General features: G+C 69.2%; 211 protein-coding genes, 2 tRNA genes and 1 riboswitch (2 of these 214 only partly in view). Of the genes, 110 read left to right on the top strand and 103 right to left on the bottom strand.

Annotated features, from left to right (window positions below; all coding sequences use genetic code 11):
• Together ACFQY2_RS09195 and ACFQY2_RS09200 are read right to left on the bottom strand one after the other, a co-directional pair.
• Window positions 1-537: the start of an acyl-CoA dehydrogenase family protein gene (locus ACFQY2_RS09195; protein ID WP_378745464.1), read on the bottom strand. It extends 633 nt beyond the left edge of the window; only the first 537 of its 1,170 coding nucleotides appear in the window; it begins with the start codon at window positions 535-537; its stop codon lies beyond the left edge, outside the window.
• A gap of 27 nt (window positions 538-564) precedes the next feature.
• Entirely contained in the window at window positions 565-1,776 is a 1,212-nt protein-coding gene (locus ACFQY2_RS09200) for an MFS transporter (RefSeq protein WP_378745465.1), read from the bottom strand.
• Window positions 1,777-2,154: 378 nt separating this feature from the next.
• On the opposite strand from ACFQY2_RS09200, the gene nrdH reads away from it, so the two are divergent.
• From nrdH to nrdF, 4 genes are read left to right on the top strand one after another with little or no spacing between them, the layout of a single operon-like run.
• Window positions 2,155-2,388, top strand: coding sequence for a glutaredoxin-like protein NrdH (gene nrdH / locus ACFQY2_RS09205; RefSeq protein WP_378745466.1), 234 nt, complete (start codon window positions 2,155-2,157; stop codon window positions 2,386-2,388).
• 24 nt (window positions 2,389-2,412) lie between these two features.
• On the top strand, window positions 2,413-2,862 hold the full coding sequence (nrdI, locus tag ACFQY2_RS09210; protein ID WP_378745467.1) for a class Ib ribonucleoside-diphosphate reductase assembly flavoprotein NrdI: 450 nt from the start codon (window positions 2,413-2,415) through the stop codon (window positions 2,860-2,862).
• The gene (nrdE, locus tag ACFQY2_RS09215) at window positions 2,829-5,003 is read left to right on the top strand and encodes a class 1b ribonucleoside-diphosphate reductase subunit alpha (protein WP_378745468.1); all 2,175 of its coding nucleotides are present in this window, start codon (window positions 2,829-2,831) and stop codon (window positions 5,001-5,003) included. The genes nrdI and nrdE overlap by 34 nt, the downstream gene beginning before the upstream one ends.
• Window positions 5,004-5,046: 43 nt before the next feature.
• The gene (nrdF, locus tag ACFQY2_RS09220; RefSeq protein ID WP_378745469.1) at window positions 5,047-6,027 is read left to right on the top strand and encodes a class 1b ribonucleoside-diphosphate reductase subunit beta; all 981 of its coding nucleotides are present in this window, start codon (window positions 5,047-5,049) and stop codon (window positions 6,025-6,027) included.
• A 10-nt stretch (window positions 6,028-6,037) separates the two neighbouring features.
• Here the strand turns inward: nrdF and ACFQY2_RS09225 are convergent, their stop codons facing one another.
• Both ACFQY2_RS09225 and ACFQY2_RS09230 read right to left on the bottom strand, forming a co-directional pair.
• Window positions 6,038-6,358 (bottom strand): tyrosine-type recombinase/integrase, encoded by a 321-nt coding sequence (locus ACFQY2_RS09225; protein ID WP_378745471.1) that lies wholly within the window; start codon window positions 6,356-6,358, stop codon window positions 6,038-6,040.
• Between the two features lie 193 nt (window positions 6,359-6,551).
• A complete protein-coding gene (locus ACFQY2_RS09230) occupies window positions 6,552-7,028 on the bottom strand; it encodes a YbaK/EbsC family protein (RefSeq protein WP_378745472.1) in 477 nt (158 codons plus the stop codon).
• A gap of 391 nt (window positions 7,029-7,419) precedes the next feature.
• On the opposite strand from ACFQY2_RS09230, the gene ACFQY2_RS09235 reads away from it, so the two are divergent.
• Complete coding sequence (locus ACFQY2_RS09235; protein WP_378745473.1) at window positions 7,420-7,947, top strand: GNAT family N-acetyltransferase; 528 nt, start codon at window positions 7,420-7,422, stop codon at window positions 7,945-7,947.
• Window positions 7,948-7,955: 8 nt separating this feature from the next.
• Here ACFQY2_RS09235 and ACFQY2_RS09240 read toward each other — a convergent pair whose 3' ends face one another.
• The 4 genes from ACFQY2_RS09240 to ACFQY2_RS09255 form a co-directional block, all read right to left on the bottom strand.
• The gene (locus tag ACFQY2_RS09240; protein WP_378745474.1) at window positions 7,956-9,059 is read right to left on the bottom strand and encodes an FAD-dependent oxidoreductase; all 1,104 of its coding nucleotides are present in this window, start codon (window positions 9,057-9,059) and stop codon (window positions 7,956-7,958) included.
• Window positions 9,060-9,506: 447 nt separating this feature from the next.
• Complete coding sequence (locus ACFQY2_RS09245) at window positions 9,507-11,819, bottom strand: heavy metal translocating P-type ATPase (protein WP_378745475.1); 2,313 nt, start codon at window positions 11,817-11,819, stop codon at window positions 9,507-9,509.
• A 52-nt stretch (window positions 11,820-11,871) separates the two neighbouring features.
• The gene (locus ACFQY2_RS09250; protein WP_378745476.1) at window positions 11,872-12,606 is read right to left on the bottom strand and encodes a hypothetical protein; all 735 of its coding nucleotides are present in this window, start codon (window positions 12,604-12,606) and stop codon (window positions 11,872-11,874) included.
• A 173-nt stretch (window positions 12,607-12,779) separates the two neighbouring features.
• Complete coding sequence (locus tag ACFQY2_RS09255) at window positions 12,780-12,998, bottom strand: heavy-metal-associated domain-containing protein (protein WP_378745477.1); 219 nt, start codon at window positions 12,996-12,998, stop codon at window positions 12,780-12,782.
• Between the two features lie 150 nt (window positions 12,999-13,148).
• Here ACFQY2_RS09255 and ACFQY2_RS09260 point away from each other — a divergent pair, with 150 nt between their 5' ends.
• Window positions 13,149-14,360: an FAD-dependent oxidoreductase gene (locus ACFQY2_RS09260; protein WP_378745478.1), complete on the top strand. Its 1,212-nt coding sequence runs from the start codon at window positions 13,149-13,151 to the stop codon at window positions 14,358-14,360.
• Here the strand turns inward: ACFQY2_RS09260 and ACFQY2_RS09265 are convergent.
• Together ACFQY2_RS09265 and ACFQY2_RS09270 are read right to left on the bottom strand one after the other, a co-directional pair.
• Entirely contained in the window at window positions 14,278-15,528 is a 1,251-nt protein-coding gene (locus ACFQY2_RS09265) for an MFS transporter (protein ID WP_378745479.1), read from the bottom strand. The two genes, ACFQY2_RS09260 and ACFQY2_RS09265, sit on opposite strands and share 83 nt — an antisense overlap.
• Window positions 15,521-15,907, bottom strand: coding sequence for an ArsR/SmtB family transcription factor (locus tag ACFQY2_RS09270; protein WP_378745481.1), 387 nt, complete (start codon window positions 15,905-15,907; stop codon window positions 15,521-15,523). The genes ACFQY2_RS09265 and ACFQY2_RS09270 overlap by 8 nt, the downstream gene beginning before the upstream one ends.
• A 339-nt stretch (window positions 15,908-16,246) precedes the next feature.
• Between ACFQY2_RS09270 and ACFQY2_RS09275 the strand changes: the two genes are divergently transcribed.
• Genes ACFQY2_RS09275 through ACFQY2_RS09290 form a run of 4 tightly spaced genes read left to right on the top strand, consistent with a single transcriptional unit; the run spans window position 16,247 to window position 21,012 of the window.
• Window positions 16,247-17,695 (top strand): ABC transporter substrate-binding protein, encoded by a 1,449-nt coding sequence (locus ACFQY2_RS09275; RefSeq protein WP_378745482.1) that lies wholly within the window; start codon window positions 16,247-16,249, stop codon window positions 17,693-17,695.
• 1 nt (window position 17,696) lies between these two features.
• Window positions 17,697-18,671 (top strand): ABC transporter permease, encoded by a 975-nt coding sequence (locus tag ACFQY2_RS09280; RefSeq protein WP_378745483.1) that lies wholly within the window; start codon window positions 17,697-17,699, stop codon window positions 18,669-18,671.
• A complete protein-coding gene (locus ACFQY2_RS09285; protein ID WP_378745484.1) occupies window positions 18,668-19,549 on the top strand; it encodes an ABC transporter permease in 882 nt (293 codons plus the stop codon). Before ACFQY2_RS09280 ends, ACFQY2_RS09285 begins: the two co-directional genes overlap by 4 nt.
• On the top strand, window positions 19,546-21,012 hold the full coding sequence (locus ACFQY2_RS09290; protein ID WP_378745486.1) for an ABC transporter ATP-binding protein: 1,467 nt from the start codon (window positions 19,546-19,548) through the stop codon (window positions 21,010-21,012). The genes ACFQY2_RS09285 and ACFQY2_RS09290 overlap by 4 nt, the downstream gene beginning before the upstream one ends.
• A gap of 21 nt (window positions 21,013-21,033) precedes the next feature.
• Here the strand turns inward: ACFQY2_RS09290 and ACFQY2_RS09295 are convergent, their stop codons facing one another.
• Complete coding sequence (locus ACFQY2_RS09295) at window positions 21,034-22,419, bottom strand: M20/M25/M40 family metallo-hydrolase (RefSeq protein WP_378745487.1); 1,386 nt, start codon at window positions 22,417-22,419, stop codon at window positions 21,034-21,036.
• A 144-nt stretch (window positions 22,420-22,563) separates the two neighbouring features.
• On the opposite strand from ACFQY2_RS09295, the gene ACFQY2_RS09300 reads away from it, so the two are divergent.
• Together ACFQY2_RS09300 and ACFQY2_RS09305 are read left to right on the top strand one after the other, a co-directional pair.
• A complete protein-coding gene (locus tag ACFQY2_RS09300; protein ID WP_378746146.1) occupies window positions 22,564-23,685 on the top strand; it encodes an aminotransferase class V-fold PLP-dependent enzyme in 1,122 nt (373 codons plus the stop codon).
• Window positions 23,682-25,172, top strand: coding sequence for a carboxylesterase/lipase family protein (locus ACFQY2_RS09305; RefSeq protein ID WP_378745488.1), 1,491 nt, complete (start codon window positions 23,682-23,684; stop codon window positions 25,170-25,172). Before ACFQY2_RS09300 ends, ACFQY2_RS09305 begins: the two co-directional genes overlap by 4 nt.
• Before the next feature lie 20 nt (window positions 25,173-25,192).
• Here the strand turns inward: ACFQY2_RS09305 and ACFQY2_RS09310 are convergent, their stop codons facing one another.
• Window positions 25,193-26,188: an ArsR/SmtB family transcription factor gene (locus ACFQY2_RS09310; protein ID WP_378745489.1), complete on the bottom strand. Its 996-nt coding sequence runs from the start codon at window positions 26,186-26,188 to the stop codon at window positions 25,193-25,195.
• Window positions 26,189-26,425: 237 nt separating this feature from the next.
• The gene (locus tag ACFQY2_RS09315; RefSeq protein ID WP_378745491.1) at window positions 26,426-26,635 is read right to left on the bottom strand and encodes a PLDc N-terminal domain-containing protein; all 210 of its coding nucleotides are present in this window, start codon (window positions 26,633-26,635) and stop codon (window positions 26,426-26,428) included.
• 146 nt (window positions 26,636-26,781) lie between these two features.
• On the opposite strand from ACFQY2_RS09315, the gene ACFQY2_RS09320 reads away from it, so the two are divergent.
• Window positions 26,782-27,903, top strand: a complete 1,122-nt coding sequence (locus ACFQY2_RS09320; protein ID WP_378746147.1) for a fatty acid desaturase family protein — start codon at window positions 26,782-26,784, stop codon at window positions 27,901-27,903.
• A gap of 105 nt (window positions 27,904-28,008) precedes the next feature.
• The gene (locus ACFQY2_RS09325) at window positions 28,009-29,373 is read left to right on the top strand and encodes a serine/threonine-protein kinase (protein WP_378745492.1); all 1,365 of its coding nucleotides are present in this window, start codon (window positions 28,009-28,011) and stop codon (window positions 29,371-29,373) included.
• Window positions 29,374-29,410: 37 nt separating this feature from the next.
• Here the strand turns inward: ACFQY2_RS09325 and ACFQY2_RS09330 are convergent, their stop codons facing one another.
• Together ACFQY2_RS09330 and pgi are read right to left on the bottom strand one after the other, a co-directional pair.
• Window positions 29,411-30,019 carry a flavodoxin family protein gene (locus ACFQY2_RS09330; protein WP_378745493.1) on the bottom strand — a complete coding sequence of 203 codons (609 nt, stop codon included), beginning with the start codon at window positions 30,017-30,019 and terminating at the stop codon, window positions 29,411-29,413.
• Between the two features lie 75 nt (window positions 30,020-30,094).
• On the bottom strand, window positions 30,095-31,777 hold the full coding sequence (gene pgi / locus ACFQY2_RS09335; protein WP_378745494.1) for a glucose-6-phosphate isomerase: 1,683 nt from the start codon (window positions 31,775-31,777) through the stop codon (window positions 30,095-30,097).
• 108 nt (window positions 31,778-31,885) lie between these two features.
• On the opposite strand from pgi, the gene ACFQY2_RS09340 reads away from it, so the two are divergent.
• The 3 genes from ACFQY2_RS09340 to ACFQY2_RS09350 all read left to right on the top strand — a co-directional run bounded on the left by ACFQY2_RS09340 (window position 31,886) and on the right by ACFQY2_RS09350 (window position 34,196).
• Complete coding sequence (locus tag ACFQY2_RS09340; RefSeq protein WP_378745496.1) at window positions 31,886-32,815, top strand: aldo/keto reductase family oxidoreductase; 930 nt, start codon at window positions 31,886-31,888, stop codon at window positions 32,813-32,815.
• Window positions 32,812-33,669, top strand: coding sequence for a sulfurtransferase (locus ACFQY2_RS09345; RefSeq protein WP_378745497.1), 858 nt, complete (start codon window positions 32,812-32,814; stop codon window positions 33,667-33,669). Before ACFQY2_RS09340 ends, ACFQY2_RS09345 begins: the two co-directional genes overlap by 4 nt.
• Window positions 33,670-33,791: 122 nt before the next feature.
• Window positions 33,792-34,196, top strand: coding sequence for a PLD nuclease N-terminal domain-containing protein (locus ACFQY2_RS09350; protein ID WP_378745498.1), 405 nt, complete (start codon window positions 33,792-33,794; stop codon window positions 34,194-34,196).
• A gap of 1 nt (window position 34,197) precedes the next feature.
• Here the strand turns inward: ACFQY2_RS09350 and ACFQY2_RS09355 are convergent, their stop codons facing one another.
• Genes ACFQY2_RS09355 through ACFQY2_RS09385 form a run of 7 tightly spaced genes read right to left on the bottom strand, consistent with a single transcriptional unit; the run spans window position 34,198 to window position 40,858 of the window.
• Entirely contained in the window at window positions 34,198-35,148 is a 951-nt protein-coding gene (locus tag ACFQY2_RS09355) for an epimerase (RefSeq protein ID WP_378745499.1), read from the bottom strand.
• Complete coding sequence (locus ACFQY2_RS09360; protein WP_378745500.1) at window positions 35,145-35,765, bottom strand: DUF4166 domain-containing protein; 621 nt, start codon at window positions 35,763-35,765, stop codon at window positions 35,145-35,147. Before ACFQY2_RS09360 ends, ACFQY2_RS09355 begins: the two co-directional genes overlap by 4 nt.
• A gap of 9 nt (window positions 35,766-35,774) precedes the next feature.
• Window positions 35,775-36,698 carry an NYN domain-containing protein gene (locus ACFQY2_RS09365; protein WP_378745501.1) on the bottom strand — a complete coding sequence of 308 codons (924 nt, stop codon included), beginning with the start codon at window positions 36,696-36,698 and terminating at the stop codon, window positions 35,775-35,777.
• A complete protein-coding gene (locus tag ACFQY2_RS09370; RefSeq protein WP_378745502.1) occupies window positions 36,698-37,687 on the bottom strand; it encodes a Gfo/Idh/MocA family protein in 990 nt (329 codons plus the stop codon). Before ACFQY2_RS09370 ends, ACFQY2_RS09365 begins: the two co-directional genes overlap by 1 nt.
• A 31-nt stretch (window positions 37,688-37,718) precedes the next feature.
• On the bottom strand, window positions 37,719-38,774 hold the full coding sequence (locus tag ACFQY2_RS09375; RefSeq protein WP_378745503.1) for an LLM class flavin-dependent oxidoreductase: 1,056 nt from the start codon (window positions 38,772-38,774) through the stop codon (window positions 37,719-37,721).
• 30 nt (window positions 38,775-38,804) lie between these two features.
• The gene (locus ACFQY2_RS09380) at window positions 38,805-40,148 is read right to left on the bottom strand and encodes an O-acetylhomoserine aminocarboxypropyltransferase/cysteine synthase family protein (protein WP_378745505.1); all 1,344 of its coding nucleotides are present in this window, start codon (window positions 40,146-40,148) and stop codon (window positions 38,805-38,807) included.
• A complete protein-coding gene (locus ACFQY2_RS09385; protein ID WP_378745506.1) occupies window positions 40,145-40,858 on the bottom strand; it encodes an alpha/beta hydrolase in 714 nt (237 codons plus the stop codon). The genes ACFQY2_RS09380 and ACFQY2_RS09385 overlap by 4 nt, the downstream gene beginning before the upstream one ends.
• 120 nt (window positions 40,859-40,978) lie before the next feature.
• On the opposite strand from ACFQY2_RS09385, the gene ACFQY2_RS09390 reads away from it, so the two are divergent.
• From ACFQY2_RS09390 to ACFQY2_RS09415, 6 genes are read left to right on the top strand one after another with little or no spacing between them, the layout of a single operon-like run.
• A complete protein-coding gene (locus tag ACFQY2_RS09390; RefSeq protein WP_378745507.1) occupies window positions 40,979-42,493 on the top strand; it encodes an ABC transporter substrate-binding protein in 1,515 nt (504 codons plus the stop codon).
• A 2-nt stretch (window positions 42,494-42,495) separates the two neighbouring features.
• Window positions 42,496-43,545, top strand: coding sequence for an ABC transporter permease (locus tag ACFQY2_RS09395; protein WP_378745508.1), 1,050 nt, complete (start codon window positions 42,496-42,498; stop codon window positions 43,543-43,545).
• On the top strand, window positions 43,542-44,435 hold the full coding sequence (locus tag ACFQY2_RS09400) for an ABC transporter permease (protein ID WP_378745509.1): 894 nt from the start codon (window positions 43,542-43,544) through the stop codon (window positions 44,433-44,435). The genes ACFQY2_RS09395 and ACFQY2_RS09400 overlap by 4 nt, the downstream gene beginning before the upstream one ends.
• Complete coding sequence (locus tag ACFQY2_RS09405) at window positions 44,428-45,327, top strand: ABC transporter ATP-binding protein (protein ID WP_378745510.1); 900 nt, start codon at window positions 44,428-44,430, stop codon at window positions 45,325-45,327. The genes ACFQY2_RS09400 and ACFQY2_RS09405 overlap by 8 nt, the downstream gene beginning before the upstream one ends.
• On the top strand, window positions 45,324-46,124 hold the full coding sequence (locus ACFQY2_RS09410; RefSeq protein ID WP_378745511.1) for an ABC transporter ATP-binding protein: 801 nt from the start codon (window positions 45,324-45,326) through the stop codon (window positions 46,122-46,124). The genes ACFQY2_RS09405 and ACFQY2_RS09410 overlap by 4 nt, the downstream gene beginning before the upstream one ends.
• Window position 46,125: 1 nt before the next feature.
• A complete protein-coding gene (locus tag ACFQY2_RS09415; RefSeq protein WP_378745513.1) occupies window positions 46,126-47,244 on the top strand; it encodes an LLM class flavin-dependent oxidoreductase in 1,119 nt (372 codons plus the stop codon).
• A 24-nt stretch (window positions 47,245-47,268) separates the two neighbouring features.
• On the opposite strand, the gene ACFQY2_RS09420 is transcribed toward ACFQY2_RS09415, so the two are convergent.
• Both ACFQY2_RS09420 and ACFQY2_RS09425 read right to left on the bottom strand, forming a co-directional pair.
• On the bottom strand, window positions 47,269-48,303 hold the full coding sequence (locus ACFQY2_RS09420) for an LLM class flavin-dependent oxidoreductase (protein WP_378745514.1): 1,035 nt from the start codon (window positions 48,301-48,303) through the stop codon (window positions 47,269-47,271).
• 29 nt (window positions 48,304-48,332) lie between these two features.
• Window positions 48,333-48,974 (bottom strand): NADPH-dependent F420 reductase, encoded by a 642-nt coding sequence (locus ACFQY2_RS09425; protein WP_378745515.1) that lies wholly within the window; start codon window positions 48,972-48,974, stop codon window positions 48,333-48,335.
• A gap of 134 nt (window positions 48,975-49,108) precedes the next feature.
• Here ACFQY2_RS09425 and ACFQY2_RS09430 point away from each other — a divergent pair, with 134 nt between their 5' ends.
• A complete protein-coding gene (locus ACFQY2_RS09430) occupies window positions 49,109-49,465 on the top strand; it encodes a winged helix-turn-helix transcriptional regulator (RefSeq protein WP_378745516.1) in 357 nt (118 codons plus the stop codon).
• On the opposite strand, the gene ACFQY2_RS09435 is transcribed toward ACFQY2_RS09430, so the two are convergent.
• On the bottom strand, window positions 49,449-50,393 hold the full coding sequence (locus tag ACFQY2_RS09435) for a zinc-binding alcohol dehydrogenase family protein (RefSeq protein ID WP_378745517.1): 945 nt from the start codon (window positions 50,391-50,393) through the stop codon (window positions 49,449-49,451). The genes ACFQY2_RS09430 and ACFQY2_RS09435 overlap by 17 nt on opposite strands.
• A gap of 18 nt (window positions 50,394-50,411) precedes the next feature.
• Entirely contained in the window at window positions 50,412-54,548 is a 4,137-nt protein-coding gene (hrpA, locus tag ACFQY2_RS09440; protein ID WP_378746148.1) for an ATP-dependent RNA helicase HrpA, read from the bottom strand.
• Between the two features lie 46 nt (window positions 54,549-54,594).
• Here hrpA and ACFQY2_RS09445 point away from each other — a divergent pair, with 46 nt between their 5' ends.
• The 4 genes from ACFQY2_RS09445 (at window position 54,595) to ACFQY2_RS09460 (ending at window position 59,010) form a co-directional block, all read left to right on the top strand.
• Window positions 54,595-55,431 carry an aldo/keto reductase gene (locus tag ACFQY2_RS09445; protein ID WP_378745518.1) on the top strand — a complete coding sequence of 279 codons (837 nt, stop codon included), beginning with the start codon at window positions 54,595-54,597 and terminating at the stop codon, window positions 55,429-55,431.
• A 99-nt stretch (window positions 55,432-55,530) separates the two neighbouring features.
• Window positions 55,531-56,103 (top strand): FMN reductase, encoded by a 573-nt coding sequence (gene msuE, locus ACFQY2_RS09450; protein ID WP_378745519.1) that lies wholly within the window; start codon window positions 55,531-55,533, stop codon window positions 56,101-56,103.
• 51 nt (window positions 56,104-56,154) lie between these two features.
• On the top strand, window positions 56,155-57,933 hold the full coding sequence (locus ACFQY2_RS09455) for a thioredoxin domain-containing protein (protein WP_378745520.1): 1,779 nt from the start codon (window positions 56,155-56,157) through the stop codon (window positions 57,931-57,933).
• A gap of 159 nt (window positions 57,934-58,092) precedes the next feature.
• Window positions 58,093-59,010 (top strand): DUF808 domain-containing protein, encoded by a 918-nt coding sequence (locus tag ACFQY2_RS09460; protein ID WP_378745521.1) that lies wholly within the window; start codon window positions 58,093-58,095, stop codon window positions 59,008-59,010.
• 18 nt (window positions 59,011-59,028) lie between these two features.
• Here the strand turns inward: ACFQY2_RS09460 and ACFQY2_RS09465 are convergent, their stop codons facing one another.
• A complete protein-coding gene (locus ACFQY2_RS09465) occupies window positions 59,029-60,591 on the bottom strand; it encodes a dolichyl-phosphate-mannose--protein mannosyltransferase (protein WP_378745522.1) in 1,563 nt (520 codons plus the stop codon).
• 50 nt (window positions 60,592-60,641) lie between these two features.
• Here ACFQY2_RS09465 and rsmI point away from each other — a divergent pair, with 50 nt between their 5' ends.
• The 4 genes from rsmI (at window position 60,642) to ACFQY2_RS09485 (ending at window position 64,369) form a co-directional block, all read left to right on the top strand.
• Window positions 60,642-61,457, top strand: a complete 816-nt coding sequence (rsmI, locus tag ACFQY2_RS09470; protein ID WP_378745524.1) for a 16S rRNA (cytidine(1402)-2'-O)-methyltransferase — start codon at window positions 60,642-60,644, stop codon at window positions 61,455-61,457.
• A gap of 112 nt (window positions 61,458-61,569) precedes the next feature.
• Window positions 61,570-61,830: a hypothetical protein gene (locus ACFQY2_RS09475; RefSeq protein ID WP_378745525.1), complete on the top strand. Its 261-nt coding sequence runs from the start codon at window positions 61,570-61,572 to the stop codon at window positions 61,828-61,830.
• 59 nt (window positions 61,831-61,889) lie between these two features.
• Entirely contained in the window at window positions 61,890-63,482 is a 1,593-nt protein-coding gene (gene metG, locus ACFQY2_RS09480) for a methionine--tRNA ligase (protein WP_378745526.1), read from the top strand.
• Window positions 63,483-63,493: 11 nt separating this feature from the next.
• Window positions 63,494-64,369 (top strand): TatD family hydrolase, encoded by an 876-nt coding sequence (locus tag ACFQY2_RS09485; protein ID WP_378745527.1) that lies wholly within the window; start codon window positions 63,494-63,496, stop codon window positions 64,367-64,369.
• Between the two features lie 15 nt (window positions 64,370-64,384).
• Here ACFQY2_RS09485 and ACFQY2_RS09490 read toward each other — a convergent pair whose 3' ends face one another.
• Together ACFQY2_RS09490 and ACFQY2_RS09495 are read right to left on the bottom strand one after the other, a co-directional pair.
• Entirely contained in the window at window positions 64,385-65,554 is a 1,170-nt protein-coding gene (locus tag ACFQY2_RS09490) for a MarP family serine protease (RefSeq protein WP_378745529.1), read from the bottom strand.
• A 78-nt stretch (window positions 65,555-65,632) separates the two neighbouring features.
• On the bottom strand, window positions 65,633-66,910 hold the full coding sequence (locus ACFQY2_RS09495) for an MFS transporter (RefSeq protein ID WP_378745530.1): 1,278 nt from the start codon (window positions 66,908-66,910) through the stop codon (window positions 65,633-65,635).
• A gap of 61 nt (window positions 66,911-66,971) precedes the next feature.
• Between ACFQY2_RS09495 and rsmA the strand changes: the two genes are divergently transcribed.
• Genes rsmA through ACFQY2_RS09510 form a run of 3 tightly spaced genes read left to right on the top strand, consistent with a single transcriptional unit; the run spans window position 66,972 to window position 69,895 of the window.
• Window positions 66,972-67,823 carry a 16S rRNA (adenine(1518)-N(6)/adenine(1519)-N(6))-dimethyltransferase RsmA gene (rsmA, locus tag ACFQY2_RS09500; protein WP_378745532.1) on the top strand — a complete coding sequence of 284 codons (852 nt, stop codon included), beginning with the start codon at window positions 66,972-66,974 and terminating at the stop codon, window positions 67,821-67,823.
• A 19-nt stretch (window positions 67,824-67,842) separates the two neighbouring features.
• Window positions 67,843-68,910: an L-glyceraldehyde 3-phosphate reductase gene (mgrA, locus tag ACFQY2_RS09505; protein WP_378746149.1), complete on the top strand. Its 1,068-nt coding sequence runs from the start codon at window positions 67,843-67,845 to the stop codon at window positions 68,908-68,910.
• Between the two features lie 55 nt (window positions 68,911-68,965).
• The gene (locus ACFQY2_RS09510) at window positions 68,966-69,895 is read left to right on the top strand and encodes a 4-(cytidine 5'-diphospho)-2-C-methyl-D-erythritol kinase (protein WP_378746150.1); all 930 of its coding nucleotides are present in this window, start codon (window positions 68,966-68,968) and stop codon (window positions 69,893-69,895) included.
• A 43-nt stretch (window positions 69,896-69,938) separates the two neighbouring features.
• On the opposite strand, the gene ACFQY2_RS09515 is transcribed toward ACFQY2_RS09510, so the two are convergent.
• From ACFQY2_RS09515 to ACFQY2_RS09595, 17 genes are all read right to left on the bottom strand, one after another.
• Entirely contained in the window at window positions 69,939-71,426 is a 1,488-nt protein-coding gene (locus tag ACFQY2_RS09515) for an amidohydrolase family protein (protein ID WP_378745533.1), read from the bottom strand.
• Window positions 71,427-71,585: 159 nt separating this feature from the next.
• Window positions 71,586-72,800, bottom strand: coding sequence for a multiple monosaccharide ABC transporter permease (gene mmsB, locus ACFQY2_RS09520; RefSeq protein ID WP_378745534.1), 1,215 nt, complete (start codon window positions 72,798-72,800; stop codon window positions 71,586-71,588).
• Window positions 72,787-74,331: a multiple monosaccharide ABC transporter ATP-binding protein gene (gene mmsA, locus ACFQY2_RS09525; protein ID WP_378745535.1), complete on the bottom strand. Its 1,545-nt coding sequence runs from the start codon at window positions 74,329-74,331 to the stop codon at window positions 72,787-72,789. Before mmsA ends, mmsB begins: the two co-directional genes overlap by 14 nt.
• A 125-nt stretch (window positions 74,332-74,456) precedes the next feature.
• Window positions 74,457-75,572 (bottom strand): multiple monosaccharide ABC transporter substrate-binding protein, encoded by a 1,116-nt coding sequence (gene chvE, locus ACFQY2_RS09530; RefSeq protein ID WP_378746151.1) that lies wholly within the window; start codon window positions 75,570-75,572, stop codon window positions 74,457-74,459.
• A 2-nt stretch (window positions 75,573-75,574) separates the two neighbouring features.
• A complete protein-coding gene (locus ACFQY2_RS09535; RefSeq protein WP_378745537.1) occupies window positions 75,575-76,102 on the bottom strand; it encodes a class II aldolase/adducin family protein in 528 nt (175 codons plus the stop codon).
• A gap of 136 nt (window positions 76,103-76,238) precedes the next feature.
• Complete coding sequence (locus ACFQY2_RS09540; RefSeq protein WP_378745538.1) at window positions 76,239-77,243, bottom strand: LacI family DNA-binding transcriptional regulator; 1,005 nt, start codon at window positions 77,241-77,243, stop codon at window positions 76,239-76,241.
• A gap of 110 nt (window positions 77,244-77,353) precedes the next feature.
• Window positions 77,354-78,976, bottom strand: a complete 1,623-nt coding sequence (locus ACFQY2_RS09545; RefSeq protein WP_378745539.1) for a PucR family transcriptional regulator — start codon at window positions 78,974-78,976, stop codon at window positions 77,354-77,356.
• Between the two features lie 16 nt (window positions 78,977-78,992).
• Window positions 78,993-80,099 carry an o-succinylbenzoate synthase gene (gene menC / locus ACFQY2_RS09550; RefSeq protein WP_378745540.1) on the bottom strand — a complete coding sequence of 369 codons (1,107 nt, stop codon included), beginning with the start codon at window positions 80,097-80,099 and terminating at the stop codon, window positions 78,993-78,995.
• On the bottom strand, window positions 80,096-80,917 hold the full coding sequence (locus tag ACFQY2_RS09555) for a GNAT family N-acetyltransferase (RefSeq protein WP_378745541.1): 822 nt from the start codon (window positions 80,915-80,917) through the stop codon (window positions 80,096-80,098). The genes menC and ACFQY2_RS09555 overlap by 4 nt, the downstream gene beginning before the upstream one ends.
• On the bottom strand, window positions 80,905-82,005 hold the full coding sequence (locus ACFQY2_RS09560; RefSeq protein ID WP_378745543.1) for a M20 family metallopeptidase: 1,101 nt from the start codon (window positions 82,003-82,005) through the stop codon (window positions 80,905-80,907). The genes ACFQY2_RS09555 and ACFQY2_RS09560 overlap by 13 nt, the downstream gene beginning before the upstream one ends.
• A complete protein-coding gene (locus ACFQY2_RS09565) occupies window positions 82,002-85,361 on the bottom strand; it encodes a serine hydrolase (protein WP_378745544.1) in 3,360 nt (1,119 codons plus the stop codon). Before ACFQY2_RS09565 ends, ACFQY2_RS09560 begins: the two co-directional genes overlap by 4 nt.
• Window positions 85,339-86,124, bottom strand: a complete 786-nt coding sequence (locus ACFQY2_RS09570) for an ABC transporter ATP-binding protein (protein ID WP_378745545.1) — start codon at window positions 86,122-86,124, stop codon at window positions 85,339-85,341. The genes ACFQY2_RS09565 and ACFQY2_RS09570 overlap by 23 nt, the downstream gene beginning before the upstream one ends.
• Window positions 86,121-87,863 (bottom strand): dipeptide/oligopeptide/nickel ABC transporter permease/ATP-binding protein, encoded by a 1,743-nt coding sequence (locus ACFQY2_RS09575; protein ID WP_378745546.1) that lies wholly within the window; start codon window positions 87,861-87,863, stop codon window positions 86,121-86,123. Before ACFQY2_RS09575 ends, ACFQY2_RS09570 begins: the two co-directional genes overlap by 4 nt.
• Window positions 87,860-88,855 (bottom strand): ABC transporter permease, encoded by a 996-nt coding sequence (locus ACFQY2_RS09580; RefSeq protein ID WP_378745547.1) that lies wholly within the window; start codon window positions 88,853-88,855, stop codon window positions 87,860-87,862. The genes ACFQY2_RS09575 and ACFQY2_RS09580 overlap by 4 nt, the downstream gene beginning before the upstream one ends.
• 1 nt (window position 88,856) lies before the next feature.
• Window positions 88,857-90,446 carry an ABC transporter substrate-binding protein gene (locus ACFQY2_RS09585; RefSeq protein ID WP_378745549.1) on the bottom strand — a complete coding sequence of 530 codons (1,590 nt, stop codon included), beginning with the start codon at window positions 90,444-90,446 and terminating at the stop codon, window positions 88,857-88,859.
• On the bottom strand, window positions 90,443-91,837 hold the full coding sequence (locus ACFQY2_RS09590; protein WP_378745550.1) for a serine hydrolase domain-containing protein: 1,395 nt from the start codon (window positions 91,835-91,837) through the stop codon (window positions 90,443-90,445). Before ACFQY2_RS09590 ends, ACFQY2_RS09585 begins: the two co-directional genes overlap by 4 nt.
• A gap of 88 nt (window positions 91,838-91,925) precedes the next feature.
• A complete protein-coding gene (locus ACFQY2_RS09595) occupies window positions 91,926-92,621 on the bottom strand; it encodes a FadR/GntR family transcriptional regulator (RefSeq protein ID WP_378745551.1) in 696 nt (231 codons plus the stop codon).
• A gap of 154 nt (window positions 92,622-92,775) precedes the next feature.
• On the opposite strand from ACFQY2_RS09595, the gene ACFQY2_RS09600 reads away from it, so the two are divergent.
• The 4 genes from ACFQY2_RS09600 to ACFQY2_RS09615 all read left to right on the top strand — a co-directional run bounded on the left by ACFQY2_RS09600 (window position 92,776) and on the right by ACFQY2_RS09615 (window position 97,907).
• Window positions 92,776-94,167 carry a GntP family permease gene (locus tag ACFQY2_RS09600; protein WP_378745552.1) on the top strand — a complete coding sequence of 464 codons (1,392 nt, stop codon included), beginning with the start codon at window positions 92,776-92,778 and terminating at the stop codon, window positions 94,165-94,167.
• A gap of 47 nt (window positions 94,168-94,214) precedes the next feature.
• Window positions 94,215-94,982, top strand: a complete 768-nt coding sequence (locus ACFQY2_RS09605; protein WP_378745553.1) for an SDR family oxidoreductase — start codon at window positions 94,215-94,217, stop codon at window positions 94,980-94,982.
• Between the two features lie 40 nt (window positions 94,983-95,022).
• Window positions 95,023-96,039, top strand: a complete 1,017-nt coding sequence (locus ACFQY2_RS09610) for a zinc-binding dehydrogenase (RefSeq protein WP_378745554.1) — start codon at window positions 95,023-95,025, stop codon at window positions 96,037-96,039.
• An 80-nt stretch (window positions 96,040-96,119) separates the two neighbouring features.
• Window positions 96,120-97,907, top strand: a complete 1,788-nt coding sequence (locus tag ACFQY2_RS09615; RefSeq protein ID WP_378745555.1) for an ABC-F family ATP-binding cassette domain-containing protein — start codon at window positions 96,120-96,122, stop codon at window positions 97,905-97,907.
• Here the strand turns inward: ACFQY2_RS09615 and ACFQY2_RS09620 are convergent.
• From ACFQY2_RS09620 to idi, 8 genes are read right to left on the bottom strand one after another with little or no spacing between them, the layout of a single operon-like run.
• Window positions 97,888-99,456: an SDR family oxidoreductase gene (locus ACFQY2_RS09620; RefSeq protein ID WP_378745556.1), complete on the bottom strand. Its 1,569-nt coding sequence runs from the start codon at window positions 99,454-99,456 to the stop codon at window positions 97,888-97,890. The genes ACFQY2_RS09615 and ACFQY2_RS09620 overlap by 20 nt on opposite strands.
• Window positions 99,453-100,313, bottom strand: coding sequence for a prenyltransferase (locus tag ACFQY2_RS09625; protein WP_378745557.1), 861 nt, complete (start codon window positions 100,311-100,313; stop codon window positions 99,453-99,455). Before ACFQY2_RS09625 ends, ACFQY2_RS09620 begins: the two co-directional genes overlap by 4 nt.
• Window positions 100,303-100,605: a lycopene cyclase domain-containing protein gene (locus tag ACFQY2_RS09630; RefSeq protein ID WP_378745558.1), complete on the bottom strand. Its 303-nt coding sequence runs from the start codon at window positions 100,603-100,605 to the stop codon at window positions 100,303-100,305. The genes ACFQY2_RS09625 and ACFQY2_RS09630 overlap by 11 nt, the downstream gene beginning before the upstream one ends.
• Complete coding sequence (locus ACFQY2_RS09635; RefSeq protein WP_378745559.1) at window positions 100,602-100,928, bottom strand: lycopene cyclase domain-containing protein; 327 nt, start codon at window positions 100,926-100,928, stop codon at window positions 100,602-100,604. Before ACFQY2_RS09635 ends, ACFQY2_RS09630 begins: the two co-directional genes overlap by 4 nt.
• The gene (crtI, locus tag ACFQY2_RS09640) at window positions 100,925-102,466 is read right to left on the bottom strand and encodes a phytoene desaturase family protein (RefSeq protein ID WP_378745560.1); all 1,542 of its coding nucleotides are present in this window, start codon (window positions 102,464-102,466) and stop codon (window positions 100,925-100,927) included. Before crtI ends, ACFQY2_RS09635 begins: the two co-directional genes overlap by 4 nt.
• Window positions 102,463-103,335 carry a squalene/phytoene synthase family protein gene (locus tag ACFQY2_RS09645; protein WP_378745561.1) on the bottom strand — a complete coding sequence of 291 codons (873 nt, stop codon included), beginning with the start codon at window positions 103,333-103,335 and terminating at the stop codon, window positions 102,463-102,465. The genes crtI and ACFQY2_RS09645 overlap by 4 nt, the downstream gene beginning before the upstream one ends.
• Complete coding sequence (locus ACFQY2_RS09650) at window positions 103,332-104,381, bottom strand: polyprenyl synthetase family protein (RefSeq protein ID WP_378745562.1); 1,050 nt, start codon at window positions 104,379-104,381, stop codon at window positions 103,332-103,334. The genes ACFQY2_RS09645 and ACFQY2_RS09650 overlap by 4 nt, the downstream gene beginning before the upstream one ends.
• Window positions 104,378-104,941, bottom strand: a complete 564-nt coding sequence (gene idi / locus ACFQY2_RS09655; protein WP_378745563.1) for an isopentenyl-diphosphate Delta-isomerase — start codon at window positions 104,939-104,941, stop codon at window positions 104,378-104,380. The genes ACFQY2_RS09650 and idi overlap by 4 nt, the downstream gene beginning before the upstream one ends.
• A gap of 77 nt (window positions 104,942-105,018) precedes the next feature.
• Here idi and ACFQY2_RS09660 point away from each other — a divergent pair, with 77 nt between their 5' ends.
• The 4 genes from ACFQY2_RS09660 (at window position 105,019) to ACFQY2_RS09675 (ending at window position 108,422) form a co-directional block, all read left to right on the top strand.
• Window positions 105,019-105,636 (top strand): MarR family winged helix-turn-helix transcriptional regulator, encoded by a 618-nt coding sequence (locus tag ACFQY2_RS09660; RefSeq protein WP_378745564.1) that lies wholly within the window; start codon window positions 105,019-105,021, stop codon window positions 105,634-105,636.
• An 83-nt stretch (window positions 105,637-105,719) separates the two neighbouring features.
• Window positions 105,720-106,622, top strand: a complete 903-nt coding sequence (locus tag ACFQY2_RS09665; protein WP_378745565.1) for a MetQ/NlpA family ABC transporter substrate-binding protein — start codon at window positions 105,720-105,722, stop codon at window positions 106,620-106,622.
• A gap of 100 nt (window positions 106,623-106,722) precedes the next feature.
• Window positions 106,723-107,763, top strand: a complete 1,041-nt coding sequence (locus ACFQY2_RS09670; protein WP_378745566.1) for a methionine ABC transporter ATP-binding protein — start codon at window positions 106,723-106,725, stop codon at window positions 107,761-107,763.
• Window positions 107,763-108,422 (top strand): methionine ABC transporter permease, encoded by a 660-nt coding sequence (locus tag ACFQY2_RS09675; RefSeq protein WP_378745567.1) that lies wholly within the window; start codon window positions 107,763-107,765, stop codon window positions 108,420-108,422. Before ACFQY2_RS09670 ends, ACFQY2_RS09675 begins: the two co-directional genes overlap by 1 nt.
• 9 nt (window positions 108,423-108,431) lie before the next feature.
• On the opposite strand, the gene ACFQY2_RS09680 is transcribed toward ACFQY2_RS09675, so the two are convergent.
• Together ACFQY2_RS09680 and ACFQY2_RS09685 are read right to left on the bottom strand one after the other, a co-directional pair.
• Window positions 108,432-109,373, bottom strand: a complete 942-nt coding sequence (locus tag ACFQY2_RS09680) for a pseudouridine synthase (RefSeq protein WP_378746152.1) — start codon at window positions 109,371-109,373, stop codon at window positions 108,432-108,434.
• Between the two features lie 40 nt (window positions 109,374-109,413).
• Complete coding sequence (locus ACFQY2_RS09685) at window positions 109,414-109,908, bottom strand: MarR family winged helix-turn-helix transcriptional regulator (RefSeq protein WP_378745568.1); 495 nt, start codon at window positions 109,906-109,908, stop codon at window positions 109,414-109,416.
• 122 nt (window positions 109,909-110,030) lie between these two features.
• Between ACFQY2_RS09685 and ACFQY2_RS09690 the strand changes: the two genes are divergently transcribed.
• The 6 genes from ACFQY2_RS09690 to ACFQY2_RS09715 all read left to right on the top strand — a co-directional run bounded on the left by ACFQY2_RS09690 (window position 110,031) and on the right by ACFQY2_RS09715 (window position 115,523).
• Window positions 110,031-110,102: transfer RNA gene (locus ACFQY2_RS09690), tRNA-Gln, on the top strand.
• A 1-nt stretch (window position 110,103) separates the two neighbouring features.
• The gene (glmU, locus tag ACFQY2_RS09695; protein ID WP_378745569.1) at window positions 110,104-111,534 is read left to right on the top strand and encodes a bifunctional UDP-N-acetylglucosamine diphosphorylase/glucosamine-1-phosphate N-acetyltransferase GlmU; all 1,431 of its coding nucleotides are present in this window, start codon (window positions 110,104-110,106) and stop codon (window positions 111,532-111,534) included.
• A gap of 9 nt (window positions 111,535-111,543) precedes the next feature.
• A complete protein-coding gene (locus tag ACFQY2_RS09700; RefSeq protein ID WP_378745570.1) occupies window positions 111,544-112,578 on the top strand; it encodes a ribose-phosphate diphosphokinase in 1,035 nt (344 codons plus the stop codon).
• Window positions 112,579-112,618: 40 nt separating this feature from the next.
• The gene (locus tag ACFQY2_RS09705) at window positions 112,619-113,071 is read left to right on the top strand and encodes a hypothetical protein (protein ID WP_378745571.1); all 453 of its coding nucleotides are present in this window, start codon (window positions 112,619-112,621) and stop codon (window positions 113,069-113,071) included.
• 13 nt (window positions 113,072-113,084) lie between these two features.
• Entirely contained in the window at window positions 113,085-113,951 is an 867-nt protein-coding gene (locus tag ACFQY2_RS09710; protein WP_378745572.1) for an FAD:protein FMN transferase, read from the top strand.
• 21 nt (window positions 113,952-113,972) lie between these two features.
• Window positions 113,973-115,523, top strand: a complete 1,551-nt coding sequence (locus ACFQY2_RS09715; RefSeq protein ID WP_378745573.1) for an FAD-dependent oxidoreductase — start codon at window positions 113,973-113,975, stop codon at window positions 115,521-115,523.
• On the opposite strand, the gene ACFQY2_RS09720 is transcribed toward ACFQY2_RS09715, so the two are convergent.
• The 3 genes from ACFQY2_RS09720 to ACFQY2_RS09730 all read right to left on the bottom strand — a co-directional run bounded on the left by ACFQY2_RS09720 (window position 115,517) and on the right by ACFQY2_RS09730 (window position 118,707).
• Window positions 115,517-117,118, bottom strand: coding sequence for a sensor histidine kinase (locus tag ACFQY2_RS09720; RefSeq protein WP_378745574.1), 1,602 nt, complete (start codon window positions 117,116-117,118; stop codon window positions 115,517-115,519). The genes ACFQY2_RS09715 and ACFQY2_RS09720 overlap by 7 nt on opposite strands.
• Before the next feature lie 6 nt (window positions 117,119-117,124).
• Window positions 117,125-117,853: a response regulator transcription factor gene (locus ACFQY2_RS09725; RefSeq protein WP_378745575.1), complete on the bottom strand. Its 729-nt coding sequence runs from the start codon at window positions 117,851-117,853 to the stop codon at window positions 117,125-117,127.
• Between the two features lie 80 nt (window positions 117,854-117,933).
• Window positions 117,934-118,707 (bottom strand): FadR/GntR family transcriptional regulator, encoded by a 774-nt coding sequence (locus tag ACFQY2_RS09730; RefSeq protein WP_378745576.1) that lies wholly within the window; start codon window positions 118,705-118,707, stop codon window positions 117,934-117,936.
• A 110-nt stretch (window positions 118,708-118,817) separates the two neighbouring features.
• Between ACFQY2_RS09730 and dgoD the strand changes: the two genes are divergently transcribed.
• Window positions 118,818-119,969 (top strand): galactonate dehydratase, encoded by a 1,152-nt coding sequence (dgoD, locus tag ACFQY2_RS09735; RefSeq protein ID WP_378745577.1) that lies wholly within the window; start codon window positions 118,818-118,820, stop codon window positions 119,967-119,969.
• Between the two features lie 85 nt (window positions 119,970-120,054).
• Here the strand turns inward: dgoD and gndA are convergent, their stop codons facing one another.
• Complete coding sequence (gndA, locus tag ACFQY2_RS09740; RefSeq protein WP_378745578.1) at window positions 120,055-121,503, bottom strand: NADP-dependent phosphogluconate dehydrogenase; 1,449 nt, start codon at window positions 121,501-121,503, stop codon at window positions 120,055-120,057.
• A 112-nt stretch (window positions 121,504-121,615) separates the two neighbouring features.
• Window positions 121,616-121,741, bottom strand: coding sequence for a hypothetical protein (locus ACFQY2_RS09745; protein ID WP_378745579.1), 126 nt, complete (start codon window positions 121,739-121,741; stop codon window positions 121,616-121,618).
• Between the two features lie 209 nt (window positions 121,742-121,950).
• Between ACFQY2_RS09745 and ACFQY2_RS09750 the strand changes: the two genes are divergently transcribed.
• Both ACFQY2_RS09750 and pth read left to right on the top strand, forming a co-directional pair.
• On the top strand, window positions 121,951-122,556 hold the full coding sequence (locus ACFQY2_RS09750; protein WP_378745580.1) for a 50S ribosomal protein L25/general stress protein Ctc: 606 nt from the start codon (window positions 121,951-121,953) through the stop codon (window positions 122,554-122,556).
• 71 nt (window positions 122,557-122,627) lie between these two features.
• On the top strand, window positions 122,628-123,209 hold the full coding sequence (gene pth, locus ACFQY2_RS09755) for an aminoacyl-tRNA hydrolase (RefSeq protein ID WP_378745581.1): 582 nt from the start codon (window positions 122,628-122,630) through the stop codon (window positions 123,207-123,209).
• A gap of 24 nt (window positions 123,210-123,233) precedes the next feature.
• On the opposite strand, the gene ACFQY2_RS09760 is transcribed toward pth, so the two are convergent.
• The 8 genes from ACFQY2_RS09760 to sdhC are packed head-to-tail and all read right to left on the bottom strand — an operon-like array spanning window position 123,234 to window position 130,207.
• Entirely contained in the window at window positions 123,234-123,836 is a 603-nt protein-coding gene (locus tag ACFQY2_RS09760; RefSeq protein ID WP_378745582.1) for a hypothetical protein, read from the bottom strand.
• A gap of 32 nt (window positions 123,837-123,868) precedes the next feature.
• Window positions 123,869-124,873, bottom strand: a complete 1,005-nt coding sequence (trpS, locus tag ACFQY2_RS09765; RefSeq protein ID WP_378745583.1) for a tryptophan--tRNA ligase — start codon at window positions 124,871-124,873, stop codon at window positions 123,869-123,871.
• Window positions 124,870-125,781 (bottom strand): exodeoxyribonuclease III, encoded by a 912-nt coding sequence (locus tag ACFQY2_RS09770; RefSeq protein ID WP_378745584.1) that lies wholly within the window; start codon window positions 125,779-125,781, stop codon window positions 124,870-124,872. Before ACFQY2_RS09770 ends, trpS begins: the two co-directional genes overlap by 4 nt.
• A 9-nt stretch (window positions 125,782-125,790) precedes the next feature.
• A complete protein-coding gene (locus tag ACFQY2_RS09775) occupies window positions 125,791-126,729 on the bottom strand; it encodes a YihY/virulence factor BrkB family protein (RefSeq protein WP_378745585.1) in 939 nt (312 codons plus the stop codon).
• Window positions 126,730-126,743: 14 nt separating this feature from the next.
• Window positions 126,744-127,502 (bottom strand): succinate dehydrogenase iron-sulfur subunit, encoded by a 759-nt coding sequence (locus ACFQY2_RS09780; RefSeq protein WP_378745586.1) that lies wholly within the window; start codon window positions 127,500-127,502, stop codon window positions 126,744-126,746.
• A 2-nt stretch (window positions 127,503-127,504) separates the two neighbouring features.
• Window positions 127,505-129,334, bottom strand: a complete 1,830-nt coding sequence (gene sdhA / locus ACFQY2_RS09785) for a succinate dehydrogenase flavoprotein subunit (RefSeq protein ID WP_378745587.1) — start codon at window positions 129,332-129,334, stop codon at window positions 127,505-127,507.
• Window positions 129,335-129,356: 22 nt separating this feature from the next.
• Window positions 129,357-129,800, bottom strand: a complete 444-nt coding sequence (locus tag ACFQY2_RS09790; protein ID WP_378745588.1) for a succinate dehydrogenase hydrophobic membrane anchor subunit — start codon at window positions 129,798-129,800, stop codon at window positions 129,357-129,359.
• The gene (gene sdhC / locus ACFQY2_RS09795; protein ID WP_378746153.1) at window positions 129,800-130,207 is read right to left on the bottom strand and encodes a succinate dehydrogenase, cytochrome b556 subunit; all 408 of its coding nucleotides are present in this window, start codon (window positions 130,205-130,207) and stop codon (window positions 129,800-129,802) included. Before sdhC ends, ACFQY2_RS09790 begins: the two co-directional genes overlap by 1 nt.
• A gap of 165 nt (window positions 130,208-130,372) precedes the next feature.
• Between sdhC and ACFQY2_RS09800 the strand changes: the two genes are divergently transcribed.
• The 8 genes from ACFQY2_RS09800 (at window position 130,373) to ACFQY2_RS09835 (ending at window position 139,777) form a co-directional block, all read left to right on the top strand.
• Window positions 130,373-131,485: a mannose-1-phosphate guanylyltransferase gene (locus ACFQY2_RS09800; RefSeq protein ID WP_378745589.1), complete on the top strand. Its 1,113-nt coding sequence runs from the start codon at window positions 130,373-130,375 to the stop codon at window positions 131,483-131,485.
• 160 nt (window positions 131,486-131,645) lie between these two features.
• A complete protein-coding gene (locus tag ACFQY2_RS09805; protein WP_378745590.1) occupies window positions 131,646-132,731 on the top strand; it encodes a BMP family protein in 1,086 nt (361 codons plus the stop codon).
• Between the two features lie 98 nt (window positions 132,732-132,829).
• Window positions 132,830-134,362, top strand: a complete 1,533-nt coding sequence (locus tag ACFQY2_RS09810; RefSeq protein ID WP_378745591.1) for an ABC transporter ATP-binding protein — start codon at window positions 132,830-132,832, stop codon at window positions 134,360-134,362.
• Window positions 134,359-135,618 (top strand): ABC transporter permease, encoded by a 1,260-nt coding sequence (locus tag ACFQY2_RS09815; protein ID WP_378745592.1) that lies wholly within the window; start codon window positions 134,359-134,361, stop codon window positions 135,616-135,618. The genes ACFQY2_RS09810 and ACFQY2_RS09815 overlap by 4 nt, the downstream gene beginning before the upstream one ends.
• Window positions 135,615-136,889, top strand: a complete 1,275-nt coding sequence (locus tag ACFQY2_RS09820; RefSeq protein ID WP_378745593.1) for an ABC transporter permease — start codon at window positions 135,615-135,617, stop codon at window positions 136,887-136,889. Before ACFQY2_RS09815 ends, ACFQY2_RS09820 begins: the two co-directional genes overlap by 4 nt.
• A 29-nt stretch (window positions 136,890-136,918) precedes the next feature.
• Window positions 136,919-137,317 (top strand): cytidine deaminase, encoded by a 399-nt coding sequence (locus ACFQY2_RS09825; RefSeq protein WP_378745594.1) that lies wholly within the window; start codon window positions 136,919-136,921, stop codon window positions 137,315-137,317.
• Entirely contained in the window at window positions 137,314-138,612 is a 1,299-nt protein-coding gene (locus tag ACFQY2_RS09830) for a thymidine phosphorylase (protein ID WP_378745595.1), read from the top strand. The genes ACFQY2_RS09825 and ACFQY2_RS09830 overlap by 4 nt, the downstream gene beginning before the upstream one ends.
• 49 nt (window positions 138,613-138,661) lie before the next feature.
• The gene (locus tag ACFQY2_RS09835) at window positions 138,662-139,777 is read left to right on the top strand and encodes an adenosine deaminase (protein WP_378745596.1); all 1,116 of its coding nucleotides are present in this window, start codon (window positions 138,662-138,664) and stop codon (window positions 139,775-139,777) included.
• Between the two features lie 10 nt (window positions 139,778-139,787).
• On the opposite strand, the gene ACFQY2_RS09840 is transcribed toward ACFQY2_RS09835, so the two are convergent.
• Window positions 139,788-140,669 (bottom strand): alpha/beta fold hydrolase, encoded by an 882-nt coding sequence (locus tag ACFQY2_RS09840; RefSeq protein WP_378745597.1) that lies wholly within the window; start codon window positions 140,667-140,669, stop codon window positions 139,788-139,790.
• Window positions 140,670-140,758: 89 nt separating this feature from the next.
• Between ACFQY2_RS09840 and ACFQY2_RS09845 the strand changes: the two genes are divergently transcribed.
• Window positions 140,759-141,202, top strand: coding sequence for a MarR family winged helix-turn-helix transcriptional regulator (locus ACFQY2_RS09845; RefSeq protein WP_378745598.1), 444 nt, complete (start codon window positions 140,759-140,761; stop codon window positions 141,200-141,202).
• A gap of 25 nt (window positions 141,203-141,227) precedes the next feature.
• Here ACFQY2_RS09845 and ACFQY2_RS09850 read toward each other — a convergent pair whose 3' ends face one another.
• From ACFQY2_RS09850 to ACFQY2_RS09890, 9 genes are all read right to left on the bottom strand, one after another.
• Entirely contained in the window at window positions 141,228-142,175 is a 948-nt protein-coding gene (locus ACFQY2_RS09850) for an SDR family oxidoreductase (RefSeq protein ID WP_378745599.1), read from the bottom strand.
• Window positions 142,172-143,152, bottom strand: a complete 981-nt coding sequence (locus tag ACFQY2_RS09855) for a bile acid:sodium symporter family protein (RefSeq protein WP_378745600.1) — start codon at window positions 143,150-143,152, stop codon at window positions 142,172-142,174. Before ACFQY2_RS09855 ends, ACFQY2_RS09850 begins: the two co-directional genes overlap by 4 nt.
• The gene (locus tag ACFQY2_RS09860) at window positions 143,149-144,420 is read right to left on the bottom strand and encodes a flavin-containing monooxygenase (RefSeq protein WP_378745601.1); all 1,272 of its coding nucleotides are present in this window, start codon (window positions 144,418-144,420) and stop codon (window positions 143,149-143,151) included. Before ACFQY2_RS09860 ends, ACFQY2_RS09855 begins: the two co-directional genes overlap by 4 nt.
• Before the next feature lie 154 nt (window positions 144,421-144,574).
• Window positions 144,575-145,735, bottom strand: coding sequence for a mannitol-1-phosphate 5-dehydrogenase (locus ACFQY2_RS09865; protein ID WP_378745602.1), 1,161 nt, complete (start codon window positions 145,733-145,735; stop codon window positions 144,575-144,577).
• Window positions 145,735-146,178: a PTS sugar transporter subunit IIA gene (locus ACFQY2_RS09870; RefSeq protein WP_378745603.1), complete on the bottom strand. Its 444-nt coding sequence runs from the start codon at window positions 146,176-146,178 to the stop codon at window positions 145,735-145,737. Before ACFQY2_RS09870 ends, ACFQY2_RS09865 begins: the two co-directional genes overlap by 1 nt.
• On the bottom strand, window positions 146,175-147,719 hold the full coding sequence (locus tag ACFQY2_RS09875; RefSeq protein WP_378745604.1) for a PTS mannitol transporter subunit IICB: 1,545 nt from the start codon (window positions 147,717-147,719) through the stop codon (window positions 146,175-146,177). Before ACFQY2_RS09875 ends, ACFQY2_RS09870 begins: the two co-directional genes overlap by 4 nt.
• A gap of 47 nt (window positions 147,720-147,766) precedes the next feature.
• Window positions 147,767-149,422: a phosphoenolpyruvate--protein phosphotransferase gene (ptsP, locus tag ACFQY2_RS09880; protein ID WP_378745605.1), complete on the bottom strand. Its 1,656-nt coding sequence runs from the start codon at window positions 149,420-149,422 to the stop codon at window positions 147,767-147,769.
• A complete protein-coding gene (locus ACFQY2_RS09885; RefSeq protein WP_378745606.1) occupies window positions 149,419-149,697 on the bottom strand; it encodes an HPr family phosphocarrier protein in 279 nt (92 codons plus the stop codon). The genes ptsP and ACFQY2_RS09885 overlap by 4 nt, the downstream gene beginning before the upstream one ends.
• Window positions 149,694-150,017, bottom strand: a complete 324-nt coding sequence (locus ACFQY2_RS09890) for a PTS sugar transporter subunit IIB (RefSeq protein WP_378745607.1) — start codon at window positions 150,015-150,017, stop codon at window positions 149,694-149,696. Before ACFQY2_RS09890 ends, ACFQY2_RS09885 begins: the two co-directional genes overlap by 4 nt.
• A 149-nt stretch (window positions 150,018-150,166) precedes the next feature.
• Here ACFQY2_RS09890 and ACFQY2_RS09895 point away from each other — a divergent pair, with 149 nt between their 5' ends.
• Complete coding sequence (locus ACFQY2_RS09895; RefSeq protein ID WP_378746154.1) at window positions 150,167-152,083, top strand: BglG family transcription antiterminator; 1,917 nt, start codon at window positions 150,167-150,169, stop codon at window positions 152,081-152,083.
• 20 nt (window positions 152,084-152,103) lie between these two features.
• Here ACFQY2_RS09895 and ACFQY2_RS09900 read toward each other — a convergent pair whose 3' ends face one another.
• Genes ACFQY2_RS09900 through ACFQY2_RS09910 form a run of 3 tightly spaced genes read right to left on the bottom strand, consistent with a single transcriptional unit; the run spans window position 152,104 to window position 154,879 of the window.
• Window positions 152,104-152,370, bottom strand: a complete 267-nt coding sequence (locus tag ACFQY2_RS09900) for an HPr family phosphocarrier protein (protein WP_378745608.1) — start codon at window positions 152,368-152,370, stop codon at window positions 152,104-152,106.
• Complete coding sequence (locus ACFQY2_RS09905; RefSeq protein ID WP_378745609.1) at window positions 152,367-154,046, bottom strand: phospho-sugar mutase; 1,680 nt, start codon at window positions 154,044-154,046, stop codon at window positions 152,367-152,369. Before ACFQY2_RS09905 ends, ACFQY2_RS09900 begins: the two co-directional genes overlap by 4 nt.
• Complete coding sequence (locus tag ACFQY2_RS09910) at window positions 154,046-154,879, bottom strand: purine-nucleoside phosphorylase (RefSeq protein ID WP_378745610.1); 834 nt, start codon at window positions 154,877-154,879, stop codon at window positions 154,046-154,048. Before ACFQY2_RS09910 ends, ACFQY2_RS09905 begins: the two co-directional genes overlap by 1 nt.
• 45 nt (window positions 154,880-154,924) lie before the next feature.
• Here ACFQY2_RS09910 and ACFQY2_RS09915 point away from each other — a divergent pair, with 45 nt between their 5' ends.
• Window positions 154,925-156,373 carry an NAD(P)H-quinone dehydrogenase gene (locus ACFQY2_RS09915; protein WP_378745611.1) on the top strand — a complete coding sequence of 483 codons (1,449 nt, stop codon included), beginning with the start codon at window positions 154,925-154,927 and terminating at the stop codon, window positions 156,371-156,373.
• A gap of 117 nt (window positions 156,374-156,490) precedes the next feature.
• Here the strand turns inward: ACFQY2_RS09915 and ACFQY2_RS09920 are convergent, their stop codons facing one another.
• A complete protein-coding gene (locus ACFQY2_RS09920) occupies window positions 156,491-158,260 on the bottom strand; it encodes an acetyl/propionyl/methylcrotonyl-CoA carboxylase subunit alpha (RefSeq protein WP_378745612.1) in 1,770 nt (589 codons plus the stop codon).
• A 91-nt stretch (window positions 158,261-158,351) separates the two neighbouring features.
• Complete coding sequence (locus tag ACFQY2_RS09925; RefSeq protein ID WP_378745613.1) at window positions 158,352-158,999, bottom strand: Maf family protein; 648 nt, start codon at window positions 158,997-158,999, stop codon at window positions 158,352-158,354.
• A 34-nt stretch (window positions 159,000-159,033) separates the two neighbouring features.
• Here ACFQY2_RS09925 and ACFQY2_RS09930 point away from each other — a divergent pair, with 34 nt between their 5' ends.
• The 4 genes from ACFQY2_RS09930 to ACFQY2_RS09945 are packed head-to-tail and all read left to right on the top strand — an operon-like array spanning window position 159,034 to window position 163,179.
• Window positions 159,034-160,266 (top strand): class I SAM-dependent RNA methyltransferase, encoded by a 1,233-nt coding sequence (locus ACFQY2_RS09930; RefSeq protein ID WP_378745614.1) that lies wholly within the window; start codon window positions 159,034-159,036, stop codon window positions 160,264-160,266.
• A 30-nt stretch (window positions 160,267-160,296) separates the two neighbouring features.
• Window positions 160,297-160,956, top strand: a complete 660-nt coding sequence (locus ACFQY2_RS09935) for a response regulator (protein WP_378745615.1) — start codon at window positions 160,297-160,299, stop codon at window positions 160,954-160,956.
• Window positions 160,949-162,181 carry a sensor histidine kinase gene (locus ACFQY2_RS09940; protein ID WP_378745616.1) on the top strand — a complete coding sequence of 411 codons (1,233 nt, stop codon included), beginning with the start codon at window positions 160,949-160,951 and terminating at the stop codon, window positions 162,179-162,181. The genes ACFQY2_RS09935 and ACFQY2_RS09940 overlap by 8 nt, the downstream gene beginning before the upstream one ends.
• On the top strand, window positions 162,178-163,179 hold the full coding sequence (locus ACFQY2_RS09945; protein ID WP_378745617.1) for a hypothetical protein: 1,002 nt from the start codon (window positions 162,178-162,180) through the stop codon (window positions 163,177-163,179). Before ACFQY2_RS09940 ends, ACFQY2_RS09945 begins: the two co-directional genes overlap by 4 nt.
• Window positions 163,180-163,460: 281 nt before the next feature.
• Here ACFQY2_RS09945 and ACFQY2_RS09950 read toward each other — a convergent pair whose 3' ends face one another.
• The 9 genes from ACFQY2_RS09950 to ACFQY2_RS09990 form a co-directional block, all read right to left on the bottom strand.
• Entirely contained in the window at window positions 163,461-163,679 is a 219-nt protein-coding gene (locus ACFQY2_RS09950; protein ID WP_378745618.1) for an acyl-CoA carboxylase subunit epsilon, read from the bottom strand.
• Window positions 163,680-163,692: 13 nt separating this feature from the next.
• Window positions 163,693-165,291, bottom strand: coding sequence for an acyl-CoA carboxylase subunit beta (locus ACFQY2_RS09955; RefSeq protein WP_378745619.1), 1,599 nt, complete (start codon window positions 165,289-165,291; stop codon window positions 163,693-163,695).
• Window positions 165,292-165,392: 101 nt separating this feature from the next.
• Entirely contained in the window at window positions 165,393-165,959 is a 567-nt protein-coding gene (locus tag ACFQY2_RS09960) for a hypothetical protein (protein ID WP_378745620.1), read from the bottom strand.
• A 239-nt stretch (window positions 165,960-166,198) separates the two neighbouring features.
• Window positions 166,199-166,756 (bottom strand): hypothetical protein, encoded by a 558-nt coding sequence (locus ACFQY2_RS09965; RefSeq protein ID WP_378745621.1) that lies wholly within the window; start codon window positions 166,754-166,756, stop codon window positions 166,199-166,201.
• A 94-nt stretch (window positions 166,757-166,850) separates the two neighbouring features.
• Window positions 166,851-168,437 carry a DUF222 domain-containing protein gene (locus ACFQY2_RS09970; RefSeq protein WP_378745622.1) on the bottom strand — a complete coding sequence of 529 codons (1,587 nt, stop codon included), beginning with the start codon at window positions 168,435-168,437 and terminating at the stop codon, window positions 166,851-166,853.
• Window positions 168,438-168,553: 116 nt separating this feature from the next.
• Complete coding sequence (locus ACFQY2_RS09975; protein WP_378745623.1) at window positions 168,554-168,859, bottom strand: hypothetical protein; 306 nt, start codon at window positions 168,857-168,859, stop codon at window positions 168,554-168,556.
• A gap of 77 nt (window positions 168,860-168,936) precedes the next feature.
• On the bottom strand, window positions 168,937-169,830 hold the full coding sequence (locus ACFQY2_RS09980) for a hypothetical protein (protein WP_378745624.1): 894 nt from the start codon (window positions 169,828-169,830) through the stop codon (window positions 168,937-168,939).
• 98 nt (window positions 169,831-169,928) lie between these two features.
• On the bottom strand, window positions 169,929-170,621 hold the full coding sequence (locus ACFQY2_RS09985) for an NTP transferase domain-containing protein (RefSeq protein ID WP_378745625.1): 693 nt from the start codon (window positions 170,619-170,621) through the stop codon (window positions 169,929-169,931).
• 278 nt (window positions 170,622-170,899) lie between these two features.
• Window positions 170,900-171,919 carry a hypothetical protein gene (locus ACFQY2_RS09990; RefSeq protein WP_378745626.1) on the bottom strand — a complete coding sequence of 340 codons (1,020 nt, stop codon included), beginning with the start codon at window positions 171,917-171,919 and terminating at the stop codon, window positions 170,900-170,902.
• Here ACFQY2_RS09990 and ACFQY2_RS09995 point away from each other — a divergent pair.
• Genes ACFQY2_RS09995 through ACFQY2_RS10005 form a run of 3 tightly spaced genes read left to right on the top strand, consistent with a single transcriptional unit; the run spans window position 171,906 to window position 175,027 of the window.
• Complete coding sequence (locus ACFQY2_RS09995) at window positions 171,906-173,183, top strand: ATP-binding cassette domain-containing protein (protein WP_378745627.1); 1,278 nt, start codon at window positions 171,906-171,908, stop codon at window positions 173,181-173,183. The two genes, ACFQY2_RS09990 and ACFQY2_RS09995, sit on opposite strands and share 14 nt — an antisense overlap.
• The gene (locus ACFQY2_RS10000; protein ID WP_378745628.1) at window positions 173,159-174,727 is read left to right on the top strand and encodes a hypothetical protein; all 1,569 of its coding nucleotides are present in this window, start codon (window positions 173,159-173,161) and stop codon (window positions 174,725-174,727) included. The genes ACFQY2_RS09995 and ACFQY2_RS10000 overlap by 25 nt, the downstream gene beginning before the upstream one ends.
• 33 nt (window positions 174,728-174,760) lie before the next feature.
• Window positions 174,761-175,027: a DUF3039 domain-containing protein gene (locus ACFQY2_RS10005; protein ID WP_307372439.1), complete on the top strand. Its 267-nt coding sequence runs from the start codon at window positions 174,761-174,763 to the stop codon at window positions 175,025-175,027.
• Window positions 175,028-175,030: 3 nt separating this feature from the next.
• Here ACFQY2_RS10005 and ACFQY2_RS10010 read toward each other — a convergent pair whose 3' ends face one another.
• Window positions 175,031-176,350 (bottom strand): nicotinate phosphoribosyltransferase, encoded by a 1,320-nt coding sequence (locus ACFQY2_RS10010; protein WP_378745629.1) that lies wholly within the window; start codon window positions 176,348-176,350, stop codon window positions 175,031-175,033.
• Window positions 176,351-176,443: 93 nt separating this feature from the next.
• On the opposite strand from ACFQY2_RS10010, the gene ACFQY2_RS10015 reads away from it, so the two are divergent.
• From ACFQY2_RS10015 to ACFQY2_RS10040, 6 genes are all read left to right on the top strand, one after another.
• Entirely contained in the window at window positions 176,444-177,943 is a 1,500-nt protein-coding gene (locus ACFQY2_RS10015) for a glycoside hydrolase family 3 protein (RefSeq protein WP_378745630.1), read from the top strand.
• On the top strand, window positions 177,940-178,878 hold the full coding sequence (gene murQ, locus ACFQY2_RS10020; protein WP_378745631.1) for an N-acetylmuramic acid 6-phosphate etherase: 939 nt from the start codon (window positions 177,940-177,942) through the stop codon (window positions 178,876-178,878). The genes ACFQY2_RS10015 and murQ overlap by 4 nt, the downstream gene beginning before the upstream one ends.
• Before the next feature lie 22 nt (window positions 178,879-178,900).
• On the top strand, window positions 178,901-179,764 hold the full coding sequence (gene murI / locus ACFQY2_RS10025) for a glutamate racemase (RefSeq protein WP_378745632.1): 864 nt from the start codon (window positions 178,901-178,903) through the stop codon (window positions 179,762-179,764).
• Window positions 179,765-179,801: 37 nt separating this feature from the next.
• Complete coding sequence (gene rph / locus ACFQY2_RS10030; protein WP_378745634.1) at window positions 179,802-180,560, top strand: ribonuclease PH; 759 nt, start codon at window positions 179,802-179,804, stop codon at window positions 180,558-180,560.
• Window positions 180,560-181,153 carry an RdgB/HAM1 family non-canonical purine NTP pyrophosphatase gene (gene rdgB, locus ACFQY2_RS10035; RefSeq protein WP_378745635.1) on the top strand — a complete coding sequence of 198 codons (594 nt, stop codon included), beginning with the start codon at window positions 180,560-180,562 and terminating at the stop codon, window positions 181,151-181,153. The genes rph and rdgB overlap by 1 nt, the downstream gene beginning before the upstream one ends.
• An 80-nt stretch (window positions 181,154-181,233) precedes the next feature.
• Window positions 181,234-182,154, top strand: a complete 921-nt coding sequence (locus ACFQY2_RS10040) for a cation diffusion facilitator family transporter (protein WP_378745636.1) — start codon at window positions 181,234-181,236, stop codon at window positions 182,152-182,154.
• 159 nt (window positions 182,155-182,313) lie between these two features.
• Here the strand turns inward: ACFQY2_RS10040 and ACFQY2_RS10045 are convergent, their stop codons facing one another.
• On the bottom strand, window positions 182,314-184,809 hold the full coding sequence (locus tag ACFQY2_RS10045; protein ID WP_378745637.1) for an ATP-dependent DNA ligase: 2,496 nt from the start codon (window positions 184,807-184,809) through the stop codon (window positions 182,314-182,316).
• A 66-nt stretch (window positions 184,810-184,875) separates the two neighbouring features.
• On the opposite strand from ACFQY2_RS10045, the gene ACFQY2_RS10050 reads away from it, so the two are divergent.
• The gene (locus tag ACFQY2_RS10050) at window positions 184,876-185,730 is read left to right on the top strand and encodes a Ku protein (RefSeq protein ID WP_378745638.1); all 855 of its coding nucleotides are present in this window, start codon (window positions 184,876-184,878) and stop codon (window positions 185,728-185,730) included.
• Window positions 185,731-185,748: 18 nt separating this feature from the next.
• Here ACFQY2_RS10050 and ACFQY2_RS10055 read toward each other — a convergent pair whose 3' ends face one another.
• Complete coding sequence (locus ACFQY2_RS10055; protein WP_378746155.1) at window positions 185,749-186,483, bottom strand: DedA family protein; 735 nt, start codon at window positions 186,481-186,483, stop codon at window positions 185,749-185,751.
• A 104-nt stretch (window positions 186,484-186,587) separates the two neighbouring features.
• Window positions 186,588-186,669, bottom strand: a tRNA-Leu gene (locus ACFQY2_RS10060).
• Between the two features lie 108 nt (window positions 186,670-186,777).
• Between ACFQY2_RS10060 and ACFQY2_RS10065 the strand changes: the two genes are divergently transcribed.
• Genes ACFQY2_RS10065 through ACFQY2_RS10095 form a run of 7 tightly spaced genes read left to right on the top strand, consistent with a single transcriptional unit; the run spans window position 186,778 to window position 191,210 of the window.
• Window positions 186,778-187,920 (top strand): CpaF family protein, encoded by a 1,143-nt coding sequence (locus ACFQY2_RS10065; protein WP_378745640.1) that lies wholly within the window; start codon window positions 186,778-186,780, stop codon window positions 187,918-187,920.
• Window positions 187,917-188,774, top strand: a complete 858-nt coding sequence (locus ACFQY2_RS10070) for a type II secretion system F family protein (protein WP_378745641.1) — start codon at window positions 187,917-187,919, stop codon at window positions 188,772-188,774. Before ACFQY2_RS10065 ends, ACFQY2_RS10070 begins: the two co-directional genes overlap by 4 nt.
• Window positions 188,771-189,709 (top strand): type II secretion system F family protein, encoded by a 939-nt coding sequence (locus tag ACFQY2_RS10075; protein WP_378745642.1) that lies wholly within the window; start codon window positions 188,771-188,773, stop codon window positions 189,707-189,709. Before ACFQY2_RS10070 ends, ACFQY2_RS10075 begins: the two co-directional genes overlap by 4 nt.
• 21 nt (window positions 189,710-189,730) lie before the next feature.
• Window positions 189,731-189,916: a hypothetical protein gene (locus tag ACFQY2_RS10080; protein ID WP_378745643.1), complete on the top strand. Its 186-nt coding sequence runs from the start codon at window positions 189,731-189,733 to the stop codon at window positions 189,914-189,916.
• Window positions 189,917-189,932: 16 nt separating this feature from the next.
• Complete coding sequence (locus tag ACFQY2_RS10085) at window positions 189,933-190,331, top strand: TadE/TadG family type IV pilus assembly protein (protein WP_378745645.1); 399 nt, start codon at window positions 189,933-189,935, stop codon at window positions 190,329-190,331.
• Window positions 190,300-190,779 carry a TadE family protein gene (locus ACFQY2_RS10090; protein WP_378745646.1) on the top strand — a complete coding sequence of 160 codons (480 nt, stop codon included), beginning with the start codon at window positions 190,300-190,302 and terminating at the stop codon, window positions 190,777-190,779. Before ACFQY2_RS10085 ends, ACFQY2_RS10090 begins: the two co-directional genes overlap by 32 nt.
• Window positions 190,776-191,210, top strand: a complete 435-nt coding sequence (locus ACFQY2_RS10095) for a pilus assembly protein TadG-related protein (protein ID WP_378745647.1) — start codon at window positions 190,776-190,778, stop codon at window positions 191,208-191,210. Before ACFQY2_RS10090 ends, ACFQY2_RS10095 begins: the two co-directional genes overlap by 4 nt.
• A 7-nt stretch (window positions 191,211-191,217) precedes the next feature.
• Here ACFQY2_RS10095 and ACFQY2_RS10100 read toward each other — a convergent pair whose 3' ends face one another.
• Window positions 191,218-192,441, bottom strand: a complete 1,224-nt coding sequence (locus ACFQY2_RS10100) for an MFS transporter (RefSeq protein WP_378746156.1) — start codon at window positions 192,439-192,441, stop codon at window positions 191,218-191,220.
• 104 nt (window positions 192,442-192,545) lie between these two features.
• On the opposite strand from ACFQY2_RS10100, the gene prfB reads away from it, so the two are divergent.
• Complete coding sequence (prfB, locus tag ACFQY2_RS10105) at window positions 192,546-193,655, top strand: peptide chain release factor 2 (RefSeq protein ID WP_378745648.1); 1,110 nt, start codon at window positions 192,546-192,548, stop codon at window positions 193,653-193,655.
• Between the two features lie 65 nt (window positions 193,656-193,720).
• Here prfB and ACFQY2_RS10110 read toward each other — a convergent pair whose 3' ends face one another.
• Window positions 193,721-194,710, bottom strand: coding sequence for a DUF2510 domain-containing protein (locus ACFQY2_RS10110; protein WP_378745649.1), 990 nt, complete (start codon window positions 194,708-194,710; stop codon window positions 193,721-193,723).
• Between the two features lie 181 nt (window positions 194,711-194,891).
• Here ACFQY2_RS10110 and ftsE point away from each other — a divergent pair, with 181 nt between their 5' ends.
• The 3 genes from ftsE (at window position 194,892) to smpB (ending at window position 197,416) form a co-directional block, all read left to right on the top strand.
• Window positions 194,892-195,950: a cell division ATP-binding protein FtsE gene (gene ftsE, locus ACFQY2_RS10115; RefSeq protein WP_378745650.1), complete on the top strand. Its 1,059-nt coding sequence runs from the start codon at window positions 194,892-194,894 to the stop codon at window positions 195,948-195,950.
• Window positions 195,947-196,861, top strand: a complete 915-nt coding sequence (gene ftsX / locus ACFQY2_RS10120; RefSeq protein ID WP_378745651.1) for a permease-like cell division protein FtsX — start codon at window positions 195,947-195,949, stop codon at window positions 196,859-196,861. Before ftsE ends, ftsX begins: the two co-directional genes overlap by 4 nt.
• A 78-nt stretch (window positions 196,862-196,939) precedes the next feature.
• Complete coding sequence (smpB, locus tag ACFQY2_RS10125; RefSeq protein ID WP_378745652.1) at window positions 196,940-197,416, top strand: SsrA-binding protein SmpB; 477 nt, start codon at window positions 196,940-196,942, stop codon at window positions 197,414-197,416.
• A 28-nt stretch (window positions 197,417-197,444) separates the two neighbouring features.
• On the opposite strand, the gene ACFQY2_RS10130 is transcribed toward smpB, so the two are convergent.
• Complete coding sequence (locus ACFQY2_RS10130) at window positions 197,445-199,310, bottom strand: prolyl oligopeptidase family serine peptidase (RefSeq protein ID WP_378745653.1); 1,866 nt, start codon at window positions 199,308-199,310, stop codon at window positions 197,445-197,447.
• 158 nt (window positions 199,311-199,468) lie between these two features.
• Here ACFQY2_RS10130 and ACFQY2_RS10135 point away from each other — a divergent pair, with 158 nt between their 5' ends.
• Together ACFQY2_RS10135 and metE are read left to right on the top strand one after the other, a co-directional pair.
• Window positions 199,469-200,419 carry a methylenetetrahydrofolate reductase gene (locus ACFQY2_RS10135; RefSeq protein WP_378745655.1) on the top strand — a complete coding sequence of 317 codons (951 nt, stop codon included), beginning with the start codon at window positions 199,469-199,471 and terminating at the stop codon, window positions 200,417-200,419.
• The gene (gene metE / locus ACFQY2_RS10140; protein ID WP_378745656.1) at window positions 200,416-202,728 is read left to right on the top strand and encodes a 5-methyltetrahydropteroyltriglutamate--homocysteine S-methyltransferase; all 2,313 of its coding nucleotides are present in this window, start codon (window positions 200,416-200,418) and stop codon (window positions 202,726-202,728) included. The genes ACFQY2_RS10135 and metE overlap by 4 nt, the downstream gene beginning before the upstream one ends.
• A gap of 68 nt (window positions 202,729-202,796) precedes the next feature.
• Here metE and lexA read toward each other — a convergent pair whose 3' ends face one another.
• Window positions 202,797-203,483: a transcriptional repressor LexA gene (gene lexA, locus ACFQY2_RS10145; RefSeq protein ID WP_378745657.1), complete on the bottom strand. Its 687-nt coding sequence runs from the start codon at window positions 203,481-203,483 to the stop codon at window positions 202,797-202,799.
• A 308-nt stretch (window positions 203,484-203,791) separates the two neighbouring features.
• Here lexA and ACFQY2_RS10150 point away from each other — a divergent pair, with 308 nt between their 5' ends.
• The 6 genes from ACFQY2_RS10150 to ACFQY2_RS10175 all read left to right on the top strand — a co-directional run bounded on the left by ACFQY2_RS10150 (window position 203,792) and on the right by ACFQY2_RS10175 (window position 208,239).
• Entirely contained in the window at window positions 203,792-204,178 is a 387-nt protein-coding gene (locus tag ACFQY2_RS10150) for a LysM peptidoglycan-binding domain-containing protein (protein WP_378745658.1), read from the top strand.
• 49 nt (window positions 204,179-204,227) lie between these two features.
• Window positions 204,228-205,310, top strand: a complete 1,083-nt coding sequence (locus tag ACFQY2_RS10155; RefSeq protein WP_378745659.1) for a histidinol-phosphate transaminase — start codon at window positions 204,228-204,230, stop codon at window positions 205,308-205,310.
• Window positions 205,307-205,924 carry an imidazoleglycerol-phosphate dehydratase HisB gene (hisB, locus tag ACFQY2_RS10160; RefSeq protein WP_378745660.1) on the top strand — a complete coding sequence of 206 codons (618 nt, stop codon included), beginning with the start codon at window positions 205,307-205,309 and terminating at the stop codon, window positions 205,922-205,924. Before ACFQY2_RS10155 ends, hisB begins: the two co-directional genes overlap by 4 nt.
• Window positions 205,921-206,559, top strand: a complete 639-nt coding sequence (hisH, locus tag ACFQY2_RS10165) for an imidazole glycerol phosphate synthase subunit HisH (protein WP_378745661.1) — start codon at window positions 205,921-205,923, stop codon at window positions 206,557-206,559. Before hisB ends, hisH begins: the two co-directional genes overlap by 4 nt.
• Window positions 206,560-206,690: 131 nt before the next feature.
• Window positions 206,691-207,437 carry a bifunctional 1-(5-phosphoribosyl)-5-((5-phosphoribosylamino)methylideneamino)imidazole-4-carboxamide isomerase/phosphoribosylanthranilate isomerase PriA gene (gene priA / locus ACFQY2_RS10170; RefSeq protein WP_378745662.1) on the top strand — a complete coding sequence of 249 codons (747 nt, stop codon included), beginning with the start codon at window positions 206,691-206,693 and terminating at the stop codon, window positions 207,435-207,437.
• Complete coding sequence (locus ACFQY2_RS10175; protein ID WP_378745663.1) at window positions 207,421-208,239, top strand: SseB family protein; 819 nt, start codon at window positions 207,421-207,423, stop codon at window positions 208,237-208,239. The genes priA and ACFQY2_RS10175 overlap by 17 nt, the downstream gene beginning before the upstream one ends.
• Window positions 208,240-208,361: 122 nt before the next feature.
• Here ACFQY2_RS10175 and ACFQY2_RS10180 read toward each other — a convergent pair whose 3' ends face one another.
• Window positions 208,362-208,748, bottom strand: a complete 387-nt coding sequence (locus ACFQY2_RS10180; protein ID WP_378745664.1) for a DUF1844 domain-containing protein — start codon at window positions 208,746-208,748, stop codon at window positions 208,362-208,364.
• A gap of 239 nt (window positions 208,749-208,987) precedes the next feature.
• On the opposite strand from ACFQY2_RS10180, the gene infC reads away from it, so the two are divergent.
• The 8 genes from infC (at window position 208,988) to ACFQY2_RS10220 (ending at window position 214,610) form a co-directional block, all read left to right on the top strand.
• Complete coding sequence (gene infC / locus ACFQY2_RS10185) at window positions 208,988-209,611, top strand: translation initiation factor IF-3 (protein ID WP_378746157.1); 624 nt, start codon at window positions 208,988-208,990, stop codon at window positions 209,609-209,611.
• Window positions 209,612-209,684: 73 nt separating this feature from the next.
• Window positions 209,685-209,879: a 50S ribosomal protein L35 gene (rpmI, locus tag ACFQY2_RS10190; RefSeq protein WP_017828564.1), complete on the top strand. Its 195-nt coding sequence runs from the start codon at window positions 209,685-209,687 to the stop codon at window positions 209,877-209,879.
• Between the two features lie 32 nt (window positions 209,880-209,911).
• Window positions 209,912-210,298, top strand: a complete 387-nt coding sequence (gene rplT / locus ACFQY2_RS10195) for a 50S ribosomal protein L20 (RefSeq protein ID WP_378745665.1) — start codon at window positions 209,912-209,914, stop codon at window positions 210,296-210,298.
• A gap of 82 nt (window positions 210,299-210,380) precedes the next feature.
• Entirely contained in the window at window positions 210,381-211,217 is an 837-nt protein-coding gene (locus ACFQY2_RS10200; RefSeq protein WP_378745666.1) for a TrmH family RNA methyltransferase, read from the top strand.
• Window positions 211,218-211,267: 50 nt separating this feature from the next.
• Window positions 211,268-212,017 (top strand): amino acid ABC transporter ATP-binding protein, encoded by a 750-nt coding sequence (locus tag ACFQY2_RS10205; RefSeq protein ID WP_378745667.1) that lies wholly within the window; start codon window positions 211,268-211,270, stop codon window positions 212,015-212,017.
• Between the two features lie 32 nt (window positions 212,018-212,049).
• Window positions 212,050-212,967 (top strand): glutamate ABC transporter substrate-binding protein, encoded by a 918-nt coding sequence (locus ACFQY2_RS10210; RefSeq protein ID WP_378745668.1) that lies wholly within the window; start codon window positions 212,050-212,052, stop codon window positions 212,965-212,967.
• Window positions 212,968-213,027: 60 nt separating this feature from the next.
• Window positions 213,028-213,684 (top strand): amino acid ABC transporter permease, encoded by a 657-nt coding sequence (locus ACFQY2_RS10215; RefSeq protein ID WP_378745670.1) that lies wholly within the window; start codon window positions 213,028-213,030, stop codon window positions 213,682-213,684.
• The gene (locus ACFQY2_RS10220; RefSeq protein ID WP_378745671.1) at window positions 213,681-214,610 is read left to right on the top strand and encodes an amino acid ABC transporter permease; all 930 of its coding nucleotides are present in this window, start codon (window positions 213,681-213,683) and stop codon (window positions 214,608-214,610) included. Before ACFQY2_RS10215 ends, ACFQY2_RS10220 begins: the two co-directional genes overlap by 4 nt.
• 78 nt (window positions 214,611-214,688) lie before the next feature.
• Here the strand turns inward: ACFQY2_RS10220 and ACFQY2_RS10225 are convergent, their stop codons facing one another.
• Window positions 214,689-216,194 (bottom strand): gluconokinase, encoded by a 1,506-nt coding sequence (locus ACFQY2_RS10225; RefSeq protein ID WP_378745672.1) that lies wholly within the window; start codon window positions 216,192-216,194, stop codon window positions 214,689-214,691.
• 212 nt (window positions 216,195-216,406) lie between these two features.
• Between ACFQY2_RS10225 and pheS the strand changes: the two genes are divergently transcribed.
• The 6 genes from pheS to ACFQY2_RS10255 all read left to right on the top strand — a co-directional run.
• Window positions 216,407-217,456, top strand: a complete 1,050-nt coding sequence (gene pheS / locus ACFQY2_RS10230; protein ID WP_378745673.1) for a phenylalanine--tRNA ligase subunit alpha — start codon at window positions 216,407-216,409, stop codon at window positions 217,454-217,456.
• Window positions 217,456-219,978, top strand: coding sequence for a phenylalanine--tRNA ligase subunit beta (pheT, locus tag ACFQY2_RS10235; RefSeq protein ID WP_378745674.1), 2,523 nt, complete (start codon window positions 217,456-217,458; stop codon window positions 219,976-219,978). Before pheS ends, pheT begins: the two co-directional genes overlap by 1 nt.
• A gap of 65 nt (window positions 219,979-220,043) precedes the next feature.
• Window positions 220,044-220,472 (top strand): cupin domain-containing protein, encoded by a 429-nt coding sequence (locus ACFQY2_RS10240; RefSeq protein WP_378745675.1) that lies wholly within the window; start codon window positions 220,044-220,046, stop codon window positions 220,470-220,472.
• A 54-nt stretch (window positions 220,473-220,526) separates the two neighbouring features.
• Window positions 220,527-221,519 (top strand): NAD-dependent epimerase/dehydratase family protein, encoded by a 993-nt coding sequence (locus ACFQY2_RS10245; RefSeq protein ID WP_378745676.1) that lies wholly within the window; start codon window positions 220,527-220,529, stop codon window positions 221,517-221,519.
• Window positions 221,520-221,526: 7 nt separating this feature from the next.
• Window positions 221,527-221,620: riboswitch (TPP riboswitch) on the top strand.
• Window positions 221,611-222,471, top strand: a complete 861-nt coding sequence (thiM, locus tag ACFQY2_RS10250; RefSeq protein ID WP_378745677.1) for a hydroxyethylthiazole kinase — start codon at window positions 221,611-221,613, stop codon at window positions 222,469-222,471. (Overlaps the previous riboswitch by 10 nt.)
• Window positions 222,468-224,140, top strand: the 5' portion of a protein-coding gene (locus ACFQY2_RS10255) for a bifunctional hydroxymethylpyrimidine kinase/phosphomethylpyrimidine kinase (protein WP_378745678.1). 451 nt of this gene lie beyond the right edge of the window; only the first 1,673 of its 2,124 coding nucleotides appear in the window; the start codon lies at window positions 222,468-222,470; its stop codon lies off the right edge, out of view. Before thiM ends, ACFQY2_RS10255 begins: the two co-directional genes overlap by 4 nt.

Genomic DNA, 224,140 nt, shown 5'->3' on the forward strand with positions numbered 1-224,140 from the left:
CGCGAACACCAGCTTCGGAGCATCGGCACTCGTCGTGTCCAGGCCGTGGAGTCCGAGCTTCGTCCACACCGGCGCGAGCGAGGTGAAGATCTTCGTCCCGGTGAAGGCGTAGCCGCCGTCCGCCTGCGGGACGGCATCCGTATCGCTGCCGAACAGCACCAGGTCGTTGCCGCCCTCGCTGATGCCGAACGCGAAGACCTCGCCCGACGCGGCGCCGCGCTGCACGAACTCCATGCCGGCGACGCCGCGGTCGCCGAACACCTTCGCGACCCCGGTCCACACCAGGTGCATGTTGATCGCGAGCGCCGTGGCGGGCGATGCCGTGGCCAGGCGCTGCTGCAGCAGCGCCGTCTGCTCCAGTCCGAGACCCGCTCCGCCGAACTCGGTCGGCACGAGAACCGACAGGTATCCGGCCTCGCGGAGTTCGGCGAGGTCCTGCTGGGGGAACGTGTTCTCCCGGTCGTGCACGACCGCGCGCTCGCGGATGCGCTCCAGCAGGTCGTCGGGAAGATGTGCCGCGGGATCGAAGGTGCTCACGGGCCCAGCCTATGCCGGGTACGGCGCTCAGAGGCGGGCGGTCTGGATCGGCTCGGTGTCGGGATACGGGCTCGGGTCGCGGTGACGCAGATCGGGGAATCCGCGCACGAACACGACCGCGACGACCAGGCCTGCCAGCGCGAAGAGCACCGCGGCCAGGTAGGCACCCGTCGGGCCTCCGCCGCTGTCGATGAGGATCCCGGCGACGGCCGATCCCGCTGCGGCTCCGATGAGCTGTCCGGTGCCCGCCCAGCCGAACGCCTCGGCGGTCTCGCTGAACTTCACGCTCGCCGTGGTGATCGCGAACAGCACCGTGAGGGCCGGGGCGATGCCGATGCCCGCCAGCAGCAGAGTGCCGCCGATCCAGAGCACGTTCAGCGACAGCATCGTGAGAGCCAGGCCGATCGTGACGATGAGCAGACGGCGCGCCATCGCCCACGGCCCGATCGGGATGTGCCCGAACGCGAGGCCGCCGGCAAGACTCCCGACCGAGAAGACGGCCAGCACGAGCCCGGCCTCCAGCCCGCCGTGACCGAAGGTGGCGACGACGCCGACCTCGACCGCCGAACAGGCGCCGATCAGCAGGAAGCCGATGACGGTCGCGAGCATGACGGGCGGCTTGAGCACGACCCGTCCGAGCGCACGTCGGCTGCGCGGTATGCGCACGCGCCCGACCTCGGGCGACAGGATGAACCACGCGCCGCCCACGATCAGGATGAGGGCGACCATGAGCAGGCCCTGCACCGTTCCGACCTGGGTGGAGACCAGGGTGATCGCCACCGGGGCGACGATCCAGATGATCTCCTGCAGAGAGGCGTCGAGCGAGAACAGCGGCGTGAGCTGACCCGCGTTGACGAGCTTGGGGTAGATGGTGCGCACCGCCGACTGCACCGGCGGCGTGGAGAGTCCCGCGAGCAGGGCCAGCGCCATGTAGCCGGGCAGGTTCAGCGTCAGCAGGGCGAGCCCGAGCACGGCGGTCACGCACACCACGAGGGTGAGGGTGAGCACTCGGCGCATGCCCCAGGCACCCATCCAGCGGCTGGTGACGGGGCCGGCGACGGCCTGGCCGACGGATGCCGCCGCCAGGACGATGCCCGCGGCACCGTAGGAACCGGTCCGCTGCTCGACGTGCATGAGGATGGCGAGGCTGATCATGCCGTTGGGCAGTCGCGCCACGAGCTGCGCGGCGATCATGCGCCCGACACCCGGCGTGCGTAGAAGGTCCCGATATCCGGCCACCACAGAACACTATCCGTGGCGCGCGACGGCGCGCGCGGGAACCGCCGCCGCGACACGCCGCGACACGCCGAAGGGCGTTGTCCACAGGAAATCGGATGTCGGCGACCCCTCGTATCGTGCCGCCTGTGGATGAATCCGCTCCGCGGTCGTGGAAGCCGCGAGAACATGCGGTTTCCGAGGGCTCGTCCCGTTCGCCCGGCTGTGGAAGGAACCGTGGACAAGCTGTGTTGTATCTAGGGAGAGCGGTGGAAAACTACACGGATGTAACTACTATCCCTAGTGGTCGGTCGCAATGTCCGTCCCCATATGTAGTATTGAAGTCCCGGCGGGGGTCTGCCGGAGAAGCAGTTCGGATCTGAGGGGAAGAAGCCAGAAATCATGTCGATCACGGTCTACACCAAGCCTTCGTGCGTGCAGTGCAACGCCACCTATCGTGCCCTCGATGCGAAGGGCATCGAGTATGAGATCCACGACCTCTCGGAGGACGCCACGGCGCTCGAGCAGGTCAAAGCACTCGGTTACATGCAGGCGCCGGTCGTCGTCACCGACGAGGGTCACTGGTCGGGCTTCCGTCCCGACAAGATCGACGAGCTCGCAGCCCGTCTGGCATAATCCGACAGTCTCAGGAGGTGGAGGATGAGCGCGATCGCGACCTCCGCACCGCTCCTGGTCTACTTCTCGAGCGTGTCGGGCAACACCGCCCGATTCATCGAGAAACTCGGGCTCCCTGCCCGGCGCATCCCTCTGCGCCGGGATGAGGAGCCGCTCGTCATCGACGAGCCCTATGTGCTCGTCACCCCCACGTACGGGGGCGGGCAGGGGCGCGGCGAGGAGAAGGGCGCCGTTCCCAAGCAGGTGATCCGGTTCCTCAACGACGAGCACAACCGCAGCCTCATCCGCGGAGTCATCTCTGCGGGGAACACCAATTTCGGCGATTCGTTCTGTCTCGCCGGAGAGATCATCAGCCGCAAGTGTCATGTGCCGCACTTGTACCGGCTAGAAGTATTCGGCACGTCGGATGATGTCGATCGCGTGAGCGACGGATTGGAACGATGGTGGACACCGCAGTTGAAGAGCAGGCAGTGACCGAGCAGGTGGAGTTCAAGGTCAACCCCGCGTACGAGGGGCTCGACTATCACGCGCTGAACGCGATGCTGAATCTGTACGACGCGAACGGCAAGATCCAGTTCGACGCCGACAAGCGCGCCGCGCGGGAGTTCTTCCTGCAGCACGTGAACCAGAACACGGTGTTCTTCCACTCCCTCAAGGAGCGTCTGGACTACCTGGTCGAGAAGGAGTACTACGAGGGCGAGCTCCTCGCGAAGTACTCGTTCGAGTTCATCCAGAAGCTCACCGACCTGGCCTACTCGAAGAAGTTCCGCTTCGAGACCTTCCTCGGCGCGTTCAAGTACTACACCAGCTACACGCTGAAGACGTTCGACGGCAAGCGGTACCTGGAGCGCTTCGAGGAGCGCGTGGTGATGACGGCGCTGGGCCTCGCCGACGGCGATGAGCAGGTCGCGATCGACCTGGTCGAGGAGATCATCTCCGGCCGCTTCCAGCCGGCCACACCGACCTTCCTCAACTCGGGCAAGGCGCAGCGCGGCGAGCTCGTCAGCTGCTTCCTGCTGCGCATCGAGGACAACATGGAGTCCATCTCGCGCGGCATCAACTCGTCGCTGCAGCTCTCCAAGCGCGGCGGCGGCGTGGCGCTGCTGCTCAGCAACATCCGCGAATCCGGTGCACCGATCAAGCAGATCGAGAACCAGTCCTCGGGCATCATCCCCGTCATGAAGCTGCTCGAGGACAGCTTCAGCTACGCCAACCAGCTCGGGGCCCGTCAGGGCGCCGGCGCGGTGTACCTGAACGCGCACCACCCGGACATCATGCGGTTCCTCGACACCAAGCGGGAGAACGCCGACGAGAAGATCCGCATCAAGACGCTCTCGCTGGGCGTCGTCGTGCCCGACATCACCTTCGAGCTGGCGAAGAACGGGGAGGACATGTACCTCTTCTCGCCGTACGATGTCGAGAGGGTCTACGGTGTGCCGTTCGGCGACATCTCGGTCACCGAGAAGTACCGCGAGATGGTGGACGACGCGCGCATCAAGAAGACGAAGATCAACGCGCGGGAGTTCTTCCAGACGATCGCCGAGATCCAGTTCGAATCCGGTTACCCGTACATCATGTTCGAGGACACCGTGAACAAGGCGAACCCCATCAAGGGCCGCATCAACATGTCCAACCTCTGCAGCGAGATCCTGCAGGTGAACACGCCGACCACCTACAACGAGGACCTGTCGTACGACCAGATCGGCAAGGACATCTCCTGCAACCTGGGTTCGATGAACATCGCCCTGGCGATGGATGCCGGTGACCTGGGTAAGACCGTCGAGACGGCCATCAGAGGCCTGACCGCGGTCAGCAACCAGAGTCACATCTCGTCGGTGCGCTCGATCGAGCAGGGCAACGATCGCTCGCACGCGATCGGGCTCGGCCAGATGAACCTGCACGGCTACCTGGCCCGTGAGCACGTCCACTACGGCTCTGAAGAGGGACTCGACTTCACGAACATCTACTTCTACACGGTGCTGTACCACGCGCTGCGCGCCTCCAACAAGCTCGCCATCGAGCGCGGCCAGGCCTTCGACGGGTTCGAGGACTCGACGTACGCCTCGGGGGAGTTCTTCGACAAGTACATCGATCGCGTGTGGGCGCCCGAGACCGAGAAGGTCAAGGAGCTCTTCGCCGGCCACCGCATCCCCACGCAGGCGGACTGGGTGGAACTGAAGGACAGCGTCCAGAAGCACGGTATCTACAACCAGAACCTGCAGGCTGTGCCGCCGACCGGCTCCATCTCCTACATCAACAACTCCACCTCGTCGATCCACCCGATCGCGTCGAAGGTCGAGATCCGCAAGGAGGGCAAGCTCGGACGCGTGTACTACCCGGCACCGTTCATGACGAACGACAACCTGGAGTACTACCAGGACGCGTACGAGATCGGCTACGAGAAGGTCATCGACACGTACGCCGTCGCGACCCAGCACGTGGACCAGGGCCTGTCGCTGACGCTGTTCTTCAAGGACACCGCCACCACGCGCGACATCAACAAGGCCCAGATCTACGCCTGGCGCAAGGGCATCAAGACGATCTACTACATCCGTCTGCGTCAGCTGGCACTCGAGGGCACCGACATGTCCGAGTGCGTCAGCTGCATGCTGTGACCTTTCGACAGGCTCAGGGACCCAGAAAAGGAATGAACAAGAGATGACTCCCTCACCGAAGCTGCAGCTGGTCAGTCATGTCGATGCGATCAACTGGAACCGCATCGAGGACGACAAGGACCTCGAGGTATGGAACCGCCTCACCGGCAACTTCTGGCTGCCCGAGAAGGTGCCGCTGTCGAACGACGTGCAGTCGTGGAACACGCTCACCGCCGACGAGCAGCTGCTCACGATGCGCGTGTTCACCGGACTGACGCTGCTCGACACCATCCAGGGCACCGTCGGCGCGGTGTCGCTGATCCCGGACGCGCTCACCCCGCACGAGGAAGCGGTGTACACCAACATCGCCTTCATGGAGTCGGTGCACGCGAAGAGCTACTCCTCGATCTTCTCGACGCTCGCGTCGACGAAGGAGATCGATGAGGCGTTCCGCTGGTCGACCGAGAACCAGAATCTGCAGAAGAAGGCGCAGATCATTCTCGATTACTACCGCGGAGACGACCCGCTCAAGCGCAAGGTGGCCTCCACGCTGCTGGAGTCGTTCCTGTTCTACTCCGGCTTCTACCTGCCGATCTATTGGTCGTCCAAGGCGAAGCTGACGAACACCGCCGACCTGATCCGGCTCATCATCCGTGATGAGGCCGTGCACGGCTACTACATCGGATACAAGTACCAGCGCGGGCTCGAGACGGAGACCCCGGAGCGCCGTGAGGAGCTCAAGGAGTACACCTTCAACCTGATGTACGAGCTCTACGAGAACGAGGTGCAGTACACGCAGGACCTCTACGACGGCGTCGGCCTGACCGAGGATGTCAAGAAGTTCCTGCACTACAACGCCAACAAGGCTCTGATGAACCTCGGCTACGAGGCGATGTTCCCGTCGACGGTCACCAACGTGAACCCGGCGATTCTGTCGGCCCTGTCGCCGAACTCCGACGAGAACCACGACTTCTTCTCGGGGTCGGGCTCGTCGTACGTGATCGGCAAGGCCGAGGCCACCGAGGACGACGACTGGGACTTCTGACGGTCCTTGGTCAGACCGTGGTTATCTGACAAGAGGAACGCCCCCGGCGGCTGCTCGCGATGAGCCGTTCGCCGGGGGCGTTTCGTGTATCTGCCCGCACTTTGCCCACACGCTCTACGGAGGCGGCCGCCTTGCGGGCAGCACTCATGTCCGCGGCCACGGCGTCGAAATCACGGTCGAACAGGTCGGCGTAGACGTCGGGGGTCATCGGGGCTGAGGCGTGACCGAGCATGCGCTGCACGACCTCGACGTTCGCTCCCGATGAGACGGCGAGGGATGCCGCGGCGTGGCGGAGGTCGTGCGGGGTGATCTTCGGGATGGTCTTGTCCATGCGCTGCGCCGCCTTCACGGCGTGTGTGAACCACCCGCTTGTTGCGGGGGAGCGGGTCGGGGCCGTCGCTGAAGAACTCAAGGTCATACGTCCCGACAGCGTATGTCGGCTCGGGTGAGAAGCGGTACTTCCGGACTCCGGAAGAGTTACCACACTCGCATCCCTCGCCCGGAGGCACCGCAACCAGCGTAGATCAGACCACCGCGATGACCTGTCCTGCGGTGAGTTTCTGGAGGGAGTCCAGGGTCAGGGGCATAACGGTGTGAGGGTGGCCGGCCGCCACCCAGATCTCGTCGAACGCGCAGAGCCCTTCATCGATGTAGGTAGGCAACGGCGCGGGGTGCCCGGTCGGTGCGACTCCGCCGATCGCCTGCCCCGTCGCGTCCCGGACCACTGAAGCCGGTGCCATCTCGACGTGTCCCGCGCCGATCCCGGCGGCGATGACGTCGACGTCGGCTCGGTGACCGCCGCTCGTCATCACGAGCACCGGCTGGCCGTCCGCCAGGAACACGAGGCTGTTCGCGATCGCAGCCACCTCGCATCCGATCGCCGCAGCGGCCTCCGCCGCGGTCCGGGCGGAATCGGACAGCACGCGGATGTCGGGGTCGAAGCCGGCCGCTTCCATCCGCTGCTGGACGATGCGACTGCGTGCGGGAAGGATCTCGGTCATGCCCTCACGGTATCGAATCACACCCCGCAGCGACGCCTGTGCGCACTGCAGTCAGGCGGCGCTTTATAGAAGTCCATCCGGGCAGGGTAAGTCGCTTCATGGCGAGATCATAGGGACATGAATGGACCGATGAAGACGAAAGCGCAGGCTCTGCGCGACCTCGGGCGGGTGGTTGCGGAGGTCTGGGAGATCGTCTCGAAGCTCACCGTGCGCGAAGGTGCGGAACGCGCCTGGTAACCGGGGGAGGGCACGGCCCCAATCAGGATCCGTCTCTTTCACGTTGCGATCAAACGTCCAGTGGTACAGGCGGAGCGAGCCCGGCTCCTGCCCGGGTTCCGCCAGGACGTCCCGGAAGCAACAGCAGACAGCTGCGCCGATCTAGAGTTGACTCGTGCCCACCCACGGAACAGTGCAAACCCGGCGCTTGCTGCTTCGGCCTGTCACCCCCGATGACGCAGGGGCGATCTGGCGCATTCACTCTGACCCCCGCACCAATGCCTACAATCCGGCTGGTCCGATGGTCGAGCGCGCCCTCGCCGAGAAACAGGCGCGGGAGTGGGCGACGAGTTGGGCGACGGACGGCAACGGTTACTGGGCGATCGAAGAGGCGCATGCACCCGGTGCAGTGATCGGCTTCGGCGGGATTCTGGCGTTGACGTGGCGGGGGATGCGGGTCTACAACCTCTACTACCGCTTGGCTCCGGATGCCTGGGGCAGGGGCTTGGCCAGTGAGTTGGTGGAGGCCGCCATCGGCCGATGGCGTGAGCTGGGCGAGGACCTGCCGCTCGTCGCGTACACCACCGCTGAGAATGTCCCGTCGCAGAAGACAGCACTCAAAGGTGGCCTGACGAGGAGGCCAGACCTAGATGTGGTGACGCGCACGCACACAGACGTCGTGTTCGCCCTGGGCCTGGATTGACGGGCGCTTCAGTCTGTCAGCAGCCGTAATTCGTGGTCGCGGCCCTCGCCCGTGATGAGCTTGGCGAGTTCCTCTCCGATTGCCGGTGCGAACTTGAAGCCATGCCCGGAGAATCCCGCCCCGACGCAGATCGGCCCCATCCGATCAACGACGAACCTCTCGTCTGAGGTCGTCGTGTACGTGCAACTGATCGCGTCGAAGCGGTCGGGGTCGGCACCGGGGATCCATTCCCTGACGTAGCGGCGGAGCGCATCCATCTGCGGGGGGTCGAACGTGAAAGTACGGCGGTCGGGATCTGTCTCGGGTCCCGTACCGTGCCATCCCACCTTGATGCCCTCGTCGGGGGTCAGCATTCCGTAGGTGGTGCTGTACCAGTAGCTGTCGCGATCAGAGTCGGGGAGGGGCCGTTGCATGAAGCCAGGCCAGTGCGCGTCGGGCTTCTGCAGCGCGAAATGCGCAGGCTGCTCCTGAGTCACGCGGAGTCGCGGGTGCTGAACGCGCCCAGCGAGCAGTTTCTCCGTCCAGGCGCCGGCGGTGAGAACGACGGAGTCGCTGCGGTACTCGGCGCCGTCGCAGTAGACAGTGGCCCGGGAATCATTCCACTCCAGCCGCGTGACCGGTGTCTGAAACAGAAACTGAGCGCCAGCCGCTTCAGCGAGACCCCTCATCGCCTGAATCGCGTCGCCAGCCCTGATGCGACCGGCATCCTCTGAATAGAGCACAGGCCCATCGAATCGGAGGCCCGTCCACCGCTCCTGCGCCTCTTCGCCGTCCAGGAGCTGGCTGCGGATGCCATGGCGAGCGTGAGCGAGCGCCATCGTCTCAAGGGGCCGCTGCCAGCCATGCTGCACCAAGCCGACCCAATCGATGACCTGCTGACCCGACTCTGCTTCCAGTTCACGCCAGTACTCGCGGGCACGGGCCAGGAGTCCGAGGTACATATCGTCGTCGTAGGCGGTGCTGAAGTTTCTGGTCGTTCCGTGCGATGCACCGACATCGTGGCCCTCGTCGAAGCGCTCCAGCACCAGGACTGAGCGACCGCGGCGCGCGAGGCGCCATGCTGCAGCGGTGCCCATCGCACCGGCACCGATGACAATGACGTCGACATCCATACTGATTCCCTCCACTTGCAAAGCCATAGGTCTGGGCGCCGTCGCGGCAGCCAGACGGGCAGCGTCGGCGGGCTTGAGACCCGCCGACGCCACGCTTCAGTGTGCTAGCGCGTACTTCTCAGGATCTGCATCGAAGAGCGGTCCGCACGCTGCACAGCACAGGTAGTAGCGGTTGCCGTTGTGGTCGCGCACCAGTCCCTGTTGCTCTGCCTCAGACTTGTCTACGAAACTTCCAGCCATCACAGGACACTCTGCCGAGGTTTCCGGGTCAGAGGACGCACTTCCGTGGGAGTGACCGTGGTCATGGGAGTGACTGTGGTCATGGGAGTGACCGTGCGCGTGACCGTGATCGTGGGAGTGACCGTGGTCGTGCGAGTGATCGGGCGCCTCGGCGGCGTGGTCGTGCTTTTCACACATGGTGTTGCCTTTCTATCATTCAGTGAAGGGTCAGAAGACCGTCTGCGCTGCCGGCGCAGAAGTGTTCGCGGGTTTCGGCGAGTCCACCGCCTTGCTCGCAAAGGAGCGTAGACGGAGGCTGTTTCCGACCACGAAGACGCTGGAGAACGCCATCGCGGCACCAGCGAGCATGGGGTTGAGCAGCCCGAGCGCGGCCAGAGGAATCGCGGAGACGTTGTAGGCGAACGCCCAGAACAGGTTCCCCTTGATGGTTCCCAGGGTGCGGCGTGACAGCCGGATGGCATCCGCGGCGCTTCGAAGGTCGCCGCGCACCAATGTGATATCGGATGCCTCGATCGCCGCGTCTGCGCCGGTGCCCATGGCAAGGCCGAGGTCGGCCTGTGCAAGCGCTGCCGCGTCGTTCACGCCGTCTCCCACCATGGCAACCATCCTGTTCTCCGCCTGCAGCGCCTTGATCACGTCAGCCTTCTCTTCCGGGAGCACCTCGGCGATGACACGTTCGATCCCGACCTCGGCGGCGATCTGGTGCGCCACAGCCTCGTTGTCGCCGGTGAGGAGGATGGGCGTGAGGCCCAGGTCGCGAAGCTGACGGATGGCCTCGACGCTGGTGGGCTTCACCTGGTCCGACACGATGAGCACACCGCGGAGCTCACCATCCCAGGCCACCAGCACTGCCGTCTTGCCCGCGTTCTCGGCTCGTTCCTTTGCTCTCTGCAGTTCAGCGTTCCCGGGCACGGACCACTCGTGCAGGAGCGACTGCCTGCCGACGACCAGCGCGTGGCCTTCCACGATCCCCGTAACACCCTTTCCAGCAATGTTGCGGAACTCCTCGACCTCGGGCAGGGAGATGTTGAGTTCTGCGGTGGCGCCCTTGGCGATCGCCTGCGCGATCGGGTGCTCCGACGCGTCCTCGATGGCCCCGGCGAGCCGCAGCAGTTCTTCACGCTCGGTACCGGCCGCCGTCGCCACGTCGACCAGCGTCATCCGGCCAGTGGTCACGGTGCCTGTCTTGTCGAGCACCACCGTGTCCACCCGCCTCGTCGATTCGAGCACCTCGGGTCCCTTGATCAGGATCCCCATCTGAGCACCGCGGCCGGTTCCGACCAGCAAGGCGGTCGGGGTTGCAAGACCGAGTGCACAAGGGCAGGCGATGATGAGTACGGCAACGGCCGCGGTGAACGCTGCGGCGGGCGGGAACCCGGCACCCAGCCACGCGCCGAGCGCAAGCACGGCGATGGCAATGGCGATGGGAACGAAGATTCCGGATACACGATCGGCCAGGCGCTGAACGTCGGCCTTGCCCGACTGGGCATCCTCGACCAGCTTCGCCATCTTCGCCAACTGCGTGTCCGAGCCCACTCGCGTGACGCGCACCTGCAGCCGACCACTGGTGTTCATCGTGGCGCCGGTGACAGCATCCCCAGGGCTCGCTTCGACCGGCACGGACTCTCCCGTCAACATCGACACATCGATGGCCGACATCCCGGAGACGATCACACCGTCGGTGGCGATCTTCTCTCCCGGACGCACGACGAACTCGTCGCCGACCGCGAGGTCTTCGATGGAGATCCGCGTTTCGACTCCGTCGCGGATCACCGCAACGTCTTTCGCGCCAAGCTCAAGCAGAGCCCGGAGTGCCGCGCCCGCCTGCCGCTTCGATCGCTTCTCGAAGTACCTGCCCGCGAGAATGAACATCGTCACGCCTGCAGCGACTTCCAGATAGATATTCGCCGCTCCATCGGTCGGGGCGATCGACAGTTCGAAGGGGTGCGTCATTCCCGGCTCTCCTGCGGTGCCCAGGAACAGTGCGTAGAGCGACCAGAGGAATGCCGCCCCTGTGCCCATGGATACGAGTGTGTCCATGGTGGCGGCCCCGTGTCGGAAGTTCATCCAGGCAGCCCGGTGAAAAGGCCACGCGGCCCAGACGATGACCGGCGCCGTCAACGCGAGCGACGCCCACTGCCAGTAGACGAACTGCAGGGCAGGAATCATCGACATCAGGATGACCGGCACCGAGAGAATCACCGAGCCGATCAGGCGATGACGAAGCGCAGTGAGCTCTGGGTCCTCAACGTCGACCTCGCTCGCCTTCGCATCCTCCGTACTCGGCGGAAGTCGGGCCGAGTATCCGGTCTGTTCGACCTCGGCGATGAGCAGCTGCGCGTCGTAGCCGGCAGGCACATGGACCCGGGCCTTCTCAGTGGCGTAGTTGACGCTGGCCTCGACGCCCTCGAGTCGATTCAGCTTCTTCTCGATCCGCATGGCGCAGGATGCGCAGGTCATCCCCCCAATCATGAGTTCGATGCTGCTTTCCGCCGTTTCCTCAACAGTCGACATGATCATTCGTCCTCGTATAAGTCGTGTGCTGCGCGTTCACCGACGAGCGACACGCTGGTCAATGGGAATCACCCGCGGTAGAGGGTTCGCCTGCGGTGGCCTGGATGATGAACGGCGCCGAGTGAACGACCCCGTCGATCTGGAAGTCGAAGTAGAGCAGATACAGGCCGGCGGTCGGTGCGGCGGTTGCGAACTCGACCTTCGGACCCGATACGGCTCCGGGAGCGGGCTCTGTGCCCTCCGGGTGAACGTGCAGGTAGGCCAGGTCACCGTCGCGAAGCGCGACCAGGTGACCGAATGCGCCGAGGTACGGCTCGATCCTCGTCACCGGGGCGCCGTTCTGCGTGACACTCAGAGTGAGCACCGAGGTCGCGCCGACGTGGAGCTCGCCCTCGAGTTGCACGTCGTAACCGTCGACACGGGCTCTGAGAGACTCTCGCTGCGGTGGAGTTGGCGAGAGTTCGCCCGCGACCTCGACAGTGCGCGTCAGCGTGATGGCTTCCTCTTCACCGGCGGGAATGAGGTCGGCGAAGACGCGGTAGCTTCCTGCTCGTTCCCATGTCCAAGGAATAGTCCAGGACCCGTCCGGACCCAGCTCTGGGTGGACGTGCGCGAACTCAGCGCCGTCTGTACGCACAACGATGAGGTGCAGGTCTTTCTCATGGGACTCGGTGTACTCGGTCACCACCTCGCCGTGGCTGTCGAGGATCTCGAAGCTCAGCTGTCCGGCGACCCCGAGAGCGTCAGGAGCACGCACCGTGCTGAGCCGGAACCCGTGTGTCTCGAGTGACACCCCGCGGGTGGGTGAACCTTCGGCGCCAGAGCCCATCCCCGCGTGCGCGCCGCCCGCAGCCTCGATTCGCGCGGCTACCAGCGAGTCGGGTACGACTGCTCCCGCAACGAGCGCGGCAGTCACGAACACCCCGATGAGGCCGAGGCCGTACAGTCCCAGACGTACCGGCGCCTTCATCGGCTGCGTGCGGCGGAGTAACCGGCTTCCTCAACCGCATGGAGAACCGCGGCATCGTCCGCGGGGGAATCGCTTCCCGTGACCACCACCAGCCGACCGGTCGACGCGCTCACATCGACGCTCGTGACGCCGTCGATTGCGGTGACCTCAGTGCGCACCGAACGTTCGCAATGTCCGCAGGTCATCCCCGTCACTTGAAACTCCGTCGTTGCCATGATGTTCCTCACTTGTCGTCGGGGCTCGACGCCTCCGTCGAGCTCGCGCGCATATCTTTCCGCTTGATACCCCAGGGGGGTATTCGTTACGGTGCCAACCATACCCCTGGGGGGTATTCAATGCAAGAGCGGAATCGAGCGGAGCAGCAGATGTCGGCACCACAGCCCAGCATTCTCATCATCGGCGGCGGCGCGGCGGGTCACGCCTGCGCACGCACCCTGCGAGCAGAGGGGCATTCGGGCACGATCACGATCATCGACGGCGAGAAGGGCCCCGCGATCAACCGCACCCTCGTCGACACTGCTGTGTTGTCGGGCCTTCTCACATCGGAGCAGATCGCTCTGCCGGGCCTGGACAACGTGGAGGTGCTGAAGGGCCGGGCCATCCTCCTGGATGGGCGTGGCCGAGCGGTGACCCTTGAGGACGGCAGCGAACGACGCGCCGACGCCATAGTGCTTGCGTGCGGGAGCCTTCCCTTCCTACCTGATGCGTTGATTCCCGCGAGTGAGGGAGTTGCGATTCATCACCTGCACACTGCCTCCGACGCGAGGCGACTCAGAGAGGCGTTCCCCGAGCCGGCGGGTGCGCGGGTAGCGATACTCGGAGCGGGATTCATCGGCTCGGAGGTCGCCAGCCATTACGCAGGCGCCGGAGCGGAAGTCACGCTTCTGGGCCGCTCTGCCGTGCCACTGCGAGCTGCCGTGGGAGCGCACATCGCTCGAGAGCTCGCCGCCGTGCACCATGAGCGCGTGACCGCCGTGTTCGGTGTACCCGTGATGCGGGTGGCACCCGGAGCATCTGGAGAGCCCATGATCGTCACGATGACGGATGGCCTCACGATCGAGGCTGACGTCGTGGTGGCTGCTCTGGGCACGCGGCCGGCGACGTCCTGGCTGGGGGACAGCGACGGGATATCAGTCGACGACCACCTGCGGGCACTCGCGTTCCCGAGCGGAATCTACGCCGCGGGCAGTGCCGCGCTGATAAGCCTGGGCAGCGGCAGGCAGCTGCGTGTAGACCACTGGGATTCCGCTGTCGAGCAAGGCGCCCACGTCGCCCGCGTGCTCCTGCACGACCTCTTCGGAGCGGCTGACCCGGGTGCCTACGTGCCCCGGAGTGGCTTCATCCTCAGGGTCCACGGCGAGGTGATCGCCGCTCGCGGCGTGCTAGAACCTGGCGGAGAAGAGCATGCCAGGCTTCCTCAGGCCGGTGGTGCAGGCAATGGCGTCTTGACGGAGTTCCGTGACGTCCGCGGGGTCATCACCGGGGTGGCCGGCTTCAATGCCGGTGCCGCACTCCTGGACGCGGCTGCCGAGATAGGGACACGCCTGCCGACGGGGTCCATGCGGAACGGGCGATAACCGCCGCCACTGCGCCGATGCCTGCAAGCAGGAGTGTTGTCGTCGGCAACCCGAGGAAGGTGCCCGCCACCCCCGCGACGGGATACGTGATGAGGTAGCAGGCGTGCGAGATCGAGAACTGAGCCGCAAAGATCGCCGGCCTCTCACTCTCGTCCCCGGCCCGCCGCAGCAACCGTCCGGACGGCGTCAGGATCAGCGATGTCGCAGCTCCGAGCACCAGCCAGAGAACCATCAGCGCCACCCACGTGAGGGCGCTTCCGGGCATGCCGATCACCCACGCGACCCCTGCGAGGGCGACAGGCAGGATCATGCCTCCCCCTAGCATCACCTTCCGGTCTGATGCCTTCTCGAGCAGCGCAGGGATGGTCAATGCCACGGCCATGGAGCCTGCCCCGTATGCGGCGAACAGCAGCGCGACGTCCGTCTGCGAGCGGTCGAGCTCGCCCTGCACCAGAACGACCGTATTCACGATGACCGTCGCCGTCGCCGTCGCGACCACGAGGTTCAGGAGGATCAGACTCCGCAGCTCGGCGGTCTGCCAGAAGATCCGGGAACCTCGGGTCAGGCGCTGGACGAACCGCGCGGGTGGCGCCGGTGCGATGCGCGGAAACGTGGTCACGAACACGAGAATGGCTGATCCGACGAACCCGAGGAAAGTGCCGACGAACAGGTTGTCATAGCTCAGCACGGTGAGCAGCGCCACGGCCAGCAGAGGGCTGACGATCGCCTCAAGGTCGTACGCCATGCGAGACAGCGACAGTGCGTGGGTGTACTGGGTCTCGTCGGGGAGCACCTCGGGGATGACGGCTTGGAACGCGGGCGTGAATGTCGCTGAGGCGGCCTGCAGGGTGAAGACGAGAACGTAGATCTGCCAGACGTCCGTGACGAAAGGCAGGCTGATCGCGATCACCGCGCGCACGATGTCAGCGGATATCAGCACAGGCTTTCTCGGCAGATGCCCGACAAGTGCGGAGACGAGAGGTGCAACCCCCACGTAAGCGAGCATCTTGAGGGTCAGGGCCACCCCGAGCACGATTCCGGCGTCGCCTCCAGCGACGTCGAAGGCAAGAAGGCCCAGTGCAATAGTGAGGATTCCGGTGCCGAGAAGCGCGACCACCTGCGCGCTGAACAGCTTGGCATAGGACGGGTTTCGCAGCGCCTCACGCATCGCCCGGCGCTCGCTCGCGTGGTGCGGGAATGGCCGTATCGCGGTGGTGTGGCGGCACATCCTCGAGGGCGTGCTCTGCCTGGAAGATGGATTCCGCCACGAGCGTGCGAGCGTGCTTGTTCGCGAGCCGATAGAACACGCGGGTGCCGTCTTTGCGGGTCGAGACCATCCGCGCGAGACGGAGCTTCGCCAGATGCTGCGAAACCGTAGCCGGTTGCTTCCTGAGGAGTCCAGCCAGCTGGCTCACCGACAGTTCCTCGTCACCCAGCGCCAGCACGATCCGTATACGCGTCGCATCCGCAAGCATGGAGAACACCTCGGCTGCGGCATCGACATACTCGCCGTCGAGTTCGAGCGCTTCTTCATCATCTGCATACATGCGCAGATAGTTGCATATGCGGCGATCATGATGCAACAGCGGACTTGCATTTACGATTCGAATACTGTCGAATTGTTACCAAACGGTGACATCTCGAACATGATTTGAGAATAGTCTAATCCTGCGATGAGTTGTGCTGGCCAGTCAAAGCCGACTGGAAAGCCGGTCGTCGGACTTCCTAGTAGCTGAGAATCCGCGATGCGCGGATCTACGAGAGCAGGAGTTGCTGTGAAACTTCATCACCGAGCATGGGCAGCGATGGCGCTGGCCGCGGCAGTGGCACTCGCTGTGCCGGCGTGTGCCACTACACCATCCGAAGCGGGTACCGACGTCACGTCGATGACTATCGCGACCAGTTGGCCGATCGACGACGTGGACCCGCTGAGCAGCGGATTCTGGGGGCCCGAGTTCGGCTACATCGAACTCCTCATGCGACCGGAGTCCGACGGCAACCCCACGCCCTGGGTGCTCTCAGACCTTGAGATGATCGATGAAACCACCTGGGCACTGACGTTGAACGAGGGCGTCAAGTTCGTCAACGGCAAGAGCTTCGACGGCGAGGCGCTGGCCGATCTTCTGAACTGGACCGCAGAGAACAACGCGAACTTCGCGTCCACCGCGAACTTCGCATCAGCCGAAGCGACGGGCCCGCTCGACGTTGAGCTGAAGACGACAGCCCCGACGCCGACGATGGCCAACATTCTTGCCGAAGAGAGCAATGTGCTGGTGTTCGACCTTGAGGGCTACGAAGAGCACCAGGCATCCGGAGCCGATCCGGCAGCTCTGCTCGAGGCAGGCATCTACTCAGGGCCGTACCAGATCACCTCGCTCAACCCCCAAAGGGCAGAGCTGGAGCCGGTCGATGCGTACTGGGCTGGAACCCCGGCCCTGAGCAGCGTGACCATCAAGTTCGTGCCTGAGGCGTCTGCGCGGGTGCAGGGAGTGCAGGCCGGGGAGGTGGACATCGCACTCTACATCCCCGCAGAAGTCGCGCAGACTCTCGAAGGACGTACGGATGCGTACTTCCTCTCGGGAACTCCGACAGGCCTCGTCCACGGACTCATGTCCCGTGTGGTATCGCCGAACTTCGAGGACGAGCGGGTTCGCCGCGCGTTCTACTTGACGGTGGACTACCGCTCCATCGCGGAAGACGTTCTGAAGGGTCACGCCGGGTTGGCCACAAGTGTCTTCCCGTCTGGCTTCCCGTACGCGGTGGACACCCAGAAGACGGACGTCGCCGCTGCGGGAGCTGAACTGGAGGCAGCCGGATGGACGCTGGGCGGGGATGGTATCCGTGAGAAGAACGGCGAGCGTTTGACCATTCGTCTGCTCGCCACCCCCACGATGCCTGACACGCTCGTCATCAGTCAGGCGATCCAGGCGCAGGCCAAGGAGGCAGGCATCGATGTGCAGATCGTGCAGGTCGATGACATCTACTCGGCACGCGACGAGCCGAATTGGGAGGTGAGTTTCGCCTCGTCGCTGCTCACCTTCAGCGGCGCGCCTGACCAGGGAATCACCGAGCTTCTCACCACCGGGGGTCCGGTGAACTACGCCAAGATCTCGGACCCGGAGCTCGATGCTCTCGCCGGGGAACTGCGCCAGACGTTCGACACGGAGAAGAGGCACACGATCCTCGGGGACATTCAGAGGCTCGTGTCCGAGCGGGGCTACTTCGCAGTCGCTGCCCAGCGCATCCTGACAGTGGTCGCGGGGCCGGACTGGCAGGGATACAAGGTTCCCGTTGCCAACCTCTGGGTGGACGCCAAGACGAGGCCGTCCGCTTAATATGTTCCTCGTTGCAGCTGCCCGGCGGATCGGCCAGGCCGTCATCAGTGCCGTGGGTGGCGCGGTCATCGTCTTCGCCCTGCTGATAGCCACCCCAGGCGACCCCGCGCGCAGAGTCCTCACTGCGCGCGGGGTCGAGGACCCCACCCTCGCACAGGTCGCAGCCATGCGAAGCGAACTCGACCTTGACGCCGCTCTCCCGATCCGCTTCGGGTCGTGGCTGAGCGGGATGCTGCGGGGAGACTTCGGCATCTCGTGGCGTACAGGCCAGCCGGTAGCCTCGGAGTTCGGCGAGCGCCTTGCCGCCACCGCCATCCTTGCTTCCAGCGCCCTCGTCATCGCCATTGTGATGTCGCTGGCTCTCGGTCTGCTCGCCTCCGCGCGTGCCGGCGGATGGCCCGACCATGCTGCGCGCGGCGTCAGCGTCGGCCTCCTCGCCGTGCCCGGCTTCCTCATAGGAGTTCTGCTCCTCGACCTGGTGGCTGTGCAACTGCGCATGGGCCGAGTGATCGCCGATGGCACCTGGGATACCGTCGCCCTGCCGGCCTTCGTGCTGGCACTCTCCACGGCAGCCATCTGGTCTAGGGTTCTGCGTTCCTCCCTTCTGGAGGCCAAGAGCGCCAGCTATCTCCTCGTGGCCAGAGCGCGAGGGGCCAGCCCAGCTCGTCGGATGTTCCTCCACCAGCTGCCGAACGCGCTTCCTCCCTACCTGACCGTGGTGGGACTGGGCACGGCTGGGCTGCTCGGCGGTGCACCCATCATCGAAACCATCTTCTCCTGGCCCGGAATCGGGCGTTACACGATCGAAGCGATCACGGCCCGCGATATGCCGGTCGTAACCGCGTTCACAATGATCGCGGTCCTTACCTATGTTCTTGCCAGCTTGGCCGTCGACCTGGTCACCACGGCCATCGATCCCCGCCTGGCGACTCCGAAGGTTCGTTCACCGCGACGGGCAAAGGTGGCAGTGCGTTGACTACTACATCGTCAGTATTCCTCCCGGCGCGCAAGCCCAAGCCGGTCGTCACCAAGGGCGTCCTTCATAAGCTCATGGCCCGGCGGGATGCTCGGCTCGCCGCCGGTGTCTCGGTCGCCATCGTGCTGGTCGCTGCCGTCGGACCGCTGTTCACGCAAGACCCCGATCTGGTCGACTACACGAATCAGTTGGCTGCACCGAGCCTGAATCACCTGCTCGGTACCGACGGCGCCGGCCGGGATCTGCTGGCTCGGAGCGTACACGGCGCACGCACATCGCTGGGTGCCGCGGCACTGGTGACCCTGATCATCTCGGTGGTCGGGCTGCTCGTCGGGGTCATCGCGGGATGCGTGGGCGGGATCTTCGACACGATCGCTTCGCGCATCATCGACATTCTGCTCGGGCTTCCGGGCCTGATCGTCACGCTCGCCATCGTCGGAATGCTCGGTCCGGGATTCATGAACCTCATTCTGGCGATGTCTGCCACCGCTTGGGCCGTGTTGGCGCGGCTGGCCAGAGCGGTCGCACTCTCAGCGATGCACCATCCAGACATCCTGGCGGCGCGCATGGCTGGCGCATCGCGCGTGCGAGTCGCGATCGAACACATCCTGCCCTCTGCCGCTGCACAGGTCGCGGTGGTCGCGATGCTCGGAATCAGTGAGGTCGTTCTCTCGCTGGCAGCTCTCTCTTTTCTCGGTCTGGGCGCTCAACCTCCGACTGCCGAGTGGGGAACGATGCTCTCCTCTGCGCGTCAAACTCTCGCCTTCGCCCCGTGGCAACTCATCGGTCCCGCTCTGGGCATCGTGGCCACCGTTCTCTGCGCGACGCTCCTCAGCGAGGCGCTTCGTGACGTCACCGACCCAGGAGGAGCACCGTGACCGTAGCTGCACTTGAGGTAGATCACCTCCGCGTGGTCTACCCGAACGGGAATGTCGCGCTGGACGACGTCTCGTTCTCGATTCCCGAGGGTGGTCGACTCGGCCTTGTCGGGCGCTCGGGCAGCGGGAAGAGCACACTCATCCGCGCGATCCTGGGATTGTTGCCGATGGACAGTTGCGTGGAGGGCTCGATCGTCGTGGGTGGGGAGAGCATCCTCGGGCTCGATCGCGAGACCGCGCGGTCTCAGCGGGGAAAGCTGATCGGGTACGTCGGCCAGGATCCCTTCGCGGCGTGTGATCCGCTGCGCACCGTGCGGCACCACGTTGAAGAAGCGTGGTTTGCGCACCGCCAGAAGCCGCCGGTCGGTGCCGTAGTCGACGGTCTCCTCGAGTTCGGTATCGCTGAGGCGGAGAGACGAATCAGCCAACGGCCGCACCAGTGGTCAGGCGGAATGCTCCAACGAGCGACAACCCTGGCCGCGACCGTGCATCATCCTGCGTTGACGCTCGCAGACGAGCCGACCAGCGCACTCGACACTCAGCTGGCCGATAACGCGCTCGAGTTGCTTCGCAGGACGTGCAGCTCGCTGCTCCTGGTCAGCCATGACCTCGCACTCGTGGCCCGGCACGCGCTCGAGATCGTCGTGCTCAGCGGGGGCCGGGTCGTCGAGCGCGGAGACGCCCAGGGTCTCTTCGCATCTCCCGAGCACGAGATGACCCGCGAGCTCATCGAGGCTTCCGCGCCGCTGCCCCTGGAGCGCAGCGGTGCGGAGTACGGCGACGTTGCCGTTGAGATCAAGGGGGTCGTCAAGGGCTACACCGTCGCGGGTGTCGACACGGTGGCGATGGACGGCGTGGATCTGACCATCCGCAGGGGCGAGCTTGTCGGCATTGTCGGCCAGTCCGGGTCCGGCAAGTCGACCCTTCTCAAAGTCGCCTCGGGGCAGGAGCGGCCTGACCACGGCGAGGTTCTCTGGGACGGCGCGCCCGTCTGGGTGGGACGCGGCAGACATCCCCGCCGACCTCGCAATGGCTGGGTCATGCCTGTGTTCCAGGACCCAGTGGCCAGTCTCGATCGGCGTTGGCCACTGTGGCGAACCATTACCGAACCGCTGGTCCTGCAGGGCACTCGCATGTCCAAGAACGAGCTTCGAGAACTCGCATCCGAGAAGCTCGAGGCTGTCGGTCTGGGCGAGATCGATGTGAACCGCCAGCCCGGCTCGCTCTCGGGAGGGCAGTGTCAGCGCGTCGCCGTCGTCCGCGCGTTGATCGCGAACCCGGCGTTCATCGTGGCTGACGAGCCCACGGCCAGTCTTGATGTCAACGCCGCAGCGGCAGTGGGAGACCTGCTTCGAACTGCAGCCGACCAGGGAGCCGCGGTGCTGGTCGTCAGCCACGACGAGGCTCGATTGCGCTCCTACGCGGATCGGGTTGTTCGCATGGCTTCGGGAAACCTGGAATAGTCCCGTGACCATGTCATGCGCTCATCTGCTGCGCTCCAGTCGCACGAGAAAGAGCGCATGGGCTGCCATGGCCTTGTGCAGGATGTCCAGACTGACGGACTCGTTCGGGCTGTGCGCCCGGGAGAGCGGGTCCAGCACTCCGGTGAGCAGGATATGAGCATCCGGATACCGGGTCGCGAGCAGGGAGACCAGCGACGCAGAGCCTCCGGTGCCGGACTCGACCACGGGCGCACCCCAGCCGTCGGTGAGGGAACGCTTCATGGTGTCTCGGAGCCCACCGTCCTTCGTCGCCATGACGCCGCGTGTGACTCCCCGTGGGGTGAACTCGACGTGAGCGCCGAACGGTGTGTGCTCGGCGATATGAGCGCGAAGCGCCGCGAGGGCCTTGTCGGCGTCCTGGTCTGGCGCGAGCCGAACGCTGACCCTTGCGATCACCCGCGGGACGAGCATGCTCACCGCCGATTCGGGGTGGGGGAGGCTGAGACCCGTCACCGTGACGGTCGGCTTGGCCCACAAACGTTCTGCGAAGGTTCCGGTGCCGATCTCGGTTACGCCGGGCAACACTCCCTGCTCGCTGCGCAACACGCTGCCGTCGATGGCTTCAGTCTCTTCCGGGCCGTCGTCGAGCCCGCGAACGGCGACGGAGCCATCGGCATGGTGGAAGCTGGCAAGCAGTCTCGCCATCGGAACCATGGCATCCGGGAACACTCCTCCGCTGATTCCCGAGTGCAGGCCGTGCTCGAGGGTGGAAATCGATACGTCGAAGTTGGCCTGGCCGCGCAGACTGCGCACCAGGGCAGGCGTACTGGAGTCCCAGTTCTCCGAGTCGGTGATGATGATGGCATCCGCCTCGATCTTGTCGCCGACGAGCTCGAGGAGCCGCTCGAAGGTCGGCGAGCCGATCTCTTCTTCGCCTTCGACGAGCATGAAGATTCCCAGGCTCGGATTCCCCGCGGTCTGCTGCCTGAGCGAGTCGAGCGCACCCAGCTGCACGATGAACCCGGCCTTGTCATCGGCCGAGCCTCGACCATGAAGGCGACCGCCGATGATCACCGGGTCAAACGGATCGGTGGTCCACTCTTCGGGATCATTCGCAGGCTGGACGTCGTGATGGCTGTACATCAGGACCGTCGGGGCGCCATCCTTCGCCGCGCGAGTCGCCACGATCGTCGGTTTGCCCACGTCGCCACCGGCGGTAGTGGGACGTATCTCCTCGATGGTGTCGAAAAGGCCGGTGTCGTGGAGCATACCCGAGATGAGCGACGCAGATGCGCGGAGGGAATCCTCATGCGCGCCGTTGGAAACGGACGGGATGCGCACGAGCGCCTTGAGGCGCTCAACGGCGACGGGCTGCATTTCGGCAACCGATTCCAGCACCTGTTGGTCAGTTGTTCCAACTTTGCTCACGTTCGACCTCCATTGTCCATTGATTCGAAGATTGGCTAATCTAATTCTATGCCATCACACACTGTGTCCACCCTCCCTTTCAGCGAAGCTGATATCGACTCGTTGCGCGAAGACACCCCAGGCGTGCGGGAGTCGGCGTATTTCATGAGCGCAGGCTCTGCGCTGATGACAACGTCCGTGTACGCCGCGATACGCGACCATCTCGACCTCGAGATGAAGGTCGGGGGATACGCGGCAGCCGATTCCCGGGCCGAGGCACTTGATGGTGTCTACGATTCGGTTGCGAGGCTGGTCGGCGCCGACGCAGATGAGATCGCGCTCACCGAGAATGCCACCGTCGCGTGGCAGTTGATCTTCAACTCGCTCCGGTTCAGTCCCGGTGACAGGATTCTCACCGGTGAGGCCGAGTACGGCGCCAACTTCGTGTCATACCTACAGGTCGCCCAGCGCTACGGCGCCGTCATAGAGGTCGTCCCGAGCGACGAGTTCGGGCAGATCGACACGAACGCGCTTGAGCAGATGATCGATGAGCGGGTGCGACTCATCTCCATCACTTGGGTTCCGACGAACGGCGGCCTGGTGAATCCCGCCGCTGAGGTCGGTCGCATCGCGCGCAAGCATGGGATCTTCTACCTGCTGGATGCCTGTCAGGCTTTAGGGCAGATGCCCGTCGACATGAAGGAACTCGGATGCGACGCGCTCTCCGCCACCGGCCGAAAGTTCCTGCGCGGGCCGCGCGGCACGGGATTCCTGGCTGTGCGTCGCGAGGCGCTCCTCGACCTCGAGCCGCCTATGATCGACCACTTCGCTGCACCGTGGACCAGCCTCGACTCCTACACGCTCAGACTGGACGCGCGACGTTTCGAGACGTGGGAGAACGCCTATGCGCTTCGCGCGGGACTCGGCGCTGCGATCGACTACGCACTTGAGCTGGGCCTGGAGCGCATCCAGGAGCGGTGCTATTCGCTCGCCGACCGGATGCGTGACGGACTCGAATCCATTCCGGGTGTGTCCGTGCACGACTTGGGCGTGGAACGCTGTGCCATCGTGTCCTTCGCCGTCGACGGACAGCCTGCTGAGAAGGTCGTCACTCACGCGCAGTCGCTGGGTGTCACCATCGGCACCTCGGGGCCGAACAGCACATTGGTCGACGCGGACCGCCGTCACCTGCCGACACTCAACCGCGCCGCCCCGCACTACTTCAATACTGAAGAAGAGGTAGACCTCTTCATCGACGTCGTGCAGCAGGCGAAATCCGTGAGATGACTCCGATAGTGGAGACCGATGCCGGTCGCTGGGCGGGGCTGGAGACGCGGGGCGTGGTCGAGTTCCTCGGCATCAGCTATGCGGCAGCCCCGTTCGGCGAACATCGCTTCATGCCACCGCAGCCGGTGACGCCGTGGGCGGGTGTGCGGCGAGCTGTGCGCTTCGGGCCGACCGTCCCGAAGACCCGGCTGTCGCCGCACCTCGAGCGGATGTTTCCCGAGCGCTGGATCGACGGCGAAGACTGCCTCAACCTCAACATCTGGGCACCGGCGCAGCGAACCTCGCTGTCACCGGTGCTCGTGTGGATCCACGGTGGCGGGTTCACGAACGGATCCTCGTCGAGCCGCGAGCTTGACGGTTCCGCGTTCGCGCGCGACGGCGTCGTCTGCGTCACGGTCAACTACCGCGTGGGTGCTGACGGGTTCCTGAGTCTCGGGGACGGGATTGCGAACGTCGGGCTGCAAGATCAGCTGGCGGCGCTCAAATGGGTGCAACGCAACATCTCCGCCTTCGGCGGCGACCCTGCGCGGGTGACCCTGGCCGGGCACTCGGCCGGAGGCAGCAGCGTGGTGTGCCTGCTGGCCTCTCCGATGTCAAGCGGCCTGTTCTCTCGTGCGATCAGCCAGAGCACATCGGGCATCCACCGACTCACCAGCCCCGAGGTGGCCCTTCGGGTCGGCCTGGATCTCGCAGCACGCCTTGATGTCGCACCGACGCGGGCAGCCCTGGCAGAGGTGCCCAAGCGGGCATTCCTGGCGGCCGTCGATCAGCAGCTGCGTGACCTGGCCTCTGGCACACCGGACTCGTGGGGCAGCGAGGCCAGGACAATGGCGCCGTGGGCTCCGACGATGGATGGTGCCGTCATTCCCCGGCAACCGGTGCGCGAGGTCGCATCGGGGCGGGGGAGGACCGTGCCCCTGCTCACCGGCACGGCACGCGACGAAGTTCGCGTTCATCTGACGCCGGAGTATCTCGATACGCTCACGGAGCGGGAGCTGAGCGAACAGGTCCGACGCTACGGTCGCACCCCCTCCGAGATCGCCCCGTACCGAGCCTCCCGTCCGGGCGCGTCGCCGGGAGACCTCCTCGCAGCCGTGGCCGGCGATTGGTATTTTCGCATTCCCACCGTGCGTCTCGCAGAGGCACGACACCAGGGCGGCGCGGCTGACACCTGGATGTATCGATTCGATCGTCCCCTCCCCGAAGAGAACGACCGCTACGGTGCCGGGCATGGCGCGGAGGTCCCGTTCGTCTTCGACACCATCTCCGTCGAGGAGACGCACCCTCGGATCGGGGCGCGCCCCTCGGCCGAGGTGGCCGAGTTCATTCACGGTCTGTGGGTTGACTTCATCAAGGGTCAAGATCCCTGCTGGGCAGCGTACGAACCGGATACGCGTACAACGGCGCTGCTCTCGGACACGCTGACCGCGGTCGAAGACCCCGACGGGTGTGAGCGCATCGTGTGGAGCGACTCCTTCATCAACTAGGCGCCGGAGTCGACCAGGTTTCAGCCGCCTGACGCCGAGGATCCCGATTCTTCGGGGGAATCCTCCCCGAGCGCCACAGCCCCGAGGGCGGCGAGCGCGCTCGAGAGATGGTCGGAGTCGACCGCGTGCAGCACGCTGTGCGCATCCCGAACACTCTTGACCACTCCCGCGGAGCGAAGCAGCGAGGTGTGGTAGTGCACAGTGGCCTGGGTGAGCCCGAGAGCCTTGGCAAGAGTCTTACCGCTCGCGGGCTCCCGCGTGATGTGCTGCAGGATGGCGATCCGCTGTTCGCTCCCCAGGGCACGCGCGACGGCTGCCAGGTCAGCCACGGTCAGGCCGGCCGTGCGGTCACGCGGCGGCCCGAACGCGACCATGATGCGATCATGTGCGAGCAGTCGCGTGATCACGAGCGGCCCGAGCGCCTCGGTGGGAACCAGGGTCACATGCTGTGCCTGGTCTCGCAGAGTCCAACCCCCCGTGATCTCGAGCAGACCACGTTCACGCCCGACGTCGCGAATCAGGGCCAGGGTCGAATCGACCCGCTTGCTGAGCACCTCGCCCGCGCGTTGCTCGCCCTCGAGGTTGCGTGCGCATTCGTCGAGCAATGCGAGAAACTCTGCGTGGGCCTTCGCCGGGTCGGTCAGTATCAGCTCGACGTTCTCGCGCACGAAGGAGTTGCGGCGAACGATGCTCCGAACCGCGGTGGTCGGCGGCTCGGGGCTCGCCAGTGCCGACTCGACGAGTTCGCGCGTCGCTACGAGATCTTTGGGCTCAAGGGTCGTTGAGACGAGGAGTTCACGGGCGAGGTCCGGCGGCGACATTTCGCGGATGCCGGAAACCAGGTCTTCCACGCTGCTCCACCCACGAACAACCGAGAGCACCATCAGGCTGGTCCCGACCGAGAAGTCGGCGCCGAAGTAGCGCTGGAGTAGTTCGCGCATGGGCTCGGTCGATACCAGATCATCTGCCTCACCAGACAGTTGATCGAAGTCACCCCGCGCGATGTGGGCGCTCACATACATACGCCCCAACAACTCGACGGCCGTGCTGGCAACCACAGAGGTCGTACCCGATTCCGACGTGGAATTCGGTGAACCACTGACTGTCTGATATGTATCCATGTGACTCCAAGATACTGGATTTATCTAATCCAAGGGCCTGTTGCACGAATGGATGTCAGGTTGTGGCCCGCGGCCGGCGCGACGGTCGTGTTCATGTAGCGTGAGTTCCGAGGCGCAGCCCGTTCTCGTCCTTCAGCGTCGGATGCCGAACGCGAAGTAACTGGCGGGTCCGATCCAGTTCACCAGGATCACCGGTATCCAGACGCCCTTGCGCCCGCGCACTTCCCGCGCGTCACGACGAGCGAGATCCCAGAACGCCAGGAATGCGAACGCGATCTGGACGACCCCCACGATGCCCAGGGCGGCCTTGCCGCCGGACGACAGCTCGATCTTCTCAGTCATGTCCGTCATTCTCCCCTTCTTCACCGTGCCTGTCACCGTCCGACGTATACCTCCTGCCGCATACCGCCCCGCGTAGCCTGAGGACAGCGATCGGCAACTGCCTTTGGCTCCACAGGCTCAAGGGCTCCGATCGACAGGAGAACGACATCTCTCTCACTCAGATCGAAACGACCGAAGCGTCAACGACGAACTACGGTCCGATTCGCCAGACATATTCTGGAAACTCCGACTTTCCGCCGATGGCACGCGCGTACAAAGAAGTACTGCATGTCGTCAAGGAGACCGGGCTGCTGCGTCGCACCCCCGTGTTCTACTCGTTGGTAGGCGCAGCCATCCTCGTCGGCCTCGCCGGATGCGTGGCGGGCTTCCTCCTGCTCGGCGACAGCTGGTTCCAGCTGCTCATCGCCGCAGCCCTCGGTCTTCTGTTCACTCAGATCGCCTTCCTCGCCCACGAGGCGGCCCACCGTCAGATCCTCGCCACCGGTCCGGCGAACTTCACGCTCGCACGCGTCCTCGCCGGCGCCATCGGCATGAGCTATTCCTGGTGGGACTCGAAGCACACCAAGCACCACGGAAACCCCAACATGGTCGGCAAGGATCCCGACATCGGCGTCGACACGATCTCGTTCCTCGATGAGGATGCCGCGCGCTCGCGTGGATTCATCCGCTGGATCACCCAGCGCCAGGGATGGCTGTTCTTCCCCCTCCTGACACTGGAGGGCCTGAACCTGCACTACCTCAGCCTGAAGTACCTGGTCACGCAGCCCAAGGTGAAGGGCCGCTGGATCGAACTCGGCATCATCGCCGCGCGATTCGCCGTGCTGCTGCTCCCCGTCTTCCTGATGCTTCCGCTGGGCATGGCCTTCGCCTTCCTGGGCGTGCAGCTGGCCGTCTTCGGCGTGTACATGGGGGCATCCTTCGCCCCGAACCACAAGGGCATGCCCATCATCTCCCACGATGCGCGGCTCGACTTCTTCACGAAGCAGGTGCGCACCTCGCGCAACGTGACCGGCGGTTGGTGGGCGACGACGCTCTTCGGCGGCCTCAACTACCAGGTCGAGCACCACCTCTTCCCGAGCATGTCGCGTCTGAACCTGTCCCGTGCGCGCGAGATCGTGCGCGACTACTGCACGGCGAACGACGTGCCCTACACGGAGACGACGGTGCTGCGCTCCTACGCCATCGTCATCAAGTACCTCAACGACGTCGGCCTCGCCGCCCGCGACCCGTTCGACTGCCCGATGGTGTCCCAGTACCGGAGAGCCTGACACCCGCGCGACCGGCGCTGTTGCAGATCCGGCCCCGCTGGTCAAGGCGGGTGACCGCGGCGCGTGCCGACCATAGAGTCGCCAGTCGAGCGGCACCCGAGCCGCATGGATCTGGAGTGGTCGATGGGCACGATCGAGGATGAGCAGACAGCCGCGCTGCTCGATGGACGCTACCGCCTCGAGGAATGCGTCGGACGAGGCGGAACCGCCCTGGTGTATCGCGCCGAGGACACCGCTCTCGGCCGCACGGTCGCGATCAAGGTCCTGCGCCAGCCCGACGAGATGCCGACCTCGATGGAGCGGGCCAGAGGCGAGTCCGCGGTGCTCGCCACCCTCAATCACCGCTCCCTGGTCACGCTGTACGACGCGCGACTGGAGCCGGGGCACCCGCAGTACATGGTGATGGAGTACGTCCATGGGCCCACCCTGGCGGCGCGTCTCGTCCACGGGCCGCTGTCACTCTCGGAGGCGGCCGCGCTCGCGCACGACATCGGCTCCGGCCTGCAAACCGTGCATGAGGCGGGCGTCATCCACCGCGACGTGAAGCCGTCCAACATCCTGATGTCGGCATCCACTCACGCGTCCAGGGAATGGACGGCGAAGCTCGCGGACTTCGGCATCGCGTTCGGGGTGGATGATCCCCGACTGACCTCGCCCGGCATCGCCGTGGGCACCGCCGCGTACATGGCGCCCGAGCAGGTGCGCAGCGAACCGCTCACGCCCGCGGTGGACGTGTACTCCCTCGGTCTCGTCCTGATCGAGGCGATCACCGGCGAACCCGCCTTTCCGATGACCGGAGGGGTGCAGACGGCGCTGCGGCGTCTCACCGGGCCGCCGACGCTTCCGGAGTCCCTGGACGCGCACTGGCGAGAGCTGCTGCAGCACATGACGCGTGCGGAGCCGAGCGAGCGCCCCACCGCTCGAGACGTCGCGGAGACGGCCGCGGCGTTCGCCACAGCCGCCCCGCGTGTCGCGCCACGATGGGGTCCGTCGACTCCCGCAGACGCGGGGACCTCTTCCGCGGATGATCCGACGCCGACGCGCGAGTACCCGGTTGCCGGATCCGCGGCGGCCGCAACCGGAACCCGCAGACGCCGCGTCGCGGCGGGCGGCATCGCTGCTGCCGCCATCGCATCGATCATCACGCTCGCCGGCGCGCAGAGCATGTCCGTTCCCGCGGAAACGCCGGAGCAGACGGTCGTGCTGGAACCGGCCACCTCGTCGCCCGCACCTGTTGTCGAAACGGCTCAGCCGGATCCGCAGCGCGCGTCCACAGCCGTCACAGGCGGCGCTGACTCCGGTGCAGGGAAATCCCCGGCGAAGGCCAAGGGCAAGCCCGGAAAGGCCGCACCCCAGGACAAAGCCGGCCCGCCCGCCAAGGACAAGACCACGTCCGCGAATCCGGACAAGGGTCCGGGCAAGGGGCCGGGCTCCGGCGACAAGACACCGCCCAAGGGTCCGAAGAACTAGGCGACCAGCGAGTGAGTGGTCACCCGCCGATCACGGCTCAGGCCGGGTAACCCGTGCCCCGCAGAGTCCTCGCCAGATGGGCGGCGTTCGCGGCCGCGGTGGCCGTCGCCTGCGCCACCTTCTCGGGGACCCTGGCAAGGTCCTTGTAGTCGGTGGCCTGCATCGCCTCGCCGTTCCAGTACACGGAGCCCTGGGCGGGGAGGGTGAAGCCCACATCGTTCAGAGCCTGGAACAGGATCGCAGCGATGTGATGGGCGCCGTCCTCATTGCCGACGACGACGGCGAGAGCGACCTTGTCGAACAGGATCGGACGACCTTGCTCGTCTGTCTCCGAGAGCTCCGCGTCCAGTCGCTCGAGAACACGCTGCGCGACACTGGAGTGCTGACCCAGCCAGGTCGGCGTGGCGAACACGAGGATGTCGGCGGCCAGCACCCGCTCCCTCAGCTGGGGCCATTCGTCGTCGGCTCCCATGTCGGTCTGGACACCAGGAAGAATCCGGTGGTCGACGGCGCGGATGCGGTCGGCGGTGACGCCGTGCTCGGCCAAGGCGTTCAGCACCTGCTCACCCAGTACGTGAGTGCTCGATCCCGCCGGCGACGGCTTGAGTGTGCAGTTGATCAGAAGCGCGCTGAGCTTGTCGTCCATGCCTCCAACGTAGGCAGGCCGTCGTGCCCCGGCCGAGGGGGTTCCGCCGGCCGGGAGGATGCGCTACGAAGCGCCTCAGTCCTGCCGGTGCTCCCGGTAGTACGCCAGCAGAGCCCTCGTCGACGCGTCCTGCGCCCGGAGCGCGTCCTCGTCGCCCTCGATCGCCGGAGCGATCTGGAGAGCGAGCTGCTTGCCCAGTTCCACGCCCCACTGGTCGAACGAGTTGATGCCCCAGATGACACCCTGCGTGAAGGTGATGTGCTCGTACAGCGCGATGAGCTGACCGAGCACGGCGGGAGTCAGAGCGGGCGCGAAGATCGACGTCGTCGGGCGGTTGCCGCTGAAGGTGCGAGCGGCCACGAGAGGACCCGTGGTGCCCTCGGCCTCGACCTCCTCGGCTGTCTTGCCGAACGCGAGGGCCTTGGTCTGCGCGAGGAAGTTCGCCAGGAACAGGCCGTGCACGTCGCGACCGCCGTCCTTCAGCGGGTACGCGGGATTCGCGAAGGCGATGAAGTCCGCGGGGATCAGGCGGGTGCCCTGGTGGATGAGCTGATAGAACGCGTGCTGACCGTTGGTGCCGGGCTCGCCCCAGAAGACCTCGCCGGTCTCGGTCGTCACAGCAGTGCCGTCCCAGCGCACCGACTTGCCGTTGGATTCCATGGTCAACTGCTGCAGGTAGGCGGGGAACCGGCTCAACTGCTGGGCGTACGGCAGCACCGCGTGCGACTGCGCACCCAGGAAGTTCGTGTACCAGACGTTCAGCAGGCCCATCAGCACCGGCACGTTGTGCGCGAGAGGCGTGGTGCGGACGTGCTCGTCGACGGCGTGGAAGCCGGCGAGCAGCTCGCGGAAGGCGGCAGGTCCGAAGACGACGGCCAGCGACAGGCCGATCGCCGAGTCGACCGAGTACCGGCCGCCCACCCAGTCCCAGAAGCCGAACGCGTTGGCGGGGTCGATGCCGAAGTCGGCGACCTTGTCGAGAGCAGTGGAGACGGCCACGAAGTGATGCGCGACGGCATCCGTCCGGCTCTTCTCATCGTCTCCGATCGCCCCGGACGCGGCCAGGCCCGCCCACATCCAGTCGCGTGCCAGGCGCGCGTTGGTCAGCGTCTCCAGCGTCGTGAAGGTCTTGGAGGCCACGATGAACAGAGTGGTCTCCGGGTCGAGATCCGCGGTCTTCTGCGCCAGGTCGGTGGGGTCGATGTTCGATACGAAGCGCGCCTGGATCCCGGCATCCGCGTACGGCTTGAGCGCTTCGTACACCATGACCGGACCCAGATCCGATCCGCCGATGCCGATGTTGACGACATGGGTGACCTTCTTGCCTGTCACGCCCGACCACTCGCCCGAACGTACGCGCTCGGCGAAGGCCGAGAGGGCATCGAGCACGGACTGCACGTCGGCATCCACGTCCTGACCGTCCACCACCAGCGCGGACGATGCGTCCGCGGGGCGCCGCAGAGCGGTGTGCAGCACTGCCCGGTCCTCGGTGGTGTTGATGTGCTTGCCCGACAGCATGGCGGCGTACCGCTCGGCGACGCCTGTCTGCTCGGCCAGGCGCACGAGGGAGGCGAGGATCTCGTCGGTGACGAGGTTCTTCGACAGGTCCACGTGCAGGTCGGCGAGGCCCAGGCTCAGGCGCTCGACGCGGCCGGGGTCGGAGGCGAACCAGTCCCGCAGGTCGGGGGAGAATCCGTCGCGGGCAGCGCTGAGCTCGGCCCACGCGGAGGTGGAGGTCGCATCGATCGGAGCGGTCATGAATGCAACGTTAGCGTCAGCCGCACACGGTGGCGTCGTGGAAGACGAAACCGGGCGGCGGCGCCCGTGCACGACCCGCGGTAGCGTTGGCGGTGACCAGGAGGAACCATGAAGACTGTCCCGTTCTCAGGCGGAACCGCCGCGGCCGTCATCGCCGGGATGATGCGCATCCCCGACAAGACGGATGCCGAGGTCCGCGAGCTGTATGACACCGCCCGCGGCGCCGGAATCGACTTCTTCGACCATGCGGACATCTACGGCGGTGCGATGCACGTCTGCGAGGACCGCTTCGCGTCCGCGCTGCAGCTGTCGCCGTCCGAGCGCGCTGAGATCGTGCTTCAGACGAAATGCGGCATCGTGCCCGCGGAGCAGATGTTCGACTTCTCGTACGAGCACATCATCGCCCAGGCCGAAGGCTCTCTGAAGGCACTGCGCACCGACTACATCGACGTGCTGCTGCTGCACCGGCCCGACGCGCTCGTCGAACCCGACGAGGTCGCCCGGGCGTTCGACGAGCTCGAGGCCGCCGGCAAGGTGCGCGCGTTCGGCGTCTCCAATCACACCCCGCGGCAGATCGACCTGCTGCGCACGGCCGTCACCCAGCCGCTGGTGGCCAACCAGCTGCAGCTGTCGATCACGCATTCGCCGATCATCGCGCAGGGCACCGCGGCGAACATGTCGGGGGAGGAGCAGAGCGTCGTCCGTGACGGCGGCGGCATCGTGGACTACTGCCGCATCAACGACATCACGATCCAGGCCTGGTCGCCGTTCCAGGGCGGGTTCTTCGACGGCGTCTTCCTCGGGAACGACAAGTACGCCGCGTTGAACGGCGTGCTGGATCGGCTGGCGGCCAAGTACGACGTCACCCCGATCGCCATCGCGACGGCGTGGATCACCCGACACCCCGCCCACATGCAGGTGGTGCTCGGCACCACGACCCCGCAGCGTGTGGCCGATGCCGCCGCGGGCGCCGACGTCGTGCTGAGCCGCGCCGAATGGTACGAGCTGTTCCGCACCGCCGGACACATCGTCCCGTGAGCGAGGCAGCCGCCGTGGAGGAGACGGTGAACCCGCTCATCACCGCCGCCGAGCTGCGGGAGCGGCTCAGCGAGGTGCGCGTGCTCGACGCGCGCTGGCAGCTCGGCCGTGACGACGGCCGCGAGCAGTACCTGGCCGGGCACATCCCCGGTGCGGTGTTCATCGACGTGGAAGGTGAGCTGTCTCGTCACGGCGCGCCGGAAGAAGGACGGCATCCGCTGCCGGATGATGCGGCGCTCGCCGCCGCGGCGCGCCGCTGGGGGATCGGCACCGGTATGCCGGTGGTCGTGTACGACGACCATCGGATGCTGGCCGCGTCGCGGGCGTGGTGGGCGCTGCGCCGAGCGGGGCTCGGCGACGTCCGGGTCCTCGACGGCGGCTGGCCCGCCTGGCGGGCCGCCGGCGGGGAGGTCGCGACCGGGGACGTGCAGGTTCCGGAAGGCGACGTCGTGCTCGCCTCTCCCGGCGACGCGGGCGTCGTCGCAACAGACGTCGCGGCAACCTGGCCGCACACGGGAGTGCTGCTCGACGCGCGTGCGGGAGAGCGCTACCGCGGGGAGACGGAGCCGATCGATCCGATTCCCGGGCACATCCCCGGTGCCCGCAACCTGCCGATCGGTCGGATGCTCGACGACGCCGGCCGGTTCCGGTCGGCACCCGACATCGCCGCCGCGTTCGACGCCGCGGGCGCAGACGGGAGCACGCCGATCGCGGCATACTGCGGGTCGGGCATCACCGCGGCGCAGCTCGCGCTCGCCGGAGCCATCGTCGGACGCGAGATCGCCGTGTACCCGGGGTCGTGGAGCGCCTGGTCGAACACTCCGGGACTGCCGATCGCGACGGGAGAGGACTGAGGACCGGCCTCCGAGTCAGGTCGTGAACCAGTGAGTCCTGCCGGTCGACGCCGTCGTTCGAGGAGCGCTCGCCCGGGGTTGTGGAGCGGACGGGGACGGCCTCGTTCGTCTACGCTGAGGGCATGGCTTTCGTGATCTCGCTGCTCGTCGTGGCGCTGATGGTGTTCGCACTCGTGGACATCATCCGTCGCGATGACGCGCAGGTGAAGTTCATGCCGAAGTTCGTCTGGCTGCTGCTGGTCATCCTGCTGCCGTTCATCGGAAGCGTGCTCTGGTTCGGCATCGGCCGCGAGTATCCGGAGGGCGGCGTCCGCCTGGAGCGCCCCGAGCTTCTGAGGAGGTCCCGTCCCACGGCGCCCCCCGCGCCCGCGGCCCCGGTGACCCCGGTGGACACGCGCACGACGGAGGAGCAGATCGCGGACCTCGACCGGGAGATCGAGGAATGGCGACTGCGCCAGGAGATCGAGAAGCGCAAGCACGAGCGCGGTGACCCTTCGACAGGGTCAGGGACCCAGCAGGCGGAGTAGCTCAGTTCGCGAACGACGCGCGCAGTGCCTCGTCCAGATCCGGATGCCGGAAGACGTAGCCCGCCGCGGCGAGTCTGCCCGGGAGCACCCACCGGCTCTTCAGGATCAGCTCCGTCTCGGTGCGGATCGCGATCGCGCCGATCTCCAGCATCCACCGTGGCGTCGGCGGGCCGAACCGCACTCCGAGGGTCCGGCGTACGGACGCCATGAAGGCGGCGTTGTCGACCGGGTTCGGCGAGGAGGCGTTCACTGCTCCCTCGAGTTCCGGGTGACGTTCGAGGAAGTCGATGATGCCGACCACGTCGTCGACATGGATCCAGCTGAAGCGCTGCCGCCCGCCTCGTGCGCCGGGCAGGTGCGCGGTGCCGGCGGCCCGGCGAGCCCGCGTCACCGGCCACCATCCGTCCAGCTGGGTGCCGCCCAGGCCCAGGCGGGCCAGTCGGCGCAGTGGTCCCAGGACGCCGGCATCGCCGAGGACGATCGCGGTGCGCAGAGCGACGCGACGTGTCCCGGGAAGCTCGGCGTCGAACAGCGCGCGCTCCCACGCCTCGGCGACCTCCACGGAGAACCCGGTGCCGGTCTCGCCATCGGACTCCGTCATGGGCCGGTCCTCGGCGTGACGGTAGATCGTCGCGGTGGACGAGTTGATCCACAGCGGCGGAGGCGCGGACGCGCGTCGGATCGCACCGCTGAGAGCCGCCGTCGTCTGCAGGCGGGAGGACAGGATCTGCGCACGGTTTGCCGGGGTGTACCGGCAGCTCACGCTCTTACCGGCCAGTCCGACGACGAGTCCCGCGCCGTCGACGGCGGCATCGATGCCGTGCTGGTCGGCCCAGGTCAGGTCGGCACCGGACCGGGAGATGGTGATGACCTCGCGGCCCTGCGCCCGGTAGGCCTGCTGCAGGTGACGCCCGATGAATCCGGTCGACCCGCCGATGACCACTCGCGTCACGGCGTGTCTTCCCGGATGGTGTAGCTGAACGTGCCCTCGTACTCGTAGAGACGGCCGACGAGCGGCAGATCCACGGTCAGCGCCACGCGCTGCCTGCCGGCCTGCTTCTCGGCGCTCTCGCGCAACCGCACGACCGGGGCGAGGAACCGCGGCAGGATGACGCGGATGCCGCCCAGCCGGATGCCCACGGTAGTGCTGCGCAGCGCGAGGGCGTCGCCGTCGACCGACACGTCGAACCCGATCGCCAGTGTGATCGGCTCCCCGATCTGATCCACCACGCGACCGCGCGGACGGACGCAGACGGCATCCTTCATCGTCCAGTCGCCGCCGGGCAGGTGCAGCGTGCGCGCGCTGATCGCCTTGCCTGCGAGGCTGCGGTTGCGCACCGTGAACGGGACGTCGTAATGCCATCCGGCGTGCACGGCGCCGTGACGCTGCAGCAGGCCGAGCAGGGGCCACAGCCAGCGGCGCGGCGTGCCGATCCGCTCGAAGACGCCCTCGCCGACGCCGAGACTGCCCTGGGGGACGGCGGAGAAGTACTCGCGCAGCGCTGGATGAAGCTGCGCGCGTTGTGCACCCAGCGCCCGGAGATACGGGGACTGGGGCACATGATCCATGCTTCGAGGTTACCGTTCGCGCAGACGTACGAGCCGCTCGTGACCGGTCTCCTCCAGCTCCGCGATGTCATCGCGCGAGCGCAGGAAATCGTTGAAGGACCGATAGCCGAGAGCCTTCTCGCTGAACGACGGGTCCATCCGCCGCATCTGCGTCTTCACGGCCGAGGCGTGCAGCCATTCGTCGGAATCGGTCTTGTCGTGGCCGAGACGGAGGGCGCGCTCCAGCAGCTGTGTGGCCTCTCCCTGGTCGTCGGGCTTCGTCGCCGCCTTCGCCTTGCGGGTGGGCGAGGTCTGCTTCGGCTCCGTCTTGTCCTTGACGTCCTTCACGGCCGTCGTCGAGGCCGCAGGCGCCGCGACGCTCTTGGTCGGGCGCACGACGCCCGGCAGCGAATCGTAGGACTCGAACTCGTCGCAGGCCGCCGCCAGCGATTTCGCCGTGGAGCCCGCCACGCCGACGCCGATGACGTAGCGGCCCAGACGCTTGCACCGCTGGGCGAGCGGCACGTAGTCGCTGTCTCCGGCCACGATCACGACGTGGGTGAGGTCGGGCAGGCGGAACATGTCCTCGACGGTGTCCACGGCGAGGCGGATGTCGGCCCCGTTCTTCGCGTAAGCGGCGGCAGGGAAAAGCTGCACCAGATCGACCGCGCGGGCGACGAGCTGGGAGCGGTATTCGGCGTTCACCGGCGAGGACCAGTCCGCGTAGGCGCGCGTGAGCACCAGGGTGCCGAAGGACGAGGCGTAGTCGATGATCGCACCGACCTCGATCATCGCCTGCTTCAGCCGCTCGGTGACTTCCTTGTCGTGCGGGTCGTCGGTGATGCGCTGACGGTCCTTGCCGTAGGCGTTGCGCCCGTGCACGCGGTCGTACCAGGAGATGACGATGTTGTCGAAGTCGAGGTAGACCGCGACCCGTCCCGCAGTGTCGGCCATCAGGACTCCTCAGGGTAGGTGACGCCGATCTGGCGCCGGATCTCATCGAGTGTGCCCATGATCGCGACGGATTCGCTGATCGGCAGTGCCAGGCCGGCGCCCGCCGGATCGCCGTGCAGGGCCGCCCCTTCGGCGGCGAACGCCTGGTACTGCATGCCGCGCCCCTCGACCTGCGACCCGTACTCCTCGAGCACTGTGCCGTCGGGGGCGACGACGCGGAAGGAGGTCGGTGTGTACCAGACGCGGTCGATCTCGATCCGCGCGTCTGTGCCGATCACCGCCGCCCTGTTCGGTCCCGCGGCGCGGGAGGACGACAGGCTCGTCGAGACCGCGCCGCCGGCATGCGTCATGAGCGTCGCGACTTCGGCATCCGCGCCGGTCCCGATGAGCCGCGCGGTGGCCTGGATCGTCTGCGGCTCGCCCAGGACATCCCACATGAACGAGATCGGGTAGATGCCCAGGTCCAGCAGGGCACCGCCGCCGAGCTCGATCGCGTTCAGACGGTGCGCCGGGTCGGAGGAGATCCGCTGCGTGTGGTCGGCGATGACGGCACGGATCTCACCGAGCGTGCCCGCCGCGATGATCTCGCGGATGCGCACCATGTGCGGCAGGTAGCGCGTCCACATGGCCTCCATGGCCAGCAGCCCCTTCTCGGCGGCAAGCGCCTGCAGGTCCGCCGCCTGGCCGCGATTCACGGTGAATGCCTTCTCGACGAGCACGTGCTTGCCGTGCTCCAGGGCGAGCCTCGCATTGGCGTGGTGCATGGGGTGCGGGGTGGCGACGTAGACGATGTCGACGTCGCCGTCGGCGACGAGCGACTCGTACGAGGGATGCGCGTGCGCGATGTCGAAGCGTGCGGCGAAGGCGTCGGCGGACTCCTGGCTGCGCGATCCCACCGCCACCAGGTCGAGACCCGCGGTGCGCAGGTCGGATGCGAAGGCGGCGGCGATGCCGCCCGTGGCGAGGATTCCCCAACGAAGACCGGTCATGGTCTCCAGCGTATCGGTCGGCGGGCCGTCGTCAGCGGGCGGCGACCAGCGAGCGCTGCGGTACGAGTGGGAAGACCTGCTCCGCGATCCGCTCCAGTTCCTCGTCCAACGGCGACGCCTGGATGAGCAGCAGGCTGATCCCGGCGTCGGCGTACTCGTTGATGCGGTCGACGACCTGCTCGGCGGTGCCCACCAGGTTCGGTCGAAGTCCGCGCGTTCCCACCGAGTACTCGCGGCGGGACAGCTCCAGTGAGAGGTTCGAGTTCTGGCGGAACTGCTCGAAGGACGCGTATCCGGGGGAGTCCGGGTCCACGGTGGTGATGCGGTCCAGTTCGCGCTGCGCCTCGGCCTCGGTGTCGCGGACGATCACGTAGGCGGGCATGCCGAACTCGGAGATCGGCCGGCCGTGCAGACGTTCCGAGCGCGCGTTCATGTCGGCGACGTTCGCGCGCACCTCGTCGAGCGTTCCGCCGTGCATGACGTAGGCGTCCGCGAAGCCGGCGATGGCCTCGCGGCCCGCATCGCTCTCCCCGCCGGCGAAGACCACCGGGTGGGATGACGGCTTGGGCTCGACGATGGTGTCCTCGAACTCGTAGTGGTCGCCGCTGAAGCTGAACGGGGTCTGCTCCCACAGACCGTTGAGCACCTGGACGAACTCGGACGCCTGGGCGTAGCGGGCGTCGTGCGTGGGGAAGACACCGCCGAACTGCCGGGCTTCCTCGGCCCACCACGCCGCCACGACGTTCAATGCCACGCGGCCCGGCGCGATGCTGTCCAGGGTCGACACGGTCTTCGCGAGGACAGCCGGCAGGTGGAAGCCCGGTCGCACCGCCGTCATGACCCGCAGCCGATCCGTGGCCGCGAGGATCGCCGCGGAGAGCGACCACGCCTCCAGGCTGGGCGCGTCCGTGCCCTTGCGGTCGTTGAGATAGAGCTCCGGAACGAGGGTGGTGTGGAAACCCAACCGGTCGGCCGTCACCGACACCTCGCGGATGTACTCCCAGGTGGCGGCCATCCGGCCTTCATCGCGCACGTTGCGCAGGAATCCGCCGTAGACGGGGGTCCAGTATCCGAGATCGATGGCCATGATGCTCCTGTTCGGCGGGACGTGGGTGAGTCAGATGCGGCTGAGCGCGCGGTCGAGGTCGGTGACGAGGTCGGCGGGATCCTCGAGTCCCACCGAGAGCCGCACGGTGGTCAGGGAGATCCCGGCCGCGGCGCGCTGCGAGGCGGTGAGATGCGAGTGGGTCATCGATGCCGGATGCGCGACCAGGCTGCGCGCGTCGCCCAGGTTCGCCACCAGCCGGAAGACGTTCAGCTCGTCGATGAGGCGGGATACCCGGGCCGTGGCGTCGGATTCGGAGCCCGTGAGGTCGAAGGAGAAGACGGACGGGATGCCGTGCGGCAGGTAGCGCGCGGCCAGTTCGTGCCAAGGATTTCCGGCGAGGCCGGGGTGGTGCACGCGGGCGACCGAGGGATGCCGTTCCAGGTGCCTCGCCACCGTGAGCGCGCTCGCCGATTGACGGGCCACGCGCAGGTCGAGCGTCTCGATCCCCTGCAGGATCTGCCAGGCGTTGAACGGCGACAGTGAGGGGCCGAGGTCGTGCACGTACTTCGACTTGACGAGGGCGGCGAAGGCCTGGCCCTGTCCGAACCGCTCCCACAGCACGAGGTCGCCGAAGCGACGGTAGGGCGCGGTGAACTGCGGCCAGCGCTCGGGCGCGGCGCCGAAGTCGAACGTGCCCTGATCGACGACGACGCCGCCGAGGGAGGTGCCGTGCCCGGAGAGGAACTTCGTCGCCGAGTGCACCACGAAGTCGGCGCCGTGCTCGCCGGGGCGGATCAGCGCCGGCGTGCCGAGAGTGCTGTCGACCACGAGTGGGAGCCCGGCCGCGTGCGCGATGTCGGCGACGCGCCGCACGTCCAGCACCTGCGCGATGGGGTTGGCGACGATCTCCGCGAACAGCACGCGCGTCTGCGGGGTGATGGCCGTACGCCAGGCGTCCGGGTCGTCCTGGTCGACGAAGGTCACCGGGATGCCGAAGTCGTCGAGGGTGTCCTGCAGCAGGTCGACCGTGCCGCCGTACAGCTGATCAGCGGCGACGATGTGCCCAGCACGGCCGGCGAGAGCGAGCAGGGTGACGGCGACGGCGGCCTGGCCGGATGCCACGGCCACGGCGCTCGCGCCTCCTTCCAGCGCGGTGACGCGCTCTTCGAGCACCTGCTGCGTCGGGCTGGCGTTGCGGCTGTAGATGATGCCGGGCTTGCGCAGCGCGAACAGGTCGGCGGCCTCCTGCAGCGAGGAGAACTCGTAGGCCGCGGTCTGATGGATCGGCGGCACCGCGCTGGACCAGGTCGTACCGGCGGTGAACCCCGTGTGCACCTGTGTCGTGGCGAAGCCGCGCTCCGTAGAGGGGGTGGCGAAGCCGCGCTCCGAAGCGGGGGTGGCGACGCCGCTCATGCGCGCGCGTCTTCCGGACGCCGGACGATCGCCGCGTGGACGTCGCCGGCGCGCAGGCGCTCCAGCCACAGCACGATGCTCGCGGCCACGCTGCGGTGGGTCTGGTCATTGAGCGCGTCGTGCAGTCCGTCGACGGTCTCGATCGTCTCGATGTCGGGGATGGCGGACAGCATCGCCTGGGCCTGCGCGAACGGGGAGACGGGGTCCGATCCGCCGTGCACGGCCAGCACCGGAACGGAGATCGCCGCGAGGTCTGCCGCGTCGGGGAGGTCCGCGCGGGGGGCGTCATCGGTCGGGCTGGTCGCCGATCCGGTCGCCGTGGTGGTCGCCGCGTGCTGTTCGGCGAGGACGCCGAGATGCACGGGGCACGCGGTGCGCTCGGCATCCGTCGGCGTGTGCTCGGCGTCGACGACCACACCGGCGACGATCGCCGCGTCGGCGACGTCGCCCTGCGTGAGCGCAGTCAGCGCTGCCGAGGCGCCGGTGTCCGATCCGACCAGGACGCGCGGCTCGTGGGGCTGCTCGCCGAGCCACGAGACCGCCGCCGCGGCCTCAGTGCCCGCGAACACACCGACCGTGTAGCCGTCGGAACTGATGCGCGTGCCGAAGCGGCGGTAGACGGCCGCCGTCTCGTCACGCCCGGCGATCAGCGCGAGTGCCCCCCGAACGGTGGCAGTGGGGGTGAAGACGGAGGTGGGGGCGGAGGTCATGCGTCCCATCTTCGACATCCGCACCCGTGCGCACCCACGATGTGACGAACTGTTGCGTCGCGTGACCTCGCGCTTCAGATCGCTTGCAGGCAGCGTATTCCGGCTTCTAGCTTCGCAGCCATGACCTCTCACCGCAGACTCCCCACCCTCGCCGTGCTCGCCGTCGCGTCTCTTGCGATGGCCGGCTGCAGTGCGTCCGCAGGTGCGTCCTCCTCCGACACGACAGAGCTGACCTGGGGCTGGAACCTTCCCACCAGCTGGGACCCGGTCACCTCGACCGCGGGATGGGACACCCACGCGCTGGCCCTGGTCTACGACGGGCTGACGCAGCTCGACACGAAGGGGGAAGTCGTGCCCGGCCTCGCCGAGAACTGGGAGTACAGCGCGGACGGAACCGCGATCACCTTCCACCTGCGTCCGGACGCCGAGTTCAGCGACGGCACCCCGGTGGACGCGGAAGCAGTGAAGGAGAACCTCGAACGAGGTCGGGATCAGGAGAACTCCACGCTCGCCGGCCAATTGCGCATCATCACCGCGATCGACGTCGTCGACGCGCACACCGTCACCGTGCATCTGGATCAGGCCGACTACCAGGTGCCGTACCTGTTCGCGGGCAAGACCGGCTTCATCGTGAACCCCACCGCGTTCGACGACGTCGCGTCGCTGGCTACGCAGCCCGAGGGCTCGGGGCCCTTCGAGCTGACCGAGTACGTGCCGAACGCGCACGCCGACCTCGAGAAGAACGACAGGTACTGGGACGCGGACCGCATCTTCATCGACGAGTTCCACGTCGTTCCCGTGACCGACGACGCCACCGTCGTCGCCGGTGTCTCCACCGGTCAGTGGGACGTGGCTATCATCCCGCCCTCGCAGGCGCAGGCGGCCGAGACGGCCGGGCTGGACGTCGAGGAGATCAAGGCTCTCACCGTGCGGGCGCTGGATGTGAACGGCACGGCGGCGCCGTTCGACGACGCCCGGGTGCTGCAGGCGATCAGCCATGCCACCGACCGTCAGGCGCTGATCGACGCCGCCTACTTCGGCAAGGGAACACCGAACTGGCAGCCCTTCCCCGATGGCTACATCGCCCACGCACCGCAACTCGACGATCTCTACGCGCACGACGTCGCTGCGGCGAAGAAGCTGCTCGCCGCGGCGGGGCATCCCGACGGGCTGAAGGTCGACCTGGCTCTGGGGGAGGCTGACGTCGCGCTCGCCGAGGTGCTGCAGGCGCAGTGGGCCGAGGCCGGCATCGACGTGAAGCTGAATGTGCTCGCACCGGCTGCCATCTCCCAGAACTACGTGCAGCGCACTCACCCGTTCGTGCTCGACAGCTACTCCGGTCGGCAGTCCCCGCTGCAGGGGCTCGAGGTGCTGTACGGCCCGGAAGGGCTGATGAATCTCGGCCGGCAGACACCGCCGGAGCTGACCGAGGCCATCGACGCCGCCCGCGCGACCCCCACCGATGCGCCCGATTACGCGGAGAAGATCCAGCACGCGGTGGAGATCGGCGTCACGCAGCAGCCGAACACGTTCCTGTTCAGCTGGCCGCGCCTGCTCGCGCATCCCGCGAAGGTCACCGGCATCCGGCACTGGCTCGACGTGCAGCGCTGGGAAGATGTGAAGGTGCAGGGCTGACCGTGAGTGTCATCGCCGAGGCGGCCGCCGCACAGGTGACGTCCCCGTCGGGGGACGACGGCGTGCAGGAGGGCGCGCCGGCGGCACCCCATCCTCTGCTCGTCGGCGCCGGCCGGGTGCTCGCCACGATCGGCACTGCGGCGACCGTCTTCGTCCTCGCCACCTTCGCGACCTTCGCACTGGGCGCAGCCTCCGGGTCGAACCCGGCAGCCGTCGCACTGGGCGAGGTCGCCACCCAGGCGGACATCGACCGGCTCAACCACCTGTTCGGGCTGGACCGTCCTTTCCTGGTGCGCTACCTGGACTGGCTCGGATCCGCTCTGACGGGTGATCTCGGCACCAGCTGGTTCACCACCATTCCGGTGTCGGACAGCATCGCCCAGGCGTTCCCGGTCAGCCTCTCGATCGCCACCGGCGCGACGTTGTGCGCGCTGCTGGGCGGGCTCGGGCTGGGTGTGCTCGCCGCTGTCACGCGCGGCGGCGTCGTCGACCGCGTCGTCACGCTGCTCAGCAGTATTGCGACCACCGTTCCCGCCTTCGTCGTGGCGATCGCCCTCATCCTCGTGTTCGGCTACGCGATCCCGCTGTTCCCCGTAGCCGGATACGTGCCGCCGGAGCGGGATATCGGAGCCTGGCTGACCTGCCTGGTACTTCCGTCGGTCGCTCTCAGCCTCGACGCGGGAGCCGACATCGCCCGCCAGCTGCGCACCTCGCTGGTCGGTGCCCTCACCGAGAACTATGTGATCGGCGCCAGGGTGCACGGGCTCAGCCCTGCGCGGATCGTGTTCCGCCATGCACTCCCGAACGCCGCCGCACCTGCGCTGAGTGTTCTCGGTGTGCACGTTCCGCGGTTGGTCGGTGGTGCCGTCATCACCGAGGTGATCTTCGGGATGCCGGGACTCGGCCGACTCGCCAACACCTCCGCTCTGCAAGGCGATGTCCCGGTCGTGCAGGGTGTGCTGCTCGTGGCGATCCTCGTCGTCGTGATCTCGGGCATCGTGATCAACCTGATCATCCGCCGTAGCTCCGGAACCGAGAGGAGTGCCGCATGACCGGCTCGAAGTCCTCCTCCGGCGGACGCTGGACGGTGCGTCTGTCTCTCCTGCTCGTCGCCGCGGTGACCGTGCTCGCGGTGGCAGGGCCCGTGCTCGCACCGATCGACCCGCTCGCGCAGGATGCCGGACAGCTGCTGCGGGGCGCGTCGACCGAGCACCTGCTCGGAACCGACTACCTCGGTCGGGACGTGCTCTCGCGACTGCTCGCCGGGGCGCCCGCCTCCCTGCTGAGCGCGTCTGCCGCGGCTCTGATCGGACTGGTGGTCGGCGCGCTGCCCGGTGCGCTCAGCGCATTCATCCCCCGAGCCGGCGAATGGCTGGCACTGCGCGTCGTCGATGCGCTGCTCGCGCTGCCGTTCATCCTGTTCGCCATCGTCTTCGCCGCTCTGCTGGGCAACGGGCTGGTGCAGGCGACGACGGCGATCGGTCTGCTGATCGCGCCCGGCTTCTTCCGTGTCTCCCGAGCAGCCACCCTGCGGGTGCGTGATGCACAGTACGTGGAGGCGGCGACGCTGCTGGGAGCCTCAGCCTGGTGGGTGCTGGGCCGACACGTCTGGCGCCAGGTGGCGCCCACCCTCGTGGTGGCGTCGATCAGCGCCCTCGGATCGGCGCTGCTCGCCGTCGCCTCACTGACTTTCCTCGGCATCGGGGTTCAGCCTCCCGCGCCCACCTGGGGTGGCATGCTCGCCAGCGATCTGGGCTATCTCGCCCAGCGACCCGAGGGACCGCTCGCCCCGGCGCTGGCCATCATCCTCACCGTCGGTGCTCTCCATCTGCTCGCCGACGCCGTGCGCGATCGGGTGGGGACTTCCGCAGCACGCTCGCGCGCCGATCGCTCGCGCGCCGATCGCTCGCGCGCCGCCGGACAGGAGTCCGCACATGTCTGAGACCGATCTGATCGCACCACGCGCCTTCGCCGACGTCACGGCCTCGCCCACCGGTGTCCCGCTCAACCCCTCTTTCGATGAGGGCTCCGTCACGCGCCCTGCCATCGCCGCCGTCGACCGACTCGTCCTGACCGCGTCGGACGGCACGGACCTCGTCCACGGAGTCTCGCTCTCGGTGCGCAGCGGTGAGGCGCTCGGCGTGGTGGGGGAATCCGGCAGCGGGAAGACACTGACCTGCCGGGCGCTGCTCGGCATCCTGCCGACCGGCGTCTCGGTGGCCGGCGGGACGGTGCACGTCGACGGGCGCGACCTCACCGCGGCGTCGGAGAAGGACTGGCGCTCCGTGCGCGGCACCCGCATCGGCGCCGTGTTCCAGGACCCGGCGTCCTACCTCAACCCCGCGATCCCGGTCGGCGCGCAGCTCGCGGAGACGCTGAGGGTGACCGCCGGAGTGCCCCGCGCCCAGGCGAAGGCGCGCGCCCGCGAGCTGCTGGACGATCTCGGCATCCGCCGCGTCGACCTCGTCCTGCGCCAGCGTGTCGCCGAGCTGTCGGGAGGGATGCTTCAGCGTGTGCTCATCGCCATGGCGCTCGCCGCGGATCCTGCCGTGCTGATCGCGGACGAAGCGACCACGGCTCTGGACGTGACGGTGCAGGCGGAGCTCCTGGAGCTCCTGGCGCGTCTGAGGCGAGAGCGCGGACTCGCACTCATTCTCGTCTCGCACGACCTGGCCGTGGTAGCGCAGGTGTGCGAGCGCGTGCTGGTGTTCCGCGACGGCCGGGTCGTCGAGGGTGGCGCGACCTCTCGGGTTCTGCGCGCTCCCGGGCATCCGTACACCCGCTCCCTGCTGTCCGCGCATGCCGCCTACGGACTGGAGAGGTTCCTGCGATGACGCTTCTCGAACTGAAGGGGCTCTCCGTCGACTACGGTCACGTGCGGGTGCTCGACGGACTGTCGCTGAGTCTGCGCGCCGGCCAGGTGGTGGGCGTGGTGGGGGAGTCGGGGTCGGGCAAGACCACCCTGGCCAAGGCCGTGCTCCGCACCGTGGACTCCAGCACCGGGACGGTGCTGGTCGACGGACGCGACATCACCCGGCTGCGTGGATCCGCACTGCGCCGCTGGCGCCGATCGGGAGCCGTGCAGTACGTGTTCCAGGACCCGCTGCGCTCGCTGGACCCCGGCATCCGGATCATCGACTCGATCGCCGAGGGGCTGCGCATCGCACGCGTGCCGGCCGTCCTCGCCCGCGACCGCATCGACGCCGCCGTCCAGGCGGTCGGCCTGGACGGCGATCTGCTCGAACGCCTCCCGTCGGGCCTCAGCGGCGGGCAGCGGCAGCGGGCGGCGATCGCCCGCGCGCTGGTGGGCGAACCGCGACTTCTCGTCCTCGACGAGCCGGTCAGCGCACTCGACGCGGCAAGTCGAGACAAGGTCGTGCAGGCGCTCATCGCCCTCCGGCGCGGCCGCGGCGATCAGCTCGGGATGCTCGTCATCTCGCATGACATCGGTTCGCTGGCCGCGATGAGCGATCGCCTCGTCGTGCTCCACAGAGGGCGGATCGTCGAGGACGGCCTCACCCAGCAGGTCGTCGCCAAGCCGCAGCATCCGTACACCCGCCGTCTCATCGAGTCGGTCCCCGTGATCGACATCCGCCTTCCCAACCGACCCGCACCCCTCGCAAGGAGCTGACATGCCCATCGAACTGCTCGGAATGATCGCCACGACCGCAGGGTCGGAGACGAAAGCCGTGGACGGGCCGGTCGTCGACCCGGCCTACGTGAAGGAGTTCTCGCGCGCCCACGAGGCCGCCGGCTTCGACCGCATCCTGATCGGTTACAGCGCCAGTTCGCCGGACGGCTTCGCCGTCGCCGCGGCCGCCCTGCACGCCACCGAGAACCTCAAGGTGCTCATCGCGCATCGTCCGGGTTTCGTCGCTCCGACGATCGTCGCCCGCAAGCTCGCCACACTTGACCACCTCACGGGCGGCGGCCGCGTCGCGATCCACCACATCTCCGGCGGCAGCGAGGCCGATCAGCGCCGCGACGGCGACTTCAGCGAGAAGGCCGACCGCTACCGGCGCACCGGCGAGTTCATCGACGTGTTGCGCCGCACCCTCAGCTCGGAGGAGCCGTTCGACTACGAGGGCGAGTTCTACCGCTTCGAGGGTGCCTACTCGGCCGTCAGACCGGCGACGGCCGACGGTATTCCGATCTTCTTCGGCGGGCTCTCCGAAGGCGCGGTCGAGGTGGGCGCGAACGGGGCCGACGTGTACATGCTCTTCGGCGAGCCGTTGGCCGATGTCGCCGAGCACATCCGCACGATTCGCGCCGCCGCCGCCCAGGCCGGACGACAGGTGGACTTCAGCCTGTCGACGCGGCCGATCATCGCCGACACCGAGGATCGGGCATGGTCGAAGGCCGACCGCATCTACGCCGAGGCCGCCGCGCTGAAGGCGCGAGCAGCGACCGGCGAGACGCTCAGATTCGCGCGCCCGCGAAGCGCCGAGCAGAGCTCGGAGTCGGCCGACCTGCTGCAGAAGCATGCACAGCGCGGTGACGTGCACGACGAGCGCCTCTGGCTGGGCATCACCAAGCTGATGGGGCCGGCCGGCAACTCGACTGCACCGGTCGGCACTCCGGCGCAGGTCGCCGAAGCGCTCCTGAAGTACTACGACCTCGGCGTGACGCGCTTCCTCATCCGTGGGTTCGACCCACTGGGTGACGTGTACGACTGGGGTCGCGAGTTGATCCCGCTGCTGCGCGAAGGCGCCCGCCTGCGCGACGAGGCCGCACAGGAGAACGCCGCGTAGCCCGTCGCGACCCGGTGGAGAGGCTCACTTCTTCACGAGCAGCCTCTCCACCCTCGGCTTGACCTCGGTTGCCAGCAGTGTGATCGACTCCAGCAGGTGCTCCTGCGGCGTCCCGCCGATGTCCATCTGCAGGAAGTGCCGCATGTGCCCCAGGTAGCCGTGCAGGTGCACGATGCGCTCGGCGACGTCGTCAGGGTCCCCCACGTAATAGGCGCCCGGTGCGTGCGCCTGCGCGAGGTAGTCGTCATCGCTCGGCGTCGCCCAGCCGCGCTGCACGGCCATCAGCGCGTTGATGTTGCGCCATCCGGGGTAGAACCGCTCGAGCGCCTCCTTCTTGGTGGGGGCGATGAGCCCCAGCCCCGCCACGGACACCCGGATCTCGGGGCCGGTGTGCCCGGCCTGCGCGGCGCTGGCACGATAGAGCTCGGCGAGCGGAGCGAACCGGTGCGGGGCGCCGCCGATGATGCCGTAGCTGACCGGCAGGCCGAGACGGCCCGCGCGGACGGAGGAGGGTGCGCTTCCTCCGGTCCCCACCCAGATCGGCAGGGAGCCGTTCGCAGGACGCGGCACCACGGGGAGATCCTCGATCTGCGCTCGGACGGTGCCGTGCCACGTCACGCGCTCGGTGGCGTTGATCCTCAGCAGCAACTCGAGCTTCTCCTCGTACAGGCGGTCGTAATCGCGCAGGTCGTAGCCGAACAGCGGGAACGACTCGACCGACGACCCGCGGCCGGCGGTGATCTCCACCCGGCCTCCTGAGATCACGTCGGCCGTGGCGAACTGCTGGAACACCCGCACCGGATCGTCGGTGCTGAGCACGCTGACTCCTGAGCCGAGCCTGATCCGGGAGGTCGCGCCGGCCGCCGCGGCGATCATCGCACCGGGCGAGGACGCCGGCATCTCGTGCGTGTGATGCTCGCCGACGGCGAAGTAGTCGAGCCCGACCGCATCGGCGTGCACGATCGCGTCGAAGAGGTTGGTGATCGCTTCGGGGGTCGAACGCAGCGTGCCGTCCGGGTCCCGCGGGGTGTCGCCGAAGCTGTATGCGCCCAGTTCCATTGGTGTTCTCCTGTGTGTCGAGGTCGATGTCAGCGAGTGGGTTGAAGGGTCGGGAGCGTCGCCTCGAGCTGCGCTCTGGTGAGGCTGCTGTTGAAGATGCGGGTGCCGGGTCCGAAGAAGCAGCCGCGATCGAGAGGGCCTGCGTAGACCGCGTCGAAGCCGAAGGTGTCGAGCATCTCGGCGACCCGTTCCGCGGCTGCCTCGTCGTCACTGGCGATCGCGAGCGCCCTCCGTCCCGGTGCGCCCGCAGGCCGGCCATGCTCCTCGAGCTCGTGGTAGCCGATGTGGTTGAGGGACTTGACGAGGCGGGAGCCGTCGAAGTGCTGCGCGACGACCTCACTGGTGCGCGTGTCGTCCTGATCGCGGTTCTCGCGGGAGCCGTCGACGGGCGTCCACCAGTTCATGGCGTCGATGACCACCTTGCCGGCCAGGGGAGCGGGGTCCACCGAGCGATGCTTGTGCAGCGGCACCGCGAGCACGACGATGTCCGCCGCACGAATCGCCGCCTCGGCCGTCGCCGCGACCGCGCCGGGCATCACGATCCGGGTGAGCAGCGCGATGTCCTCCGCAGCACCCGATCCGGCTACCAGCACCTCGTGGCCCGCACGGATCGCCGTGCGCGCCACCGCCGACCCGACTCGCCCGACTCCCAGAACGGCAATCGTCATCATTGCGGCTCCTCTCTCGTCTCCGCCCATGAGACCAGCGTGGATGACAGAGCCGACCAGCGCGAACCGGTGGTAACCTGCTTACTATAAGTGAGTAGTGCAACGGGCTCACAGCCGTGCGCGACGAGGAGAAGAAGATGGATGCTCAGCACATCGATGACGAGCAGTGCCGCGCCTTCCGACGATCGGCGGAACTCGCGGGCAAGAAGTGGAACGCGGCGATCCTGCTGGCGCTGTCACGCGGTGCCGACCGCTTCTCGAAGATCGTCGCGTCCGTGGACGGCCTCTCGGACCGGCTGCTGGCCGCGCGCCTGCGCGAACTGGAATCCCACGGTCTGGTCGCCCGCAATGTGGTCCCCTCGGTGCCGGTGCAGATCTTCTACCGTCTGACGCCCGCCGGTGCCGACCTGATCGCCGTGCTCAGCCCGCTCGTGCAGTGGTCCCAGCGCTGGGATCGCGTCCCCGAGGACCGGGCGGTCACGGTCGGAGGATGATCTTGCCGTCGGCGGCGTTCTGCTCGATCAGCTCGTGTGCGCGCGCGGCCTCGGCGAGCGGCAGCTCCGGGCCGAGTTCGATCTGGAAGTCGCCCGCCTCGATCAGGTTGATCGCGACGCCCACCGCTTCGCGCCGCCACTCCTGCTCCTGCTCCGAGAGCGGAACCGGGCTGCCGCCGGAGAACGCACGGATGCCGAATTCGGCGGCATCCGGACCGCGGACGATCGTCGCGATCCGCTCGCGGTCGGCGACCAGCTCGAGTGAAGTGCGGATGGCCTCGTCCGTGCCCGCGCAGTCCAGTGCGACGTCCACCCCCTGCGGTGCGGCTTCGCGCACGCGGTCGGACAGACCCTCGCCGTAAGCGATCGGGATGGCGCCGAGCGCCCGGACCTGTTCATGCCGCTGCGGGCTCGCGGTCGCGATCACGGTCGCCCCCCACAGCTTGGCAAACTGCACGGCGGCCTGCCCGACGGCTCCGGAGCCGGCGTGGATGAGCAGCGTGTCTCCCTTGCGCACGCCGAGCGAGCGCAGCGACTGATACGCGGTGCCGACGGGAATGCTGAGGGCGGCGCCCTCCGCGGCCGTGACGCCGTCGAGCAGCAGCGTGAGGTTGCGCACCGGCACGCGCAGAGCCGTGGCGTAGGTTCCGCGCGTGTCGCCGATCGCGACACGATCGCCGACCGCGAACCCGCTGACGCCCTCGCCCACCGAGGTGATCGTGCCCGCCCCGTCGAAGCCGACATGACGCGGCTCGGTGATCGGGGGCAGAGGACGGATGCCCGCGCGCTGCTTGACGTCGACGGGGTTCACCCCCGCGGCTTCGATCTGCACGACCACCTCGCCGGGACCGGCGACGGGGTCGGGCACCTCCACCAGGCGGAGAACGTCAGGGGAGCCGATTTCAGTGTGGACGATCGCACGAGCCATGGCCCCAGGCTAGCCCCCTCAGCGCGCCGAGAGAGCCTTCATGATGCGTTGCGGCGAGACCGGCTGCGCGGTGCCGAGGCGCTGTGCGAACACGCTGACCCGGTACTCCTCCAGCAGCCAGCGCACCTCCACGAGCACTCGGGGGGCGTCCTTCGGCAGCGGGATGCTGCCCCCGGCATCCTCGAACGCCTTCGCCATCCGCTCGAACTCCGTCATCCGCGTCCGGTCCTTGCCCGGTTCATTCGCGAGGGTCTTCAGGCGTTCGACCATGCCGTCCAGGTACCGCGGCAGGTGCGCCATCCGCTCCACGCCGGTCTGCGAGATGAACCCCGGGCGGATCAGACCCCCCAGCTGCGAGCGGATGTCGTTCAGCGGGCCGAGCAGAGCGAGGGAGTTCTGCGATTTGATACCGCGCTCCACGTCACGGCTCCGGGTCAAAATGCGGGCGAGGAGAGACACGCACGCGAACAGGCTGTCGACGAGCGCGGCGTTCACCGCATCCCGCACCCGTCGGAACTCGGCCTCGGTGCGGATGAGGGACCCGCCCGTCGCCTCGTCGATCAGGCCGCGAACCACGGCGGTGCGGGCATCCTCGATCAACGCCGCGACGTTCTGGTAGGGCGATGCCGCGAGGGCCAGCTTCTCGGCCGACGTCAGGTGGTTCTGCACGTACGAGGCGGGCGAGGGGACGTTCAACAGCACGAGGCGCAGCACACCGTCGCGGGTGGCGGCTGCCGCTGCATCCGCGGTCGCCTCCAGCCGCACCGACACGGTCGCACCGCGGTCGACGATCGCGGGGTACCCGCGCACCACGCCGCCGGCGACCTTCGTGTCGAGCACCTCGGGCAGCTCGCCGAAGCTCCACTCCGTGAGCCCGTCGCGCTCGATCGGGCCGCGAGCAGATGCTGCGGCGACCGCGGCGGCATCCGGTCGGCGTCCCTTCGACGGCGCGTCCGGCTGCGCGATCGAGCGCGCCACGCTCTGGCGCGAGCGGTCCGACAGTCGCTGCTGCAGCGTCGCGAGGTCACGGTCGGAGTCGGCCACGCGCCCTCGCTCGTCCACCGCGCGGAAGTTCATTCGCAGGTGGCCGGGAACCCGCTCATCATCGAAGTCCGATGCCGAGACCGGCTGATTCGCGAGCGGCTGGACGAGCCGCGCGAGCGCCTCCTTCAGGGAGCGCTCCGGCATGCCGCCGTGGTTCTCGGGGCCGCCGTCGGCGATCTGCTCGCCGAACTTCGCGGCCCAATCCGCCGCAGGCACCACATGGCGGCGGATGGCCTTGGGCAGGGCACGCAGCAGTGCGGTGATGAGCTCGTCGCGGAGTCCGGGCACCTGCCAGTCGAAGCCGGTGTCGCGCACCTGCTGCAGCAGGGCCAGGGGGAGCACCACGCTCACACCGTCGTCCTCCGCACCGGGCTCGAAACGGTACGCCAGGCCCAGCACCTGATCGCCCTGGGTCCACCGGGTCGGGAACTCGGACTGGTCAGCGCGCCCGTCATCCTCGATGAGGTCGCTCTCACGCATGACGAGCAGCTTGGGCGTGACCGCGAGGGCGTCCCGCCACCACCTCTCGAAGGAGCGCACGTCGAACACCTCGTGCGGGATGCGCTCGTCGTAGAACGCGAACACCGACTCGTCGCCGGCGAGGATGTCGCGGCGGCGCTCGCGCTCCTCGAGCTTCTCCAGCCGACGGCGCAGCTCGGCATTGGCACGCCAGAACGCGCTGACCCGCTTGTCGATGCGCGAGGGATCCCACTCGCCCTCGACCAGCGCGTGCCGCAGGAATAGCTCGCGGGCGCCGGCCCGGTCGATGCGCGCGAACTGGATGCGCCGCTTGGGGATGATCTCCACGCCGAACAGCGTCACCTTCTCGTAGGCGACGGCCGCGCCCGCGTCCTTCGACCAGTGCGGCTCCGACACCTGGCGCTTGGCGAGATCGCCCGCCAGCGCCTCCGCCCATGCCGGGTCGATCGCGGCGACGGTGCGCGCGAACATCCGCGACGTCTCCACGATCTCGGCGGCCATCACGGCCTGCGGGGCCTTCTTGCGCAACCCGGAACCCGGGAAGATCGAGAAGCGGATGCCGCGCGCGCCGCGGTACTCCGCGATGCGGCGCTTCTCGCCCTTCGCCTTGTTCTTGTTCTGCGACGCCGCCGCCGTCCGCTCGTCGAGGATCCCGATCTGCGAGAGCAGCCCGGCGAGGATCGCCCGATGCAGGGTATCCGCGTCGGTCGCTCCGGTGCCCGCGGGGCGGTCGCCGGACCTCGACGTCTTCACCAGCGACTTGAGCTGGCGGTGCACATCGAACCATTCCCGCACGCGCACGTAATTCAGGTGCTCGCTGCGGCACATCCGTCGGAAGGCGCTGGAGCCGAGCTCCTTCTGCTTCTCGCGCAGGTGATTCCACAGATTCAGCAGGGTCAGGAAGTCGCTGGTGGGATCGACGAAGCGCGCATGCGAGCGGTCCGCCTCGTCGCGCACGGACTGCGGGGCATCCGCGGAGGGACGCTCCCGCACATCCTGGATGGACAGCCCGGCGACGATGGGCATCACATCGGCCAGCACTGCGGTTCCGGAGGCCGAGGCCTCGACCAGCATCCGGGCGAAGCGCGGGTCCATCGGCATCCGCGAGATGTCCCGGCCGATGCGCGTGAGCCGCGGCTGGGCGCCTCGGGTGAGCTCCACGGCGCCGATCTCCGTGAGCAGTTCGAGAGCGGACTTCACGCCGCGCGAATCCGGGGGAGTGAGGAACGGGTACTCGGTGATGTCGCCGAAGCCGAGCGAGAGCATCTGCAGCACCACGGATGCCAGTGAGGTGCGCAGGATCTCGGGCTCGGTGTACTCCGGACGTGCCGCGAAGTCGTCCTCGCCGTACAGGCGGATCGCGATGCCGTCGCTGGTGCGTCCGGCGCGCCCGGACCGCTGATTCGCAGATGCCTGCGACACGGCCTCGATCGGCAGGCGCTGCACCTTCGAGCGCGCGCTGTACCGCGAGATGCGGGCGGTGCCTGTGTCGATGACGTACTTGATGCCCGGCACGGTGAGGCTGGTCTCCGCGACGTTCGTGGCGAGCACGACGCGGCGCGCCAGACGATGGGTTCCCGGGCCTGTCGAAGGGCGCTCGAACACCCGGTGCTGCTCGGCCGCCGAGAGCCTGCCGTACAGCGGCAGCACCTCCACCGGCGCCCTCGACGATCGGTAGGCGCTGCGGACGGCCTCCGCGGCATCGCGGATCTCGGCCTCGCCGGGCAGGAACACCAGCACGTCGCCCGGCGCCTCGCGGTCCAACTCCCGCAGAGCGGCGACGATTCCGGTGACCTCGTCGTCGGGATCGGCGCCGCCGCGTTCGGAACTCCGGAGATTCCTCGTCGAACCGCGTCCTGCGGCGGGCCGATGCGAGCCTGCCGTGGATTCCTCCGGAGTTGTGGACTCGTCCACCAACGGCCGGTACCGGATCTCGACCGGGTAGGTGCGCCCCGACACCTCGATGATCGGCGCCGGTTCGCCGTCCGCCGACGCGAAATGCTCCGCGAAGCTCTGCGGATCGATGGTGGCGGAGGTGATGATGACCTTCAGGTCCGGCCTCTCGGGCAGGATCCGGTGCAGATAGCCGAGCAGGAAGTCCACGTTCAGCGAACGCTCGTGCGCCTCGTCGATGATGATCGTGTCGTAGCGGCGCAGCAGGCGGTCACGATGGATCTCGTTGAGCAGGATGCCGTCGGTCATCAGGGCGATGCGGGTGGCCTCGGACACCTGGTCGGTGAAGCGCACCTTGTAGCCGACCAGATCGCCCAGTTCGACCTGCAGCTCCTCCGCGACGCGCTCGGCGATCGTGCGGGCGGCCAGGCGGCGCGGCTGCGTGTGCGCGATGCGCTCCCGGCCCAGCTCCAGGCAGATCTTCGGCAGCTGGGTGGTCTTGCCCGATCCCGTGGCGCCCGCGACGATCACGACCTGGTGCCGGCGGATGGCGTCGGCGATCTCCTCCCGCGCGGCACTGACCGGCAGCTCAGGGGGAAAGACGATGACGGGCGAAGACATAGCCCTCCATCGTACGACGCCCGTCGTCGGGCATTGCGCGGCGATGACGGGCGCCCAGCGCGGAGACGCGCGATCGCGATCGACAGTCGGCTGGAGACGTGAGTGTGGGCGTCTCAGGAACTGCCTCCGCCGATCCTGTCATGACAACATCTACGCTGGAGGAATGACGATCCCCACTCTTGAACTCAACGACGGACACAGCATCCCCCAACTCGGCTACGGTGTCTTCCTGGTGCCGGCCGATGAGGCCGAACGGGCGGTCAGCCAGGCGCTCGAGGCCGGCTACCGTCACATCGACACGGCCGCCATCTACGGCAACGAGGAGGGCGTGGGCGCCGCCATCGCGAAGAGCGGCATCGACCGCTCCGAGCTGTTCATCACCACCAAGCTGTGGAACGACCGTCACCACGACGACGAGCCCGACAAGGCCGTCGCCGAGAGCCTCGACAAGCTCGGGCTGGAGCAGATCGACCTGTACCTGGTGCACTGGCCGACCCCTGCCAAGGACGACTACCTGCATGCGTGGGAGAAGATGATCGGCATCCGCGAGCGCGGATTGGCCCGCTCGATCGGCGTTTCCAACCACCTCGTCCCGCACCTGGAACGCATCGTCGAGGCGACCGGTGTCGTCCCTGCCGTGAATCAGATCGAGCTGCACCCGGCGTATCAGCAGCGCGACATCACCCAGTGGGCCGCCGCCCACGGCGTGCTCATCGAGTCCTGGGGCCCGCTGGGCCAGGGCAAGTACGACCTGTTCGGCACGGACGCGGTCGCCTCCGCTGCCGCCGCCACCGGCCGTACCCCGGCCCAGGTCGTGCTGCGCTGGCACCTGCAGAAGGGCTTCATCGTGTTCCCGAAGTCCGTGCACGCCGAGCGCATGCGCGAGAACCTCGACGTGTTCGGCTTCGAGCTCGACGATGCCCAGATGTCCGCCATCGACGCACTGGACCCCCAGGACGGCTCGGGGCGCGTGGGCTCGCACCCGAACGACGTGAACTGACCAGGAGCCGGCGACGCGAACGTGTCGCCGGATTCCGCCGCATGACGCCCCGTTTCACTTCCCGTGACGCGGGGCGTCGTGCTCAGTACCGTCGAAGGCATGCCAGCTCCCTACCGCGTCGTCGCCGTGTCCGGATCCCTGCACGAGCCCAGCAAGACCACGGCTCTGCTGCGCGCCATCGCCGCGGCCGTCGCGGAGCGGATCGACGTCGAGGTCCACGTGATCGAGCTCACCCAGATCGGACCCGGTCTGGCGGGCGCCCTGCGCCGCGACGATCTACCGGCCGCCGTCGAGGAGCAGCTGCGCGCCGTCGAGGAGGCGGACCTGCTCATCGTCGGCAGTCCCGTGTATCGGGCGTCGTTCACCGGGCTCTTCAAGCACCTCTTCGACTTCATCGGCCAGTACGCCCTGGTCGGAAAACCTGTCCTGCTCGCGGCGACCGGCGGGGGCGAGCGGCACGCGCTGATCATCGAGCACCAGCTGCGGCCGCTGTTCGCCTTCTTCCAGGCTCTCACCCTGCCGATCGGCGTCTACGCGAGCAACACCGACTTCGACGGCTACGAGGTGTCGGCGCCGGCGCTGCAGTCTCGGATCTCGCTCGCGGCCGAGCGCGCGCTCCCGCTGGTCGGCTATGCGTCGGTGGCGGACCCCCGAGCCCTCGCCGCCTTCTGATCCGCCCGCTGAGCCGCCCGCGCCCGTCACCTGCGGCGTACGGTGGGTGCCATGACCAACCGGCTCGCCGACACCCTCAGTCCCTACCTGCGCGCGCACGCCGACAATCCGGTGGACTGGTGGCCGTGGAGTGCGGAGGCGTTCGAGGAGGCACGTCGTCGCGAGGTGCCCCTGATGATCTCGATCGGCTACTCCACCTGCCACTGGTGTCACGTGATGGCGCGGGAGTCCTTCTCCGACCCCGCGACCGCCGCGCAGATCAACGGGGACTTCGTCGCGGTGAAGATCGACCGTGAGGAGCATCCGGAGGTCGACGCCGCGTTCATGGCGTCGGCATCCGCGTTCACGCAGAACCTGGGCTGGCCGCTGACGGTGTTCACCACCCCGCACGGCGATGCGTTCTACGCCGGCACCTACTGGCCTCCGCAGGCGCGGGGCGGCACCCCCGCGTTCCGGGATGTCCTGACAGCGGTGCGGGAGGCCTGGACGGAGCGGCGCAGCGAGGTGCTCGCCTCCGCCGGCGCGGTCGCCGACGCACTGCGCGGCGCCACCCGCTCCGAGGAATCCGCGCTCCCGGACGCGGACGCGCTGCGTGCGGCGGCGGCCTCGATCTCCGAACGCGAGGACCGCGAGTTCGGGGGATTCGGCGGAGCGCCGAAGTTCCCGATGGCCACGACGCTGCGGTTCCTGCAGCATCCCCTGGTGCACGGAGCCGATGCGGTCGCCCGCGCGCTCACGGCGATGTCCGCCTCCCCGCTGCGCGACGCGGTCGAGGGCGGATTCTTCCGCTACGCCACGCGGCGTGACTGGACCGTGCCGCACTACGAGCGGATGCTGATCGACAACGCCCAGCTGCTGGATGTCGCGGTCGACGCCGGGCAGAAGGACATCGCGCGGGGGATCGCCGACTTCCTTCTGCACGTGCTGCGCCGCGAGGGCGGAGCATTCGGCTCCGCCCAGGACTCGGAGTCGTGGATCGACGGGGTGCGCGACGAGGGCGGGTACTACCGCCGGGACGCCGAGGGGCGCTCCGGGCTGGAGCCACCGGCCGTGGACGGCAAGGTGCTGACCGGATGGAACGGTCTGGCCATCGGTGCGCTCGCCCGCGCCGGGGCCCGGCTGGGGGAGCCGGAGTGGGTCGATGCCGCGGCAGCCGCAGCCGCGCACGTGCTCGGCGTGAACCGCGCCGAGACCGGTGAACTGCTGCGCTCCTCCCTCGACGGCGTGGCCGCCACGGCGGTCGCGACGACGGCCGACCTGGGTCTGCTGGCCGACGGGCTGTTCGCGCTCGCTCTCGCCACCGGCGATGTCGCGTGGGCCCGGCAGGCCCTCGAGGTGCTGGGCTCCCGTGCCCTCGAGGACCCGGTGCTGGCCGCGCAGCGGATCGTGCCGGCGGCGAACGACGGCGACGGCGATCTGCCGTCCGGGCCGTCGGCTCTGGCATCCGCCCATCTCACCGCCTGGTGGCTGGGCGCGGGCGAGGCGCATCGTGCGCGGGCCGAGCAGCTGGTGGCGGGCGTCGTGGGGCGCGCCCTGCAGCATCCGATCGCCTACGGAGCCGTGCTGCGCGTCGCGGCGGGTCTCGCGCAGGCGCCGCGACAGGTCGTCGCGGTCGTCTCGTCCCGCTCGGGGGAGCTGGCGGATGCCGCACGGAAGGCGGATGCCGATGCGGTCGTCGTCGTCACACCGGACCAGGCCCGCGCGTTCGCGGAGAACGGCTTCGCGCTCTTCGAGGGCAAGGGCGCCACCGACGGCGTCGTCTACGACTGCCGCGACTTCGTCTGCCTGCTGCCGGTGAGCGATCCCCGTCAGCTGATCTCCTCCCGCTGACCGCACGCCCCTCCCACCGTTCCGCGCGTGCGGCGGGCGTCGCGGATTCCCCGAGGCTCGGGGCGACGCTGACCGGGAATCCACGCTCTGATCCAGTAGCGTTACGACACGAACCGGCGGACCTCGCCGCCACTCACGAAACGATCCCCGGGGGACCGCATGTCCGTTGGCCTGCTCGCCGTCGTCGATGACATCCTCAGTGCGGCCATGAAAGCGTCCGCCAAGGCCGCGGGGGTCGTCATCGACGACGCCGCCGTCACGCCCCAGTACGTGCAGGGACTCACTCCGGCGCGAGAGCTGCCGGTCGTCGGCAAGATCGCGCTGGGTTCCCTGGTGAACAAGTTCCTCATCATCATCCCCGTCGCGCTGGTGCTCACCGCCTTCGCACCGTGGGTGCTGCCGTACCTGCTGATCCTCGGCGGGACATACCTGTGCTTCGAGGGTGCGGAGAAGGTGCTGGAGTGGTTCGGATTCGGTCACGGTCACGACGAGGAGGGCGAGCGGGACGAGAACCGCCTCGTCTGGGGCGCCATCCGCACCGACCTGATCCTCTCCACCGAGATCATGCTCATCTCGCTGGCGAGCCTGGACGAAGGGCTGGGCATCTGGCAGACACTGGGCGTGCTCGCCGTGATCGCCGCGCTCATGACGGCCGCCGTCTACGGCGCCGTCGCGCTGCTGGTGAAGATCGACGACATCGGGCTGCAGATGGCGAAGAACCCGGTGCGGCGGGTGCGGCATGCCGGCACCCGGATCGTGCGGTCGATGCCTGCCGTCTTCCGCGTGATCAGCGTCATCGGCACGGTGGCGATGCTGTGGGTCGGCGGGCACCTCGTGATGGTGAACGTCGGCGTCGTCGGCCCGTCGTGGCCGGCGGATCTGCTGCACGGGGTGCACGACCTGCTCGCACCGCTCGGCGCCGTGATCGCCTGGGTGGGGGAGACGCTGATCTCGGCGGTGGCCGGCCTCATCCTCGGGCTGATCGTCGTCGGCATCGTGCTCGGCGTGGGACGGATGCTGGGCAAGCGCGTCACCCTCGAAGAGGGACGCCGGAAGGGTGCACCGGTCGAGCACTGAACCCAGGCGGTCCGCGGGTCAGATCCAGCCCGGGAGCCAGTTGTGGACGAGCCAGAACTCGTAGGGCACGCTCATGCCCGTCCACACCGGATAGAAGAACGCCGAGACCAGCACGACCACGCTCAGATAGACGGCGACCGTGCGCTGACCGGACTGCCGCCGATGCCGTGGGGCGGGTGCGCGCCCGGCGAGTTCGCGCAGCGCGACCGCCAGTCCGATCACGAGGAACGGCACCATCGTGATCGTGTAGAACTGGAAGATCGTGCGGTTGCCGACCAGCAGCCACGGCACGTAGGTCGCGATCAGTCCGACCAGCGGGAAGGTGAGCTCGGGCCCGACCGGCATCCGGTGGATGAGCCCGCGCACGAGCCGGTACAGCAGATACACGGCTGCGGCGACGCTCGCGTACCAGATCATCGGGTTCGGGACCGATGAGATCACGGCGATGCAGTGGTCCGTGCCGCACGGTGCCGGATCGTCGCCGACCCACATCGCGGTGGGGCGCAGCAGCAGCGGCCACTGCCAGGCGGGGCTGGCGTACGGATGCGGGCTGGCCAGTCCGACGTGGAATCCGAGGATGGACTCGTGGTACTTCCACAGGGCGATCAGCGGGTTCGCATCCGACTGCCGGTCGTATCCGCCGGCGGTGAACAGCCAGCCCGTCCACGACGCGAGGTAGGTGAGCAGCGCGGGACCGACCAGCAGCAGGAAGGAGACCGGGCCCTGGCGGAACACGGCATCCGTGGGCCACAGGGCGATCCCCGCTCTCCGCCGTGCCAGGGCGTCGGTGATCACCACGTACAGGCCGAAGACGGCGAGCGCGTACAGGCCGGACCATTTCACCGCGGATGCGGCGCCGAGCGCGATGCCCGCGGCGACCAGCCACGGCCGGGCCCACAGCACCGGACCGGCCATGCGCGGGGGCGCGTCGTCGTCGCGCTCGCCGATCGCGTCGAAGAGCGGGATCGTGCGCTGTCGGTCCCGCAGGACGAAGAGCACTCCCAGCAGGATGAAGAAGGTGAGGATGCCGTCGAGCAGGGCGATGCGGCTCATGACGATTCCCAGACCGTCGATGGCGAGCAGCCCTCCGGCGATGAACGCCACCGGGCGCGAGCGCGTCAGCTGCAGGGCGACGAGGTAGACCAGCAGCACCGTCAGGGCGCCGAGGATCGCCGTGGTCACCCGCCAGCCGAAGCTCGAGTCGGGACTCGTCGCGGCCATGCCGAGGGCGATGATCCACTTGCCCAGCGGCGGGTGCACCACGAAGGAACCGGCGGTCTGCATCGCCGAGTCGTCGCCGGTGAGCAGCTGCGTGTCCGCGCCGTCGCCCCACTTCGCCTCGTAGCCGAAGTTCCACAGCGACCACGAGTCCTTCACGTAGTAGGTCTCGTCGAACATGATCTGGTGGGGATGCGCGAGGTTCACCAGACGCAGTGCGGCTGCGAGAAGGGTGATCAGCGCCGGTGCCGCCCAGGCCAGAAGCCGAGCCATGGCGGGGTCAGCGGCAGCCCCGTGCTGCAGGCGCTCCCAGAGCGTCGGCCTGTCATCCAGTGGAGGCGGCGGCGAGGCGGGCGTTGTCACCTGCTCAGCCTAGGCAATTCGGCGGTGGGGCCCGCGCCTAAGCTGGTCGGGTGATCATCCTCGCGGCGACCCCGATCGGCAATCTCGGCGACGCGTCGCGGCGGTTGATCGAGGTGCTCGAGAACGCGGAGGTCGTCGCCGCCGAGGACACCCGCACCACCCAGCGGCTGCTGCAGGCGCTGAAGATCGCCAACCGGCCGCGGCTGATCGCGCTGCACGATCACAACGAGAAGCACAAGGCCGCCGAGCTCGCCGAGCTCGCGGCGGAGCAGGACGTCGTCGTGGTCAGCGACGCAGGGATGCCGGCCGTCAGCGATCCGGGCTACGGCCTGGTCGCCGCGGCCGTCGAGCGCGGGGTGACCGTGACGGCGATCCCCGGGCCCAGTGCCGTGCTCATGGCGCTCGCCATCTCGGGCCTGCCGACCGACCGGTTCACGTTCGAGGGCTTCGTGCCGCGCAGGCCCGGCGACCGGCGACAGACGTTGCGGATGCTGGCGTCCGAGCCGCGCACGATGGTCTTCTTCGAGTCGCCTGCGCGGCTGGCGTCGTCGCTGGCCGACATGGGTGCCGCCTTCGGTCACGAGCGACGCATCGCCGTGTGCCGTGAGCTGACCAAGCTCTATGAAGAGGTGCGCCGCGGTACGGCATCCGAACTGGTGGAATGGGCCGAGCACGGTGTGAAGGGCGAGATCGTCGTGGTGGTCTCCGGCGCGGAGCCCGTCTCGGTCTCCGCCGACGACGCCCTCGCACAGGTGCAGCGCCTGGTGGCCTCGGGCACGCGCCTCAAGGAAGCCTGCGCCGAGGTCGCCGCCGCCACCGGCCTGTCGTCCCGAGACCTCTACCAGGCCGCCCTCGCCGCCCGCTGACATGACGGATCCCCTGATCGGGCGTGCGTATGATGCGCGGCCGCGGAGTACATCGAGCTCGCCGGTGACGTGGGGCAGCTGGCGGACGCCGATCGCGAGGAGATCGCCGGCGGTGCTCGCCGAGTTCGCCCGCGTGCTCGCTCCCGGTGGCAGCATCCTGATCGGGTTCTTCGAGGGCGTCCCGCGTGAGCCGTTCGCCCACGCCATCACCACCGCCTACTTCTGGACCCCGGATGCGATGACCGAGCTGCTGGTCGAGGCAGGCTTCGCGCCGACGGCATCCGCGTCCCGTCTCCGCATCCCCGGCGAGGCCAGCTCCCGCCCGCACGCTGCCGTGACGGCGGTGCGGGTCCGCCCCGGCACCTCGGGCTGAGCTCCTCCGCCCAGGTCACGAAGCAGAAGCCTCCTTCGTTCCCGCCTAGAATCGAGAGCATGCCCGCAGGCGAATCGTTCTACATCACCACGCCGATCTACTATCCCAGCGACGTGCCGCACATCGGCCACGGCTACACGACCGTCGCCGTGGACACTCTCGCGCGCTGGCACCGCCAGTCCGGTGATGACACCTGGATGCTGACGGGCACCGACGAGCACGGCCAGAAGATGCTCCGCGCCGCCGCCGCCAACAACGTCACCCCGCAGGAGTGGGTGGACAAGCTGGTGAGCGAGGCGTGGTTCCCGCTGTTGAAGACGCTCGACGTGGCCAACGACGACTTCATCCGCACCACGCAGGAGCGGCACGAGGAGCGTGTGAAGAAGTTCGTGCAGGCGATCTACGACCGCGGCTACATCTACGCCGGCGAGTACGAGGCGCTGTACTGCGTGGGCTGCGAGGAGTTCAAGCCCGAGTCGGAGATCCTCGACGGCACCGGACCCTTCGAAGGGCTGAAGGTGTGCGCGATCCACTCCAAGCCGCTGGAGCTGCTGCAGGAGAAGAACTACTTCTTCAAGCTCAGCGAGTTCCAGGACCGGCTGCTCGAGCTCTACAGGACGCAGCCCGATTTCGTGCGCCCTGACTCCGCGCGCAACGAGGTCGTCTCGTTCGTCAGCCAGGGGCTGAAGGATCTGTCGATCTCCCGGTCGGCGTTCGACTGGGGCATCCCGCTGCCCTGGGACGAGTCGCACGTCATCTACGTGTGGGTCGACGCGCTGCTGAACTACGCCACTGCGGTCGGCTACGGCGAGGACCAGGAGAACTTCGATCGTCGCTGGCCCGCGTACCATGTGGTCGGCAAGGACATCCTGCGCTTCCACGCGGTGATCTGGCCGGCGATGCTGATGGCCGCCGGTCTGGAGGTGCCCCAGGGCGTCTTCGCGCACGGCTGGCTGCTGGTCGGCGGCGAGAAGATGTCCAAGTCCAAGCTCACCGGCATCGCGCCGACCGAGATCACCGACGTGTTCGGATCGGACGCCTACCGGTTCTACTTCCTGTCGGCCATCGCGTTCGGCCAGGACGGTTCGTTCTCCTGGGAGGACCTCTCGGCCCGGTACCAGGCCGAGCTCGCGAACGGCTTCGGCAACCTCGCGTCGCGCACCGTCGCGATGATCGCGAAGTACTTCGACGGGGTGGTGCCGGCACCGGCCGCGTACACCGAGCAGGATCTCGCGATCCAGAAGACCGCGGCGGATGCCGTGACCCGTGCGGATGCCGCGATGGACGTGTTCCGCATCGACGAGGCCATCCACGCCATCTGGACGATCGTCGACGAGCTGAACGGCTACATCACCGACAACGAGCCGTGGGCGCTGGCCAAGCAGGCCGACGCCGGAGACGAGGGGGCGCGCGCCCGCCTGGGCACGGTGCTGTACACCTGTGCCGAGGGCCTGAGGGCGCTCGCCGTGCTGCTGTCGCCGGTGATGCCGCACTCCACGGCCACGCTCTGGAACGCGCTCGGCGTCGAGGTCTCGCTGGGTGCGCTCGCCGCGCAGCCGATCCGCGAGGCGGGCGCGTGGGGAATCCTCCAGCCCGGCACGACCGTCACCGCGCTCGCGCCTCTGTTCCCGCGCGTGGAGCAGACCGCCTGAGTCGTACCGCCATGACCGAGACCTACGTGCGCGAGCGCTCCACCGCAGGGCGCAAGGATCTGAGCTATCCGGCGGCTCCTGAGCCGCTCACCGTCCCGGTCTACGACAACCACTGCCACCTGGAGATCACCGACGGCGTCGAACCGCTCAGCCTGCGCGAGCAGCTCGACCGGGCCGAGGCCGTCGGGATCGCCGGGGTGGTGCAGGCGTCGGGCGACATCGAGGCCTCCCGCTGGGCGGTGGAGGCGGCGGCGTCCGACGATCGCGTGCTCGCGGCCGTCGCGATCCACCCCAACGACGCACCCATCTACGCCGCCGACGGACGCCTGGACGAGGCCATCGGGGTGATCGACGAGCTCGCCGCGCACCCGCGCACCCGCGCGATCGGGGAGACCGGCCTGGACTACTTCCGCACCGACGAATCGGGCCGCCCCGCCCAGCACGAATCGTTCGAGGCGCATATCGCGCTGGCGAAGAAGCACGGCATCGCCATGCAGATCCACGATCGCGACGCCCATGACGACGTCCTGGAGACCCTCGCCAGGGTCGGCGCTCCGGAGCGGACGGTTTTCCACTGCTTCTCCGGGGATGAGGCGATGGCGCGCGTCGCGGCGGATGCCGGGTACTGGCTCTCCTTCGCCGGCAACCTCACGTTCAAGAACGCTCAGAATCTGCGCGATGCGCTGCGCGTGACGCCGCTGGATCGCATTCTCGTCGAGACGGATGCCCCCTTCCTGACACCCGTGCCGCTGCGCGGACGCCCGAACGCGCCGTACCTGGTGCCGCTCACCGTGCGCTTCATGGCCGCCGAGCTGGACGTCGAGCTGGACGAGCTGTGCCGGCAGCTCGCGGCGAACACCGTCGCCGTGTACGGAACGTTCGACTGAGCGGCGGTCAGCCGGTCAACCGGCGCACTGGCCGGATGGCACGGCCGCATCCATCCGCTCTGCGCCGTCGACCACCGGCGTGAGCTCGGTGCTGGTCATCGCATAGCCGCGGTCCGCCCGGTCGGTACCGCGCGCGAACACCACGCCGACGACGGTGCCGTCCTCCGCCAGCAGCGGGCCGCCGGAGTTGCCGGGCACCACCTGGGCGTCGAGCGCGTACACGTCGCGCGGGGCGCTGGAGCGGTCGTAGATGTCCGGCACCTGCGCGGTGCCCACCGACAGCACACCCGCGGTGACGCTGCGGAACGGTCCGCCGTACGGATATCCCTCGATCGCCGCTGCCGCCCCCGCCGGCAGCACCGGGGCCACCTTCAGCGGGGTGCCGCGCAGATCGTCGACGGCGATCACGGCAAGGTCGTCGATCGGATCGAAGTAGACGATCCGTCCTTCCCGCGCGCCCCTGCCCGGCAGCTCCACGACCGGATTGTCGACCCCGGCGACGACGTGCGCATTGGTCACCACCCGATCCGGTGCGATGACGAAACCTGTTCCGGACGAGCCCACACCGCAGGCGTAGGCGGTCCCCGAGATGCGGGCGACGGACGCGGCGGCGGCCTGCAGATCCGGGTCGTCCAGGGACACCGACGGCTGGGGCGTCGTGGAGCCGGAGTCCAGCAGCAGCCTCAGCTCGGGAACGCCGCCGCTCAGGACGGCCGTGCGCACCTGTGCCATCAGTTCGTTCACGGGCGCGGGGGTGAGTCGATCCAGCTCCTGCAGCACACGGGACGAGGTGATCGAGGTCGACACCGCGGGTGGAGTCATGGAGGCGACGGTGGGAGCGACGAGCATCAGTGTGAGCGCGGCCGCCACGACGTTGACGACACCGCCGAGGAGGCGCTCCACGCCGCGCAGGCGCGTCCGATCGACGCCACGGCGCATCAGCGCGCCGATGCCCTCGCCGATCGTCAGGCCGAGCGCGAGCAGCGCCACACCCGCGACGATCACGGCGACCGTGCGCCAGCCCTGCCACGGCACCCAGCCGCTCACCAGCGGCATGAGCCAGAACGCCGCGACGCCTCCGCCGACGAGCCCGAGGACCGAGCCCAGTCCGGTGAGCAGCCCGCGCTGCAGGCCGGCGACGAGGGCGACGACGAGGAGCACGACCACGATGATGTCGACGATCATGCCGCTCAGCCCCTTCCGTCGCCGCAGGTCGCGAGCCTATCGAGCCGTTCTGTGCGATCGCCGATCATCGGTCCGCGCTCACGCGGCGGGGTTCTCCTCCTGGAGCACCGGCTTCGCCGCGGCGATGTGCGAGATCTGCCGCCACATCAGCAGCAGGGTGAGCGCCGCGCCGCCGAACGCGAACCACCACGGTGCCGTGAGCCCCCAGGTCTGCGCGATCACGCCGCCGAGCGCCTGACCGATGACCATGCCGCCGAACACGCCGACCATGTTCACCGACCCGACCCGCCCCTGCAGGTCGTGCGGCACCAGGCGCTGACGCACCGTGGTGGAGATCGTGCCCCACACGAACGCGTAGGCGCCGAAGCCGAACATGATCACGAGCGCGACCGTGCCGCTCGTGGTCAGCGCGAAGGACAGATGCATGAGCACCTCCAGCGACAGGCACACCTTCATCAGCGTGGCGAAGGACACGTGCCGTTCGAGCCAGCCGAAGCTCAGGGTCGCCGCCAAGCCGCCGATCGCCGATGCCGTGGTCAGCGCCCCGAAACCGACCGGACCCATTCCGAGGTGCTCGGTGGCGTACAGCACGAGGATGGCCCAGGGCGCCGCCCAGGTGACGTTGAACGCGAGGATGATGATGATGAGGGTGCGCACCGGCTTGTTGTGCCAGGCCCAGCGGACCCCCTCGGCGATGTCGCGGCGAACCGGCCGGTGCCTCTGCGCCTGCGGGTCGGCGCCTGTCGAGGTGCGCGCGGGAACCGGCTGCCGTGCGATCCGCGAGATGAGCACCAGTGCGACCGAGACGGCGAGCACCTGCGCGAGGAACGGCCAGAACGTGCCCACCGCGAACAGGAACGCGCCCAGTGGCGGGCCCGCCAGCTGATTCGCAACCAGGAAGCCGGCCTGGAGCCGGGCGTTGCCGATGCCGAGATCGGCGGGCCTCACCATCATCGGCAGCAGCGTGCTGCTGGTGGTGTCGGCGAACACCTCGGCCGTCCCGTAGAGGAAGGAGACGGCCAGCACGATCATGATGTTCGCGGTGCCGGTCACGAGGAACGCCACCAGCGCCAGCACGACGATCGCACGGATGCCGTGCGCCAGCATCACCAGCATCCGCCGCTCGACGCGGTCGGCGATCGCGCCCGCGTGCAGCCCGAACAGCAGCCACGGCAGGAACTGCAGCATGGCGCCCGAGGCGACAAGGATCGGCGAGGAGGTCATCGAGGCGATCAGCAGCGGAGAGGCCGCCAGGGCGATCCCGTCGCCGATGTTGCTGGTCCACGCCGCCGACATCAGCCAGCGGAAATCTCGACCGAGTCGCTGCGGCGCGATGAGCTCTCCCAATCCGGTCACCCGGTCGATCCTAGGGGCGGACGGGGACATCCGGCAGAGGGACATACGCGAGAATGGACGCATGACCGTCTCACTGCTCGGCGCCACCGAGATCCGCCGCCTCGCCGCCGAGCTCGACGTCACCCCCACCAAGAAGCTGGGGCAGAACTTCGTCGTCGACGCGAACACCGTGCGCAAGATCGTGCAGGCCGCCGACGTCCGGGCGGGGGAGCGGGTCGTCGAGATCGGCCCGGGACTCGGCTCGCTGACCCTCGGGGTGCTCGAGGCCGGAGCATCCGTCACCGCCGTCGAGATCGACCACCGCCTGGCCGAGAGGCTGCCGGTGACGGCGGCCGAGCGCGGTGTGGCCGAGGGCGCTCTGACGGTGGTGGATGCGGATGCCATGCGTGTGACCGAGCTGCCGAACGACCCGACCGTGCTGGTCGCGAATCTGCCGTACAACATCTCCGTGCCGGTGCTGCTGCACTTTCTGGAGACCTTCCCGAACCTGCAGCGCGGTGTCGTGATGGTGCAGGCCGAGGTGGCCGAGCGTCTGGCCGCGAAGCCGGGATCCAAGATCTACGGCACGCCCAGCGTGAAGGCCGCCTGGTACGGGCCGTGGCAGTTGCGCGGTACCGTCTCCCGCCAGGTTTTCTGGCCGGTGCCGAATGTGGACAGCCTCCTCGTCGGATTCCACCGCGATGTCGAGCCGAGGGGCAGTGAGGACGAGCGCCGCCGCACGTTCGCGATCGTGGACGCCGCGTTCAACCAGCGGAGAAAGATGCTGCGTCAGGCGCTGTCCGCCATCTTCGGCAGCTCTGCGGCCGCATCCGAGGTTCTGGAGTCCGCGGGGGTCGCACCGACCGCCCGTGGTGAGGATCTCAGCGTCGACGACTACCATCGCATCGCGCTCGCCGCGCCCGTTCCAGCCTGACCGCGTGGGTTAGCCTGGCATCGTGACCGAACCCCGCTTCCGCTCCGCCGTCCCGGAACTCCACCGTCCCTACGCCGCCGCGTCCGACCGCTACCAGCGGTTCGCGTACCGCCAGGTCGGCTCCTCCGGACTGTATCTGCCACCGATCTCTCTGGGCCTGTGGTGGAACTTCGGCGACAACATCCCTCTCGACAACCAGCGCGCCCTGCTGCGGCACGCGTTCGACAGCGGCATCACGCATTTCGACCTGGCCAACAACTACGGTCCGCCGTACGGGTCGGCCGAGAAGAACTTCGGCCGAATCTTCGCCGAGGACTTCGCCCCGTACCGCGACGAGCTGATCATCTCGTCGAAAGCCGGCTACGACATGTGGCCGGGACCGTATGGAGACCTCGGCAGCCGCAAGTACATCCTCGCCAGCGCGGAGCAGTCGCTCACCCGCATGGGCCTGGAGTACGTGGACGTCTTCTATTCGCACCGCGTCGACCCCGTCACCCCCGTCGAGGAGACCATCGGTGCGCTCGACAGGCTGGTACGTCAGGGCAAGGCGCTCTACGTGGGCATCTCCTCGTACAGCGCCGAGCGCACCGAAGCGGCGGTGGCCGTCGCACGCGACCTGGGGACGCCGCTGGTCATCCACCAGCCCTCGTATTCGATCCTGAACCGCTGGGTCGAGGACGGGCTCACCGACACCCTGCGCCGCGAGGGGATCGGAGCGATCGCCTTCACTCCGCTCGCCCAGGGGCTGCTGACGGACAAGTATCTCGCCGACGGCACCGCCCAGCGCGCGCAGAAGCGTCGATCGCTGTCGGATCGCCCGCTGTCGGAGGAGGGTCTGGCCGTGCTGCGGGGCCTCAACGACATCGCGGTCGAGCGCGGACAGAGTCTCGCTCAGATGGCGCTGCAGTGGACGCTGCGCGACCCGGTGGTGGTCTCCGCGCTGATCGGCGCTTCCCGGCCGGAGCAGATCGACGAGAACGTCGAGGCGGTGAACGGGCCGGACTTCTCCGATGAGGAGCTCACCGCGATCGACGCCCTCGCACACGGCATCGACGTGAACCTGTGGTCGGTCTCCTCCGACCTGTGATCCGTCTGGTGCTCGGCGCCGGCGGCGCGGAGCCGGAAAGGGAGCCGACGTGAGCATGGCACGGCGCGCGGATGCCGTGCACGTGCGCGCACCGGGCAAGATCAACGTCTACCTCGGTGTCGGGCCGCGCCGCGAGGACGGCTATCACGGGCTGGCGACGGTCTTCCAGGCCGTGTCCCTCTACGAGGATGTGTACGCGACGCCGTCGGACGGGTTCTCCCTGGAGATCGCGGGCAGCGTCGACGTGTCCGGTGTGCCGCTCGATGACCGCAACCTGGCCCTGCGGGCGGCGAAGCTGCTCGCGGAGACCACGGGCGTCACGGCCGGCGTGCACCTCGACATCCGCAAGGGCGTGCCGGTCGCCGGTGGGATGGGCGGCGGCTCCGCGGACGCCGCCGCGACCCTCGTCGCCTGCGATGCGCTCTGGGGCACCGACCTCGGTCCGCGCGGATTGCACGACCTCGCCGCCCGCCTCGGTGCGGATGTTCCCTTCTCGCTGCATGGTGGCACGGCAGTCGGGACAGGACGCGGTGACGAGCTGACGCCCGCCCTGGCGCGCGGACGCTTCGACTGGGTGCTCGTCCTCAGCGAGCAGGGGCTGTCGACGCCCGAGATCTACGGGCGCCTGGATGAGCTGCGCGCGCACGGCGAAGCGCTCGCGGACGACGCGACGAGTGTGCTGGAGGTCCCGATCGCCCTGCTGCAGGCGCTGCGAGCGGGGGACGCCCGCGAACTGGCGCCCGTCATGCTGAACGATCTGGAGGCGGCGGCGGTGCTGGACCGACCCGATCTGGAGCTCGCCCTCACGGACGGTCTGCGCATGGGCGCACTGACCGGCATCGTCTCCGGTTCCGGTCCGACGATCGCCTTCCTGACAGCAGGGCCGGAGGCCGCGCGCAGCGTGCAGGAAGAACTGCGGGCCACCGGACGAGAGGCGCTGCACGTGCACGGGCCGGTCGCCGGTGCGCAGATCCTCTCCGCGTGACGGCGGCGACGGCCGCGGCGGCGGGGCGGGTGCCGGCGGCGGATCAGGGGCGGCCCAGGACGGCCCTGCCGGGGAGAGCGCCGACGCGAAGGCGACCGTCGTCGACGACCGCGGTTCCGTTCACGAACAGGTGGCGCACGCCCTCAGCCGGCCGGGTCGGATCATCGTACGTCGCCCGGTCGGTGATCGTGGCGGGGTCGAGCACGACGACGTCCGCGTCGGCACCCGCGCCGAGGTGGCCCTTGGCGCGCATGCCCGGCGCGGTCTCGTCGAGCACCCGGGCAGGCAGGTAGGAGCAGCGGCGGAACGCCTCCAACCATGTCCAGGAGTCGGACTCGCGCACCATCAGCCGGATCGATTTCGTGAAGGTGCCCGCCGAGCGCGGATGCGTCTGACCGCCGGGCGGAAGCGGCCACTCCGACTGCTCGTAGACGGCAGGTGCGGGGCCACCCGACGGCCAGAGCACGGGCATCGCGTCGCTGGCGACGATCGCTCCGGGGAAGGCGAGGGAGCGCAGGAGGTGCACCCGGTCGGAGGGGTCCGACTCGTCCAGCCAGTTGACGATGCAGGCGGCGCCGGGAGCTTCGCGGCGGATCTTCCGCAGTCGTGTCGCATCCGCGATCCGCTCACCGGTCTCCATCATCACGAGCGATGAGGGGCCGATGCCGAGGCGCGGGAGCTTGTCCGGAGCCAGGAAGCTGGCGCCGATCGCCGTGCTGCCCGCTCCGTAGGGATACGCCTCGACGGTGACCCGGGATCCGGCCGCTCGCGCGCGGTCCACGTGGGCGAGTACGCGGTCGATGTGCCGGAGCGACGTGCTGTTCACATGGCAGTGATGCATGGCCGCGCCGGTCTCGGCCGCGGCCCGGATGAGCTCCTCGGAACCGTCGACGGGCGTGTGAGGATTCGCTTCGATCAGCTCGCGGACATGCGTGAACGTGGGCGTGCGAGCCTGTGCCGCCAGGCGTGCCACGTCGAGGTACTCGTCGGGATCCGACCCGGGTGCGTATCCCATCAGCACGCCGATCCCGAGTGCCCCCGCCGCCAGTTCCTCCTCCAGCAGACTCAGCCATCTGCGGCGTTCGGAGGCACGGGATGATCGTTGCCACCGCGGGTCCGCGAGGACATCCATGGAGGCGTGCACGTCCGGAGTCGGCAGCGTCCCGATGTGGGCGAGTGCGCGTGCCTGGGTCCAGGACGCGGAGAAGCCGAAGTTCAGCGGCCGTCCCTCGTCGGTGGCCTGCGCGATCGCCTGGGTGACGGGCATGAGGCCGGCTTCGAGTTCCAGCGTCGTCGACACTCCGTCCATGGCCTGCAGCCGATGGCCGGCCGTGGAGAGGACGTGGCTGTGCAGATCGATGAAGCCGGGACCCACGATGAGACCGGTGACGTCGAGGACGGTCGCGCCCGCCGGGGCGGCGAGTTCGGGGCCGACGGCGCCGATGCGGTCGCCGAGGATCAGGACGTCGAGGATGTCATCGGTGTCGGTGCCAGGGTCGATGACGCGGCCGCCGCGCAGGAGTGTGTCCACGGTTCGACGATTCCAGCTTCGGAGTGCATCGGGATAGTCGCCTGCCACCAAACAGGGGGGGCGTCCTCGGTGCGCTGAGACGACCGCGGCCCTCCGCGACGGCGACGGCGGCCGCGCGGATCGGAACCGCGCGGCCGCCGCCACTTCCTCGGACAGCACTCAGGTGCGCTGGCGTCGCTTGTTCCAGACATCGAAGGCGACCGCGAGCAGCAGCACCATGCCCTTGATGAACTGCTGGGAGTCGGTTCCCACGCCCATCAGCGACATGCCGTTGTTCAGCACCCCCATGATCAGACCACCGGTGATCGCGCCGACGATCCTGCCGACGCCGCCCTGCACGGCCGCGCCGCCGATGAACGCCGCGGCGATCGCATCCAGCTCGAACAGGTTTCCCGCCCCGGGGCCGGCGGAGTTGAGCCGGCCGGTGAAGACCAGTCCCGCCAGCGCGGACAGCACGCCCATGTTGACGAACAGCCAGAAGTCGATGCGGCGGGACTTGATGCCGGACAGGTCGGCTGCATGCCGGTTGCCGCCGATCGCGTAGATGTGCCGACCGAAGACCGTGCGGCCCATCACCAGCGTGTACCCGACGATCAGCACCGCCAGCACGATCAGCATGATCGGGGTGCCACGGGATCCGTCCGCCATCCCCAGCAGGTAGGTCAGGTATGCGATCAGCGCAGCGCCGCCGATCAGCCGGGTGAGGAACCACGTTCGGGCCTCCACCTCGAGCCCCATCTTGCGCTGCTTCGATCGTTCGCCGATCTCATAGCCGACGAACAGTGCAAGCGTGAGAACACCCAGTCCGAAGGTGATCCACTCCACCGGAGAGCTCGACGCGGGGAACAGCTCCGGGAACAGATAGCCACCGCCCAGCTGGCGGTACTCCTGCGGGAACGGTGTGATCTGCGTGTTGCCCAGCACCATCTGCGTCAGCCCGCGGAACAGCAGCATGCCGGCGAGGGTGACGATGAAGGCCGGGATGCCGACGACGGCCACCCAGAACCCCTGCCATGCGCCGACCAGCGCGCCCACGAGGAGTGAGGCGATGAGGCCGAGCCACCACGGCCAGCCCCAGTGCACGACCATCACACCGGACATCGCGCCGACGAACGCCGCGACCGAGCCGACCGAGAGGTCGATGTGGCCGGCGATGATGACCATCACCATGCCGATCGCCAGGATCAGGATGTAGCTGTTCTGGACGATGATGTTGGCGACGTTGCCCGCGGTGAGGAGCTTGCCGCCTGTGACGATCTGGAAGAACGCGACGATGGCGATCAGCGCCAGGAAGATGCCGACCTGGCGCATCCGGGACGTCAGGACGGAGATCACCTCACGCGATCTGGGCACGGTCTCGCTACGCGTGGACATGGTCGGCTTCCTTCTCCTTCGTCATGTACTGCATGAGGATCTCGGGGGTCGCATCGGCGATGTCGACCTCTCCGGTGATGCGCCCCTCGGAGAGGGCGTAGATGCGGTCGCAGATGCCCAGCAGTTCCGGCAGCTCCGACGAGATCACGATCACGCCCTTGCCCTGGGCCGCGAGCCGATTGATGAGCGAGTAGATCTCGTACTTCGCTCCGACGTCGATGCCGCGGGTGGGCTCGTCGAGGATCAGCACCTCGGGATCGGCGAACAGCCACTTCGACAGCACGACCTTCTGCTGATTGCCGCCGGACAGCTTGCCGACCACGGACGACACGGAGGGTGCCTTGATGTTCATGCTGCGGCGGTAGCCCTCGGCGACCACGACCTCCTCACGGCCGTTCACCCAGCCGCCCCTGGCGAGCTTGCCGAGTGCGGCGACCGAGATGTTGCGCTTCACATCCTCGATGAGGTTCAGCCCGTACTGCTTGCGGTCTTCGGTGGCATAGGCGATGCCCGCATCGATGGCGGCGGACACCGTGCGGGGATGCACCTCCCTGCCGCGCACGAACACGCGGCCGGAGATGTTCGTCCCGTAGCTGCGGCCGAACACGCTCATGCCCAGTTCCGTGCGGCCGGCGCCCATGAGACCGGCGATGCCGACCACCTCGCCCGCGCGCACGTTCAGGTTCGCGCCGTGGATGACGACGCGGTTCGGGTCGGCGGCGTGGTGCACCCACCAGTCCTCGATCCGGAAGACCTCGTCGCCGAGGTCGACGGTCCGGTCGGGGTAGCGGTGCGCGAGGTCGCGGCCCACCATGCCTTTGATGATCCGGTCCTCGCTGACGTTCTCGCTGGTCAGATCGAGGGTCTCGATCGTGCGCCCGTCGCGGATGATCGTGACCTTGTCGGCGATGTCCTTGATCTCGTTGAGCTTGTGGCTGATGATGATCGACGTGATCCCCTGCCCCTTCAGGTGCCGGATGAGATCGAGCAGGTGCGCCGAGTCGTCGTCGTTGAGGGCCGCCGTCGGCTCGTCCAGGATGAGCAGCTTGACCTCCTTGGACAGGGCCTTGGCGATCTCGACGAGCTGCTGCTTGCCGACGCCGATCTCCCGCACGGGCGTGGACGGGTCGTCTCCCAGTCCGACGCGCGCGAGCAGCTTCTTCGCCTCGAGGTTGGTCGCCCGCCAGTCGATGATCCCGTGGCGCTGACGCTCGTTGCCGAGGAAGATGTTCTCGGCGATCGACAGGTACGGGCTCAGGGCGAGTTCCTGATGGATGATGACGATGCCGTCGGCCTCGGAGTCGCGGATGTCGCGGTACTGGACCACGTCGCCCTCGAACGCGATGTCTCCCGTGTACGTCCCGTGCGGGTAGACGCCGGACAGCACCTTCATGAGCGTGGACTTTCCGGCGCCGTTCTCGCCGCAGATGGCGTGCACCTGGCCGCGCCCGACTTCGAGCGTGACGTTCTGCAGCGCCTTGACGCCGGGGAACTCCTTGGTGATGTCGCGCATCTCCAGGATCGTGCCCATGCGTTCTCCTCTCTTCTGTCTGTGTTCTGCGTGCCTGTGTTCTGCGCGCCTGTGTTCTGTGCGCCGGTGTTCTGTGCGCACGGCGCGGGCCGGGCCCACCCGGCGGGATGGGCCCGGCCCTGGACTCACTTGAGGTCGGCCTCGGTGTAGTAGCCGCTGTCGACCAGAACGGATGCGTAGTTGTCCTTGGTGACGATGACCGACTCGAGCAGGTACGACGGCACGATCTTCTTGCCGTTGTCGTAGGTCTCGGTGTCGTTCACCTCGGGCTCGTCACCGGTGAGGATGGCGTCGACCATCTGCGCTGCGACCTTGCCGAGTTCGCGCGTGTCCTTGAAGATCGTGGAGTACTGCTCGCCCGCGATGATCGACTTCACGCTGCCGGCCTCGGCGTCCTGCCCGGTGATGACCGGGAGCTCGCCGGCGGAGTAGCCGCCCGACGTCAGCGCCGAGATGATGCCGATGGACAGGCCGTCATAGGGGGAGAGGACACCGTCGAGGTGGGTGCCGCCGATGATGGTGAGGATGTTCTCCATGCGCTTCTGCGCCGTCTCCGGCAGCCAGCGCAGAATGGCGGCCTGCTCGAAGTCCAGCTGGCCGGACGGCACCGTCAGCACCCCCTTGTCGAGGTAGGGCTGGAGGGTGTCCATGGCGCCGTCCCAGAAGAACTTCGCGTTGTTGTCATCGGGGCTGCCCGCGAACACCTCGATGTTGAGCGGGCCCGCGACGCCGGTGTCCTTGCCGGTCTCGTCCAGCACGCCCAGGCCGGTCAGCAGGCTCGTGGCCTGCTGCACCCCCACCTGGTAGTTGTCGAAGGTCGTGTAGTAGTCGACGTTCTCGGTGCCGTTGATCAGGCGGTCATAGGCGATCACCGGGATGTCGTCGTCGGCCGCCTGCTGCAGGACGCTGGTGAGGGTGGTGCCGTCGATGGATGCCACGATCAGGGCGTCGGCTCCGGTCGAGATCATGTTCTCGATCTGCGAGACCTGGGTGGGGATGTCGTCGTTCGCGTACTGCAGATCGACCTTGTACCCCATCTCCTCGAGGGTCTTCTTGACGTTGTCGCCGTCTGCGATCCAGCGTTCGGACTGCTGAGTGGGCATGGCGACGCCGACGGTGAAGTCGGACGACGGCTTGTCGCCTGCGGTGTTCGCATCGCCGCCCCCGCGGGCTCCGCTGCAACCGGCGAGAACGAGTGCGGCCGTAGCGGCGATGCCGACGAGCGCGAGAGACCTCTTCATCTTCACTGTGTGCTCCTTCTGTGGTGGTGTGGATCGCTGATCTTCCCGAGGGGAAGGGCGGTGTCGGAGCCCGTGCGGGTTCCGGTGATCGGCGGTGGGCCGACCGGGTCCGTGACCGCCAGGAGGGCGGCAGCGGGAGTCGAGGCGTGCGCGAGACGCCCGGAGGCCGACGCGACGACGTGGCCCGCGTCGGCGTCCTGCTCGCGGCTGCCGGCGGCGTGGGCGGCGGCGTGCGCGGCGGCGTCGGACGACGGGATGGTCTGTCCGTCCCAGGCGGTCGCGACGACGCGGCCGTCCATGTCCATCACGGACGTCTGCGCGGGCCCGACGACGTTCAGATCGGTGGCGTCCGGTGTGATCACGAAGAGCTCGGTGCCGGGGACGCGGACGGAGAGGGCGGCGGGGTGCGCCCGCGCGGGTTCCTGCGCGCAGGCCGCGCAGAGCCGCTCTCGGGTGCGCGCGATGAGCACCTGGATCACGGCCGCCGCGCCGGCGTCGCCGCTCTCGAGCGGGGCGGGGGTGTGCGGCATCGGGACTCCATCGTCGTTCGCGGGGGATCCCGCCGGTCATGTGACCGTTCACATCGTCGGCTCGATGATACAGGCGAAACGGTCACATCTGTCAAGCCGCGCGTCGGATGAGCGGGCGGGGCGCCGCAGACCGCGATCAGTGCGGCGGCGGCGCAGTGGAGGATCTGCGCACCAGTTCGGGCGCGATCTGGGTGGGTTCGGCCCGCTCGCCGCCGATCAGGCCGAGCATCATCGACATCGCGCGTCGCCCGATCTCCGCGAAATCCTGGCGGATCGTCGTGAGTGGGGGAGCGAAGTGCGCCGCCTCGGGGATGTCGTCGAACCCCACCACACTCATCTGATCCGGGGTCTCGATGCCGGCCTCTCGGCAGGCGTGCAGGAAGCCGAGCGCCATCTGGTCGTTACCGGCGAAGACGGCCGTGAAATCGCGGTACCGCAGCAGCTCCCGTCCCGCGTGATACCCGAAGCCGGCGCTCCAATCGCCCAGGATCGGTGCCCGGGTGCGCAGGTCGGCGTCGGAGAGCGTCTGCAGGTAGCCGCGCATCCTCGCGTCGGCCTCGATCCAGTCGCGCGGCCCGGCGATGTGCACGATGTCGGTGTGTCCCAGTGCGATGAGATGCTCCATGGCGAGGCGTGCTCCCGCGACCTGGTCCACGCCCACGCTGTGCGCGCCGGCGCGGCCGCTGGTGTCCAGCGTGATCGTCGGGATGGTCACCGCAGCCTCGTCGAGCGCGTGGAGGATGCGCTCCTGCGGTGCGATCACGACCAGCCCTTCGATGCGCTGCGACATCAGGAAGTCCAGGCTGCTGCGGATCGACGCGTCGTCGCTGGAGGCGAGCGTGGTCAGGCTGGTGCGGAACCCCGCTTCGCGCGCCGAGACCTCCAGCGCGTTGATCGCCGTGGTCGGGCCGTAGTGCACGGACATCGAGGTGAGTACGCCGATGGTCTGCGAGCGGCTGGTCACCAGGGCGCGAGCGGCTTGATTCGGTCGGTATCCGAGCTCGGCGATCGCCGTGAGCACGCGGTCCCGCGTCACCGAGCGGATGTTGGGGGAGTCGTTGAGCACCCGCGACACGGTCTGATACGACACGCCCGCCAGGCGGGCCACATCGCGGATGTTCGGTGCACGGACGCGGTCCACGGTGCCTCCTCCCGGATGTGTACGTTCACATGTGCACTCCATTATGTCGGCGCTCCCGAGCCGGATGATGCGCGGCTCGCCCACGGCCCCGCCGCACTCGTGCCTGGCGATCAGTGCGATCGGGTGCGCAGTTCGAGCATGGCGGCGAAGCGCGCTTCGGGGTCGGCCACATCGATCCCGCCCACTTCCACGACCCGGCGCAACCGGTAGCGGAACGTGTTCGGGTGCACGAAGCAGGCCGCGGCCGCCGCTCGCACGTCCCCGAAGCTGTCCAGCCAGGCGGAGAGCGTCTCGACCAGATGCGCGTCGTTGCGCTCGTCGTACTCCATCAGCGGAGCGAGCACCCCGGAGCTGACATCGCCGCGGGAGGAGCGCAGATCGCGCAGATCCAGCAGCAGCGACTCGGTCTCCACATCGCGCAGCCGGGCGACGCGGCGCTGTCCCGGGCGCTCGGACAGCACACGCAGCACGCGACGCGCCTGCGCGCGCGAACGGGCGATGTCGGCGACCGACTCGGCCGGCTGACCGATGCCGATCAGAGCCGGCAGCCGCGAGCCGACGCGCTGGAGGAAGTCCTCGGCCAGGCGCACGGCCCGCTCCTCGGCGGCATCATCGGCGACGGGAAGGATGCCGTACACGGTGTCGCCGACCAGTGCCACCGCAGCCCCGCGCTGCACGGCCGAGAGGTTCAGCGCGAGCGCGTCGGCCAGTCGCTGTCTGTCCGCCACCAGATCCTGGTCGCTGCGCTGCTCGCCGGGGGCGGCTGCGGCGAGGGCCGCGGCGGAGACGCACAGGCGCTGCCGGGACAGTCCCAGCCGGTCCAGGGCGTCCCGCGCGTCCGCTCCGCCGTCGATGGCTCGACTCACCAGCTCCGTGCGCAGCCGCAGCTCCGCATCCGCTCCGGCGCGCACGCGCAGCAGATGCAGGGCGACGAGCTTCGCGGCGTCCCGAAGAGTGGCGGTGCGCTCGGGGGTGAGGGCGCCGTCCATCGCCGCCCAGATCGAGCCCAGCACCTCGTCGCCGGCGCGCACGGCGATCGCCACCCGCTGGGTGGTGACTCCCTCACCGACGTCCAGCGGGTGGATGACGACCGGCGCGTCGTCCCTGTACAGGTCGCGGAAGACTCCCAGCTCGGTGAGCGCCCGCGCGTAGCGGTCGGGCACCTGCCGGCCGATGATCGTCTCCACACGGGAGGCGTCGGCCCGCTCCTGTCCTCCCGAGAACGCGAGGACGCGTGATGACCGGTCCTCGATGGTGACCGGGGCGTCCAACAGCGCGGCGATCGCGTTCGCGACCGCGAACAGATCGCCCGACGGTATGCCGCCCAGGGACTCGGCAGGGGTGTGACCGATGTCGTCCTCGGCGAGGACGGAGCGCAGCAGCGCCGCGAGCTGGGTCCAGGTGGCTCCTCGCGCCAGTCCCAGGATGGCGATTCCGGCGTCCTCGGCGCAGCGCAGCACCTCATCCGGCAGCGTCGCGGAGGCGCGCACGACCACCGCCACGGCCCGCTGCCTGCCCGCCTCCGCGGTGAGGGCGGCGAGGTCGTCGGCGTCGCGGATGCCGATCGCCAGGACGATCGCAGCCGGTGGGTACACCGGCTCGTCGATCGGATCGTGGATGACGACGCCGCCGATGTGCTGATCCACGTCGATCGCGCCGTGGGCGATCTCGAGCAGGGTGACCCCGAGGTCGTTGTAGACGCGTCCCCAACTCGACCGTGACAGCGAGCTCATGTCCGCGAGCATAACCTCACATCGGCACCCATTCGGTCCAGGTGGTCAGTTCCTCCAGGATCTCCGGGATCGGCGTGACGCCCAGTCCGGGCCCCTGCGGAACTCTCAGGTGGCCGTCCTCCATGACGAACGGCTCGGTGAGATCCGTGCGGTAGAACCGGTCGCTGGCGGACACGTCGCCGGGCAAGGCGAAGCCCGGCAGCGCCGCCAGGGCGATGTTCGCCGCGCGCCCGAGCCCGGACTCGACCATGCCGCCGCACCAGACCGGCACACCGCTCGCCATCGCGACATCGTGGATCCGTCGAGCCTCCAGGTAGCCGCCGACCCGCCCCGGCTTGATGTTCACGACGCTGGTCGCCCCCAGCCGGATCGCCGCGGCCGTCGTCTGCGCCGATGTGATCGACTCGTCGAGGCAGATCGGCGTGCTGAGCATCCGTGCGAGCTCGGCATGGCCGAGCACGTCCTCCTCCTCCAGCGGCTGCTCGATCAGCAGAAGGTCGAATTCGTCCAGGCGAGCCAGGTGCTGCGCGTCGCGCAGCGTGTAGGCGGTGTTCGCATCCACCTGCAGCAGCACGTCATCGCCGATGCGCTCGCGCACCGCGCGGACGACATCGACGTCCCATCCCGGCTCGATCTTGAGCTTGATGCGCACGTAGCCCTCGGCGAGGTACTCGTCGACGGCGTCGAGCAGCCGCGGAACGTCGTCCATGATGCCGACGGAGACGCCGCAGGGGACGCGGTCGTGGACTGCGCCCAGCTCGCGGGCGAATGATCGCCCGGAGGCGCGGAGTTCGGCATCCAGCACGGCCATCTCCACGGCGGCCTTGGCCATGCGGTGCCCCTTGAACTTGGCGAGCCTCTCGCTCACCATCTGCGCGCCGGAGAGCGGGGCTCCCGACAGAGCGGGGATCACGAAGCGGCGGATGACGTCGACGGCCCCGTCGGTGTACTCCGGCGAGTACACCGGGTCGGGCAGCGTGACGCATTCTCCCCAGCCCTCGCCATCGGCCGTCACGGCCTTCACGAGCAGGATGTCCTTGGATGTCTGCGTCCCGAACGAGGTGCGGAACGGGGAGACGAGGGGCATCGCGACGCGCCGCAGCTCCAGGCCCTCGATCTTCATGGTGTGCTCCTTCCCGGCCGCACGAGGTAGCCCGGCGTGCCGTCGGTCCCTGTGCGGTCGAATCCGATTATGCGACCGCCGGCATCCAGCAGGTCGGTGAGCTGGTCGCGCACGGTGCGTCGCCACCGGCGGGCGGCCGCGCGGTCGACCAGTCGCAGCTGCTCGACGTCTGCGGGCACCGCCACGTGCACGTCGCCTGGGTCGCGGTGCGCGGTCGCCGGGACGCCCGCCGCGCACGCGATGGCCTGTGGACTGCGCAGATGCCAGCTCACCAGGATGCGATCCGTCTCGTCGTCGTTGTTGACACCGTCGGCGATCTCTCCGTAGAAGTTCGCCAGGTACTCCTCGGCCTGCGCGCCCAGCTTCGCGATGTTGAAGTGGGCATTGCGGGCGACCAGAGGATCGTAGGTCCACTCGATCGTGTCGATTCCCTGGGCGAGTGCCCACGCCCGCTGATGCTGCTTCAATGCGAAGCCCGCCGAACGGCCGACATGGGCGGGGGAGATGCCGGCGATGTGACTGTGCAGCGCGTGGCGCTCGGGGTTCATGTGGAACGCGATGGCGACACCGATGAGAGCCTCGCCGTCGTAGGCCCCGGCGATGTAGTTGCCCGCCTTGCTCATCGCACGCAGCAGCTCCGGCGGCACGGGAGGGTTCTCGGGGGCGCGCTTCCAGATGTCGGTGAGAAGTCGGATCGCGTCGGCCTGCTCGTCGACGGCGGGAAGCTCGCGGATGGTCACCGCGGCGGCGGATGCCGCCCGGCTCGCGGCGACAGCGGCATCCGCGGCGATGCCGTCCTGCTGGGTCAGCTGCGCCATGGCTCGTCCGTCCTCGAGATCTCTGCGACCAGTTCGGCCAGAAGCCGCGTGCGCGGAGCGATCTCCGCGACGACGACGTGCTCGTCCTCCGCGTGCGCACCGCCGCCGACGGCACCCAGGCCGTCCAGGGTGGGTACCCCCATCCCGGCGGTGAAGTTCCCGTCGCTCGCGCCGCCGACGGCGACGCAGTCGGGCACCGGAAGATCGGAGCGCTCGGCGAGGCGCGCGACCAGGGCGTGGAGCCGGGCGGACATCCGCGATTCGAGCGGCGGACGGTTGATGCCGCCGTCGACGCTGATCGAGGCGCCCAGCGTCACCGGGGCGAATGCGCGCAGAGCGGCATCGACGCGGGCGAGTTCGGCTGCTGTGCGAGCACGCACGTCGATCCACAGCCGCGCGTGCGCGGGCACCGTGTTGGTGGTGGTGCCCGACGACGCGACCGTCGGCGTCACGCTGGTGCCCGCGGCCTCATCTCCCAGCGCGGCGGCCGCGAGGGCGACGTGCGCGAACTCGACGGTCGCGTTCACGCCCTTCTCGGGCTCCAGTCCGGCATGGGCCGCGCGTCCCGTGACAGACACCTCGTACAGGGACACGCCCTTTCGAGCGCCCTTGAGGGCTCCGCCGTCGGCCGAGGCCTCCAGCACCAGCGCGGCGCGCGCACCCGTCGCGGTCTGTTCGATGAGTGCCCGCGAACGCGCGGATCCGACCTCCTCGTCACCGGTCACCAGCAGAGTGACGCCGTCCCGATCATCGAGCGCGGCGACAGCGTGCAGGGCCATGGCCAGGCCCGTCTTCATGTCGAAGCACCCGGGGCCGGTCAGGATGCCGTCGTGCACGCCGAACGGCAGGCGCTCGACGGACCCGATCGGCCAGACCGTGTCGTGATGCGCGAGCAGCAGGACATGCGTGGCCGGACCGAACCTCCACCGCAGGTGCGGGGCTCCGTCGACCTCGATGCGCTCCGGCGGCGTCCCCAGCAGATCCGTGCCGAGCCGCGCGACCAGGTCCGCGGACCGAGCGACGGCCGCGCGGTCCGCAGACGGGGACTCGCACTCCACCAGCAGTCGGATGGTGTCGAGGATGCTCATCGCGGTCCCGCGACCTTGGGGGTCGCCCTGGCGCCGAAGTGCACGTACTCCTCACCCGTGGGCAGCGCGTAGAACGTCGTCGTCACCCAGGTCTGCGTGCCCGGTTCGCGCACGGCGAAGACGCCGTCGCTGATCGGGGTCAGCGCGTACTCGTCGACCGGGTTCGGCTCGAGCTCCGCCAGCGGGCCCAGCAGCGTGGTGCGCAGCATCGGTCCGTCGGCGCCCGTCAGTACCTCCATGCGCACCGAGGCGCGCTCGTAGGTGCCGAGGAACGGGGTGATGTCGGCGTCGAGCGGCTCCGCCGGCGGCTCCACCGGCTCCTGCATGCGCACACCGGACAGTTCCGCGAAGATCTCCCGGTACAGATCCCCGTACAGATCACGGGTGTGTCCGCCATTGGTCAGCAGGGTCACCGCGACCCCGGACTCCGGATGCACGCGCAGGAACGCCGCCTGACCGATCGTGTTCCCGTCGTGGCCGTAGAGCCGTGCGCCGTTCCAGTCGAAGCGGATCCAGCCGAGACCCCACGAATCGCCCAGCACGTGCTTGTCGGGCACCTCGGCGTGGAACGCCTGCATGTCGGTGACCGTCGCCTCGTCCAGAATCCGTGTGCCGTCGCCGGCGATCCCGCCGGCGAGATGCAGGCGGGCGAAGGCGAGCACATCCTCGGCACGCGCGGTGATCAGACCGGCAGGCCCCAGCGAGCGCGGCAGCGCCCACACCGGAGCGAGCATCTGCTCTCCGTCGGCGTCGACGTGGCCCACGGCGGCGGAGTGCAGGATCGCCTCCTCGGGCAGGGTGACCGTGTGCGTCAGACCCAGCGGTGTGAAGAGCATCTCCCGCATCGCGGAGTCCCACGTCTTGCTCGTGACCTGCTCGATGATGCGCCCGAGCAGGGAGAAGCCGGCGTTGCAGTACGACCACGTGGCGCCCAGCGGATGGTTCTGCGCGACCTCGGCGAGCAGGTCGACGTACTTCTCCAGGCAGTCGTCGCCTCGGCCGGTGTCGGTGAACACGTCGCCGTCGAGGCCGCTGGTGTGGGTGAGCAGGTGACGCACGGTGATGCCCGCGGTGAGTTCGTCGTTGGCGAGACGCAGGCCCGGGACGATCTCCGACGCCGGAGTGTCGAGGGTGAAGCGGCCCTGTTCGATGAGGCGCATGATCACCGTCGCGGTCCACACCTTCGAGATCGATCCGATCTGGAAGAGCGAGTCCGTGAGGGCTTCGGCGGACGCCGGAGGCAGGGTGCGGTTGAGCGACCCGGTGGCCAGGGTGACGAGGTCGTCCTCGCCGTCGGCGTCGTAGCGCAGGATGCCGAGCTGAGCGCCCGGAACGCCGTGCCGCTCGGCGAGGGCGTCCAACCGGCGCTGCCAGTGCGCGGCGTCGATGCGGGCGGGGCGGGGACCCGCGCTGCCGCCGGCGTACTGCTTCACCCACTCCACGACCCGACGCGCGTAATCGACGCGATGGCTCGGCGGACCCGCCAGCGGGAAGAGGTGGCTGCCTCCGGGGTAGATGACCAGCCTTGCCGGCACATCGCGCTCGCGCAGCGCCGCGTACCACTGCTGCGCCTGGCCGATCGGGCAGCGCTGGTCCTTCTCGCCGTGCAGGACGAGAGTGGGAGTGCTGACGTTCTCGACGGCGGTGTACGGCGACATGGCGGCGAGGCGTTCGCGGTCCTCGGCGCTCCACGGCATCGCGCCGATCTCGAAGACGTTCAGCAGGTGGGCGTCGTCGCTGGTGCCGCCGATGCTCACCAGGTCCGACACGATGCCGCCTGCTGCCGCGGCCGCGAAGCGGTCGTCATGCGCGGTGAGGTAGGCGGTCATGAACCCGCCATAGCTGTATCCGGTGATCGCCAGCCGTGCCGGGTCGGCGATGCCGTCGGCGACGAGCTCGTCGATCGGCTCGAGGAAGTCGTTCGCATCGGCCACGCCCCAGGCGGCATTGACGCCCTTCCAGAACGCCTCACCGTAGCCGTCGCTGCCACGAGGGTTGATCATGAGGATGGTCCAGCCGTCGGCCGCCAGCTCCTGGTGGAAGACGTGCATCTCGTCCATGGCGCCGTTCCACGCGTTGTGCGGACCGCCGTGCACGTCGACCAGCAGCGGGGTCGGGCCGGAGACGGACGGGTCGCGCACGATCCAGCCCTGCACGACGGTGCCGTCGCTGATGGCGAACTCCCGGCTCTCCCGCACGAACAGCTCGGCGTCCTCCGGTGCGGAGCCGTGTGCGGTGACGACGGTGCCTGCGCCGGTCGCGGTGTCGAGGCGGACGATCTCGCCGAAAGACGTCGGCGTCGCCAGCGCGAGCGCGGCGATGTCGTCCGCGACCGAGAGTCCGCTGACGACCTCGTCCTCACCGCCGAACAGGTGTCGCGGGTCGCCGCCGGTCAGCGGCACCGCGTACAGGTGCGTGGCGCCGCGGTCGCGGATGGCGAAGAGCACGTCTCCGGCAGCGGTGACCTGCGGCAGCGCTCCGGGGTAGGCGGGGGCGCCCGGCATGACGTTGCGGTCGAGGGAGGCCGCGAGATCGGTCACCTCGCCCGAGTCCCGCTCCACCCGGAACAGACCGGCGTGGCCGTGCGGCTCGCCGGTCCAGCCGACGACGAGAAGCGAACCGCCGTCGGGGGAGAAGGCGACGGTGGCAGCCAGCCCTTCCGCGAACGCCAGCAGCCGCGGCGGCGCGGCAGGATCCGCCGGGTCGAGCGCGTGCACCGCGGCGCGCGCGTCCAGATCGGTCGCCGTGGCGGGCCGAGCGGTGTACGCGAGGAGCGTGCCGTCGGGAGACCAGGCCGGGCTGCCGACGTGCGCCTCGCCGTCGGTGAGCCGCCGTACGCGATCATCGGCCAGATCGAGCACGTGCAGCTGCTGGCGCACACCGCGCACGTACCACTCTCCGTCGATCATGTAGTCCAGCGCATCGGTGACGATCGGCGCGGCCTCGCGCACCGCGCGCTGCTCGTCAGACTCCGTCTCGCCGGACTCCCGCGCGACCGGGGCCGTGAAAGCGATCCGGGTCCCGTCGGCGTTCCACACCGCGGCGCCGGCGCCCAGGGGCAGGCGGGTGCGCCGGCGCGGCTCGCCGCCCGACAGCGGAAGCGTCCACAGCTGGCCTTCGCGGAGGAAGGCGAGCTGATCGCCGTCGGGCGAGAACACCGGCGCCGTGTCGGACCTGCCGTGCGTGAGTGGGCGGGCGACGCCGTCCTCCACGATCCACAACGCGCTCGTCGCACGGTCGTCCTCGGCGTCCGCGCCGCCCAGGACGTACACCACACGCGAGCCGTCGGGAGACAGCGCCGGCTGACTCGGGATCGTCAGGGCGAGGACGTCGTCAATGCGCATTCTGCGGGTCACGGTGTGCTCCTTCATCGCGGGTGAACTGAACAGGTCGGGGGATCGCGGCGAGAAGCTCGCGAGTGTACGGATCCTGCGGGGCGCCGAGCACGTCGGCTGCGGGACCCTCCTCGACGATCCGGCCGTCGTGCATCACGGCGACACGGGAGGAGACGTAGCGGACCACGGCGAGGTTGTGCGAGATGAACAGCATCGAGATGCCGAGCTCACGCTGCAGCTCGCGGATCAGGTTGAGGATCGTCCCCTGGATCAGCACGTCCAGGGCCGAGGTGATCTCGTCGGCGATGAGGACACGGGGCCTGCCCGCCAGGGCGCGCGCGATCGCCACCCTCTGACGCTGCCCGCCGGAGAACCGCGTCGGATACGCGTCGAGCCGGTCCGGATCCAGATGCACGAGCTCGAGCAGACGTGCCGCCTCGGCCGCACGCGCCCGACGCGTCATGCCCGGAGGCATGACCTCGGTGATGCTCGCCCCGATCGTCATGCGCGGGTCGAGCGAGGAGTAAGGATCCTGGAACACCATCTGCAGGGGACGGGGGCCGCGGCGGGGGATCGGCTCGCCGTCGACGAGGACGCGTCCGGTGTGCACCGGCACGAGACCGACGGCCGCTCGGGCGAGGGTCGACTTGCCCGAGCCGGACTCGCCGACCACGCCGACCACCTCGCCGTCGGGCACGGTGAGGGACACGTCGTCGACGGCTGTGGTCGCCGCGCGGCCGAGGCCGTAGCGCACCGACACGTTCTCGAAGCGGAGCTCGCTCATCGCGCATCCTCCTCGTCGGTGAGGGTCGCAAGCGGGCGATCCAGATCGGTCGCCATGTGCGGCACCGCCGCCACCAGCGCGCGCGTGTACGGATGCCGGGCCGAGGACAGCTCCGACGCGCTCAGCTCCTCGACGATCCTTCCGGCGTTCATCACCAGCACCCGATCGCACAGTTCCGCGACCACCGAGATGTCGTGGCTGATGAACAGCACCGACGCTCCCTCCTCGTCACGGACGGCGCGCAGCAGCTCGAGCACCTGGCTCTGCACCGTGACATCGAGAGCGGTGGTGGGCTCGTCGGCGATGATCAGCCGGGGTGAGGTCATGAGTCCCATGCCGATCATCGCGCGCTGACGCATGCCTCCGGAGAACTCATACGGGTACTGACGCGCTCGCCGTGCCGGCTGCGTGATGCGCACCGCTCCGAGGCGGTCGACGGCGCGCTCGCGGGCCTCGCCCCGGCGGAGTCCGCCGTGCTCGACCGCCACCTCGGCGAGCTGGTCGCCCATCCGCATGGTCGGATTGAACGAGGACATCGGGTCCTGGAACACCATCGCCAGCGAGGACCCCAGCAGCCGACGCAGCTGCTCCTTCCCGGCGGTGCGCAGATCCGTGCCGAGGAAGCGGATGGCGGTGGCGTCGACCCGTCCGGGATCGGAGACCAGCTGGGCGACCGCCAGGGCGGTCATCGACTTTCCCGAGCCGGACGCCCCGACGATCCCGACGATCTCCCCCGCACGCACGGTGAAGGAGACGCCGCGAACCGCATGCACGGGTCCGGCGGCACCGGGGAAGCGCACGTGCAGATCCTGCACGTCCAGCACGTCTGCCTCGGGCGCGCCCGGTGCCGCCACCTGCGCACCGGCGGATCGGCGACGCAGCGGGCGGTGCCGCACCATCGAGGTGAGCAGGGCGTCGTCGGAGATTCCCAGTGCCCGTGCGGCGGATTCGCCGACGAGGTTGAAGGCGAGCCCCGCGATCACCACGGCGGCACCGGGGGCGAGCGCGGCCACCGGGTTGCTGTAGATGGCGCGGACGCCGTCCATCATCAGCCGGCCCCAGTCGTAGTCGGGCGGCTGGACGCCCAGACCGAGGAAGCTCAGACCGGCGAAGGCCAGCAGCACCCCGCCCGCTCCGATGGTCGCGTTCACGATCAGCGGCTCGCCGACGTTCGGGAGGACGTGACGGATCAGCACGCGGAACCGGCCGACCCCGCCCGCCCGCGCGGCGGAGACGAAGTCTCGCGCTTCGATCCCGGCGATGAGGTTCTGGCACAGACGGGCGAACGACGGTGCGCCTGCCAGACCGATCGCGAAGACGGCGGCGGTGGAACTGCTGCCGAAGATCGCGGCGAAGAACAGTGCCAGCAGCAGTCCCGGGAAGGCGACCGCGATACCGGTGAACCAGATCACGGGGCGGCCGAGCACAGGACCGAGCAGCAGCGGCGCGGCGCCGAGAACCAGCCCGGCGCCGACCGCCACGGCCGTGGCCAGTACGGCGAGCATGATGGAGAGGCGTGTGGCCACCAGGGTGCGCAGCAGCAGGTCACGACCCAGGTTGTCGGTCCCGATCCAGTGCTCCGCCGATGGCGGCGCGAGAAGATCGCCGGTGTCCTTGGCCCCGGCCTGCTCGCCCCAGAGCAGCGGGGCGAGCACGGCGGTGGCGAGCACGAGGGCGAGCAGGAGGAAAGCCGTCGCGCCCAGAGGGCTCCTCAGCATCAGGCGGAAGGTGCGCATCATCCCTCCGCCACCGTCGACTGCGGGTTGAGGACGGCCAGCACGGCGTCGACCACGGTGTTGGTCAGCAGCACGCCGACGCCGTACACCAGCACCGTGCCCTGCACGAGCGGGTAGTCCTTCGTCTGGATCGAGGTGACGATCGTGCTGCCCAGACCCGGCCACGCGAACACCGTCTCCACGAGCACGGTCCCGGCCACCATGCCGCTCAACAGCAGACCGCCGAGAGTGAGGGTCGCGGTCACGGCGTTGGGCAGCACGTGCCGCAGATGGATCCGCGAGGTGCGCAGGCGCTTGGACTGCGCGGTGCGGACGAAGTCCGTCTCGAGCACGGCGAGCACCTCCAACCGCACGATGCGCGCGAGCACTGCTGCCGGCCCCAGGGCCAGTGCCAGCACGGGCAGGATGTATGACGCCGGGCCCTGTTGGCCCGCGACGGGCAGCCATCCCAGTTGCACGCCGAACACGGCGACCAGGGCGACGGCGAGCAGGAACTCCGGGATCGAACCCAGCAGCACACTCGAGGTGCTGAAGCCGAGCTCCAGGCCTCTGGCGCGACCGCGCTGCGTGGCGATCGCCACGGCGACGCCGAGGGGGATCGCGACCATGAGCGCCACCAGGAAGGCCAGCACGGCCAGTGCGGCCGTCGGCGGCAGTCGCTGCGCGAGCGTCTGAGCCACCGGGAGCTGCGAGCCGATGGACACGCCCAGGTCGCCGGTGAGCACGCCCTGCAGGTAATGCAGGTACTGCTCCCCGAGGGGATCGTTCAATCCCAACGACTCCCGTCGCGCCTCCACGATCGACGCCGAGGCGGTGGGGCCGAGTGCAGCGCGCACCGGATCGCCCGGGATCAGGTGGATCATCAGGAACGACGCGGTCACCAGTGCCCACAGTGACACGAGGAGCCGCCCGCTGCGGCGGAGGATGAAGTGCGCCCAGCGATGATCGCTGATGCGGGTGGCATCCTCCGCCACGCGGGTCGAGACGGTGGTCATGTCAGCCGAGCATCCGGATGCTGGTGGGCGCGATCTGCCCGAGCCACTCGAACTCGGCGCCGTTGCCGAACATGTGGATGGTCGAGTTCGCGAACGGCACCAGATCCGCGGCTTCGAACAGCGCGGTCTCCGCGGCCTGCCAGCTGGGGCAGCCTTCGGTTCCCGGCAGCTGCACCGCCTCGGCCACGCCCGCCTCGTAGTCGGCGTTCTGGATGGCGGAGAAGTTCGAACCCTCCGGCGTCACCGGTCCGCTCATGAATCCGACGATCTGGTCGGGGCTGTTGACGCTGAGCGTGACCCAGCTCACGTCCCATGCGCCGGTGCCGAAGAGCGCGTCGAGCAGGACGGGCTCGTCCTGCTGCCTGCCGTCGACCTCGACGCCGATCTTCTGCCAGGCGTCCATCGCGAGCTCGGCCGCAGCGGTGCCCTGGGCGCCGACGCTGTTGTTGTACAGGAAGACGATGCTCAGGCGCTCGCCGTCCTTGACCCGCACGCCGTCCGCTCCGGCGATCCAGCCGGCCTCTTCGAGCGCGGCTTCCGCCGCGTCGACATCGAAGGCGGGCAGCGATCCGGGCACCGATTCGAAGGTGCAGCCGCGCGGGTCGACGGTGGCGAGAGCGGTGCCGGGACCGCCCTTGCCGGCGGTGATCACCTTGGACAGCTCGTCGAGGTCGACGGCCTGGGTCAGCGCCATGCGCACGGCCGGATCGCTGGTCGGGTGGCCCTCGGCGTGGTTGTACCACTGCTCACCGGTCACAGCGGTCGCCTCCAGGGAGAACAGGTCCGCAGCGAGTGCTCGGTCCGCGTCGGGGCCGGTGATCTGCGCCGCGTTGACCTCTCCGGACAGGAGCAGGTTGGTGGCAGTGGTCCCGTCAGCGACGATGCGGAGGGTCACCTTGGCGGGGATGCCGGGCACGTCGACGGTCGCGCCGTCCGGACCCCATGCGTACTCCTCGCGCAGCGTGAAGGTGTAGTGGTCGTTCGGCACGGCCTCGGCGAGTTCATACGGACCGGTTCCGTTCGACGCCGCAGCGAGCGTCGAACGGTCCTTCAGCCCGGCCTCGCACACCATCGGAAGACTCGACAGGCCCAGGAACAGGAAGGGAGCCGGCGCACTGAGTGTCAGCGTGATGGTGTCGCCGTCGGCGACGGTGGTGACGCCGGCGGGGAGGAAGGCGCCGAGGAAGGGGCTCTGATTCGCCGGGTCCGAGACCCAGTTGAGATTGTCTGCGGCGGTCTGCGCGGTGAACTCCGTGCCGTCGCTGCAGAGGATGCCGTCCTTGATCGTCAGTGATGCGGTCAGGCCGTCCATGTCCCATTCGGACGCCAGCTGACTCTCGGTCTCTCCGTCGTCGTTCACGCTCACGAGGGAGTCGTAGGCGAACAGGCTCAGATCGAACAGCGCGCTCGCCGCGGACATCTGCGGGTCGAGATTGCCGGGGTCGGCGTTGAGCACCTGGGTGAAGGTGGCCCCCTCGACAGGTTCGCGATTCGACGCCCCGCCGCCGCCGGATGCGGAGCATCCGCTCAGGATGAGGGCGAGGGCGCTGACCGCGAGGACTGGTGCGGTGAGAGTTCGGGTCGGTGTCATTTCGATACCTTCTGACGTGAGAGGGCACGTCCGAAGTGGACGTACGAGTGGTGGCCGTCGTCATCGGGCGCGAGGAAGGCGAACACGATGTGCATGCCGCTCTGCTCGTTGCGCATGATGAGGGAATCATCGCGGAACCCGATGAGCTCCTCGCGGGAGGGCTGCTCCCCGAGTTCGAGCAGCATCGCCTTCGGACGCTGCTCGAGCCAGATCCGCCCGTCGGCATCGGCGGAGAACTCCATCTCGACGATCGAGTTCTCGTAGACGCCGACGTAGCGACCGGCGTCGATCGACGGAGCCTCCGCGGGCGGCTCGAGCCGCTCGGGCAGGCGCACATCGGCCAGTTCGCTCAGGAGCTCATCGACGATGTCGTGGAACAGCCCCGCACCGTCCCCGCCGTTGGTGAGCAGGGCGACGGCCACGCCCGCAGCGGGGGCTATGCGCAGGAACGACGCCTGTCCGACGGTGTTCCCGTCGTGGCCGAACAGGGCAGGCTCTCCGACCCGGTCGATCTCCCAGCCCAGCCCCCAGTCAGAGCCCATCCCGGCGACGCGGGGCAGGTGCACCTGCGGGGTGTGCATGGCGGCGGCGGAGTCCGGCGACAGCACGACCGCGCCGTCGGCGGCCGTGCCCCCGGCCAGATGCATCCGAGCGAAGCCCGCGAGATCACGGGCGGTCATGGCCAGCATGGAACCGGCCGGCTCGTTCGAGCGGGCCATCGCCCAGAACGGAGCGGGCTTCGGGATCCCGCTCTCATCGGGGCCGACGTGGCCGACCGCGACGCGGTGCACGATCGCCTCGTACGGGCTGGGGGAGACCCTCTCCAGACCGAGCGGCGTCGCGATCCTCTCGACGAGCGCCTGCTCCCAGGTCGTTCCCCGCAGGCGTTCCACGAGCCGTCCGAGGACGATGTAGCCGGCGTTGTTGTAGGAGAACATCGTCCCCGGGGGGAAGATCTGCGGCATCTCCGCGAGCAGGTCGACGAAGCGGGCGATGGCGTCGTCGCCACGGCCGGTGTCGGTGAAGACGTCGCCTTCGAAACCCGCCTGGTGGCTCAGGAGATGGCGCACGGTGATCGCCGCCGTGGTCACCGGATCGGCGAGGCGGAAGTCGGGCAGGTAAGTGATGACGGGCTCGTCCAGACTGACGATGCCCTCGTCGACCAGCTGCATGACGAGCGTCGCGGTCCACACCTTGGTGATCGAGCCGATCTGGAACACCGACTCCGGCGTGGCCTCCACACCGGTCGCGGTGCTGAGGACGCCCACGGCGTGATCGATGATCTCGTCATCCAGCACGACGGCGACGGCGGCGCCGGGGACGCCTCTCTGCGCCGCGCGCCGCGTGAGCTCGCTCTGCAGGAACGCAGCTACCTCTTCGTGGCTTTCCATGGCCTCACCCTAGGCGCGACCACCCCGCGACCCCTTCGTGTCGGCGGACAGGAGATGAGGACCGCGTTCGTTCGTCCGGACGAAAGGCTTACCCGGTCGAGCGGACCTCGTCGAGCACGATGTCCGCGTAGCCGCGGGCATGACGTTCGGCCGCATCGGCATCTCCTCGTGCGATGGCGTGCGCGGCCTGCACATGGTTTCCCAGCGATGCGGCATCCGGCGTCGCCGGCGTGAGGCCGGCACGCGAGCGGCCGGTGATGATGGCGGCGATCGCGGGCTTGTTCGCGGCGAGCATGAGGTTGCCGCTGGAATCCAGGATCAGGTCGTGAAAGGCGACGTCGGCCGACAGGTAGTCCTCGGTGTCGCCTCTTCCCTGGGCGCCCAGCGTCTCCAGCACGCTCGCCAGGCGCAGAAGCTCGGAGCGCTCGGCGTCGCTGGAGCGCACCGCGCTGAGCCGTGCGGCGATGGGCTCGACCGCGCAGCGCAACTCCGTGACCACGGCGATCTGCTGCTCGCGGTGGGGTCCCTGCAGCTGCCAGCGGATGAGGCGGGCGTCCAGGGCGCTCCAGCGCTCGACACGCTGCACGGTGATTCCGACACGTCGGCGGGATACGAGCATCCCCATGGCCTCCAGCACGCGGACGGCCTCCCGGATCACGGTGCGTGAGATCCGGTAGTGCTGCTCGAGTTCCGCGAGGGTGAGCACCCGGCCCGCGGGGAGCTCACCCGCCGCGATGCGCATCCCGAGGTCTTCCAGTACTGAACGGTGAGACGGTCGACCCATGAGCTCCTCCTCGGGCTGCGTTCTCAAAGATACTACGAAACCTTGCCAAAGATATGATCATTGTGTCAGGATGGCCCGGGAAGATCCACGACAGAGGTCTTCTGTGCATCTCATCCACAAGCGCCGAACGGGCGCCCGATCAACGGAGATTCCGATGGAAGACTGGACACAGACCCTGGGGGTGACACCGCTCTTGCTGATCACGGTCGGGGCGATCGCGCTCATCCTCCTCCTGATCATCGTCTTCAAGCTGCATGCGTTCCTGACGCTGGTCATCGTCTCGCTGCTCACCGCGGTCGCGGCGCAGGTGCCGATCTCGGCGATCACCGACACGTTGCTGGGCGGGTTCGGCAGCACGCTCGCCGGCGTGGCGCTGCTGGTCGCGCTGGGGGCGATGCTGGGAGCCCTGATCGAGCATTCCGGCGGCGCGAAGGCTTTGGCCGACCGCCTCGTCGACATCTTCGGTGAGAAGAAGGCGCCCTTTGCGCTCGGCATCGCCTCGCTCATCATGGGGTTCCCGATGTTCTTCGACGCCGGCCTGGTGATGATGCTCCCGATCATCTTCGCCGTCGCGCGCCGGGTCTCCGGCACCAAGAGCGTGCTGCTGTTCGGTCTTCCTGCCGCCGCCGCGTTCTCCGTGATGCATGTCTTCCTGCCGCCGCACCCCGGTCCGGTCACGGCGACCGAGCTCTACGGTGCGAACCTCGGCCTCGTCCTGCTCGTCGGGTTGATCATCGCGTACCCGGTCTGGTACGTCTCCGGGTACATGTGGGGAAAGTTCATCGGCACCCGGCTCGTCCTGCCGGTGCCCTCCCTGTTCGGCGAGATCGACCCCGATCAGCCCGCGAACCCGCCGAAGCCGCGCACCGTCATCCTGCTTCTGCTGCTGCCGATGGTCCTGATCTTCCTGAACACCGGGCTCAGCGCCCTCGCCTCCGTGGGCGCGGTCTCCAAGGACCAGATCCTCGTCCAGATCGGCATCCTCCTCGGCAACTCGTACGTCGCTCTGCTCATCACCGTTCTCGTCGCCCTCGTCGTTCTCGGCACGCGGCGCGGTGAGAAGGGCACCGCGCTGGAGAAGCTGGTCGACTCGTCCCTCGGACCGGTCGCCTCGGTCATCCTGATCACCGGAGCCGGTGGCATGTTCGGTGGCGTCCTGCGCGCGTCGGGAATCGGCGACGCACTGTCGCAGGTGCTCGGCGACCTGGGGCTGCCGATCATCTTCGCGGCGTACATCATCGCGGTCGTCATGCGTCTCGCGCAGGGCTCCGCCACGGTCGCGCTGGTCACGGCCGCCGGGCTGGCGTCTCCGGCCGTGCTCGCCGGGGACTTCAATCCGCTGCAGATCGCGGCGATCACGCTCGCCACGGCGGCGGGCTCGGTCTTCGCCGGACATGTCAACGACTCCGGCTTCTGGCTGGTCGGTCGCCTGATGGGCATGGACGTCAAGACCACGCTGAAGACCTGGACCGTGCAGCAGGCTCTCGAGTCGGTGCTCGCATTCGTGCTGGTGCTGATCGTCTACAGCCTGGTCTCCCTGCTCTAGTCGCCCGCCCTCACCCGGGTCCGTCCCGCTCGTCCTCTGGAGGAAACATGTCGGAGCTCTTCGATGTGACCGACCGGCTGGCGCTGGTCACCGGCTCGTCCCGCGGGCTGGGCCGCTCACTCGCCATGGCGCTGGCTCGCGCGGGTGCACGCATCGTCGTGCACGGCCGCGACGGTGCCGCCGTCGAGGATGCGCGCCGCGAGGCCGAGGAGCTCTCCGGGCGCCGGGCCGAGGCGGTGACCTTCGATGTGACGGATGCGGGGGCGGTCGAGTCCGCGATCTCGGATCTCGTGGCGCGGACCGGTGTGCCCGACATCCTCGTCAACAACGCGGGGGTGCAGAGGCGGGCGCCCTTCACCGAGTTCGCCGTCTCGGATTGGGACGACGTCGTGGCGGCGAACCTCAGCGGCGTGTTCTATGTCGCGAGGTTCGTCGCCCCCGGCATGGTCGCGCGCGGTTCAGGCAAGATCGTCAACATCGGCTCCGTCCAATCGCTTCTGGCCAGGCAGACCATCGCGCCGTATTCGGCGACGAAGGGCGGCGTCGTCCAGCTCACCAAGGGCATGGCAGCCGACCTGGCGGGCCACGGCGTGCAGGTGAACGCCATCTCGCCGGGTTACTTCGCCACCGAGATGAACAGCGCCCTCGTCGCAGACGAGGATTTCACCGGCTGGCTGACCCAGCGCACCCCCGCACGCCGCTGGGGGGAACTCCACGAGCTGAACGGCGCCCTGCTGTTCCTGTGCTCGGATGCCTCGTCGTTCGTCTCGGGGCAGAACATCTTCATCGACGGCGGTATGACCGCCGTCGTCTGACGGCCGACCCGAAGAAGAAGCAGGAGGAGTCCGGAACATCATGCGTGCCGTCTACATCGACAAGAAGGAGACCTTCGCCGTGCGCGAGGTCGAGATCCCCGAACCGGATGCCGGTCAGGTGCGCGTGCGCATCGACTACGTCGGCGTGTGCGGGTCGGACCTGCACTACTACTACGAGGGCGCGAACGGTGCGTTCCAGGTGCGGGAGCCGCTCATCCCCGGGCATGAGGTCTCCGGCCGGATCGACTTCGATCCGCGTGGCGAATGGGCGCCAGGCACGGCCGTCACGGTCCACCCTGCCACGTTCGGCACGCCCCGCGACGACATCGCCGACGATCCGCATCTGTGGCCGGGGGGCGCCTATCTGGGCAGCGCGTCCACGTGGCCGCACACGCAGGGCGGCCTGGTCGAGCAGCTGCTCGTGGCGCGCGAGATGGTGCGTCTTCTCCCGGCCGGACTGCCCGTGCGCCGGGCGGTTCTCGCCGAGCCGCTCGCGGTGGCGCTGCACGGGCTCGGCAAGGCCGGCGATGTGACCGGCAGGCGGGTCCTCGTCACCGGATCGGGCCCGATCGGACTGCTCGCCGTCGCCGCGGCGGTCGGCTCGGGCGCCGAGGTCCACGCCACGGACGTCTTCGCGGGACCGCTGCGGCGCGCTCGCGCGCTGGGCGCGACCGAGACCTTCGACGTGACGAGCCAGGAGGTTCCGGGGGACGCTTACGACGTGGTCCTGGAGTGCTCCGGTGTCGCGGCATCCGTCTCCACGGCGCTGCGCGCGGTGCGCATCGGCGGCACCGTGGTGCAGGTGGGCATGGTGCCGGATGCGCCTCGGCCGATCAACATCGCTCCCTTCATCGCGAAGGAGGTGCGCTGGTCGGGTTCGTTCCGCTTCAAGGACGAGATCGATGAGGCGGTCCGCCGGCTCGCCGCGAACCCCGCGATCGAGGACGTGATCACCCATGAGTTCGCCGCCGACGACGCCGTGGCGGCGTTCGCCACGGCCCGCGACTCCGACGCCTCCGGCAAGGTGATCGTCGCGGTCTGGCCCGCGGATGCCTGACACCGGCCGCCGCGCCGCCTGACCTGCGCCGTCGCGCGCGGGGGTGGTTCGCAGCGTTCGGCGGCTAGCCTGGAGACGACATGGCACATCTTCTCGGAGCCGAAGGGCTCCACCTCGAATACCCCACCCGCATCGTCTTCGATTCGGTCACCCTCGGCATCGAGGAGGGCGATCGGATCGGCATCGTCGGACGCAACGGCGACGGCAAGTCGAGTCTGCTCGGAATGCTGGCGGGGCGGCGCGAACCCGACGGCGGGCGCGTGACCGTGCGCGGTGGCACGACGATCGGGGTGCTGGACCAGGCGGACACGCTCGACGACGCTCTGACCGTGGGCCGCGCGGTGGTGGGGGACACCCCCGAACACGAGTGGGCGGGGAATGCCCAGGTGCGCGACGTGATCGCGGGCCTGGTCGCCGATCTCGATTGGGACGCTCCCGTGGCGGACCTCAGCGGCGGGCAGCGGCGGCGTGTCGCCCTTGCCGCACTGCTCACGGGCGACTGGGACGTCATCGCCCTGGATGAACCGACCAACCACCTCGACGTCGAGGCGATCACGTGGCTGGCACAGCATCTGAAGACCCGCTGGGCGCGCGGCTCGGGTGCGCTGCTGGTCGTCACGCACGACCGCTGGTTCCTCGACGAGATCTGCACCGCCACGTGGGAGGTGCACGACCGCATCGTGGAGCCCTTCGAGGGCGGATACGCGGCGTACATCCTGCAGCGCGTGGAGCGCGACCGGATGGCGGCCGCCACCGAGGCGAAGAGGCAGAACCTCGCCCGCAAGGAGCTGGCATGGCTGCGCCGTGGTGCCCCCGCGCGCACGGCGAAGCCGAAGTTCCGCATCGACGCCGCGAACGCGCTGATCGCCGACGTCCCGGAGATCCGCGACAGCGTCTCGTTGCAGTCGCTGGCCACCTCCCGGCTCGGCAAGGACGTCGTCGACCTGCTCGAGGCCGGGGTCGCCTATGACGGCCACGAAGTGCTCAGGGGCGTCGAGTGGCGCATCGCGCCGGGTGAGCGCACCGGGATCCTCGGCGTGAACGGCGCCGGCAAGTCGACGCTGCTCGGCCTGGTGGCCGGTACCGTCGAGCCGACCAGCGGCCGGGTCAAGCGCGGCAAGACCGTGCAGGTGCGCACGCTCACGCAGCGCATCGACGAGCTGGAGAAGCACTGGGACGACCCGGTGCGCACGGTGATCGAGGGCCTGAGGACCTCGTACACGTTCGGCGCCGGGTCCAAGGCGCAGGATCTCACTCCTGGGCAGCTCCTGGAGCGGCTCGGCTTCAGCTCCGCCCAGCTGTCCACGCGGGTGAAGGACCTCTCGGGAGGGCAGCAGCGCCGGTTGCAGCTGCTGCTCGTGCTGCTGGATCAGCCCAACGTGCTCATCCTCGACGAGCCCACCAACGACATGGACACGGACATGCTCGCCGCGATCGAGGATCTGCTGGACTCATGGCCGGGGACGCTGCTGGTCGTCTCGCACGACCGGTACTTCCTGGAGCGCGTCACCGACCAGCAGTACGCCGTGATGGACGGCCGACTGCGCCATCTGCCCGGCGGCGTGGACGAGTACCTGCGCCTGCGCGCGGCGGCCCCATCCCCGCGGCCGGCGTCGGCGTCGGCTCCGCCGGCCTCCGCCGCGCTCTCCGGCGCCGACCTGCGCGCCGTGCAGAAGGAGATCTCCGCTCTGGAACGACGGATCCACAAGCTCACCCAGCAGATCGACAGGGCCCAGCACGCGCTGGCCGAGCACGACCAGGCGGACTACGCGGGCCTCGCCGAGAAGATGAAGAGCATCAGTGCGCTCCAGGCCGAGGTCGAGGAGAACGAGACGCAGTGGCTGGAGCTCAGCGAGCAGGTCGGCTGAGCCGGGGATCCCGGATGTGCGGATCATCCTCTGCCGTCGAGATGATGCGGCTCACCATACCGCTGAAGATGAGGCCGTGGAACGGGAGCATCGCCAGCCAGTAGAGCCTGCCGCTGAGCCCGCGAGGGAAGAAGACCGCGCGCTGCCAGTACTCGGCGCCACCGGCGACCGGCTCCACGCCGAGCTCCAGCCACGCGGACCCCGGAAGACGCATCTCCGCGCGCAGGCGCAGCAGCCTCTCCGGCTCGACGTGCTCCACGCGCCAGAAGTCGACGGCATCGCCGACGGCGAGCCGGTCGCGCCGGCGTCGACCGCGCTGCAGTCCGACACCGCCGAGCAGTCGGTCGAGTACGCCTCGCAGCGCCCACAGCAGCGGTGCGGAGTACCACCCGTTGACACCGCCGATCTGCATGATCACGGCCCAGACGGCCGAGGGGGAGGCGTGCGAGCTGCGGGCGCGCCGGTCGGTGAAGACCGTGCGCCCGGCCCAGCGTGGATCACTCGGCAGCGGTCTGCTCGGCGAGCGCGGGACCGTCGCGTCCACCCAGCTCGTCTCCACCTCGTCGACTGCGATCCTCCCCAGCGCCAATCGGACGGCCTCGCGGTAGGGGGTCAGACCTCCGGACGGCGGGGGGATGATGTCGTCGATCTCGTGATCGCGCATCACGCAGGGATGCTGCAGGGACTCCACCAGCGGCCGTGCGATCTGCCAGGGCACCGGCGTCACGAGGCCCACCCACAGCGAAGCGAGTCGGGGCGTCAGCACCGGGATGGCGGCGATCCCGCGTTGCGGCAACCCGGCTTCCACGGCGTAGCCGTTCATCATCTGCCCATAGCGCAGGATGTCCGGTCCGCCGATGTCCACGGTCCGGCTCGACGCGAGCTCCACCCGGGCGGCGGCGAGCAGGTAGTGGAGCACGTCGCGGACGGCGATCGGCTGGATGCGGTTGCGCACCCATCTCGGCGCGGGCATGTACGGCAGGACCTCGGTGAGATGCCGGATCATCTCGAAGGACGCCGACCCCGAGCCGATCACCACCCCGGCCTGCAGCACCAGTGCAGGGACGCCGGATTCCTGCAGGATCCGGCCCACCTCCCGGCGCGAGTCGAGATGACGCGAGAGCGGGACGCCCTCGGGGTGCAGGCCCCCCAGGTAGACGATGCGGCGCACACCGCTCGCCCGCGCGCTGCGGTCGACGTTGCGGGCTATGCGGCGGTCGAGCCGCACGAAGTCCGCACCACCGCTCATCGAATGCACCAGGTGATACAGCACATCCACGTCGGCGCATGCGGCAGCCATTGCCTCATGATCGGCGGCATCGCCCGTGACGAGCTCGATCCGGTCCGACCAGGGCAGCGCGCGGATCCTGTCCGCGGACCGAACCAGCACCCGCACCCGATAGCCAGCTTCGAGCAGCCTCGGCACCAGCCGCCCTCCGATGTACCCGGTCGCGCCGAGGACCAGCGCGCGGGGGCGCGCGCCGTCCGCTCGCGGGACCGCCCGCAGCGGGGCTTCTGCGCCGGTCGGAGCGGCCGCCTGCCCGGTCATGCCGTGCGCACCGCGTACACGATCAGCAGCATCGTCACGGCGAATCCGCAGGCGTAGTTGATCCACAGGAAGTGCCTCCAGCCGCGGTTGGCGCGCGCGGATTCGGCATCCTCGACGCGCCGGTACGGGCCCGCCGCCCACAAGTACGGCAGAGCGAGCACGGCGGCGAGGGCACCGGGGAATCCGGTGGTGAGCATGAGCAGGCCGGCGACGGTCCAGCACGCGAGTGCGAGCCGCACCGTCCGCGCCGCGCCGAGCACGGTGGCGATCGATGAGATGCCCCCTTCGCGGTCCGGCACCACGTCCTGCACCGCGCCGAAGGCGTGGCTGGCCACACCCCAGAGGAAGAACGCGACGAGTACGACCGCCAGCCCCGGCGTCGCCGCCCCGCCGGCGAGAGCGACGCCGAACACCGCAGGACTCACGAAGTGCACGCTCGAGGTGACCGAGTCCAGGACGGGGATCTCCTTGAAGCGGAACGGGGGAGCGGAGTAGGCCACCACGGCGAACAGGCTGATGGCCAGGACGAGCCAGGAGGCGGGGGAGCCGGCGAGGACGAGGGCGATGACGAACGGCGCGCACAGGAGTGCCGCGATCAGCAGGACGGCTCGGTGGCGCTCCGGCGCCAGCAGCGCACCCTCGACGCCGCCCTTGCGGGGGTTCGCGAGATCGGAGGCGTAGTCGAAGACGTCGTTGATCCCGTACATGGCGAGGTTGTAGGGGATCAGGAAGAACAGCGTCCCGACGATCAGCCGGACGTCCACCTCGCGGGCCACGAGCAGGTAGGCGGCGGCGAACGGGTACGCCGTGTTGATCCAGCTGAGGGGACGCGAGGCAGTGAGCAGGTCACCGATCATGGTGTCTCCCCAGTCGTGACCAGAGTGCCGGGAGCAGGATCACGGCCGCCAGCGGGTAGGCGAAGTCCTCGACGGGCGCAGCGCCGATGCGGATGCCGGAGATGTGCGCATCCGAGTAGGCGAACAGTCCGGCCGCGATCATGACGTTGTCGAAGACGGCGGTCAGCGCGAGCACGATCACCGCGGCGACCGCCACGGCGCCGAACGAGGGCGCGGTGTCCTTGCGGCGCACGATCAGCGCGAGCACGATCGCCGCGACGAGGAAGCCCACGCACAGGATCAGATAGCTCATCCGCGCTCCTTGCGCCGCGCGAGCACGCGCTGCGCGCCGCAGACCAGCACCATGCTCAGCTCGCAGAGGAACAGGAGGAACACGGGCTCCTCCAGCGGCAGCTCGGGTGCCAGCAGGATCCCGGTCGAGAAGGGGCCGTCGGCGCGGAAGAAGATCCCGAGCGCGATGCCGGCGGCGTCCCACAGCAGGAAGAAGGCGACGCCGATCCCGAGCACGATCGATGCCCGGGCCGCATCGCGCCCCAGGAACAGCCGGTGCCGCACATCCAGCAGCACGATGCCGGCGAGTGAGACGAGCAGAGCGCCGAGATAGACCAGGCTCACAGAGGCACCGCCATCGGTCCCGCCGAGCGGTCGTCGCGCAGGCGCTTGACCACCAGCTCCGCGCTGATCAGGCACATGGGCAGTCCGATGCCGGGGATCGTCGTCGCGCCCGCGTACAGCAGACCGTCCACGCGCGAGGAGATGTTCGCGCCGCGCAGGAACGCACTCTGACGCAGCGTGTGCGCGGGTCCGAGGGCACCGCCCTTCCACGCCCCGTACTCGCGTTCGAAATCGGCGGGTCCGATGCTGCGCCGGAGGACGATCCGCTCACGCAGGTCGGGGATGCCGCACCATTGCGTGAGCTGGTCGACCGCGGCATCCACAGTCGCCTCCACGCGCGGGTCGCCGACGCCGTCCAGACCGCCGGAGCCGATGCCGGTGTCGGCCGGCACCGGGATCAGCACGAACAGGTTCTCATGCCCCGCCGGGGCCACGTCGTCGGTGGCACTGGGCCGGCAGACATAGATCGATGCCGGATCCGGAATACGAGGGTTCGTGCCGTAGATCGCCGCGAACCCCTCTTCCCAGTCACGCGTGAAGAGCAGGGTGTGGTGGGCGAGCTGCGGAAGCTCGCCGCGCACTCCGAGCAGGGCCAGGACGGCGCCGGGTCCGGGATCGCGGCTCTGCCACCACGTCTCGCTCCGGCTGCGGTGCTCAGGTTCCAGCAGCTCGCGCTCGGTCACGTGCAGGTCCGCAGTGGAGACCACCACATCGGCAGGCAGGCGCTCGTGGGCACCGTCGGAGACCTGCACCTCCACGCCGACGGCCGCTCCGTGCTCCACGACGATGCGCCGTGCCCGGCAGCCGGTGCGCACCGCGACGCCTTCGCGGACGGCCAGCGCGGCGATCGCGTCGATCACCGCGGCGATCCCGCCGCGCGGGTACATCACGCCCTGACCGATGTCGAGGTGACTCATCAGGTGGTACATCCCGGGCGCGGCTGCGGGGGACGTACCCAGGAACACCGCCGGGTAGCCGAGGATCTGCTGCACCCGCCGGTCGCGGCTGTGGCGCCGGATGCGCCGCTCCAGCGATTCGGTGAGCAGACGCACGAGCGTCGGGAGGCGGCGCAGCGTTGTTCGCGTCAGCAGCGGGCGCAGTGAACGGAAGGTGCTGTACAGGAACGTCGAGGTGGCGAGCTGGTAGGTCTCGGCGGCCGAGGCGAGGTACGCGTCGAGTCGGGCGGTGGCGTCGGGATCCAGCGCGACCAGCGCATCCCGCGCCGCCTCTGCGGGCAGATCGAACGGCGCCCGCTGCCCTTCGAAGTACACCCGGTATGCGGGGTCGAGCCGCACCAGATCGAGCTGCTCCGCGGCAGAGGTGCCCAGCAGTGCGAAGAAGTGATCGAACACCTCGGGCATCAGGTACCACGACGGCCCGGTGTCGAAGGTGAACCCGTCCTGCTGCCAGCGTCCGGCTCGGCCGCCGAGTTCGTCCCGCGACTCGACCAGGGTGACCTGCATGCCCTCCCTGCCCAGCAGCGCCGCCGTCGCGAGCCCCGAGATCCCTCCGCCGATGACCACTGCCCGACGGGTCATGCGCTGCCCCGTCCGGCCGCTGCCGATGCCAGGATGCCGACCTTGACCGGCAGGGGAACGGACGCCCGACTCCGCCGCAGTTGTGCCGCGGGCATCTCCCGGATCTGCTTGTTCAGACGGTCGAAGAGCATCGCCGCTGCGGCGGTGGCCCGCCGCGATCGTGGCGGCAGGCGCGCGATCGCGCCCTTCGCGACCGCCAGGTCGCGCGCGATCTCTTCCACCACGGCGTTCTTGTCCTCATCGTCGAACGCGCGGGGATCCAGACCCGGGATGTACGCCCTGTGCAGTCGCCCGGAGTCGTCCGCCAGGTCGCGCAGGAAGTTCACCTTCTGGAAGGCTGCGCCGAGCCGACGGGCGCCCTCCTCCAGATGTTCGTCGATCACCAGTCCCTCCCTCTCCTGCATGAACACGCGCAGGCACATCTCTCCGACGACCTCGGCGGAGCCGTGGATGTAGCGGCGGTAGGAGGGCTCGTCCAGGGCGACACCGTCCGCGACGTCCATCCGCATCGACGCGAAGAACGGCCTCACCAGCCGGGCGTCGATGTCGCTGTCGCGTGCGGTGGCGGCGAAGGCGTGCACGACGAGGTTGGCGCTGAAGCCGGTGCGGATGGCATTCACCGTCTCGCTCTCCAGGTCATCGAGAAGCGCGCGCACGCCGTCCAGCCCGAGACCCGCCTCGGCGGCGGGGCCGTCGACGAGCTCGTCGGCGACCCGAACGAGGGCGTAGACGTCGGCGATGCCCGTACGGAGGCGTCGGGGCAGCATGGCGCTCGCCAGGCCGAACGACGTGGAGTACGCCCCGATCACCTGCCGAGACATCCGCCGTGCCGTACGCGTGTAGAGGGCGAGTCCGTGCGGCGCGCTCACGAGTCTCGCTCCGCGCAGCGGATCGCGATGCGGGTGAGCTCCTGGCGCAGTGCGGGGGGCACTGGTGCGTCCGCTATGGCAGCGCGGAGCTCTGCGAGCCGGCGGGCGATGAGCTCCTGCACCCGGTCTGCCGCGCCGCAGGCGACCAGCGCGGCCCGCAGCCGATCCGCGTCCGCCGCGTCGAGGGGGGCTCTGCCGAACAGGTGGAGCACCTCGTCCCATTCGGGGCTGCCCTCGGCGAAGGCGACCAGGAGCGTGCGCTTGCCCTCGCGCAGATCCCCGAGGGTGGATTTGCCTGTGCGCGCCTCGTCGCCGAAGACGCCGAGCATGTCGTCGCGAAGCTGGTAGAGCACGCCCAGGCCGATGCCGATCCTGCCCACTGCGCTTCCGGTCTCCTCCGGCGCTCCCGCCAGGATCGCTCCGGCGCGCAGCGGGGCGGCGAAGGAGTAGACCGCGGTCTTCTGCTCCATCATGCGCAGGATGTCGTGCCCGTCGGCGCGCATCACGCGCAGGGCGAACCCGACGTCCGCGTGCTCGCCCGCAGCGGTGATCATGAGGGCGTCATCGATGATCCGGTGCACTGCGGCTCGTGCCGGACTCTCGATCGACGACACCAGTGCGTGCGCACCGCTGATCAGGAGATCACCTGCGAGCAGGCCCGACGCGGCGCCCCACGCCCTGGCCGTGTCCGAGCCGTGACCGGCGTCGAGGGCCGCAGCGGTGAACCCGCCGGCCAGGTTGGGGCGCCCCCGGCGCACCAGATCGCCGTCCAGGACGTCGTCGTGCAGCAGCAGCGCGGTGTGGAGCAGTTCGAACGCGGCGGCGGCGAGCCGGGCGGAGCGGGAGTCGCGTCCGCCGAGGCGGTCGTGGGTCATCAGCAGCATCCGCGGACGCACGCGCTTGCCGCCGCGCGCAGCCTCCTCCACGCCTCGCCACAGTCGCTCGTACTGCGGGCCCAGATGCTGCGCGCGGGAGATGCGCTCGTCGAAGAACTCCTCGATGGTGCGCTCGATCTCCTGTGCGTCGGTGGCGGTGTCGAGGCTCATGCCGCACCTCGCCAGGCGTCAGCGCTGATCTCCTCGGCTCCCGCCGAAAGCTCCTTGGCCTGCAGCACCAACCACGGGCTGAAGGCCCAGGGGGCGGAGGCGAGAGCGTCTGCGAGATCCTCCGGCTCGACCCACTGCGCATCCATCGTCTCGTCGGGGTTGAGCTGAGGCGTCGATGCCGCTCGTGCGATGTACACGGGGCAGATCTCGTTCTCGACGATTCCCGACGCGTCGACCGCGCGATAGCGGAAGTCGGGCAGCAGGAGGCGGAGATCCTTCAGCTCCAGACCGAGTTCCTGTCGCGCGCGGCGCACGACGGCATCGGGGATGTGCTCGAACGGCTCCGGGTGCCCGCAGAACGCGTTGGTCCAGGTGCCGGGCCATGCCGCCTTCTCCAGCGCGCGTCGAGTGATGAGCAGTCGGCCGTGATCATCCACGACATGGCAGGAGAAGGCCATATGCAGGGGCGTGTCCTCGTGGTGCACCTCGTCCTTGCGGGCGGCCCCGCACGGTCGTCCCTGCTCGTCCAGCAGAACGACCCGCTCCCGTGTCTCGGTCACTTCACTCTCCCTCGTGTTGCTAACTAGGCTAGCTACTGCTCTAGTAAGTATCAACTGGGCGAGGTAAAATTCTCTCCATGTCCGATGAGATTCCCCAGGGGGTTGACAGCGTCGTGATGCACGACCCGCTGGTCAACGACCCCGAAGAGCGTCTGGTGCGGCGGTCGCACCTGCCGCCATCCGAGGTAGCCGGGGTGGTGCGCGTGCTGAACGCCATGCGGCGGTGGAGCGAGGCAGAACGACGGTTGAGCCAGGCATCGCAGCGGTACATGCGGCTGGGGGAGACCGACATGCGTGCGCTGAGACTCCTCATCGCCGCGCGCAATCAGAGCGTCCCGGTCACGCCGGGGATGATCGCCGGCCACCTCGCCATCTCCACCGCGGCCACGACGAAGCTGCTCGACCGGCTCGAGCGCGGCGGGCATGTGCTTCGACGACCTCACCCGACGGACCGCAGGAGTCTGACGGTCGAGGTCACGGACGAGACGCGGTCGGCGGCGCGAGAAAGCGTCGGACGGGCGCATGCCCGGCGCTTCGAGGTGGTAGCCGCGCTCTCGCCCCAGGATCGCGCGGTGGTGTCCGCATTCTTCGACGCGATGTCGGCGACAGTGCCCGTCGACGACGGGCAGACAGACCCCTTCGGCTCAGCACCGGAGCATCCGGGCGCGTCCCCGGCGGGTCCGCCCGTGCTGTGACGTCATGTGACGACGTGATTCGGTCGAATCGTGTATGCGCGCATACCGTTTCGGAGTCCCCCACGAGAGGAAGAACCCGAATCATGTCCCGTCGCACCACCACCCTCGCGGCCGCCGCAGCAGCGGTCGCCCTGATCGCATCCCTCGCGGGTTGCGCTTCGAGCCCCGAATCCCAGCCGTCCGGCGGCTCCGCCGATGAAACCGTGAGGATCGGCGTCGTCGGCAAGAGCGACCCGCAGTGGCCCGCGTTCGTGGCGGCGGCCGAGAAGGAGGGGATCGAGGTCGAACTCGTCGACTTCGGCTCCTACGAACAGCCCAACCCCGCACTCACGGAGGGAGAGCTGGACCTCAACCAGTTCCAGCACATCGTCTACCTCGCCGGCTACAACGTGGCCTCGGGCGAGGATCTCGTGCCGATCGGCTCGACGGGCATCTACCCCCTCGGTCTGTACTCGACGAAGGTCGACGACGTCGCGGACATCAAGAAGGGCGAGAGCGTCGCGGTCCCCGATGACGCCTCGAACCAGGCACGCGCCCTGCTCGTGCTGCAGTCCGCCGGGCTCATCGAGCTCAAGAGCGGCGGCACGATCTTCTCCGACCTGTCGGATGTCGACGAGGCCAAGTCGAAGGTCAAGGTCATCGCCCTCGAGGCGGCGCTCATCCCGAACTCGCTGCCGGACGTCGCCGCGGCGATCATCAACAACGACTTCGTCACCCAGGCCGGCCTGAAGTTCGAGGATGCCATCGCGCAGGACGACCCGTCCGACGCGAACGCGCTGCCCTACGTCAACATCTTCGCCGCCCGCGCCGAGGACAAGGACAACGAGACCTACCTCAAGCTGGTCGACATCTTCCAGAACGACCCGAAGGTGCAGGAGGGTCTCGCCGAGGCGTCCGGCAACACCATCGTGCCGCTGCAGACGCCTGTCGCAGACCTGGAGTCCTCGCTCACGAAGGTCGAGAAGGACACCGCGGCGCAGGGCTGAGCCCACTCAAGCCCAGAACTGCGGAAGAATCGGGCGGTGCGCATATCGCACCGCCCGATTCCCGCGCTCGCAGGATTCCCGCACACACAGGGAGAACCACATGGCCATCGTGACCCTCGCCGACGTCACGAAGACGTACCCGCCCGCGTCCAAGGGCGACGCCCTCGTCACCGCGGTCGACGGGGTGAGCCTCGACATCGAGGCCGGCGACATCTTCGGCATCATCGGCTACTCCGGGGCCGGCAAATCGACCCTGGTGCGCCTGATCAACGCCCTCGAGCCCGCCAGTGCAGGGACCATCACGGTCGACGGCGTCGACATCACCGCGCTCTCCGAGCGCGAACTGCGCCGGGTGCGCGGCGGCATCGGCATGATCTTCCAGCAGTTCAACCTGTTCTCCTCCAAGACGGTGCGGGCGAACATCGCCTATCCGCTCAAACTCGCCGGCTGGTCGAGGGCCGACATCGATGAGCGGGTCACCGAGCTGCTCCGCTTCGTCGGACTCGCCGACAAGGCCAAGGCCTTCCCCGAACAGCTCTCCGGCGGACAGAAGCAGCGCGTCGGCATCGCACGCGCGCTCGCCACCCGGCCCGCCATCCTGCTGGCCGACGAGGCCACCAGCGCCCTGGACCCGCAGACCACGCACGAGGTGCTGGACCTCCTCAAGCGCGTGAACGAGGAGCAGGGCGTCACCATCGTCGTCATCACGCACGAGATGGACGTCATCCAGACGATCGCCACGAAGGTCGCCGTCATGGAGCACGGCCGCGTGATCGAGCAGGGCGACGTGTTCCAGGTCTTCTCGGACCCGCAGAACCCGGCCTCGCAGCGCTTCGTCGGCACCGTCATCAAGGGCATCCCGACCCCTGTGGAGGCGGCGGCGCTCCGCGAGCGCCACCAGGGCAGGCTGGTGACGTTCTCGTTCCGCGACGGCGATTCCTCCCAGGCGCAGGTGCTGCTCGAGCTGGCCCAGGCCGGTCTCGGCTTCGAGCTCGTGTACGGCGGCATCAACGACATCCGCGGTCGCGCCTTCGGCCACCTCACGCTCGCGATCCGCGGTGAGGCCGGCACTCTCGACGCGGTCCTCGACCGGATCCGCGCACACGTGACCGTCACGGAGATCCAGGAAGGGGCACTCTGATGGATCGCCTCAACGAGCTGTGGCCCGAGTTCTGGGATGCCGCACTCGAGACGCTGTACATGACCACGTACGCGCTCGTGCTGGCCGGCATCCTCGGCACGATCCTCGGTGTCGGTCTGTACGTCACCCGGCCCGGCGGACTCATGCAGAACCGCCTCATCAACGGCCTGCTCGAGTTGCTGGTGAACTTCTTCCGTCCGATTCCGTTCGTCATCTTCATCGCTGTGCTGCAACCGGTCACCCGTGCCGTGATCGGCATCGGCATCGGCACCACCGCGGGCGCCTTCGCGATCGGCATCGCCGCGGCCTTCGCGATCGGCCGCATCGTCGAGCAGCACCTCGTCTCGGTCCCGCCCGGCGTGATCGAGGCAGCCCGTGCGATGGGCGCCGGACCCTGGCGGATACTGCTCACGGTCGCGATTCCCGAGTCGCTCGGCCCGCTCATCCTCGGCTACACGTTCATCGTCGTCGCCCTGATCGACATGACGGCCATGGCGGGTCTGATCGGCGGCGGCGGCCTCGGCGCCTTCGCGCAGATCTACGGCTTCCGCAAGTTCGAACCGGTCGTGATGTGGGTGGCGATCATCCTCATCGTCGTGTTCGTGCATCTGGTCCAGCTGCTGGGCACGAAGCTCGCCCGCAAGGCCATGCGGCGCTGACGCACCTGATCAGCGAGCGCGGGGCGCGTCCTGCAGGGTCCGCCGGGTCGTGAACACTCGCGGTGCGCCGCTGATCGGGTCGACGAACCGCAGCTCGCGAGCCAGCAGCTGGAGAGGCCTGGCGTGGTCGTCGGGGCTCTCGGGCAGCAACTCGGGGTAGAAGCTGTCGTTGAGGATCCCCGCGCCGAGGGCGGCCAGGTGCACGCGCAGCTGGTGCATCTTGCCGGAGTGCGGGCGCAGCAGCGTGTGGATCACCCGCTCGTCGGCGTCGATCAGCTCGATCAGCGTCTCGGAGTTGGGTTCGCGATCGGGGTCCACGTGCACGCAGACGCGTCCGCGCTGCTTCTCGATGTGGTTGCGGTACACGACAGGGAACGGCCGGCCGTCGAGCGCCGGTGCCGCGGCATCCCATCCGACGGGCAGCGCCGAGACGGCCTCGTACGCCTTCTCGACCTCCCTCTTCTCGAACATCAGCTGGTAGGCGCCGCGCACCTCCGCCCGGGCCGCGAACATCAGCAGCCCTGCGGTGGCACGGTCCAGCCGGTGGATCGGCGCCAGATCCGGGATGTCGAGCAGCTTGCGCAGCCGCACCAGTGCGGAGTTCTGCACGTATTTGCCCCCCGGTGTGGTCGGCAGGAAATGAGGTTTGTCGACCACCACCAGATCACGATCCTGGTGCAGCACCTCGATCTCGAACGGGATCTCCCTCTCCACGGGGGGCTCCCGGTAGTACCAGACGAACTCATGGACCCCCAATGGCGTCTCGCGCGCCAGTGCGGAGCCGTCGGCCGCCACGATCTCGCCGCGATCGAAGCGGTCCAGCAGTCGCTCGGTGTCGAGATGGAAGAACCGTTCGGACATGAAGGCGCCGACCGTGGGCCAGGGGCCCGACATCGGCAGGTGCAGCCGGGTCGCACCGACGCCGTCGCGCACCGGAAGCGGGGAGGCCATCGCCATCAGCGCCGCCCCCCGGCATCGGCTGCGTACCGGGTCATGAGTCGAAGCTCAGACTGAGCTTGCGCAGCAGGGCCGCGAGTCGGTCGCGGTCGGCGCGCGGAAGCGCGCGCAGCATCTCCGCTTCGGCGTCGACGAGACGGGTGATGGCGGCATCCACCCGCACCCTGCCGTCGTCGGTGAGGATGACCAGGATGCTGCGTCCGTCGCCCGGAGCCGCCTCACGGCGGACGAACCGCCGTCCCACGAGCCGGTCGATCCTGTTTGTCATCGTGCCGCTGGTCACCAGGGTCTGCTGGAGGAGCTGCTTCGGAGAGAGTGTGAACGGCGCACCCGCGCGGCGCAGGGCGGACAGCACGTCCCACTCCCACGGCTCGATGTCGCTGCGGTGGAACACCTCGCGTCGTGCCCGATCGAGCTGGCGCGACAGCCGGTCCATGCGCGAGAGCACTTCGAGAGGGGAGAAATCCAAGTCGGGTCGCTGCACGTTCCACGCACTGACGATCCGATCGACCTCATCCGCCTCGCTCATCCGTCCATCATCGCGCACCCGGCTGGGTCCCCGAGCCGTGCGGCGGTCACAGCCTCTGTCGAAGGTCACAGCTGCAGGCGTGGCAGACTTGTCAGGCGGCTGAGCTGTCGGCGCGGTCGCGGTCCGCCGTGGTGTAATGGCAGCACGACAGCCTTTGGAGCTGTTAGGTCCAGGTTCGAGTCCTGGCGGCGGAGCATGACGGAGAACACGCTCGCGATCATCGTCCTGGCTGCAGGCCAGGGCACCCGCATGAAGTCGCGCCTGCCGAAGGTGCTGCATCATATCGGCGGAAGGCCGCTGGTCGGCCATGTTCTGGGAACGGCGCGCGCCCTGCGTGCGCAGCACATCGAGGTCGTCGTCCGCCACGAGCGCGATCAGGTGGTCGCCACGCTCGCCGAGCACTACCCGGATGCCGAGATCGTCGACCAGGACGAGATCCCCGGCACCGGTCGCGCCGTCCAGGTGGCCCTCGATGCGCTCCCCGCCGACTTCGACGGTGACGTGCTGGTGCTCTCCGGCGATGTGCCGCTGCTGCAGGCGGACACCCTCGAGGCGCTCATCGCCGGGCATCGGGCGGCATCGGCCGCGGCGACGCTGCTCAGCGCCCACGTCGAGGATCCGACCGGCTACGGCCGCGTGATCCGCGGTGCCGACGGCGTCGTCGAGCGGATCGTCGAACAGAAGGACGCCACCGACGACGAGGCGGCCGTCACCGAGATCAACGCCGGCGTGTACGTGTTCCGGGCGCCGCTGCTGCGCAGGTACCTCGCGCGCGTGGGGCAGGACAACTCCCAGGGCGAGATGTACCTCACGGATGTCATCGGCCTGCTGCGCGGCGATGCGGAACCGGTCGCCGCCGAGATCGCGGACGACGCCGCATCCACCTTCGGCGTGAACGACCGGGCTCAGCTCGCCGAGGCCGGACGCGTGCTCAACCATCGCATCGTGCGGCGGTGGCAGCGCGAGGGCGTGACGATCATCGACCCCGCGACGACCTGGATCGACGACGACGCCGTCCTCGCCCCGGATGTCACGGTGCTGCCGAACACGCAGATCCTGCGCGCCACGGTGATCGGGGCGGGCGCCACGATCGGCCCTGACACCACACTCGTGGACTGCGAGGTCGGTGAGGACGCCGTCGTCAAGCGCACTGATGCGAACCTCGCGGTGATCGGCGCGCGTGCCACCGTCGGCCCGTTCTCGTTCCTGCGGCCGGGGACCGTGCTCGGCGCGGACGGCAAGATCGGCGCGTACGTGGAGACCAAGAACGCCGAGATCGGGGAGGGCAGCAAGGTCCCGCATCTGTCGTATGTGGGCGATGCCACGATCGGCCGGCATGTGAACCTCGGCGCCAGCACCATCACGGCGAACTATGACGACGTGCACAAGCACCGCACGGAGATCGGCGACGAGGTGCACACCGGCTCGCACACGGTGCTGGTGGCTCCCGTTAGGCTGGGAGCCGGTGCGAAGACCGGTGCAGGCGCCGTCGTCCGCAAGGACGTCCCGGCAGGCGCCCTCGCCATGAGCGTGGCCCCTCAGCGCAACATCGAGGGATGGGTCGAGAAGAACAGAGCGGGTACGGGCGCGGCGGACGCCGCCTCGCGGGAACGAACAGCAGAATAGGCGGCTCGGATGGGGCACAAGAAGAAGACGGTGGCACTGGACAGGGCGAAAGGCGTCGCTCCCGGTCTGATCGCGAAGACCAAGAAGCGTCTGGTCGTCGCCGGTGGACGCTCGCACCCGGAGCTGACCGCCGCAGTCGCCGCGGCGCTCGGGCAGGAGACGGCACCCGTCGAGCACCGCACCTTCGCCTCCGGCGAGATCTACGCCCGGTTCGAGGTGTCGATCCGAGGATGCGATCTGTTCATCGTGCAGTCGTTCGGCGAGCCGGTGAACGAATGGCTGATGGAGACGCTGATCATGCTGGATGCCGCCAAGCGCGCGTCCGCGAAGCGCATCACGCTCGTCGCGCCGTACTACCCGTACTCGCGTCAGGACAAGAAGGGCCGCGGCCGCGAGCCGATCAGCGCCCGCCTGATCTCCGACATGCTCAAGGTGGCCGGCGCCGACCGCATCATGAGCGTCGACCTGCACGCCGCCCAGATCCAGGGCTTCTTCGACGGCCCCGTCGACCACCTCTTCGCCAAGCCCGTGCTGCTGGAGCACTTCCAGGGCACCCTGACCGCAGAGGATCGTGAGACGCTCACCATCGTCTCGCCCGACATGGGCCGCGTGCGCGTCGCCGACACCTGGTCGGACAGCCTGGGCGCGCCGCTCGCGATCATCCACAAGCGGCGCGACGCGAAGGTGGCCAACCAGGTCTCGGTGCATGAGATCGTCGGAGCCGTGGACGGGCGCACGTGCCTGCTCGTCGACGACATGATCGACACCGGCGGCACCATCGTCAAGGCGGCTCAGGCGCTGAAGACGAACGGCGCACGCAAGGTGATCGTCGCCGCCACGCACGCCGTCTTCAGCGACCCGGCATCCCATCGTCTGCAGGATGAGGCGATCGACCAGGTGGTCGTCACCGACACCATCCCGCTCACGGAGTCGCGCCGCTGGGACGGACTCACCGTCCTGCCCATCGCGCCGCTGCTGGCCGCCGCGATCAAGCAGGTCTTCGAGGACGGTTCGGTCACGAGCATGTTCGGTGGCGACGCGTAGGCTGCACCGCCCTCATAGGCGGATGGCGCAAGCTGGAAGCATGAACACCCACCCCGCTCTTCGCGCCGGCACCGCTCTCGCGGGCGTCACCGGTGCCCTGCTGCTGGCCGGATGCTCGGGTACGGCTCAGGCCGACGCCCAGGAGGCCGATCCCGCGCCCACCTCCACGGACGCCACCGCGCCCTACGCGGACGGCACCTACACGGCCGACGGCGCCTACAAGACGCCGGAGACGGTCGAGACGATCTCGGTCACGATCACCTTGAACGATGACGTGGTCACGGACGTCGAGGTGTCCGGCGACCCCCTCGCGCCGGAGAGCACCCGGTACCAGGGGCAGTTCATCGCCGGGATCGCCGACGTGGTCGTCGGCCGCAAGCTGGACGACCTTCAGGTCGACCGGGTCGCGGGATCCTCGCTGACCAGCGGCGGCTTCGATCAGGCGATCGTCCGGATCAAGGAAGAGGCCGCGGTCGCAGAGCCGGCGGTGTGAGCCCGGTGGCGGCGTGAGCGTCTGGGACTTCGAGGCCATCGGCACGCGGTGGGAGATCGTCACCGATGCGCCGCTGCCGACGCAGGTCCGTGATGCCGTCACCGCCGTCATCTCGGACTTCGACGCCGAATGGTCCCGGTTCCGGACGGATTCCGTCGTCTCCCGGCTGCGCGCGGAAGGCGGAACGGCGCCGGCGCCGCGGGACACGGCGTCGATGCTCGACGCGTACCGGGAGCTCTCCCGGGCGACGCAGCGCGCGGTGAACCCGCTCGTCGGCGCGGGCCTGGAGGCGCTCGGCTACGACGCCGCGCTGCGGCTGACACCCGGTGCTCCCCGAGCAGCACCGCGGGACTGGGAGCGGCTGCTGCACTGGAGCGCATCCGAGCTGATCCTTCGCGAGCCGGCGATGATCGACGTCGGGGCGCTCGGCAAGGGGCGCCTGGTGGACCGCGTGGTGCAGACTCTGGTGACCGTGCCCGGACGTGTGATCGTGGATGCCGGGGGAGACCTGCGCGTGCGCGGCGGACGCGCCCGGATCGCTCTGGAGCACCCCTACGATCCGACGTCGGCGATCGGCGTGGTCCAGATCGCCGACCGCGCGCTGTGCGCCTCCGCCGTCAATCGCCGTGCCTGGGGCGACCGGCTGCACCACGTGCTGGATGCGCGCACGGGTGAGCCGGTGCGCACCTGGGCGGCGACCTGGGCGATCGGCGCCGACGCCATGCACGCGGACGCCGCGGCCACCGCGCTGTTCTTCGAGGGTGGTCCGGGCCTCGCACAGCGGTGGGGCATCGACTGGGTGCGGATGTCGACCGACGGGAGGGTCGAATGGTCGCACGGATTCGACGGGGAACTGTTCCGGGCCGAGCCCGCACGGTGACGGATAGGGAAGAGTAGAAGCGTGCCATCGTCTCTCACCGCGCTGCGACAGCGCGTGCTCGCCGTGCTCGGCGCTCTTTCGATGTACCGGCTCGTCTTCTTCGCTCTCGTGGCGCTGGGGCTTCTCGCGCTCGGCCTCTCCCTCGCGGGGCTGCTCGCCCCGACAGCGGGGGAGATCCTGGCATCCTTCGCGGTGCTGGGCGTGACGATCTCCCTGGTCGACGCGATCGCCCAGCGAACTCTGCGCCTGCCGTGGCGCATCGAATCGTCGCTGGTGACCGCCCTCATCCTGCTGTTCGTGCTGCAGCCGTCGCTGACCGCGGCCGGGCTCGCAGGCAACGCGCTGGCCGGTGCCGTCGCGAGCCTGTCGAAGTATCTGATCGCCTGGCGCGGACGTCACATCCTCAATCCCGCCGCCTTCGGCGCCGCGATCGTGACCGTCTTCGGAGCGGGATCGTTCTCGTCGTGGTGGGTCGGAACGCCGTCGCTGTCCGTCGCGGTCGCCGTCCTCGGCCTGGTCGTGCTGTGGCGCACCGAGAAGGTGCGCATCGTGCTGGTGTTCCTGCTCGTCGTGGTGGGCGTCTCGGTGGTGCGACAGGCTGTGCAGGCGCAGGGGACGGGGCTGGGCTTCGTCCTGCAGGATGCGATCCTCTTCTCTCTCGCGCAGACGCCCTATCTCTTCCTCGGCGCGTTCATGCTGTCCGAGCCGCTCACCCTGCCGCCCCGGCGCTGGCAGCAGTTCAGCGTCGCCGCGCTCGTCGGCGTGCTGGCCGGCTGGCCGATCATGATCGGCGGTCTGTTCACGCTCGGTCAGGAGCGGGCGCTGCTGATCGGCAACCTGCTCGCGTTCGCCTTCGCTGTGCGCGGGTCGGTGCGCCTGGTGCTGGAGGAGCGGCGGATGGTGACGCCGACGGCGCAGGAACTCACCTTCCACACCAGGGGACGGCTGAGCTTCCTGCCCGGGCAGTACCTCGAGCTCGATGTGCCGCATCGGCATCCGGATGCCAGAGGAACCCGGCGCGAGTTCAGCATCGTCTCCGCACCGGCGGACCTGCCCGTCCTGCGCATCGCCTACAAGAACGGCGACCAGAAGCATCCGTCCAGTTACAAGCGTGCGCTCGCCGCGGCGGAACCGGGCGCGGTCCTGGCCGTGACCGGGACCTGGGGGGACTTCCTGCTCCCGCGCGACGGCGCCCCCGTGCTCATGGTGGCAGCAGGGATCGGCGTGACGCCGTTCGTCTCGCAGCTGCGCCAGATGCGGGCGCTCGGCGTGGAGCGCGATGTCGTGCTCGTGTACGTGGCGTCCGAGGCCGCGGAACTGGCATTCCGGGACGAGCTGGAGGCCACCGGCGTGCGCGCGGTCGTGTTCACCCGCGATGAGCCGCACGCGCTCGCGGCGAACTGGTCGTGGGCGCGGGGGGTGCGTCTGGACGCGGCGGGGCTGGAGCGCGTCGTCCCCGACCTCGCATCCCGGCACGCGTTCATCTCGGGGCCGCCACGTCTGATCGCCGACCTCGCCCCCTCGCTGCAGAAGGCCCGCGGTCTGACGACGGATGCGTTCGCCGGCTACTGAGCCGGAGGATGCTCCGCCGTCGCTTCCGCCGCCGACCCGGCGTCCGCCGCCGATCCGGTCTCCTCGGGTGATCCGGTGTCCACGGGCGATTCGACGTCCTCGGCCGATACGGCGTCCTCGGACGATACGACTGGCGCCAGCGGAAGCCGGACGGTGAAGGTCGTGTCCCCGGGCTGGCTGGTGACCTCGACGCTGCCCCCGTGTCCCTCGACGATCGCCTTGGCGATGGCCAGTCCGAGTCCGGTCCCTCCGGTCTGACGAGCACGCGACGCGTCGCCGCGGGCGAATCTCGCGAAGAGCTCCTCCTGCACCTCGGGCTCGATGCCGGGACCGTCGTCGTGCACCCGCAGCACTGCGGCAGACTCCTGCGCGCTCACCGACAGCGCGATCGTGGTTCCGGCCGGGGTGTGCGTGCGGGCGTTGGCGAGCAGGTTCGCGAGCACCTGGTGCAGGCGACCGGCGTCGCCCCAGACGGTGATCGGCTGCTCGGGCACCTCCAGCTGCCAGTGATGGTCCGGCGCGGTCGGCTGCGCATCGGTGAGAGCCTCCACGGCGAGCTGGCTGAGATCCACCGGGCCCCGCACCAGCTCCTGACCCTCATCGAGCCTGGCCAGCAGCAGCAGGTCCTCGACCAGGCGCGTCATCCGCAGTGACTGCGCCTGGATGCGCTCCAGTGCGGAGGTGGTGTCGGCGACCGTGTCCGGACCCTGGTTCTGGCTCAGCGCACGCAGCGAGAGCTCCGAGTATCCGCGGATGGACGCCAATGGCGTGCGCAGTTCATGGCTGGCGTCAGCGACGAAGCGCCGCATCCGCTCCTCGTTGCGCTGGCGTGCCGCCAGCGACGTGTCCACGTGGTCCAGCAGGGTGTTCAGGGCGATCCCCACCCGGCCGACTTCGGTGCGCGGATCCGCCTCGTAGTCGGGCACACGCTCGGTGATGCTCACCTCGCCGCGATCGAGCGGCTGGCCGGCGACCCGCGCGGCGGTCGCCGCCACGGCACGCAGCGGACGCAGCCCCATGCTGATGGTGAGCGCTGTGGTGATCGCGAGCAGCAGCAGGCCCCCGAGGGTGGCCAGCGCGATGACGGTGAAGAGCGTGCCGAGCGTCCCCTGGATCTCGGCTCGGGAGAGACCGGTCACCACGATGGTGCCGTTCTCGGTCTGCGTGACGGTGACGAGGTAGGACCCGCCGGAGCGCAGGGAGACGACGGCGCTCGATCCGCTGTGCAGCGCCTGGGTGAGTTCGAACAGATCACCCGAGGAGAGGCTCTGCAGGCCGTCGGCAGACACGGTGACGCCGGAGGCGGACTGGTCCGGCGGCTGCACGGCGAGCAGCAGCCCGAGGGGCACGCGCTGGCCGCTGAGAGCCCGTTCGGCTGTGAGCGGCGTGCCGTTCAGTGCGGCCCGGGGCTCGGCATCCGCCACCCATCTCCTGGCGGTGACCGAGTAGATGTCCAGCTGTCCCTGCAGCCGCTGCTCCAGGGCGTTACCGAGGGTGGCGCTGGTGATGATGGAGACCACCACCAGGATGAGGGAGACGAATCCGATCACGGCGGCCATCAGGCGTGCCTGCAGGCTCACCGGGCGTGCGAACATGATCGCCTACTGCGGGGACTTGATCATGTAGCCGACACCGCGCACGGTGTGCAGCAGAGGGGTGCGGCCCGCATCGATCTTCTTGCGCAGGTAGGAGATGTACAGCTCGACGACCGAGGACTTGCCACCGAAGTCGTAGCTCCACACCCGGTCGAGGATCTGCGCCTTGGAGAGCACCCGGCGCTCGTTGCGCATCAGGAAGCGCAGCAGCTCGAACTCGGTGGCGGTCAGTTCGATCTCGTCGTCGCCGCGCATGACCTCGTGACTGTCCTCGTTGAGCGACAGATCGGCGACGCGGAGGATGGACTGCTCGTCCTCCGAGCGCCCGTGTCCCGAACGGCGGATCACGGCGCGCAGCCGCGCGATGACCTCCTCCAGGCTGAACGGCTTGGTGACGTAGTCGTCGCCGCCGGCGGTGAGTCCGGCGATGCGGTCGCCGACCGAGTCCTTGGCGGTGAGGAAGACCACGGGCACCAGGTTGCCCGCCTCGCGCAGCCGACGCAGTACGTCCATGCCGTCCAGGTCGGGCATCATGACGTCCAGCACGAGGGCGTCGGGCTCGAACTCGTGCGCGACCTGCAGCGCCTCCAGGCCGGATCCGGCGGTGCGCACCTCCCAGCCCTCCATGCGCAGCGCCATTGCGAGCAGGTCGGTGAGCATCGGCTCGTCGTCGACCGCGAGAATGCGCAGCGGTCCGCCGTCGGAACGGCGGAGGTCAGGATGATCGTGACTCATCCGTCCATTGTGCGGCGTGAAGCTTGGCGTTGACGATGAGCTCTCTGTGAAGGGGCCGGACTGCCCAAGGGCCCGGATGGTCACCGCAACCGGGGATCGGCGATGACCTGCTGGTCCCAGATGGAACTCGTCTCCTCCATCGCCCGCGCCATGATCGCCATCATCGCGGCGGCGGCGCGCTCAGCGTCGCCCGATTGGATGGACGTGGCGATGTCGACATGGAGCTGCAGTGCCTCGGGCGCGGGGTACTGGGGCATGAGGCCGTACTGGGCGCGACCGGAGAGCACCTCGTCGACGAGGTGGTGCAGTTTCGCGAACATCTCGTTCCCGCTCATCTGCAGCACTGATGCGTGGAACTCGCGATCCAGCTGCAGGAAGCCCTCGGTGTCACCCGCCCTCCCCGCCGCCCACATCCGGCCGGACAGGCCGACCAGGTCGCTCGCCTGCCTCAGCGGCGCCCGCGACGCGGCCAGGCGCGCGGCAGCCGGTTCGATCGCATTTCGCAGCTCCGTGAGCGATCGCAGCTGGTCGACGCGTCCGGGGCCGGCCAGGCGCCAGCGGATCACCTCCAGGTCGTACACGTTCCAGCCGGCCGACGGCAGGACGCGCACGCCCACGCGGCGCTTGGACACGACCAGTCCTCGCGCTTCGAGAGCATGCAGCGCCTCGCGCACCACAGGGCGCGAGACGTCGAAGCGGCTCTCCAGGGACTCGGTGGTGAAGACGCTCCCGGGAACGATGACGCCGGCGCAGATCTCCCGACCGAGCGCATCGAGGACGAGATTGCGCAGGTCGCCTCGCACCGCCGCACGCGACGTGACGAGCGAAGGCGGGGTATCCGGGTCGGACGACATGCGACGATCATATCTTTCACGCCTGGCGCGTTTGATATGTCATACGATTGCGGGCTATCGTTCTGAAACAGCAGACATATCCGCGGGTATGAAGCGACGAGAGGATGAGCATGACCGACACCATCTCCCGAGTGGAGGCGTTCCCCGTCGCCCCGCGATGGCTCTTCGTACGGATCGAGACCTCGGACGGGCTGATCGGCTGGGGAGAGGCATCGCTGGAGGGCTACGCGGACGTCGTGCGCGCTGCGGTCGAGCAGTTCGCCGTGTACCTGGTGGGGAAGGATCCCGGGCGGATCGAGGACCACTGGCAGGTGCTCACCAAGGGACAGTTCTATCGTGGCGGGCCGGTGCTCTCCAGCGCCGTCGCAGGAGTGGATCAGGCGCTCTGGGATCTCAAGGGCAGGCGTCTCGGCGTGCCGGTGCACGAGCTTCTCGGGGGCGCGGTGCGCGAGCGGATCCGCGCCTACGGCTGGGTGGGGGGCGATGACCCGTCGGAGGTCGCGGACCACATCGCGGCGCAGCTGGAGGTCGGACTCACCGCGGTGAAGATGAACGCCTCGGGGCGGATGGGCCGCAACGGGTCGGTCGCAGAGCTCGACGGTGTCGTGGCGAGGGTCTCCAGCGCCCGTGAGGTGCTGGGAGCGGATCGGGACGTCGCGGTGGATCTGCACGGACGCTTCACCGTCGCCACTGCACGCCGGCTCGCATCGCTGCTGGAGCCGCTGCACCCGTTCTTCCTCGAGGAGCCGGTCGTGCCGGAGAACTCCCACATGATCGGACGCGTGGCCGATGCCACCACGATCCCGATCGCGACCGGCGAGCGACTGTACAGCCGGCAGGAGATGCTTCCCGTGCTGCAGGCCGGGGTCGCGATCGTGCAGCCCGATCTCTCGCACGCCGGAGGCATCTCCGAAGTGCGACGCATCGCCGCCCTCGCGGAGACCTTCGACGCACTCATCGCGCCGCACTGCCCGCTCGGACCGCTCGCGCTCGCCGCATCGCTGCAGATCGGCTTCGTCACCCCCAACCACCTCATCCAGGAGCAGTCGATCGGCATCCACTACAACACGGGTGCCGAGGTGCTCGACTACGTCGCGGACACCGAGCCGCTGAAGTTCGTCGACGGCTGCTTCGAGCGTCTGACCGCTCCGGGACTGGGCATCGAGATCGATGAGAGCGCGGTGCGGAATGCCGCAGCACGCTGGGAGAGGTGGCAGAACCCGATCTGGCGCCACGCCGACGGGTCGGTCGCCGAATGGTGAGCCGACGGGTGATCGACGCCGGAATGCGCGAGAGCCGGGCCCGTCTTCGGCGGTACCCGGCTCCCGTGCGTCACGCGGTGCTGCGTCAGTGCGTGTCCTCTGCCTCGATCTCGCTGCGGTCACCCGACCACAGCGTGTGGAAAGTGCCGGGCTTGTCGACGCGCTTGTAGGTGTGGGCCCCGAAGAAGTCGCGCTGGCCCTGGACCAGTGCGGCGGGGAGGCGGTCGGCGCGGATGCCGTCGTAGTACGACAGCGAGGAGCTGAACGCCGGCGCGGGGATGCCCGCTTCGGCGGCGGCGATGACCACGCGACGCCATGCCGCCTGGCCGCGGGTGAGCGCCTCGGCGAAGTACGGTGCGGTCAGCAGCACGGGCAGTTCGGGGCTCTCGGCGTAGGCGTCGGCGATGCGGTTGAGGAACTGCGCGCGGATGATGCAGCCGCCGCGCCAGATCTTCGACACCGCTCCGAGGTCGATCTGCCAGTCGTACTCGGCGGCTCCCGCCCGGATCTCGTCGAAGCCCTGCGAGTAGGCGACGATCTTCGAGGCGTACAGCGCCAGGCGCACGTCCTCGATGAACGCGTCCTCGTCCTCCACCTCGAACGCGTCTTCGGGGCCGGGCAGGAAGCCGGCGACCGCGCGCTGCTCGGGGTGCGAGGACAGCGAGCGGGCGAAGGTGGCCTCCGCGATCCCGGAGACGGGGACACCGAGGGCCAGCGCGGTCTGCACGGTCCACGCACCGGTGCCCTTGGCGCCGGCCTGATCGAGAATGACGTCGACCAGCGGCTTGCCGGTCTCCGCGTCCACCTGACGCAGCACCTCGGCGGTGATCTCGATCAAGTAGGACTCCAGCTCGCCGGCGTTCCATTCGGCGAAGATGTCCGCGATCTCGGCGGGGGAGCGGCCGGTGCCGCGGCGGATCAGGTCGTACGCCTCGGCGATGAGCTGCATGTCGGCGTACTCGATGCCGTTGTGCACCATCTTCACGAAGTGACCGGCGCCGTCGTGGCCGATGTGCGTGACGCAGGGCTCGCCCTCGGCGACCGCGGCGATCGAGCGCAGGATCGGGCCGAGCGTGACCCAGGACTCGTCCGAGCCGCCGGGCATGATGCTGGGGCCGAGGAGAGCGCCCTCCTCACCGCCGGAGATGCCTGCGCCGACGAAATTGATGCCCGTCTCGCGAACCGCCTTCTCGCGGCGGATGGTGTCGGGGAAGTAGGCGTTGCCGCCGTCGACGATGATGTCGCCGGGCTCGAAGACCTTCACGAGCTCGTCGATCACGGCGTCCGTGGGGCCGCCGGCCTTGACCATGATGATCGCGGTGCGCGGCTTCTGCAGGCTGGCGGCGAACTCCTCGTACGAGAACGCCGGGACGAATTCGGCTTCGGGGTGAGCCGAGATCAGCTCGTCGGTCTTGACGCGGCTGCGGTTCAGCACCGCCACCGTGTTGCCCTCGCGGCTCGCAAGGTTGCGGGCGAGGTTCGATCCCATCACAGCGAGTCCGACGACTCCGATGTTGGCTGATGCTTCGGGCACTGATAGCTCCTCGATCGTGGGTGCAGGTGATCTCAGAGTATCGGCTGGCACGCGGCCGGGGCCCGTTCGTGTCGGGCGACGACGGTCACCACGACTCGGCGCGGCGGACGGATCAGTCCTTGCGGTACCCGGAGCGACCCATGAAGTACATCGCCGCGACGGACGAGACCGTGCCGCAGACGACGATCGCGCCGATGATCCAGAAGATGACGTGGGAGAGGAAGGCGGCATCGAGCATGTCATCAGCCTATCGGGGTTTCGGGTAACATGAAGGAGTTCCTCGGCGAGGGATGTGTCGCGTGCGCGCCCGCATCCGTGATCGACGCGGTGATGTGAAGCCCCATGGTCAGATGCGCATCGTGGTCTCGCGTCCTCGTCCCGTTGCCGAGGTGCTGACACCCATCGACCACCGTGCGGCTCGTCGCCGCGCGTCTGAAGGAGAACATCATGGCCAACGACAACAAGGTCCTCGCCGACCTCCGCACCAGCTTCGGCAAGGGCTTCGCCCGTCGCCTGCGCGCCGAGGGAAAGATCCCCGCCGTCGTCTACGGCCACGGCACCGACCCTGTGCACGTGGCGCTGCCCGGCCACCAGGTCTCCCTGATCATCCGCCGTGCCAACGCGCTGCTCGAGCTCGACATCGACGGCACCTCGAGCCTGGTGCTCGTCAAGGACGTCCAGCGCGACCCGGTGCGCCAGATCATCGAGCACATCGATCTGCTCGTCGTGAAGAAGGGCGAGAAGGTCACCGTCGAGGTCCCCGTCCTCGTGACCGGCGAGTCGTTCTCGGGCACCATCGTGACCGTCGACGTCGCGACGATCAAGCTCGAGGTCGAGGCCACCGACATCCCGCAGCACGTCGAGGTGTCGGTCGAGGGTCTCGAAGAGGGCGCGCACATCACCGCCGGCGACGTCACGCTGCCTCAGGGTGCCGCGCTCGTGGACGACGCCGACCTGCTGCTCGTCGCCGTCTCGCTGCCCGCAGCCGAGGTCGCGGACGAGAACGCCGACGAGGCCGCTCCGGCCGCCGCTGAGGAGTCCGCGGCCGAGTGACCCGCTGAGGGAATCGTGAAGGGGGCGCGAGCATTCGCGCCCCCTTCCGCATAGATGGAGAGGGAGCGAGCATGGCATCCACCTGGCTCGTCGTGGGCCTCGGCAATCCCGGCCCGCGCTACGCACCGACCCGGCACAACATCGGGCAGATGGTCGTGGACGAGCTCGCCGACCGCCGAGGGGAGCGGTTCCGGGAGCACAAGGCCGGTGCTCGCGTCGTCGAGACCTGGTTGCGGCCCGGCGGCGACAAGCTCGTGCTCGCCAAGCTCAACTCCTTCATGAACGTCTCCGGCGCACCCGTCGCCGCGCTCGCGCGCTTCTACTCCGTCGACCCCGACCACGTGGTCGTCGTGCACGACGAGCTCGACATCCCGTACGACAGCATCCGGCTCAAGATCGGAGGCGGCCACGGCGGTCACAACGGCGTGCGCGACATCGCCCGAGCGCTGACGACCCCGGACTTCCCGCGCGTCCGGGCGGGCATCGGCCGCCCGCCGGGGCGCCAGGACGCGGCCGACTGGGTGCTCGCTCCGTTCGGCCCGGTCGAGCGGAAGACCCTGCCCGTCTTCCTGTCGGATGTGGCGGATGCCGTCGAGCAGCTCATCGAGGAGGGCCTGCTCGCCGCGCAGCAGAAGCACCACTCGCGCGCCTGACGCACACGGGCGCGTCGGCTGCGGTCAGATGCCGCCGGCCGCGGTCGCGATCGCACCGATGCCGAGGAAGACCGAGACCGCCAGGAAGTAGCCGAACGGGCCCAGCGCCGACAGCACGATAGCCGCGATGCCAGGGCCGCGGCCGCGCCGCCTGGCTGTGGCGATGATTCCGAGGACCATCGCCGCGATGCCGAGGGCCGTGCCCGTCCAGAACAGGATCTCCGCCCAGAGGACCTGTGCACGGGCCGGCGTCAGCACGGAGAGGTCGTCCGTGAACGACGAACCGACGCCGATGCGCGTACTGCCGGGAAGGAGCACGCCGATCCGGTAGGCGACCAGACCCGCCGCGATCGGGACGACGACCGCGGCGACCAGGGCCAGGACCAGCGCCACGACCCCGGTCGTCCGCGAGCTCGCGGGAACGCTCCGCGACGGGTCGCCCTGCGGCGGCTGGTAGCCGCCGGCGCGCCCGCTCATCGGCGCGGCATAGCCGCCCACCGGGACGCGGTAGGAACCGGGCGGTGCAGGGGGAGCGACCGGAGGCGCGGACGGACCCGGGACCGTCGGGATCGACGGCGCGCCGACCGGGCCGTCTCCATCGGGTGCGGGGAACTGCGGGGTGCTCACGACATCCTCCGGATCAACGCCCTGTGCGGCCGTCAGAGGCGCCGCAGCAGACCGACCTTGTCGTACACGTCGGACAGTGTGGTGTCTGCGACGGCGTCGGCCTTGGCCGCGTTCCCGGCCAGCAGCCGGTCCAGTTCGGCCGGGTCGTCGAGCAGCGCGTTCGCGCGGTCGCGTACCGGACCGAACTCCTCGACGACCACCTCGGCGAGACCCTTCTTGAAGTCGCCGTAGCCGCGGCCGGCGTACTCGTCCTCGATCGCGCCGATCTGGCGCCCGGTGAGGGCGGCGTAGATGGTGAGCAGGTTCGAGACGCCAGGCTTGTTCTCCCGGTCGTAGCGCACGGATCCTTCGGTGTCCGTCACCGCGCGCATGATCTTCTTCGCGGACTTCGCCGGGTCATCGAGCAGCCACAGCACGCCCGCCTCGCTCTCGGCGGACTTCGACATCTTCGACGACGGGTTCTGCAGGTCGTAGATGCGGGCACTGTCCTTCTGGATGACGGCCTGAGGGATCGTGAACGCGTTGCCGAACCGCTTGTTGAACCGCTCCGCGAGGTCGCGCGTGAGTTCGACATGCTGCTTCTGGTCGTCCCCGACCGGCACGAGCTCGCTCTGATAGAGCAGGATGTCCGCCGCCATCAGGACGGGGTAGGTGAACAGCCCGACGGAGGCGGAATCGGCGCCGTAGCGCGCGGACTTGTCCTTGAACTGCGTCATCCGGCCGGCCTCGCCGAACCCGGTGATGGTGCTGAGGATCCACGCGAGTTCGGCGTGCGCGCGCACGTGCGACTGCACGTACAAGGTGGACTTGGACGGTTCGATACCCGCCGCGATGTACTGCGCCGCCGTGCGACGGGTCTTCTCCCGCAGTTCCGCCGGATCCTGGGCGACCGTGATGGCGTGCAGGTCGACGACCGAGAAGAACGCGTCGAACGACGACTGCATCTCGCGCCACTGCAGGAGAGCTCCGATGTAGTTGCCGGCGTGGAGCGAGTCGGCGGAGGGCTGCATTCCCGAGTAGAGGCGTGGTTTCTTCACAGCTCAATCCTATTGTCGTAGACGTAGTCGACGATCACGGGCGCATGGTCGCTCCACCGCTCGGCGTACGTCACCGCACGACCGACGCGGTACCCGGTCGCGCGAGCGGCCAGCGCGGGCGTGGCCAGGTGATAGTCGATGCGCCAGCCGCTGTCGTTGTCGAAGGCCTGGCCCCGCATCGACCACCACGTGTACGGACCGTCGATCTCGCCATGGGCGGCGCGACCCACATCGATCCATCCGAGGCCGATGCCGCCGTGCTCCGCGACGAAAGGACGCGTATCGCTGAGCTGTCCGACCATGCCGCGGCCGATCCCCTCCTGGCCGGTCACCGGCTCGCCCGCGGCCCCCAGGATGCGGTCGAAGTACGCGCGTTCGCGGGCCAGGAACCCGGACTTCTTGACGTTGCCCCTCCAGTTCAGGATGTCGAGGGGGCGATGCCCCACGTTGAGGTCTCCCGTGACGAGCGCGAGGGCGCCGTCGGCGCCGAGCTCGGCCATCCGCGCCGTCATCCCGTCGAGGAACTTCCACTTCTCGTCCTGCTTGGGCGTGCCGGCCTCGCCGGAGTGCACGTAGGCGCTGACGATCGTCAGCGGCATCCCGCCGATCTCGAAGTCCGCCTCCAGCCAGCGGCCGGCCGAATCGAAGTCCGCGGAACCCAGCGCCGTGCGCGATGCGATGGCGGGCGTGCGGCTAACCACGGCGACACCGGCTCTGCCCTTCGCCGTGGCGACGTCGTGCAGGATCGACCAGCCGGGGAAGGCGGACTCGAGGTGCTCATCCTGCCCGCGCACCTCCTGCAGCGTGAGGATGTCGATGTCGGCGGCTTCCAGCCAGGACAGCATGCCGTTGCGGACCGCCGCGCGGATCCCGTTGACGTTGACTGAGGCGACGCGCAGATGGGGCATGCCTCAAGCCTAACGAGGCCCGTCGACATCCATCCGCACGAGCAGCTCGCCGCGGTCCTGCGCGCTCAACGCGATCCACGAAGCGGCCAGCAGGATGATAGCGGCGACCAGCCGACACCACAGCAGGAGCGCCACCATCACCGCGAAGGTGGCCAGCAGCGGATTGCCGGGCGTGTGCGAGAGCAGCAGTCCGGCGCCGAGCTGCAGCGCGGCCACCGCGAGGCCGCCCATCGCCGCTCCCGGCCGGATGGTGCCCCAGCGCAGGGAGGTGCCGGTGAGGAACCTGACCAGCAGCGCGATGGCGGCCGTGTCGATGACGAGCAGCACGACCACGGTGGGGATCCGCAGGAGGACTCCGTTCACCGCGCCGTCGATGCTCAGGCCGACGAGATCGAGCAGCTGGGTCAGCGCCCACACGCCCAAGACGCTGAGCACGGAACCCGCCAGCAGCGCGACGCCGAAGACGAGCGCGGCGGCCACGTCGCGCAGCTTCAGCAGCACGTAGCTTCGTGTGTCGAAGGGCAGCCCGAAGATGTCGCGCACGGCACGGCGGGAGAAGGTGACCGCGCCGATGGCCGTCCACACCGCGACCGCGGTGGCGATGAGCCCGGTGACGGTGAAGGTGCCGGCGGCGGAGGCGACCAGCTCGTGCACCTCGGCCGGTTCGGCGATGCCCTCCGGGCTGATGATCCCGGGCAGATAGCTGTTCGCCACGCGGATCAGCGCATCGATCGCCTGCGCGCTGCCACCGAGCCAGACGCCCGTCGCGGCGAAGGCGACGTACAGCATCGCGAACAGCGCGAAGAGCGACTGGTAGGCCATGCCGGCGGACAGCAGGAAGCCGTTGCGGCGCAGGAATCGGCGCCAGACGCGGATCGGGAACAGCGCCGCGGTGCGCCGCGCGAGAACGGCGGCGCGCCCGGCCGATCGAGTCAGTCGGGCGCGCATGGGTGTGCCGCGGGTCAGCGGCCGCCGCGGAGGACGGCCTGCTTGACCTCGGCGATGGCCTTGGTGACCTCGATGCCGCGCGGGCACGCCTCCGTGCAGTTGAAGGTCGTGCGGCAGCGCCACACGCCCTCCTTGTCGTTGAGGATGTCCAGACGCACATCGGCCGCGTCATCGCGCGAGTCGAAGATGAAGCGGTGCGCGTTGACGATGGCCGCCGGGCCGAAGTATTGCCCGTCGGTCCAGAACACGGGGCACGACGAGGTGCACGCGGCGCACAGGATGCACTTGGTGGTGTCGTCGAAGATCGCGCGGTCGGCGATGGACTGCACCCGCTCCTTGCCCTTCTCCGGCGTGGAGTTCGCGATGAGGAACGGCTGCACCTCGCGGTAGGAGGCGAAGAAGGGCTCCATGTCCACGATCAGGTCCTTCTCGAGGGGAAGTCCCTTGATCGCCTCGACGTAGATCGGCTTCGAGATGTCGAGGTCCTTGATCAGCGTCTTGCAGGCCAGTCGGTTGCGTCCGTTGATGCGCATGGCATCCGAACCGCAGATGCCGTGGGCGCAGGAGCGGCGGAAGCTCAGCGAACCGTCGACCTCCCACTTGATCTTGTGCAGTGCATCGAGCACGCGGTCGGTCGCGAACAGCTCGACGTCGTAATCCACCCAGCGCGGCTCCGCGTCCAGTTCCGGATCGAAGCGTCGGATGATGAAGGTGACGAGGAAGGACTGCACACCGGAATCGTTCACGGGTGCCTCTGCGACGGCGTTCGACATGGTCAGTACTTCCTCTCCAGTGGCGGGTACTTGAGCTCGCCGTTCTCATGCTTGGTGAAGACCACGGGCTTCCAGTCCAGACGGATGTGATCGGCAGGCGTCGACGAATGCGGGTCGCCGGTCAGATACGCCATCGTGTGCTTCATGTAGTTCTCGTCGTCGCGGTTCGGGAAGTCGTCGCGCATGTGACCCCCGCGGCTCTCCTCGCGGTTCTGAGCCGCGTAGACGACGACCTCGGCGATGTCGAGCAGGAAGCCCAGCTCGACGGCCTCCAGCAGATCCGTGTTGAACCGCTTGCCCTTGTCGTCGACGTGGACGTTCCGGTAGCGCTCGCGCAGTTCCTTGATGACGCCCAGCACGTGCTCGAGCGATTCGTGCGTGCGGAACACCTGGGCGCCCTTGTCCATCTCGTCCTGCAGCTTCTTGCGCAGCACGGCGATGCGTTCGGTGCCCTGGTTGGTGCGCAGGCCCTCGACCATGTCCCGCACGAAACCGGCGGGGTCTTCCGGCATCGGCACGAACTCGGCGGTCTTGACGTACTCGACCGCGTTGCGGCCGGCGCGCTTGCCGAACACGTTGATGTCCAGGAGCGAGTTCGTGCCCAGACGGTTGGAGCCGTGCACCGACACGCAGGCGCACTCGCCCGCTGCATACAGACCGGGCACGATGTCGGTGTTGCTCTGCAGCACCTCGGCGTCGGTGTTCGTCGGGATGCCGCCCATCGCGTAGTGCGCGGTCGGCATCACGGGCACCGGTTCGACGACCGGGTCCACGCCCAGATAGGTGCGCGCGAACTCGGTGATGTCGGGAAGCTTCGTCTCGAGCACCTCGGCGCCGAGATGCGTGCAGTCCAGCAGGACGTAGTCCTTGTGCGGACCCGCGCCGCGGCCCTCCAGCACCTCCTGCACCATGCTGCGGGCGACGATGTCGCGCGGAGCGAGGTCCTTGATGGTGGGCGCGTAGCGCTCCATGAAGCGCTCGCCCGAGGCGTTGCGCAGGATCGCACCCTCGCCTCGTGCCCCCTCGGTGAGGAGGATGCCGAGACCGGCGAGTCCCGTCGGGTGGAACTGGAAGAACTCCAGGTCCTCGAGCGGCAGGCCCTTGCGCCACAGGATGCCGACGCCGTCGCCGGTGAGGGTGTGGGCGTTCGAGGTCGTCTTGAAGATCTTGCCGAAGCCGCCGGTGGCGAACACGACCGCCTTCGAGTGGAAGACGTGCAGCTCGGCGGTGGCCAGGTCGTAGGCGACCACGCCCGCCACCTGCGTCGCGCCCGACTCGTCCTTGACCGTGATGAGGTCGAGCACGTAGAACTCGTTGAAGAAGTTGATGCCGAGCTTGACGCAGTTCTGGAACAGCGTCTGCAGGATCATGTGGCCAGTGCGGTCCGCGGCATAGCAGGCGCGGCGCACCGCGGCCTTGCCGTGCTCAGAGGTGTGTCCGCCGAAGCGGCGCTGGTCGATCTTCCCCTCCGGGGTGCGGTTGAACGGCAGACCCATGTTCTCCAGGTCGATGACCGCGTCGATGGCCTCCTTGGCCAGGATCTCCGCGGCATCCTGGTCGACCAGGTAGTCACCGCCCTTGACGGTGTCGTAGGTGTGCCACTCCCAGTTGTCCTCCTCGACGTTCGCGAGGGCGGCGGCCATGCCGCCCTGCGCCGCACCGGTGTGCGAGCGGGTCGGGTACAGCTTCGAGATCACCGCGGTCCGCGCGTGCGGACCCGCCTCGATCGCCGCGCGCATCCCGGCGCCGCCGGCGCCGACGATGACGATGTCGAACTCGTGGTAGTGCACGCCGTCGCGCACGACGGAGTCTGAGGTCTGAGGAGTAGTCACTGTGTGTTCTGCCTTCTTCGTCTTACTTGCCCAGGGCCTGGCAGGTGTCCCAGAGCGCGCCGTCCTCGAAGACGCCCGCGCACGGGTCGAACGTGAACACCACCAGGGTGCCCAGGATGATCAGGAGCGCGGCTGCGAGACCCAGGGCCCAGACGAGCGCCTTGCGCGCGGTCGCATGCGTGACGTAGTCGTTCACGATCGTGCGCATGCCGTTGGCGCCGTGGATGAGTGCGAGCCACAGCATCAGCACGTCCCACCACTGCCAGAACGGGTTGGCGAACTTGCCCGCCACGAACCCGAAGTCGAGCGCGTGGATGCCCTCGTCGAGCATCAGGTTGACGAAGAGGTGGCCGAAGATCAGCACGACGAGCACGACGCCCGATCCGCGCATGAACAGCCAGCCCCACTTCTCGAGGTTGACGCCGCGCTGACGGCGGGCGACGGGTGCGACGGTCTGCGTGGTCATCAGTGACCCCCTCCGAGAGCGAGCATCAGGTGACGCGGGGCGAAGCCGAGCATGATCACGGCCCACACGCCGAGGACGATCCAGAACAGCTGGCGCTGGTACTTCGCACCCTTGGACCAGAAGTCGACCAGGATGATGCGCAGCCCGTTCATGGCGTGGAACGCGATACCGGCCACCAGGACGACCTCGCCGAACGCCATGATCGGGTTCTTGTACGTGCCGATGACGGCGTCGTACGCCTCGGGGGAGACGCGGATCAGCGCCGTGTCGAGGATGTGCACCAGGAGGAAGAAGAAGATCGCCACCCCGGTGATGCGGTGCAGCACCCAGGACCACATGCCTTCACGACCCCGATAGAGGGTGCCCCGTGGAGACTTGGAAGTCGTCTCCGAAACCGACGGTGTCAAGCGTGTGCTCGTGGACACGTCGTCCTCCCTGCTCGATGTGACGTCGGGTCCGTGCATCCGGGCACGCCCGACCTCGTCCATCCTATTCCTGTCAGAACGCTGGGTGCGACGAAGGGGACCCTTAGCACCCCCGACGTCGCCGGCGGTTGCGGATAGGTTGGAGCCATGGGGCGTATCGACGATTTCCACGCGGTGATCCCGGCCGGCGGCATCGGCAGCAGGCTGTGGCCGCTGTCGCGGGCCGACGCGCCGAAGTTCCTGCACGACCTGACCGGGTCCGGGCACTCGCTGCTGCGGGACACCTGGGATCGGCTGGAGCCTCTCGCGGGCGCCGATCGCATCGCCGTCGTCACCGGCCGCGCGCACCGCGCAGCGGTGGAGGGGCAGCTGCCCGGCATCCCGGACGCCAACGTCTTCCTGGAGTCCGAGCCGCGCGAGTCCGCGGCGGCTATCGGCCTCGCGGCGGCGATCCTGCACCGCCGGAACCCGGACGTGATCATCGGCTCCTTCAGCGCCGACCACGTCATCCGCGGAACGCAGGTGTTCGAGTGGGCCGTGCAGCAGGCGGTGCAGGTGGCGCGTCAGGGCTACATCGTGACGATCGGCATCCCGCCCACGGAGCCCTCGGTCGGATTCGGCTACATCAAGCGCGCCGGCGAGATCGTGGTGGAGGGGGCCCCGGAGGCCACGCTCGTGGAGCGCTTCGTGGAGAAGCCCGACCTCGACACGGCCAGGGAGTACGTCGCCAGCCGGGACTACCTGTGGAACGCCGGCATGTTCATCGCCAGGGCGAGCGTGCTGCTGGAAGAGCTCGCGGCCAACGAGCCCGAGCTGCACGCCGGTCTGCTCGAGCTGGCGGAGGCGTGGGACGACCGGGAGCTCCGAGGGCCGGCGGTCGATCGCATCTGGCCGCAGCTGAAGAAGATCGCGATCGACTACGCGGTGGCCGAGCCCGCCGCCGAGCGCGGACGGCTCGCGGTGATCCCCGGCCACTTCGACTGGGACGACGTGGGCGACTTCGCCTCGCTCACCAAGCTCATCAACGGCGGACGCAAGAACGACCTCGCCGTGCTCGGCCCGAAGGCCCGGGTTCTCTCGGATGCCGCCAGCGGGATCCTGGTCAGTCAGACGTCCCGGGTGATCAGCCTCGTCGGGGTGAAGGACATCGTCGTGGTGGACACCGAGGACGCGCTGCTGGTCACCACCGTCGAGCACGCCCAGCGGGTGAAGGGCGTCGTGGAGTCGCTCAAGCTCACCGGTCGCGGCGACGTGCTCTGACCCCACTCGTAGCCGTCGGCCAAGCGGAACGCCCGGTTCGGATTGCGGAATTGTAACCATTCGCCAGGACGACCGGCCGGAAGATGCGCAGGATCGTAACCCTGGGTAACTTGGATCGATCCGCGATGTCCGCGGGAACGATCTCATGGGGAGGCAAACAGTGCCCATCTCTACGACCAAGAAGGTGCTCGGCGCGACCATCGCCGCCGGTGTCATCCTCGCGCTCGCCGGCTGCGGCCAGGCGCCGACGACCGAGAAGCCCGGCAGCGGCGGCTCCGACAAGCCCGCGGCCGACTTCCAGACCTGCATCGTCTCGGACGCCGGCGGCTTCGACGACAAGTCGTTCAACCAGCTGTCCTTCGAAGGCGCCAACAAGGCCGCCGAGGAGATCGGCGTGAAGATCAAAGACGCCGAGTCCAACGCCGAGACCGAGTACGGGCCCAACGTGGAGAACATGGTCTCCGAGGGCTGCAACGCCATCGTCACGGTGGGCTTCGCCCTGTCGGCCGCGACGGTCGAGGCGGCGAACGCCAACCCCGACACCGACTTCATCCTCATCGACGACGCCGGCGGCGACGCCAAGCCCGACAACGTCAAACCGCTGCTGTACGACACCGCAGAGGCCGCGTTCATGGCCGGATACCTGTCGGCCGGCTACTCGAAGACCGGCAAGGTGGGCACCTTCGGCGGCATGGAGTTCCCGACCGTCACGATCTTCATGGACGGCTTCAAGCAGGGCGTCGACTACTACAACGAGGAGAACGGCACGAGCGTCGCCGTGGTCGGCTGGGACGGCAAGACCGGCAACTTCACGGGCGGCTTCGAAGCCAACCAGGATGCCAAGACCGTCGCGACGAACATCATCGACCAGGGCGTGGACGTGCTCCTGCCCGTCGGCGGTCCGATCTACCAGTCCGGCCTGCAGGCCATCAAGGACTCCGGCAAGGACATCGCGCTGATCGGTGCTGACGCCGACCTGTTCAACACCGACCCGACCACCGCGGACTACGTGCTGACCTCGGTGCTGAAGGAGATGGACAAGTCGACCTACGAGGCCGTCATGTCCGCCGCCGACGGCGAGTTCAGCGGCGAGCCCTACATCGGCACGCTCGAGAACGGCGGCGTCGGCATCGCGCCGCTGCACAACTTCGAGAGCAAGGTCGACGGCGAGCTCGTGAAGAAGCTCGACCAGATCAAGAAGGACATCATCGACGGCAAGATCACCGTCACGTCCTACCTCGACTGAGGCGAATCGCAGCGGGGAGGCCGGGCTTCGGCCTCCCCGCTGTCGTCTGCCCGGGCGACCCCCGGCGCGGGCGACATGTCACGAATAGGATCGAACACATGAAGCTCGAGCTGCGCGGCATAACGAAGAGGTTCGGCGCACTGACGGCCAACGATCACATCGATCTGGTCGTCAACCCCGGGGAGATCCACTCCCTGCTGGGGGAGAACGGCGCCGGCAAGTCCACGCTGATGAACGTGCTGTACGGGCTGTACCAGGCCGACGAGGGACAGATCCTCATCGACGACGTGGTGCAGCACTTCGACGGACCCGGCGACGCGATGAACGCGGGGATCGGCATGGTGCACCAGCACTTCATGCTGGTGCCGGTCTTCACCGTCGCCGAGAACGTGATGCTCGGCCACGAGAAGACCTCGTTCGGCGGCCGGCTCGATCTGGCCGCGGCACGGCGCCTGGTGACCGAGATCTCCGATCGCTTCGGGTTCGACGTCGACCCGGATGCCGTGGTCGAGGACCTCCCCGTCGGCGTGCAGCAGCGTGTCGAGATCATCAAGGCCCTCTCGCGCGACGCGAACATCCTCGTCTTCGACGAGCCGACGGCCGTGCTCACCCCGCAGGAGACCGACGAGCTGATGGCGACGATGCGCCGGCTCAAGGAACAGGGCACCGCGATCGTCTTCATCACCCACAAGCTGCGGGAGGTGCGCGAGGTCGCGGACCGGATCACCGTCATCCGCCTGGGGAAGGTCGTCGGCGAAGCCCAGCCGACGGCGTCGAACACCGAACTCGCCTCCCTGATGGTGGGACGCGCCGTCGAGCTGACCGTGCACAAGGGCGCGCCGCAGTTCACGGACAACGCTCTCGTCGTGGACGGGCTCACCGTGACGGATGCCACAGGAACAGTGCTCGTCGACGACGCGTCCTTCGAGGTGCGCGGCGGCGAGGTGCTGGCGATCGCGGGCGTTCAGGGCAACGGCCAGACCGAGCTCACCGAGGCGCTCCTGGGCCTGCAGGACCGGGTGCGCGGCAGCATCCGGCTCAACGGTCAGGAGCTGGTCGGACGCAGCGTGCGCCACATCCTCGATGCCGGCGTCGGCTTCGTGCCGGAGGACCGCGGGGTGGACGGACTGGTGAAGGAGTTCTCCATCGCGGAGAACCTCATGCTGGATCGCTCCGGTGGAGCGCCCTTCGTGAGGGCGGGCGCGCTGCAGCTGGGGGTGCTGGATCAGTTCGCGCGGGAGAAGATCACCGAGTTCGACATCCGCACCCAGGGCCCGTCCCAGCCCGCCGGGCGCCTGTCGGGCGGCAACCAGCAGAAGGTGGTGCTGGCGCGCGAGCTCAGCCGCGACCTGTCGCTGTTCGTCGCGGCCCAGCCCACGCGCGGCGTGGACGTCGGATCGATCGAGTTCATCCACAAGAGGGTCATCGAGACCCGCGACTCCGGCGTGCCGGTGATCGTGATCTCCACCGAGCTCGACGAGGTCACCGCCCTCGCCGATCGGATCCTGGTGATGTACCGGGGCAGGATCGTCGGCATCGTGCCCGGCGACACCCCGCGCGAGCAGCTCGGTCTGATGATGGCCGGCGCCGTCAACGAGGCCGGCACCGTGAACGAAGGAGTGCAGGCATGACCGCCGCGCAGACGCAGGCCCCCGTGCCCCCCGTGCCCGCGACGCCGGAGCCCTCGCGCTGGCGCGAGGCATGGAACCGTGTCGCCGCCGGCAGCGCGCTCGTCTCGCTGCTGGCCGTCATCGCCGCGGTCATCGTCGGATCGATCCTGATCGCCCTGACGGATCCGGATGTGCAGACCGCGGCCGGCTACTTCTTCCAGCGTCCCGGTGACACGTTCGGCGCCATCGGCAGTGCGGTCGGCGGCGCGTACGCGGCGTTGTTCCGCGGCTCGATCTACAACTTCAACGCGGACTCGTTCGCCATCGGAATCCGTCCGTTCACCGAGACCCTCAAGTTCGCGACGCCACTGATCGCAGCCGGCCTCGGCGTCGGTCTGGCGTTCCGCGCCGGCCTGTTCAACATCGGCGGTCAGGGGCAGATGCTGATGGCCGCCGCAGCGGCAGGATACGTCGCGACCACCTGGGACCTGCCGTTCCCGCTGCACATGCTGGTGGCCCTTCTCGCCGGCGTCATCGCGGGAGCGATCTGGGGCGGCATCGCCGGACTCCTGAAAGCCCGCACCGGTGCGCATGAGGTGATCGTCACGATCATGCTCAATCACATCGCGTTCTACCTGCTGGCGTGGATGCTCGCCACCCAGGGCATCCTGCAGGCCCCCGGCTCCAGCAACCCGAAGACGGCCGCGATGGCCGACAGCGCCGTGCTGCCGCCGATCCTCGGTCCGATGTACAAGCTGCACCTCGGCTTCCTGTTCGCCCTGATCGCCGTCGCCGTCACCTGGTGGCTGCTGGAGCGGTCCAGCCTCGGCTTCCGGTTCCGCGCGGTGGGGGAGAACCCCGCGGCCGCGCGCACGGCGGGCATCTCGGTCGGACGCATGTACTTCGTCGTGATGATCATCGCCGGCGCCCTGGTGGGCCTCGCCGGAGTCAGCCAGGCGCTCGGAACCGAGCCCAAGGGCTTCAGCGGCGGCATCGACGCGGGCATCGGCTTCGACGCCATCACCGTGGCACTGCTGGGCCGCTCGCGGCCGATCGGAATCCTGTTCGCCGGGCTCCTGTTCGGCGCGTTCAAGACCGGCGGCTTCACCATGCAGGCCTCGCAGGGCGTGCCGATCGAGATCGTGCTCGTCGTCCAGTCGCTCATCGTGCTGTTCATCGCCGCTCCTCCGCTGGTGCGGGCGATGTTCGGCGTGCCGCAGCCCGGCCGTCCGTCCCGGCGACAGCGCCGCGCCGCGAAGAAGGAGGTGCAGGCATGAGCGCCCAGACCCTCGAGGCCCGGCCCCGGACCATCGCCGTCGTCTCCTGGAAGACGCCGATCATCCTCGCGGTGGTCACCGTGCTGGTGGCGCTGCTGCCGCTGCTGGTGCCGCGCTCCGGCGACGCGACCTTCCGCTTCGCCGCGGGATCCGACGCCATCCACGTCCCCGACATCGTCGTGCCCGGCACGGCCACCGCGCTGCTGTGCGTGCTGATCGGCGCGATCATCGCGGTCGTCTCGTTCGTGCTCGCCGCCCGGCACCGCACCACGCCGCTGTGGCTCATCGCCCTCTATGCCATCGCGCTGATCTTCGGCTTCCTCGCCTGGGCGGCGGCCGGCAGCAGCGGCACGCTGCCCATGATCAGTCTGCTCAGCGGCGCCCTGGCGCTGGCGACGCCGCTGATCTTCGGCGCCCTCGGCGGTGTCATCGGGGAGCGAGCCGGCGTGGTCAACATCGCGATCGAGGCGCAGCTGCTCGCGGGCGCCTTCAGCGCGGCGATCGTCGCCTCGCTCACCGGCACGCCGTGGGCCGGGCTGGTGGCGGCGATGGTCGCCGGTGTGCTGGTGGCACTCGTGCTGGCCGTCTTCGCCATCACCTACTACGTGGATCAGGTCATCGTCGGCGTCGTGCTGAACGTGCTGGTCATCGGCATCACGACCTTCCTGTTCCGCCAGGTGCTCGCACCGAACCAGGCGACGATGAACACCGTCGAGCCGTTTCAGCGGCTGGCCATCCCCGGACTCAGCGAGATCCCGGTGATCGGTCCCATCCTGTTCCGCCAGACCATCGTCGTGTACCTGATGTACGTCATCGTCTTCGTCGTCTGGTACGGGATGTACCGCACCCGGTGGGGTCTGCGCATGCGCGCGGTGGGCGAGCATCCTCAGGCGGCAGACACGGTCGGCATCAACGTGGCCCGCACGCGCTACATGAACGTGCTCATCGCCGGTGCCATCGCCGGCATGGGCGGGGCGTTCTACACGCTGGTGTCGGTGCCGCGGTTCAATCCGGAGATGACCGCCGGGGCGGGCTTCATCGCGCTGGCGGCGGTGATCTTCGGAAAATGGGATCCCATCAAGGCGACTCTCGCGGCGCTGCTGTTCGGTTTCGCGACCAACCTGCAGAGCGTGCTCAGCGTCATCGGATCGCCGGTGCCCAGCCAGTTCATGCTGATGCTGCCGTACGTCGTGACGATCTTCGCCGTGGCGGGCCTCGTCGGACGCTCCCGCCCGCCGGCCGCTGACGGCGAGCCGTACATCAAGGCCTAGGCCAGCATCCACCGAGCAACAGGAGAGAGATGACGGACATCGACTGGGACGACCTGCGCCAGGTCGCCACCGACGCGATGAAGAAGGCCTACGCGCCGTACTCGCGGTACCGGGTGGGCGCTGCGGCGCTCGTCGACGACGGCAGGATCGTCGCGGGATGCAACGTGGAGAACGCCTCCTACGGGGTGACGCTGTGCGCGGAGTGCGCGCTCGTCGGCGACCTGCACATGTCCGGCGGCGGACGCCTGGTGGCGTTCGTCTGCGTGAACAACGACGGGGAGACGATCATGCCCTGCGGCCGCTGTCGTCAGCTGCTGAGCGAGCACGCGAGTCCGGAGATGCTGCTGGAGACCGTGTCCGGCATCCGCACGATCGACGAGGTGCTGCCCGATCGGTTCGGCCCCGCCGATCTGGAGATCGTCCGATGAGCGCCGCGATCGAGCCGTTCGACGCCGTCGACGTCATCCGCGCGAAGCGGGATGGCGGTGCGGTCGGCGAAGCGGCTCTGCGCTGGATGATCGATGCCTACACGCGCGGTTACGTCTCGGACGCGCAGATGGCGTCCTTCGCGATGGCGATCTTCCAGCGGGGGATGGAGCGCGACGAGATCCGGGTGATGACCGACGCGATGATCGCGACCGGTGAGCGGATGAGCTTCACCGCGCTGGGCAAGCGCACCGTGGACAAGCACTCCACGGGCGGCGTGGGCGACAAGATCACGCTGCCGCTGGCGCCGCTGGTCGCGGTCTTCGGTGTCGCCGTCCCGCAGCTCAGCGGCCGGGGACTGGGGCACACCGGCGGCACCCTGGACAAGCTCGAATCGATTCCGGGCTGGCGTGCGGCGCTGTCGAACGAGGAGATGTTCGCGCAGATGCAGGGCGATGTCGGCGCGGTCATCTGCGCCGCCGGTTCGGGGCTCGCTCCTGCCGACAAGAAGCTCTACGCCTTGCGGGACGTCACCGGCACCGTCGAGGCGATCCCGCTGATCGCCTCGAGCATCATGTCCAAGAAGATCGCCGAGGGCACCGACGCCCTCGTGCTGGACGTCAAGTTCGGCAACGGCGCCTTCATGCAGGACATCGACCGCGCCCGGGAGCTGGCGCGCACGATGGTCGCGCTCGGCACCGACTCGGGAGTGGCCACCACCGCGCTGCTGACCGACATGAACGTGCCGCTGGGACGCGCGATCGGCAACGCGAACGAGGTGCGCGAGTCGGTCGAGGTCCTCGCCGGGGGCGGGCCGGCCGACGTGCGCGAGCTCACCGTCGCCCTCGCCCGCGAGATGCTCGCGCTCGCCGGACAGCGGGATGCCGACGTGGAAGCGGCACTGGACGACGGCCGCGCCATGGACTCGTGGAAGGCGATGATCCGCGCCCAGGACGGCGATCCGGATGCCGAGCTGCCCGCACCTCGCGAGACGCACACCGTCCGCTCGGCCGTCGACGGCGTGGTGACCCGCATGGACGCGCTGCCGTTCGGCATCGCCGCCTGGCGTCTCGGCGCGGGCCGTGCACGCGCCGAGGATCCGGTGATCCACGCGGCGGGCATCGATCTGGCGGTCAAACCTGGTGACCGGGTGAGCGCGGGCCAGCCGCTGTTCACACTGTCCGCCGACGACGACGCCCGCTTCGCCCGTGCCCTGCAGGCTCTGGACGGCGCGTACGAGGTCGGCCAGACCCCTCCTGCTGCGACGCCCATCGTGCGCGAGCGCATCACCGCCTGAGAGTGCCCGACCGGCACCCGGCGTCCGACCCAGAACCCACGGAGAACCCATGACCATCGATCAGAACGGCGACAAGACCGTGCAGGGCGTCTCGCTGCGCGGACTGCCCAAGGTCTCGCTGCACGACCACCTCGACGGCGCGGTGCGCCCGGAGACCATCCTCGAGCTCGCCCGCACCGCCGGCGTCGACGCGCCGGCGAAGGATGCCGGGGGGCTGCGCCGCTGGTTCGCCCAGCAGTGCGGCACGGGGTCGCTGCCCGCCTATCTGAAGACGTTCGAGCTGGTCACCGCGGTCATGCAGACCGAGGCGGCGCTCACGCGCATCGCGCGCGAGTACGTCGCCGATCTGGCGGCGGACGGCGTGATCTACGGCGAGGTGCGCTGGGCGCCCGAGCAGCATGTCGCCGGCGGGCTGAGCCCGGACCGCGCCGTGGCCGCCGTCCAGCGCGGCATCGAGGAGGGCGAGGACGACGCGGAGACCGCCGGGCGCGGCATCCGCGTCTCCCAGATCCTCTCCGCCCTGCGGCACACCGGCAGTTCCCTGGACATCGCCCGGCTGGCCGTCGCGAACCGGGAGCGCGGCGTCGTCGGCTTCGACATCGCCGGTCCCGAGGACGGCCACCCCGCCTCGCAGCACCGTGAGGCGTTCGACTACCTGGCGTCCGAGTTCCTTCCGGTCACCGTGCATGCGGGCGAGGCGGCGGGACCCGCATCCATCCGCTCGGCGCTGCTGGACGGGCGCGCCCTGCGTCTGGGCCATGGCGTGCGCATCGCCGAAGACCTGCAGATCGTCGAGCGGGAGGGCGACGAGGTGCAGGTGCAGTTCGGCGACCTGGCGCGCTGGGTGCGCGACCGCGAGATCCCGCTGGAACTCGCCCCCAGCTCGAACCTGCAGACCGGGGCGATCGCGCAATGGGGCGAGGAGGCGGCGGATCACCCGTTCGATCTGCTGCACCAGCTGGGCTTCGCGGTCACCGTGAACGCCGACAACCGCACCATGAGCGCGACGTCCCTCACCCGGGAGCTGGCCCTGCTGGTCGACGCGTTCGACTACGACCTCGACGATCTCGAGACATTCCAGTTCAACGCGGCATCCGCGGCGTTCCTCCCGGTGGAGGAGCGCGAGGAGCTCGTCGAGCTGATCGCCGAGGGCTTCGAGCACTGAGCCGGCTGGCTCACCTCAGAGGAGGAGCTGACGCGAACACCTCCAGGAGGGTGTCCGCGAGCGCCTGCGGGGCCTCCTGCGCGACGTAGTGTCCGACTCCGTCCATGGAGATCGGAGTCGGCTCCAGGACGCTCACGCTGCGGAACGCGCTGTGGGTGAACCCGCCGCCGCTGGAGCCGAGCGTCGTCACTTTTCCACGCAGCGGCGCGCGCGCGGCGAGGGCGCGCAGGTCGTCCCCCTCGGTGAGCATCGCGCGGTACAGGGCCGCCGCGCCCGAGAAGCCGCCGGCGCGGCCGTAGGTGCGGGCGTACTCGGTGACGTCCTGCCGGCTCACTGCCGAGGGTCCGACGCCGTAGAGCGGGTAGAGGTGCTCACCGATGAAGGCGCCGGCGCGACTCTCGAACAGCAGTTCGGCGACGCGGGGGGTCGCCAGGGCGCCGATGTACCACGCTCCGCCCCGAGTGACATCCGCGAGAACCTCTGCACCGAAGCCCGCCAGTCCGGATTCGATCACCGTGAGGTCGATCACATCCTCCGGGTGTTCGGCGGCGAGCCGGAAGACCGCAGAGCCGCTGAGGTCCTGACCCACCACGTGTACGGGCCCGATCGCCAGGTGCTCGATCAGCGCGTGCAGATCCTCCGCGGCGATCGCGCTGGAGTGGTCCGCGCCGGCGACGTCGGAGTCACCGAATCCCCGCAGATCGACCGCGTGGACGCGATGGTGGGCGGCGAGCAGCGGGATGAGATGGCGGAAGGCCCACCAGGTCTCCGGGAAGCCGTGCACGAGGAGGACGGGTGACCCGTGATCGCCTGCGGTGACGTGGTGCAGGCGGGTGCCGTTCACCTCGGTCAGGTCATGTCGGATGCCGGGGATGGTTGCGCGGGTTGTCATGAGTGTCTCCTGTCGACGTCGATGAATTAGACAACCAGGTTGTCATAGTTTTATCCGATGAACAACCTGGTTGTCGATATGATCGACACATGTCCCGAAGTGGAGCGGATCTGGCGCTGCTGCTGCTCGGCGGCTTCCGGCACCTGTCGGAGGAAGCGCACGAGCGCCTCGGCGAGCGGGGATATCCGGGCGTTCGGCCGGCGCACGACTTCGCTCTGCGGGCGATCGAGGCGGGGGCCTCCTCGGTGTCGGAGGTCGGTCGCCGCACCTCGGTCACCAAGCAGGCGGCGGCCAAGACGGTCGCCTTCCTGCAGGATGGCAACTACGTGACGAGCAGCCCTGATCCGGCTGACGGGCGGCGCACCCTGCTGACGGTCACTGCGCGCGGGTACGCGCTCATGAACGAGGGTGAGGCCGTGTTCGATGAGCTGCGTGGCCAGTGGGAATCCCTGGTCGGTGCTGACCGTGTCGCCGAGGTGGAGGACGCCCTCTCGCGGCTGATCGGCACCGGATCGGATCGCCCCTGGTCCTGAACAGGAGCCGGCCGGCTCACGCCGATCACCGCCGTGCGACGCCGGGGTGCGTGCGCAGGTACTCCTCGAAGGCTTCCTGCGAGGTGAGCTTCGGCATGTAGCCGAACTCCTCCTTGAGGCGACGATTGGCCAGCACGGGCCGGTAGCGGAGGAAGATCACCTTCTCGGGACCGTGCTCGGTCAGGTGCAGGAACCGTCCCACCCGCAGTGCGGTCGCGAGCGCCCGCGCCGGGACGGTCAGCATCCGCTTGCCGAGCCGCTCTGCGATCTCGGGGACCGTCAGGCGCCCGTCTCCGGCGACGTTGTAGATCCCGGCCGGGCCGTCGACCGCCGCGCGCACCATGGCGCCGGCGACGTCGTCGACCCACACGAACACGAACGGCGAATCCGATCCGGCGACGCGCAGCACCCGTGGACCGTCCCACAGCGCGGTGATCTGGTTGCGCACAGTCGGGCCGAGGATGGTGCCGATCCGGAAGATCACCTGCTCCAGCTGCGGGTGCTCCGCGCGCGCCGCCGCGAGCATCTCCTCGACCAGACGCTTGTGCTTCGAGTACGGGAAGACGTCGTTGCCGCGGAGCGGATCCTGTTCGTCGATCCACTCGGCGTTGTCGGCGTGGTAGCCGTAGGCGGCGCCGGAGCTGGACACGACGATGCGGCCCACCCCGGCCGTGATGCACGCGTCGAGCACGTGCGCGGTGCCCTCCACATCCACCCGGTACTCCAGCTCCGCGTCGCGGCCCGGGTTCACGATGGCGGCGAGGTGCACGACGGTGTCGATCCGGTGCCGTCGCAGCACGGGGCCGAGAGCGGCGGCATCCGTGACGTCGACACGCTCCGAGATGACCCCGGGGACGGTGGAATCCCGCAGGTCGCCGCTGACGACGACGTCGATCGCGGGATGCTCGGCGAGGAGCCCGGTCACGTGGGATCCGAGGAATCCGGCGCCGCCGGTGACGAGCACGCGGCTCACCGCGGGCCCTCCACCGGAGCATCCGTCGTGCTGTCCGCCGCCGCGTGCGGGGACGCGTCGCCCTGGAGGGAGCCGGTGCGTCGTCGCGTGTGCCTCGCCCAGAGGGTCGCGACGGTGAGGCCGGCGATGATGTCCCAGATGCCCCACCAGCCGGCGACGACGGCCATGCCGCCGAGCCCGCCGAAGAAGGCGAAGATCAGGCCGAGCCCCAGCCCGGCGTTGCGGATTCCGACCTCGAAGGTCATCGCCTTGCGCTCGCGGGTGCCCAGTCGCCCGATGACGGCCGTGGTGTAGCCGATGCTGAGCGCCACGGCATCGTGCACGGCCACGACGACGAGCACGGTACCGATGACGCTGACGAACACCGCCCAGTTCCCTGCCAGCGCGCCGACGATGAACCCGACCAGGGCGATCAGGCTGAACCAGCGCACGAACGGCTGCACCCGCCGTGCGAAGGAGGGCATCCAGGTCCGCAGCAGCAGGCCGGCGGCGAACGGCACGCCGATGATCAGGACGATCTCCAGGAGCATCTGCCACGGGTTCAGGGCGACGGCGTGCAGCAGCTGCCGGCCGGTGGGATGCAGTGAGCCCCAGAACGCGATGCTGATCGGCATCGCGACGATGTAGAGCAGGTTGCCCACCGCGGTCATCGACACCGACAGCGCCACGTTGCCGCCGGAGCGGTGGGTGAGGACCTGCGAGATGTTCCCCGGCGGGCAGCAGGCGACGACGATCATCCCGAGCGCCATCGAGGCCGATACGGGCAGGACCAGGGTCAGGCCGAACGTCACGGCCGGCAGGACCACCAGCTGGGCGAGGATCGCGATGACGAACGGCTTGGGGTGCTTGAGCACCACCGTGAAGTCCGCCGGCTTGGTGTCCAGGGCGATCCCGAGCATGATCAGCCCCAGCACCACGTTCAGGATCAGCAGCGTGCCCGGCGTGAAGTTGAGCACCAGGTCGTCGAAGTCCATCATGCCTCCAGGCTGCGCGTCGCGGCCCGCACCGCCGAGCGGTACGCGTCCTTGTTCACGTAGTACGACATCCGATCCAGACCCAGGTAGCGGTAGCCGCCGGTGGTGTCCGGCCACGGCTGCCCGGTGACGCGGGAGCGGAAGGCGGACGCGGAGGCCGAGTCGGCGGCGAGGTACGCGGCCAGCATCCGGGCCTGCTCGTACCTGCCCTGCCAGCCGAGGCCGGACGCCTCGACCATCCCCATCATGTACAGGCCGTTGAACGAGGGAGGGAAGACGTTCAGGAACAGCTTCGGCGACGCGCCCTGCCAATGCAGATGCTCACGGTCGACGAACGGGTAGTCGAGCCGGTAGCCCGTCGCCAGGAGGATCAGGTCGTAATCGCCGGAGGACCCGTCGCGGAAGTGCACGGTGCTTCCGTCGAAGCGGTCGATGTCCGCCCGGATGCGCAGATCGCCCTGGCCGAGGTGGTTCAGGATGAGCGTGTTCACGATCGGATGCGACTCGTAGATGCGGTAGTCCGGTCGGGGGAAGCCGAAGCGCACGGGGTCGCCGGTGAACGCCCTGAGCACCCGCGTGTCGACGAACTGCTTGAGGCGCGCGGGCAGCGGGCGGCCCTGGTTCAGAGTGTCGCTGGGCCTTCCGAACAGGTAGCGCGGGACGAAGTAGTAGCCGCGGCGCACGCTCATGTCCACGGCGGCGGCGTGGTGGACGGCGTCGACCGCGATGTCGCAGCCGGAGTTGCCCGCGCCGATGATGAGCACCCGACGGCCGCGCAGCTGTTCGGCGCTCTTGTAGCGGGAGGTGTGCATGATCTCGCCGGCGAACTCGCCGGGGAAGGCGGGAGAGTTCGGCTCGGCCAGAGTGCCGTTGGCGAGGATGACGCCGTCGTACCGCTGCGGCTGGAGGCCGTCGCTCTGCACGGACCAGCCGCCCTCGGGGGACGGGTCGACACGGGTGATCCGCGTGTCGAAGCGGAACAGCTCGCGCAGGGCGAAGGCGTCGGCGTAGTCGTCGAAGTAGGACTTGAGCACCCGGTGGCCCGGATAGTCGGCGGTCGAGTCCATCGGGAACTCGGTGAACTCTGTGGTGGTGCGCGAGGAGATCAGGTGCGCGGATTCGTACATCGTGCTGCGGGGGTTGCCGATGTCCCAGAGGCCTCCGACGCCGGAGGACGCCTCGAAGCCGTCCACGTGGATGCCTCGCTGCTGCAGTGCTCGTGCTGCGGCGAGGCCCGACGGGCCTGCGCCGATGAGGGCGATTCTGCTCATTGCTCTCCCGTGCACGACGTCGTGCTCGATCAGGGTTCGGGTGCTTCCGATCGTAGTGAGTTTCTGCGCAGATCTGGAACTCCGGCTCAGGCGTCGAGGGACGCAGTCGCACCGGCTGGCGCGGCGGAACCCGGCGCCCGAGCCGGACCCGGTGCTAGAGCGAACCGGCGACGTCCGCGGCTCGCGCCGCGAACGCGTCACGCACCGCGGGGAACAGCGGATGCTGCGCCCCGAGCCCCGTCACATCGGCGGCCAGCGTCGTCGGATCGTCGGTGCGCAGGCGCCGCTGCAGCTCGACCGACTGGTCGTCCTCGGGGTCGTCGAAGGCCAGCGCCGCGGACACCGCGACGAGCAGCCCCTCCACGCTCAGACCGCGCTCGGAGGCCTCGGCGGCCGGCCCGATGAAGCGCTCGTGGCGGGAGAGCTTGCGCAGCGGCTGGCGGCCCACCCGCCAGACGGTGTCGGGCAGGGCCGGGTTCGCGAAGCGGCGCAGGATGGTCGCACGGTACTCGGCGAGCTCCTGCGGGTCGAGTCCGTGCTTGGCCGACAGCAGCGCGGAGGTCTCCTCGAGCGCTGCCGCCACGCGCGCGGCGATCGTCTCGTCGGCGAGGGCGTCGGAGATGCGCTCGATGCCCGCCTGAGCACCGAGGTACGCGGTGGTGGCGTGCCCGGTGTTGACCGTGAAGAGCTTGCGCTCGATGTACGGTGCGAGGTCGTCCACGAAGTGCGCACCGGGAATGCTCGGCGGGTTGTCGCCGAACGGTCCGCGCTCGATCGCCCACTCGAAGAACGGCTCCACGGTGACGTCGATGCCACCGTTTTCCGGCTGGCCGGGGACGATCCTGTCCACGGCGGTGTTGGCGAACACCGCCCGGCCGGCGAGGACTCCCCACTCCTCGCCGGCGCGTGCGATGATCTCCTGCCTGAGCAGGTCGGTGGCGCCGATCGCGTTCTCGCACGCCATGATCTGCAATGGCGCGGACCCCTCATCCCGGCGGCGGAGCGCGTCGACGATGGGCGCGGCGACGAAGCGCAGCACCGTGGGCCCGACGGCGGTGGTCACCACATCGGCATCCGCGATCTCGGCGATGAGGCCCTCGGGGTCCTCGGCGCTGTTGATCGCTCGGAAGCCGTTGACCACCGTGTCGGAGCCGCCGTCGCCCACTTCGTGCACCGTGTAGCTGTCCGCCGCGTTGATCGCGTCGACGAGCCCGGCCGCGACGTCGGAGAACACCAGTTCGTAGCCGCCTTGATGCAGCAGGAGTCCGACGAAGCCGCGACCGATGTTTCCGGCGCCGAAGTGGACGGCTCTCATTACTCGTTCACCCCTTCATTGACCGCGGAGAGAAGGTCGAACAGCTCTTCACGGGTGGCGGCGGCGTTCAGCCTGGCCACGTCATCGTCGTCGGAGAAGAGGATGGCGATCTGAGAGAGGATCTCCAGGTGCTCGCCGTCCTTCCCGGCGATGCCGATCACGAACGTCGCCCGCTCACCGTCCCAGTCCACGCCGCCGTCGTAGCGCACCACGCTGAGGGCCGAGCCGAGCACGGCGTCCTTGGCGTCGTTGGTGCCGTGCGGGATGGCCAGGCCGTTGCCCATGTATGTGGACACCGCTTGCTCCCGGTCGTGCATGGCCTGCAGGTAGTCGGTCGTGACGGCTCCGGCCGCGACGAGGACGTCGGCGGCCTCCTTCAGAGCCTCATCACGGCTGGCGCCTGCGGGGTGGATGCGGACGCGATCGAGTGTGAGAACGCTCATTTCTCCTCCTCCTGATTTCGGACCATCTCCACGACCTCGTCGTACTTCGGCGAGTTCATGAAATTGTCGACCGACACGTGCACGGAGTCGGGCGACATGGACTTCGCGCGGTCGGTCAGCTGCTGCTGGGTGATGACCAGGTCGGCGGTGCCGTCGAGGTTCGCGATCGCCGCGTTGGTGACCGTGACACCCTCGATGCCCGCCTTCTTGATCTTGTTGCGGAGCACGCTCGCGCCCATCGCCGATGAGCCCATGCCGGCGTCGCAGGCGAACACGATGTTCTGGATGTGGCGCGTGGCCACGGCCGTGGGGGTCGTCGCGGAGGAGGCCAGGTTCGAGAGCGTGCTGGAGGACTTGCCCTTGTTGCTCTCGGTCTGTGCGATCGCGGCGGCGAAGGCGGCGTCACCGGTGGCGTCGGCGGCCAGATCGCGCTTGCGGCTGGCGAGCAGGAACGGCATGCAGACCACGAACGTCACGACCGCGGCCAGGATGACCGACAGGATGACACCGAGGTGGCTTCCCGGTGCGGTCTGGAACAGCACCGCGAAGATCGAGCCCGGAGCTGCCGGTGCGACGAGACCGGACCGGAAGATCACATTCGTCAGCACGCCCGTGGCGCCACCGGCGATGAGCCCCACGATCAGGATGGGCTTGGCGAGGACGTAGGGGAAGTACACCTCGTGGATTCCGCCGAGGAACTGGATCACTGCGGCACCCGGTGCCGTGGCTCGCGCCGCGCCCACGCCGAAGACGGTGATCGCCATCAGCAATCCGAGGCCGGGGCCGGGGTTCGCCTCGATGAGGAACAGCAGGCTCTTGCCGGTCTGCGAGGACTCATCCGTGCCGAGCGGGGTGAACACGCCGTGGTTGATGGCGTTGTTGAGGAACAGCACCTTCGCCGGCTCGACGATGATGCTTGCCAGCGGCAGCAGACTGGTCTCCACCAGCCAGCCCACGGCGTTGCCGAGGATCTCGGTGATCCACTCCATCACAGGGGCGAGCCAGAAGAAGGCCGCGAGCGAGGCGAAGAACGCCACGAAGCCCGCCGAGAAGTTGTCGACCAGCATCTCGAATCCGGGCTTGATCTTGCCCTGCCACGGCTTCTCCACCCACTTCAGGATGAGCGCCGTGAGGGGGCCGGCGATCATGGCGCCGAGGAACATGACCGTTCCCTCTGCCCCGATGATCACGCCGAAGGCGGCGACCGCGCCGACCACGCCACCGCGGTGCCCATGCACCATGCGACCACCGGTGAACGCGATCAGGAGCGGCAGCAGGTAGTTGATGATGGGACCGACCAGGCCGGTGTAGTCGACATCGCCGATGGTGCCGCCGCCGAGGATGGCGGAGTCGGCCCAGCGCCAGGACTCGATCGGGCCGTCGTTGCCGACCCAGCCCTTGTCGATGAAGAGGGCGGTGATGATGCCCCAGGCGATGAAGGCGGCGATGTTCGGCATGATCATGCCGGACAGGAAGGTGCCGAATCTCTGCACTCGGACGCGGGCTCCGCCCTGCGTCGTCGCGGGTGACGTCGTCGTCATGATGTCATCTCTTTCTTGTTTCGGGTGGGTTGTCGGGTCGGGGGCAGTCAGTTCTGGGACGCCGTCTGCGCTGCGGCGCGGGCACTGTCGGCGTCGTCCGCCTCCAGTGCGGCGGCGGCGATGCGTCTGGCGTCGTCGAGACTGTGCTGCGCGATGGAACGGCGCACGTCGGAGAGGGCGGCGGGCGCCATCGAGAGGCTCGTCGCGCCGAGGCCGACCAGCACCACGGCCAGCAGCGGATCGGCCGCGGCCTCGCCGCAGATGCCGACGGGCTTGCCGGTGCGGGCGCCGGCGTCGCCGACCTCCCGCACGAGGCGCAGCACCGCCGGGTGCCACGGATCCTGGAACGAGGCGACCGAGCCGAGCAGGCGATCGGCGGCCATCGTGTACTGGGTGAGGTCGTTGGTGCCGATCGAGGCAAAATCCGCGTGCGCGAGCACTCTGTCTGCCAGCAGTGCGCTCGCCGGAACCTCGACCATCACTCCGGCGGTCTTCAGCCCGTACTCGCGTGCCAGCGCGGTGAAGTAGGCGGTCTCCTCCACGGTGGTGACCATCGGCGCCATGACCCAGAGGTCCGCCGAGGTGGCGGCGTCCGCCTCCGCGAGCGCGGTGAGCTGCTCGCGGAGGATGTCCTCGCTGGCGCGCAGCGCGCGCAGCCCACGGAGCCCCAGGGCGGGGTTGTCCTCGTGGGCGTCGTTGAGGAAGGCGAGCGGCTTGTCGGCGCCGGCGTCCAGCATCCGCACGACGACCTTCTTGCCCTCGAACTGCTGCAGCAGCTCGATGTAGGTCGCGCGCTGCTGCTCGATCGTCGGCGCCTGCGAGGCCGACAGGAACAGGAACTCCGTGCGGAACAGGCCCACGCCCTCCGCGCCGCGTGCCACGGCGTCGGCGGCGTCGGCCGGCTTGCCGAGGTTCGCCAGCAGACTGATCGGCGTGCCGTCGGCGAGGGCGCCGGGGGAGACCGGGCCGGATTCCTCGGCGGCGCGGGCGGCGATGCGCTCGGCGACCGCGGTGAGCTCGGCATCGGAGGGCGCATCGTTGACGGTGCCGGATGCGGCATCGACGATCACCGTCTGCCCGTCGGTGAGCGAGGCGGCCTCGGCGGCGCCCACGACGGCGACGATGCCCTTCTCGCGGGCGAGGATGGCCGTGTGCGATGTCGGTCCGCCGTCCGAGGTGATCAGCGCGAGCACCTGGTCGAGCTTCAGCAGCGCCGTGTCGGCGGGGGCGAGGTCGCGGGCGACGAGCACGAAGGGATGACCGGGATCGGGCACGCCGGGAGCAGCGACGCCCTTCAGGTGTGCGAGCACGCGCTGGGCGATGTCCTCCAGGTCGGCGGCGCGCTCGCCGAGATAGCCGCCGACGGCCTCCAGCGTGGCGCGGAAGCCGGCGAAGGCGTCGTGCACCGCCCATTCCGCGGTGCTGCCGTCAGCGATGCGGGTGTCGATCTCGTCCATCAGCGTCGGGTCCTCGGCGATCATCGCCTGGGCCTCGAGCACCTCGGCGGCCGCGCCGCCGGCGGAGTCCGCCCGCTGCTGCAGGTCGGCGGCGACCGCTGAGACGGCCTCGCGCACGCGGGTGCGCTCGGCATCCGCTCCCGCTGTGCTGGTCTCCTGGGCCGGGGCGGGCAGCGCCTCCGACATCCGCACCACCGGTCCGGACGCGACGCCCTGACCGATCCCGACCCCGCGCAGGGTGCTCATGCCGCCTCATCGTGATCGGTCGTGAGCACCTCGGCGAGCGCGTCCAGCACGGCCTCGGCATCGTCGCCGTCGGCGGTGAGGACGACGTGATCGCCGAAGTCGATGCCCAGAGCGACGACGGCGAGGATGCTGGCGGCGTTGACGGCCTTGCCGGAGTCCTTGGCGATGGTCACCGGGATGCCGGCCTCCTTCGCCTTCTGCGCGAAGAGCTTGGCGGGACGGGCGTGCAGGCCGTGTGAGGATCCGACGCGGACGGTGCGGGAGGTGGCGGTCATGGTGTTTCCTTCCGGTCGTGCGGCGCGGACATCGCGTCGCGGACGATACGCAGCGTGCGGCTGCCGTCGAAATCGGTGAATGCGTCTGCGGGGAGGGTGACGACGTGCGCGCGCCCGTCGAGGGCGGCGCGGATGGTGTCGGCCCGATCGGCGAGGTGCGGCCCGACGAGCACCAGATCCACGCCCGCCGCGGCGAGGGCGGTGTGCTCGGTGCCCGACTCCGTCGACCACGCGAGGCCCGCGTCCCTGGCGGCCCTGGCGAGCCGCTGGGCGACGAAGGTGCTCGAGGCTCCGGCGCCGCAGACCACGAGAATCCGCATCGATCTTCCTTTCCACCCTCAGTGTGTCCGCGCTCTCAGCGTTCTTCCAGCAACGTTCCTTCCGCCCCTGCGGAACGGCGGTGTTCCGCCCGGCACGGCCGTCGGCTGGCATCATGGAGCGCAGGGTCGTCGATGAGGAAGGCGGGCGGATGTCGCGTCAGCGTCAGGATCAGCTGCTCGCCGTGCTTCTGCGGCAGGACTCGTGGGCGACCGCATCGAGCCTGGCCGATCAGCTCGGAGTGACGCCGCGCAGCATCCGCTCCTACGTCGCCGCGCTCAACGCGCGCACCGCGGGCGGCGACGCCGTCGAGTCCGGTCCGGCCGGGTACCGCGCAGGCGCGCACGCCGCGGACGCGGCCGTGACGCCGGAGTCGCTGGGCACTCCCCGGGCACGTCTGCACCGTTTGACCCGCGCCCTCATCGACGAGGCCGACGGCATCGACGTGTACGACACGGCGCTCGCGCTGCACGTGAGCGAGACCACGCTCGAGAACGACCTCGCTCGGGTGCGGGCCCTGCTCGACGGCGGAGACGTGCGGCTGGAACGCGACCGCGACCGGCTGCGGCTGCGAGGGGACGAGCAGTCTCTGCGCCGGCTGCTGAGCCGTCTCGCACAGGACGAGATGGATGCGGGCCCGCTGCGCGCCGACGCCCTGCAGCGGGCGCTCGCGCCCGAGGCGGTGCCGGCACGGGCGGTCGGGCCGTTCAAGGCCGATCTGGTGCGCGAGCTCGGCTCGCTCGGGTACTTCGTCAACGAGCTGGCGATCAGCGACGTGCTGCTGCACATCACCATCGCCGCGGAGCGCGTCGCGGTCGGGCGGGCCCTCGAGCAGCGCGCCGGGGTCGCCGACGACGCGACCACCGCCGTCGGCGAGGCGATCACCCGGCTCGCGCAACTCCATTTCGGTGTGGCGCTCGGCGACGGCGACCGCGAGCATCTGGCCGACCTGGTGCTGACGCGGGTCGTGACTCCGGGGGAGCGTGCGCAGCGGCGCGCGGGACGCAGCACGGATCCCGTGGTGGAGCAGGCCGTCCGCGCCGAGATCGAGCAGGCCGCGCGCGACTACCAGGTGGACCTGGTCGACGACGCCTTCATCGAGCGGCTGACGCTGCATGTGCAGAACCTGCTTCGTCGATCGCAGGAGCAGGCCTGGACCCGCAATCCGCTCACCCAGTCCCTCAAGGCGTCGTATCCGATGATCTTCGACGTGGCGGTCTCCGTGGCCAGCGGCCTGCACGACCGACTGGGAGTGCCGCTGCAGGAGGACGAGATCGCGTACATCGCGATGCACGTCGGCGGCCGGCTGGAGCGCAGCAGGGCGGCGGATGCCATCCTCAGCGCGACCATCGTGTGCCCGGGCTATCAGGAGCTCCAGGAGCTGCTGCGCTCCAGCGTGGACCGGTCACTGGGGCGACTCATCGAGGTCGTCCGGGTCGACACCAGCGTGGATCCCGACTGGGCGTCGCTGGACACGGACCTCGTGCTCAGCACGATCCCGGTGGCCGGCGCCGACGAACGGATCGTGCGCATCAACCCGTTCCTGGCCGAGGCCGACATCGAGCGGGTGCAGCAGGCCGCCGCGCGCATCCGCCGCTCACGGCGGCTGAGCAGGCTGCGCGAGGAGCTGCAGCGCTACTTCTCAGCGGATGCCTTCGTCGTGCCGGTGCCGGATGCGGGGGAGGAGGAGATCATCCGCCTCCTGGGCGGCCGGCTGGCAGCGGCCGGTCTCATCGGCGAGGACTACATCGAGAACACGATCGCCCGAGAGCGGATGTCCTCGACCGCGTTCACGGACGCCCTGGCCGTGCCGCACGCCCTCCAGATGACCGCACAGCGCACCGCGATCGCGATCGGCATCGCCGACGGCTCGGTGGCCTGGGGTGCAGGGCGGGTGCAGGTGATCGCGCTCGCCGCCTTCAGCGAGGGCGATCGCGACGCGTTCCAGACGGTCTTCGAGCAGCTCGTGGAGGTGTTCAGCGAGCGGGACAGCGTGCAGCGCATCGTGCGTCGCTCGAGCGGCTTCGATGAGTTCCTGGACGAGCTCGTGGCGGTCATCGACGGCTGAGGCTCGGTGCCGCCCGCGGATCAGGACGGGCTGAGCACGGCCTCCAGTGCGTCCAGCAGGGCGGGCGCCGCCGGCGAGTCGGCGACCTCGAGGGTCACCTCGTCGCCGGCGGCGATCGCGAGATCCATCACCGCGAGCACGCTGGAGAGGTCGGCGGTCGCGCCGGTGTCCGTGGACAGCACGACCGGTGAGCCGTGCGCCTGCACGAGGCGCGCCAGCTCCGCGACCGGACGCGCATGCGCGCCGTCGTCGACGCCGACCACGACGCGCCTGCGCAGCATGCTCATGTCCGCTCCGCGAGCAGCTCCCGAACGGCCCGTTCCAGCTCGGCGACCGCTGCCGCGGCGTCGGCGGCCGAGTCCGCGCGTGCATCGATGTAGACCTTGAGCTTGGGCTCGGTTCCGCTGGGGCGCACGACGACGCGCGACCCATCGGCGAGGCGGTAGCGCAGCACGTCGCCCACCGGCATCCCCGACTCGCCGCGTGAGAGATCGTCGACGTCCGCCACGCGGCGTGCGCCGAACGAGGACGGGTGCTGACCGCGCAGCGAGGTCATCATGTTCGAGATGATCGACACGTCCTCCACACGCAGCGACACCTGCCTGCTGGCGAAATGGCCGATCTCGGCGCCCAGCTCCTCGAGCAGCCCGGCGATCGTGGTGTCGCGCACGCGGGCCTCCGCGGCCAGCCCCAGCATCGCGACGGCTGCCGAGATCCCGTCCTTGTCGCGGACGGTGCCCGGGTTGACGAGATAGCCGAGTGCCTCCTCGAATCCGTAGACCATGCCCGGTGCGCGGGAGATCCACTTGAAACCGGTGAGGGTCTCGTGGAAGTCGAGACCGTATGCGGCGGCGAGAGCGCCGAGCCCCGGCGAGGACACCAGCGAGCAGGCCAGCGAGGCGCCCGGCGCGGCGGCGTCCCGCGCGGTTCGCGCGGCGCGCCAGCCCAGCAGGAGGCCGACCTCATTGCCGGTCAGGCGACGCCAGCCGCCCTCGGCGCTCGCATCAGGGATCGCCACCGCGAGCCGGTCGGCATCGGGGTCGTTGGCGATGACGAACTCGGCATCCGCGGTGCGCGCCCTGGCGAACGCGAGATCCATCGCGCCCGGCTCCTCCGGGTTCGGGAACGACACCGTGCGGAACGTCGGGTCCGGGTCGCGCTGCTCGTCGACGACGCGCGGCGCCGGGTAGCCGGCGGCCTTCACGACCCGGGAGAACGTCTCCCAGCCGACACCGTGCATCGCCGTGTAGACCCAGCGCATCTCCTGCACGCCGAATGGCGCGGGTGCGACGGCGGCCGTGGCGGCGACATAGGCGTCCACCACCTCTTCCCCCGCGAGCTCGTAGGCGGCGGAGCGGGGGAGCAGGCGGACGTCGCCGGCATCCGCCACCAGCTGGATGTGCGCGGCGATCTCGGCGTCGGCGGGTGCGACGATCTGCGAGCCGCCCTCGTCGCCGCCGAGGTACACCTTGTAGCCGTTGTCGTCCGGCGGGTTGTGGCTGGCGGTCACCATCACACCCGCGTCGGCGCCGAAGTGGCGCACGGCGAAGGCCAGCACCGGCGTCGGCAGCAGACGCGGCAGCAGGATGGCGCGCAGGCCGGCACCGGCGAACAGCTCCGCGGAATCGAGCGCGAACCGGCGCGAGTTGCGGCGTCCGTCGTATCCGATCACGACCGTGGGGCGCGTGGTGCGCGCAAGGAGGTAGCCGGCGAAGCCGGCGGCGGCCTGCGCGACCAGCACCCGATTCATGCGGTTGCTGCCGGCGCCGATCGCACCGCGCAGCCCCGCGGTGCCGAAGGCCAGCCGCGTCGTGAAGCGGTCATCCAGATCGGCGAGCGCGGCAGGGTCGCCGTTCGCCGCTCGGGTGATGATCGCAGCGAGCTCGTCGCGCGTCTCGGGATCGGGGTCCTGACGCAGCCACGCGCGGGCCTGGTCGAGGCGCTCGGGGGAGGGGGCGCTCATCACAGTGCCTCGATGACGCGGGCGAGCAGCGCGGAGATGACCGGCTCGGCCTCACGGCCTGCTTCGATGACCTCATCGTGGCTGAGCGGCGTCTTCTGGATGCCCGCGGCCAGGTTCGTGATGAGCGAGAAGCCGAGGACCTCCATGCCTGCCTCGCGGGCGGCGATGGCCTCGAGCGCCGTGGACATGCCCACGATGTCGCCGCCGATGCGCGCGGCCATCTGCACCTCGGCAGGGGTCTCGTAGTGCGGCCCGCGGAACTGCGTGTAGACGCCTTCGTCGAGGCTCGGGTCGACCGTGCGCGCGAGATCGCGCAGCCGCTGCGAGTACAGGTCGGTCAGATCGATGAACGTGGCGCCCTCCAGGGGGGAGTCCGCCGTCAGGTTGATGTGGTCGCTGATGAGCACCGGCTGGCCCGGCTTCCAGGTCTCGCGGATGCCACCGGCACCGTTGGTGAGCACCATGGTCCGCGCGCCCGTGGCGGCCGCGGTGCGCACGCTGTGCACCACCCGGCGCACCCCATGGCCCTCGTAGTAGTGCGTACGGGCGCCGATCACGAGCACGGCTCGCCCATCGGAGGCGCGGATGCTGCGCAGGGTTCCGACATGCCCTTCCAAGGCCGGGCGGGAGAACCCGGTCACCTCGGTGGCGGGGATCGTGGCGACGGTCTCGCCGATGAGTTCCGCGGCTCTTCCCCAGCCCGAGCCCAGGGTGAGGGCTATGTCGTGGTGGTCTACCCCAGTGAGGCGCGCGATGTCGGCGGCGGCCTGGGCGGCGACCTCGAAGGGGTTCGAGTCGGGGTCGTCGAGGGGGTGCGTGAGAGTGTCGTGCATGTGTCCACTCTAGGAAGGTGCCGGGCGCTCTGCCAGTACGGAAGAATGGAGGTCATGTCCCAGACTTCCTTCGCTAACAGGCAGAGTGTGGCCGTCCTCGGTGGCGGCCCCGGCGGCTATGAGGCAGCGCTCGCAGCCGCGCAGCTCGGCGCGGAGGTGACCCTGGTCGAGCGTCTCGGCGTGGGCGGCTCGGGAGTGCTGACCGACGTCGTGCCGTCCAAGAGCCTCATCGCCACGGCGGACGCCGCCGTCGCCATCTCCGAGGCGACCGACCTCGGGGTGCAGTTCTACGTGAAGGGCGAGGACGGAAAGCCGCTCAAGCCCCAGGTCGCCATCAACCTGGCGGCCGTCAACAAGCGTCTGCTCGCACTGGCGGGTCAGCAGTCCGAGGACATGAGGGCGACTCTTCTGGAGGCGGGGGTCCGCATCCTGTCCGGCCACGGCCGGCTCGAGGGCCCCAACGCGATCGTGGTGGCCACCGGCCCCGGCGGTACGGACTTCGACCGCGTCGAGGCCGACACGGTGGTGGTCTCCGTGGGCGCGTCGCCCCGGGAACTGGACTCGGCCAAGCCCGACGGAGAGCGGATCCTGACCTGGACGCAGCTGTACGACATGAAGGCACTGCCCGAGCATCTGATCGTGGTGGGCTCGGGCGTCACCGGCGCGGAGTTCGCCTCGGCCTATATGAACCTCGGCGCGCAGGTCACGCTGGTCTCCAGCCGCGATCAGGTGCTGCCCGGTGAGGATCGCGATGCGGCGAAGGTGCTCGAGAAGGTGTTCAAGCGCGGCGGCATGCAGGTGCTGTCCAAGTCCCGCGCGGCGAAGGTCGAGCGCACCGCCGACGGCGTCACCGTCACCCTGTCGGACGGCCGCACGGTCGAGGGCAGCCACTGCCTGATGGCGGTGGGCTCGGTGCCGAACACGGCCGGCATCGGCCTGGAGGACGCCGGCATCGAGCTGACCGAGTCCGGTCACGTGCGGGTCAACCGCGTGGCGCGCACCTCGGTGCCGAACGTGTACGCGGTCGGCGACTGCACGAACTTCTTCCCGCTGGCGTCGGTCGCCTCCATGCAGGGGCGCACCGCCGTCTTCCACGCCCTCGGCGACATCGTCATCCCGCTCGAGCTGCGCAAGATCACGGCGAACATCTTCACCGCTCCCGAGATCGCGACCGTCGGCTTCTCGGAGCAGGACATCGAGAACGGCCTGGCGGACGGCATCGCCTACAAGCTGCCGCTGGCCGCCAACCCGCGCGCCAAGATGATGGGCATCAAGGACGGCTTCGTCAAGGTCATCGCCCGAAAGGGGTCGGGTACGGTGATCGGCGGCGTGATCGTGGCGCCGAAGGCGTCCGAGCTGATCTATCCGCTGGCCATCGCCGTCGAGCGCCGGCTGAACGTCGATCAGGTCTCGCGCGTGTTCGCCGCCTACCCGTCGCTGTCCACCAGCATCACCGATGCGACGCGGGCCATGCACGTCGTGAACTTCGGCTAGTCAGGAGTCGCGGCCGATCCCTGGCCACGGCCGAGCCGCATAGCCCTCACCGAGAAGGCTCGGGAACCCGGTGGGGTGCCCGAGCCTTTCTCGTGGCTGGTCAGTCGGAGGTGGGGATCAGCTGATCGTGAGCAGCTGGTGCCCGGCCGAGACCGTCGTCCCGGCGGCGGCGCTGATGTTGCCGATCACGCCGTCCTTGTGCGCTTGCAGCGGCTGCTCCATCTTCATCGCCTCGAGCACGACGACCAGGTCGCCCTTGACGACCTGCTGGCCCTCCTCGACGGCCACCTTGACGATCGTGGCCTGCATCGGCGACTTCACCGCATCACCTGCGGCGCCGGAGTTCGCGCCGCCGGCGTGCGTGCGTCGCGACGGCGGCACGGCGGCAGGACGACCCGCCGTTCCCGCGACGGGGGCGGTCACCCGATCGGGCAGGCTGACCTCGAGGCGGCGTCCGCCCACCTCGACGACGACGGTGTGGCGGCCGGGCGCGACGGCGGGGTCCTCCAGCTCGCCGTCCCACGCGGGGATGTCGTTGACGAACTCCGTCTCGATCCAGCGCGTGTACACGCCGAACCGTCCGTCCTCGGCGGTGAACGCCGGCTCACGCACGACCTTGCGGTGGAACGGCAGCACGGTCGGCATGCCGGCGACCTCGAACTCGTCGAGGGCGCGGCGGGCCCGCTCCAGCGCCTGGGCGCGGTCGCGGCCGGTGACGATGATCTTGGCGAGCAGTGAGTCGAAGGCGCCCGAGACGGTGTCTCCCGCCGTCACGCCCGAGTCCAGGCGCACGCCGGGGCCGCCGAAGGTCTTGAAGATCTTGATCGGGCCCGGCTGGGGCAGGAACCCGCGGCCGGGGTCCTCGCCGTTGATGCGGAACTCGAAGGAGTGCCCGACCGGCTTCGGATCGTCGTAGTCGAGGGTGCCGCCGGCCGCGATGCGGAACTGCTCGCGCACCAGGTCGATGCCGGTCACCTCTTCGGACACGGGGTGCTCGACCTGCAGGCGGGTGTTCACCTCGAGGAAGGAGACCGTGCCGTCCGCGCCGATGAGGAACTCGCACGTGCCGGCGCCGACATAGCCGACCTCCTTGAGGATGGCCTTGGACGCCCGGTAGAGCTGGTCATTCTGCTCGTCGGTGAGGAACGGAGCCGGGGCCTCTTCCACGAGCTTCTGGTGGCGGCGCTGCAGCGAGCAGTCGCGGGTGGAGATGACGACGACGTTGCCGGCGGAATCCGCCAGGCACTGGGTCTCGACGTGGCGCGGCTTGTCGAGGTACTTCTCGACGAAGCACTCACCGCGGCCGAAGGCCGCGACGGCCTCGCGTGTGGCGGACTCGAACATCTCGGCGACTTCCTCGAGTTCGCGGGCGACCTTGAGGCCGCGACCGCCGCCGCCGTACGCGGCCTTGATCGCGATCGGCAGGCCGACCTGCTTCGCGAAGGCGACGACCTCGTCGGCGGTCTCGACAGGGCCCGGCGTTCCGGGGGCGAGGGGAGCGCCGACCTTCTCCGCGACATGACGCGCGGTCACCTTGTCTCCGAGAGCCTCGATGGCCTCGGGCGACGGCCCGACCCACGTCATCCCCGCAGCGATCACGGCGCGGGCGAACCCGGCGTTCTCGGCGAGGAATCCGTATCCGGGGTGCACGGCATCGGCGCCGGAACGCCGCGCGATCGAAAGGATCTTGCCGATCTGGAGGTAGGTGTCGGCGCTCGTGGTTCCCTCGAGGGCGTACGCCTCGTCGGCGAGGCGCGCGTGCATGGCATCGCGATCCTGGTCGGCGTACACGGCGACGGAGGAGATTCCGGAGTCCTGAGCGGCTCGGATGATGCGTACGGCGATCTCTCCGCGGTTTGCGACAAGGACCTTGGCGATGGCAGGCATGGGTTTCAGCCTAGCGAGTGCCGAGCCGATCCTTTTGACGACTCTCGACAAGAAATCCTCAGAAGTGTGGTCGCCACCGTATGAATCGGTGTCAGCGCGCGGTCCACAGCTCGGTCCAGACCACACCGAGCTCGCCGGCCAGCGACCGCAGTGTGGACAGTGACATGCCGACGACCGTGGAAGGGTCGCCCTCGACGCGGGTGATGAACGCCCCGCCCAGACTGTCGACGGTGAAGGATCCGGCGACGAGGAGCGGCTCGCCGCTGGCGATGTACGCGTCGATCTCGGCATCCGACACGTCGGCGGCGAACGCGACGCTCGCCTCCGCCACGGCCGATGCCTCGACGGGAGAGGCGTCCGGCCGCACCCGGAACACGCTGTGCCCGGAGTGGAGCACTCCGGTGGCGCCCCGCATCCGCTCCCAGCGCTCCCGAGCGACCTCGGCGGTGTACGGCTTGCCGTACACGCGGCCGTCCAGGGCGAACATCGAGTCGCCGCCGATGACGATGCCGTCGAAGTCCGGATGCTGTTCCTTCAGCCGCTCGACGACGTCGGCGGCCTTGGCCCTCGCGAGCAGCAGGACGAGCTCCTCGGGCGCCAGCGGCGCACCCCGACCGGCCTCTGCCGCGGTGCCCACGGCGTCCTCGTCGACCTGCGGGGCGAGGATCAGCGGCTCGATGCCGGCCTGTCGCAGCAGCATGAGGCGGGCGGGGGAGGTGGATGCCAGGCAGACGCGCATGATTCCACGCTATCCGGTGTGGGATCCTGGCAGGATGACCTCTTCGCAGCTCACGCTGGACCTCGACATCACCGGCATCGCGCACGGCGGCACTTTCATCGCCCGCCATGAGGGTCGGGTCGTCTTCGTGCCGGACGCGATCCCGGGCGAGCGGGTGCGGGTGCGCATCGCCGACCCGGGCTCGGATGCCGACGCCAAGCGCTTCTGGCGGGCCGAGACCCTCGAGGTGCTGGAGGCTTCGCCGCATCGCCGCCCGCACGTGTGGGCCGAGGCCGACGTCTCGCGCGCGCCGGAGGACCGGGTCGGCGGAGCAGATCTCGGGCACATCGAGCTGGGCGAGCAGCGCGTGCTCAAGCGCCGGGTGCTGCAGGAGGCTCTGGACAAGTTCGCCGGTCCCGGCATCGAGGCGCCCGAGGTGCAGGCAGTGGGCCCCTCGACGGGCTCGGGCGAGACCGGCGGTGACGGCACCGGCTGGCGCACGCGCATCTCGCTGCACGTGGACGCCGACGGGCGGGTCGGACCTTTCGCCGCGCGCAGCCATCGGGTGATCGATGTCGCAACGCTGCCACTGGCGCGTCCGGCGGTCGCCGAGGCGGCTTTCGCACTGCGTCCCCAGAAGCCCGGTCGCGTGGATCTCGTCGAGCCGGCGGACGGTCGCGTCCGGGTGCTTCCGCGACCCGAGGGGGCGCGACGCGGCAAGCAGGAGACGGTGTTCGAGGTCGTCGGCGGTCGCCGTTTCGCGGTCGACGTCAACGGGTTCTGGCAGGTGCACCCGAACGCGGCGGAGACGCTGCAGGACGCGGTGGGAGAGATGCTCGCGGGGCTCATCGACACCGATGCCACGCATTTCGACCTGTACGGCGGTGTCGGGCTGTTCGCCGCCACCCTGGGCGAGCACGGCGCGACGGACATCGTCACCGTCGAGTCCGATCGCCGGGCCACCGAGCACGCCGCCGCGAACCTTCGGGAGTTCGGCGCGCACGCGGTGACCGCCAGGGTCGATCGCTTCCTGGCTGGTCTTCCCGACACCACCCGGGCGGGCGCCGTGGTCCTGGACCCGCCGCGTGCGGGCGCGGGGCGCGGTGTGGTCGAGTCGATCCACGCGCTGAACCCCGAAGCGGTCGTGTACGTGGCCTGCGACCCGGTCGCGTTGGCACGCGATCTGGGCATGTTCCGCGGGCTGGGCTGGAGCACGGCGTCGCTTCGCGCCTTCGACCTGTTCCCGCACTCCCACCACTTCGAGGCGGTGGCGCTGCTCACGCGCTGAGCGCGCTCAGGCGAGCAGTAGGCTGGCGGCATGAGCACCGTCGCCCTCATCGACGACCACGAATCGGTACGTCTGGGACTCGAGGCCGCCTGTCTGCGCGACGGCGAGCAGAACGTCGTCTTCTCGGGCGCGACCGTCAAGGAGTACCTGGCCTGGCGATCGGCGACGCGGGCGCGACCCGCGGACGTCGTGGTGCTCGATCTCACGCTGGGCGACGGGACCACCGTCACCGAGAACGTGGCGACGCTCGTGGCGGACGGCGCCAGCGTCGTGATCCACAGCGTCGCCGACCGTCCCGCGGCGGTGCGCGAGGCGCTCGTCGCGGGTGCCGCGGGTGTGGTGAGCAAGTCCTCGGCATTGGATGACGTGCTGGACGCCATCCGCACGGTCGCGCGCGGCGAGGCCCTGAACAACGTCGAGTGGGCCAGCGCCGTCGACGGTGACCGGGAGTTCGCCGACGCCCAGCTGTCCACGCGCGAGCGGGAGGTGCTGCGGCTGTACGCGGCCGGGCTGCCGTTGAAGTCCGTGGCCGAGCGTCTGGGCGTGGCGTACTCCACGGCGAAGGAGAACATCACCCGGATCCGGGTGAAGTACGTCGACGTCGGGCGCCCCGCCCCGACCAAGGTGGACCTGCTGCGCCGCGCGATGGAGGACGGCATCGTCTCTGCGGACGGAGTGCCGAGTGCCTGAGGCCCGCAGCATCCGTGAGGCGTGGAGCAACATCCCGTCTCCGGGGGAAGTGGGAATGGGGCTGGAGCGGTTCACCGGCCAGCGCATGGAGCGCATCGTCGCGGTCGTCGCCGCCATCGGGTCGGCTGCGCTGGGCGTCCAGGCGATGCTGAGCGCCATCACGCGGTTGGAGAAGCTGGACGGCCCGCACCTGGCCATGATGATCATGGTGTTCGGCCCCCTGCTGTGGATGATCCTGGGGTGCGTGACCGGCCACTGGGTGAAGCAGGCGGCCGGCGCCTTCGCCGTCGCCTACGTGCTGGCTCTTCTGCTGTGGCCCTCCGTCGTCGAGCGCTCCTTGTCGGAGGCCGCCAGCCAGCCGTGGATCTTCTTCCTGGTGAATATCGGGGTGATCGCGGCGATGCTCGCCTTCGCGCCTCGACTGCAGTTCGCCTGGGCCGTGGGACTTCCGCTGGTCTACGGCTATGTGCGCCTCGAGCAGGGCGATTTCTCTCAGAGCTTCTGGATCACAACCGCCTTCGACGTGTCGTTCACGCTGATCCTCGGGATGGTGATCGTTTCCCTGGGGTGGATGTTCCGGCAGGTCGCGGCCGGTGTGGACGAGGCCAGATCCCGCGCCGTGGAGTCGTATGCGGCGGCGGCCGCGGCATCCGCAGCAGAGGAGGAGCGCGTGGCGATGGCCGCGCTGATGCACGACAGTGTGCTGGCCGCGCTGATCGCCGCCGAGCGCGCCGAGAGCGAGCGGGAGCGCACTCTGGCCGTGGCGATGGCACGGGAGGCTCTGACTCGCCTCGCCAACACCGAGGCGTCGATCGCGCAGGAGGGCAGCGACGAACCCGTGCAGCGCGCGCAGATCGTGGCGGAACTGCGGCGCACCCTCTCGGAGCACGGCGCGGATGCGGTGGTCGAGGAGCGCGGTGTCGAGGGGATGGTTCCCGGCCGCGTGGCCAGGGCCATCGTGCTGGCGGCTCGGCAGGCCGTCGGAAACGCCCTCGCGCATGCCGGTGGCCGCGGACTGCATGTGATCGTCGACTCGCCCGGAGGGGAGCGGCTGACCGTCCTCGTGCTCGATGCGGGGCCCGGGTTCGACCCGGACGCCATCGGTGAGGACCGGCTCGGCATCCGTGCGTCGATCGTGGCGCGGATGGCGGCGGTCGCCGGTACGTCCGAGATCAGGTCGGATGCCACCGGCACGACCGTCGAGCTGAGCTGGGAGCCGTCATGAGGCGCACCGTCCGCAGCATCACCACCGCGCTCGCGCTCGGTTTCGCGCTGTACTTCGCCGCCCGGGCGATCTGGTGGATCGAGCAGCCGCGTGGTCCGCTGTTCATGGTCGCCGCGATCGTGCTGTACCTGGCTGCGATCCTCACCGCGGTGCTCTCTTCGCAGGCCGCAAGCGCGCGAATGCCGATGGCGGCCGCGATACTCGCGCTGCTGACGAGCGCTGCGGTGCCGGCCCTGGTGACGCTCGCGCTGGATCCGGGCATGCGCGGTGCCCCGTTCGCGACCTGGTACATCGGGGCGACCGGCCTTCTCGCGGTGGTCTGCATCGTGCGACGCAACACGCTGATCGGGTGGATGATGCTGGGGGTGCTCATCGTCGCGGCGTCCATCTCGCTGGGGCTGGGCGAGGCGTTCACACTCGGACTGGTCGGATCGATCACGTGGGTGGTCGTGGCGCAGCTGCTGGTGCTGTTCTGGGATCGTGCTGTGCGCGACACGGAGCGCCTGGCGGACATCCAGCGGGCCGTGTCGGCCTGGCACGCGACGCAGCTGGTGCGTCAGCGCGAGAGGCGTGTGCGCGCCCAGCGGGCGCTCGCGATCGCGGGACCGCTGCTGACGCGCACGGTGGCTTCGCACGGCGAGCTGACCGAGCAGGAGAGGCTCGAGGCGCGTCTGGCGGAGGGCACCATGCGCGATGAGCTGCGCGGCGCCAGCCTGCTGAACGACGCGGTGCGCCAGGCGATCTCGGATGCCAGGGTGCGCGGCACCGTGGTGACCGTGTTCGACGAGGGCGGGCTGGAGGGCACGGACGAGCGGCGGCTCAACGAGATCCGGGACGAGCTCGCCGAGGTTCTCGCCCGCGCGCGTTCGAACCGCGTGATCATCCGAGCCGGTCGCGACGATGACATCGCCGTCACGGTGGTGGGGCGTGCGGCCGGCGGCTCGCATGATGACGACGCCGTCGATCTCTGGCACGCGATTCGCCGCGACGCGGACTGACCGGCTCGCGATAGCCTGTTCATCGAGGTGGGCTCGCAGAGCCCTGGTCACCCTGGTGAGAGTGGGCGAGGGGCGGCGAAGCCGCCCGCCCCTCGCCAGCGCGGATCAGTTACCCGAAAACTGTCCGCAAGGGGGCGGTACTGCGTCTGTCTACCCTGGGACAGAGCAGCCGCCTAACGCGAAGCGTTGGTATCAGTCTGGCGACTGGCCAGAGGTCTGTCTGTAGGTATTTCGGGGGACAAAGCGCACAGGTTCCGGCTGATCCCTCATCGGCTGGCGTCTCAGCCCGAGAAGCGACCCCAGGGGAGGTCGCGGCGCAGCGGCGTGCGCAGTCCCCGCTGCGTGCGCTGCCAGACGGAGATCCGCTTCTCGTCGGCGACCGCCTCGTCGCTCTCGCGGACGTAGGCGTCGCTGACGACCGCGAGAAGCGCTGCCAGCTCCTCTTCGGTGGGCGTGCCGCGCACGATCTCGATGCGGGGCGTCTCGTCCTGATCGCTCATGATGTCATCCCGCTCACAGCGGGATGTTCCCGTGCTTCTTGGGCGGCAGGTCGGCACGCTTGCCCTTGAGCGCGCGCAGGGACTTGGCGATGGCCACACGGGTGTTCGCCGGTTCGATGACGCCGTCGATCTCACCGCGCTCGGCGGCGAGGAAGGGCGAGGTCACGCTGTAGGTGTACTCGTTGGCGAGACGCGTGCGCACGGCGGCGACGTCTTCGCCGTTCTCCTCAGCCTTCTTGATCTCACCGCGGTAGAGGATGTTGACGGCGCCCTGACCCCCCATGACGGCGATCTCCGCGGTCGGCCAGGCGAGGTTGACGTCGGCGCCGAGCTGCTTGGAGCCCATCACGATGTAGGCGCCGCCGTAGGCCTTGCGCAGGATCACGGTGACCAGCGGAACGGTCGCCTCGGCGTAGGCGTAGATGAGCTTCGCGCCGCGGCGGATGACCCCGGTCCACTCCTGGTCGGTTCCCGGCAGATAGCCGGGCACGTCGACGAGAGTGACGATCGGGATGGAGAACGCGTCGCAGAACCGCACGAAGCGGCTCGCCTTCTCGCCCGCCTCGATGTTCAGGGTGCCCGCCATCTGCGAGGGCTGATTGGCGATGATGCCGACGGAGCGGCCCTCGACGCGGCCGAAGCCGATCACGATGTTCGGAGCGAACAGCGGCTGCACCTCGAGGAAATCGCCGGCGTCGACCACGTGCTCGATGACGGTGTGGATGTCGTAGGGCTGGTTGGCGGAGTCGGGGATGATCGTGTTCAGGCGCTGGTCGGCGTCCGTCGTCTCCCACTCGAAGTCCGACGCGTAGTCGGGCAGTTCAGCCATGTTGTTGTCGGGGAGGAAGCTGAGCAGCGAGCGCGCGTAGTCGATCGCGTCGTCCTCGTCGGAGGCGAGGTAGTGCGCGACACCGGAGCGGGTGTTGTGCGTGTAGGCGCCGCCGAGCTCTTCCATGCCGACGTCCTCGCCGGTGACGGTCTTGATCACGTCGGGGCCGGTGACGAACATCTGGCTGGTCTTGTCGACCATGATGACGAAGTCGGTGAGGGCGGGGCCGTAGACGGCACCGCCGGCGGCCGGACCCATGATGATGGAGATCTGGGGGATGACGCCCGAGGAGCGGGTGTTCATCTTGAAGATCTCGCCGTACTTGCTGAGCGCGAGCACGCCCTCCTGGATGCGGGCGCCGCCGGAGTCGAGGATGCCGACGACGGGCATGCCGCTGGTGAGGGCGAACTCCATGATCTTGATGATCTTGTCGCCCGAGACTTCGCCGAGCGACCCGCCGAAGGTGGTGAAATCCTGCGAGTAGACGGCGACCGTGCGGCCGTGGATGGTGCCGATGCCGGTGACGACGGAGTCGCCGTAGGGGCGGTTGCGGTCCATGCCGAAGGCCGTCGTGCGGTGGCGGACGTACTCGTCGAATTCGACGAAGCTGCCGGTGTCGACGAGCATCTCGATGCGCTCGCGGGCGGTCATCTTGCCTTTGGCGTGCTGCTTCTGCTGGGCGATCTTCTCGGGCTGGACGACGGCTTCGTCGAATCGAGCGCGAAGGTCCGCGATCTTGGCGGCCGTGGTCGAGAGGTCAGGGGTGTCCGTCACGGATTCCACCCTATCGTCGGGTGCGGCCGGGACGTTGGATGACGTCTACAACGGGGTCGGGAATCCTTTGGCTGGAGCCTCGGTACCCGGGTCCGGGAGGGATCAGGGCGTCAGCAGCCGGGTCCCGTCGGGTTCTCGGTGCAGGTGTGCGCGACGAGGGCGGTGCGGGCTTCGTAGATGCGGATGTCCTGGGTGGGGCCGGGGATCGTGAGGGTGCCGCTGATGGGGAACCAGCCGGCGCCGAGGTCGATCTCGGCCGTGTAGCTCGTGTCGGCGCGGGCGGTGTAGGTGCCGCGCTCGGCGTAGGTGTGGCTGGTGTCGGTCGGGGCGAACTGCGGCAGGTCGAGGTTCTTCCAGGTGTCGCCGCCGGTGTCTGCCGTGCGCGTCTCGCCGTCGCCGTAGTGGAAGGTGAACGACGCCGGCGTGAATCGTGCGGCGATCGCATAGCCGAACAGCGTGCCGTTGCGCGTGTGCACGGTGGCGTCGGCGGTGAAGTTGGTGGGCAGGCCGGCCACTCCGAGGTTGTCGGGTTCGCCGACGAGCTCGGCGGGTGCCGGGGCGAAGCTGGCGAGGTCGCTGATGGTGAAGGCGGGGGTGGCGGGCGTGCTGCCGTCCTCGGTCGGCTCGGCGTCCTTGGGCGTCAGGCGCAGGCACTCGTCGAGACTGGTCCATTCCACGCACCGGTTGTCGAACGGATGCGTCGGCTTCGGGGGAGGCGGCGTGAAGTCCACATCAGCGATCGGGTTGGTCCAGGTGTTGCCTGAATATTCGTGATCGCCACCGCCGCTTGATTCGCTTTGCTTTCTCTTGCCTGTGACGTCCACTTGATCGCCATTGTTCGTGCCAGAGCATGTCATGGTCGGGATGGGACATTGCGGTGGTTGCCCACCAGGGGACCCCAGGACCAAGAGCACGACTAGGGCGAGCACGTGCGTTCCTCGTCCCCGGTTGTGCTCGATACACGGAGCGCGGTCGGACTATCCGACGGGGTGAGAACCACGAGCATTGACTGAACTGGCGCTCGTCCATCTGGAACAAGCGAAGCACCGGTCGAGTCAAGAACGTCGGTCTTCGATACGTCAGCACAGATATGCATCGAGATGTCCCCGGTGTCGGGGTCAACAGATAGCGGCGTCGCTTGCTGGATAGTCGTAGATCCCACAAGCACTATTGACTTCGCGCGCAATTCGCTCAGAGACTCTCGGAGGGCCGCTGAGGCCTCTCCGGTGGTCCAATCGATAACCGTATCGAACGTATCCGGATCGCTGGTGTCCACCTGATTGAGAGCATCCGTGTACGCCCGGTACGTCTCTTCCGCGGCCGCGAACGCTTCCTCGTCCGAGGAGAACAGTGCGGTCTTGGTCGGTGCGGGCTCGGGCTCCGGCTCGGGAGTGCACGCGACCAGCATCCCGAGTGCGAGCAGTCCAGCGGACAACGCGCCGAGCGTGCGGACGGAGGAGGTCGCGAGAGTCACCCGGCCACGGTAACTCGAATGAGTCGCGTTCCGCAGAAGTTATCCACAGCTCTGCCTGTCTCCTGCACCGCGGTGCACGAAGGCACCCCGGAGGTCAGAACGGCACGAGGGAATCGACGGGCGTGACCCACTCGATGTCTTCAACGGAAAGCGCGGGTTGATCGGTCGGATCCGGATCCGGATCCGACAGCACGAACATGACGCGACGAGGTGGTCGGTCGACGCGACTTCGACCGAGAGGGCTCGTCCATTCGACGCTCCAGTCGGGGAGCTGCTTCGCGGTCCAGCGGTGCTCCTCCGGGATCGACGGATGCTTGAGCGAATGGTGCGTTGAGCACAGGTGGGCGAGGTTGTGGATGCTGGTTGGTCCGCTCTTCGCCCAGTCGACCGTATGGTCGGTCTCGCACCGGTGAACGGGCATGCGGCATCCGGGGAAGCGGCAGTGCTGGTCGCGTGCGCGCAGGTATCGGCGCATCGCGGCGGTCGGCTGGTACGTGTCGGTCTGGGTGACGAAGCCGGTCGGGTCCAGGAACAGTCGGGTCCAGGAGGTCGCATGGCCGGCGAGGGCGCGGGCCACGTCCGGGTGCAGCGGTCCATGGTTGTCGAGCTGGGCAGGCAGGTCATCGCGGCCGGCGAGGGTGGTCGCGCTGATGGTGACCTGGATGTGCGCACTGATCTCGCCCAGTCCGGTGCCCTGCACAGCGGTGGGGGCGGCGCCGAGCAGCATGTCGGTGAGCAGGTCCGCGCGGACCTGGTCCATCGTGCGGCGGTCGGTGGGGATCTGGATCACCTGCGGGCCCGCGGCGATCATCTGATCCACGCGCGCCCAGTACACGGCCAGATCCTCCTCATCGCCCTCTGCTGCGGCATCCTCAGGGAACGGGTCGCGGGTGAAGGTGCCGTCTCCGACGATGACCCCGTCGTTGTCGCCGACACCGGCGTGGGCCTGATCGCGAGCGTCGGCGGCGGCCGCCTCGCGGTCGATCTCGTCCCCGTCAGTGGGGAGGGTCGGGGTGCGGTGCTCCAGGTGCTGCATCTGGTGGCGTCCCATCCGGGTGAGGCGATCCATGATCGCGGTCGCCACGTGCTCGGGCAGGACCGCCTGCAGCAAGGCCAGCCCGTCACCGACAGGGCGCGCACTGACGCCGCGCTCGGCTTCGGCCACCTTGTGCCGCTCGGTGAGACTCAGCCCCGCCAACGCGGCGGCCAGCTCGCGCACATGAACCCTCGTTCGCGCCGGCGCCTCCTGCGTGGCGAACTCCAGTGCGCCGGCCTCGTAGAGGCGGAGCGCGGCGGGATCGCTGCCGCCCTCTGTGATCGCGCGGGACACCTCGGATGAGGCGCGCAGGATCTCCCGCACGTGCGCAGCACTGACGGCGCCGGTCGCGAACGACTCCCGCAGCGCGGGAAAGCTGTCCGCCAGCAGGCGCGCGTCGGCGAACGCGTGCTCTGCGCTGCCTTTGGCGATGCATCCGGCAGTCGAGTACTCCGCGATCATGGACCGCTCGATCGCATCTCGATGCAGCGGCTGCTCGGCGGCATCCTCATCCATCAGTTCCAGCCGGTCCGACAGAAGCCCCGCCGCTCGGGCCTCCAACGCGGCGATCTGACGACGCATCTCGACCCACTCGTCCAGCAGCGCGGCCTGCGCTTCTCGGCGGACGATCGGATCTGTGGACATGACTCCAGTATAGAACAAAGTTTCGATTACGGGAAGGGTTCGCGGAGCATTTCTCCAGAAGATTGTGGTGTTCGCCGCCGCGCGCTCGCGCAGGGACCAGTGGGGACACCGGCGCCTCACACGGCGAACCGCCACACATACTCCAGACCGTCGTACTGGCGGAACCATGCGATCGTGACGACGACGTCCTCGAGGCGGGAACCGCACAGGCACAGCTCGATGGCCTCGGTCGGCAGCACCTGACCCCACAGATCCACGAGATCGACGGAGGAGGCGTCGCTGCGCATCACCTTCACGAAGTCGACCGGCTCCAGCCCCGCGTTCGTGATGACCGGATGAGTTCGGTCGGTGCGTGCGACCAGCCACGGAACGGCATAGGGCGGTGGCGACGACGTCGGGGTGGGCTCGATGGGGTGCGGCATGCCGCCAAGCTAAGGATGCCGACCGACGCCCCGTCGCTGCACAAGACGGCGTCGCCGCAGCCTGTGGACAATCCGCCTCACTCGGCGGTTGTGGAGGACGATTCAGCCTCGCCGTCGGCGTGCGGACGGCGCCGCTTGAGGCGGGACGCGACGCCGGTTCCGATCGCGCGCGCGCCGTGCAGCATCCGCCGTTCCAGCTTCTCGCTGCCAGGCACCGGCTCCAGCGCGCGCGGAAGCCAGGCGGGCGCCGTGCCGAACGCACGCCGTGAGTTGCTCAGCACGCGACGCCCCAGCAGATGGTTGCCGGCGCCGCCGACCACCGCGCCGACCCCGAACGGCAGGGCCTTGCCGATGAACGATGCGCCGCCGCGCGAGGCGAACTGGCGGACGAACGCCGACTTCAGTCGGTCCACGAGCGGCCCGACAGCCGCGCGGGGGAGCGACTTCGTCACCAGCTCACCCCAGTACGAGGACCGGGTGCCTCCCTTTCCCGATGCCTGTCTGGCCAGCTGCGACACCAGGTCGATGCCCTCCTTGCCGAGCATCAGGGCCATCACCAGCGCACGGGCACGCTCGGGGTCCTCGACCGCGACACCGTGGACCTCGGCCACCGACTGGGCGAACAGCGCCGTCGACTCCATGAACCCCACGGTCTCCGCGCCCGACAACGCGAGCGTGATGCCTGTTCCGATCCCGGGGATCACCGCTGTCGCGCCGACCGCGGCTCCGCCGGTCGTCACGGTCGCGAGGTATCGGGTCTCGAGGATCGAGATGATCTGCTGCGGAGTGGCATGCGGATGGCGCAGACGGATGCTGCGGATGTGCGCCACGACGAGCGGACGCTGCACGGCGAGAACGCGATCCAAGCCGCGCGCGGACCACGGCCGCGCTCCCACGGGAGCGGCCGGCTCGACAGGTCGAGTGCGGTCCTCGTCGGGGAGGATGTAGAGCTGGTGAACCTTCTCGGGCATGTCGTGATCATAGGTGCGGCGTCCGCGAGAACGCCGAAAGCCGCCTCCCGCAGGGGAGACGGCTTCCGAGATCTTCGACGGCTCAGGCGCCGAATGGATCACACGAAGAGGTTCGCGCGCTCCAGGTCCTCAGCGAAGTCGACCTCGACCGCGTACAGGTCCGAGACGTCCATCGGCTCGAGCAACAGGCCGTCCTCGGCGATCGCCAGTTCCAGGCCCCGCTCGAAGTAGTCCTGGTCGGCGACGCGCTGCAGCTGACGGATGAACGCCTTCTTGTCCGCGGCGGAGATGTAGTTGATGCCGACGGCTTCGCCCAGACCGCCCTTGACGGTCTTGGACAGCTCCTTGATGTACCCCTCGGCGGTGACCGTGTACTTGACCTCTTCGTCGCTCACCTTGGAAGTGTTGACCGTGACGAACGACTGGTCGCGCTCGATGAACTCGATCGCGCGGCCCAGGATGCGCGGGTCGAAGACGACGTCTCCATTCATCCACAGCACCCCGCCCTTACCCGTGGCGTTCAGGGCGCGCAGCAGGCTCTTCGACGTGTTCGTCACGTCGTACCGCTCGTTGTGCACGTAGTTCGCGGAGGGGAACGCCTCGATGATGGTCTCGGCACGGTAGCCGACGACAGCGGTGATGCGGGCGTCGTTGCCGAAGGCGGCGCGGATGTTGTCGTGCTGCTGCCTCATGATCGTGCGTCCATCGCTCAGCTCGGTGAGCGGCTTCGGCAGGGCGCGGCCGAGCCGCGAGCCCATGCCTGCGGCAAGGATGACGGTCTGAAGAGTCACGGTTTCTCCTAAAAAGAACTTGTGTTCACTGTCGATTCAACGACGGGACACCTCTTCGTGCCAGCATCATGCTACTGAAGTCACCTGGGAGCGCTCGGGCGAGGGCGTCGCCGTTGCCGTTTCGTGATCGTTTGCACACCTGTCACTCAGGCTCTCATCCGGCCTCTCGACGCCTGTCATCGAGTGTGAAGAAGCCATCCGGAGCGGGCGCTTCGGCTTGATACCGTAGTACCTGTGACTGCTTCTCGGGATTCCGGAGACGACCGCATCGACATCTCTCAGAACGAGAACGCGGATGCCGTCGCGGCGCCCCCTGCGCAGAAGAAGGCGCCCCGTACGACCGCGGCATCGACCGATCGGAAGACGCCTGCGGGCAAGGCGAGCGGCGCGGGGGTGAAGGCGAAGACCGCGGCCGCGAAGTCGACCGCGCGGCCAGCGACAGGCACGAAGACGGAGGCCGTGAAGAAGGCGACTCCGAAGACCACGACCCCGAAGACAGCGGCCCCGAAGACAACAGCCCCGAAGACCGGCGATTCGAAGAAGGCGACCGCGAAGACCGGCGATTCGAAGACGGAGGGCGCCAAGACGGCAGCCGCGAAGAAGGCGGCATCCACGACCGCCGCCGCGAAGACCGCGGCCGCCAAGCGCGCCGCGGCCGCGACGGCCGCGAAGACGGCCGCAGTGAAGAAGGCGACCGCGGACGCCGCCTCGGCAAGGACGGCGGCCCAGGATGCCGCAGCGAAGGCAGCCTCGGCGAAGGCCGTGGCGGCTGCGAAGCCCGCGACAGCGAAGTCCACAGCGGCCCAGGCGACGGCGGCCGCCTCGAAGAGCAGCGCGACGCCCAGGAAGACTGCGCGGCCTTCAGCGAAGCGCGCGGCGCCGGGGGCGGAGGCCGAGGCGGATGCGCCGGCCACGTCTCCCGCTCCGACGGCGAAGTCCCCGACAACGGCGCCCGCGACCGCAGCCGCCAAGACCGCGCCTGCATCTGCATCGTCGAAGAAGACCGCGTCTTCGAAGACGACCGCGGCATCGAAGACGCCGGCACCGAAGACCGCAGCTTCGAAGAAGACCGCGGCATCGAAGTCGACAGCGTCGAAGTCTGCAGCGTCGAAGGCTGCGGCATCCAAGAGGTCAGCGTCGAAGTCCGCGGCATCCCCGTCTCCCGCGGCGTCTCCCGCGGCGAACACCACGGCCGGGGCCGGCTCCACCGGGGCGGCGGAACCCACGACGACGTCTCCCGCAATCGAGACCCGTCCCACCGCCGCTGCTGATCCCGTCGAGAACGTGTCGATCGACACCCCGGTGCGGATCGTCCCAGATGTGCGGCTGACCCCACGGCTCACCGCCGCGTCGAACAGCGCGGAGTCTCCCACCGAGGCGCGGCCACCCCGCAGTGCCGCGGGTTCCGCTGCTGCGGCGGCGGCGGAGCCCTCGGCGGCCTCGATCGCGGATGTCGTCGACCCCGAAGCGATCGCCCCCGGCACGCAGGCCGCTCCCGAGTCCGAGGCCGCCCTCGCACCCGCAACCACCTCGGACCCGGAGGTCGAGGCCGCTCCCGAGCCCGAAGCCGCCCCCGCATCCGAAAGCGACGTCGCCTCCACCCGCGCATCCGATGTCGCGCCTGAGACGGACGCGGCATCCGAGGCCGAAGCCGCGCCCGTCCCCGAGACCATTCCGGCCGCCGAGCCCGAGACCGAGTCCGCTCCCGAGCCCGAGGCCGCATCCGACGCGCCCATCGACAGCGAGACGCTGACACCGATCACGGATGAGTCACCGTCCGCGCCGGAGGCGGACGAGGACGCCGTCGACGCGATCCGCATCCGTGGCCTGGTCAAGCGCTTCGGCGACGCGCACGCCGTCGACGGAGTCGACCTGACAGTGCCCGCCGGATCGTTCTACGGACTGGTCGGCCCCAACGGTGCAGGCAAGACGACGACGCTGTCCATCATCGCCGGCCTGCTGCGCCCGGACGCCGGCACGGTTCACATCAGCGGGATCGACCAGCGCGTGAACCCGCTCGCCGCGAAGCGCGTCATGGGCGTGCTGCCCGACCGGCTGCGCACGTTCGACCGGCTCACCGGCCGTCAGCTGCTGCACTACTACGGCCAGCTGCGTGGCCTGGACCGCGCCGTCATCGACAAGCGCATCGGCGACCTCGCCCGGGCGTTCGACCTCACCGAGGCGCTGAGCCGCGTCGTCTCGGACTACTCGGCCGGTATGACGAAGAAGCTCATGATCGCCGGGGCCCTGATCCACTCGCCGCGCGTGCTCGTGCTCGATGAGCCCTTCGAGGCCGTCGACCCGGTGTCGTCGGGCGTGATCCTCGACATCCTGCGTTCCTACGTGGCGCACGGCGGCACGGTCATCCTGTCCAGCCACGGCATGGACCTGGTGGAGCGGGTCTGCTCGCGTGTCGCGGTGATCGTCGACGGCGAAGTGCTCGCCGAGGGCACGATCGACGAGGTGCGCGCGGGGCAGACCCTCGCCGCGCGATTCGTCGAGCTCTCCGGCGTCGGCGCCGAAGTGGAGGGACTCGAGTGGTTGCACACGTTCTCCGCCTGAGGCTCGCCCTGCTCGCAGGCGCCCTGCGCGGCGAACGCCCGGAGCGCAGAGTGCTCGCGCTGCTCGCGACCGTCGTCGTCACGGTGGCGGTCTGCATCGCCGTGGTCGGACTCGGCACCGCCACACTTCCGCCCGCTCGCACCGTGATGGTGCTCGCCGCGGCAGCGTCCTTCCTCGCCTTCTTCCTCGCGCCGATGCTGACCGGAACGCCCGACCAGCTGGACCCGCGCCGGTTCGGTCCGTTCGGGGTCGATGAGAAGCGGGTGCCGTGGATCCTCGCTCTCGCGTCCCTGTTCAGCGTGCCGAGCCTCGCTCTCATCGCGGTCAACGTCTGCTTCGTCATCACCGCGGTCGCCGTGGGCGGGCTGGCCTGGCCGGTCGCGGTCGCCGCCGCGATCGTCGCCGTGGTCTCCACAGCACTGATCGCTCGCATCGGCATGGCGATCAGCGCCATCGCGCTTCCGGAGCGCCGATCGCGGGAACTGACGGTGCTGTTCACGATCCCGGTGATCGTGGTCGCGTTCCCGGTCGCCGCGTACTTCGCCTCCCTGAAATGGGACGGTCAGGTGCCGGCCTCCGTCGCCGCCGCGGCGACCGTGGTGGGCTTCTCACCGCTCGCGGCTCCTCAGGCGTTCGTCTTCCACCTCGCCGAGGGTGATGCCCCCGCGGCCTGGGCGAGCGGGCTCGTCGCTCTGGCATCACTGGGCCTGCTCCTCGCTCTGTGGGCGTATCTGGTGCGTCGTCTGCTCACCACCACGGACCGGCCGTACGCGACCCGTGAGCGCTCGGGACTGGGCTGGTTCGGCTCACTGCCCGCCAACGCCTTCGGCGCGGTCGCCGCACGCAGTCTGGTCTACTGGCTGCGCGACCGCCGCTACGTCGTCAACATCCTCGTCGTGCCGATCGCCGGCGTGCTCACCGTGTTCCCGCTGATGGTCGCGGGCGTTCCGGCGTGGGCCGCCGCGCTCGTGCCGGTGCCGCTGATGGCGCTGTTCTTCGGCTGGCTGCCGCACAACGACGTCGCCTACGACTCGACCGCGCTGTGGATCCACATCGCCAGCGGTGTGCGAGGTCTGCCGGACCGCCTCGGCCGACTGGTGCCCGTGCTGCTGGTGTCGATCCCGCTGCTCGCGATAGCCATCTCCGTCACGCTGGCGTACATCGGCTATTGGCATCTGCTGCTGCCGCTGATCGGCGTGGCCGCCGTGCTGCTGCTGACGGGTCTGGGCATGTCGAGCGTGGCCTCGGTCGTGGCACCGTACGCCGTGTCGCGCCCGGGAGACAGCCCGTTCCAGCAGCCGCAGCGGGCCTCCTCGCACGGATCCTTCGGTGCGGCGGGCACCTTCCTCGGCGCACTGCTGTTCAGCGCACCCACCCTCTGGTTGTTCGTGCTCACGGTGCTGGAGGGCGACCAGCACGCGCCCGCGGTGTTCTGGACGGGCATCATCACCGGAGTCGTGGTTCTGTTCGGCGGTGCCGCGATCGGCGGTGTCATCTTCGAGCGCACGGGTGCGCGGCTGATGGAGTTCGTCGAGACCACCTGATCCCGGTGCGCGGACGGCGGCTAGAATCTCCCCATGAGTACTCCGCTGGACAGCCCCGATCAGGGTGGCGTGGCAACACTTGATCGCGAACTCGAAGAGCTCCTCCGTGAGGAGAACCTCGAGCCCGGCGACCATGAGCGCTTCTCGCACTACGTCAAGAAGGACAAGATCCTCGAGTCCGCCATCACCGGCAAGCCGGTGCGCGCACTGTGCGGCAAGAAGTGGACGCCGGGGCGCGACCCCGAGAAATTCCCGATCTGCCCCACCTGCAAGGAGATCTACGAGAAGATGGTCGGCTGATCCCTAACGGGCGTCGACGAACAGCGTCTGGATCGCCGGGTCCGACTTGCTGAGTGCGAGCGCTCGCACGGGCAGCTCCTCGCGCACGCGCAGGTGATGCTCCCGAGCGGATGCGGTTCCCTCGGCGCCCTCGTGGGCGGAATCGATCTCGCCCCCGTCGACGAGCGTGACCTGCAGGGCACGACCGTCCGGATGATCCGCCGGCGTGTCCAGGTGCTCGAACCCGTCGGCGACCACGATGGTCTCGGCCGTCGCGACGCCGTTCTGCAACGAGCGGAACGCGGCCTTGCGCCCGCCCTTGGAGCCCTTGTCGGTCGATGCCTTCGCCACGGACACCCAGCCGCCCCCGGCGTCCTGACGTGCCACGAGTTTGTAGACCATTCCCGCCGTGGGGTAGCCCGAGCCCGTGACGACGGACGTGCCGACGCCGTAGAAGTCGACCGGGGATGCCGCGAGTGCGGCGATCGCGTACTCGTCGAGGTCGCTGGTGACGGTGATCTTCGTGTCGTTCGCGCCGAGTTCGTCCAACTGCGCGCGCACCTCAGCGGCCACGATCGGCAGATCGCCGGAGTCCAGTCGAACGCCTCCCAGGCGCGTGCCCGCCACCCGCACGGCTGTCTCGACGCCGGCGGTGATGTCATAGGTGTCCACGAGCAGGGTCGTGTCCACGCCGAGGCAGTCGACCTGGGCGCGGAACGCCGCCTCCTCGCTGTCATGCAGCAGCGTCCACGAGTGCGCGGCGGTGCCCATCGTCGGGATGCCCCACTGTCGGCCGGCCTGGAGATTGCTGGTGGCCGCGAACCCGGCGATGTAGGCGGCGCGTGCGGCGGCCACGGCGGAGTGCTCCGCGGCACGGCGAGAGCCCATCTCCGCAAGCGGGCGCTCGCCGGCGGCGATGCTCATGCGCGCGGCGGCCGTCGCGACGGCCGAATCGTGATTCAGCACACTCAGCGCCAGCGTCTCCAGCACCACGGCATCCGCGAAGGAGCCCTCGACGGTCAGGATCGGCGAGCCGGGGAAGTACAGCTCGCCCTCGCGGTACCCGCGGATCGTCCCCGTGAACCGGTAGCTCTCGAGGTAGGCCAGCGCCGCGCGGTCCACGACATCGTGGTCGCGTAGGAAGCGCAGCTCGTCATCGCCGAAGTGGAAATCCCGCAGCAGGGAGAGCAGACGCCCGGTACCCGCGACGACGCCGAAGCGACGTCCGCCCGAGAGCCGTCGCGAGAACAGCTCGAAGACGGAGGGCCTGCTCGCCGTGCCGTCGCTGAGCGAGGCGGCGAGCATGGTCAGTTCGTAGCGGTCGGTGAGGAACGCGGAGCTCATCCGCTCAGTGTATCGGCGTGCCGGATCGGGAATACTGAGGTGGATGCCGGATCGCCCCGGCAGTCGACGCGGGGAACGCAGAAGGAGCCGAGGATGGCGCAGGCCGATGAGCTGGAGCGACTGGCGAACGCGATCCTGTGGCCCGGCTTCCTCGGCTCGGATGTTCCCGGCTGGCTCGCGGATGCTCTGGGCAACGGTCTCGCAGGGGTGGTGTACTTCGCGCAGAATCTCGACGGCGACACCAGGGCACTGAGCGAGGAGATCCACCGCATCGCCCCGCAGGCGCTGATCGGCATCGACGAGGAGGGCGGCAGCGTCACCCGCCTCGAGTCGAGCACCGGCTCGACGCTTCCGGGTGCTGCGCAACTCGGCATGCTGGACGACGCGGACATCACGCGTGCGACCGGATACGAGATCGGGCGGCGCGTCGCCGCGATCGGCGCGGATGTCGTGATCGCGCCGGTCGCCGACGTGAACACCGACCCGCGCAACCCCGTGATCGGGGTGCGTGCGTTCGGGGCGAGCACCGGCCTCGTCTCCCGGCATGTCGCCGCCGCGGTGCGCGGCATCCAGTCCACCGGCCTCGCCGCCTGCGCCAAGCACTACCCGGGGCACGGCGACACGCACACCGACTCGCACCACGACCTGCCGCGTCTGAAGATCGACCAGGACGAGCTCGACCGCGTCCACCTGCCGCCCTTCGCGGCCGCGGTCGAGGCCGGTGTGCTCTCGATCATGACCGCGCACATCGCCGCACCCCAGTGGGGCGAGGCCCCGGCGACGCTCAACCCGCTCGTGCTCGGCCGGCTGCGCGCGAGCGGATTCGAGGGCGTCATCATCACGGACGCCCTCGACATGGCCGCCGTCCGTGAGACGGTCGGCATCGGCGGGGGAGCCGTGCGCGCGCTCGCCGCCGGCGCCGACCTGCTCTGCATCGGCAACCCCACCAACCCGGGCGCGGGGATGCTGCCCGACCAGGACGAACGCGACTACCTCGAAGCACGCGATGCGGTCGTCGCCGCGATGCGCTCGGGCGAGCTCGCCCGCGCTCGCGTCGAGGAGGCAGCGGGTCGGGTCGCCGCGATGGCCGTCGTCGTGCGCTCCCGTGGACCGGTCGCCGAGGTGGCGTTCGACGGGGATGCCGTCGCCGACCGCGCGCTGAGGGTCGACGGCGTGCCCGCAGCGCTCGAGGCTGCCCCCATCGCCGTCATCGATCTGCGACGCGCCTCCAGCCTCGCCGTGGACAGCGCAGGGGCGCACGTCGCGCTGACGCTCGCGCAGGGAGGCCCGGTCATCCGGCTCGACGCCACGAGCGTCGGGGATTCCGACGTCGACGCGGCGATCATCGCCGCGGGTAAGAGCCAGAGCGTGGTGCTCGTCGACCGCATCGACGCGGGTGCGCCGCAGCGGGTCGTGCTCGACCGCCTCCGCTCCGCCCTGCCCGAGACCGTCGCGGTCAACGTCGGCCTGGCCGTCGATGACGCCGGGCCCACCGTCACCGCGTCGGCGGCCAGCCTTCTCGCGGCCCGTGCCGCCCGCCGCGCGCTGCGGAACCCGCCCGTCGTCACCATTCCGGAAGAGGACCCGTCATGACCGACCGCGCAGAGTTGCGATCCACTCTCGAGACCTTCGCGACCGAGCGCGTGGATCCGCGCTTCGCCGACCTCGACACGCTCGACACCCGCGCGCAGGTGGGCCTGATGGCCGAGCATGCGCATCGCGCGGTCGACGCGGTCGCCGAAGCGGGCGAGAGCATCGCGCGGGCCGTGGACGGGATCGTCGAACGGATGCGGCAGGGAGGCCGCCTGATCTACATCGGCGCAGGCTCGCCCGGCCGCCTCGGCGTGCTGGACGCCAGTGAGATCCCGCCGACCTTCGGTGCGGACCCCGGTCTCGTGGTCGGGGTGATCGCCGGCGGCGACCACGCCCTGCGCTCGGCCGTGGAGAACGCCGAGGACGATGCGCCGGCCGGTGCTGCGGCGCTCGCCGAGCTCGAGGTCGGTCCCCTGGACAGCGTGGTCGGCATCTCGGCATCCGGTCGCACCCCCTACGTGATCGGCGCCCTGCGCACCGCACGGGAGCGCGGCGCGCTCGCGATCTCCATCGCGGGCAACCGGTCGGCGGAGATGTCGGCCGACGCCGACATCGCCATCGAGGCGGAGGCGGCTCCGGAAGTCGTGGCGGGCTCCACGCGGCTGAACTCCGGCACGGCGCAGAAGCTCGTGCTCAACATGCTCTCGACCCTGGCCATGGTGCAGCTGGGCAAGGTCTACGGCAACCTCATGGTGGACGTGCGATCGACCAACGAGAAGCTGCGCGCCCGCGCGGAGCGCATCGTCATCGCCGCCACCGGGTGCGAGCCGGAGGCCGCGGCCGACGCGCTCGTCGCAGCGGACGGGTCGGTGAAGCTCGCCATCGGGATCGTGGCCTCCGGTGCCGACACCACGGCAGTGCGCGAGGCCCTCGCCGCAGCGGACGGCCACCTGCGGGACGCGCTCGAGGCCCTGGGCTCGGGCCCCGCCGAGTAGTGGCCGAGTAGGCTTGAGGATCATGAACGACGCGCCCATCGGCATCTTCGACTCCGGAGTCGGCGGGCTGACGGTAGCCAGGGCCATCCGCGCTCAGCTGCCCCAGGAATCGCTCGTCTACATCGGCGACACCGCCCACTCGCCCTACGGGCCCAAGCCCATCGCGGACGTGCGCCGCTACAGCCTCGAGGTGCTCGACACCCTGGTCGAACAGGGCGTCAAGATGCTCGTGATCGCCTGCAACACGGCATCCGCAGCCATGCTCCGCGACGCACGGGAACGCTACGACGTGCCCGTGGTCGAGGTCATCGGCCCCGCCGTCCGGCGCGCCGTGTCGACCACGCGGAACGGCCGGATCGGGGTGATCGGCACAGTCGGCACCATCGGCTCCCGCGCGTATCAGGACATGCTCGAGGTCAACGAGAGGCTCGAGGTGTTCACGGCCGCCTGCCCGCGCTTCGTCGAGTTCGTCGAAGCCGGCATCACCGGCACCCCCGAGGTGCTGGCCGTCGCCGAGGGCTATCTCGCGCCCCTGCGGGACGCCGGAGTCGACACGCTCGTGCTCGGCTGCACCCACTACCCGTTCCTGCGCGGCGCGATCAGCTACGTGATGGGTGACGGCGTCTCGCTGGTCTCCAGTGACGACGAGACCGCCGCCGACGTGTATCGCCAGCTCGTGCGCAGCGACCTGCTCGCGTCGCCGGATGCCGTGCCCAGCTACGTGTACGAGGCCACCGGCGCCTCGGCCGACGACTTCACCGTGCTCGCCAACCGCCTGATGGGCCGTGAGGTGCGCGACGTGCAGCTCGTGCAGACCGGCGTCATCACGCTTCCCGATCTGTCCGGTCTCGACGATGTCGACCCGGCGACCGCATCCCCGCACTGAACCTCCGCCCCGCCTGAACTCCCTCCGAGAGGAAACCATGTCAGACATCGTCCGCGCCGACGGCCGCAGCACCGACCAGCTCCGCGAGGTCACCATCGAACGCGGCTGGTCCGCACACGCCGAGGGCTCGGCGCTGATCAGCTTCGGTGGCACCAAGGTGCTGTGCACGGCGTCGTTCACCAACGGCGTGCCGCGCTGGCTGACAGGCAAGGGCAAGGGCTGGGTCACCGCCGAGTACGCCATGCTGCCGCGCGCCACCAACAGCCGCAACGACCGCGAGAGCGTGAAGGGGCGCATCGGCGGGCGCACACATGAGATCTCCCGCCTGATCGGCCGTGCGCTGCGCGCCGTGGTTGACACCAAGGCGCTCGGCGAGAACACCATCGTCATCGACTGCGATGTGCTGCAGGCCGACGGCGGCACCCGCACCGCGGCGATCACCGGCGCCTATGTGGCGCTCGCGGATGCCATCGAGTGGGGGCGCGCGAAGAAGTTCATCGGAAAGAACTCCACCCCGCTGCTGGACACCGTCGCCGCCGTCTCGGTCGGCATCATCGACGGCGAGCCCATGCTCGACCTGGCCTATGTCGAGGACGTGCGGGCGGAGACCGACATGAACATCGTGGTCACCGGCCGCGGGCTGTTCGTGGAAGTGCAGGGCACCGCCGAGGGGGCGCCGTTCGACAAGCGCGAGCTGGACGCACTGCTGGAACTGGGCGTGAACGGCTGCGCGACGCTGACCGAGCATCAGCGGGCGGCGCTCGCGGACGCGACCGGTCAGGGGGCCCCTGCCTGATGCGCATCGTCCTCGCCACCCACAACCCGCACAAGGTCGCCGAGTTCCAGCAGATCGTCGCGGCCACGCGCCCGGATCTCGAGGTCGTCGGCTACGACGGGCCGGAGCCGGTAGAGGACGGCGTGGCCTTCGCCGAGAACGCGCTGATCAAGGCGCGTGCGGCGGCCGCCCACACCGGTCTGCCGGCGCTGGCCGACGACTCCGGCATCTGCGTCGACGTGCTCGGCGGGTCGCCGGGCGTGTTCTCGGCGTACTGGGCGGGGCAGAGGAAGGACGCCGCCGCGAACCTGGCGCTGCTGCTGGATCAGCTCCGCGACGTGGCCGATCCGCACCGCGCCGCCCAGTTCCACTCCACGATCGCGCTCGTGGACGCCGAAGGGCACGAGCACGTCGTCGAGGGGATCTGGCCAGGACGCCTCGCGCACGAGGCGTCGGGCGAGGGCGGGTTCGGCTATGACCCGATCTTCATCCCGGACGGTCAGGAAGCAGCAGCCGAGCGCACCGTCGGTCAGTTCACGGATGCCGAGAAGCAGTCGCAGTCGCACCGGGCGCGCGCCTTCCAGGCACTCATCCCGCTGCTGGCCGGGCTCTAGCATCTGCTGTTGAGAACCGTTACCGTTCCCGACTGGGCGAACGGGGCCGCACGGGTGCGCTTCCGGCCTAGCCTGGAGGTATGCACGATCACGCACCTGCTGTCGGCGGCATCCGTGATGCCGGCCACCGGCTTCTGCTGACCGTCTCGCTGTCGCTGACCGTCACCGTGATGGTCGTGCAGGTCGTCGGCGCGGTCCTGTCCGGTTCACTGGCTCTGCTGGCCGACGCCGCCCACATGTTCACCGATGCGTCGGCGCTGGTCATCGCGCTGATCGCGACCGCCGTCGCCGCCCGCCCCGCCGACGACCGGCGCACCTTCGGCTACCAGCGCGCAGAGGTCTTCGGCGCCCTGATCAACGCCGTCATCCTCAGCGTGCTGATGGTGGTGGTCGCCGTACAGGGCATCCAGCGGCTCGTGGACCCGGGCGAGGTGGAGGTGGCCGGGCCTCTCATGCTGGTCGTCGCCGTGGTCGGAATGATCGCGAACGCGATCTCGCTGTGGCTGCTCAGCCGAGCCCAGAGAACGAGCATCAACGTGCGCGGGGCGTACCTGGAGGTCATGGGCGACCTGATCGGCTCGGTCATGGTCATCATCGCCGCGATCGTGATCGTCACGACCGGGTGGATGCCGGCCGACGCGATCGCCTCGCTCCTGATCGCCGTGATGATCCTGCCGCGCGCGATCTCCCTGCTGCGCGAGGTCTTCTCCGTGCTTGCGGAATCGGCGCCGAAGGGCATGTCGGTGACGGAGATCCGCCACCACCTGAAGCGCTACGGCGGTGTCGTCGACGTCCATGACGTGCACGTCTGGCAGCTCACGCGCGGTGCACCCGTGTTCACCGCGCACGTCACGGTCGATGCGGCGCTGTTCGCCGCCGGGGGCTCGCCCGCGCTGCTGGCGCAGCTGCAGACCTGCCTCGCCGACCACTTCGACGTCGAGCACTCCACGTTCCAGCTGGAACCCGCCGGGCGCGACGACTGCGAGGCGACGCACGCCTGACCCTTCGCTCCCCGCGCCCCACTCGGAGCGCCGGTCCGAGCCGCTCCGAGCCTCGGGCCGCGTGGGCGCGTGGGCCCGGCTCGGGGACAGGCGGTCGGCGCCTGCGGTCAGGATCCGCGGTCGGGGGCCGCGGTCAGGATCCGCGGTCGGGGGCCGCGGTCAGGACTCGCGCCGCACCTCTGCGGGGCTCTTGTCCGGACGCAGCCCGCGCCAGCGCGAGTGGCGCAGGATGCCAGCGGGCGTCCACTCCGAGAACTCCACCTCCGCGACGAGTTCGGGGCGCACCCACAGGGCATCACGGGACTCCGGCCCGGGCACGTCATCGGCCGGTGCGCTGTCGGTGCGCAGAGGCTCCAGACGTGCGGCGAGGTCGCGCAGCATCCGGTCGGTGAAGCCGGTGCCGACCCGGCCGACGTAGTGCATGCTCTCATCGTCGCCCGGGACGGCCAGCAGCAGGGAGCCGATCCCGTCGCGACGATTGCCCTGACCCGGCCGGATGCCGATGATCACGACCTCCTGGGTGTGCGTGTTCTTCAATTTCAGCCAGGAGGAGCTGCGTGCACCCGGACGGTACGTGGAGTCGGGATCCTTCGCGACGACGCCCTCCAGTCCGTGCTGTCTGCTCATCTGCACGGCGGCATCGACGTCGTCGAAGACGGGCGGCACCTGCACGGGGGCATCGAGGTCGGATGCGAGCTGCTCGAGCAGCTCGCGGCGCTGGCGAAGCGGCATCCGAGTCAGGTCGTGGCCGTCCAGGCGCATCAGATCGAACAGCATGTACGTGATGGGGGTGCGCACCACCTCGCGCTCGATCTCGCGTCCGCGGGTGAGGTGCATCCGGTTCTGCAGACGCGTGAAGCTGGGACGGCCCTGCGCGTCGAACGCCACGATCTCGCCGTCCACCACGGCGTCGGCGACGGGCAGGTGCGGCGCGCCGTCCGCGGTGAGTTCGGGGTAGCGTGCCGTGATGTCGGTGCCGCTGCGCGCGCTGAGCGTGAAGCGGCCGTCGGCCCAGGTGCCGATGGCGCGGATGCCGTCCCATTTGATCTCCGCCCACGCCTCGGCGCCGAGCCCGCGGGCGACGCCGGCGGAGCCCGGCTCGGCGAGCATGGGGGCGTAGGAGGCCGGGGGAGCGTCGGCGGTCTCGGCGATCCGTGCGCTCGGTGCCGGCTCCTGCGTGGAATCCGGCTCCTGCGTGGAATCCGGCTCCTGTGTGGATTCCGGCTCCTGTGTGGAATCCGCAGGGGCGGAGCCGCTCGGATGCCGTGTCGAGGACGCCTTCATGCGGTGCAGCAGCCATTGGGACTTCTCGCCCTCGCCGCCGGTGCGGATCAGTGCGAGGCGCGGCGCGCCCAGCCGACCGCCCGGCTGGCCGGTGAACGTGCCGATCACCTCGTCGTCGCGCCATTTCTCCAGGGCGACGGTGCCGGTGTCCCAGACGGTCATCGAGCCGGCACCGTATTCGCCCCGGGGGATCTCGCCCTCGAAGGTGAGGTACTCCAGCGGGTGCGGCTCCGTCATCACCGCCAGATGGTTGCGATCGGTGGACTCCGGGATGCCCTTCGGCACCGCCCAGCTGATCAGCACGCCCTCGCGTTCGATGCGCAGGTCGTAGTGCAGGCTGCTGGCCTGGTGCTCCTGGATCACAAAGCGCGGGTCGCCGCCGCCGGTGACGTATGCCGTGCGGGGCATCGGTTCGGGGGTCTTCGCCGCATCGCGCTTGGCGAGGTAGGCGGCCAGCGCCGGGCTCGGCGGCGCCAGGGCGGCGAGCGGATCGATTCCCGCCTCCACGCGCTCCAGTACCTCGGCGAACTCGAGGTGGCGCAGGTCCGCGTCGTCCAACTCCTCCCAGGTGCGCGGCGCCGCCACCCACGGGCGCGAGCGCCCGCGCAGCGAGTAGGGGGCGATGGTGGTCTTGGACCCGTTGTTCTGGCTCCAATCGATGAACACCTTGCCCCCGCGCGCGGACTTGGCCATCGTGTGCGTGGCGAGGTCGGGGTGGTCCGCCTCGATCAGACGGGCCAACTCCTTCGCGACAGCGGACACCTCGTCGCTGGTCTGCCGGCCGGTGCCATCCTCGGTCGTGGGCAGGCGCGCGTAGAGGTGGATGCCCTTGCTGCCACTTGTCACCGGCATCGGCTCCAGACCCATGCCGCTGAGGATGCCGCGTGCGATCCGGGCCACCTCGGCGCATTCGGCCAGCCCGACGCCCGGTCCCGGGTCGAGATCGAGCACCAGTCGGTCGGGCCTGCCTCGACCGCCGGAGTGGGTGAAGCGCCACTGCGGCACGTGCAGCTCCAGGGCGGCGATCTGCGCGAACCACGCCAGCGTGGCGACGTCGTCGGCGAGCGGGTAGTCCTTCGCTCCCTCGGAGTGCTCGATCGGCATCCGCCGCACCCAGTCCGGTGCGCCCTGCTCGAGCTGCTTCGTGAAGAAGCTCTCCGCGGGATCCGCCGCCGTGCCCACCCCGTCCACCCAGCGCTTGCGGGTGACGGGGCGGCCGCGCAGGTGCGGCAGCATGACGGGCGCGATCTGCGTGCAGTAGGAGAGGATCTCGCCCTTGGTCGTGCCCGTCTCGGGGTAGACGACCTTGTCCAGGTTCGTCACGCGCAGGCGACGGCCGTCGATCTGAACGACCTGCCCGCTCGCTGCCATGTGCACAGATTAGCCGGGTGACGCAAGGTGCTGGCCCCGACGGCCGGGACTGGCGATACTGGGGGCATGAGGAGCATCTGGAAGGGCGCCGTGACCTTCGGCCTGGTGAACGTGCCGGTGAAGGTGTACTCGGCGACGGAGGACCATGACATCTCGTTGCACCAGGTGCACGACGAGGACGGCGGCCGGATCCGTTATCAGCGCGTGTGCGAGCTGGACGGGAAGGTGGTCGCCTACTCCGACATCGATCGCGCGTACGTCGACGACGACGGGCAGACCGTGGTGCTCACCAAGAAGGATCTCGCGGCGCTGCCGGCGGAGAAGAGTCGCGAGATCGATGTGGTGGAGTTCGTGCCCACCGAGCAGATCGATCTGCTGACGCTCGACCGGGCCTACTATCTCGAGCCCGACTCGAAGTCTCCGAAGGCGTACGTGCTGCTGCGCAAGACGCTCGAGCAGACGGATCGCACCGCGATCGTGCGGTTCACGCTGCGGCAGAAGACCCGCCTGGCGGCGCTGCGTGTGCGCGGTGACGTGCTGGTGCTGCAGACGCTGCTGTGGGCGGACGAGGTGCGCGAGGTGGCGTTCCCGTCGCTGGATGAGGATGTGAGGATCAGCAAGAAGGAGCTGGAGATGGCGTCGTCCCTGGTGGACAGCTACTCCAGCGACTTCGAACCGGAGTCGTTCGTCGACGAGTACCAGAAGGAGCTGCGCACCCTGATCGATGCGAAGATCGAGGCCGGCGAGACCTTCGACGTGTCGGAGACCTTCGCCGACGAGAGCGAGGGCTCCGGAGGCGAGGTCATCGACCTGATGGAGGCGCTGCGCGCCAGCGTGGAGAAGTCCAAGGCCGCCCGGAAGGAGCCCGAGACCAAGCCCGCTGCCAAGAAGAGCGGCGGCAAGAAGAAGAAGGCGAGCTGAGTCGGGCGGGCGTGCCGATCAGCGCTCGCCGTCGCCGTCCAGGTCGGGGGCGCGGTCGAAGACCTCGGCATCGAGCTGCAGTTCGCGTGCCTCCTCGGCGTCGGTGTCGACGTCCTTGCCTGCTGCGGCTTCCTTCTTCGCCTTATGGCGCTCGCTGAGGTAGTGCCACAGCGTGATCAGAGCCGTACCGCCGACGGCGGCCAGCAGGATGAGGTCGATGTAGTCCTGGACGAAGTTGGCGATCGGGGGGATGTACCCGATCCCGTATCCGAACATCGTCAGACCGAAGCCCCACAGCACGGCGCCGATGAGGTTGTACAGCGAGTACCGCTTCCAGGGCATGTGGCCGACGCCGGCCGCGACCGGTGCGAAGGTGCGCACGATCGGCACGAAGCGCGCGAGGATGACGGTGATGCCGCCGAAGCGCTCGAAGAACGCGTTCGTGCGCTCGACGTTCTTGCGGCTGAACAGCCCGGATTCCTTGCGCTCGAAGACCGCCGGTCCGCCCTTGTGGCCGATGAAGTAGCCGACCTCGCCGCCCACGAACGCGGCGAGTCCGATGAGCAGCGCGACGACCCAGACACTCGTGCCGAAGACGCCGTGCTCCGACTGCCCGAGTGGATGCGAGAGCAGACCCGCGATGACCAGCAGGGTGTCTCCGGGCAGCAGGAACCCGATCAGCAGTCCGGTCTCGGCGAAGACGATGAAGCACACGACCAGCAGCGCCCAGGGGCCTGCGGCGCCGATGATCATCTCGGGGTCGAGCCAGGGGATGAGTGCGGTGGGCGCCTGGATGAGCGAGTGAAGCAAGGGGGATCCCGTCGTTCGTTATTCGGCGGTGAGTGAACAGGCTGCAGTGCGGGAGATGGGACTTGAACCCACACGCTCGAAAGCACAGGAACCTAAATCCTGCGTGTCTACCAATTCCACCACTCCCGCGCGTGCTCAGTCTATCGATCGGGCTATGAGGGTTTTCCGTACATCTGCCGAGCGTGCTCCTGTGGATAACTTTGACGGGCGAATCGCGGACTCTGCCAGGATGCCTGCGTGAGCCACCCGTCCCTTGTCGTCGCCGAGCGGGTGCGCCGGCGTCTGCGCCTGGAGCACACCGATCCTTCGTCGCACCCCGCCGAGGCGCGGCAGATCGCGCAGACGGAGGTGCGCAGGCACAACGACCTCGCCCTGCAGCGCGGCGAGGAGATGATCGACGACGAGGCGGCGCTGGTGCGCGACGTGCTGGCATCCGTCTCGGGCTTCGGAGCGCTGCAGCCTCTGCTGGACGATCCGGAGATCGAGGAGATCTGGCTGAACGGTCCCGATCGCGTCTTCGTCGCCCGAGGCGGCACGACCGAACGGGTGGATCTGCGACTGACGGATGCCATCGTCCGCGACCTGGTGGAGCGGATGCTGCAGTCCACCGGCCGGAGAGTGGATGTCAGTCAGCCGTTCGTCGACGCCTCGCTGCCGGACGGCTCCCGCCTGCACGTGGCCATCGCCGACGTGGTGCGCGGCTCCTGGGCGGTGAACATCCGCAAGTTCCTCACACAGCACCGCACGCTGGAGTCACTGGTGTCGCAGGGGTCGCTGCCTCCCCACCTGGCCGATCTGCTGCACCGTGCGCTCCTCGAAGGGCGCAGCGTCATCGTCTCGGGTGCGACGCACGCGGGCAAGACCACGCTGCTGGGCGCCCTGCTGGCATCCGTCGCCGATCGTCAGCGCATCGTCACGGTCGAGGAGACGTTCGAGCTGGCGGTGGACGGCCCCGACGTGGTGGCGCTGCAGGGGCGACAGGCCAGTCTGGAGGGCACCGGCGAGATCACGCTGCGCCGGCGCGTCAAGGAGGCCCTGCGCATGAGGCCGGACCGGATCGTGGTCGGCGAGGTGCGCGATGCCGAGGCGCTGGACCTCGTGCTCGCCCTGAACACCGGCGTGCCTGCAGCCGGTACGATCCACGCGAACTCCGCCGACGAGGCACTCGACAAGCTGGCGCTGCTCCCGCTGCTGGCCGGCCGCAACATCGACCGGTCGTTCATCGTGCCCGCGCTGGCCACCTCGATCTCCTTCGTCGTGCACTGCCGGCGGGAGTCCGACGGCGCCCGCCGGGTCGTCGAGGTGGTCGCTCCCACCGGCGAGGTGGTCGACGGGCGCATCGCGACCACGGCGATCTACCGGGCGGGGCCTGGCGCATGACCTTCTTGATCGGTGCGCTGCTCGGAGCAGGCCTGCTGCTGTGCGCGTCGCCGTGGCTGTGGCCGGCACGAGAGCGCGCGCCGCGCACATCGGGACGCGGGCGTCTGCGCCGGCTTCTGGAGGAGTCCGGGCACTCCCGTTCGTCGGTGCGGGCGCTGGTGATCATCATGTTCGCGGTCGCCCTGGTCGCGGCCTCCCTCGCCTGGCTGGTGACAGCCTTGGCGCTGATCGCTCTGCTGGCCGGGATCGCGGGCGCCGCGGCTCCCGTGCTGTATCTGCGCGGTCGACGTCTGCGACTGCGCAAGGCGCGCAGGCAGCTGTGGCCGGACGTCTGCGATCTGCTGGTCGCGGCCATCCGTGTGGGACTGTCGCTGCCGGACGCCGTGGCCAGCCTGGCCGACTCGGCGCCTCCCGCTGTGCGTCCCGCGTTCGCCGTGTTTGCGCGCGATCTGCGGGCGACAGGGCGCTTCGAGACCAGCCTGGACCGGCTGAAGGAGACGCTCGCCGACCCGATCGCCGACCGGATCATCGAGACGCTCCGCATGGCGCGTCAGGTCGGCGGCACCGAGCTGACCGGGGTGCTGCGCGCACTGTCCGCGTCGGTGCGGGCGGATGCCGCGCTGCGCGGCGAGGTGGAGGCCCGCCAGTCGTGGATCCGCGGTGCGGCCGTGCTCGGAACCGTCGCGCCCTGGGTGATCCTGGCGCTGCTGGCGATGCGACCGGAGGGGCGCGACGCATACGCGAGCGCCGAGGGGATGCTGGTGATCGTCGTGGGTGCGGTCGTCTCCGTGGTCGTATACCGGATCATGCTGCGCATCGGACGGCTTCCCGAACCCGCGAGGTGGTTCGGGTGACCGCGGTGACGGACGTCGCGCTCGCCGTCCTGCTCGGTGGCGCCTTCGCGCTGGGCGTGCTCGGGGTGCTCTCCGCGCTGCCGCGTTGGGGCGCGCTGCCCCTGGATCGTCGGATCGCCCCGTATCTGCGCGATGTCGTCTCTGACGAGGCGCTGCCCGCCGGCATCCTGCCGCGTGCCGGAGTGCTGCCCGTGCGCGGCAGGCGGCTGTCGGATCGCGTGCGTGCAGGCTTCGAGCGTCTCGTGGGCGGGGGCGACGCGCTCGCGCAGCGACTCGCGCAGGCGGGGTCCGCGCAGACTCCGGGCGCATTCCGCGGGCGGCAACTCGCCTGGGGCATCGGAGGGCTCGTCACCGGCGCGCTCGTCGTGGTGGTGATCGCGCTCACCGGCCGGATCACGCCACCGGCCGTGCTGCTGCCGCTCATCGCGAGTGCGGCGGCCGTAGTGGTCTACGACATGCAGCTCACCGCCCGCGCGAACGCCCGACGGGCGAGACTGGCCGAGGAGCTCCCCACGACCCTGGAGTTCGTCGCGCTCTGCCTCTCGGCGGGGGAGTCGTTGCTGGATGCCCTGCGCCGCGTCTCCGGAATCGGCACCGGCCAGCTGACCCAGGAGCTGCGACAGACGGTGCTGGCCGTGCACACCGGTTCGCCGCTCGCCGACGCCCTCGGCGAGACCGCGACCCGTCTGCAGCTGCCCGGTCTCTCGCGAGCAGTCGATCAGATCGTCGCGGCGCTCGAGCACGGTGCTCCGCTCGCGGCGGTGCTGCACTCCCAGGCGGCGGACGCCAGGGACGAGGCCAAGCGCGCGCTCATCGAGCAGGCCGGGCGCAAGGAGATCACGATGCTGCTGCCGCTCGTGTTCCTCATCCTCCCGTTGTCCGTGTTGTTCGCGGTGTACCCCGGACTCTTCATCCTCCGGCTCGGTCTCGGCTGAGCCCCGACGCAAGGAACAGGTATGACGACGATCAGAAGTTGGTTCGCAGCGGGCAGGACTCTCGCCGAGGACGAGCGCGGCGACGTCCCCGGCTGGGTGCTGGTGACGCTCATGACCGCCGCGCTCGTGGTGGTGATCTGGGCGGTCGCAGGCCCCGCGCTGGTCGGTCTGTTCGAACAGGCGATCTCCCGCGTGTCCGGCATCTGACCGGTGCACCGCCGGCATGCGCGCGTCGCCCTTCGCCGATGAGCGAGGATCCAGCCCCGTCGAGTTCGTGCTCGTCGGCGCACTGCTGACCGCGCTCACGCTCGCGGTGCTGCAGGTGGCCTTCGCGATCTATGTGCGCAACGTCGTGCACGACGCGGCCGTGGAGGGCGCGCACTACGCGGCGCTCGCCGACACGGATATCGGCGAGGGAGCCGATCGCACGCGTGCGGTCATCGGCAGGGCGATCGGGGCGCGGTACGCGGAGGACGTGACGATCGGTCAGGACGCCGCGCTCGGCCATGAGAGCGTCGTCGTCCGCGTGCGCACCATGTTGCCGGTGCTGGGACTGATCGGCGTGCCGTACGGGATGGAGGTGGAGGCCCGTGCGCCCGTCGAATCGTTCGAGGACGACTGACCACCCGCTCCCGTTCGCCGACGACGCCGGGTCCGCCGCGCTGGAGTTCATCACAGTCGGCGTGCTGCTGCTCGTGCCGCTCGTGTACCTCGTCCTCGCTCTCGGCGGGATTCAGGAGCAGACCCTCGGCGTCGAGGCCGCAGCCAGGCACACCGCGCGCGTGATCGGCCAGGCACCGGATGCCGAGACGGCCGCTGCCCGGGGCGATGCCGTGCTGGCGAGCACGATCCGTGAGTACGGCCTCGATGCAGACGCGGTGGATGTGCAGATCTCCTGTCGGCCGTCGACCGGAACGTGCCCGACCGCCGGCGCCACGGTCATTGTCACCGTCAGCACCCGCGTGAGCCTGCCGTTGATGCCGCCGCTGTTCGGGCTCGACCGGATCGCGGCGATCCCCGTCGAAGCCCAGTCCGCGCAGCGGACCTCGAGGCTGTGGGGCAGCGGATGAGTCTCGCCCGCGGTCTGCGCGTCCTGACCGACGAGGAGGACGGCAGCATCCTCCCGCTGATCCTCGGGTACATGCTGCTCGCTGTCGCCGTGATCGTCGTGTGCGTCTGCGCCACGGATTTGTACATCGCGCAGAAGCGCCTCGATTCCCTCGCCGACGCGGCCGCGCTCGCGGGCGCCGACGGCTTCACCCTGGAGGCCGCCGGCGACGGCGTGCGCGCCGAGCTCACCGATGACGGGGTGCGCGATCAGGCGGATGCCGTGGTCGCCGCGATCGCTCAGGATGCCCGGATCGTGTCGGCGGGAACCCCGGACGGGGTGTCCGCGCGGGTGACGGTCGCCGGCTCCTGGCATCCGCCGCTGTTCTCGCCGTTCGTGCCCGACGGCGTGCCGCTGGAGGCCACCGCGACCACCCGCACCGCCCTGCGGTGAGAGCGCGCTACTCCGGCTTGCGGGGCAGATACCGCGGGGTCCAGCGCAGGAAGCCGAGGGCGCCGACCAGTGCCACCACGCCCATCAGGCCGGTGGCCAGCGACAGCGAGAACGCCGCGGTGATGGCGGAGATGGCCACCGGGGCGGCGGCGCCGCCGGCATCCGTCAGCGTCCGCCACGATCCCAGGAACGCCGCAGGGTCCCGCTCGGGCGCCAGATCGGCGCCAAAGGTGAGCAGGATGCCGCTGGACAGGCCGTTGCCGACCCCCAGGACGGCGGCGAACGTGCCGTACCAGAGCATCGCGGAGTCGAGATCGTGCGTGAACGACAGCGCCACGAAACCCAGCCCCATCAGCGCCAGCGCGGGCATGGCGGCCCAGATGCGCCCGAACCGGTCCATCACCTGGCCGCTCGCGTAGAACAGTGCGAAGTCGATGACTCCGGAGATGCCGACCACGAGCGCGATCGTCGTCGCATCCATGCCGAGCGAGACGCCCCACAGCGGCAGGATCACCTGACGTGCCGAGCGCACGGCCGACAGGCAGGCAGCCGAGACGCCGAGTCGGGCCAGCACCGTCCGGTACGCCCACATGGTGCGGAACACCCCACGCTGGTCGGCTACCGGGATCGAGCCCGTGACCACCTCGCCGGTGTCCTCGGCGACGGCCGCCCCGGTCGGCTTCAACAGCACCGGGATGGTGCGCTCCGGGTCCGGGCCGAACAGCACCAGCACCACGAGCACCGCCACGCAGCCCAGCAGGAACCAGACCGTGGACAGCTCCGTGCCGGTCAGGCTGATCAGCGCGGCGGCGACGAATGGACCCACGAAGACACCCAGACGGAAGCACCCGCCCAGCAGCGACAGCAGCCGCGCGCGGAACCGGATGGGGACGCGGGTGGTCATGAACGCGTGCCGGGCGAGCCCGAAGGCGGCGGCGCAGAAACCCAGCAGGAACACCGCAGCGGTGAGCAGGACCAGCGACGACGCCATCAGCATCCCGACGCCGGCGACCATCGCCGCCAGGCCCGCGTAGACCATGGTGAACCGCTCGCCGATCTTCGCCACCAGCCAGCCCGACGGGATGTTTCCGCACAGCTGTCCGATCACCAGCGCCGACGTCACCAGCGCGGCCAGCGGCACGTCCGCCCCCAGCTCGGTCGCGAACACCGGGATCAGAGGGATCACCGCGCCCTCGCCGAGCGCGAACAGCACCGTCGGGATGTAGACCATCGGTCCGAACTGCCTGATGACCCTGCCGGCGCTTTCCTTCACACGCCCACGCTAACGCGGTGCGGCGCAGAAGCCCGCAGGCAAGCACGATAGGCTGAACTGCCATGTTCGAACTCGATCTCTCCGCCGACATCCAGGCCCTGCGACACACCTTCGGCGACATCCGCGAGGTCGTCGACGTGGAATCCCTGCGCAAGGACATCGCGCGACTCAGTGAGGAAGCCGGTGCGCCCGATCTCTGGGACGACCCCGAGCAGGCTCAGAAGGTCACCAGCGCGCTCAGCCACAAGCAGGCCGACCTCAAGCGCATCACCGACGTCGACAGCCGCCTCGACGACCTGGAGGTGCTGGTCGAGCTCGCCAACGAGATGCAGGACGACGACTCCGCCGACGAAGCGCGCAAGGAGCTCGCCGCGCTGCGCGAAACCATCAACCAGCTCGAGGTGCAGACGCTGCTGGACGGCGAGTACGACGACCGCAACGCGATCATCACCATCCGCTCCGGCGCCGGCGGCGATGACGCCACCGATTTCGCCGAGATGCTCATGCGCATGTACCTGCGCTGGGCCGAGCAGCACGGCTACCCCGTCAAGGTGATGGACACGTCCTACGCCGAGGGCGCCGGCATCAAATCCGCGACCTTCGAGGTCACCGCGCCCTACGCCTTCGGCACGCTCTCCGTCGAGGCGGGCACGCACCGCCTGGCGCGCATCAGTCCGTTCGGCTCCGCCGACAAGCGCCAGACGTCCTTCGCGGCCGTGGAGGTCATCCCGTTGATGGAGGAGGCGACTGCGGTCGAGATCCCCGAGAACGACATCCGCGTGGATGTGTTCCGCTCCTCCGGCCCGGGCGGTCAGTCGGTGAACACCACCGACTCCGCGGTGCGCATCACGCACCTGCCCACCGGCATCGTCATCTCGATGCAGAACGAGAAGTCGCAGATCCAGAACCGCGCGGCCGCGATGCGCCTGCTGCAGACTCGTCTGCTGCTGCTGCAGAAGGAGCAGGAGGCCGCCAAGAAGAAGGAACTCGCGGGAACCATCACGGCGAGCTGGGGAGACCAGATGCGCTCCTACTTCCTGTACGGGCAGCAGCTGGTCAAGGACCTGCGCACCGGCTACGAGTCGGGCAACCCTGCCAGCGTCTTCGACGGCGACCTGGACGAGTTCATCTCGGCGGGCATCCGCTGGCGCAAGCGCAAGGAAGAGGACTGAGCGAGCACGCATGACGAAGGGCTCGGGAGCGCTGCTCCCGAGCCCTTCGTCATGCGTGGTACGGACTACTGCGTGAGGCAGGCGTCTGCAGCATCGTCAGCGGCCTGCTGCACCTCCGGGTACACGTCGTCGGCGACCGGCATGCCGGTCGCGATGTCCCAGAGCGTCTCGTCCGACAGGTCGGACTCGTACAGGTGCTCGCCGATGCAGGCCGCGACGCCGGGCTGGATGTACTCCTCGATGTCGTCCTGATCCGACACCAGGAGCAGGTAGCCCGCCGTGATCTGCTCGGGCAGCGGCCGTTCCGACGTGTCGGTGGGCCAGTCGCTCGTCATCGGCGTCGGCCAGGTGGAGGGCAGGCTGTCGACCACGGTGCCGAACGTGGTGAAGAACAGCACGACCACCGTCACGATGATCCCGATGACACCGCCCACCACCGACAGGACGATGCCGGTGACGGCCGGCCACTTGCGGGTGTTCTTCCTGAAGACCGCGATGATCGAGATCACGAGCGCCGCGAACAGGACCACCAACCCGGGGATCAGCGTGAACATCGTCGGGATGCAGGCGAGGATCGTTCCCAGCACGGCGAGGCCGAGTCCGATGAATCCGAGCACGGGAGCCGTCCTCGGCCCCGACGCCGCGGCCGTGTACTCCGGTGCCGTGTACGCGGGTGCCGTGTATGCCGGAGCGGTGTAGGCGGGTGCGGTGTATGCCGGCGCCGTGTACGCGGAGTCTGCGGCGGCCGGCGCGGCGTAGGCGGGGCTCACGGGTTCCGGCGCGGGATAGGCGGATGCAGTCGGGGGCGCGTAGGCGCTGGAGTCCTCCGCCCGAGGGATCTCGTCGCGACGGGCGGTCGCATCGAGATCGAACTCCTCGGCCGTCTCCGCGGCGGCATCCGTCCCGCTGCCGGCGGCGCCTTCGGGCGCTTCGGAGCCGGCCGGTGCTGGCTGCGGGGTTGCTTCGACGGGCGCGAAGTGCTCGGTCCACTGCGCACCGTCCCACCAGCGCTGTCGGCCGGATCCGTCGTCGTACCATCCAGCAGGAACAGTCATGGCGCCCTCTTCGTCGTCTCTGTCCGCGCGCGATGGCGCGAACCCCCTCACGGCGCCGATCGCGCCTCTACGTGTATATCAGGCGAGGCCCGCGTGCGCCCGACCGAAGGGGTGGGTGGCCTTGCGCCGGGGGAGTGTCGCTGGTCGCCGGATCGGGCGCCGCGCTTAGGCTCGAATGGCCATGATCAGGTTCGAGAACGTCACCAAACGCTATCGCGGCACCAAACGACCTGCCCTCTCCGACGTCGACTTCAATGTCGAGGCCGGCGAGTTCGTGTTCCTCGTGGGAGCTTCCGGCTCCGGCAAGTCGAGCTGTCTGCGACTCATCCTTCGCGAGGACGTGCCCACCACGGGGCGCGTCGCCGTGCTCGGGCGCGATCTGCGCACGCTCGCGAACCGCAAGGTGCCCTACTTCCGCCGTCACATCGGCTCGGTGTTCCAGGACTTCCGGCTGCTGTCCACGAAGACCGTCTACCAGAACGTGGCCTTCTCACTGCAGGTGATCGGCTCGTCCCGCGGCTTCATCCAGCAGGCGGTGCCCGAGGCGCTCGCCCTGGTGGGCCTCGACGGCAAGGCCAAGCGGATGCCGCATGAGCTGTCCGGTGGTGAGCAGCAGCGCGTCGCCATCGCGCGGGCGATCGTCAACCGCCCCAAGGTGCTGCTCGCCGATGAGCCCACCGGAAACCTCGATCCCGCCACGTCCGTGGACATCATGCAGCTGCTGACCCGCATCAACGCCGGCGGCACGACCGTGGTGATGGCCACCCACGAGGCGGCGTTCGTCGACCAGATGCAGCGTCGCGTGATCGAGCTCAAGGAAGGCGTCCTGGTGCGCGACGAGCTCGGCGGCGGCTACGGCGACACGTCCAGCATCCCGCGCCTGATGCCCGAGGCCGTCCCCGGCGCCGCTGTCGCGGCCGCGCGCACAGCGGTGCAGGAGGTGCAGAGGCAGACCGTCGCGACGCCGACGCCGACGCCGGTGCCCGACGTCGCACCTGCGCAGGCGCAGCGCACAGACGTCGTGCCCCCTGAGCCGGCGGAGGTGCGCGCGGAGGCTCCCACGGACACCCCGTCGGGTGCGTCGCAGAAGGAGGCCGAGGCGGAGCGCGTGAAAGCTCCTGCTCCCACGCCCCCGCGCACCAATCCGATCTTCATCCCCGACGTGCAGGTCGAGGAGCTGGGAGTGGCCGATCGCCTCGGCCTGTCGGACGACGACGAGGAAGTGGGGCCCACCTCGTGAGAATCGGACTCGTCATCGGCGAGGCCCTGCTGGGTCTGCGCCGCAACCTCTCCATGGTCATCTCGGTCGTGCTCGTCACGTTCGTCTCGCTCACCTTCGTCGGCGCGGCCGTGCTGATGCAGACCCAGATCAGCACGATGCGCGGCTACTGGGGCGAGAAGGCCGAGGTCACGGTCTACATGTGCTCGCCGCTGTCGACAACCGACACCTGCGTGGGCGGTGAGGCCACCGAGGAGCAGATCGAGAAGGTCAAGCAGGACCTCGAGGGCGATGCGCTCTCGCCGCTGATCAGCCAGGTGCGCTTCCAGAGCAAGGAGGACGCCTACCAGGACATCGTCGCCCAGCTCGGTGAGGAGCAGGCCAGCGTGATCGGGGTGGACAACACCTCGGTGGACTTCCGCGTGGTCATGAAGGATCCACAGCAGTCCGAGGTCATCAGCGAGGCGTTCCACGGCGTCGCGGGCGTGGAGGCGGTGAAGGATCAGCGCAAGCTGCTCGACCCGCTGTTCTCGGCGCTCACCGTGGCGACCTACATCGCCGTCGGCGTAGCCGCTCTCATGCTCATCGCCGCCGTGCTCCTCATCGCGACGACCATCCGGCTGTCGGCGTACGCGCGCCGCAAGGAGATCGGCATCATGCGGCTGGTGGGCGCCTCGAACAGCTCGATCCAGACCCCGTTCGTGCTCGAGGGCGTCTTCGCCGCGCTGCTGGGCTCCGTGCTCGCCAGCGGCGCGGTGCTCGCCGGCGTTCGCTTCGGCGTGGAGGGATACCTCGCCGAGCGCGTGCCGTTCATGCGACCGCTGGTCGGCATGCAGGAGGCGGCCTTCGTCGTCCCGGTGCTGATCGGCATCGGCGTGGTGCTCGCGGCGCTGTCAGCCGGCTTCGCCATCCGGCGGTGGCTGCGCACGTAACAGCCGCACCCGGGGGCTGCGCGCGCGTCATCCCCGCCCGTCATATACTTGTGGGCTGTCTGTCGTCAGGAGAAGAACATGCCCAGGGAACGCGGGGAGAAGGTCATCGCGACCAACCGTCGCGCGCGTCACGACTTCAACCTCGAGAAGTCGTACGAGGCGGGTCTCGTGCTCACGGGAACCGAGGTCAAGTCGCTGCGTCAGGGCCGCGCGAACCTCAGCGACGGCTACGCGTTCATCAAGGGCGGCGAGGCGTTCCTGGACTCCGTGCACATCCCGGAGTACTCGCAGGGGCACTGGACCAACCATTCCGCCAAGCGGGTGCGCAAGCTGCTGCTGCACCGCGAGGAGATCAGCAAGCTCGAGCATGCCGTCTCTGCCGGCGGGTACACGCTGATCCCGCTGAAGCTGTACTTCTCCGACGGGCGCGCCAAGGTCGAGATCGCACTGGCCAAGGGCAAGCGCGAGTTCGACAAGCGCCAGACGCTGCGTGAGCGCCAGGACACCCGCGAGGCCGAGCGAGCCATGCGGATGCGCAACCGCCGAGGGGAGTAGCCCGCGGTCGCATTCGGCGCGAACCGGTTCAGGGCGCCGGCGCGAAGCCGAACGTCGCGCCGAGGAAGCGCAGCTCGGTCTGCAGCGACGAGACGATCGTCTCCGCGCGGCGGAAGCCATGACCCTCTCCGGGGTACAGGACGTACTCGTGCGGGATGCCGCGGGCCGCGAGGGCGTCTCGGATGGCCTCGGACTGCGAGGGCGGCACGACCCGATCGTCCTCGCCCTGCAGCAGCAGCACCGGCACGTCGATGCGCTCGGCATGCGTGAGCGGCGAACGCTCGATGTACACCGACTCGGCCTCGGGGAGCGGACCGACCAGCCCGTTCAGATAGAACTTCTCGAAATCGTGGGTGTCCGCTGCCAGCATCCGCAGATCGGCGACGCCGTACCGGCTGATGCCGGCAGCGAACGCGCCGCCGCGCACCAGGGCGCTGAGCACGGTCCATCCACCCGCGGAGCCGCCGCGGATGGCGATCCGGCGCGGATCCGCCAGGCCGGCATCCGCCAGGCCCTGCGCGGCGGCGATCACATCGTCGACGTCGACGACGCCCCACTGCCCGTCGAGCCGCTCACGATAGGCGCGTCCGTAGCCGGTGGACCCGCCGTAGTTCACGTCGAGCACGCCGACGCCGCGACTGGTCCAGTACGCGTAGGCGGTGGATGCCGAACCCGAGACGTGCGCGGTGGGGCCGCCGTGCACCATCACGATGTAGGGCGGCAGCTCACCGGAGGGAGCTGTCGCATCCGGGTGCGTCGGGGGGTAGTCGAAGGCGTGCACCGGTCCGTGCGGGCCGTCGAACGTGACGGGGCGCGCCACCGGAATCCACGCGGTGTCGACCGGCTCGCCGCCCCTGACCGCCGCGACCTCACCGGAATCCACGTCCACGCACCACAGTCCGCGCTCCACCTCGGCGCCGCTGCCCGAGACCAGCACGCGGCTTCCCGACACGTCGTCGATGCTCGCCTCGCCCGTGACGGGGACATCCAGAAGACTCTCGATCCCCGTCGCCGGGTCGATCAGCACGACCTCGTCCGCGCCGTTCGTGCGCACCGCGACGATCCGGCCGTCCTCGAGCACCCCGTACCAGCGGTTGCCGAGCACCCACAGGCCGCCGCCGGTGTCGGCGTCGGCCAGTGCGACGGCGTCCGTGCCGGTGACCTCGAGACCGTCCAGCTGCATCCGCTGCAGATTCCAGCGGCCGGTCGGGTCGTCCAGGAACAGCAGGTCGCCGCCGACGGTCCATTCCGGCTGCAGCGCGGCGCGCGTCCGGGTCTCCGCGAACACGTCGCCACCGGCCTCGATCACCTTGAGCCGCGCCTCCTCCCAGGGCATGGACCGCCCGCTCCACTCCACGAAGGCGAGCCGGGTGCCGTCCGCAGACAGGGCCGGATGCGCGAAGAACGCCGACCCTTGCACGTGCACCCGCACCACCGCTTCCTCGGCTGCGGCCGACCCGTCCGTCGGGATCTCGACGATGCCGCGCACGTGCTCCTGGCCGCGCAGATCCTCCTGCACCGCGAACAGCCGGCCCTGCTGCAGCGTCAGACCGCCGTACTGCGGGCCTGCCGCCGTCAGCGGCTCCGGGACGCCGCCGCGCGGCATCCGATGCACGCGCTGGTCCTCGCCGTTCACGAAGTACAGGGTGCCCTCGGCATCCGCGGTCCAGGCCCCACCGCCGTACTCGTGCACCCGCGAGCGCGCGTTCCACGGCTCCGGCAGGATCTCGGCACCCGACGAACTGCGCACGGTGACGCGTCCGCCCTGCGCGGGGACCGACTCGCCCCACCAGATCTCGTCGCCGACGAAGCGTGCTCCGTCGATGCGCGGGGCGGACTGCGAGACGTCGTCGGCCGAGAGCGGCGAGGGCCAGGAACCGTAAGGCATGGTCATGCTCTCGAGCCTATCCACGCCACCGTATCGACACACTTCGTCAGGGGCTGACACACGGCGTCACACAGCGTGCGCCCGGCGGCATCCGCGTTCTACCGTGCTGAGACACCACCGGCCGCCGCGATGCCGCCGTCCACCGATCGGAAGAGGAGACAGCCATGAGCCATGTGCCCTTCTCCTTCGAGCTGTACCCGCCGCGTTCCGCAGCCAGCACGCAGGCGCTGCACGACACCATCGATCACCTCGCGGCCGCCGGACCCGACTTCCTGTCGGTGACCTACGGCGCCGGCGGGTCCACCGGCGGGCGCTCGCTGGACGTGCTGCGGTACATCCGCACGCACACCGCCGTCGAGCCGCTGGCCCACCTCACCTGTGTGGGAAACACGTACGCCGGCGCCGCGCGGCTCATCAGGGAGTTCCTGGATGCCGGGATCCTCAGCTTTCTCGCGCTGCGCGGCGATCCGCCCGCCGGGCACCGGGAGGGCGAACCGTTCCTCGGCGACCTGGAGAGCTCGGCCCAGCTCGCGCAGCTCATCGACCGAGTGCAGGCCGAGCGCGCTCCGTACGAGGAGTCGCCGGTGCCGGGAAACCCCGAGGCCGTGCGCGTCGCACCCCGGCGCAAGGTCAGCATCGCCGTCGCGGCCTTCCCGAACGGTCACCCACGCTCCGCATACAGCAGTCAGCACGTCGACGCGCTGCTCGCCAAGCAGGCGGCCGGTGCGACCCTCGCGATCACCCAGCTCTTCTTCCACGCCGATCACTACCTGGCCTTCGTCGAACGCGCACGCCGGGCAGGGGTGACCATCCCCATCCTGCCCGGCATCATGCCGATCACCTCGCCCGCTCGCCTCGCGCGTGTGCTCGAGCTGACCGGCGAGGAGTTGCCAGGAGAGCTCTCCATCGCGCTCGACGTCGAGCCGACCCCCGAGGGTCGCCGCCAGATCGGCATCGACTGGGCCGCCGCGCTCGCCCGCGACGTCGTCGCCGGCGGCGCGCCCGGAGTCCACCTCTACGCCTTCAACCAGCACGACACCGTGCTGGATGTGCTCAGGCAGGCCGGCATCCTGCCCGAACTGCAGCTGTCCCGTTCATCGAAAGGAACATCATGACCGCCTTCCCCACCGGGACGATCCTCGGCTACCCCCGCATCGGACGCCGCCGCGAGCTGAAGAAGGCGGTGGAGGCCTTCTGGGCCGGCCGCATCGACGAGAGCGCACTGGAGCAGACGGCCGCGGAGCTGCGGGCAGCCGGTCGGGAGCGTCTCGCCGAGCTCGGGCTCGGCCGGGAGGACTCCTCGATCCCGGAGTCGTTCTCGTACTACGACCAGGTGCTCGACGCCGCCGTCACGGTCGGTGCGATCCCGACCCGCTTCGAGGACCTCCGCGAGCAGGACGGCACCATCGGCCTGCCCGCGTACTTCACCATCGCGCGCGGCGAGGGAGAGCGCGCCCCGCTGGAGATGACCAAGTGGTTCGACTCGAACTATCACTACCTGGTGCCGGAGATCGGCCCGGAGACCGTGTTCGCGCTGTCCAGCGACCGCCTCGTGCACGAGGTCGCCGAGGCCGCGGCCGCGGGGCTGCGCACCCGTCCGGTGGTCGTCGGTCCGGTGACGCTGCTCGCCCTCGCCAAGGCGTCCGACGCCGCGCCCGACGGCTTCGACCCGCTTTCGCGACTGGATGACGTCCTGCCGGTCTACGCCGAGCTGCTGGCGAAGCTGAAGGCAGCCGGAGCGGACTGGGTCCAGCTCGACGAGCCTGCACTGGTCAGCGAGTCCCTGCCCGCGTCGACGGCGCAGCTGGCGGATGCCGCGCAGCGCGCCCTCTCCGTGCTGGGAGGGTCGGCCGATCGTCCCGCGATCTTCGTCGCGGCCCCCTACGCCGAACTCGGCGACGTGCTGCCCGTGCTCGCAGCGGCTCCCATCGAGGCGATCGGCATCGACCTGGTGCGCGGTGCTGTGCCGGAAGCCCTGCCAGACCTCGGCGGAAAGACCTTGGTCGGCGGTGTCGTCGACGGGCACAACATCTGGCGCGGCGACCTCGCCGGTGCGTTCGCGAAGCTCGAGGCCCTGCGTGCGCTCGGCGCTGCCTCCGTCTCCGCCTCCACCTCCACGTCGCTGCTGCACGTGCCGCACGACGTGCAGGACGAGACGAAGCTCGACGCGCGCCTGGTCTCCTGGCTGGCATTCGCCGACCAGAAGGTCGGTCAGGTGGTCTCGCTGGCGCACGGTCTGACCGAGGGACGCGCGGCCGTGCAGGGCGAGCTCGACGCGGCATCCGCTGCCCTCGCCGACCGGCACGATGCGCCGGGCGTGCGCGACGGCGCCGTGCGGCAGCGCGCACTCGCCGAGGCGGACTTCTCCCGCGACGCGTACGAAGTGCGCGAGAGCGCCCAGCAGGCGCTGGACCTGCCGGCCCTGCCGCTGACCACCATCGGCTCCTTCCCGCAGACCGGCGACATCCGCCGTGCGCGTGCCCGGTTCAGCCGCGGCGAGGTGCCGCAGGAGGACTACGAGGCGTTCCTGCGCTCGGAGATCGACCGGGTCGTCGCGCTGCAGGAGGACCTGGGACTGGACGTCCTCGTGCACGGCGAGGCGGAGCGCAACGACATGGTGCAGTACTTCGCCGAGCACCTGGACGGCTTCGCGGTCACCGAGAACGGCTGGGTGCAGTCGTACGGCTCGCGTGCCACGCGTCCGTCGATCCTGTGGGGCGACGTCTCGCGTCCGGCGCCGATCACCGTGTCCTGGGCCGCGTACGCCCAGTCTCTGAGCGCGAAGCACGTCAAGGGAATGCTGACCGGCCCGGTCACGATCCTCGCCTGGTCGTTCGTCCGCGACGATCAGCCGCTCGGCGACACCGCCAACCAGGTCGCACTGGCACTGCGCGACGAGATCGCCGACCTGGAGTCGGCCGGCATCGAGATCATCCAGGTGGACGAGCCGGCGCTACGCGAGCTGCTGCCACTGAAGAAGGCAGACCAGCCGGCGTACCTCGACTGGTCGGTCGGCTCTTTCCGGCTCGCCACGGGCGGAGCCGCGGCAGCCACGCAGATCCACACGCACCTCTGTTACTCGGAGTTCGGCGTGGTCATCGACGCCATCCGCGCGCTCGATGCCGACGTCACCTCGATCGAGGCCGCCCGCAGCCGCATGGAGGTCGTCGCCGACATCGCCCACCACGGGTTCGACCACGGGATCGGCCCCGGCGTCTACGACATCCACTCACCGCGCGTGCCCGGCGTCGCCGAGATCGAGGCTCTGCTGCGTCGCGCGGTCGACGAGCTGCCGGTGCGTCAGCTGTGGGTGAACCCGGACTGCGGTCTGAAGACCCGCGGCTACGACGAGACCATCGCCTCGTTGCGCAACATCGTCGAGGCGACCCGCCGTGTCCGTGAGGACGTGGCCGTCCCGGCCTGAGCGCCGAACGCGGACGACGCCCTCCCCGGACTGCGGGGAGGGCGTCGTGCGTGCGGGGTGGGCGGATCTCAGACGGCGCGCAGCACCGCCACCACCTTGCCGAGCACCACGGCGTCATCGCCGAGGATCGGCTCGAAGGCCGAGTTGCGAGGCAGCAGCCAGATGTGGCCGTCACGACGGCGGAAGGTCTTCACCGTCGCCTCGCCGTCGATCATCGCCGCGACGATCTCACCGTTCTCGGCGGTGTTCTGCGAGCGCACGACCACCCAGTCGCCGTCGCAGATCGCGGCGTCGATCATCGACTCGCCGCTGACGTTCAGCATGAACAGGTCGCCCTTGCCGACGAGCTGCCGGGGGAGCGGGAAGATCTCCTCGACCTGCTGGTCGGCGGTGATCGGCACGCCGGCGGCGATCCGGCCCACCAGCGGGACCAGCGCGGCATCGCCGACGGCGGGCGCGGTGTCGGCGGGGTTCTCGGTGCTCGTACCGGGGAGATCGATCAGCACCTCCATGGCGCGGGTCTTCCCCGGGTCGCGGCGCAGGTAGCCGCTCAGCTCCAGCTGACCCAACTGGTGCGTCACGCTGGACAGCGACTTCAGGTTCACGGCGTCGCCGATCTCGCGCATGCTCGGCGGGTAGCCGTGCCGGGCGATCGAGGTCTGGATGACCTCCAGGATCGCCATCTGCTTCGCGCTCAGGCTCTTGCGCCGACGAGTGCGCGGAGCCTCGGATGCGGGAGGAGGGGTATCGCTCATCGGGTGCTCCTTCATGCGTTCCAGCCGGTGCCGATCCGCGTCCTCGCGGGCATCCGGTTCGAATGTCGGTGGCCCATGGTGGGCTGTCCTTATCGAAACCGTATCCGGTTTTCGACGGAAAACGGAAGATCCGTTCGAGCGTGTCGGCACTTCTTCGGGTGAATGTTCGAAGAATCGTTGACAGATGTTCGATATCGAAGATAGATTCGGAACGTAGCTTCGCATCCGGCATCCCCGGCCGGATGCCGGATGCGAAAGCTGCACCACTTCCGCCGGCGAGACGGCGGCAGGAACCCAGAGGAGCACCCATGAGCACCATCAGCATCCAGAGCCCCGCGATCGGTCGCGAGTCCACCGGTGCCGGCGGGCGTTCGGTGCGCCGGACCACCCTGCGACTGACCGTCCGCGGGCGTCGTGTTCTCGCGGCCGCGGCAGCGGCTCCGCTCGCCGCGGGCATCGCCCTCTCGGTGCTGGCGGGCGGCTCGGCACTCGCCTCGGGCGAGCAGAGTGCACCGACGTCGTTCGACTACGTCACCGTGCTCCCCGGCGACACCCTCTGGTCCATCGCGGCCGAGGCGGCTCCGGATGCCGACCCGCGCGACGTGATCGACGACATCAAACGGCTCAACAACCTCAGCGGGGGAGGGATTCAGGCCGGCTCCGAGATCGCGATCCCCACGCAGTACTCGCACTGATCCCGTCATTCGGAGATCGTTCCGATCGCCTCGCCCTACGATGGGAAGGGTGATCTCCCTCGACCAGCTGCCCCTCCGCGATGACCTCCGCGGTCTCACCCCGTACGGCGCGCCGCAGGCGCCTCTGCCGGTGGCGCTGAACGTCAACGAGAACACGCATGCGGTCCCGGATGCCGTCGTCAGCGAGATCCTCGATGACGTCGCCCTCGCGCTGAGCGAGGTGAACCGCTATCCCGACCGGGAGTTCACGGCGCTGCGCGAGGCGTTCGCGGAGTACCTCGGACACGGGCTCTCCCCTGACCAGATCTGGGCGGGCAACGGGTCGAACGAGGTGCTGCAGCACATCATGCAGGCCTTCGCGGGGCCCGGCCGGACCGCTTTCGGCTTCGCGCCCACGTACTCGATGTACCCGCTGATCACGCAGGGCACCGGCGCGAAGTGGGTCGCGGGCGTCCGTGAGGACGACTACTCGATCGACGCGGAGAGCGCCGCGGCGCAGGTGCGGGCCGCTGCGCCCGACGTGGTGCTGCTGTGCTCGCCGAACAACCCGACCGGCACTCCGCTGGGTCTGGACGTCATCGAGGCGGTCTACGACGCAGCCTCCGGGATCATCATCGTCGACGAGGCGTACCACGAGTTCGCACCCAAGGACGCCGCATCCGCGCTCTCCCTGCTTCCCGGGCGCCCGCGGCTGGCCGTCTCCCGCACCATGAGCAAGGCATTCGCCTTCGCGGGCGCGCGCGTCGGCTACCTGGCAGCCGATCCGGCGTTCATCGACGCGCTGCGACTGGTACGCCTGCCGTACCACCTCAGCGCCCTGACCCAGGCAGCGGCCACGGCGGCGCTGCGCAACTCCGCCACGATGCTGCGGATGGTCGACGAGATCGTCGAGCAGCGCGATCGCATCTCGGCCACCCTCGAGGCCCTCGGCTACCTGCCGCACCCCTCCTGGTCGAACTTCGTCCTCTTCGGCGGCGTCGACGACCCGAAAGCCGTCTGGCAGGCGCTGTACGACCGCGGTGTGCTGATCCGCGATGTCGGCATCCCCGGCCACCTGCGGGTCACGGCCGGCACCGAGGCCGAGTCCACCGCCTTTCTCGAAGCCCTCGCGTCGATAGGATCACCGTCATGAGCGACCCCCGCACCAGCCCCCGCACCGCACAGCGCACCCGCAGCACGTCGGAGTCCACCGTCGAGGTCGAGGTGAATCTCGACGGCACGGGCCGCAGCGAGATCAGCACCTCGGTGCCGTTCTTCGACCACATGCTCACCGCCTTCGCGAAGCACTCGCTCACCGACCTCACGGTCCGCGCGGCGGGCGACACGCACATCGACGCGCACCACACCGTCGAGGACATCTCCATCGTGCTCGGACAGGCCATCCGGGAGGCGCTCGGCGACAAGTCGGGCATCTCCCGTTACGGCGACGCCCTCGTGCCGTTGGACGAGGCGCTGGCACAGGCCGTCGTCGACATCTCGGGCCGTCCGTATCTCGTGCACGAGGGCGAGCCCGCCGGATTCGAGTTCCACCTCATCGGGGGCCACTTCACCGGCTCGCTCGTGCGTCACGTGTTCGAGGCGATCACCTTCAACGCGGGCCTCACCGTGCACGTCCGAGTGATCGGCGGACGCGACCCGCACCACATCGCCGAAGCGGAGTTCAAGGCCTTCGCCCGCGCGTTCCGTCAGGCCAAGTCCGTCGATCCTCTGGTCGAGGGGATTCCGTCGACGAAGGGCGCCCTGTGACACGCGCACCCCGCGTCGTCGTCTTCGACTACGAGTCGGGGAACGTCCACTCCGCCGTCAAAGCCCTGGCCGCGGCCGGAGCCGATGTCGAGTTGAGCGGCGATCGGAAGGCCGCGCAGGAGGCCGACGGACTGTTCGTGCCCGGTGTGGGCGCGTTCGCCGCCGTCGCCGAGGCACTGCGCGCGCACGGCGGTGACGAGATCATCGGACGCCGTCTCGCGGGCGGGCGCGCGGTGCTCGGCGTGTGCGTGGGCATGCAGGTGCTGTTCGAGCACGGCGTCGAACGCGGCACGGACACCGAGGGCCTGGGGGAGTGGCCGGGAGTCGTCACCGAACTGCAGGCGCCCGTCCTGCCGCACATGGGCTGGAACACGGTGGAGGCCGGTGAGGGCAGTGTGCTGTTCCGCGGGGTCGAGGACGAGCGCTTCTACTTCGTGCACTCGTTCGCGGCGACCGCATGGAACCTCGACGTCATCGCGCCGTTCCCGCAGCCCGCCGTGACCTGGGCGACGCACGGGGAGCGCTTCCTCGCCGCGGTCGAGAACGGGCCGCTGTCGGCCACGCAGTTCCATCCCGAGAAGTCCGGCGAGGCCGGCATCCGCCTGCTGCGCAACTGGGTCGATTCCCTGGTCTGACCGGCCGGTGAATCGTTGACCCGGGCTCCCCGCAGGTCACACGCGGTCCGCCGTGTTGAACCCGGCATCAGGGCGGACTAGTCTCAGGAATCGTGTCCGCACGCAGCGGACGGACCCGAACCAAGGATGTCATGAACGACTTCGCACAGTCTCCCTCGCTGATCCTCCTCCCTGCGGTCGACGTCGCGGGCGGGAAGGCAGTCCGTCTCACGCAGGGCGAGGCCGGCACCGAGACCAACTACGGCGACCCTGTCGACGCCGCCGGCGAGTGGGTCGACCAGGGCGCCCAGTGGATCCACCTGGTGGACCTGGATGCGGCCTTCGGGCGCGGCAGCAACGCCGGCATCCTGCGCAAGGTCATCAAGCAGTACCGCGGCGTGAACATCGAGCTCTCCGGCGGCATCCGTGACGACGCCACGCTCGAGGCGGCCCTGGAGTCCGGCGCCAACCGCATCAACCTCGGCACCGCCGCGCTGGAGAACCCCGAGTGGGCCGCGGATGTGATCAGCCGCTACGGCGAGGCCGTCGCGGTGGGGCTCGACGTGCGCGGCACCACGTTGTCGGCGCGCGGCTGGACGAAGGACGGCGGTGACATCTGGGAGGTGCTGGAGCGCCTCGAAGAGGCCGGCTGCAGCCGCTACGTCGTCACCGACGTCACCAAGGACGGCACGCTGCGCGGACCGAACCTGGACCTGCTGCGCGAGATTACCTCGCGCACGCCGAAGCCCGTGATCGCCTCCGGCGGTGTCTCGAACCTCGACGACATCGCCGCGCTGCGCGAGCTGGTCCCGCTGGGCGTCGAGGGGGCCATCGTCGGCAAGGCCCTGTACGCCGGGCAGTTCACGCTCGCAGAGGCGCTGGATGTCGCGGGCGACTGACGACGCCTGCGACCATGGCCCGGCAGCGGTGCCGTCGGACCCGCCCAATGACGCAGACTCGGCCGGAGTCCCGTGGGCCGGGCGCAGCTTCCAGGCCAACCCCGCCTCGGGTGACGACGGCTCCGCCGATCCCGCCCTGCTCGACGCGCTGCTGCGCTTCCGCTCCGGCAGCGGATCGCAGGTCGAGGTCGTCGACGCGTTCCGCTCCGCCCGCGTGCTGGTGCCCCTGGTCGCCGAGAAGGGCGACGAGGGCGTGGGGCCGACAGGACTGAAGGTCGACAAGACGCAGGAGCTGTCGATCGTCACGGTCGCCGCCCCTGACGGCCGTCGCGTGCAGCCGGCGTTCTCGTCGGTGGAAACGATGCGCCGGTGGGATGCCGCGGCGCGGCCGATCCCCGTCCCCGCGGTGCGCGTGGCGCTGTCGGCGTCGAGCGAGGAGACCGACCTGATCGTCCTGGACCCGGCATCCGACACCGAGTTCGTGCTGCGGCGACCCGCGGTGTGGGCGGTCGCGCAGGAACAGGCCTGGGAGCCGAGCTTCCTCTCGCCGGAGGTCTTCACGGCGCTGCGCGAGAGCATCGCCCACGAGCTGGCCGTGATCGACGTCGCGGTCGCGCCGGGGGATCCGGATGCCAGGATGCACGGGCCCGAGCTGATCGTGACGCTCGAGCTGATCGACGGGCTGGACCGCGAGACGCTGGATGCGGTGCTCGCGCGCCTCGCTCAGCGCTGGGCGGCGGATGACCGCATGGCCGTGCTCGTCGACTCCCTGACGGTGAGGCTCACGCGCTCCGCAGGCTGAACCGGCATCCGCCCGCCTCACGACCTCGCAGATCTGCACGACTCCGCAGGATCACGGGCGGAGTCTGCGGAGTCGTGCAGATCTGCGGAGTTGTGCCGAGCGGATGCAGCCGGGCAGCGCGCTCAGCTGACCGGCCCGGTCCACTTCTCGCCAGGACCCTTGCCGATCTCGTCCTTGATGGGGGAGGCCTCGCGGAACGCGAGCTGCAGGGAGCGCAGTCCATCGCGCAGCGGACGCGCGTGCGCGTTGCTGATCTCCGGGGCGCCGGCGGTGATGAGCCCGGCGAGCGCGTTGATGAGCTTGCGGGCCTCGTCGAGGTCGAGCTGCGCGTCCGGGTCATCGGCCAGGCCCAGTTTCACGGCCGCTGCGCTCATCAGGTGCACCGAGGTCGTGGTGATCACCTCGACGGCGGGGACATCGGCGATGTCGCGCGTTGCCGCGGTCGCCGCTTGCTCCTGCTCCGCCCATCGCTCGTGGCGGTCATCGGCGTGCTCTGCAGGAATCGTCACTTCGGGATGCTTTCTGGTAGACTTCTGCGGGCTCCGGAGTGTCATGCTCCGGTACGAAAGAGGATTCATTCCCACCCGCGCTTGCCGTTCCAGGCTACCGGGTTCTGCACCCCGCCGGATTCCGGTGGAAAGGGTTGCAAGCCGGTGTCTCTCGTGCATCGGTGGGTGGGGAGAACTCCGATTTCGCTCGATACGCAGACAGCGTCTCGCAGGCCGAAACCACGTCTAAGGAGTTCCGCATCAGCGATCCCCGTACCAATGAGCGCATCCGCGTCCCCGAGGTCCGCCTCGTCGGCCCTGCGGGTGAGCAGATCGGTGTTGTCCGCATCGAGGCAGCGCTGCGTCTGGCCCAGGAGGCAGATCTCGATCTCGTCGAGGTGGCCCCGAATTCCAAGCCGCCCGTGGTCAAGATCATGGACTACGGCAAGTTCAAGTACGAGGCCGCGCAGAAGGCGAAGGAAGCACGCCGCAACCAGGCGAACACCATCCTCAAGGAGGTGCGTTTCCGCCTGAAGATCGAGGCGCACGACTACACGACCAAGCTCAAGCGCGCCGAGGGCTTCCTCAAGGCCGGAGACAAGGTCAAGGCCATGATCCTGTTCCGCGGCCGCGAGCAGTCGCGTCCCGAGCAGGGGGTGCGTCTGCTGCGCAAGTTCGCCGAGGACGTGGCCGAACTCGGTGTCGTCGAGTCGAACCCGACGATCGACGGCCGCAACATGGTGATGGTCGTCGCGCCGTTGAAGAACAAGTCCGAGGCCAAGGCCGAGCAGAACGCGGTCCGCACCGCGCACAAGCAGGCCTCGCGCGACGCGAAGTCCTCTTCGGGCGACGCGAACGCGCCGACCGACGAATCCGCGGCCTGAGCCGCCCCACAGCTCCCGCCTCGTGCGGGTCACCCACCGTCGCCCATCCAGGCGCCATACGAAGGAAGAGAAGATGCCGAAGCAGAAGACCCATTCGGGTGCGAAGAAGCGCTTCAAGATCACCGGCAGCGGAAAGCTGAAGAAGCAGCAGGCCGGCATGCGCCACAACCTCGAGCACAAGTCGAGCCGCCGCACGCGTCGCCTGAACCAGGACCAGGTCCTCTCCAAGGCCGACACCAAGGTCGCCAAGAAGCTTCTCGGTCGCTGAGCGCTCGAACGTACGAATAGGAATACAGGAAAATGGCTAGAGTCAAGCGCGCGGTAAACGCGCACAAGAAGCGTCGCGTCATCCTCGAACGGGCCTCGGGCTACCGTGGTCAGCGTTCGCGCCTCTACCGCAAGGCGAAGGAGCAGGTCACCCACTCGCTCGTCTACGCGTACCGGGACCGCCGCAAGCGCAAGGGCGACTTCCGCCGTCTGTGGATCCAGCGCATCAACGCCGCCGCCCGCCAGAACGGCATCACCTACAACCGCTTCATCCAGGGACTGGGTCTCGCGGGTGTGCAGGTCGACCGCCGGATGCTCGCCGACCTCGCCGTGACCGACCCCGCCGTGTTCGCATCGCTGGTCGAGGTCGCGAAGAAGGCCCTTCCCTCGGACGTGAACGCTCCGAAGGCCGCTGCCTGATCGATTCGATCGCTCACGAGACGGGCGCCTCCCTCCGGGGAGGCCCCCGTCTCGTATGGTGAACCCCCTCTAGACTGGGGGCGTGCTCGAGAACCCCCGCTCTCCCCGAGTCCGTGCCGTCGCGAAGCTGACCAAGCGCAGCGCGAGGACCGAGACCGGTCTCTTCCTGCTCGAAGGACCGCAGTCCGTCCGGGAGGCGCTGAACTATCTCCCCGCCGCCGTCGTCGAACTGTTCGCGACGCCGACGGCGTGGGAGAAGCACGCCGACGTGCGCGCCCTCGCCGCCGAGATCGACCTCGAGGTCGAGTACGTCACCGAGAGCGTCCTGACCGCCATGGCGGACACCGTCACGCCGCAGGGGATCGTCGCGGTGGCCAGGCAGACACCGACGTCGGTGCGCGACATCTTCGCCGCATCCCCGCGCCTGGTCGCCATCTGCGAAGAGGTTCGCGACCCCGGCAATCTCGGCACGATCATCCGCGCCGCGGATGCCGCCGGGGCGGACGCCGTCGTGCTGACGGGCCGCACGGTCGACCCCTACAACCCCAAGGTGGTCCGCTCCACCACCGGCTCGCTGTTCCACCTGCCGATCTCCGTAGGCGGAGACCTGACCGACGTGGTCTCCCGCGCGCATGCGGCGGGGATGACGGTGCTCGCCGCCGACGTCAAGGGAGACGACCTCCTCGAGGCCCGGGCCCGCGGCGTGCTCGCCGAGCCGACCGCGTGGCTGTTCGGCAACGAGGCGCACGGTCTCGACGACGACATGCTCGGTCTCGCCGACCACGCGCTGAAACTGCCGATCTTCGGTCGCGCGGAGTCGTTGAATCTCGCGACCGCCGCCAGCGTCTGCCTGTACGAGAGCGCATTCGCTCAGCGGGCCGAAGCATCGGACGCGTCGACTTCGGTTACGAATAGGTAAAGTCCGCGGGGTGTTCTCGGAGCATCCGGGCACTGCTCTAGTGTTGAGGAATGGCAGAGAGCAGAGACGCCCTCGTGGTCGTCGAGAACGTGCAGAAGCACTACGGCGACTTTCAGGCGCTGAAGGACATCAACCTCACCGTCGATCGGGGAGAGGTCGTCGTCGTCATCGGACCGTCGGGTTCGGGAAAGTCGACGCTGTGCCGCACGATCAACCGCCTCGAGACGATCACGAGCGGTGAGATCCGGATCGACGGCAAGACCCTCCCGGCCGAGGGGAAGGGCCTCGCAGATCTGCGCGCCGAGGTCGGCATGGTCTTCCAGTCGTTCAACCTGTTCGCCCACCTGACGATCCTCGAGAACGTCACGCTCGGTCCGATCAAGGTGCGCGGCCTGAAGAAGGCCGACGCGGAGAAGGAGGCGATGGCGCTGCTGGAACGCGTCGGCGTGGCGCAGCAGGCCTCCAAGCTGCCCGCTCAGCTCTCCGGCGGACAGCAGCAGCGTGTGGCGATCGCCCGCGCCCTCGCCATGCACCCGAAGGTGATGCTCTTCGACGAGCCCACCAGTGCGCTGGACCCCGAGATGATCAACGAGGTCCTGGACGTCATGGTCGGCCTCGCCAAGGAGGGCATGACGATGATCGTCGTGACCCACGAGATGGGCTTCGCGCGCAAGGCCGCGAACCGCGTGGTGTTCATGGCCGACGGACAGATCGTCGAGGAGGCGACTCCCGAGGACTTCTTCCTGCGACCGCAGAGCGGCCGCGCCAAGGACTTCCTCTCCAAGCTCCTCACCCACTGACCTGCAAATCACAGCACACGAAGGAGAAACCCATGCGACGCACACGAGCACTCGCTGGAATCGGAATCGCGGCGGCGGCGCTGCTCGCCCTCACCGCCTGCAACAGCGGCAGCCCGGCTGCCCCCGGCGGAGGCACCGGGGACGATGGAGCCGACAACGGCGGCGACTCGGCACTGTTCGAGGTGGCGAGTGACGTCACGCTCGACGGCAGCCCTACCTTCGACGCCATCAAGAAGGCCGACAAGGTCACCATCGGCGTCAAGGAGGACCAGCCCGGTCTCGGCTTCCTCGACGCGACGACCGGTGAGCGCAGCGGCTTCGACGTCGACATCGCCCGCTGGATCGCCGCCTCGCTCGGCTACGGCGACGACAAGATCGAGTTCAAGCCGATCGCGTCGGCCAACCGTGAGCAGTCGATCGTGAACGGCGACATCGACTACTACGTCGGCACCTATTCGATCACCGACAAGCGCAAGGAGCAGATCGACTTCGCCGGTCCGTACTTCATCACCGGCCAGGGCCTGCTCATCCGCAAGGGCGACCCGGAGGCGACCAAGCTCGAGGACTTCAACGGCAAGACGGTGTGCTCGGCGACGGGCTCCACGCCGATCCAGAACATCAAAGCGAACTTCCCCGACATCAAGACGCAGGAGTACGACCTGTACTCCGCCTGCGTGCAGGATCTGATCGACAAGAAGGTCGACGCGGTCACCACCGACCAGGCGATCCTCATCGGCTATGCGTCGATGTACCCGGACGAGGTCCAGGTCACGGGCGGCCTGTTCACCGAGGAGCGCTACGGCGTCGGTCTCACGAAGGGCGATGACGCACTGCGTGCGCACATCAACGAGCTCTTCACCGACGGCGGCGACACCTGGCAGAAGATCTTCGACAAGAACCTCGGCAAGTCCGGGATCAAGGTCGAGCAGCCCGAGGTCGACGCGTACTGATCGCCATCCAGGGCGGCTCCTGCGGGAGCCGCCCTGGACCGTACTGAGAAGGGGAGGCGCGTGGACGTCATTTTCGGCAACCTCGACCTGTGGGGAGAGGCGATCGGGAACACCCTGATCGTGTTCTTCATCGGCGGACTGATCGCGCTGGTGCTGGGCATCATCGTCGGCGCCATGCGGGTCTCGCCCGTGCCGATCGCACGCGCTGTGGGCACCGGGTATGTGAACATCATCCGCAACACCCCGCTGACCCTCGTCTTCTTCTTCTTCGTCTTCGGCTATCCCCAGCTCGGACTGCCCGACCTCTCGAACACCACGCTCGGCATCCTCGCCATCGGCATCTACACGGCCACCTACGTCGCCGAGGTGCTGCGCGCGGGCATCAACACCGTGCCGGTCGGCCAGGCGGAGGCGGCCCGTGCCATCGGCCTGCCGTTCGGGCAGGTCATGACCCTCGTCATCCTTCCGCAGGCATTCCGCTCGGTCGTACCGCCGATGATGAGCGTGTTCATCGCGCTGCTGAAGAACACCACCGTCGCAGCCGGCTTCTCGATCGCCGAGCTGGCCGCCCTGCGCGCGACCATCAACGACGCACCGGACCGCCCTGGCAACCCGATGGAGGTCCTGCTCTGGGTCGCCGTCGTGTTCGTCGTGCTCGTGCTGGCCCTCAGTGCCGTGCAGCAGCATCTCGAGAAGCGATGGAGGATCGCACGATGAGCTCCGTACTCTACGACGTGCCCGGCCCTCGGGCGATCGCTCGCAACCGCATCCTGGCCGTGCTCACGGTCGTGGTCGTGCTGGGCGTCATCGGCTTCATCCTCTACCGCATGGTGGTGATGGGGCAGTTCGCACCGCAGAAGTGGTACGTCTTCACGTTCAGCAACGTGTGGATGAGCATCTTCAAAGCGCTCGGTCAGACGCTCGGAGCCTTCGCGCTCGCCGCGGTGCTGAGCCTGGTGCTGGGTTTCGTCCTGGCCATCGGCCGGCTCTCGGAGCACGCCTGGGTCCGTGTGCCCGTGACGGTCATCACGGAGCTGTTCCGCGCGGTGCCGGTGCTGGTGTTCATGATGCTGCTGTATTACGGCCTTCCCGTCGTCGGCGTGAAGATGGACCCGTACTGGGCCGTCGTGCTCGCCCTCATGGTGTACAACGGATCGGTGCTCGCCGAGGTGCTGCGCGCCGGCATCGAGTCGCTCCCGCGTGGGCAGAAGGAGGCGGGGTACGCGATCGGTCTGCGCAAGTCCGGAGTGATGCAGCTGATCCTCCTGCCGCAGGCCATCCGCGCCATGCTCCCCGTGATCGTCGCGCAGCTCGTCGTGACGCTGAAGGACACCGCCCTCGGCTTCATCATCACCTACCCCGAGCTGCTGTACTACGCCAAGCTGCTCAGCTCGCAGCAGGGCCGTCCGATCCTGCAGTCCGCCTTCATCATCGGCGGCATCTACATCGTGCTCTGCCTGATCCTCTCCGGCATCGCGAAGTGGCTCGAGATCAAGACACGGCACTCGCCGAAGCTCAAGGGGTACACCCCGGATGCCGGCGGCGGCGATCCCCGCATGCACGATGGTTCGACGGTCACCGAGGTGATCGCCATGCAGCGCGGCAGCGGCAAGTTCGACCAGGGCAACGCGCCCGGCTTCTGATCCGCATCAAGCCCGGAGGGGGCGACGGGCCGGGGCATCCACAGGATGTCCCGGCCCGTCTGCGTCAGCTCGCGATGGTCAGTGCGCGATCACCGCGTCGTACAGGTCGCTGAAGCGCGCACGCAGGTCTTCGTAGTACGGCCGCTGGCCGGCATCCGGCTCCATCACGCTCGTCTCCGGGATCCTCGCCAGCGGATGGTCGGCCTGCAGCACCGAGAGGGCCAGGGCCGCCGCGCCGCGCATGGTCACGCGCTTTACCTCGACGACCTGCACCGGGAACCCCAGAGCCTGCGCGACGGGGCTCATGAAAGCGGGGTAGGCGCCGGTCACCCCACCGGACGCGATCACGCGGGTGATGTCGGGATTCACCTCGAGCAGCTGCTCGAACACCCGGGCGTACGAGACGGCGATGCCCTCGACGGCGCCGCGCCACAGCTCGCGGGGCCCGGATGCCGACGACACGTCCGCGAGCACGGCCCGCGCATCGCCCGCCCAGCCCGTGGCACGCTCACCGGTGAGGAAGGGCAGCACGAGCGGTGTCCCCTCGGCGGGCTCCGCACGCAGCAGCTCGTCGATCTCCTCGTAGGACAGCGGGGCCAGCGTGCTCTGCAGCCACAGGGTCACGCGCCCCACGTCGTTCAGGGCGCCGCCGACGATGGACTGGGAGCGGGAGACCCGATACGCCCAGAGCCCCTCGGGAAGCACCTCGGGGGTGCCGTCGACGATCACCCGGATCGCCCCGGAGGTCGCCGCCGACATCGCCGCAGTGGCGGGCTCGTCCGCCCCGACGCCGATGTTCGACGCGTACCCGTCGGGCACGGCCGGGAACCAGGCGGCACCCTCCAGAGCGGGCCAGCGGCGCGCCACCTCGGGGGAGACCTCGGTGATGGGGTCGGACGGGTCGACGATGGGCGCGAACCTGCTGCGATCGACGCCGACGGCCTCCAGCAGCTCGTCGTCCAGCTCGCAGGTGTGCCGGTTGAGGATGCCCGCCCATGCCATCGTGGACGTCGCGGCGCCCTCGATGCCCGCCAGCTTGGCGTAGACGTACTCTCCGAGCGAGAGGAACTTCGCCGTGCGGGCGAACTCGTCGGGGAACTCGTCCTGCAGCCACAGCATCCGAGGCGGGTGGTAGCTGGTGTGCAGTCGCGCGCCGATGCGCTGATGCACGGCCTTCTCATCCAGCTGTTCGCGCAGCTTCGCGAGGTGCGCGGACGAACGGGAATCGGCGTAGGTGAAGCACGGTGTGAGGGCGTCGCCGTCGGCATCCACGCACACCAGCGAGGAGGCGAACGTGTCCATCACCACGGCGCGCACCAAGCCCTGATCCATGCCCTCCAGAACGCCGTCGATGACTTCGGCGACCTCGTCGACGATCTGGTCGGCATCGACCTCCGCCGTTCCGTCGGCCGCCTCGGTGAACGCATGATCGGCTTTGATGAGGCGCTTCTTGATCGGTCGCGCGTACGCGTCGTACAGGCAGCCGCGGGTGGATCCCGAACCGATGTCGATCGCCAGCACATAAGGGGCCGGCGCGGATGTCAGCTGGATGCTCTCCGTCGTCGGGATCTGCGCATCGGTCATTCTGTCGTACCTCGTTCTGTGGGTCGGTGTCGTGGCCGATCCTACCGGCGAGTGTCGTGTGCGATGCGGTTCGAGTCCCCGGTGATCGGCCGTCGTGAGGAGCACGTCGCGCATGCGCTTCCGGATGCGGCATCGGTCCCTCACGGCATCGCCGCGGCCGCGGCGTGACCCGGCGCGGGGGCCACGTTCCCGCGCCGGTAGACTCGTCTCTCGTGTCAGACTCTCCCGAAACACCCCAGATCACCCCGGAGGCGGTGGAGTCCGCCGTCGACGCCGCGCTCGCGGCGATCGCCGCGGCATCCGATATCGCAGAGCTGAAGGCCGCCCGCGCCGCGCACGTCGCCGAGGGCTCTCCGCTGGCCGTGCTGAACGCCTCGATGCGTCAGGTCGCGCCCGAGCACAAGGCGGCATTCGGCAAGCTCGTCGGACAGGGCAGGGGCCGGGTCACGCAGGCGCTCGCCGCCAAGGAGGCCGAGCTCGCCGAGGCGGAGATCGCCGCTCGCCTCGAGGCCGAGCGCGTCGACATCACGGCTGTCGCGTCGCACGCGCGCGTCGGCTCCCGTCACCCGCTCACGCTGCTGCAGGAGCAGGTCTGCGACGTCTTCGTCGGGATGGGATGGGAGATCGCCGAGGGACCCGAGCTGGAGCACGAGTGGTTCAACTTCGACGCGTTGAACTTCGACGAGGACCACCCCGCCCGTCAGGAGCAGGACACCTTCTACGTCGACCCGGCGGCGCGCCACCTGGTGATGCGCACGCACACGAGCCCCGTCCAGGTGCGGTCGATGCTCGACCGCGACCTGCCGATCTACGTGCTGTGCCCTGGGCGCACCTATCGCACCGACGAGTTCGACGCGACCCACCTGCCGGTGTTCAGCCAGTTCGAGGGCCTGGTCATCGACAAGGGCATCACGATGGCGCACCTCAAGGGCACGCTCGACCACTTCGCGCGGCAGATGTTCGGGCCGGAGGCCAAGACGCGCCTGCGCACCAACTACTTCCCGTTCACCGAGCCGTCCGCGGAGCTCGACCTGTGGCACCCCACCTTCAAGGGCGGGGCGCGCTGGATCGAGTGGGGCGGCTGCGGGATGGTGAACCCGAACGTGCTGCGCGCCGCGGGCATCGACCCCGAGGAGTACAGCGGTTTCGCGTTCGGCATGGGCATCGAGCGGACCCTCATGTTCCGCAGCGATGTGAAGGACATGCGCGACATGGCCGAAGGCGATGTGCGCTTCAGCGAGCAGTTCGGGATGGTGGTGTGATGCGCGTTCCGCTTTCCTGGCTGCGCGAGTACGTCGAAGTCGCAGCGGATGCGACGCCGGAGGACGTGCTGGCGTCCTTCGTGTCGGTCGGCTTCGAAGAGGAGGACATCCACCGCTTCGCGATCTCCGGTCCCGTCGTCGTGGGGCAGGTGCTCGAGATCACGCCCGAGCCGCAGAAGAACGGCAAGACCATCAACTGGTGCCAGGTCGACGTCGGCCCTTCGACAGACTCAGGGACCGGTCGAGACGTCCGCGGCATCGTCTGCGGCGCGCACAACTTCGTCGTCGGCGACAAGGTCGTTGTCACCCTGCCCGGCGCCGTGCTGCCCGGCCCGTTCCCGATCGCCGCGCGCAAGACCTACGGTCACGTCTCCGACGGCATGATCGCCTCGGCCCGCGAGCTGGGCCTGGGCGACGAGCACGACGGCATCATCGTGCTGTCCACGCTGGGGCTGGACCCCGAGGTCGGCGCGGATGCGATCGCCCTGCTGCACCTGGATGACGTGGCCGTGGAGATCAACGTCACCCCGGACCGCGGCTACGCCTTCTCGCTGCGCGGCCTCGCCCGCGAGTACTCGCACGCCACCGGTGCGACCTTCCGCGACCCGGGCCTGCGCGACTTCGCCGAGCTGCAGCCCGGCTCCGGCTTCTCGATCACGGTCGATGACCGCAACCCGATCCGCGGCAACGTCGGCGCCCGCGAGTTCGTCGCCCGCGTCGTGCGCGGCGTGGACCCGTCCCGTCCGACCCCACCGTGGATGATCGCGCGTCTGGGGCTGGCCGGCATGCGCTCACTGGGTGTGCTCATCGACATCACCAACTACGTGATGCTGGAGCTCGGCAACCCGATCCACGGCTACGACCTCGACAAGCTGCAGGGCGGCATCGTCGTGCGCCGCGCGACCGAGGGCGAGCGGATGACCACGCTCGACGGCCACGAGCGCGCCCTGCACACCGAGGATCTGCTGATCACCGACGGCTCCGGCCCGATCGGTCTCGCCGGCGTCATGGGCGGCGGCACCACCGAGATGAGCGACAGCACCCGCAACGTGCTCATCGAGGCGGCCACGTTCGACCCGGTCACGATCGCCCGCACGGCTCGCCGGCACAAGCTGCCCAGCGAAGCCTCCAAGAGGTTCGAGCGCGGCGTCGACCCGCTGATCCCGTTCGTCGCGGCGCGCCGCGTCGCCGACCTGATGGTCGAGCTCGCCGGCGGCACGCTCACCGACGAGGGCGGGGCGCTGTTCGCCGAGGTCGACATCGCCGGCATCGACCTGCCGCGCGGGTTCACCCAAGGACTGATCGGCGTCGACTACACGGACGACGAGATCACGAGCGCCCTGGAGATGATCGGCGCCGAGGTCACCACCGTCTCCGAGGCCGGCTGGCACGTCATCCCGCCGAGCTGGCGCCCTGACCTGACGGACAAGTGGACGCTGGTGGAGGAGGTCGCCCGCATCCACGGGCTCGACCGCATCCCGTCCGTGCTGCCGACGCCGCCCTCCGGGCGCGGGTACACCGCTCTTCAGCAGGGACGCAAGCGGGTGGCGGACGCCCTGGCCGCGGCGGGCTTCGTCGAGACACCGGCGTTCCCCTTCACCACCGAGGAGCAGAACGACCTGCACGGCTCCGCCACGGGGGAGCACCTGCCCAGCATCCGGCTGGCGAACGCCCTCGACGGCCAGGCCCCGTTCCTGCGGCGGTCGCTGGTGCCCGGTCTGCTGCAGACCGCGCACCGCAACATCTCCCGCGGCCTGGTGGATCTGGCGATCTTCGAGACCGGCGCCGTCTTCACGCCCGAGGAGGGTGTCGTCTACGGCACGGACTTCATCCCGCCGCTGGCGCAGCGACCGAGCGCGGAGACGCTCGCCGCCCTGAACGGGGCCATCCCGCCGCAGCCGCGTCACGTGGCAGTGCTGCTGACCGGGAACATCACGCCGCGTCAGCCGGGTCACGCCGCCGAACCCGCGGGCCTCGGCGATGCGCTGGACGCCGTGCGCGTCATCGGCGTCGCGGCCGGTGTCGGCATCGACGTGGCGCAGACCCGCCGTGCCGCGCTGCATCCGGGTCGTGCCGGCGTCCTCAGCGTGAACGGCGAGGAGATCGGCTACGTCGGCGAGCTGCATCCGCGGGTCTCGGCGGATGCCGATCTGCCCGGGCGCGCCATCGTGCTGGAGCTCGACCTGGACCGCGTGCTCACGCTGGCGGGGGAGCGCGTGGTCGCGGCCTCGCTGTCGACCTTCCCCGCAGCCACCCAGGACGTGTCGCTGGTCGTGGACGTCGCGGTGCCGGCATCCGACGTGCGCACGACGCTCATCGAGGGCGCGGGCGAGCTCCTGGAATCCGCCACCCTGGTCGACGACTACCGCGGAACCGGCCTCGACGAGGGGCAGAAGAGCCTCACGTTCGCGCTGCGCTTCCGCGCCCCCGACCGCACCCTCACCGCGGCCGAGGCCACGGAGGCGAAGCTCGCAGGGGTCGCCGCGGCGGCGGAGCGGCACGGCGCGAGCATCCGCGACTGACCCCGCTCCTTCCGCGGCGTAGGCTCGTGCCCCATGCGGCCCGTCCGGCCGCGGAAGGAGAGGCGATGAGCGACTATCAGGTGACCGAGATCGGCGCGCTGCAGGACTGGCGGGCCTTTCACGGCGGCTTCGACGAGGCGCGCTCCCGCGACGGGCGGCGTGTGGTCGACCACGAGTTGACGATGCAGTACATCGGCATGACCGCCAACGCCCTCGTGCCCGGAGAGCAGGCCGGCTACTGGCACGTGCACGAGAAGATCGAGGAGCTGTACGTGTTCCTCGGCGGTCGCGGGCAGATGGGGCTCGACGACGACGTCGTGGAGGTCACGGAGGGCACGGTGGTCCGCGTCGGCCAGGGCGTCTGGCGCACGTGGCGCGCGCTGCCGGACAGCCCTGGTGAGCTTCGCTGGCTGTGCATCCGTGCGGGCGGCGAGTACCTGCCGCACCTGCCGGATGACAGCAGACGCGGACCGGATCGCCCGATGCCCTGGTGAGCTGCGCTTCGCTGTCGGCTGATTCGCTTCCGTCTGCTGCGGGATCGTGTTGGCATGGGCGACATGACTCATGTGCTGGTGCTCGGCGGAACAGGATGGCTCTCGGGACGGATCGCCGAGCGTTGGCGTGACGCCGGGGCGCAGGTCACGTGCGTGGCACGCGGAGGGCGCCCGGCGCCGGAGGGGACGGTCCTCGTGCGCGGGGACCGCGACCGAGGCGCCTACGACGCCCTGGACGGCCAGCACTGGGACGAGGTCGTGGACGTCTCGTCGCACGCGCGTCACGTCCGCGACGCCGTGCAGGCCCTCGGCGATCGAGCCGCGCACTGGACGTACGTGTCGTCGATGTCCGTCTACGACGAGGACGAGACCATCGGGCTGGACGAGACCGGCCGCCTGCTCGAACCCGCACAGGACGGCGACGAGTACGACTACGGACGCGAGAAGGTCGCCGCAGAGCAGGCGGTCGGCGCACTGGGCGATCGCGCCTTCATCGTCCGACCGGGGCTCATCACCGGTCCCGGCGACCCGAGCGACCGGTTCGGGTACTGGACGGCGGCGGCGGAGCGGGCCGGTTCCGGGCCGATCCTCGTCCCCGATCGCGGTGAGCGCTTCGTGCAGGTCATCGACGTCGACGACCTCGCCGAGTTCCTCGCCGTCGAGGGGCGGAGCGGCATCGTGAACGCCAACGGCGACGTGCATCCCTTCCGGGACCTGCTGGAGCGCGTCCGGGCTCTTGTCGGGCACTCCGGCGAGCTGGTCGAGGCGCCGGACGCCTGGCTCGAGCAGCACGGGGTGCAGTACTGGATGGGACCGCGCTCGCTCCCGCTGTGGCTGCCCGCCGACATGCCGGGATTCACCCGGCGCAGCAACGACGGCTACCGCGCGGCCGGGGGCGTGCTGCGACCGCTCGAGGAGACGATCCGCCGAGTGCTGGACGACGAGCGGGCGCGCGGTGTGGATCGCGAACGGCGCTCCGGGCTCGCGCGCAGCGAGGAGCTCGCTCTGATCGACGCATGGCGAACGGAGAGTGCGGAGGCTCGCTAGACTCGCAGCCAGTGACACGGGGTGCCGCATCCGCGGCTGAGAGCACACCCGTCGAACCTGATCTAGTTCGTACTAGCGAAGGGATGTCGCGATGAGCGATACGCCATGCCTGCCCACTGGAGGGCGCCCATCCACCGATGTCGCGGCGTCCGCCGCCGAGCTGCTGAGAGGGCTGCGCGCCGCGCCGCCGCTCACGCACTGCATCACCAACGCCGTGGTCACCGGATTCACCGCCAACGTGCTGCTCGCGCTGGGAGCGGCGCCGGCGATGGTCGACATCGTCGACGAGGCCGGCATGTTCGCCGGTGCGGCGTCGGGTCTGCTGATCAACCTCGGCACCCCGACCCCCGAACAGCGCGCGGCGAGCCGCGAGGCCGCAGCGGGGGCGGCCGCAGCAGGCACGCCCTGGGTGCTCGACCCCGTCGCGATCGGCGCGCTGCCGGTGCGCACAGGGCTCGCCGCTGAACTGGCCGCACGGCGTCCCACCGCGATCCGCGGCAACGCCTCGGAGATCCTCGCCCTCGCCGGTGCCGGCGCCGGCGGGCGGGGTGTGGATGCCACGGACACGCCGGATGCCGCCGGCGACGCCGCGCGCGCCCTCGCCGAGCGGTGGGGCAGCATCGTCGCGGTCTCCGGCGAGGTCGACCTGATCACCGACGGGCGACGGGTCATCCGCATCGCCAACGGCGACGCGCTGCTGACCCGGGTCACCGGCGGCGGCTGCGCACTCGGTGCGGTCATGGCCGCCTTCCTCGGCGCGGCCCGCGACAGCCGCACCGAGTCGCTCACCGCGGTGGCCTCGGCCAGCCTGGTGTACACCGTGGCCGCGGAACGCGCCGCGGCCACCGCGCACGGACCCGGCAGCTTCGCGGTCTCGCTGCTCGACGCACTCGCCGCCGTGAGCACCGACGACATCCTCGCCGCCGCCCGGATCGAGGTGATCGAACCGTGAGCCGGGACCTCTCGCTGCATCTCGTCACCGATGCGGCGCTGTGCGGCGATCGCGGGGTCATCGAGACGGTCCGCGCGGCGGTCGCGGGCGGCGTGACGGTCGTCCAGCTGCGCGACAAGCAGGCGACGCACGCCGAGACGGTCGACCTGCTCGTGCGGCTGTCGGAGGTCATCGACGGGCGGGCGCTGCTGGTGGTGAACGACCGGCTCCCGGCGGTGATCGACGCCCGTGCCCGGGGCGCCCGGGTCGACGGCGTGCACCTCGGACAGTCCGACGCGTCCGTCGAGGACGCCCGCGCGCTGCTCGGACCCGGCGCGCTCGTCGGCCTCACCGCCAACACCCCTGCCCACCTCGACGCCCTGCGGGCCCTGCCGGTCGGAACAGTGGACTACATCGGCGTCGGCGTCATCCGACCGACCTCGACGAAGCCCGATCACCCGCCGGCACTGGGCGTGGAAGGATTCCGTGCGCTCGCCGCAGCCAGCCCCGTGCCCGCGGTCGCCATCGGCGGGGTCGGCACGGACGACGTCCGCGCAATCCGCGACGCAGGCGCAGCAGGGGTCGCCGTCGTCTCGGCGCTGTGCGCGGCCGACGACCCGCGTGCGGCGGCGCGCGCCTTCCGCCGCGCGTGGCGCCGCGGCAGGCCACCGCGGGTGCTGAGCATCGCCGGCAGCGACCCGTCCGGCGGCGCGGGCATGCAGGCCGACCTGAAGTCCATCGCCGCGCACGGCGGGTACGGGATGGCGGTGATCACCGCGCTGACCGCGCAGAACACCCGCGGCGTGGACGCCGTGCACGTGCCGCCCGTGTCGTTCCTGCGCGCACAGCTGGACACCATCGCCTCCGACATCGAGATCGATGCGGTGAAGATCGGGATGCTGGCGGATGCCGGGATCATCCGCACCGTCCGCGACTGGATCCGCGCGCATCGGCCCGACACCGTCGTGCTGGACCCGGTGATGGTGGCCACCAGCGGCGACAGGCTGCTGGACCCGGCCGCGGAATCCGCCCTCCGGGAGCTCGCGTTCGACGTGGACCTGATCACTCCGAACCTCGGCGAGCTCGCCGTGCTCACCGGGAGAACGGTCCGCACGTGGGAGGAGGCGCTCGTCGCCGCGCAGGAGATCGCCGCGCAGACCGGGGCGCTCGTGCTGGCCAAGGGCGGTCATCTCGCGGGCGACGAGACCCCGGACGCGCTGGTCGGGACCGACGGGGTGATCGTCGAGTACAGCGGAAAGCGCATCGACACCACGAGCACCCACGGCACCGGATGCTCGCTCTCCTCCGCCCTCGCCACCGCGCACTCCCGCGGCATGCCATGGGAGTCGGCCCTGGAGCACTCGCGGGCCTGGCTGCGTGAATCGCTCGAGGCGGCCGACGTCCTCGACGTCGGCCGCGGTCACGGTCCCGTCAGCCACTTCGCCGGGCTGTGGAGGCGCGGCGGGCTCTCGACGCGTCCCCGGGCGGACGCCGTCCGCGAGAGCTGGTGGGGCGGCATCGCCGACATCCGCCGGGACATCGACGCCCTGCCGTTCATCCGCGAGCTCGCCGACGGCACTCTGCCTCGCGAGAGGTTCCTCCGCTATCTCGCGCAGGACGCCCTGTACCTGCGCGCGTACGCGCGCGTGCTCGCCGAGGCTGCGCGGCTCGCGCCCACCCCGCAGGAGCA

Origin of the sequence: Microbacterium sp. GCM10027623, from assembly GCF_042666935.1 — a bacterium.
GTDB lineage: Bacteria > Actinomycetota > Actinomycetes > Actinomycetales > Microbacteriaceae > Microbacterium.

What these genes read in the sequence shown, in the direction of transcription:
- nrdH (WP_378745466.1), top strand. Translation starts at nt 2,155, where the DNA reads ATGTCGATCACGGTCTACACCAAGCCTTCGTGCGTGCAGTGCAACGCC.
- nrdI (WP_378745467.1), top strand. Translation starts at nt 2,413, where the DNA reads ATGAGCGCGATCGCGACCTCCGCACCGCTCCTGGTCTACTTCTCGAGC.
- nrdE (WP_378745468.1), top strand. Translation starts at nt 2,829, where the DNA reads ATGGTGGACACCGCAGTTGAAGAGCAGGCAGTGACCGAGCAGGTGGAG.
- nrdF (WP_378745469.1), top strand. Translation starts at nt 5,047, where the DNA reads ATGACTCCCTCACCGAAGCTGCAGCTGGTCAGTCATGTCGATGCGATC.
- ACFQY2_RS09225 (WP_378745471.1), bottom strand. Translation starts at nt 6,358, where the DNA reads ATGGACAAGACCATCCCGAAGATCACCCCGCACGACCTCCGCCACGCC.
- ACFQY2_RS09230 (WP_378745472.1), bottom strand. Translation starts at nt 7,028, where the DNA reads ATGACCGAGATCCTTCCCGCACGCAGTCGCATCGTCCAGCAGCGGATG.
- ACFQY2_RS09240 (WP_378745474.1), bottom strand. Translation starts at nt 9,059, where the DNA reads ATGGATGTCGACGTCATTGTCATCGGTGCCGGTGCGATGGGCACCGCT.
- ACFQY2_RS09245 (WP_378745475.1), bottom strand. Translation starts at nt 11,819, where the DNA reads ATGATCATGTCGACTGTTGAGGAAACGGCGGAAAGCAGCATCGAACTC.
- ACFQY2_RS09255 (WP_378745477.1), bottom strand. Translation starts at nt 12,998, where the DNA reads ATGGCAACGACGGAGTTTCAAGTGACGGGGATGACCTGCGGACATTGC.
- ACFQY2_RS09260 (WP_378745478.1), top strand. Translation starts at nt 13,149, where the DNA reads ATGTCGGCACCACAGCCCAGCATTCTCATCATCGGCGGCGGCGCGGCG.
- ACFQY2_RS09265 (WP_378745479.1), bottom strand. Translation starts at nt 15,528, where the DNA reads ATGCGTGAGGCGCTGCGAAACCCGTCCTATGCCAAGCTGTTCAGCGCG.
- ACFQY2_RS09270 (WP_378745481.1), bottom strand. Translation starts at nt 15,907, where the DNA reads ATGTATGCAGATGATGAAGAAGCGCTCGAACTCGACGGCGAGTATGTC.
- ACFQY2_RS09275 (WP_378745482.1), top strand. Translation starts at nt 16,247, where the DNA reads ATGACTATCGCGACCAGTTGGCCGATCGACGACGTGGACCCGCTGAGC.
- ACFQY2_RS09280 (WP_378745483.1), top strand. Translation starts at nt 17,697, where the DNA reads ATGTTCCTCGTTGCAGCTGCCCGGCGGATCGGCCAGGCCGTCATCAGT.
- ACFQY2_RS09300 (WP_378746146.1), top strand. Translation starts at nt 22,564, where the DNA reads ATGAGCGCAGGCTCTGCGCTGATGACAACGTCCGTGTACGCCGCGATA.
- ACFQY2_RS09305 (WP_378745488.1), top strand. Translation starts at nt 23,682, where the DNA reads ATGACTCCGATAGTGGAGACCGATGCCGGTCGCTGGGCGGGGCTGGAG.
- ACFQY2_RS09315 (WP_378745491.1), bottom strand. Translation starts at nt 26,635, where the DNA reads ATGACTGAGAAGATCGAGCTGTCGTCCGGCGGCAAGGCCGCCCTGGGC.
- ACFQY2_RS09325 (WP_378745492.1), top strand. Translation starts at nt 28,009, where the DNA reads ATGGATCTGGAGTGGTCGATGGGCACGATCGAGGATGAGCAGACAGCC.
- ACFQY2_RS09330 (WP_378745493.1), bottom strand. Translation starts at nt 30,019, where the DNA reads ATGGACGACAAGCTCAGCGCGCTTCTGATCAACTGCACACTCAAGCCG.
- pgi (WP_378745494.1), bottom strand. Translation starts at nt 31,777, where the DNA reads ATGACCGCTCCGATCGATGCGACCTCCACCTCCGCGTGGGCCGAGCTC.
- ACFQY2_RS09340 (WP_378745496.1), top strand. Translation starts at nt 31,886, where the DNA reads ATGAAGACTGTCCCGTTCTCAGGCGGAACCGCCGCGGCCGTCATCGCC.
- ACFQY2_RS09350 (WP_378745498.1), top strand. Translation starts at nt 33,792, where the DNA reads ATGGCTTTCGTGATCTCGCTGCTCGTCGTGGCGCTGATGGTGTTCGCA.
- ACFQY2_RS09360 (WP_378745500.1), bottom strand. Translation starts at nt 35,765, where the DNA reads ATGGATCATGTGCCCCAGTCCCCGTATCTCCGGGCGCTGGGTGCACAA.
- ACFQY2_RS09365 (WP_378745501.1), bottom strand. Translation starts at nt 36,698, where the DNA reads ATGGCCGACACTGCGGGACGGGTCGCGGTCTACCTCGACTTCGACAAC.
- ACFQY2_RS09370 (WP_378745502.1), bottom strand. Translation starts at nt 37,687, where the DNA reads ATGACCGGTCTTCGTTGGGGAATCCTCGCCACGGGCGGCATCGCCGCC.
- ACFQY2_RS09375 (WP_378745503.1), bottom strand. Translation starts at nt 38,774, where the DNA reads ATGGCCATCGATCTCGGATACTGGACCCCCGTCTACGGCGGATTCCTG.
- ACFQY2_RS09380 (WP_378745505.1), bottom strand. Translation starts at nt 40,148, where the DNA reads ATGAGCGGCGTCGCCACCCCCGCTTCGGAGCGCGGCTTCGCCACCCCC.
- ACFQY2_RS09385 (WP_378745506.1), bottom strand. Translation starts at nt 40,858, where the DNA reads ATGACCTCCGCCCCCACCTCCGTCTTCACCCCCACTGCCACCGTTCGG.
- ACFQY2_RS09390 (WP_378745507.1), top strand. Translation starts at nt 40,979, where the DNA reads ATGACCTCTCACCGCAGACTCCCCACCCTCGCCGTGCTCGCCGTCGCG.
- ACFQY2_RS09400 (WP_378745509.1), top strand. Translation starts at nt 43,542, where the DNA reads ATGACCGGCTCGAAGTCCTCCTCCGGCGGACGCTGGACGGTGCGTCTG.
- ACFQY2_RS09405 (WP_378745510.1), top strand. Translation starts at nt 44,428, where the DNA reads ATGTCTGAGACCGATCTGATCGCACCACGCGCCTTCGCCGACGTCACG.
- ACFQY2_RS09410 (WP_378745511.1), top strand. Translation starts at nt 45,324, where the DNA reads ATGACGCTTCTCGAACTGAAGGGGCTCTCCGTCGACTACGGTCACGTG.
- ACFQY2_RS09415 (WP_378745513.1), top strand. Translation starts at nt 46,126, where the DNA reads ATGCCCATCGAACTGCTCGGAATGATCGCCACGACCGCAGGGTCGGAG.
- ACFQY2_RS09420 (WP_378745514.1), bottom strand. Translation starts at nt 48,303, where the DNA reads ATGGAACTGGGCGCATACAGCTTCGGCGACACCCCGCGGGACCCGGAC.
- ACFQY2_RS09425 (WP_378745515.1), bottom strand. Translation starts at nt 48,974, where the DNA reads ATGATGACGATTGCCGTTCTGGGAGTCGGGCGAGTCGGGTCGGCGGTG.
- ACFQY2_RS09430 (WP_378745516.1), top strand. Translation starts at nt 49,109, where the DNA reads ATGGATGCTCAGCACATCGATGACGAGCAGTGCCGCGCCTTCCGACGA.
- ACFQY2_RS09435 (WP_378745517.1), bottom strand. Translation starts at nt 50,393, where the DNA reads ATGGCTCGTGCGATCGTCCACACTGAAATCGGCTCCCCTGACGTTCTC.
- ACFQY2_RS09445 (WP_378745518.1), top strand. Translation starts at nt 54,595, where the DNA reads ATGACGATCCCCACTCTTGAACTCAACGACGGACACAGCATCCCCCAA.
- msuE (WP_378745519.1), top strand. Translation starts at nt 55,531, where the DNA reads ATGCCAGCTCCCTACCGCGTCGTCGCCGTGTCCGGATCCCTGCACGAG.
- ACFQY2_RS09455 (WP_378745520.1), top strand. Translation starts at nt 56,155, where the DNA reads ATGACCAACCGGCTCGCCGACACCCTCAGTCCCTACCTGCGCGCGCAC.
- ACFQY2_RS09460 (WP_378745521.1), top strand. Translation starts at nt 58,093, where the DNA reads ATGTCCGTTGGCCTGCTCGCCGTCGTCGATGACATCCTCAGTGCGGCC.
- metG (WP_378745526.1), top strand. Translation starts at nt 61,890, where the DNA reads ATGCCCGCAGGCGAATCGTTCTACATCACCACGCCGATCTACTATCCC.
- ACFQY2_RS09485 (WP_378745527.1), top strand. Translation starts at nt 63,494, where the DNA reads ATGACCGAGACCTACGTGCGCGAGCGCTCCACCGCAGGGCGCAAGGAT.
- ACFQY2_RS09490 (WP_378745529.1), bottom strand. Translation starts at nt 65,554, where the DNA reads ATGATCGTCGACATCATCGTGGTCGTGCTCCTCGTCGTCGCCCTCGTC.
- rsmA (WP_378745532.1), top strand. Translation starts at nt 66,972, where the DNA reads ATGACCGTCTCACTGCTCGGCGCCACCGAGATCCGCCGCCTCGCCGCC.
- ACFQY2_RS09510 (WP_378746150.1), top strand. Translation starts at nt 68,966, where the DNA reads ATGGCACGGCGCGCGGATGCCGTGCACGTGCGCGCACCGGGCAAGATC.
- mmsB (WP_378745534.1), bottom strand. Translation starts at nt 72,800, where the DNA reads ATGTCCACGCGTAGCGAGACCGTGCCCAGATCGCGTGAGGTGATCTCC.
- mmsA (WP_378745535.1), bottom strand. Translation starts at nt 74,331, where the DNA reads ATGGGCACGATCCTGGAGATGCGCGACATCACCAAGGAGTTCCCCGGC.
- chvE (WP_378746151.1), bottom strand. Translation starts at nt 75,572, where the DNA reads ATGAAGAGGTCTCTCGCGCTCGTCGGCATCGCCGCTACGGCCGCACTC.
- ACFQY2_RS09535 (WP_378745537.1), bottom strand. Translation starts at nt 76,102, where the DNA reads ATGCCGCACACCCCCGCCCCGCTCGAGAGCGGCGACGCCGGCGCGGCG.
- ACFQY2_RS09545 (WP_378745539.1), bottom strand. Translation starts at nt 78,976, where the DNA reads ATGAGCTCGCTGTCACGGTCGAGTTGGGGACGCGTCTACAACGACCTC.
- menC (WP_378745540.1), bottom strand. Translation starts at nt 80,099, where the DNA reads ATGAAGATCGAGGGCCTGGAGCTGCGGCGCGTCGCGATGCCCCTCGTC.
- ACFQY2_RS09555 (WP_378745541.1), bottom strand. Translation starts at nt 80,917, where the DNA reads ATGGCGCAGCTGACCCAGCAGGACGGCATCGCCGCGGATGCCGCTGTC.
- ACFQY2_RS09560 (WP_378745543.1), bottom strand. Translation starts at nt 82,005, where the DNA reads ATGAGCATCCTCGACACCATCCGACTGCTGGTGGAGTGCGAGTCCCCG.
- ACFQY2_RS09570 (WP_378745545.1), bottom strand. Translation starts at nt 86,124, where the DNA reads ATGAGCGAGCTCCGCTTCGAGAACGTGTCGGTGCGCTACGGCCTCGGC.
- ACFQY2_RS09575 (WP_378745546.1), bottom strand. Translation starts at nt 87,863, where the DNA reads ATGATGCGCACCTTCCGCCTGATGCTGAGGAGCCCTCTGGGCGCGACG.
- ACFQY2_RS09580 (WP_378745547.1), bottom strand. Translation starts at nt 88,855, where the DNA reads ATGACCACCGTCTCGACCCGCGTGGCGGAGGATGCCACCCGCATCAGC.
- ACFQY2_RS09585 (WP_378745549.1), bottom strand. Translation starts at nt 90,446, where the DNA reads ATGACACCGACCCGAACTCTCACCGCACCAGTCCTCGCGGTCAGCGCC.
- ACFQY2_RS09590 (WP_378745550.1), bottom strand. Translation starts at nt 91,837, where the DNA reads ATGGAAAGCCACGAAGAGGTAGCTGCGTTCCTGCAGAGCGAGCTCACG.
- ACFQY2_RS09595 (WP_378745551.1), bottom strand. Translation starts at nt 92,621, where the DNA reads ATGGGTCGACCGTCTCACCGTTCAGTACTGGAAGACCTCGGGATGCGC.
- ACFQY2_RS09600 (WP_378745552.1), top strand. Translation starts at nt 92,776, where the DNA reads ATGGAAGACTGGACACAGACCCTGGGGGTGACACCGCTCTTGCTGATC.
- ACFQY2_RS09605 (WP_378745553.1), top strand. Translation starts at nt 94,215, where the DNA reads ATGTCGGAGCTCTTCGATGTGACCGACCGGCTGGCGCTGGTCACCGGC.
- ACFQY2_RS09610 (WP_378745554.1), top strand. Translation starts at nt 95,023, where the DNA reads ATGCGTGCCGTCTACATCGACAAGAAGGAGACCTTCGCCGTGCGCGAG.
- ACFQY2_RS09615 (WP_378745555.1), top strand. Translation starts at nt 96,120, where the DNA reads ATGGCACATCTTCTCGGAGCCGAAGGGCTCCACCTCGAATACCCCACC.
- ACFQY2_RS09620 (WP_378745556.1), bottom strand. Translation starts at nt 99,456, where the DNA reads ATGACCGGGCAGGCGGCCGCTCCGACCGGCGCAGAAGCCCCGCTGCGG.
- ACFQY2_RS09625 (WP_378745557.1), bottom strand. Translation starts at nt 100,313, where the DNA reads ATGATCGGTGACCTGCTCACTGCCTCGCGTCCCCTCAGCTGGATCAAC.
- ACFQY2_RS09630 (WP_378745558.1), bottom strand. Translation starts at nt 100,605, where the DNA reads ATGAGCTATCTGATCCTGTGCGTGGGCTTCCTCGTCGCGGCGATCGTG.
- crtI (WP_378745560.1), bottom strand. Translation starts at nt 102,466, where the DNA reads ATGACCCGTCGGGCAGTGGTCATCGGCGGAGGGATCTCGGGGCTCGCG.
- ACFQY2_RS09650 (WP_378745562.1), bottom strand. Translation starts at nt 104,381, where the DNA reads ATGAGCCTCGACACCGCCACCGACGCACAGGAGATCGAGCGCACCATC.
- ACFQY2_RS09660 (WP_378745564.1), top strand. Translation starts at nt 105,019, where the DNA reads ATGTCCGATGAGATTCCCCAGGGGGTTGACAGCGTCGTGATGCACGAC.
- ACFQY2_RS09665 (WP_378745565.1), top strand. Translation starts at nt 105,720, where the DNA reads ATGTCCCGTCGCACCACCACCCTCGCGGCCGCCGCAGCAGCGGTCGCC.
- ACFQY2_RS09670 (WP_378745566.1), top strand. Translation starts at nt 106,723, where the DNA reads ATGGCCATCGTGACCCTCGCCGACGTCACGAAGACGTACCCGCCCGCG.
- ACFQY2_RS09675 (WP_378745567.1), top strand. Translation starts at nt 107,763, where the DNA reads ATGGATCGCCTCAACGAGCTGTGGCCCGAGTTCTGGGATGCCGCACTC.
- ACFQY2_RS09680 (WP_378746152.1), bottom strand. Translation starts at nt 109,373, where the DNA reads ATGGCCTCCCCGCTTCCGGTGCGCGACGGCGTCGGTGCGACCCGGCTG.
- ACFQY2_RS09685 (WP_378745568.1), bottom strand. Translation starts at nt 109,908, where the DNA reads ATGAGCGAGGCGGATGAGGTCGATCGGATCGTCAGTGCGTGGAACGTG.
- glmU (WP_378745569.1), top strand. Translation starts at nt 110,104, where the DNA reads ATGACGGAGAACACGCTCGCGATCATCGTCCTGGCTGCAGGCCAGGGC.
- ACFQY2_RS09700 (WP_378745570.1), top strand. Translation starts at nt 111,544, where the DNA reads ATGGGGCACAAGAAGAAGACGGTGGCACTGGACAGGGCGAAAGGCGTC.
- ACFQY2_RS09705 (WP_378745571.1), top strand. Translation starts at nt 112,619, where the DNA reads ATGAACACCCACCCCGCTCTTCGCGCCGGCACCGCTCTCGCGGGCGTC.
- ACFQY2_RS09720 (WP_378745574.1), bottom strand. Translation starts at nt 117,118, where the DNA reads ATGTTCGCACGCCCGGTGAGCCTGCAGGCACGCCTGATGGCCGCCGTG.
- ACFQY2_RS09725 (WP_378745575.1), bottom strand. Translation starts at nt 117,853, where the DNA reads ATGAGTCACGATCATCCTGACCTCCGCCGTTCCGACGGCGGACCGCTG.
- ACFQY2_RS09730 (WP_378745576.1), bottom strand. Translation starts at nt 118,707, where the DNA reads ATGTCGTCCGACCCGGATACCCCGCCTTCGCTCGTCACGTCGCGTGCG.
- dgoD (WP_378745577.1), top strand. Translation starts at nt 118,818, where the DNA reads ATGACCGACACCATCTCCCGAGTGGAGGCGTTCCCCGTCGCCCCGCGA.
- ACFQY2_RS09745 (WP_378745579.1), bottom strand. Translation starts at nt 121,741, where the DNA reads ATGCTCGATGCCGCCTTCCTCTCCCACGTCATCTTCTGGATCATCGGC.
- ACFQY2_RS09750 (WP_378745580.1), top strand. Translation starts at nt 121,951, where the DNA reads ATGGCCAACGACAACAAGGTCCTCGCCGACCTCCGCACCAGCTTCGGC.
- pth (WP_378745581.1), top strand. Translation starts at nt 122,628, where the DNA reads ATGGCATCCACCTGGCTCGTCGTGGGCCTCGGCAATCCCGGCCCGCGC.
- ACFQY2_RS09770 (WP_378745584.1), bottom strand. Translation starts at nt 125,781, where the DNA reads ATGCCCCATCTGCGCGTCGCCTCAGTCAACGTCAACGGGATCCGCGCG.
- ACFQY2_RS09775 (WP_378745585.1), bottom strand. Translation starts at nt 126,729, where the DNA reads ATGCGCGCCCGACTGACTCGATCGGCCGGGCGCGCCGCCGTTCTCGCG.
- ACFQY2_RS09780 (WP_378745586.1), bottom strand. Translation starts at nt 127,502, where the DNA reads ATGTCGAACGCCGTCGCAGAGGCACCCGTGAACGATTCCGGTGTGCAG.
- ACFQY2_RS09790 (WP_378745588.1), bottom strand. Translation starts at nt 129,800, where the DNA reads ATGACCACGCAGACCGTCGCACCCGTCGCCCGCCGTCAGCGCGGCGTC.
- ACFQY2_RS09800 (WP_378745589.1), top strand. Translation starts at nt 130,373, where the DNA reads ATGGGGCGTATCGACGATTTCCACGCGGTGATCCCGGCCGGCGGCATC.
- ACFQY2_RS09810 (WP_378745591.1), top strand. Translation starts at nt 132,830, where the DNA reads ATGAAGCTCGAGCTGCGCGGCATAACGAAGAGGTTCGGCGCACTGACG.
- ACFQY2_RS09815 (WP_378745592.1), top strand. Translation starts at nt 134,359, where the DNA reads ATGACCGCCGCGCAGACGCAGGCCCCCGTGCCCCCCGTGCCCGCGACG.
- ACFQY2_RS09820 (WP_378745593.1), top strand. Translation starts at nt 135,615, where the DNA reads ATGAGCGCCCAGACCCTCGAGGCCCGGCCCCGGACCATCGCCGTCGTC.
- ACFQY2_RS09825 (WP_378745594.1), top strand. Translation starts at nt 136,919, where the DNA reads ATGACGGACATCGACTGGGACGACCTGCGCCAGGTCGCCACCGACGCG.
- ACFQY2_RS09830 (WP_378745595.1), top strand. Translation starts at nt 137,314, where the DNA reads ATGAGCGCCGCGATCGAGCCGTTCGACGCCGTCGACGTCATCCGCGCG.
- ACFQY2_RS09835 (WP_378745596.1), top strand. Translation starts at nt 138,662, where the DNA reads ATGACCATCGATCAGAACGGCGACAAGACCGTGCAGGGCGTCTCGCTG.
- ACFQY2_RS09840 (WP_378745597.1), bottom strand. Translation starts at nt 140,669, where the DNA reads ATGACAACCCGCGCAACCATCCCCGGCATCCGACATGACCTGACCGAG.
- ACFQY2_RS09845 (WP_378745598.1), top strand. Translation starts at nt 140,759, where the DNA reads ATGTCCCGAAGTGGAGCGGATCTGGCGCTGCTGCTGCTCGGCGGCTTC.
- ACFQY2_RS09855 (WP_378745600.1), bottom strand. Translation starts at nt 143,152, where the DNA reads ATGATGGACTTCGACGACCTGGTGCTCAACTTCACGCCGGGCACGCTG.
- ACFQY2_RS09860 (WP_378745601.1), bottom strand. Translation starts at nt 144,420, where the DNA reads ATGAGCAGAATCGCCCTCATCGGCGCAGGCCCGTCGGGCCTCGCCGCA.
- ACFQY2_RS09865 (WP_378745602.1), bottom strand. Translation starts at nt 145,735, where the DNA reads ATGAGAGCCGTCCACTTCGGCGCCGGAAACATCGGTCGCGGCTTCGTC.
- ACFQY2_RS09870 (WP_378745603.1), bottom strand. Translation starts at nt 146,178, where the DNA reads ATGAGCGTTCTCACACTCGATCGCGTCCGCATCCACCCCGCAGGCGCC.
- ACFQY2_RS09875 (WP_378745604.1), bottom strand. Translation starts at nt 147,719, where the DNA reads ATGACGACGACGTCACCCGCGACGACGCAGGGCGGAGCCCGCGTCCGA.
- ptsP (WP_378745605.1), bottom strand. Translation starts at nt 149,422, where the DNA reads ATGAGCACCCTGCGCGGGGTCGGGATCGGTCAGGGCGTCGCGTCCGGA.
- ACFQY2_RS09885 (WP_378745606.1), bottom strand. Translation starts at nt 149,697, where the DNA reads ATGACCGCCACCTCCCGCACCGTCCGCGTCGGATCCTCACACGGCCTG.
- ACFQY2_RS09890 (WP_378745607.1), bottom strand. Translation starts at nt 150,017, where the DNA reads ATGCGGATTCTCGTGGTCTGCGGCGCCGGAGCCTCGAGCACCTTCGTC.
- ACFQY2_RS09895 (WP_378746154.1), top strand. Translation starts at nt 150,167, where the DNA reads ATGTCGCGTCAGCGTCAGGATCAGCTGCTCGCCGTGCTTCTGCGGCAG.
- ACFQY2_RS09900 (WP_378745608.1), bottom strand. Translation starts at nt 152,370, where the DNA reads ATGAGCATGCTGCGCAGGCGCGTCGTGGTCGGCGTCGACGACGGCGCG.
- ACFQY2_RS09905 (WP_378745609.1), bottom strand. Translation starts at nt 154,046, where the DNA reads ATGAGCGCCCCCTCCCCCGAGCGCCTCGACCAGGCCCGCGCGTGGCTG.
- ACFQY2_RS09910 (WP_378745610.1), bottom strand. Translation starts at nt 154,879, where the DNA reads ATGCACGACACTCTCACGCACCCCCTCGACGACCCCGACTCGAACCCC.
- ACFQY2_RS09915 (WP_378745611.1), top strand. Translation starts at nt 154,925, where the DNA reads ATGGAGGTCATGTCCCAGACTTCCTTCGCTAACAGGCAGAGTGTGGCC.
- ACFQY2_RS09920 (WP_378745612.1), bottom strand. Translation starts at nt 158,260, where the DNA reads ATGCCTGCCATCGCCAAGGTCCTTGTCGCAAACCGCGGAGAGATCGCC.
- ACFQY2_RS09925 (WP_378745613.1), bottom strand. Translation starts at nt 158,999, where the DNA reads ATGCGCGTCTGCCTGGCATCCACCTCCCCCGCCCGCCTCATGCTGCTG.
- ACFQY2_RS09930 (WP_378745614.1), top strand. Translation starts at nt 159,034, where the DNA reads ATGACCTCTTCGCAGCTCACGCTGGACCTCGACATCACCGGCATCGCG.
- ACFQY2_RS09935 (WP_378745615.1), top strand. Translation starts at nt 160,297, where the DNA reads ATGAGCACCGTCGCCCTCATCGACGACCACGAATCGGTACGTCTGGGA.
- ACFQY2_RS09945 (WP_378745617.1), top strand. Translation starts at nt 162,178, where the DNA reads ATGAGGCGCACCGTCCGCAGCATCACCACCGCGCTCGCGCTCGGTTTC.
- ACFQY2_RS09950 (WP_378745618.1), bottom strand. Translation starts at nt 163,679, where the DNA reads ATGAGCGATCAGGACGAGACGCCCCGCATCGAGATCGTGCGCGGCACG.
- ACFQY2_RS09970 (WP_378745622.1), bottom strand. Translation starts at nt 168,437, where the DNA reads ATGTCCACAGATCCGATCGTCCGCCGAGAAGCGCAGGCCGCGCTGCTG.
- ACFQY2_RS09975 (WP_378745623.1), bottom strand. Translation starts at nt 168,859, where the DNA reads ATGCCGCACCCCATCGAGCCCACCCCGACGTCGTCGCCACCGCCCTAT.
- ACFQY2_RS09980 (WP_378745624.1), bottom strand. Translation starts at nt 169,830, where the DNA reads ATGCCCGAGAAGGTTCACCAGCTCTACATCCTCCCCGACGAGGACCGC.
- ACFQY2_RS10005 (WP_307372439.1), top strand. Translation starts at nt 174,761, where the DNA reads ATGAGTACTCCGCTGGACAGCCCCGATCAGGGTGGCGTGGCAACACTT.
- ACFQY2_RS10010 (WP_378745629.1), bottom strand. Translation starts at nt 176,350, where the DNA reads ATGAGCTCCGCGTTCCTCACCGACCGCTACGAACTGACCATGCTCGCC.
- ACFQY2_RS10015 (WP_378745630.1), top strand. Translation starts at nt 176,444, where the DNA reads ATGGCGCAGGCCGATGAGCTGGAGCGACTGGCGAACGCGATCCTGTGG.
- murQ (WP_378745631.1), top strand. Translation starts at nt 177,940, where the DNA reads ATGACCGACCGCGCAGAGTTGCGATCCACTCTCGAGACCTTCGCGACC.
- murI (WP_378745632.1), top strand. Translation starts at nt 178,901, where the DNA reads ATGAACGACGCGCCCATCGGCATCTTCGACTCCGGAGTCGGCGGGCTG.
- rph (WP_378745634.1), top strand. Translation starts at nt 179,802, where the DNA reads ATGTCAGACATCGTCCGCGCCGACGGCCGCAGCACCGACCAGCTCCGC.
- rdgB (WP_378745635.1), top strand. Translation starts at nt 180,560, where the DNA reads ATGCGCATCGTCCTCGCCACCCACAACCCGCACAAGGTCGCCGAGTTC.
- ACFQY2_RS10040 (WP_378745636.1), top strand. Translation starts at nt 181,234, where the DNA reads ATGCACGATCACGCACCTGCTGTCGGCGGCATCCGTGATGCCGGCCAC.
- ACFQY2_RS10045 (WP_378745637.1), bottom strand. Translation starts at nt 184,809, where the DNA reads ATGGCAGCGAGCGGGCAGGTCGTTCAGATCGACGGCCGTCGCCTGCGC.
- ACFQY2_RS10050 (WP_378745638.1), top strand. Translation starts at nt 184,876, where the DNA reads ATGAGGAGCATCTGGAAGGGCGCCGTGACCTTCGGCCTGGTGAACGTG.
- ACFQY2_RS10055 (WP_378746155.1), bottom strand. Translation starts at nt 186,483, where the DNA reads ATGATCATCGGCGCCGCAGGCCCCTGGGCGCTGCTGGTCGTGTGCTTC.
- ACFQY2_RS10070 (WP_378745641.1), top strand. Translation starts at nt 187,917, where the DNA reads ATGACCTTCTTGATCGGTGCGCTGCTCGGAGCAGGCCTGCTGCTGTGC.
- ACFQY2_RS10080 (WP_378745643.1), top strand. Translation starts at nt 189,731, where the DNA reads ATGACGACGATCAGAAGTTGGTTCGCAGCGGGCAGGACTCTCGCCGAG.
- ACFQY2_RS10085 (WP_378745645.1), top strand. Translation starts at nt 189,933, where the DNA reads ATGCGCGCGTCGCCCTTCGCCGATGAGCGAGGATCCAGCCCCGTCGAG.
- ACFQY2_RS10095 (WP_378745647.1), top strand. Translation starts at nt 190,776, where the DNA reads ATGAGTCTCGCCCGCGGTCTGCGCGTCCTGACCGACGAGGAGGACGGC.
- ACFQY2_RS10100 (WP_378746156.1), bottom strand. Translation starts at nt 192,441, where the DNA reads ATGGTCTACATCCCGACGGTGCTGTTCGCGCTCGGCGAGGGCGCGGTG.
- prfB (WP_378745648.1), top strand. Translation starts at nt 192,546, where the DNA reads ATGTTCGAACTCGATCTCTCCGCCGACATCCAGGCCCTGCGACACACC.
- ACFQY2_RS10110 (WP_378745649.1), bottom strand. Translation starts at nt 194,710, where the DNA reads ATGACTGTTCCTGCTGGATGGTACGACGACGGATCCGGCCGACAGCGC.
- ftsE (WP_378745650.1), top strand. Translation starts at nt 194,892, where the DNA reads ATGATCAGGTTCGAGAACGTCACCAAACGCTATCGCGGCACCAAACGA.
- smpB (WP_378745652.1), top strand. Translation starts at nt 196,940, where the DNA reads ATGCCCAGGGAACGCGGGGAGAAGGTCATCGCGACCAACCGTCGCGCG.
- ACFQY2_RS10130 (WP_378745653.1), bottom strand. Translation starts at nt 199,310, where the DNA reads ATGACCATGCCTTACGGTTCCTGGCCCTCGCCGCTCTCGGCCGACGAC.
- ACFQY2_RS10135 (WP_378745655.1), top strand. Translation starts at nt 199,469, where the DNA reads ATGAGCCATGTGCCCTTCTCCTTCGAGCTGTACCCGCCGCGTTCCGCA.
- metE (WP_378745656.1), top strand. Translation starts at nt 200,416, where the DNA reads ATGACCGCCTTCCCCACCGGGACGATCCTCGGCTACCCCCGCATCGGA.
- lexA (WP_378745657.1), bottom strand. Translation starts at nt 203,483, where the DNA reads ATGAGCGATACCCCTCCTCCCGCATCCGAGGCTCCGCGCACTCGTCGG.
- ACFQY2_RS10150 (WP_378745658.1), top strand. Translation starts at nt 203,792, where the DNA reads ATGAGCACCATCAGCATCCAGAGCCCCGCGATCGGTCGCGAGTCCACC.
- hisB (WP_378745660.1), top strand. Translation starts at nt 205,307, where the DNA reads ATGAGCGACCCCCGCACCAGCCCCCGCACCGCACAGCGCACCCGCAGC.
- priA (WP_378745662.1), top strand. Translation starts at nt 206,691, where the DNA reads ATGAACGACTTCGCACAGTCTCCCTCGCTGATCCTCCTCCCTGCGGTC.
- ACFQY2_RS10175 (WP_378745663.1), top strand. Translation starts at nt 207,421, where the DNA reads ATGTCGCGGGCGACTGACGACGCCTGCGACCATGGCCCGGCAGCGGTG.
- rpmI (WP_017828564.1), top strand. Translation starts at nt 209,685, where the DNA reads ATGCCGAAGCAGAAGACCCATTCGGGTGCGAAGAAGCGCTTCAAGATC.
- rplT (WP_378745665.1), top strand. Translation starts at nt 209,912, where the DNA reads ATGGCTAGAGTCAAGCGCGCGGTAAACGCGCACAAGAAGCGTCGCGTC.
- ACFQY2_RS10205 (WP_378745667.1), top strand. Translation starts at nt 211,268, where the DNA reads ATGGCAGAGAGCAGAGACGCCCTCGTGGTCGTCGAGAACGTGCAGAAG.
- ACFQY2_RS10210 (WP_378745668.1), top strand. Translation starts at nt 212,050, where the DNA reads ATGCGACGCACACGAGCACTCGCTGGAATCGGAATCGCGGCGGCGGCG.
- ACFQY2_RS10220 (WP_378745671.1), top strand. Translation starts at nt 213,681, where the DNA reads ATGAGCTCCGTACTCTACGACGTGCCCGGCCCTCGGGCGATCGCTCGC.
- ACFQY2_RS10225 (WP_378745672.1), bottom strand. Translation starts at nt 216,194, where the DNA reads ATGACCGATGCGCAGATCCCGACGACGGAGAGCATCCAGCTGACATCC.
- pheT (WP_378745674.1), top strand. Translation starts at nt 217,456, where the DNA reads ATGCGCGTTCCGCTTTCCTGGCTGCGCGAGTACGTCGAAGTCGCAGCG.
- ACFQY2_RS10240 (WP_378745675.1), top strand. Translation starts at nt 220,044, where the DNA reads ATGAGCGACTATCAGGTGACCGAGATCGGCGCGCTGCAGGACTGGCGG.
- ACFQY2_RS10245 (WP_378745676.1), top strand. Translation starts at nt 220,527, where the DNA reads ATGGGCGACATGACTCATGTGCTGGTGCTCGGCGGAACAGGATGGCTC.
- thiM (WP_378745677.1), top strand. Translation starts at nt 221,611, where the DNA reads ATGAGCGATACGCCATGCCTGCCCACTGGAGGGCGCCCATCCACCGAT.